Genomic DNA, 227,493 nt, shown 5'->3' on the forward strand with positions numbered 1-227,493 from the left:
GCCGACCATGGTGACCCGGGTGCCGCAGAGTTCCTCGATGCGGGCGATGTAGCGCCGCGCGTTCTCGGGGAGTTCGTCCTCGGTGCGGGCCTTGGTGATGTCCTCCCACCAGCCGTCGAGCTCTTCGTAGATCGGGGTGGCGTGGTGGAAGTCGGTCTGCGTCATCGGCATGTCGTCGAAGCGCTCGCCGTTGATCTCGTACCCGACGCAGATCGGCACCTTGGGCAGGCCGGTGAGCACGTCCAGCTTGGTGATCACCAGGTCGGTGACGCCGTTGAGGCGGCAGGCGTACCGGGCGACGACGGCGTCGAACCAGCCGGCCCGGCGCTCCCGGCCGGTGGTGGTGCCGTACTCGTGACCGATCTTGACGAGGTGCCGGCCGCTGTCGTCGAAGAGCTCGGTGGGGAACGGCCCCGCGCCCACCCGGGTGGTGTAGGCCTTGCTCACCGCGATCACCTTGGTGATCGCGGTCGGCGGGATGCCCGCGCCCACGCACGCCCCACCGGCCGTCGGGTTCGACGAGGTGACGAAGGGGTACGTGCCGTGGTCCATGTCGAGCATGGTGGCCTGGGCGCCCTCCAGCAGCACCGTCTCACCGCGGTCCAGGGCGTCCCAGAGCATCACCCGGGTCTCCGCGATGTACGGCCGGAGCCGCTCGGCGTACTCCAGGTACTCCTCGATCGTCGCGTCGATGTCGATCGCCTTGCGGTTGTAGACCTTGAACAGCACCTGGTTCTTCTCGCGGAGCGCCAGCTCCAGCTTCTTGCGCAGGATGCCGGGGTCGAGCAGATCCTGGAGCCGGATGCCCATCCGGGCGACCTTGTCGCCGTACGCGGGGCCGATGCCCCGGCCGGTGGTGCCGATCCGGGAGCTGCCCAGGTAGCGCTCGACCACCCGGTCCAGCGCCCGGTGGTGCGGCATGATCAGGTGCGCGTCGCCGGAGATGCGCAGCCGGGAGACGTCCACGCCGCGCTCGGCGAGACCGTCGATCTCCTCCAGCAGCACCTTCGGGTCGACCACCACGCCGTTGCCGATCACGATCATCGCGTTCGGGGAGAGCGCGCCGGACGGCATGAGGTGCAGGGCGTACTTCTGGCCGTCCGGGGTGATCACCGTGTGCCCGGCGTTGTTGCCGCCGGAGTAGCGCACGACGTAGTCGACCCGCTCACCCAGCAGGTCGGTAACCTTGCCCTTGCCCTCGTCGCCCCACTGGGCGCCGAGGAGCACGATCGCTGGCATCTTCTCCGCCTCCAGAAGGCTCGGGTGCCAGGTGGCGACCGGTCAGCGAGCCCGGGGTGTCAGGCTAACAAGTAGTGACGACGGGACCGGCAGGGGTTCGTCGAGAAGCAGGAGGCTCCTTCGTGTACGACGTGGTGCTGCTCACCCTCGGCTCGGAGCGGGACGCTCCCGGTGGGGGCTGCGGCAGCGGTGGAGCCTGCTGTGGTGGCGCCGCCGAGGCGGCCGGGGAGCAGTCCGAGGAGCGCTGCGAGACGCCCCGCGTACCGGCGCTGGCCTGCGCGGACGCGCTGACCGCCCGGGGTGCCCGGGTGGAGACCGTCACCGCCCGCTCGGACGCCGAGATCGACCAGGTGCTGGCCCGCCTCGACGGGCCGCCGCGTCCCGACGGCCTCACCTGGCCGGACCCCGACTCCAAGACCCGGCTGGTCGTCGCCACGGCCAGCGACGGTCAGTTGCGGGCCGTCCTGCGCCGGCTGGTCCGGCGGTACGCTCCGCCGCCCAGCCGCCGTCCGGACGACCTGCCCGGCAACCGGACCGTCCCCGACCTGCCGCCGGTCGGCGTACTGCCGCTCGATCCGGCCCGGACCGGGACGGCGCGGGACCTGGCCGCGCAGCTCGGGCTGCCCCGCGATCCGGCGGCGGTGGCCGCGGCGGTGCTGGACGGCACACCCCGCCGGCTCGACCTGCTGCGCAACGACGGCGGCTCGGTGACCCTGGACGGCGCGCTGTTCGGCGCGGCCGACGACGCGGGCCGGCCGCTGCACTGGCGCGCCCGGGTCGAGGTCGACGGCGCGATCCTCTCGAACGGCGAGGACCCGCTGATGGCCTGCGCGGTCGGCAACGCCGGCGGGTACGCGCGCCTCGACGACGTGACCCTGCTGGCCGACCCGGACCCGACCGACGGCCGGGTCGAGGTGGCGGTGGCAGTTCCCGTGGTCACCCGGTCCGCGTTGGGCAGGAAGCGGGTCCGACTCGAGGTACGCCGGGCCCGGGGCCGGGCCGTGGCGGTGGCGCCGCGCGACGCGAAGGTGCCCTTCCTCGACGACGGCGTCGAGGGCGAGCTGAGCCGGAAGCGGTCCTGGTGGACCGAACCGGGCGCCTGGGCCGTCTGGACGGCCTGACCACCGTCGATCCCCGGTCCGCCCGCCCGATCACCCGGACGGCCTATCCTCGGGCGGGAGGAATGGGGAGGAACCGTGGTGCACGAGAACGCCGACCGGGCCCACGTGCCGGGCCAACCGCAGGTGCCGGAGCGCGACATCGAACCGCTCTGGCCGCCGGAGCAGAGCGAACCGGGCGCCGGCGTCCCGCCGTGGGCGACCCCGGCCCAGCCCGGCACACCCCCCTGGCCGCTCCCGCCCCCGCCGGCCGCAGAGCCGCCGCGGTCACCGGTCCACCCCACCACCGGACCGGCGCCGCACGACCCGGCCGCCGCTGGGCGCGGCCCGGACGAGGTACGCCCCGTCAGCCCGGTGCCCGCGCCGCGCACCCAGCCGCCGGTCGACCTGGACCTCCCCTTCACCCTCGACCGGCCGCCCGTCGCTCCGAATCCGACGTCCACGGCCCCGGAGCAGGGCGACCCGGCGGCCGTTACGACCGCAGCGCAGGACGGCCCGACCACGGACGACGGGGCGGACCGGACCGGGGTCGGCGCCCACCAGGCCGGCGGCACCTCGGGCGGCCGGACGGAGTCGCCGTGGGCCCAGCCGCCGCAGCGGTCGACCGCCCCGACCGAGCCCACCGACGCGTCGGCGACGCCCACCGACCCGGCGGCGACGGCGGTGCCGGCCGCTCCGCCAGCCACCGCCGGATCGGTCCCCCCGGGGCCGGAGGCACCGGCAGCCGAGGCGCCGGCCGGTGACGCGCCGTCGCGGCTCGGCCCGTTCCCGCCGGCGCCGGGTGTGCCACTCGCCCAGCCGCCGTACGGGAACGGGTCGGCCTACCCGCCGGGGCCGGCCGGATACGGCCAACCCGGATACCCGGCCGGCCCTACCCCGGGCTGGTACCCGCCGGCCTGGCCGCACCAGCCGGCCGGCCCGGCGCCGCAACCGCCGGCCACCCCGGGACCGGAGCAACCCGCACCGGGAGCGCCGCAGCCCGCGCCGGGGCCGCAGCAACCCGCGCAGCCGGCGGTTCCGGCCGGGTACCCGGAGCCGGCCTGGACGCCGGAGGCCGGGGCCACCCCGACCGCGGAGGACTTCGCCCGGCGTCGCCAGGCCAGGCCGGTCGACCCGGTGGCCACGATGGGCGTCCGCGCGGTGGTGAACAAGATCGGGCTGGTCCGGCTCCCGCCGGGGCGGCACGAGCAGGAACTGAAGCGCGACATCGAGACGGTCCGCCGCAACTTCGGCGGACTGCGCCAGGTGACCGTGGTCAACCCGAAGGGCGGTGCCGGCAAGACCGTCGCCATCCTGCTGCTCGCGATGACCTTCGGCCAGAAGCGCGGCGGGTACGTGCTGGCCTGGGACAACAACGAGACCCAGGGCACCCTGGGCATGCGGGCCCAGCAGGACTTCCACTCCCGTACGGTCCGGGACATGCTGCGCGACCTGGCGCAGTTCCAGGGGGCGCACGGCCGGGTCGGCGACCTGTCGCAGTACGTCCGCTCGCAGGGCGAGGGGATGTTCGACGTGCTCGCCTCGGACGAGTCGGCCACCGGCGGCGAGATGCTCACCGCCGCCGCCTTCGCCGAGATCCGCGAGGTGGTCAGCCGCTTCTACAAGCTGATCTTCGTGGACACCGGGAACAACGTCCGGGCGCAGAACTGGCAGGCCGCGATGGATGCCACCGACCAACTGGTGGTCACCATGTCGGCCCGGAACGACTCGGCGGAGACCGCCGCCCGGATGCTCGACCACCTGGAGCAGAGCGGCCGGCAGCGGCTGGTCCGCCAGGCGGTGACGGTGGTGTCGATGCCACCGTCGCGCAAGGAGATCGACCTGCCGGCGATCCAGGAGCACTTCGCGGCCCGGACCCGGGCGGTGCTGCTCGCGCCGTACGAGCGGCTCATCGACACCGGCGAGCCGATCCGGTACGGGCAGCTCTCCTCGGCCACCCGGGATGCCTGGCTGAAGATCGCCGCCGCGGTCGCCGAAGGGCTGTGACACAGGCGCGACGGCCGGCCCCCGCTGGGGAGCCGGCCGTTGCGCGGTGGGTCAGTGGCTGGCGAGGGCGTCGGCCGCGGCCGGGTCGCAGTCGCGGAGGAACTGGGCGCAGCGGGCCGCCTCGTCCGCCTCGCCGATCTCGCCGGCGGCCCGGGACAGCAGGTAGAGGCAGCGGAGGAAGCCCCGGTTGGGCTTGTGCGACCAGGGCACCGGGCCGTGGCCCTTCCAGCCGCTGCGGCGGAGCTGGTCCAGGCCGCGGTGGTAGCCGGTGCGCGCGTACGCGTACGCCGGGATGACCTGGCCCGCGGCGAACGCCCGGGCGGCAAGCGCCGCCCAGGCCGCGCTGTAGGTCGGGAAGCGGGCCGCGACCTCGGCGTACGCCTCGTCGGTGTCCTGCTCGACGGCGGCCGCCAGCGCGGCGTCGGCCTCCTCGGTCGCCGGCAGCAGGGTGGCCGGTGGCTCAGGCAACAGGTTCTGCATCGCCCCATTCAACCCGCTTCGCCCTGGGGTACGCGAGTGGGTCCGGCGAGCCGGTCGGCTGAACGGCTGAGGGTTTCGTCACGCCTGGGGCCCGCGGCCCGGTACCCGCGGCCCATGCCATCCGGCGATCTTTTCCACTACAACTATTGGTCCGGAGCCTCCCCAGGACCCGGTTACGCAGGAGCCCGGCGGCCTGGCCGCCGGGCTCCTGTCGTCGTGACCCACGTTTGCCGGCTTGCTCGGGGCGGGCAGGATGGTCCGGTGCCCACCCCACCTCCCGCGGACGTCATCGAGCCGCACGACACCAGCATCGACGAGATCGAGACCCGGGCCGAGTTCGACCGACACCTGGCCACCGGCAGCCTGGCCGGGCTCACCGTGCAGGGCCTCCGACTCGACCTCGATCCCGTTCCCGACCTGACCCGGACCGACGTGGCCGACACGCTCTTCGTGGGCTGTCGGTTCGCCGCTCGCGAGGTCGGCGCCGACCTGGTCCGGCGCGGGGCGAACGTGGTTCCCCCGTTCTCGAAGCTGCCCTACCCGACCCAGCCGGCCTGCCTCTACACGGCGGAGGACCTGGCCGCGGGCTTCACCGAGGCCGGCTTCGCCGGGATGTACGACACCCGGGTGTACGCGCACTTCCGCGCGCACGGCGGGGCGCTGCCGGACGTCCGCGAGGCGCTCGGCCAGCGGCTGCACGACCACGGGGTGGACAACGCCCTGGCGGACGCCACCCGCAGCTGGCTGGCGGCGCACGGGCCGCAGTCCGTGGTGGGGGTGATGGGCGGGCACGCGGTGCCGCGCGGCAGCGCCGCGTACCGGATGGCGGCGGTGCTGGGGTGGGAGCTGGCGCGGGCCGACCGGCTGGTGGTGACCGGCGGCGGTCCGGGCGTGATGGAGGCGGCCAACCTGGGCGCGTTCCTGGCGGCCTGGCCGGCGGAGGAGCTGACCGCGGCGATCGACGTGCTGGCCACCGCGCCGGACTTCACCGACCACGACCGCTACACCGAGGCGGCGCTGCGGGTCCGGGAGAAGTACGCGGCCGGGCCGACGCTGCCCACCCCGCGCCCGGCCGCCGCCGGCACCGAGTGGGCCCGCTCGGGCGGGCTGGCCATCCCCACCTGGCTGTACGGGCACGAGCCGGCGAACCTGTTCGCCGGGCGGATCGCCAAGTACTTTTCCAACGCCATCCGGGAGGACACCATCCTGCGGCTGGCCCGGGGCGGGATCGTCTTCGCGCCCGGCCGGGCCGGCACGGTGCAGGAGGTGTTCCAGGCGGCCACCAAGACCTACTACGGCACCGACGGGGCCAGCGGCGCGTACGTCTTCCTGGACCGGACGTACTGGACCACCGAACTGCCGGTCGAGGCGCTGCTGCGCCCGCTCTTCGCCGCCTCCCCGTTCGGTGACCTGTCGGCCACCGTGCACCTCACCGACGACGTCCGCGAGGCGGTCCGGGTGCTCACCGCCGGCTGAGACGCGCGGAGGCCGGCACCCGATCGGGTGCCGGCCTCCGGCTCACGCGGTGGTCACTTCATCGTGGTGCCGGTGGAGCGCAGGTGCTCGCAGGCCTCCACGACGCGGGCGGCCATGCCGGCCTCGGCGGCCTTGCCCCAGACGCGCGGGTCGTACATCTTCTTGTTGCCGACCTCGCCGTCGACCTTCAGCACGCCGTCGTAGTTGCGGAACATGTGGTCCGCGACCGGCCGGGTGAAGGTGTACTGGGTGTCGGTGTCGATGTTCATCTTCACCACGCCGTAGTCCAGCGCCTCGCGGATCTCCGACAGCAGCGAGCCGGAACCGCCGTGGAACACCAGGCTGAGCGGCTTCTCCTTGCCGTACTTGGCGCCGACCGCCACCTGGATGTGGTGGAGCACCTCCGGGCGGAGCTTGACGTTGCCCGGCTTGTAGACGCCGTGCACGTTGCCGAAGGTCAGCGCCGCCATGTAGCGGCCCTTCTCGCCGAGGCCGAGCGCGTCGACCATGGCCAGGCCGTCCTCGACGGTGGTGTAGAGCTTCTCGTTGATGGCGTTCTCGACGCCGTCCTCCTCGCCGCCGACGACGCCGACCTCGATCTCGAGGACGATCTTGCCCTTGGCGGCCTCGGTGAGGAGCTGCTCGGCGATCTGCAGGTTCTCCGCCACCGGCACCGCCGAGCCGTCCCACATGTGCGACTGGAACAGCGGCTCCTGGCCGTTCTTCACCCGCTCCTGGGAGATGGCCATCAGCGGCCGGACGAACTTGTCCAGCTTGTCCTTCGGGCAGTGGTCGGTGTGCAGCGCGATGTTCACCGGGTACTTCTTGGCCACCTCGTGCGCGTACGCGGCGAACGCCACGGCGCCGGTCACCATGTCCTTGACGGACGGGCCGGACAGGTACTCTGCGCCACCGGTGGAGACCTGGATGATGCCGTCGCTCTCCGCGTCGGCGAAGCCCTTGAGCGCCGCGTTCAGCGTCTGCGAGGAAGTCACGTTGATCGCGGGGTAGGCGTACCGGCCGGCCTTGGCCCGGTCCAGCATCTCCGCGTAGGCCTCGGGGGAAGCGATGGGCATGTCGAACGCTCCTTACTTACCGCTCTCGGCCGTGCAGGCCGCTGTCTTCCTTGGGTGCGCCGGACCGCGCTGTCCACCGCGGGAAGTATCCCGTAGGAACTGGCGGCCGGCACAACCGACCCGGGAACCGGTCACCGGCTCTCCAGCCTGTCCGGCACCACGACACTGATCAGCCAGCTCACCACGGCCATCACGATGGCCCCCCAGAAGGCGGCCCAGAAGCCGTCCACGTGGAACGGCAGGTGCAGTTGCCGGGCGATCCAGTCGGTGAGCAGGAACAGCAGAGCGTTGACCACGAGCGCGAACAGACCTAGCGTGAGCAGGTAGAACACGCAGCCGAACACCTTGATGACCGGCTTCAGCACCGCATTGACCACGCCGAAGATGAGCGCCACCGCGATCAGGGTGAGCGCCATGTTCGCCCCGCTCCGGCCGCTCACCTCCACCCCGGGGACGATCAGTGTGGTGATCCACAGCGCGATCGCGGTGATCGCCAACCGGATCAGAAAGCCCACGTGACCATCCTGGCACCGGGCAACGCGCCCGGAGGGACAATCCGCCGACTCGGGGCCGCCGCCGCGGTTCGGCTCGGCACCGAGCGGCGACCGGCACCAGCCCGTACGGTGTGGTGGTGACCGTCCGTACCGAGATCCAGGGAGGGACGATGGGTCAGCCCGACGAGGAATTCGCCCCGAGCGACCACCTCGCTCCGGAGGAGCGGGATCTGGAGGCGGAGCCGGCCGACGCGGTCGAGCAGGCGGTGGCGGTGAACCCGGAGGACGGCGAGACCGAGCCGCACCGCGGCCTGGAGGTCGACGACTGGGACGCGATGGAGCAGGCCCGGGTGGTCGTCGCCGACGAGGACGACTACCGCTGACGGGCGGGGAGGGGCCGGCCGGCCCCTCCCCGCGTCACCGCAGCCGGGTGACCTGGTCCGGGTGGGCGGCAGCCCACTCACCGAGCCGGTCGTCCCGCAGCGCGGCGAGGAAGCCCGGCCCGAGGGCGGGATCGAGCCGGAAGCGCATCTCCGGTTCCTCCGTGTGCCGCCCCGGCGGGAGGAGGCCGACCGACTCGGCGGTCGCGGCCTTGGCGGCCACCAGCGCCAGGGCCGGCAGGGAACTGTCGCCGGTGTCCGCGACCAGCCCGGAGCCGAGGTGCTGGAGCAGCGAGTTGAGCACGACCGGGTTGGTGAACGTGTCCCGCTCCTGGAGCCGGTGGAGCAGGCCGGCGGCGTACCGCTCGGCGTTGCGGTCCCGGTCCAGTACGCCGTCCGGCAGTTGGACCCGCTGGCGGAGCACGTCCACCGAGGCAGTGCCGTCGAGCCGCTGGCAGCCCGCCGGGTAGACCCGGTCGGTGTGCACCGAGTGGACGCGCTGCGGCAGGCAGACCTGCACGCCGCCGAGCGCGTCGGTGAGTTTCCGCACCGCCGAATAGGTGAGCACCCCGCCGGCATCGATGCGCACGCCGAGGGTGTCGGCCACCGCATCCCGGGTGACCTGGTAGCCACGGCTCAGATCCGGCTCGGGCGTGCCCGCCCCGAACGAGAAGGTCGCGTTGAGCCGGTCCGGCCCGTGGCCGGGGACGGAGACCTCCAGGTAGCGCGGCAGCGCGACCAGGTAGAGCCGGCTGCGGTCGGCCGGGACGTGCACCAGCAGCACCGAGTCGGCGAACCGGGCGGCCCGGTCGGCGTTCCCGTCGACGCCGACGAGCAGCATGTTCAGCGCCCCGGTGGGGGCCGACGCGGCCGGCTGGGGCAGCAGCGGGGACGCGGTCTCCCGGTGCTGCGGCGCGACCACGGTGAAGCCGGCCAGGGCGGCGGCGACCACCGCCAGTGCCGTACCGCCGAGCCGGAGCCGGAGGCGGCGGCGCCGGCGGCGAACCACGGCCCGGTCGATGGCGGCGCGGAGCGGGCCGGTCGGCGGGGTGATTCCCTCGTGCCGCGCGAAGGCCGCTCGCAGGTCGTCCTCGATCATCAGTGCACCTCCACGGTCTCGGCTCGGAGGGTGGCCAGCGCCCGCGAGATGCTGGACCGGACGGTGCCGACGGCGCAGCCGAGGATCTCGGCGATCTCCGCGTCGGGCAGGTCCTCGTAGTAGCGGAGCACCAGCGTCGCGCGCTGCCGCCGGGGCAGCCGGGACAGCCAGGACCAGACCTGGTCCCGGTCCACCGCGGACTGCGCGTGGTCGGTCGGCGCCGGCACCGCCTCGTCCGGCTCGCCGCGCAGCAGCACCCGGCGGGCCCACGAACCACGCCGCCAGTCGATGTACTGGTTGGTGAGCATGCGCCGGACGTACCGCTCCGGGGCGTCGCTGCGCGCCACCCGACGCCAGTTCAGCTGGACCCGCACCATGGTGTCCTGCACCAGGTCCTGCGCCTGGTGCGGATCGCCGGTCAGCATGACCGCGTACCGCAGCAGGACGCTCAGCCGCGCGTCGGCGAACTCCTCGTACGTCACTGCACCTCCCGGTGTCCCGCCCTGTTGACGGGCGCGGCCCGCCGGAACGTTGCGTCCGGCCCGGATCGGCCGAACGGTCCTTTGTCGATGTCCCGCCGCGCCCGGGGCAGCGGACGAGGTGGTCATCCGCCTACCCTCCGTACAGCGTGTCCGCCGGCGGCGTCGCCGCACCCGCTTCGTCGCCTGACGGGTCCGGTGTCACCGGTGCCCCGGCGACCCTTCCGCCGGGCATCGACGTGTCCGCACCAGCCCGAACACCCCACCCGCGCGGTCTCCCCGGACCGTCGCCGATCATCCGTTCGGTCAATGTCAGGGCGGACGAGACCGCGGGACAGCGCCGGCACTTAAGGGTTCTCTAAGCTGCACGCGCTCCACCTGCATTCCCTCACCGGAGGAATTCCCCTGATGCTCACCCACTCCGCCCGGCGCTGGCTGGCCGGCATCGGCGTCGCAGGCGCGTTCGTCGCCGCCTCCGCCACCCCCGCCGCCGCCGCTCCAGGCTCGGACGACCTGCTGCTCTACGCGAACAACACCCTGGTCGCGCCGGGCGGCGAGGCCCGGGCCATCACCCTGTTCGCCTACGCCGAGGCGCTGCCCGAGGACCTGACCCTCACCATCGACCGGACCGCCGTCCAGGACATCGCCTCGGTCACCCTGACCGACGACGTGAAGGGCTGCGAGACGGCCGGCGCCGTCATCACCTGCGCCCTCAAGGGCGAGGACCTCGTCGACTACGTGGTCGACCTGACCGTCAAGGCCAACGAGAAGGCCGAGGTGGGCGCGAAGGGCGACGTCGTGCTGAGCCTGGCCGGCGACGGGCGGAAGGCCACCACCCACGCCACCGTCGAGATCGGCGAGGGCGTCGACCTCGCGGCCGGGGCCGACATCACGACGGCGGGCGCGGCGGGCGCCACCCTCAAGCCCGCGATCACGGTCGCGAACGTCGGCGACAACACCGCCCACGGCGCGACGCTCCTGCTGGTCAGCATGGAGGCCCTCGCCCCCAGCCAGCGCTACGGCAACTGCTCCTACCTCGACGCCTTCGGGGCCCACTTCACCCAGTGCACCTTCGACGAGGACATCGCCCCCGGCGCCGGAGTACGGCTGGAGAGCTCGTCCGGGCTGCGGATCGCCCCGGACGCCTGGGCCCCCGGCGAGCTGTTCGCCAACGCGACGTGGTTCGCCCAGGGCGACTGGGACGACCTCGAGACCGAGCTGAAGGCGGTGGACGGCTGGCAGCAGGGCACCGGTGACCCGCTGAAGCTGGTCGCCGCGACGGACGCGCAGGTGCAGTCGCTGCGGCAGACCGACAAGGACACCACCAACAACTTCACCGGCATCGAGGTGAAGGTCACCGGCGAGCAGCGGGCCGACGTGGCCGCGATCGGCGCCGAACTGGCGGGCACCAAGGGTCGGACCGTCCAGGCCAAGGTCGGCTTCGTGAACAACGGCCCGGCCATGACCAACTCGTACTCCCCGGGCGGGGAGATCGTGACCATCGCGCAGGTCAACATCCCGGCCGGGGCCACGGTCGTGGCCGCCCCCGAGCAGTGCTCGACCGACATCGAGGGTGGTCCGAACGAGCCGGGCGCCAGGACCTACTTCTGCGAGTGGTCCGAGACCCTGCACAAGGGCGACCGGGCCCTCTTCGAGTTCACGCTGCGGATCGACCGGGTCGCGGGCACGCCGGGCTCGGTGCGGCTGATCCACTTCGACCTGGAGAGCGACGGCCCGGTGGCCGACCTCAACCCGCGCAACGACACCGCGGCCCTGGTCATCAAGGGCGCCGGCAACGGTGGCGGCGGTGGCGGCGGCCAGGGCGGCGGCGGCGAGGGTGACGGTGGCACGCTGCCGATCACCGGTAGCGCCACCGGCCTGATCGCCGGCGTCGGCGCGCTGCTGCTGGTCGCCGGTGTGGGCGGCTACCTGGTGGCCCGTCGCCGCCGGACCCGCTTCGTGGCCTGACGGCTCCGACCTCCCCGGTGCCCCGCCGACCGATCCCGGTCGGCGGGGCACCGTCGTCTCATCCCCGGCCTCACCACCGAAACGCGATCGACAGCGGTGAGAGCATCAGAGCCGTGCTGCTGACCGTGACCACGACCCACCACCCGGCGACCGACCTCGGCCACCTCCTCGTCAAGCACCCGGACCGGGTGCAGAGCTTCGAGCTGCCCGCGGGTACCGCGCACGTGCTCTACCCCGAGGCGGACGAGCAGCGCTGTACGGCGGCGCTGCTGGTCGAGGTGGACCCGCTGAAGCTCGGCGGCGGTCGGGGCCGCAAGCAGGCGGCCACCCCGGACACCTTCACCCTCGGCCAGTACGTCAACGACCGCCCCTACGCGGCGTCGAGCCTGCTCTCGTCGGCGCTGGCCAAGGTGTTCCGGTCGGCGCTGCGCGGCGAGTCCCGGGACCGGCCGGAGTTGGCGGCCACGGCGATCCCGCTGGAGGTGCGGGTGCCGGTGCTGCGCTGCCGGGGCGGCGCGGAGCTGGCCGTACGCGTCTTCGCCCCGCTGGGCTGGACGGTGACCGCCACCCCGATCCCGCTGGACGAGGCGTACCTGGAGTGGGGGGCCAGCCGCTACGTCGACCTGACGCTGGCCGGGACGCTGCGGCTCGCCGACGCGCTGAACCACCTGTACGTGCTGCTGCCGGTGCTGGACGACGCCAAGCACTACTGGGTGGCGCCGGACGAGGTGGACAAGCTGCTCCGGGCCGGCGCCGGTTGGCTGGCCGACCACCCGGAACGGGGCCTGATCACCCGCCGCTACCTGGCCCACCGCCGGGCGCTGGCCGGGGAGGCCCTGGCCCGTCTGGCCGAGCTGCGCCTGGCCGACGAGCCCCCCGCCGACGACAGCGTCGACCCGGCGGGGCCGATGGCGGAGGCGGACCAGAAGCGCGCCTCGCTGGCCGTACGCCGGCGCGAGGCGGTGCTGGCCGCGCTGCGGGCCACTGGCGCCAGCCGGGTGCTGGACCTGGGCTGCGGCGGCGGGGCGCTGCTCACCGCGCTGGTCGCCGACCGGCGGTTCACCGAGGTCGTCGGCACGGACGTGTCCAGCCAGGCGCTCACCCTGGCCGGTCGGCGGCTGCGGCTGGACCGGCTGCCGGAGCGGCAGCGGGACCGGATCCGGCTGTGGCAGTCGGCGCTGACCTACCGGGACGATCGGCTGCGCGGCTACGACGCGGCGGTGCTGATGGAGGTGATCGAGCACGTCGACCCGCCCCGGCTGCCAGCGCTGGAGGACGCCGTGTTCGGGCACGCACGCCCCGGCACGGTCGTGGTGACCACGCCGAACGTCGAGTACAACGTCCGCTACGAGGGGCTGGGCGCGGGGCGGTTCCGGCACGCCGACCACCGGTTCGAGTGGACCCGGGCGGAGTTCGCGGCGTGGGTCGGACGGGTGTCGGCGGCCCACGGCTACTCCGCCACGATCGACGGCGTCGGCGACGAGGACCCGGAGGTGGGGAGCCCGACCCAGCTCGCCGTACTGACCCGGAAGGAGGAGATCAGCGCATGACCATCCTGGACATTCCCGAGCTCGCCCTGGTGGCGCTGGTCGGCGTCTCCGGTTCCGGCAAGTCCACCTTCGCCCGCCGGCACTTCCGGCCCAGCCAGGTGCTCTCCTCGGACACCTTCCGCGGCATGGTGGCCGACGACGAGAACGACCAGGCGGCCTCCGGCGACGCGTTCGACGCGCTGCACCACGTCGCCGGGATCCGGCTGCGCCGGGGGCGGCTGACCGTGGTCGACGCGACCAACCTCCAGCCGCACGCCCGGGCCGCGCTGGTGAAGGTGGCCCGGGAGCACGACGTGCTGCCGGTGGCGATCGTGCTGGACGTGCCGGAGGCGCTGGCCTGGGAGCGTACGCAGGGCCGGGCCGACCGGACCCACGGCCGGCAGGTGCTCGCCCGGATGCAGCGTGATCTGCGGCAGTCGTACGGGCGGCTGGCCCGGGAGGGTTTCCGCAAGGTGCACGTGCTGCGCGGGATCGACGAGGTCGACGCCGCGGAGATCCGCTACGAGAAGCTCTTCAACGACCGGCGCGAGCTGGCCGGCCCGTTCGACATCGTGGGCGACGTGCACGGCTGCCGGGAGGAGTTGGAGGCGCTGCTGCTCCGGCTGGGTTACGCCGTGCGGCACGACGACGCGGGCCGCCCGGTGGACGCGGTGCACCCGGCCGGGCGTACCGCGGTCTTCGTGGGTGACCTGGTGGACCGCGGCCCGGACTCCCCCGGCGTGCTCCGCTTGGTGATGGGCATGGTGGCGGCCGGGCACGCGATCTGCGTGCCGGGCAACCACGAGCAGAAGCTCCTGCGCAAGCTGCGCGGCCGGGACGTGCGGCTCACCCACGGCCTGGCCGAGACGATGGCCCAGCTGGAGGCGGAGCCGGAGAGCTTCGTCGCGGAGACGGCGGCCTTCATCGACGGGCTGGTCAGCCACTACGTCCTGGACGGCGGCCGGCTGGTGGTGGCGCACGCCGGGCTCAAGGAGGCGTACCACGGCCGGGCGTCCGGCCGGGTGCGGTCGTTCGCGCTGTACGGGGAGACCACCGGCGAGACCGACGAGTACGGCCTGCCGGTCCGTTACCCGTGGGCGCGCGACTACCGGGGCTCGGCCATGGTCGTGTACGGGCACACGCCGACGCCGGAGCCGGAGTGGGTGAACAACACCATCTGCCTCGACACCGGCTGCGTCTTCGGCGGCCAGCTCACCGCCCTGCGGTACCCGGAGAAGGAACTGGTCTCCGTCCCGGCGGTGAAGGAGTGGTACGCCCCGGCCCGCCCGCTGGTCCCGGTCACGCCCACCCGGCCGGACACGGTGCTGGACCTGGCCGACGTCACCGGCCGGCGGCACCTCACGCATGCGTACGGGACACTGACCGTGCCGGCGGAGAACGCCGCCGCCGCGCTGGAGGTGATGAGCCGGTACGCGGTCGACCCGGGCCGGCTGGTCTGGCTGCCGCCGACCATGGCACCCTGCTCGACGTCGACTGTGGACGGCTTCCTGGAGCACCCGGAGCAGGCGTTCGCCGACTACCGCTCGGCCGGCGTCGAGCGGGTGGTCTGCGAGGAGAAGCACATGGGCTCGCGGGCCGTGGTGCTGGTGGAGCGGGAGCCGGGGCGGTTCGCCGGCGGCGCGGTGCACACCCGCACCGGCCGGCCGTTCTTCGGGCCGCCGCTCGACGACGAGCTGCTGGCCCGGGTCCGTACGGCGGTCACCGCGGCCGGCCTCTGGGCCGAGCTGGACACCGACTGGCTGCTGCTGGACTGCGAGCTGCTGCCCTGGTCGGCGAAGGCGGGCGGGCTGATCCGCGAGCAGTACGCCGGGGTCGGCGCCGCCGGCCGGGCCGCCCTGCCGGCGGTGCTCGGCGCGCTGGACGCCGCGGCCGGGCGGGGGCTGCCGGTGGGTGAGCTGCGCGGCCGGATGGCCGACCGGGGTGCCGAGGTCGAGGCGTACTCGGCGGCGTACCGGGCGTACGTTGGGCCGACCGACGGGCTGCGCGGGGTGACGCTGGCGCCGTTCGCCGTGCTGGCCGGGGCCGGCGCCAGCTACGCCGACCGGGACCACGGCTGGCACCTGTCCCTGGCCGACCGGCTCTGCACGGCGGATCCGGAGTTCTTCACTCCGACCCGCCGGCAGGTGGTCGACCTGTCCGACCCGGCGGCGGTGGCGGCGGCGACCGACTGGTGGCTGGCGCTGACCGCGGCCGGCGGCGAGGGCATGGTGGTCAAGCCGTACGCGGGCCTGGCCGCCCGTTCGCCGAAGGGGTCGCTGCTCCAGCCGGGGATCAAGTGCCGGGGCCGGGAGTACCTACGGATCATCTACAGTCCCGGGTACACCGAGCCGACTCAGCTCACCGCGCTGCGCCGGCGCTCGCTGGGCCGCAAGCGCGGGCTGGCGCTGCGCGAGCACGGCCTCGGCCTGGCCGCGCTGGACGCACTCGCCGAGGACGCCCCGCTCTGGCGGCGGCACGAGCTGGTCTTCGCGATCCTCGCTTGTGAGTCGGAACCGGTCGATCCGCGCCTCTAGGCGGCACCGACGCCCGTAGGTCCGGTCCGGCGCGCTGCCGGACCGGGCCCGGGTACCCTTTGTGGCCGTGGACACAGCTGAAAAGACCCGAATGATCTCCGAGAGCGTCGCCCTGAACCCGCTCGACCCGAAGGACCTGATCCACACCTTCGGGATGCTCGGCGTCTGGGCGATCCTCTTCGCCGAGACGGGCCTGCTGGTCGGCTTCTTCTTTCCGGGTGACTCGCTGCTCTTCCTGGCCGGGGTGGCCGCCTCGCCGGTGGCCGACGCGATCTTCGGCAGCGGCACCCGGTTGTCGCTGGCCGGGCTGCTGATCGGCGGCCCGCTCTGCGCGATCGCCGGCGCCCAGCTCGGTCACTGGCTCGGCGCCCGGTACGGCCGGCGGATGTTCGAGCGGCCCAACTCCCGCCTGTTCAAGCGGGAGTATGTCGAGAAGGCCGAGTACTACTTCCAGAAGTTCGGCCCGGCGAAGGCCGTGGTGCTGGCCCGGTTCATCCCGATCGTGCGGACCTTCCTCAACCCGGTGGCCGGGGTGCTCGGCATGCCGGCCCGGCAGTTCCTGGTCTGGAACATCGTCGGCGCGTTCCTCTGGGTGGACGGCATCCTGCTGATCGGCTACCTGCTGGCGGACCAGATCTACCAGGCGATCGGCGACAAGATCGACCGGTACATCCTGCCCGTGGTCGCGGTGATCATCCTGATCTCGGTGCTGCCGATCTTCTTCGAGTTCCTCCGCGACCGGCGGGCCCGCAAGCGCGGCGAGGCGGCCGCGATGGTCGCGGCGGCCAGCGCCGCCGGCGCGGTCGACGCGGTGCGGGACGCGGTCGAGGGCGACGACCACCGCCGGCACGGCCGGCGCGGGCGACACGAACGCTGACCCGGATACACCGATGGCCGGTCCCCTGGTGGGGGCCGGCCATCAGCGTCTTGTCTACCTGCGGGTGGAACGGATCACGGGCAGCCGTCACCGTTCGGCGGTGGCGCCACCCCTGGCACGCCACCACCACACTCGGTCGAGGCGGCCTACGGACAGCCGGGCTCGGCTGGCGGCCATAATTCGGCCTTCGCGCCGCTAGGCGGCACTCCGGGCCGAATGAAGGCCGAGCTGACGCCGCGCCACGACCCCGGACAACCGACCGGGACCTCGGACACGTCCGGCTTCAGCGGGCCTTCTTGGTCGCCCGCTTACGCGGCGGGGTGAGCAGATCCGCGATCGTGGCGATCGCGGTCGGCACCAGCCGGTAGTACGCCCAGACCCCACGCTTCTCCCGCTCCAGCAAGCCGGCCTCGGTGAGGATTCGCAGGTGGTGGCTGACCGTCGGCTGCGAGAGGCCGAGCGGCGCGGTGAGGTCACACACGCACGCCTCGCCCTCGGGCGCCGACTGGATCAGGCTGAGCAGCCGCAGCCGGGCAGGATCGGCGAGGGCCTTCAGCACCCCCGCGAGACGCTCGGCATCGGCACGTTCGATCGGCTCGCCGGCAAGCGGCGAGATCTGAGGCATGGTCATTTCAGCCAACGCAGTTCCCACGTATTCCATCCTTCCACCAGCAGCATCGATCCGCCTGCATATCAGCAGATCCGAATCGGCAAACTTTTACGCCACAAGGCCGAGGTCAGCCAACGTATAGGCCGCCCGATAAGGCAGTCCGGCGGCTCGCACCGCGTCGCCAGCGCCTCGATCAACAATAACCGCCACACCCACCACCTCGGCCCCGGCCTCACGCAGTGCCTCGACGGCGGTCAACACGCTGCCGCCCGTCGTCGAGGTGTCCTCGACCGCCAGGACCCGCCGACCGGCCACGTCCGGCCCCTCGACGCGTCGCTGCAGACCGTGCGCCTTGCCCGCCTTGCGGACCACGAACGCGTCCAGCGGCCGGTCGGTGCCGGCCGACGCGTGCAGCATCGCGGCCGCCACCGGGTCGGCCCCGAGGGTCAGCCCACCGACGGCGTCGTACTGCCAGTCCGCGGTGAGGTCCCGCAGCACCCGGCCGACCAACGGCGCCGCCTGGTGATGGAGCGTGATGCGACGCAGATCGACGTACCAGTCGGCCTCACGGCCCGACGAGAGCACCACGCGGCCATGGACCACAGCCAGGTCGGTGATGAATTTACGCAGGTCGTCGTGGTCGCCCATGGCGATAGAGGGTACTGCGCAAGTCTGGGAGGCGTCTGTCGGGTCCACCGGGGTCACCCTGCGGGCGACCGACGGGTGGCGATGTGCGACTACGCTGCGCGACCGTCCATCCGGGCCACCGGACGCCGATCCCGTCGGCGGGACGCGCGCCGGGCCGACCGGCGGTCAGCCGTCCGCTCGCCCCACCCGGCCCCGGGTGTCCCGGGAGACGCCGCGCAGCAGCCGTCGTGGGGCGTGCCGCAGGCCGGCCACGGCCAGCTTGTACTTCCAGGTCGGCACGCTGACCAGCTTTCCTTTCCGCAGGTCACGCAGCCCTTCGTCGACCACCTCGTCGGTCCGCAGCCACAGCCAGCGCGGGGTACGCGACATGTCGATGCCGGCCCGCTCGTGGTAGCCGGTGCGGGTGTAGCCGGGGCAGAGGGCCATCACCCGCACCCCGAGCGGTGCCACCGAGAGGCCGATCGACTCACTGAAATTCGTCACCCAGGCCTTGCTGGCGGAGTACGTCGATCCCGGCATGGGCACGCCGAAACCGGCGACCGAAGAGACATTTATCACTGTCCCGCTGCCCCGTTCGATCATCGGTCCGAGCGCCGCGTGGGTCAGCCGCAGCACCGCCAGCACGTTCAACCGCAGCAGGCGGGCCTCGTCCTCGACGGCCGACCGGACGAAGGAGGTGTTCAGGCTGATCCCGGCGTTGTTCACCAGCAGCTCGACCGGCGGCTCGGCGGCCAGCCGGCGCTCCACCGCCGTACAGCCGTCGTCGGTGGACAGATCGGCGGAGATCGTTTCGACCTGGCGGCCGTACCGGGCGGTCAACTCGGCGGCGGTCGCGGCCAGGCGGCCGGCGTCCCGGGCCACCAGGACGAGGTCCCAGCCGTCGGCGGCGAGCCGGCGGGCGAACGCCTCGCCGATGCCCAGGCTGGCCCCGGTGACCAACGCGCGGCGCGGGTAGGAGGGGTGCGGTCCGTCGGTCACGGGCGGTCCTCGGGGGGCGGGGTCGGCGCGGGCGGGGCCGACGGGGGCGGCGGGGTGGGCGGTGCCGGCGGAGGGGGCGGCCCCCAGTGGGACGCGGGACCTTGAGCCGGCGGACCGTAGCCCGGCGGGGTCGAGGCCGGCGGCGCGGAGGGCGGACCGAAGGCCGGCGGGGTCGGGCCGGCGGGCGCCGGCGCGGGGCTGCGGTGGAAGAAGGCGACCGCCGCCGGGAGGGTGAGCAGCGCCGCGGCCACCAGGTAGCCGAGCACCTGGGCCACCGACACCGCCGCGTTCACCGGGATCCACCAGGCCGGATAGGCCTCGCCGAGCTGGGCGAGCAGGTCGGCGGCGGCCCGACCGTCGGCGCTCACCCGCAACGGGGCGGCCCGCTGGCCGACCAGCACCGCCAACCCGCAGCAGCCGCAGAACAGGCCCAGCCCGGAGACGACCCAGGTCGCCACCCGGGCGCCGGGGCGGCCCGAGAGCAGCCCGAGCGCGAGGCCGATGAGCAGCAGAGCCATGACCACGCCGACCACGGCCGACAGCGCCGTCGAGCCGCGCAGCAGCGCCACCACCTCGTCGATGTCGCCGCCGCGGGCCCCGGTGGCCTGCGCCGACGCCCGGAACCGGTCCACCGTGCCGGACGCCACGAGCAGGGTGGCGACCGCGTACACCACGGCGCCGACCGCCATCAGCAGCAGGACCGCCGCCGCCGTGACGACCGCCCCGGGACGGCGGGGCGCGGCCTGATCGGGGTACGACACGACGAATCCCTCCGGTAGGCGTCGGCTTGCAACCTACTCGGAGGGATCGTCGGAGTCGCTCTTATCGGGACGTCAACTTGCCGGGGGCGGCTCGGGGTCGCGGCGCTCGCCGGACTCGGGCGCCGGACCGGGCTGACCCGGCTGGCCTGGGCCCCATGACGGGGCGGGCTGGCCCGGCGCGCCGGGGGCACCCGGGTAGCCGGGAGCCGGCGGGTAGCCGGGGGTGGACGGGTAGGCCGGGTAGGCGCTGCCGGGCACCGGCGGCTCCCAGGTCTGCCGCGGCTTGCGGAAGAACTCGTTGGCCGTCGGCAGAGCCAGGAGGATCAGCGCGACCAGGAGCGCGAGCAGGGCGACCACGCCGAGCAGCGTGGTCAGCGGGGTGTACCAGCCGGGCAGGGCGTCCGACAGGCGGCGCTGGATCTCCTGGCTGCTGGGCACGTCACCGCTGGAGGAGCCGCCGCCGGTCAGGCCGCCGGCCGCGTTGTTCAGCAGACCGCCGCCGGTGCAGCAGAGCATGAGGCCGCCCAGCACCCAGGTGGTGATCCGGGAGCCGTTCTTCCCCCGGTTGTTGAGCAGCGCGAGGACGACGAGCCCGATCGCGAGCAGCAGGCTCAGCACGGCCCCGACCAGGCCGAACACCCAGGCGAAGTCGGCCGCCTGCTCGGCCGGCGTGTCCCGGAAGGCGTCCCGCATGACCTCCCGGACGGTGCCGATGGTGGTGAGCGTCAGGATCAGGTTCACCAACTGGATGGCCGCGACGAGGATGAGCAGCCAGCTCGACGCCGTCACCACGGCGGGACGTGCGCGAGGCGGGGTGCCCGGAGCATCGACCATGATTCTCCCTCCCTAGATCAGACGACCACCGTAACGAGCCAGGGCCAGCCGGGCACGCTTCGCGGGCCGGCGACCTCAGCAACTCAGCGGGACGGCCGCTCCCGGCGGCAGAGCCGCCGGTGTTCGGCGGTCACCACCGCGAGCAGGAAGAGGTCCACGGCCAGGGCGAAGACCGCGCTGAACTGGTTGACGGTGAAGCTGAAGATCTGCCCGAACAGCAGGTCCACCAGGAGCGCGAGCTTGAACAGCCGGAAGGCCCGCACCTGGTCGCTGGGCAGCAGCAATGCGCCGCGGATGCTCAGCACCGCGGTGATCAGCGCGGAGACCGAGACCCCGAGCACCGCACCCCACTCCTGCTGGTCGGGCAGCTCGCCGCTGATCGCATCCAGGACGATCCGGAGCACGACGACGAACGGCTCGCCGACCACGTAGAGCACCACCAGCGACACCACCCATCGGTGAGTGGTCACCCAGATCGCCGCGCGGCGGGCCCGGATGAGCCAGCGCTGCCAGAGCCGGGGTGCGGGTGGCTCGCGTCGGGGCACCGCGTCCAGCAGCCGGGCCACCGCCTCCTCGACCTCCGGGCCACAACCGCGAATCAGCCGCAGCACCGCCGCCCGGCGCCGCGCGCTGAGGCCGGTGGTGAGACCACCGACCACGGTGTACAGGGCGTTCGCGGTCCGCTCCGGGCCGGAGAGCCGGGTCCGGCCGCGAAGCGCCTGGCTGATCACGACCAGCAGGGCGAAGGCGACGTAGATGATGCTCGCGGCCGGCGCGTAGAAGTAGTTGGTTCCCGCCGTGACGAACTTGCCGACCTCGTCGATGAAGAGCCCGAAGCCCATCCCGCCCAGGATCGCGCCGAGGATGCGTGCCGCGCTGCCGAGGTAGACCAGCGCGACACCCAGGCCGGCGGTCATCAGCAGGCCGCCCCAGAGCACGTGCGCGATGTGCAGCCCGCCACCGCCGAGCTGCGGGTAGCCGGTCGCCTGGAGATACGCCCGGGTGACCAGCACCGTCACCACCCCGGACAGCACGAAGGCCTGCAGGTACGACGGCGCCTCCAGCACCCGGGGCGGCCTCGACCAACGGGACGGACGAGCGCGCATGCCCCGAAACTAGTAGCCGCGCCACTCCGTGCGGGCGTACTCCAGCACCCTGGGCTGCAGCAACGTGGAGGGCGGCACGTCCAGCCGGGCCCGGTCGGCGGGGAAGGTGGCCGCCGCCGCGAGCACCGACGGGGTGAGGAAGCGCAGTGGCGGCGCGTCGGCGGGCAGCGCCAGCGCCGGCGGGCTCGACCCGGGCGCGGCCAGCACGTATCCCCAGTCACCGAAGCTCGGCACGTCCACGTGGTAGGGCACCGTCGCGAAGCCGGCCGCGCGGATCGACCGCTCGATCGACCAGTACGACCGGGGCGCGAAGTAGGGCGACCCGGCCTGCACCACCAGCCGCCCGCCCGGGGCCAGCACCGAGCGGATCAGCGCGTAGAACTCGACCGTGTAGAGCTTCGCGGTGGCCGTCTCGTCGGGGTCGGGCAGGTCGGCGACCACCACGTCGAACCGCTCCGCGGCGGTCCGCAGCCAGCCGAACGCGTCGAGGTTGAGCACCCGCGCGCGGGGGTCGGCCAGCGAGTGGTGGTTGAGCTCGCGCAACTGCGGCTCGGTCTGCGCCAGCCGCACCACGGCCGGGTCGAGGTCGACCAGGGTGACCCGCCGTACGTCCGGGTACTTGAGAATCTCCCGCAGCGCCAGCCCGTCCCCGGCGCCGAGCACCAGCACCTCGCCGTGCGGTCCGTGCATGGCCGGATGCACCAGCGACTCGTGGTAGCGGTACTCGTCGACGGAGCTGAACTGGAGGTCGCCGTTGAGGAAGAGCCGCAGGTCGGTGTCGGCGTGGCCGATCTCCCGCACCGACCGGGTCAGCACGATCTCCTGGTAGCGGCTGCGTTCGGCGTGCACCACCGGGTCGCGGTAGAGCTGCTGCCGGGCGGTCACCTCGAAGTCGTGCGCGGTGACCCAGGCGTACCCGAGGCAGAGGGCCACCACGACGGAGCCGGCGCCGAGCGCGAGCCGCGCGCGGCGGCCGAGATCGGCCCGGAACACCGTGCCCACCAGCGCGAGGCCGGCGACGGCGTTCACCGCGCCGACCACCAGCGCGCCCTTGAGCTGGCCGAAGACCGGCATCAGCAGGAACGGGAAGGCCAGCCCGCCGAGCAGCGCGCCGACGTAGTCGGCGGCGAACAGGTCGGCCACCGCGCTGCCGGCGGACTGCTCGCGGATGCGTTGCAGCAGCACCATGAGCAGCGGGATCTCCGCGCCGATCAGCAGGCCGAGCAGGAACGCGGTGCCGACCAGCGCCGGCCCGTAGAGGTCCAGCCAGGCGAAGGCGGCGTAGAGGCCGAGCACGGAGAGGCCGCCGAGCAGGGCCAGGGTCAGCTCGATCGCGGCGAAGGCGGCGGCGGCCCGGGACTGGAGCGGCTTCGCGACCAGCGCGCCGACGCCCATCGCGAAGACCATCACGCCGAGCACGATCGACGCCTGGCCGACCGCGTCGCCGATCAGGTAGCTGCCCAGGGCGACCAGCGCCAGCTCGTACACCAGGCCGCAGGCCGCGCAGACGAAGACCGCGAGCAGAACCGCCGCGCGGGCCGGCCGCCACTGCGGCCGCGCCGGCGCCTCGGCGGTCACGCCGTCTCCCGGGTACGCCCGGCGGCTCCCGCCCCGGCGCGCTGCGCGGGTACGCGGACCCGGAGCTGCCGGCGGCGCTGCGCCACGCCCACGGTGACGAGGAGCGCGGCGAGCAGGAAGAGCCCGGCCGTGGCGAGCAGCCAGCCCCAGCGGTCCCGCCAGAAGTCGCTGCCGGCGTCCGGCAGCGGGCTGGCGGCGGCCGACGGGCCGGCGCTCGGAGCGGCGGCGGGCGCGGCCAGGCCGGCCTCGGCGGCGAGCAGCGGCAGCGTGGTGGCGGCCCGGGTGGCCGCCCAGCCCGGGTCGTCGACGAACGCGTCCTCGTCCAGCCCGAACCGGCCCAGCCCGCTCTCGATGGCGGACAGGTCGGCGAGGTCGATGTCGTCGGAGCCGGTGACCCGGATCGAGGCGGAGTCGTTGGCCTCGCTGCTCTCCGAGGTGTAGGTGATGTCGGCGGTCAGCTCGACCCAGCGCGGGCATCCCGGCGCGTCCGCGGCCGCCGTGCCGTCGCCGAGGTTCGAGCCGACGCTGACCAGCTCGTATCCGTCGGTCAGCCGCCAGCCGTAGCAGATGCCCTGGTTGGCGAAGGCGGCCTGGAGGATGGGCACAGTGTCGGCGCGCTCGTCGCCCGCGGGGGCGGGGACGGTCAGGTCGTCCGAATCGCCGTTGACGAATCCGACGAGGCAGAGGCCGGCGACGCCCAGCACCACCGCCCAGACCACCGCGGCCTTCAGGGCGTTGGACCTCCCCTTGGCCGCGGCCGGGCGCTTGCCGCCGCTCATCAGCTGATCGCGGCGGCGATGATCGCCCCGGTGGCGAGGTGCACGACGGCGGAGACCCAGACCGCCGGGTGCGGCTCCGGGTCGACCAGCAGCTCACCGAGCTTCCCCGGGGTGGCCAGGTCGAGCAGCATGAAGGCCGCCGCCATGATCACCAGGCCGAGGATCCCGTACGCGGCCGCGCCGACCAGGCCGAGCACCACGTCGTCCTCGCTGGCGGCGATCGCGGCGACCACGATGATGCCGACGCCGGCCAGGTTGGAGGCGAGCAGCAGCGCCGCGTTGCGGTTGCGCTCGGTCCAGATGAGGTGGTTGAGCCGGCCCGGGGTGGCCAGGTCGACCAGCGCGTAGCCGATGCCCATGAGGACGACGCCGACCACCCCGTACGCGAGGGTGACCAGCAGGTCGGTGACGAGATGCTGCACTGGGAACTCCAGGGTGAGGGGTCGGACGGGCTACTTGCCGGCGCCGGGGCCGCCGCCCCGGACGGTGCTGCCACGGCCCCAGCCCCAGCCGCCGCCGACGACGTGGTGGTAGCGGGGGTAGGCGGTGGTCATCCGTTCGAGCAGGATCACCGAGCCGGCGGCGATCGGCAGGATCACCACCGAGTCGTCGTCGTAGCGCAGGTAGACGCCGCTGCCGTCGACATACTGGTCGGCGGGCTGCCAGGTGTCGGTGATCTCCTTCGACACCTGGCTCGGCGTCCTGCCCGAGGTGTACGCGAGCGCGTCGGAGCCGAGATCCCGACTCGCCGCCCGGCGGTAGTGGCCCTCGACGTACCCGCGCGGGGAGAAGTTGCCGTAGAAGATCGCGAAGGCGGCGACCAGCGCGCCGATCACGGCGACCGCCACGCCCACCACGAACCAGCGTCGGTACGTCACAGTGCCACCACCGTCTCGGTCAGGACCAGTTCGTTGGTCTGGGGGTACGCGTGCCAGGTGCGCCAGGCCACCGAGCCGTCCGGCGGGTCGGGGCGGACGGCGAGCGCGGTGACCGCGTCGACGTCGCCGGGGAAGACCCCGACCAGCGCGTACGGGTCGCCGGCCAGCTCGGCGCGGAGCGCGGCGACCCGGGTGCGCAGGCCGTCCCCGGCCGGCCGCAGCACCGTGGCGGTGAACCGGTAGCCGGCGGCCTCGTCGTGCAGGCTGTCGGGCAGGTGCGGTGGCCGGCCGGGCAGGCACGCGACGGTCTCGGTGAGGTCGCCGCAGACCACCTGGTGCGAGGCGCCGAGCAGGCGCAGCCGCAGCCGCAGCCCGCCCGGCAGGGTCAGCTCGCGGACGTGCAGGGCGGGGCGTTCGGGGCCGCCGAGGGCCAGGCTCAGGTCGGCGGCGCGGGTGTCGACGTACGGGGCGTCCAGCGCGACGAGCACGCTCAGCCCACCTTCTCCGGGCCACCCTGCGGGTAGATCATCACCTCGGCGCGGTGCAGCCTCTCGCCGAGGTTCACCTCCCAGCCGGCCTCCCCGTACGCCTCGAAGGAGAGCCGGGCCCCGCCGGGCGCCTGGTAGTCGTGGTAGCGCATGGTGCCGCGCGGGTCGAGGCCGGTGCCCTCGGTGGCGGTGTAGCGCGCCTGCCCGGACTCGTCCCAGTGGTAGCGGCGGCCGGCGACCTCCAGCGTCGGGGCGCCCGGGGTGACGGTGGCGGAGGGTTCCCTGGTCCAGAGCACCAGCTCCAGGTCCGGGTCCTCCTCGACGGAGAGCCAGCGCTTCACCCCGCCGGCGTCGTCGAGCAGGTGCTCCGCCCAGCTCCAGCCGCCCTCGACCAGGTGCACCGAGCCGCGCACGGTGTACGGCACCTGGCGGACCTCCACGACGTCGCCGGGCTTGAGCTTGCGGGGGTCGCCGCGCAGCGCGTCGGCGTCCCGGTCGCGGAACGGGTCGCCGGGGGCCGGCGGGCGCGGCCCGGGCCGGGCCTTGCGCATCGCCACCACGGCGATCACGACGCCGGCCACCCCGACCAGACACCCCAGCGTCGCCACCAGGTATGCCATCGAACCGTTCACGGCCGCCTCCCCCCAACGTGTATCGGCGGAGACGGTAACAACCCGACGCACGCGCGCCGAAGCGCCGTTCGCTGAGTGAGAGGTCAGCTACGCGAGGTCCCGTCCCCGGCGGACGACTGCTCCGGACCGCCGTCGCCCGGGGTGTCCCGCCGGTCGGCGGCGTCCGGCCGGTCGGCGGCGTCGCCGGCGTCCGAGGTGGTCGCCGTCGGGGCGGCGGGTGGGTGGGCGAGGTGCAGCGCCGGGTCGGGGCAGGCCAGGTAGCCCGGCGGGAGGGTGGGCCAGACCGGCTGGCCCGGCGGCGGGTACGCCGGTCCGTAGCCGTACCCCGGCGGCGGGTACGCCGGACCGTAGCCGTACCCGTAGACCGGCCAGGGGCCGGCGGGCGGGACCGGGGCCGCGCCCCGGAACCAGCGACGCGAGTCGGGGACCATGAGCAGCACCACCACGGCCGCGGTCAGGGCCAGCACCAGCAGGACGCCGAGACCGCCGGCGGCGGAGGCCACCGCGCCCGGGCCGTCGCTCTGGGCGTAGAGGGTGTCCAGGAACCTCGACTGCTCCCAGTCGGCGCCGTCAGGCGGCGCGCCCATCGACGGGTCGAGCTCGGGGGCGTCCGTCGCGGCGAGGAGCGTGAGCGGGACGGCCACCAGGCCGAGGCAGCCCTGCCCGACACAGAGCAGCAGCTGCCCGCCCGCGGCCACGAAGACCAGGATCCGGGCGATGTTGCTGCCCCGGCGCAGCGGCAGCGCGGTGGCGGCGAGCCAGCCCGCGAGCAGCAGGGCCGGGATCCCGATGAAGCACGCCATGAAGACGTTCCCGCTCCGCTCGTCGGAGACCTCGACCGGGTCGGCGTCGGGCACCCGGCGCAGGGCCTCGTCGATCTGCGCGTCGTAGCGCACCGCCTCGACGATCACCAGGCAGACGAGGGCGAGCAGGATGGCCACCGCGGCGAGCTGCAACCAGTACGCGACGGTGACCGGGCCGGGCCGGGCCGGGCGGGTCGGGCCGGCGCGACATCGGGAGGGGTCATGGCGGAAAGCTACGGCCCGCCGACGTTTTCCGCAGTCCCACTTTCGGTGGGGCCGGGGTCACTCCGCGGCGAGGCGTTCCGTGGCGTACTCCCGCAGGGTGGCGCGGCCCATGATGCAGCCGGTGAAGGTGGTGAATTCGGCCTCGTCGTCGCGCAGCCGCTCCCAGGCCGCCCGGCCGGCCGCCCGGTCGACGGTTTCCAGCAGCGCGGCCGCGTACGCCTTCCCGGCCGGCGACCCGTGCTTCAGCAGCCAGTCGACCTTCTTCCGGGCCTCCGCCGGCCGCTCCCGCAGGGCCTGCTCGACATGCCGGTACGCGTCCGTCGCCGGCAGGATCTGGCCGGCGATCCCCACCCCGCCGAACGCCAGCGTGTCCGCCGTCGCCAGCTCCTTGACGGCCGCGTCCAGCTCCCGCTCCTTCTTGCCCATCCCCAACATGCCCTCACTATTGCCCGGCGCGGCCGCCCCCGACCCTGTTGATCAAGGACTTTTCGTTCGCCGAGCGGGCCGCCGCCGACGCAAGCCGCTTGGTCAACGACGGCCGGCCCGGCCGACCCCGGTGTGGGGCGGCCGGGCCGGGCGGGTCGGTCAGGCGGCGGTGACGGAGAGGGCGTCCTTGGTGTCGGCGAGGTCGACGCGGACCGTGTCACCGTCGCGGATCTGGCCGGCCAGCAGCGCCTTGGCGAGCTGGTCGCCGATCGCCGACTGGACCAGCCGGCGCAGCGGGCGGGCACCGTAGATCGGGTCGTACCCGTGCTCGGCGATCCACATCCGGGCGGCGTCGGTGATCTCCAGGCCGAGCCGGCGGTCGGCGAGACGACGCCGCATCCGGTCCAGCTGGATGTCCACGATGGCGCGCAGGTCCTCGCCCTGGAGGGCGGCGAACACCACGATGTCGTCGAGGCGGTTGAGGAACTCCGGCTTGAAGTGCGACCGGACCACCGCGAGGACACCCTCCCGGCGCTGCTCCTCGGCCAGCGTCAGGTCGCTGATCACCGACGATCCCAGGTTCGAGGTGAGGATCAGGATCGCATTGCGGAAGTCCACGGTGCGGCCCTGGCCGTCGGTGAGCCGACCGTCGTCGAGCACCTGGAGCAGCACGTCGAAGACGTCCGGGTGGGCCTTCTCCACCTCGTCCAGCAGGATCACCGAGTACGGCCGGCGGCGCACCGCCTCGGTGAGCTGGCCGCCCTCCTCGTAGCCGACGTAGCCGGGCGGGGCACCGACCAGGCGGGCCACCGAATGCTTCTCGCCGTACTCGCTCATGTCGATGCGGACCATGGCCCGCTCGTCGTCGAAGAGGAACTCGGCGAGCGCCTTGGCCAGCTCGGTCTTGCCGACCCCGGTCGGGCCGAGGAAGAGGAAGCTGCCGGTGGGCCGATCGGGGTCGGCGACGCCGGCCCGGGCGCGGCGAACCGCGTCGGAGACCGCGCCGACGGCCTCGGACTGGCCGACCACGCGGGCCCCCAGCGACTCCTCCATCCGGAGCAGCTTGGCCGTCTCGCCCTCGAGCAGCCGGCCGGCGGGGATGCCGGTCCAGGAGGCGACCACGGCGGCGATGTCGTCCGCGCCGACCTCCTCCTTGAGCATCGCGCCGTCGGCCTGGAGCCGGGACAGCTCCTCCTCCGCCTGTTTCAGCTCGGCCTTGAGGGCGGGGATCCGGCCGTACCGCAACTCCGCGGCGCGTTCCAGCTCGCCGTCGCGCTCGGCCCGCTCGGCCTCGCCGCCCAGCCGCTCCAGCTCCTCCTTGGCGGTGGAGAGCTTGGTGATGTGGCTCTTCTCCAGCTGCCAGCGCTCGGAGAGCGCGGTGAGCTGCTCGCGCTTGTCGGCCAACTCCTTGCGCAGGCGCTCCAGCCGCTCGGCGGAGGCGGCGTCCGGCTCCTTGGCCAGCGCCATCTCCTCGATCTCCAGCCGGCGGACCGCCCGCTCGATCTCGTCCACCTCGACCGGGCGGGAGTCAATCTCCATCCGGAGCCGGGACGCGGACTCGTCGACCAGGTCGATCGCCTTGTCCGGCAGGAACCGGTCGGTGATGTAGCGGTCGGACAGCGCGGCAGCGGCGACCAGCGCGGCGTCGGTGATCCGTACGCCGTGGTGCACCTCGTAGCGCTCCTTGAGGCCGCGCAGGATGCCGATGGTGTCCTCGATGGTCGGCTCGCCGACCAGCACCGGCTGGAAGCGGCGCTCCAGCGCCGGGTCCTTCTCGATGTGCTCGCGGTATTCGTCGAGGGTGGTCGCGCCGACCATCCGCAGCTCCCCGCGGGCCAGCATCGGCTTGAGCATGTTGCCGGCGTCCATCGAGCCCTCGCCCTTGCCCGCGCCGACCACGGTGTGCAGCTCGTCGAGGAACGTGATGACCTGGCCGTTGGAGTTCTTGATCTCCTCCAGCACGGACTTCAGCCGCTCCTCGAACTGGCCGCGGTACTGCGCGCCGGCCACCATCGCGCCGAGGTCGAGCGAGACCAGCTTCTTGTCCCGCAGCGACTCGGGCACGTCGCCCGCGACGATTCGCTGGGCGAGGCCCTCGACGATGGCGGTCTTGCCGACGCCCGGCTCACCGATCAGCACCGGGTTGTTCTTGGTACGCCGGGACAGCACCTGGATCACCCGGCGGATCTCCGAGTCGCGGCCGATGACCGGGTCGATCTTGCCGTCGCGGGCGCTGGCGGTCAGGTCCACGCCGTACTTGGCCAGGGCCTGGTAGGTCTGCTCCGGGTCGGCGGTGGTGACCCGACGGTCCCCGCCCCGGACGGTCGGGAAGGCGGCGACCAGGTTCTCCTCGGTGGCCCCGGCGTTCTTCAGCGCGACCGAGACCGCGCCGCCCACCCGGGCCAGGCCGGCGAGCAGATGCTCGGTCGAGGTGTATTCGTCGCCGAGCGGCCGGGCGATCTGCTCGGCGGCGCCGATGGCGTTGACGAACTCCCGGGCCAGGGTCGGCTCGGCGATGCTGGAGCCGTGCGCGGCGGGCAGGGCGTCGACCGAGCGCTGGGCGACCCGGCGCAGCTCGGCGGGGTCGGCGCCGACGGCGCGCAGCAGGCCGGCGGCGGTCGAGCCCTCGGTGTCCAGCAGCGACAGCAGCAGGTGCCAGGGCTCCACGGTGGCGTGACCGCGCTGGTTCGCCAGCGCGACGGCACCGGTGATGGTCTCGCGGCTCTTGGTGGTGAGGCGTTCCGTGTTCATGGGCTCCCCTGGATCGGCGTGTCCACTGGAAAGGACACAACCAGAGTTGAGTCTATTCCGCTCAACTCCAACGGTGTGACCTGGCTCACTCCGAGCGCTGCCAGCGCCAGTCGAACTCGCCGGGGGCCGGCGGCGGCCCGGGCAGCGGCGGCTCCGGCTGAGCGAGGCCGGCCAGCAGGAGCGCCAGGTGGCGGCGGCGCAACTGCCGGGTGCGCTCCGGATCGGGCACGCGGATCGCGGCACACCCCTCCAGCAGCAGGCCGACGTCCTGCACCACCAGGTCGGCGCGGAGCCGGCCGCCGGCCCTGGCCCGTTCGACCAGTTCGGTGGTGAGCTGGCCGGACCGCACCGCGTCCCGCCCCATCTCCTCGGTCGGCGTGAAGGTGCCGGCCAGGTGGACGGTCAGCGAGTGCACGTCGGCGTCAACGATCCGCTCCAGGAAGCCGGTGAAGGCCCGCCAGCCGTCCGGCTCGGCGGCTGCCGCCTCGGCCTCGGCGACGTACCGGCGCAGACCGTCGTGGCAGAGCCGGCGCAGCAGGTCCTCCTTTCCGGCGTATCGGCGGTAGAGGGCGCTGATGCCCACCCCGGCGCGTTCGGCGACCGCGGCGATGGGCGCCTTCGGATCGTCGAGGAAGACGGCGCGGGCGGCTTCGAGGATCAGCTCGTCGTTCCGCGCGGCCTGGGCGCGGCGCCCGGCGAGCGGCGCGGGGGAACTTGGCATGACACCAGATTAGCAGTGGAACGGATCGTTCCGCTCTGTTATGTTGAAGCGGAACGGAGCATTCCGTTCTGAAGGAGGAGCCGTGTCGAACACCGCCATCCGCCCGTTCCGCGTCGAGATCCCGCAGGCCCAGCTGGACGACCTGGCCGACCGGCTGCGCCGGACCAACTGGCCGGGCGAGCTGCCGGGCGCCGACGGGGCGTACGGCATGACCACCGACCGGGTCCGCGGCCTGGTGACCTACTGGCTGGAGAAGTTCGACTGGCGGGCGGTGCAGGCCCGCCTCAACGAACACCCGCAGTTCGTCACGGAGATCGACGGCGAGCAGATCCACTTCCTGCACGTCCGGTCCGCCCGGCCGGACGCCACCCCGCTGGTGCTCACCCACGGCTGGCCCGGCTCGGTGGTCGAGTACCTCGACGTGATCGCCCCGCTGACCGCGCCCGCCGACCCGGACGCACCGGCGTTCCACCTCGTCATCCCGTCACTGCCCGGCTTCGGCTTCTCCGGCCCGACCCGCAGCGCCGGCTGGAACCGCTACCGCACCGCCCGGGCCTGGGCGGAGCTGATGGCCCGCCTCGGGTACGACCGCTACGGCGCGGTCGGCAACGACGGCGGCTCGATGGTGTCGCCCGAGGTCGGCCGGATCGACCCCGAGCACGTGCTCGGCGTCCACGTCACCCAGCTCTTCTCGTTCCCGTCCGGCGACCCGGCCGAGTTCGAGGGGCTGTCCGCGGCCGACCAGGCCGCGCTCACGCACCTCCAGTGGTTCTACGAGAACAAGTTCTCCTTCAACCAGGTGCAGAGCCAGCAGCCGCAGACGCTGGCGTTCGCGCTCGCCGACTCGCCGGCCGGCCTGCTCGCCTGGAACGCCCAGCTCTTCGACGAGAGCCTGGACCCGGAATTCATCCTGGCCAACGTGGCGATCTACTGGTTCACCGGCACCGCCGCCTCCGCCATGCGGTTCTACTGGGAGGACGCGCACACCACCGAGCACCCGACCGGGCCGACGACCACGCCGACCGGGCTGGCCATGTTCCCCGGCGACTTCCAGTCGATCCGCCGCTTCGCCGAACGGGACCACGCCAACATCGTGCGGTGGACGGCGTACGAGGCCGAGGTCGACGGGCGGGGCGACGTCGGCGGCCACTACGCCGCGCACGAGGCCACCGACGCGCTGGTCGGCGACATCCGGGAGTTCTTCGCCGGACTGCGCTGACCCGAGCGTCGGTGGCGGGCCCGGTCGGGCGAGGACGTCCGACGGGGCCCGCCGCGCAGCGCAGTCGGCCGTCACTCCGCGGCCAGCACCAGCCTGATCCAGCTCCGGTTCCCCACCGGGCCGACCGCCAGCACGATCTCGTCGGGGGCGCGGGCCAGCAGGGTGCCGTCAGAGAGCAAACGCAGGTGGTGCTCGGGGCCGACCGGCCAGGCCACCGGCTCATACCGGCCGTCGGCCACGATGCCCACCCCGTCCGGGCCGGTCACCGCCACCCGGCCGGCGCCGACCGGCACCGCCGACCGCACCCGGTCCGGGTGGCCATCCGCCCGGACCGGCTCCCACCGGCCCCGGTACCGCCAGAGCGCCGGAAAACCCGTCCGGTCGGGCCGCTCCCCGACCAGCCACGGCTCGGCGTCCGGGGCCCGCACCGGGCGGAGCACGCCCACCGCGCCGTTCGGGGCGGGCACCGCCGTCCGCTCCCAGCTCCGTCCCCCGTCGGCCGAGACCGCGGCGTACGGGCGACCACCGTCGTCCGCACCGGCCGCCACCAGCAGGTCACCGGCCTCCGCCACGGCCTGCACCCGGGGCAGGCCGGGCTGCACTGGCAGCGGGCGCAGGCGGCGGCCGTCCCACCGGGCCACCCGGCCCGCACCGTCGTCGGTCACCTGGAACCGGCCGTCCGGCCCGGTCAGCCCCGGTGGCGGCGCCACCCCCGGGTAGTGGGTGAAGGTGGCACCCCCGTCGGTCGAGGCGTACCAGCCGAACGGCTCGGCGCCCAGCACCAGCAGCCCGTTCGGGGCGTAGAGCTGCTGGTTCTCGGCGACCGGGTGGGGGTGCGGCAGCGCCCGCCAGGACCGCCCGCCGTCCCGGCTGGCGAAGAGCAGCGCCGGGCAGTCCCGCCCCGGCGGCCGGCCCTCGCAGGTGGCGAAGAGGGCGTACGCCCGCTCGGCGTCGACGAACTCGACGTGCGGCAGGTCGTACTTCTCGGAGACGGCGACCCGGACGTGGCGTACCTCGTCGACGTCGGCGACCGGCGGCGGTGCCGGCGTGCTGGCGACCGGCCGGGCCGACGCGGACGCCCGGTTCGGCGGCGGCCGGCGAACGTCCCCGATGGAGCAGGCCGAGAGCAGAGGCAGGAGCAGCAGGAAGATCGCTTTGTGACTCGTTCGCCGGTCCATCACCCCTCCAGCGCAGGGTAGCCTCACCGGGGTGCGAGTACGTGTCGAACAGACTGCCCTACCGGGGATCGGCGTACGTCACGATCTGGTGACGGAATCCGGCCGCCGCCTGGGTGTGGTCTCCCACCGCAATGGCCGCCGCGACCTGGTCCTCTACGACCCGGACGATCCCGACTCCTGCCAGGCGGACATACCGCTGACCGACGACGAGGCCGAGGCGCTCGCCGACCTCCTCGGCGCGTCGCTGATGCTCGGCCAGCTCTCCGGGCTGCGCGAGCAGGCCGCCGGGCTGCTCACCGAGCAGATCGCCATCCCGGCCGGCTCCAGGTACGTCAACCGGCGGCTGGGTGACACCCAGGCACGGACCCGCACCAGCGCCTCCATCGTGGCGGTGCTGCGTCAGGGCGAGGTGATCGTCTCGCCCGATCCCACCTTCCGGTTCGAGGCCGGTGACGTGGTGGTCGTGGTCGGTACCCGCCAGGGGCTCGACGGGGTGACCGCGATCCTCGCCGAGACCGACTCGGACGACTGAGGCGCATGCACGAAACCACGACACTGCTCGTCGAGGTCGGCGCGCTGCTGCTCCTGCTCGGCCTGCTCGGCCGGCTCAGCCGCCGGTTCGGCGTCTCGCCCATCCCCCTCTACCTGCTCGCCGGGCTCGCCTTCGGCCACGGCGGCCTGCTGCCGCTGAACGCCAGCGAGGAGTTCTTCGCCGTCGGCGCGGAGATCGGCGTCATCCTGCTGCTGGTCATGCTCGGCCTGGAATACAGCGCCAACGAGCTGGTCGGCAACCTCCGCTCGGCCGCCCCGGCCGGCCTGATCGACGCGGTGCTCAACGCGCTGCCTGGCTTCGCCTTCGCGCTGCTGCTCGGCTGGGGCTGGGTGGCCGCCGTGGTGCTCGCCGGCGTCACCTGGGTCTCCTCGTCCGGCGTGATCGCCAAGGTGCTCGGCGACCTCGGCCGGGTCGGTAACCGGGAGACCCCGGTGATCCTCTCCGTGCTGGTGATCGAGGACCTGGCGATGGCCCTCTACCTGCCGCTGGTCACCGCGCTGCTCGCCGGGGTCGGCCTGGTCAAGGGCGGCATCGCGCTCGCGGTCGCGGTGCTCACCGTGGTCCTCGTGCTGGCCGTCGCGATCCGGTACGGCCACCTGATCTCCGCCGCGCTCTCCGCGAAGGACCCGGAGGCGCTGCTGCTCGGGGTGCTCGGGCTGACCCTGCTGGTCGCCGGGGTCGCGGCCAAGCTCCAGGTCTCCGCCGCGGTCGGGGCGTTCCTGGTCGGCATCGCCCTGTCCGGGCCGGTGGCGCACCACGCCACCGAGCTGTTGTCCCCGCTGCGGGACCTCTTCGCCGCGGTCTTCTTCGTGTTCTTCGGGCTGGTCACCGACCCGCTGGACATGCCGCCGGTGCTGCTGCCGGCGCTGCTGCTGGCCGTGGTGACCATGGGGACGAAGCTGGCCACTGGCTGGCTGGCCGCCCGGCGAGCCGGGATCGCCGAGCCCGGTCGCTGGCGGGCCGGCTTCGCGCTCACCCCGCGCGGCGAGTTCTCCATCGTCATCGCCGGGCTCGCCGTGGCCGCCGCGTACCCGGTCGAACCGAAGCTGGCCGCGCTCGCCACCGCGTACGTGCTGATCACCGTGGTGACCGGACCGATGCTGGCCCGGCTGCCCGACCTGCCCTGGTTCAAGCGCTGGCTGCGCCGGCGCAGCGCCCCCCGGCCCCCCGTCCCGGTGCGGGTGGGCGACTGACCACCCAGCGGGCCGGGTCGACCGTACGGTCGACCCGGCCCGCCCAACGGTTGTCTAATTGGTTCCGCGAAGGTCTACCGCTGGCCTTCGCAACCGCGTTACCGTGTCGCCCCAGCAGCCAGGGTTCGCGGGAGGCCGGTGCCCTCGCGAGCGGAAGCGGAAGGTTGGCCGGTGAGCGTGCAGGAAGAGACGTTCCGCGGCTTTGCCAATCCCGTCGACCCGTCGGCGGCCGAGCTGCGGGCGTGGGCGTACCAGCCGGACTCGGTGCCGCTGACCTCGATGCCGCCGGACTGGGATCTGCTGGTCGCCGGTGACCACCTGGTGCAGACCCTCTTCGAGCTGGCCATGGACCCGGCCTGCCCGGCCCGCCGGTTCGCCCTGCACTGCCTCTACATCTACGCCGCCGACGGCATCCGGACGAACTTCCGGGCCCACCCGAAGCGCCGCTTCCGCAAGCTGGTCGAGCAGGCCGAGCGGGCCGGCGACGAGCTGATGCGCAACTGGGCGCACAACGGCCGGGTGCTGCTCGCCCGACCGGACCTCTTCGTCTACCGCGACTGGTGCGAAGGCGGCCTGGTCCGCGAGAACCGCCGCCTCTAGTACGTGACGATGTGGCGGGGCGCACCCCCCCGGTGCGCCCCGCCAGTCATCGAGCACCCCGCTACGGGTGCACCACCAGGTTCCCGCCGTCGATCGCGGTGGTCGGCTCCGCGGTCAGCGGGTCGCCGGGCTGGGTGTCGTACCCGACCGTGCCGGTCGCGACCTCCCACACCTTCATCCGTACCCGGTCGGGGCCGCCGACCACGTCGCCGTCGATCACGCTCACCAGGAACGCATAGCCGCTGCGCCCGCCGAGCGTTCCGGTGCCCTGGTACGCGGCCCGGCCCGGTCCGACGGTCAGCCACTGGTAGCTGGTGCTGTGCAGGTCCAGCCCGGCGGCCCGCACCGACAGCTGGGTCTCCCCGCTCGGCGTGGTCGCGCCCTTCTCGTACCGGGCGACGAAGCCGAGGGAGGCCTTCTCCCCGCCCAGCGTCAGGCGGACGCCACCGGTGACGAAGCCGCCGTCCGGGTCGTACACGACGACGTAGGCGTCGGCATCCCCCACCGTGACCGCGCTCCCGCTACCGCCATCGTCGTCGGTCACGGTGAGCTGTAGCGGATACACGCCAGGCGCGGTGAAGGTCCGGGTGGCCTCCACCGTCCCGGAACCGTCGCGCTCGACGACCGCGCCCGGCACCGCCACACCGTCCACGACCCACTGCGCCGTATGGGTGTCCTTCCGGCCGGCGTCGGTGAACGACCCGGCCATCCGCACCTCCGTGCCGACCGGCACGACCAGGCCCGACGTGGGCGCGTCGATGCCCACCCGCGGCGCGGCGTTGAGCACGACGACCCGCACGGTCGCGCTGTCCGTACCACCGCGCCCGTCGTCCGCGCGCAACGTGACGGCGTGCTCACCGTCCTCGACGTAGGTGTGGTCGAGGACGAACCGCCCGTCCTGCACCGGTACCGGCCGGACCTCCGTACCGTCGCCGTAGTCCACGGTCACCGTGACGGCGTCGCCGTCCGGGTCGATGACCGAGCCCGGCATCGACAGCCGCTCACCCTCGGCCGGCGTCGCGGCCGGGGGCATCCACTCCAGGTGGGGAGCCTCGTTGCCTGCCCGGACGGTCACCGTGAAGGTCGCCGTTCCGACGCCGCCGTCGTCGTCCCGAGCGGTCACCGTGACCGGGTACGTGCCGGCCGCGGCGTAGCCGTGTGAGAGGGCGAAGGTACGGCCACCACCGAGCGGCAGCGGTTGTGCGCCGGTGCCGTCGCCGTAGTCCACCGTCGCGGTGACGCTGTCCACCGGGCTCGGGTCGGTGACCGAGCCGGCCCGGGTCAGGGTGCCTCCCGGCTCCAGGGTCACGTCAGGCCCGGCCGAAACCGTCGGCGCGACGTTCTGCACGGTGAACGGCGCGGGAGCGAAGCCCACCTCGCCCTTGCTGTCCGTCACGATCACCGCCGCCGTGTCCGAGAGGTTGTCGGTGTACGTCCAGCTCGCCGTGACCGTCCCGCTGCCACTGCTCTCCACCACCTTGGCGGGGACCGGTCCGGGCATCGGCTGGCGGGGCCAGACCACCTGGGCGGTGTGGGTGTCGGTGGTGTCCGCATCGGTGAACGGCACCGTGAGGACGACCTCGGAGCCCTCCGGCACGGTCACCGGCGCCGGCGTCGTCACGACCGGGCGGGCGTTGGCCGCGATCCCGTTGCCGTCGACCGCCACGGTCAGCGTGGCCACGTCGGTGGTGATCTTCACGGTGCCGGTTCGCGTCCCCAGGGCGGTCGGCGTGAACGTCACCTGCACCGGGCACGACGCTCCAGGCGCCAGGGAGGCCGGGCAGCTGGCCGCCGCGGCGAAGTCGCCGGTCGCCGACACCCCGGTCACCCGCAGCGGCACGGTGAGCCGGTTGGTCAGCGTCACCGCGGACGGGTAGCTGGTCGAGCCCACCCGCTGGTCCCAGAACTTCAGCGCCGTCTTGTCGAGCAGCTGGACCACGCTGGTCGTGGCCGTCGCGACGTCGTTGTCCCGCCGCAGGTCCGGCACCGGGCGGGACCAGGCCTGAGCCTTCGCGGTCAGCGTGCTGCCCGGCTCGGAGGTGACCGTCCCGCGCACCGTGACCTGCACCGACTCGCCCTTGGCGAGTTCCGGCAGGACCACCGAACGCAGGGTCGCGTCGGCGTCACAGGACTCCCCGGTGCTCACCGTGCAGCCAGTGATCGAGACCCCGTCGGGCAGAAGCGTCTCCAGGTGCACGGCGGTGGCGGTGTTCGGGCCGGCGTTGGTCACCGTGGTCGTCCAGGTGACCGGGGCGCCCGGAGCCGTGGTGGCCGCCGAGACGGTCTGCTTGACGTCGAGGTCGGCGGTCGCCGTCACCGGGGTCAGCAGCAGGGCCCGAGCCACCCGCAGCACCGTCTTCGGGTCACCGGGCTTGCGGGTGGTCACCGATCCGTTCACCAGGATCTGTCCGCGCTCGTTGACATCGACGGCCGAGGTCAGGCCCACGCAGGGCGAGCTGTAGACCTCCTCGCCCGAGCCCTGGCAGGCGCCACCGGCCAGGCTGGCCAGCTCATACTTGACGCCGTCCTGCCAGAGCACCGCCCGGCCGGTCGAGTCCCACGACAGGGTCTGCCCGGTGCCGACCACCAGCCCGGACTCGTTCACCGCGTACGCGATGCCGCGTCCGAGGTCCGTGGTCTTTCCGTCCCGGGAGACGAAGGCGTTCTTCTGGTCGAAGACCTCCAGGGTGCAGAACTCCCCGACCACCGTGCCGTCGTCGGCGATGTCGTGCGCCCGGCTGCCGTTGGCCCCGCCGCAGGTTTCCGGGACAGCGACGGGGCTGACCTCGCCGTCGGCCCAGGCCGCTGCCCGCCAGCCGTCGGGCACGTACTCGTGCCCGACCACCGCACCGGAGCCGTTGATGCCGGCGCGGGTGGGCGCGGACTCGAAGTAGAGGTCCTGGGTGGCGTCCGTACGCTCACCCGACGCGTTCCAGCGGACCGCCCACCAGCGGTAGTCCCAGTCCGGGTCCTGCTCCATCGAGTGTCCGACGATCTCGCCGTCGTCGTTGATGCCGTACGCGCTGGCGAAGCCGCCGCCGACCGCGTCGGGCATGCTGGGCAGGGCGGTCATCCTGCCGTCCGCCCAGCGGAAGGCGTGCCAGCCGTCCTTGTGATCGCTGCCGTGGTTGACCTCCTCACTGGTCCCCACCACGACACCCGCGTTGTTGATGTCACCGGCGAAGCTGACGCACTGCCCGTCCTCGCCGTCGCTCGTGGTGCACGGCAGGGTGCCGAGGTTGCGCATCGTCCCGTCCTCCCACAGGAAGGCGCGGGCGGTCTTGCTGCCGTCCCGGCGGACCACGATCGTCCGGCCGACGACCTGGCCCTTGTCGTTGAGCGCGACGCCCTCGACCGTGTCCTGCGGGTCCGAGGAGAGGCTGCCCAGGTCGGTGATGGCGTAGGTCAGGAACTTCGCCACCACCACGTGGTCCCGATCCATCTTCAGCTTCAGGTCCGGGGTCGTGCCCGCGGGCTTGCCGTCCACGGTCCAGCCCTGGAGCAGGAAGCCGGGCTTCGGCGTGGCGTGCAGGGTCACCTCCGTGCCCGCCGGGTACTCGTCCTGCTGCGGGTCCACGGTCACCTGGCCACCGGGCCCGGCCTCCGCCGACAGCGTGTAGGAACCGGTGTCGACCGGCTTCACCTCGACGGCGGTACGACCCACCCGGGTGCCCTGGTCGGACCTGGCCAGCACCACGATCGAGTGCGGCCCGGCGGCCAGCACGGTCCGTGAGGCGTACCCGCCGTCACCGGCCGCGCCGTCGTCGTGGGTGCCGTCGTCGTAGAGGGTCAGCTCGGCGCGGTCGCCGCGCTCACCGAGCACCACCGCGTTGACGTCCGCCCCCGGCACGGCCTTGCCGTCGTTGTCGAGCCGGGCGGACACCCGTACGGTGCCGTCCGGGGCGACCTGCGCCGCCGTCACCTCGACGGTGAGCGGGTTGCCGGCGATCCAGGCGCTCAGCGGCACCCGCACCTCGCCGCTGCCCGTGTTCCGCAGCCGGAGCGTCCAGCGACCGGCGGCGGGATCGTCGACGACGAGCCCGCGGAAGGGCTGGTCGGCGTCGGCCGCGGCCGGAGAGCTGCCACGCTCGGCCCCGGACGGGTCGAGCAGGGTGAGACCGACGGTCGGCGGGGCCATGGTCACCACACCGGCCTGCTCCCCGGCCGGCACGTCCAGCGGTACGTCCACGGTCGCGCCGGGCGCGACGGTCGGCGACGCGGCCCCGATGCCCTGCGGCGCCACGATGGGTGCCTGCTCGTCGCCCGCGGCGAGGGTGGTGGCGCCGTTCCGCCGCGGGTCGGTGGCGAGCCGGGGCAGCACGTACGTGTCGAAGTCCGACTGCGTCTCGGTCATCTCCGTGTGCATGGTGTCGCTCTCGGGCACGTCGTCGTAGACGTAGCGGGCGCTGGCCCGAGGAACGACGATGTCGCCGGTTCCGGCGTAGTAGCAGGGCACGATCTGCCCGACGCCGACCATGTTGGAGAAGGTCACCCCGCGCCGGTCCACGATGTTCGGGTTGAACGACAGCGCGTCGTACGCGGTGCTGAGCTGCTGGGTTGCCGGCATCAGCGGCGCCTGCTGCCCGAACATGGCGGCGTCGTCCAGGATCAGGTCGGCGCAGGGCGAGCCCATGTTGGGGGTACCCATCATGATCAGCCGGTTGACCACCGGCCCGGAGTCCGTCGGCTCCGGCATCAGCTCCTGCACGTACCAGCGGGAGATCAGCCCACCCATCGAGTGCGCGACGATGTCGACGTGCCAGGCGTCGGTGCGGTTCCGGACGCCCTCGATGTACAGCGCCTCCTGCTGCGCGTTCTCGGAGATGGTGTTCGTACGCTCGAACGGCTTGTCCAGCGAACCGGTGTCGAGGACACCCTCGGACTGCCCGTCGCCGACCGCCCAGCCCTTCAGCAAGGGGTGACCGGAGCTGAGAATCGGCTGGTACTTGCCCCAGGACGAGGCGGCGTTGCTCTTGTAGCCGTGGACCAGGATCACCGGCCTCGGCTTCACCAGCAGCGACACCTCCTTGGCGTCGCGGACCCGCTCGGAGGTGCGCAGCCGAACGATCAACCGGCGCGGATCGGGGTGGGCGGTGCCGTCCCTGTTCCACGCCAGGCCCACGGTGTCCCAGCGGAACTGGCGGGCCAGGCTCTCCCCGGGGTCGAGGACCTCCAGCCGCTTGCCGTTCTCCACCACCTCGCCGGTCTCGGCGTCGACGAGTTCGATGCTGGTGATGCTGGCCAGCTCGCTGCGGTTGGTGACCCGTACGGTCACCCGGACGGTGTTGCCGTCGGTGGTGCCGTTCTTGGTGGCGTCCACCCACGTCCCGGTCGGGTACTCCTGGTGTTCGACGCGGACGCTGTCGAGCACCGGCCCTTCGCCGAGGGTCATGAGGAACGCGTGCTGGTCGAAGTCGCCGTTGCGGCGGCCGTAGCCGCTGATCTGCCCGGCGTCGTTGATGCCGGTGGCCGCCACCAACTCCCAGTCGCTCCCGTCGGGCAGCAGGGTGTTGAGGTCGGTGACCGCACCGTCCTGGAACAGCGCCGCGTGGTCGAACTGGGAATTCAGGATCCGGATCGATCCGACTCCGGCACCGGCTTCGTTGATCGCGGCGACCTCACCTCCGTAGCTGGTCCGGTAGAGGACCGGGCTGCCGTCGGCCTGCCAGATGACCGGCTGGTGTCCGCCGCTGCCAGGTTCGCCACCCCAGCCGGCGACCTGCCCGGCGTTGTTGACGTCGAAGGCCTGCGAGCGCCCGCCGAGCGGGGAACCGAGGCCGTCCTTCGCGGAGATGGGCTCGCCGGGCTTCGTACGGAAGGCGCGGGGGGACAGCACGTCCGGCGCCGGGTCGGTGTCGGAGACGCCGACGACCACGCCGGCGTCGTTGACGCCGTCGGCGTGGGTCTGCCCGCCGCCGAGGCTGCCCAGGCGCAGGACCTTGCCCTGCGGGTCCCGGACCCAGTCCCCGCCGGCGACGAAGCCGGTGTTGCTGATCGCCTCGGCGCTCTGCAGGTCGAGGCTGGTCATGGCGCCGTCGTGGTAGAGGAACGAGCCCGCCGCGGTGCCGGAGTTGGTCCAGTAGCCGACCGCGTCGCCGGCGTCGTTGACGTCCCTGGTGGTGCTGCCGCCGGCGTCCGGCATGAGCGGGTGCAGGTCGACCGGGGGCTTGCCGGCCTGGAGCAGCAGAGCGCTGGTGTGTGACTCGACCCCCTCGATCCAGCGCCCGGCGGCGACGACGCCGCCGTCGTTCAACTCTCCGACGCCGGTGCTCACGCCGGTGAGTCGGCCCATGACGCCGAGGTCGACGACGGTGACGGTGGGGGTGGTCGTGGCCGCGGCCGCCGGTGGCGGCGAGGTCACCGACCCGAGCAGGGGCGCGACCACCACGCCGGCAAGCAGCGCGGCGAGGCGTCGGCGGGCGGACAGGGCGATGGGCATACGGATCTCCGGGCATGGTGAGGCAACCTCCGCACCCTGTCAGCCGGCGCTTGCGGGAGACTTGCGCGGCGCTAGCGCCCGGCCATCGCCGCCGCTCAGGCGGGTCGGTCCACCGAGTACAGCGGACGGGGGCCGCGCAGCCGGTCGACGAAGAGCGCCGCGCCCTGCTGCTGGCCGACTTCCAGCCCCCGCCGGATCGCGAGGGCCGCGGCTTCGTGGTCGCCCAGTCGGTCGAGCGTCCGCGCCCGCAGTCGGTACAGCTCGACCAGGAAGAACTCCTCGCCGTTGCGGTCGGACGCCTCGATGCCCCGGTCGATCGCGGCCAGGGCTTCCGCCGGGCGGCCGGCGAGCAGTTCGAGCTCGCCGAGAATCCCGAGCAGCAGGTGGCTGAACATCGCCCCGGCCCCGGCGAACACCTCGACCGCCGTCCTGACCTCGGCAATTCCGGCGGGGTCGCCGCCGCGTACGCGGCCCCAGCCGAGCGGGCCGAGGGAGAACGCCTCGAGCTGCGCGAAGCCGTGCTCCCGGCAGATCGCGAGACCTTCGGCCGCCGCGCTGAACGCTCCCGCGGCGTCGTCGAGCCACAGCCGCCGCCAGGACTCCAGCACCTGCAGGTACGCCTTCGTGTACGGGTCGCCCAGCTCGTCACCACGGCGGCGCGCCGCGGCGGCCGCCTGCCCCGACTCCTCGCGCCGGCCGAGCATCGCCAGCACGATGGAGAGCCAACCCCGGCTGGTCGCGGCCGGATGCTGGAGGAAGATGTCCAGCCGTACCGCCTCGGCATGCCGGTCGGCGAGCGGCACGCACGCCTCCAGCTCGGCCCGGGCCTCGGCGAGCCGGCCCTGATGCCAGCGGACCTGTCCACGGGCGTGCAAGGCGGCGATGCGCAGCATGGCGTCGTCGCGCTCCACGGCTGCCCCGTCCAACTGATCCACGGCCAGATCGGCGTCCTCGATCCGCCCGCTCACCAGCGCGGTGCCCCAGATACCCCAGAGCGCCGAGAGCAGGTCGTCCACCGAGCCCGCCGCGCGGGAGAGCGCCAGGGCGAGGCGCCGCTGCTCGGCGACGGCCGGGGCGTCGTAGCCCAGCGCGAGGGTGAGCAGCGAGCCGAGGGCGGTGCGGGCCTGCAACTCCAGCTCCCGGCCCGGTTGGCCGGGTACGAGCACGACCCGGTCGAGCGCGGCCCGCAGATGCCGCTCGGCCTCGTCGAAGGCCCACCGGCCGCGGGCATGCTCGGCGGCGAGGAGCGTGTGCCGCACGCAGCGCGCCGGGTCGGTGCCACTCGCGGCCAGGTGGTGGGCCAGCACGGCCGCGTGCTCCGCCAGGCTGTCCGGGTACCGGGCCTCGACCGCGGCGGCGGCCCGGTCGTGCAGCCGGGCCCGGCGGGCCCGGGGCACCTCGGCGAGCAGCGTCTCCTGGACCAACGCGTGCGCGAAGCGGAAGCGCGGGACCGCGGCCGGCTCCTCGCTGAGCAGACCGGAGCGCAGTGCCCGGTCGACGGCCGCGTCGATGGTGGGCGCGGGCACGCCGGAGACCGCCTCCAGCAGCGGCAGGTCGAAGACCCGGCCGGCCACCGCGGCCGCCTCCAGCACCGCCCGGTCCGCGGGCGCGACCCGGCGCAACCGCCGGGCCACCGCCTCGCGGACCCCCTCGGGTACGACGCCGTCGTCGAGGACCGCGTCCGGACCGCCGAGGCGGACCACCTGGGTGATGAAGAAGGGATTGCCGTCGGTACGCGCGGCCACCGCGCTCGCCACCTCCGGTGACACCGTTCGACCCGTCGCCTCGGCGATGTAGGTCCGCACCTCGTCGACACCGAGGCCGCGCAGCGTGACCCGGTGGGCACCGACCCGGGCCAGCCCGGCCAGCAGGTGCCCGCTCGGGTCGTCGGTGACGTCGTTGGGCAGGCGCACCGTGGCCACGATGGCGACGGGGACGTCGCGCAGGTGGGCGGCGACCAGCTCGAGCAGGTGCAACGACTCCTGGTCGGCCCAGTGCAGGTCCTCGAGCACGACGAGCAGCGGCCGGCGGCGGCCGGCCGAGGCGAGCAGCGCGACGACGGCGTCGACCAGCTGGGCGCGAGCCTGTGCCGGGCTGGTCGCGTCGGGGGCCGCCCCACGATCCCCCAGGTCCGGCAGGAGGAGCGCCGCGGGGGCGGCGCGCCCGGAGAGCAGCTCCCGTCCCTCCGGGCCGTCGCCGACGACGTCGCGCAGCGCCTGGGTCCACGGCCAGAGGTCAGGCGCGCCCTCGTGCTCCCAACAGCGACCCCAGACCACGAGGGCACCCGCAGCGGTGGCGTGTACGGCCGCCTCTTCGGCCAACCGGGTCTTGCCGATGCCCGCCTCGCCGGTCAGCGTGACCACGGTCGTGGCCCCGGCCCAGGCGGTGGCGAGCGCGGCGTCGAGCCGGGCGAGTTCGTCGTCGCGTCCCACGACGGGAGGCCGGCTGGGCGCGACCGGTTGCGGGGCGGGGGCCGGCGCTGCGGCAGCGGTCCGGACGGGAGCGACCGGCAGGTCGAGCGCCGGGTCCTGGCGCAGCACCCGCTCGTACAGCTGCTGCAGCTCCCGCCCCGGGTCGACACCGAGCTCGTCAGCGAGCAGCCGCCGGCCCTCGACGTAGACCGCGAGCGCATCGGCCTGCCGGCCACTGCGATAGAGCGCGAGCATGAGCGCGCCGCGCAGCCGCTCGCGCAGCGGGGCCTGACCCACGGCGGCGAGCAGCTCGTCGGCGAGGTACCTGTGCCGGCCGAGCGCGAGGTCGAGTTCGGCGGCGAGCTCGCGGGCGGACCAGCGCCCCTCGTCCAGCCGCACCGCCTCGGCCCGCACTGCCGGCACGGGAATGTCGGCGTAGGCCGGACCGCGCCACAGGGCGAGCCCCTCGTCGAGGACCCGACGGGCGTCGGTGAACCGGCCGGCGTCGCGCAAGTCGTGGGCGCCGCGGACCGCCCGTTCGAAGCGGCTGACGTCGAAGGCCTCCTCGGCGAGGGCCAGCAGGTAGCCGGCCGGCCGGGTGGCGAGGACCTCGGCGGCCGGGACGCCCGCCTGGTCGAGCAGCCGGCGCAGGCGGGAGACGTACGCCTGCAAGCTGCCGCGCGCGCTCGCCACCGGCTTGTCGGACCACAGCCGGTCGACGAGGGTCTCGGCGGGCACCACCCGGTTGAGGTCGAGCAGCAGGGCGGCGAGCAGCGTACGCAGCTGAGCGGCCGCGAGATCGACCGGTATTGCTCCGACGCGCACCTCGACCGGTCCGAGCCCGCGGATTTCGAGCGCGCCGACGCGGTGCTCAACCACGCCGTCCACCACACCTTCCCCGCCGGTCGCGTGCCGTCCGGCGCCCCCCGCGGCATGCTGCCAGAGTGGACCCGGCAGGCGGCTCGACCATTCGGGCTGCTAACCGGGGGATCCGGACCATGGGATCCAGCGGGTCGGTCAGAAGGATAAGTACGGCAGCCGCCGTCCGTCGGACGGCGAACGGGCCGGGACCCCCCGTGGGTCCCGGCCCGCACGTCGCGGATCGTCAGCGTTCCGATCCGCCCTGTCTCCGGCGTCTCGTCTCGGCGCGCCCCTGGTCGATGCCGTGATCGACCTGGTCGGCGAAGCGCCCTTCCTTGATCTTGTCAGTGAAGCGACCCTCGGTCACCCGGTCGAATCGCTCGCGGACGTTCTCGGCCACCTTCTCCAGCCGTTCCTCCGCCTGTTGCGCCACCTTCTTCGCCGATTCCGTCATGGCTCCCCCTGCCAGTTCGGAGTCCGGATTGAGTTGGTTGGGCCTGGTTCAGACGTTAGCGGATCGCCTCCGTCCGGCACCCCGGTTTCCCCGAAACCCACCGGGCGGCCCAGGGCGACAGACCTGGGCCAACCGGCGGCTGAGCCTGGAGACAGCACACTATCCGCAGGCGAGGCGCCGTTCGTGCACGCGCAGAGCCACCGTCGTGGCGTCCAGCAGCGGAGTGGGTACGCCGAACGCACGGGCCCGCGCCGTGAGGTCGCCGAAGATCTGCTCGGCCTCGGTCGGCTGCCCGGCGACCAGGTCACGGTAGAGCGAGGCGGTGTCGGCCGAGTTGGGCCGGGTCACGAAGGCCTGGACATTGTCGAGGGCCTGCTTCGGCACCGGATGCCCGGCTGCTGCGGCGACGGCCGCTGCCTCGGCTGCGATCTGCGGGCCGAGGCGAGAGCCTTCGGGGACTGCGAGGGCGTCGCCCACCGAACCGCGTACCAGGGTGTTGAGGGCGCCGAGCGTGCTGATGAAGACCCACTTGTGCCACATGGCTCTGTTGATGTCCGGCGAGACGGAGAAGTCGAAGCCCGCGCCGGACAGCACCGCAGCGATCTGCTCGACGCGCTGCGACGGGCCGCCCTGCTGTTCGCCGATGACGATCTCGGCCAGGGTGCCCAGCCGGACAATGTCACCCTCGGCGTCGAGCGTGGTGAGGACGCGGACCACGCCGCCGAGCACGGCGTCCACGTCGAACCGCTCGTTCAGCGTGTCCATGTGCGCCATCCCGTTCAAGAACGGGATCACCGTGGTACGCGGGCCGACCGCGGCGGCGACGTCGTCGATCGCCGCCGGCAGCGCGGTGGCCTTCACCGAGACGAGCACGACGTCGTAATGCCCATCGATCTCGGCGGCGGTAAGCAGCCGTGGCGTGAGCACGGTCTCGGTTCCCAGGCCGGTGATTCGCAGCCCGCGCTCGCGGAGCACGTCGGCGCGTTTGGGCCGGACGAGGAAGGTGACGTCCCGGCCGGCCTGCTGGAGCTGGGCGCCGAAGTAGCCTCCGGTCGCGCCCGCCCCGACGACAAGAATTCTCATGCGCCGAGACGTTACTGGCCGAGCAGGTAACACAACAGCACCTGTGGGGTGATCTGGGTTACCGCTTGAACCGGTATCATCGAGTGGTGTTTCAGGATGAGGCGGCCTTCCGGTTCGTCGGCGGCCGGGTTTCGGTCGACTTCACCGCGACCCACGGCCTACGGTGGCGCGATCCCAGCGTCGAACGCATCCCTGCCCCGGCCGATCTCGCGCGCTGGTTCGTCGAGGCGGGCCTGATCGACATCCCCGTGCCGGTTTCCGCCTCGGCCCTCCGCAGCGCCCGTGAGCTGCGCGAAGCCCTCTATCGGCTGATGCGCGGCCGGGTCCTCGAGGAACCGCTGGACCGGCGAGCCATCGATCTGGTGAACCGCTGGGCGGCCAAGGCGCCACCCGCGATCCGGCTCACGGCGGACGGTTCGGCGAAACACCTCGTGGCACCCACCGCCGACGGGCTGCTGGCGTTCGTGGCGCGCGACGGCGTCGACCTGCTCGGCGGCTCCCACGCCAACCGCCTGCGCGAATGCTCCAGCGACACGTGCACGCTGATCTACCTGGACACCTCGCGGGCGGGCAGCCGCCGTTGGTGCTCCATGGAGGTCTGCGGCAGCCGCGACAAGATGGCCCGCTACCGCCGGCGCGCCGCCGACTGACCCACGTCGGCGTCGTGGACATGCAGCCGGTCAGGGGGAGCGAAACGCGGAAGGCCGGCGCGGCCCGGAAGGGCACACGCCGGCCTGCGTCAGTGGGCGGCGGAGTAGGGGATCAGCGGTCGGGGGTGCGGCGGGGGCGCCAGACGACGAGCGCGGTGGAGGTGCGGTTGGTGGGGACCAGGTCACCGCGGGTGAAGCCGCCCAGCGACTCCAGCTCGGCGATCCGGCGGTACGCGGCGTCCAGCTCCGCCTCCAGCCGGGCCACCCGCCGCTGGGCCTCCTCGAGCAGCCGCTCCAACCCGATGATCCGCTTGACCCCGGCCAGGTTGATCCCGTCGTCCTGGCTGAGGCGCTGCACCTCGCGGAGCAGCACCACGTCCCGGACGCTGTACCGGCGACCACCGCCGGCGGCCCGGCCGGCCTGCACCAGACCCAGCCGGTCGTACTGGCGCAGGGTCTGCGGGTGCATCCCCGCCATCCGCGCCGCGACCGAGATCATCAGCACCTTGGCCTCGTAGGCAGGGTCACCCGAGCCGACGAACTCCTGCGACATCCCCGCTCACCTCCGCTGCCTGCTCACCCGATCAACCGAACCGACGCACCCGCGCGTCGAGATGTTCCCGCGCCGCGGGTGGGGTCTGCTCCGCGAACGCCTCCAGCGCCGCCCGCGCCTCGTCCGACACCTTCGCCGGAACCACCACATCGAGGGTGACCAGCAGGTCACCGGCGCGGCCGTCCTTGCGTACGACGCCCTTGCCCCGGGCCCGCAGCACCCGACCGCTCGGAGTACCCGGTGGCACCCGGAGGGTCACCGTGCCGTCCAGGGTCGGCACCCGCAGGTCCGTGCCGAGTACCGCCTCGGCGAAGGTGATCGGCACGGTCAGGGTCAGGTCGTCCCCGCTGCGCCCGAACAGCTCGTCCGGGCGCACCTTCACCTGGACGAACAGATCGCCCGCGGGACCGCCCCGCTCACCGGGCTCGCCCCGGCCGGCCAGCCGGATGCGCTGGCCGTCGGCCACCCCGGCGGGGAAGCGGACGTTCAGCGTCCGGGTCTTGGTCACCCCGCCGGTGCCGTGGCACTCGGGGCACTTCTCCTCGACGATGGTGCCCACACCCTGGCAGTTGCGGCAGGGCTCGGAGAAGCTGAACGACCCCTGGTTGCGGGTGGTCACCCCGGCGCCGTGGCAGACCGGGCAGGCCACCGGCTGGGTGCCCGGCTTCGCCCCGTTGCCGTGGCAGGTGTCGCAGACCCCGGGGGCGCGCAGCGTCAGCGGCAACGTGACGCCACGTACGGCGTCCTCGAAGTCGAGCGCCACCTCGGCCTCGACGTCCCGGCCCCGGGCGGGGCCGCGCGGACGGGCCGCGCCGCCGGCGCCACCGCCGGTGAAGATCGAGCCGAACAGATCGCCCAGCCCGCCGCCGAACCGACCCTCGCCGCCGGCCGCCCCGCCGAACAGATCGGAGACGTCGAACGGCATGCCGCCCGGCTGGCCCGCACCCCGCGCGTTGCGGCGGAACGCGCCCGAACCGAAGAGCGAACGCATCTCGTCGTACTCGCGGCGCTTCTTCTCGTCGCCGAGCACCGCGTACGCCTCGGAGACGGCCTTGAACCGCTCCTCGGCCCTGGGGTCACCGGGGTTGTGGTCCGGGTGCGACTCCCGCGCCAACTTCCGGTACGACTTCTTGATCTCGTCCGCGGAGGCGGACTTCTCCACGCCCAGCGCGGCGTAGTAGTCCTTCTCGATCCAGTCCTTGGAACTCACCGGTCCACCCCCTTCCACGGGACGTACCCCGGGCGCCCCGCCCGCCCGGTGCGGGCGGGCGGGACGTCACGGGTCGGCACTACTCCGGGTCGGCGACCGCGACCAGAGCGGGCCGCAGCAGCCGTTCGCCGAGCTGATAGCCCCGGCGCATAACCTGTACGCAGGTCGGTTCGGTCACGTCGGCGGAGGTCTGGTGGGCCACCGCCTCGTGCCGGGTCGGGTCGAACGGGTCGCCCTGCTCGCCGAACGCGGTCAGGCCGAACTTGCCCAGCGCGGTGGTGAGCTGCTCGGCCACCGAGCCGAACGGCCCCACCAGGTCGCCGTGCTCGCGGGCCCGGTCCAGGTCGTCGAGGATCGGCAGCAGCGCGGTCAGCACGCCGCCGGTCGCCTGCTCCTGGACCAGGTTGCGGTCCCGGTCGACCCGCTTGCGGTAGTTGGCGTACTCCGCCGACACGCGCTGCAGGTCGCGGGTCCGCTCGTCCAACTCGGCCCGGAGCGACGCCTGCTCGGCGTCGAGCGACGCGGCCGCGACCGCCGGCTCCCCCGGCTCGGCCGGGGCGTCGACCACTGGCGGGCCCGAGACCTGGGCCTCGTCCTCCGCCACGATCTCGTCGACCACGACCTCGGCCTCCTCGACCAGCCCCTCGGCGGGCACGTCGGCCGCGGCGTCCGCGGCCGACGTGTCGGTCACCGGCTGCTCGGTGGACTTGCCGATCTTGCGCTTGTCACGGATGACGACCCGCGGCTCGTCGCCGGCGCCCTGCCCGGCGGCCGCGGAGCCACCCGGCGCCGACCCGGTGGAACCCGAGCGGGCGGCTCGTGGCTTCTCCGTCATGCGGCTACCTCATCCCTCTGCTGTGAGAACGTGTCCGGGACGCAAGGTCACTTCTTGTCCTCGTCCACGATCTCCGCGTCGACCACGTCGTCGGCGCCGCCGGCCTGCGCGCCACCGGTCGCACCCGCGCCCGGCCCGGCCGCCCCCGGCCCGGCCGCCCCCGGCGCACCCTGCTCGCCCTGCTGCTGCGAGTAGAGCAGCGAACCGGCCTGCTGGGAGACCTGGGCCAGCCGCTCGTGGGCCGCCTTGATCTTGTCGATGTCCTGGCCGCCGAGCGCGCTGCGCAGCTCGCCGAGGGCCTCGTTGAGCTGGTCCCGGTTCTCGCTGGGCAGCTTGTCGCCGCTCTCGGCGAGGAACTTCTCGGTCTGCCACTGGAGTGCCTCGGCCACGTTGCGGGTCTCCGCCTCGTCGCGGCGCCGCTTGTCCTCGTCGGCGTGCTCCTCGGCGTCCCGGCGCATCCGCTCGATGTCGTCCTTCGGCAGCGAGGAGCCGCCGGTGATCGTCATCTTCTGTTCCTTGCCGGTGCCCAGGTCCTTGGCGTGCACGTTGACGATGCCGTTGGCGTCGATGTCGAAGGTGACCTCGATCTGCGGCACGCCGCGCGGCGCCGGCGGGAGGCCGGTCAGCTCGAAGGTGCCGAGCTTCTTGTTGTAGGCCGCGATCTCCCGCTCGCCCTGGAACACCTGGATCAGCACCGACGGCTGGTTGTCGTCGGCCGTGGTGAAGACCTCGGAACGCTTGGTCGGGATGGTGGTGTTGCGCTCGATGAGCTTGGTGAAGATCCCGCCCTTGGTCTCGATGCCCAGGCTCAGCGGGGTCACGTCGAGCAGCAGGACGTCCTTGACCTCACCCTTGAGCACACCGGCCTGCAGGGCGGCGCCGACGGCGACGACCTCGTCCGGGTTCACGCCCTTGTTCGGGTCGCGGCCCGTGAGCTGCTTGACCAGGTCGGTCACGGCCGGCATCCGGGTCGAGCCGCCGACCAGGATGACGTGGTCGACGTCGGAGATCTTGATCCCGGCATCCTTCACGGCCTGCTCGAACGGGCCCTTGCAGCGGTCCAGCAGGTCCTGCGTCATGCGCTGGAACTCGGCGCGGCTCAGGGTCACGTCGAGGTGCAGCGGGCCGGCCGAACCGGCGGTGATGTACGGCAGGTTGATGTTGCTGGTGGTGGCGGCGGACAGCTCGATCTTGGCCTTCTCGGCCGCCTCCTTGAGCCGCTGCATGGCCATCTTGTCCTGGGACAGGTCGATGCCGTGCTCGCCGCGGAAGGTCTTCACCAGGTGGTCGATGATCCGCTGGTCCCAGTCGTCACCACCGAGGTGGTTGTCACCGCTGGTGGACTTGACCTCGATGACGCCCTCGGCCAGCTCCAGCAGCGAGACGTCGAAGGTGCCGCCACCCAGGTCGAAGACCAGGACGGTCTGCTCCTTGGAGCCCTTGTCGAGGCCGTACGCCAGGGCGGCCGCGGTCGGCTCGTTGACGATCCGCAGCACGTTGAAGCCGGCGATCTCACCGGCCTCCTTGGTGGCCTGGCGCTGGCCGTCGTTGAAGTAGGCGGGGACGGTGATCACCGCGTCGGTGATCTGCTCGCCCAGGTAGGCCTCGGCGTCCCGCTTGAGCTTCATCAGCGTGCGGGCCGAGATCTCCTGCGGGGTGTACTTCTTGCCGTCGATGTCGACGGTCCAGTTGGTGCCGATCTCCCGCTTGACCGAGCGGATGGTCCGGTCGGGGTTGGTCACCGCTTGGCGCTTCGCGACCTCACCGACGAGCACCTCGCCGTTGCGGGCGAACGCGACGATCGAGGGGGTCGTCCGCGAGCCCTCAGCGTTGGCGATGACCGTGGGCTCACCGCCCTCGAGAACGCTGACGCAGGAGTTCGTCGTGCCGAGGTCGATGCCGACCGCACGTGCCATGTTCGCTTCCTCGCTTCGTAACGGATGAGCAGGTCAACGGGCCTGCCCGGCGGGTCGCCCGCAGCGACCGCACCACAAGTTGAGTGAACTTGACTCAATAGTGCCACGCCACCGGCAAACCGCAAGTCGAGGTTGAGTCGACCCGACGCAACCTGACCGTTATTACCGTCCGGTTGTCTTACCTTGCATCGGTCGGGCACGCTTTAGCGGTGACGACGCATGGCGATCCCGCCACCCGTTCCGGCGCGCCCGCCGTCGCAGCCCGCACCGGACCCGAGGCCGGGGACGATCCGCCCGCCGCCAGCGGGGAAGATCTGCCCGCCGCGCTCGCCGGCCTTCGGGCCGCGATCGGGGCCGCCCGGTTCCCGCTGGTCCTGCCCTCGGCCGAACCGGCCCGGCGGACCGCCGCCGGCATGGCCGACCAGCTCGACGATTATCTGCTGCCCCGGCTCGCCCGGCTCGACGCCCCACTGCTGGTGGTGGTCGGCGGCTCCACCGGCGCCGGCAAGTCGACGCTGGTCAACAGCCTGGTCCAGGCGCGGGTCAGCGCCGCCGGGCTGCTCCGCCCCACCACCCGCTCCCCGGTCCTGGTCTGCAACCCCGCCGACTCGGCGTGGTTCCGGCAGGGGGACCTGCTGCCCGGCCTGACCCGCACCAACGAGCCGAGCGACGAGCCGGGCACCCTGCACCTGGTCACCGCCCCCGCGCTGCCGGCCGGGCTGGCCTTCCTCGACGCGCCCGACATCGACTCGGTGGTCGACGCCAACCGGGCGCTCGCCGGGCAACTGCTGGCCGCCGCCGACCTCTGGCTCTTCGTCACCACCGCCGCCCGGTACGCCGACGCCGTCCCCTGGGAGCTGCTGCGCAGCGCCCGGACGCGGGGGACGGCGATCGCCATGGTCCTCGACCGGGTGCCGCCGGAGGCGGCCGACGAGATCGCCGCCCACCTGTCGGAGATGCTCGCCGCCCAGGACCTGGGCGCCGCGCCGCTCTTCGTCCTCCCGGAGACCTGGGTCGACGGGCAGGGGCTGCTCCCGGACCGGGTCACCGCCCCGCTGAGCGCCTGGTTCGCCGGGCTGGCCGCCGACGCCGAGGCCCGGTCCGCCGTGGTCCGGCACACCCTGGACGGCGCGCTGGCCGCGCTGCACCCGACCGTGGACGCGCTGGCCGACGCCGCCGACGAGCAGGTGGACGCCGCCGACGCGCTCGACGAGCGGGTCCGGGCGGCATACCGGGGGGCGCAGCGGACGGTCGACCACGGGCTCAAGGACGGCCGACTGCTCCGCGGCGAGGTGCTGGCCCGCTGGCAGGAGTTCGTCGGCACCGGCGAGTTCTTCCGCACCCTGGAGGCCCGGATCGGCCGGCTCCGGGACCGGATGGTCGCGGCGGTCACCGGCCGTCCCGCGCCCGCCGCCGAGCTGCGGACCGCCATCGAGTCCCAACTGGTCACGCTGCTGCGCGGGGTGGCCGCCGAGGCGGCCGAGCACGCGTACACCGGGTGGAAGGCGCATCCGGCCGGGGCGGCGCTGCTCGAACCGGGGCTCGCCCACGCCTCCGACGACTTCGTCGAGCGCGCCGAGCGGCTGGTCCGGGACTGGCAGCGCGGGGTGCTGGAGCTGGTGCGGGCCGAGGGCGCCGACCGCCGCTTCGTGGCCCGCACGGCCGCGTACGCGGTCAACGCGACCGGCCTGGCCGTCATGATCGGGGTCTTCGCCTCCACCGCCTTCATCCCGACCGGTCTGGAGGTCGCCACCGGGGCCGGCACCGCCGTCGCCGGACAGACCGTCCTCCAGGCGATCTTCGGCGACCAGGCGGTGCGGAACCTCGCCAGCAGGGCCCGGGTGGACCTGCTCGACCGGGTCGGCACGCTGCTGGAGGAGGAGGCCGGCCGGTTCCTCGCCCGCACCGAGGCCGCCCGCCCGGCCGCCGGGACGGGCGAGACGCTGCGCCGGGCCGGGGCCGAGGTGGAGAAGGCCCGGCACCGCAGCGGCCTGTCCCGCGCCGGCGATCCCGCCCTGCCCGACGTCGACCAGGGTGACCCCCGGTGAGCACGCCGACGCGGGGCCGGGCCGCGGCCCGGGCGGGGGGCCGCTGCGCCACGGGGGCCGGACACGAAGGTGGGCCGAGGTGAGCAACATCGTCGGTCGGATGCGCGAGGCGCTCCGGGGCGAGCAGCGGGTCGACCCCGACGCCGTGATCGCCCGCCTCCAGGCCCTCCAGCGCTTCCTGCGGGCGGTGGACGGCCAGGTGCCCGACGCCCAACTGGTCCAGGCGCACACCGTGGTCGAGCGGGCCGGCACCCGGCTCGCCCTCTCCGGGCACCACACCGTGGTCGCCCTGGCCGGGTCGACCGGAAGCGGCAAGTCGAGCCTGTTCAACGGGCTCGCCCGGCTGGACCTGTCGCCGGTCGGCGTACGCCGGCCGACCACCGGGGTGGCGCACGCCTGCGTATGGGGGCCGCCGAACGGCGCGTCCCGGCTGCTCGACTGGATCGGGGTGCTGCCCCGGCACCGGTTCGTCCGGGAGAGCCCGCTGGACGGGGACGACGAGTCCCGCCTGCACGGCCTGGTCCTGCTCGACCTGCCGGACTTCGACTCGGTGCAGCGGACCCACCGGCTGGAGGTGGACCGGCTGCTCGGCCTGGTCGACCTGGTGGTCTGGGTGGTGGACCCGCAGAAGTACGCCGACCGGGTCATCCACGCCAGCTACCTGCGCGAGTTCCACCGGCACAAGGACGTGACCGTGGTGGTGCTCAACCAGGTCGACCGGCTCCCCCCGGCCGAGCTGCCCCGGGTCCTCGGTGACCTGCGCCGGCTGCTCGACGCCGACGGGCTGGACGGGGTGCCGCTGCTGCCGACCGTGGCGGTGGATCCGGCCGGGCTGGACGGGCTCCGCGCGGAGCTGGAGCGCACGGTCGCCGAGCGGCAGGCCGCCCTGCGCCGGCTGGCCGGCGACGTGGACGCGGTGGTGGACGGGCTGGCGCCGCTGGTCGGGCCGGAGCCGCCACGGGCCGGTCCGGGCGACGTGTCGGCGCGGGAGCTCACCTCGGCGCTGGCCGGGACGGCCGGGGTGCCGACCGTGGCCGAGGCGGTCGAGGCGGCGTACCGGCACCGGGCCGGCGGCTCGACCGGCTGGCCGCTGGTGCGGGGCTGGCGGAAGCTGCGCCCGGACCCGCTGCGCCGGCTGCACCTGCCCGGCGGGGACCCCGAGGCGCCGGCGGAGAGCCTGGTCGCCGCGACCTCCGTACCCGATCCGACCGCTGCTCAGCGCTCGGCGCTCAACCTGGCCATCCGCGCGGTGGCCGACCGCTCCGCGGCCGACCTGCCGGCGCCCTGGCCGGCCACGGTGACCGCGGCGGCCCGGTCCCGGCTGACCGACCTGCCGGACGCGCTGGACCACGCGGTGGCCGCCACCGACCTGGGCCTGGCGGGCCGGCCGACCTGGTGGCGGGTGGTCGGTGGGCTGCAGTGGCTGGTCACGATCGCCGCGGCGGCCGGGCTGGCCTGGCTGCTCCTCGGCTACGGGGTGCGGGTGCTCGGCCTGCCGCCCCTGGAGCACCCGAAGCTCGGCGTGGTGCCCTGGCCGACGGTGCTGCTCCTCGGCGGCCTGCTGGCCGGGCTGCTGCTGGCGGTGCTGACCCGGCCGGTGATCCGGTGGGCGGCCCGGCGCGCCCGGGAGCGGGCGGAACGGCGGCTGCTCACCTCGGTGGGCAGCGTCGGCGAGAAGTACGTGCTGAACCCGGTCTGGGCGGTGCTGGCCCGCTACGCCGAGGCCCGGGAGGCGCTGCGGGACGCCGCGCGGGTCTGAACCCGGCGCGCTGAGCGGTGTCCGGGCCGGCCGCGCGGCGTAGGGTCGGTGCATGGCCACGCCACAGACCCCCTACGAGGCGGTGCTGCACGCCGCCCGCGACGTGACGAGGCTCGACGCCGCCCTCGACGCGGAGATGCTCGGCGCCGCCCTGCTGGGCAGCGTCTACGCCGTCGCGGAGACCGACCGGGCCACCGCCGTCCGGGAGTTCGTCACCGGGTTCCTCGCCGCCACCTCCCGCCGGCGCAGCGCCGCCGCGACCACCATCCGCGCCGTCTTCGCCGCGCTCGTGCCGGACGCCGAGGGCGCCGCCCGGGTCCGCCCGGGCGCCTACGCGCCGGACTGGGCGGGGCACCTCGGGCGGGTGCACCTCACCGGCACCTGGGCGTACGGGGACGTGTACGGCGACCAGACCTCCTACCTGGCCACCTTCGGGTACGACGACGCCGAGGGTGGGCCGGAGCACGCCCTGGTGGCGCTGGTCGACCACAACATCGGCATCACCAAGGACGTCTTCGTCGGCGGTCCCGCCGGGCGGATCGTCGAGCAGGCCCGGGAGATCTGCACCGAGGACGAGTTCACCTGGTTCCGGACCGAGGATCCGGCCCGGATGCACGCGGAGGTGAGCCGCCACCTGGCGGTCACCGACAGCCTCGGTGAGCTGCCCGCCCAGGGTTCCCTCGCCACCGACCGGGCGCTGGTCGGCGCACGCCTGGCGGTGCTGCCCGGCGGGGCCGGGGCGGCGGATGCCGGAGAGGTCCGTCCGCCGACGGACGAGGAGCGCAGCCGGCTGGTCCGGGGCTTCCTCGGCTCGCCGGAGGCGACCCGGTTCGGCCTGGACGCGGTGGCCGACGCGGACCTGTCGTCGCTGCACTTCTGCCTGGGCCTGCTGCTGGACCACGCGGCGAGCTTCCCGGACGCCGACCCGATGCGGTGGAGCCCGACGGTCGCCGAGCTGTTCCTGCTGGACTGGGTGCACCGGCGGGCCGTGCTGGACATGGACGACGCGGCCATGCTGCCCCGAGTGCTGCGCGGCTGGGCGGCGTACGCCTCCCGTCACCGGGGGCTGCCGGCCGCGGCGGCGCGCCGGACGGACGAGGCGATCGAGGAGATGGTCCCCGAGTTTGCCCGGCTCTACAGCACCGGCGAGCGGCGCAGCCCGGCCACGGCGGCGGTCGCCCAGCTGATGGCGGACGGCGTCGACCCGGACGATCCGGTCGCCCTGGACGCCTGGATCGAGGCGAACCGGCACCGCCTCACCGACGACCCGGCCTGAGCCAGCCGGCGGCGGGTGCCGTGGCGGTCGGCCGGTCCGCGCGTGCCGGCCGTGCTGCCGAGCCTCAGGCAGGGCCGGCGCTTCGGTCGCTGGGGCTCGGGCCCACGGTGGGGCTCGGGTCCGGGTCGGCGCTGGGGCTGCGGGTGGGCGTGGGCGACTCCTCGGGCGACGGGCTGGTCGGTGGCGGGGACCCGGCGGGCGAGGGGCTCCGGGTGGGGTCCGCGCTGGCGGTGGGCGACGGATCGATCGCCGGGTCGGAGAAGGTGCTGGTCGGCTCTGCCGTGGGGCTCGCCGTCGGGTCCGGCGTGGCCGGGGTGGAGGCCGACGGCGAGGGGACCGGCGACGGGCATGGCGGGGTGGTGGGCGCGGCCGCCCGGGTCGGTCGCGGAACGGGCCGCGGCGCGGACGTGCCCGGCAGCGATCGCCGCTGCGAACCGAGGTCGGTGTCGCCCGGCAGGGCGGGAGCGGCCGGGAGCAGCCGCGCGGCGGGCGGCGGGCTGGTGGCGGCCGCCCGGTTGGGCAACGGCACGACCACCGGGCCCACCGAGGGGGTCGGGATGAACCGGGTGCTGCTGTCCGGGAAGGCGCTGTTGCCCACGGTGGCCGACCCGGCGCTGAACGCCGCCAGGATCGGCATGGACGCGGTGCCGGCGAGCAGGGCGACGGTGAAGAGGTAGCCCCGTGGGGGGCCGCCGGTGCCGGGTGCCCGGTGCGCCCCGACCACCCGCCGGTAGCCGGCGGCGGGACCGGCGCGTTGGCGGCCGAGGAGCGGCGTACCCGGACCCTCTTCTGGTTCGGACACGGCACACTCCTCGTACTCGGCGTGGCAGGCCCGGCTGGACGGCGCAGCACAACGAAACAGACAAAGCCCGTCAAATTCGCCCCAGCGGGACACCAGTCAGCTTGACCCAGTAACGCTCAGTTCACCAGCCACCACAGCGTGTCGACACACAATTTGTCCGTCGGCCGCAGACCGGCCCAGGTGACAAAAAGCCCATGCGGCACAAACCATGCCGAACGTCACGGGTGGGGGAGGCCATACTGTGGGGCCGCTCACCTGCTCTGCAATCATTCAGGCACGACGGCAACGCAGCCGCCACCTCCGCGCACCCCGCGGCTGGTGCGGTACGGCGCCGGCGCTCCCGGGCCGGGTTCCCCCCAAGAACCCGGCTCACGCCGCGCGGCAACCCTCACCGGGGCTAGGCGCGGCCGCCAGGGACCGATCCGGCACCAGCCGGGCGGGCGCATGATGTGCGCGGCACGGGTCACCCCCCGACGCCGGCGCAGACCAGACAGGGAGAGACGGATGGCAAAGGGCGACCCCGGGACCGCCGCCCGCAGCAGGCGGGCCGCACCCCGTTCCAAGCGCCCCGCCGTGGCGGGCGAACCGGAACTCGTACAGCTGCTCACGCCGGAGGGCGAGCGGATCGAGAGCGCGCTCGGCCCGGACGGGACCGAGTACCGCGTCGACTTCACCGACGAGGAGTACCGCGGGCTCTACCGCGACCTCGTGCTGGTTCGGAAGCTCGACGCCGAGGCAACGGCGCTGCAGCGGCAGGGCGAGCTGGGCCTCTGGGCCAGCCTGCTCGGCCAGGAGGCGGCGCAGGTCGGCTCCGGCCGCGCGCTGCGTACCCAGGACATGGCCTTCCCGACCTACCGGGAGCACGGCGTCCTCTACTGCCGAGGCATCGACCCGATCATGCCGCTGGGTCTGTTCCGCGGCGTGGACCAGGGCGGCTGGGACCCGAACGAGTTCAAGTTCAACATGTACACGATCGTCATCGGGGCGCAGACCCTGCACGCGACCGGGTACGCCATGGGTGTCGCCATGGACGGCAAGACCGGCGGTGAGGACGGCGAGGCGGTCATCGCCTACTTCGGCGACGGCGCCACCAGCCAGGGCGACGTCAACGAGTCCTTCGTCTGGGCCAGCGTCTTCAACGCCCCGCTGGTCTTCTTCTGCCAGAACAACCAGTACGCCATCTCGGAGCCGCTGGAGCGGCAGACCCGCGTCCCGCTCTACCAGCGGGCGGGCGGCTTCGGTTTCCCCGGCGTCCGGGTGGACGGCAACGACGTGCTCGCCTCGTACGCGGTGACCCGGCACGCGCTGGACAACGCGCGGCACGGCCAGGGCCCGAGCCTGATCGAGGCGTACACCTACCGGATGGGGGCGCACACCACCTCCGACGACCCGACCCGCTACCGGATCGCCAGCGAGGTCGAGGCCTGGCAGGCCAAGGACCCGATCGCCCGGATGAAGGCGTTCCTGACCAAGCAGCAGATCGCCGACGAGTCGTTCTTCGCCGAGGTCGACGAGCAGGCCCGGGCCGAGTCGGTGCACCTGCGCGAGCGGGTGCTGGCCATGCCCAACCCGGAGCCGGTGACCATGTTCGACCACGTCTACCCCAACGGGTCCCCGGAGCTCGACGAGCAGCGGGCCCAGTTCACGAAGTACATGGAGTCGTTCGAGGGGAGCGCCCACTGATGGCCACGGAGACGCTCACTCTCGGCAAGGCCCTCAACGCCGGTCTGCGCAAGGCCCTGGAGAACGACCCGAAGGTCGTCGTCATGGGCGAGGACGTCGGCAAGCTCGGCGGCGTCTTCCGGATCACCGACGGCCTGCAGAAGGACTTCGGCGACCAGCGGGTGATCGACACCCCGCTCGCCGAGTCCGGCATCATCGGCACCGCGGTCGGCCTGGCCATCCGCGGCTTCCGGCCGGTCTGCGAGATCCAGTTCGACGGCTTCGTCTACCCGGCGTACGACCAGATCGTGTCGCAGGTGGCGAAGATGCACTACCGCTCGCAGGGCAAGGTGCGGATCCCGATGGTCATCCGGATCCCGTACGGCGGCGGCATCGGCGCGGTCGAGCACCACTCGGAGTCGCCCGAGGCGTACTTCGCGCACACCGCCGGCCTGAAGGTCGTGAGCTGCGCGAGCCCGCAGGACGCGTACTCGATGATCCAGCAGGCCATCGCCTCCGACGACCCGATCGTCTTCCTCGAGCCGAAGCGGCGCTACTGGGAGAAGGGCCCGGTCGAGGTGGACGCCCCGCTCGCCGACGCGTACCCGCTGCACGCCGCCCGGGTCGCCCGGCCGGGCACCGACGCCACCGTGCTGGCGTACGGCCCGATGGTGCGGACCGCGCTGGACGCGGCCACCGCCGCCGCCGAGGACGGCCGGGAGCTGGAGGTCATCGACCTGCGCACGCTCTCCCCGCTGGACCTGACCGCCGCGTACGAGTCGGTGAAGCGCACCGGCCGCTGCGTGGTCGTCCACGAGGCCCCGGGCAACCTGGGCCTCGGGTCGGAGATCGCCGCCCGGATCACCGAAGAGTGCTTCTACTCCCTGGAGTCCCCGGTGCTGCGGGTCACCGGCTTCGACACCCCCTACCCGGCCGCCCGGGTGGAGGAGGAGTACCTGCCCGACCTCGACCGGGTGCTCGACGCCGTCGACCGCACCTTCGGCTGGTGAGCGGCATGTCGCGGATCAAGGAGTTCAACCTCCCCGACCTGGGCGAGGGCCTGACCGAGGGCGAGATCCTCGCCTGGCTGGTCAAGGTGGGCGACGTCATCGAGCTGAACCAGCCGATCGTCGAGGTGGAGACCGCCAAGGCGGCGGTCGAGATCCCGGCGAAGTGGGCCGGCCAGGTGCAGGCGATCTTCCACCCGGAGGGCGCCACGGTCGAGGTCGGCACCCCGATCATCGCCATCGACACCGACCCGGGTGCCGGGCCGATCGAGGAGGCCTCCGGGCCCACCCCGTCGGCGGCCTCGCTGGCCGCGGTCGAGGTCGCGCCCGAGGAGGGCATGGTCGAGCCCGGCCTGATCGGTGGCGTGGCACCGGGCGGGCGGACCGCCGTGCTGGTCGGCTACGGCCCGCGGAACGCGCCGGCCAAGCGCCGCCCGCGCAAGGGCGGCGTCCCGGCCCAGGCGGTGGCCGCGCCGGCCGCCCCGGTGCAGGCCACGCCGGCCCCGGCGCCGGTCGCCCCGGTGTCGCCCGCCCCGGCGGTCAACGGCACGGGCCGCGGCCTCGTGCTGGCCAAGCCGCCGGTCCGCAAGCTCGCCAAGGACCTCGGCGTCGACCTCGCCGCGCTGACCGGCTCGGGCCCGCTCGGCTCGATCACCCGGGAGGACGTACAGCAGGCGGCGTCGGCCCCGGCGGCCGCCGAGCCGCTGACGGCCGCGGTGCCGGCGACGGCGGCCGCGAGCTTCGGCGCGGACCGCGAGCAGCGCATCCCGGTCAAGGGGGTACGCAAGCTCACCGCGGAGAACATGTCCCGCTCGGCGTTCACCGCCCCGCACGTGACGGAGTTCCTGACCGTCGACGTGACCCGGGCGATGAAGGCGCTGGACCGGCTCCGCGAGCGGCGCGAGTGGCGGGACGTCCGGGTCTCGCCGCTGCTGCTGGTCGCGAAGGCGGTGCTCCTCGCGGTCAAGCGGCACCCGATGGTCAACTCGACCTGGGCCGGCGACGAGATCGTGGTCAAGGAGTACGTCAACCTGGGCATCGCGGCGGCCACCGAGCGCGGCCTGATCGTGCCGAACATCAAGGACGCCGGCCGGCTCTCGCTGCGCGAGCTGGCGGACGCGATGACCGACCTGGTGCTGACGGCCAAGACGGGGAAGACCTCGCCGGCCGACATGTCCGGCGGCACGCTGACCGTCACCAACGTCGGCGTCTTCGGCGTCGACACCGGTACGCCGATCCTGCCGCCGGGCGAGTCGGCGATCCTGGCCTTCGGCGCGGTCCGGGAGATGCCGTGGGTGCACAAGGGCAAGGTCAAGCCGCGCCTGGTCACCACCCTGGGCCTCTCCTTCGACCACCGGATCATCGACGGTGAGCTCGGCTCGAAGTTCCTGCGCGACATCGGGGACTTCCTGGCCGATCCGGAGGCGGCGCTGCTCGCCTGGACCTGACGGTCCCCGCACCAGGCAACGGCCGGTGTGCCACGGGTTAACGCCCGGCACACCGGCCGTTGCCGTTGAGGGGCGAAATCTTCGGCATTCCTGCCCGGTTGACCTACGATCCGTAGGTGCGTGGTTCAGCTCACCTAATAATCGATGGAGGTTGCCGTCGTTCTGCGGTTCAATAGAGACATCAAGGGGCTGACAACCGAATAGCCAGGAGGAGAGACCCAGATGAGCATGATCGAGCGAATCCGCACCCGCCGCGACGCCAACCGCCGCGCCCGCGCCATCGAGCACGCGCTGCGTTCCGCCAACTCGCCCGCGGTCCGCGAGGAGCTTCTCGCCATCGCCCAGCGTCACATGAGCTGACGCTCTCCTACTTTCCTCACCTCCTCCAGTTCGAAGACCCGCCCGGTCACCCGGGCGGGTCTTCGGCGTTCCACGTCGATTGACACCGGGATTCCACCTCGCCGCACCGCCCGGTACGGTGGGGCTCGGTCGCCACCCGCCCGCCCCCGGACCACTCACGACGACGGAAACCGATCGACAGTGTCCGGCCACGGTGAGTGACGGCCGGTGCTCCCCCGGACGCCTCCGGGCGGCCACCGGATACGGTGCGGGGAGCCCGACGGCCGGTATCCGCCGGCGACGCCGGCAACCATGCCGACGGTCCCGATCGGCATCGGCGGCCGACATGTGACGGAGGAGGCGCACCCATGACGTCCGAGGTCCCGCACCGCCCTGGCCAGGAGCCGGGCGACGTGACGCCGGGCGGGGCGGCGCCGTACGGCGACCGCCCGGCCCCGCAGGACAACGGGTACCCCGGCACTCCCGACCTCGGCTGGGCCCCGCCCCCGCCGGCGGCTCGGCCCGCCTCGCCGGCCCCCGCCTGGGCGGCGCCGGACGAGGCGGCTCCCCCGTGGACGCCGGGCGGCCAGCCCGCCAACCGTGGCTCCGCCCAGGTGCCGCCGCCGGCCGAGCCCGATCCGTGGGCCGCCGCCGGGCAGCCCGCCTGGGCCACCGGTCCGTCGGCCGGGTCCGGCGAGTCGTCGCCCGCCTGGGGTGCCGCGCCCGAGCAGGCCGGCCCCGCCTGGGCCGCCGGGCAGGCTGAGCCGCCGGCCTGGGGGCAACCCGCCGAGCCGGGCGCGCGGGGCGCCGCGCAGGTGCCCGCCCCCGCCACCGTGCCGCACGAGACGTGGGCCACCCCGGCCCCGCAGCAGGACGACGACCCCGGCCGCTCGGGCGGTTGGCAGGCCGCGCCCGATCCGCAGCCGGACCGCTCCGGCGGCTGGGCCGTGGGCGCCGCCGCGCAGCCGCAGGACGACCCCAACCGCTCCGGCGGTTGGACCCCGCCGCAGGACGACCAGCCGGCCTGGGGCCAGCAGGGCGATCAGGCCGCCCCCGCGTGGGCGCCCGCCGAGCCGCCCGCCCGCGCCTCCGCGAAGGTCTCCGTCCCGGGTGCGCAGGCCGAGAACCCCTGGCCCACCCCGCAGGACGACCCGGTCCGGTCCGGCGGCTGGGAATCCGCCCCGGCCGGTGGGCAGGACGACGACCCGGACCGCTCCGGCGGCTGGGCCGCGGGCCGGGCTGCCGGGCAGGTCGACCGGCCGCAGCAGACTGGCTGGGACCGGCCGGAGGAGCAGCACCCCGGCACCCCGTGGACCGGCGCGGCGGCCGTGCCGCAGCAGCGTGACCAGGAGGAACCGGCCCCGTCGGGCTGGTCTGCCGGCGGTGACCGGCCGGAGGCCGCAGCCTGGGGGTCCGCGGAGGCGCCCGCCCGGGCCAGCGCCTCGGTGCCCTCGCCCGACTCGCCGCCCGCCTGGGGTGGCAACCAGGACAACCCGGCACCGTGGACGCCACAGCGCCCCGCCATCCCCGAGGCCCAGCCGTGGTCACCGGCCGAGGCGTGGGGCCACCCTGTGGAGGCCGAGCCGGCCGAGGCGCCCTCGAACACCTGGGAGCCCACCCGCGCCGAGGAGCCGCCGGTCTACCAGCCGGCCCCCGGCCCCGGCATCTCCCCGGCCAACGCCATGCCGCTGCCGCCGCAGGAGCAGCGGGTCCCGGGCGCCGCCCTGGCCGCCTCCCCGCCCGACGACTACCTGCCGCCGGCCCAGTTCGCCCCGACCGGCGAGCCGGCCGACCGGGACCCGCAGGCGTACGAGCCGGAACGGGCCGGTGCCGCCTGGGGCGCGCCGGAGCCGTCCCACGAGGAGCCGCAGTCGTCGGCCGGGTCGGTGGTGCCCGGTCCGCGTACCTCCCCGGAGGCCGGCGGGCCCGGCAGCGTCTCCGCCAGCGCCTCGGTGCCGCTGGCCAGCCGGGTGATGCCCCCGACCGACCAGGGCATGCGTCCGGCCGGCGCGCCGGCCCCGCAGCCCCGGGTCTACGGCCGTCCCATCCCGCCGGAGCCGGAGGAGGCCCCCGGCCACGGTGCCCCGAACGGCTACCCGGGCGACGGTTCCCGGTTCGACGAGCCGGGCCCGGAGCCGCGCGCCGACGAGCCGGAGCACCCGGTGCTGCCGAACGACTTCGCCGAGGCGCCCCCGGCGCCGTCGTCGCCCGCCGGTCCGCCGCCGTTCCCGCCCGGCGTGCCGTCCTTCGTGGACCCGGCCGCCAACAACCGCCCGATGAATGGGGTGCACCCGCACAACGGCGAGCGGCCCGGCGACCCGTTCGGCGCCCAGCGCGATCCGTTCGGCGCCCCGGCCGGGCAGCAGGACCCGTTCGCCCACCAGGGCCAGTACGGTGGCGCGGGCGGCCAGCCGGAGCCGTTCGGCGGGCCGGCCGGCGGCCGCGCCTCCGTCGCGGTGCCGGGTCAGGGGCCCGGGCCGCTGGGCGAGCCGGGCCAGGGCGGCTTCCCGCCCGCGTTCCCGCCGCCGCCCCAGCAGGCCCCGCCGACCTGGCAGCAGGGCCCGGCCAACAACCCGGACCAGGGCCGGTTCGACGCGTTCCGGCCGGACGCGGAGCCGAAGACCGAGGCGCCCGCTCCGAAGGTGCGCAACGGGCGGGTGCTGGCCCTCGTGCTGCTCGCGGCCGTGCTGATCCTCGCCGTGCCGCTCGGCGCGCTGGCGCTGCTCGGCAAGCTTGGCGGTGACGACAAGCCGGCGCCGTTCGACCCGGCCGTGGGCTCCTGCATCAAGCAGTCCGGCACGACCGCGGCGACGGCCGACTGCGCTGAGCCGGGCGCGTTCAAGGTCGTCTCGAGGGTCGACAGCAAGGACCAGTGCGCCGACCCGGCGCAGCCCAGCGTGGAACTCAAGAGCGACGTGGCGCACCGGTGGGTCTGTCTCCAGCCGGTCGGCAAGTAGCAGTCCGGCGACGGCGGGGTCACGGTGGTCCGTGGCCCCGCCGTCGTCCGTCCCCGGTGTGATCCACGCGGCGTGGGGTGTCGGCCGGATCGGGGCGCGCGGTCCGGCAGACTGAAGGCATGAGCGCACGAGTACGGGCACCGGAGCTGCACGGCCGCGGCTGGTTGAACACCGGTGGGAAGGCCGTCACGCTGGCCGACCTGCGGGGCAAGATCGTCCTGTTGGATTTCTGGATTTCCTAGAAGAAGCTTGCAACTCGTCCTGCCGAGCACTTAACGTCCTCGGCATGTCGCACCATGAACATCTCGCCGACCTGTACCTACGCCTGTCCCTCGACCGCGAGGGTAAGACCGCCATCGAGCGCCAGGAGGCCGACTGCCGCGCCTGGGCCGAGCGGAACGGGCTGGAGGTTCGCACCGTCCACATCGACCGGGGCCGGTCCGGTTACAAGGCCGTAGACCGCGCCGGATTCGACGCCGCGATATCCGCCCTTACGACCGGCACCGTCGGGACTTTGATCGTCTGGAAGGTCGACCGCCTTTCGCGCCGTGGCATGGGCCAGGTCGGCCAGGTCCTCGACGACGTCGAGAAGGCCGGAGGCCGGATCGTCTTCGTACAAGACGGCCTAGACACCTCGCAGCAGCAGTCGCGCCTCGTCCTCGCGCTGCTCTCCGAGGTCGCCCGCAGCGAGTCCGCGAACATCGGCCTTCGCGTGGCCTCGGCGAAGGCCCACCTACGAACCCTCGGCCGCTGGGTCGGCGGGCAGCCGCCCTACGGCCTCGCTGTCACCGCGGACGGCCGGCTAGACCATGAACCGCGCACCGCGCCGACCGCCCGCGAGATCGCCGACCGGGCCCTGTCCGGCGAACCGCTGGTGAAGATCGCCCGCGACCTGAACGCCCGCGAGATCCCCGCGACGCGAGGCGGGAAATGGGGCGTCGGGTCCCTGTCGGTTCTACTCAAGTCCCCCGCGTTCGCTGGCCTCCTGCCCGAGACCGTCAAGCGCGACGGGAAGTACACGGGGAAGGTCGTCCCCTGGCGCGACCCCGAGACCGGCGAGACGGTCGAGATTGGCCGGGGGATCATCACCCCGGCCGAGCAACTGCAAGTCGTCCGCCTCCTGGAAGCCCGCACCGCCGCCGACGCCCTCGGCCGCGCCCGGGGCGTCCGTGCCCAAACCTCGCACCTCCTGACTGGCTACCTGCGGTGCGGTTCGTGCGGGCGTCGCATGTCCGCCGCCGGTCAGTCCTACGTCTGCCAGGGCCGCCGCCTCGGCCACCCGTGCCCGGCGCACGTCACGGCGATGATCCCCGCCGTAGACCGCGCCGTGGTCGACGCCTTCATTAGCCGACTGGCCGCGACCGAACCTGGCGACCCGCTACTAGACGCCGTCGCCGAACGCTGGGTTGCCCGGCATGACCCGGACGTGATCCGCGAGCGGGCGACCATCACCGCCGCGCTGGACGACGCTAACGCGGCCCTGGTCGACCTCGAAGACGCCCGCTATCTGCGCGGCGAGTTCGTCGGCCCCGAGGCCGTCCAGCGGTGGACGCGTTTACACGAACGGCTGACCACCCGCGTTGCCGGACTGCGCCGCAACCTCGCCGAGTTCCCCTTGCCCGAGGCCGATATCAGCCCGCTACTCGACCCGGTCCTAGCTCGCGAAGCGTGGGACGTCGCCGCGGTTGCCGACCGCCGCGACCTCCTCGGCTTGGCTCTGAACGCCGTAACGGTCCTACCCGCGAACGGTCGCCGGGGCGTGCGATTCGACCCCGCCGCGCGCCTTCGCTTCACCTGGGCCGACGAACCCGAGCCCGCGCCGGTCAACTGACCCCGCCGCCCACCACATAAAGGCAGGCCCCGGCCGAGCGATTCCGCCGCCGACCGAGGCCCTAACGAACCCCAGGAGGTTCGCTGTGCCCCACCCTATCTACCCCCGACGCCTCGCCCTCGCCGTCGTCGGCCGCGCCCGCGACCTCGTGCCCTTCCTCGCGGCCGTAGCCGCCGCCCGTTCGTCCGCCTCGACGTCGGGGCGTGCCGCATGACCGCCCGCCGTTTCGCTTCCCTCGCCGGTGCCGTCGCTGTAACCGTGATCGCCGCCGTTGCCTCCTATGACCACACGCGGACCGTCGCCCTGGACGCCGAACAGCCGCCGTTCCTGGCCGCGCTCCTACCCCTGTCGGTGGACGGCCTCGTCCTCGTCGGGACCATGGCCCTCGGCGACGGCCGCCGATCGCGGTGGTCGGCCTGGGCCGCCTTCCTCGTCGGCGTGGCCGCGTCGCTGGCCGCAAATGTCATGGCCGCTGAGCCCGACGCGGTGTCCCGCGCGGTGTCCGCGTGGCCTGCGGTGGCCCTCCTGTTGACCGTTGAGGTACTGGCCCGGTCTGGCCGTGCGCTGGCCACCACGGCCGCCCCGGCCCCGGCCCCGGTCGTCACGGCCTCGGCCACTACGTCGGTCCCGGCCACTGCGCCGACCACCACGGTCACGGCCACACCGAAGGCCCCCAGGGTGGCCGCTCGGCGACGGCCCACCCCTGTCGGCGTGGCCGACGAGACGGCCGAGAAGGTGGCCGCCCTCTTGGCCGAGCGACCGTCGGCCAGCGCCGAGGACGTGGCCGCCGCTATCGGCCGTGCGCCGAGGACGGCCCGCCGCTACATGTCGGCCGCCCGCGTCAGAATGGCCGCGACCGGCCCGGCCGTGGCCGCCGGATAGCCCGTCCAGCGGGGGCCGGTTGTCGCCATGGCCGCCGGCCCCCGCCCCGTCGCCCGCCCGTTCCGTCACCCGAGGAGCCCCCGATGCCCTGGCGCCCGCAGCCCGCAGAGCTTGTCTACGCACCCCCGGCGTACCCGTCGCACGACTACAGGGGTGAGGGCGAGATCTTCACGATCCGCCTCGGCCGCGAGGTCGTGGGCCACCTGACCCGGAAGGACTGGACCGCGATCGGCTGGCTACCCCGGCCTGGCCTCAGCGAAGAGGCTGGGATCGTGCGGGAGATCGTGGAGGACATCCTCCGCGACTTCGCCGCCGAGGGGCGGCCCATGGTCGACGCGTGGGCCGAGGTCCTGAACTACACCCAGCACGACGCGCCGGTGAGGGCGCCCCTGGAGGGCTTCCGCCATCCGCTCGCCGACGAATAGCCCCTCGGGCCAGTACCACGCATCGACATTGGCCGCGAGGCAATGTCATGTTTGGGATAGATCGACTTCGAGGTGTGCTTGCGCCCATACACTCCGTACCCATGAAGGGTATCGGTCGCTACTGGGGATATTTGGCTTTCATCCTTCTCATCTCCGGCCTGTGGACGCGCAGCATGGGGCCGGCAGCCCTGATCCTGCTCTCAGGTCTGGTCACGTTTTACTTCCTGCTGCAGGCGCCGCTTTGGTGTGCAGCGATCAACCGGGACGGGACTCTGTGCCGCAACAACTCGTCAGGTCTCCTACTGGGGTGCAGGCACCGGCAGCACAAGTTCCAAAAGCTGAAGATGAGGTTCGTTCCCCAGGGCTGGGCGCGAATGAACCGCGACCTCTGGACCTCTCCCCGCCAAGGTCTGGCGACCCTGGGCCTGCTTATCGGCATCTTCTCCGGGATTGCCGGAGTGGTCCTCAAATAGGGAGTGACCGTGAGCGCGTCGATCGATAGGCTTGGCGGCCGTGACCATCCGCCAGCTCGTCCCGCTGCCGGTGCGACGGCACTTCCGCGAACTCGCCGTTGATACCTCAGTGCTGCGCTTGATCGGGGAGATGTGGCAGGACCAAGGCTTCGTTCCCTCCGGCGAGCCGAACGACGAAGTAGGCGAGCGGCGCACGCTTTGGCACGAGTACGAGGACAACGTTGATTGGACCGACCCCGCCCATGTGGCGAGAGTGCTCAAGGTGTACGAAACACTGCTCGACGGGCTGAACGACGGGACGATTGACGCTACGCGGAAGTTTCTGGACCGCCAGGGGTTCGACCTCGACGCGGACTGCAGGATCAAGCCGAAGCCGGACAGCTTCGCGGCCGTCGCCACGAGGTTGCCCAGATCCCTGAAGGCACTGCGAGACCCGACAGTGATCCTGGACTCGTTCGACAGGATCGACCGAGCACTACCGGCCGACCCGGCCCAGGCTATCGGCTCCGCGAAGGAGCTGATCGAGGCGACCGCCAAGACCGTCCTCATTGAACTCGGCGTACCGTTTGAAGACAAGACGGCGAAATTGCCGGCGTTGATCGACCTCGCACAGCGTGCGCTGCTGCTGCACCCGCAAACGCAGGTGCCGGGACCGGACGGAAGCAACGCGGTTAAGCGCATCCTCGGCGGCTTGATCAGCATTGCCACGGGGCTCGGCGAACTGCGGAACGAGGGCTGGGGGACGGGACACGCTCCAGCGGCGCCGCGCGTCGGCCTGCGTCCCCGTCACGCCCACCTTGCGGTCGGCGCGGCTCATACCTGGTGTCAGCTCATCCTTGACACCCTGGCAGACCCGGCCGCGCCTTGGCGGAAGCAGGCAACCAGCGGCCTACCTGCGGGGTCGACGACGACTTGACGCGGCCGAGGGTGCCAGGCGAGGCGGGCGAGCGTCTGGGCAACGCCGACGAGCTGGCCGCCGCGTAGCACCGACCCGGGCGCCCCGCTGGACGCCGCCCCCGTGGTGGCCCTGGCGGGGCGCTTCGTCGTTGTGGGCCGCCGTGGCGGGCGGACGCCGCGAGGACGACGCCGGAGAGGGCAGGAGCGCGCCTGGGCGACGCCGGGGACGACGCGGGGGAAGGGTGGCGAGTGTAAAAACCTGTCACAGTGACGTTTCTCGGTCCTGTCCCATTGTTTGTTGAAGACGACGACGACAACTCCCTACAACAAATAAGGGGGGTCGGCCGAGTTTCGTCACTGTGACAGGTTTTTGCACTGCCCAGGCCGGTCGTTAGGGCCGCCCGCCGGCCGCCTCCGGCCCCGCCTGTAACCGCGCCCAGCTCGGCGCGAGCGCCCCTAGCGTGTGGCCAAGTTCACACGGACAGCCGAAAACGCTCAAAACGCTATGACCAGCGAAAATAGCCGCCGGTGCATGAACACGCTGGCCCATAGGCATAGTGAGAGGGAAAAACGCGCCCCGCCGCACGTCGTGAACACCCCGACCCCCGCTGGCGCATAGGCCGGATATGGCACCCGCTCGCGCATCACCGTCCCTCAGCGTCGCCCGCCCCGCCCACACAACGGAAGGAGAGCCGTGGCAACCGCCGAAGGCTCATCATCAACCGAGGCCGCGACCACGCGGCCCGACGACGCCCTCGCCGCCCTGCGCGACGGTCGCCGCTACCCCCGCCCGGCCGACCGCCCGCGCCGGCTACGGCTCGACAGTGGCCTAACCCTTGAGCTTCCCGCCCCCCGCATCCTCGCCCGCGTCTGGGCGCTGCCGACGCTCGCCGCCGCCGCCGACGTCTACGCGTCCCGGGCCGCGATCCTTCGCCGCCCGCACGGCGCGACCGCCGACCCCCGCCCGGTCGACTTCCGCCGCCTCGTCGACGAGCTGCGCGCCGAGCTGGCCGCGCTGCCTGAGCGTGAGGACGCCGGCCGTCCCTACTCAGACCTCCGTATCTACGTCCGCCACGGCGACCCCTCACAGGTCGTCGGTTACCTCCTGGACGTCGTCAAGGCCGCCCGCGTTGTGGCGCCCAGGTGGCGACCGCCGGCCGTGCGCAAGGAGCGCACCGGCCCGCCGCCGACGGCCACCGAGCGCCAGCGCATCGCCCGCTACCGCCGCAAGGCCCGCGAGGTCGAATCCGCGGAGCATTGGCTCCGCCTCTGGCTCGCCGACGCCACCCCCGGCCGGTACGACGCCCGCGAACTCCACGCCCAGGCCGTCGACGCCTTGGGCGAGTTCGTCGAGTGGTACGAGGACGACCCCGACGGCTGGGCCGAGGAAGCCGCCGACGACGGCTCGCCCGCCGTGCCGGTCGTCCCCGGCGTCAAGGCGTTCTACGCGGTCGCCGACCGCCTCCTCGGCCCACGCTCGCGCACGGCCGCCGGCTACGCCTACGCCGTCCCCGAGCCTGCCGTAGTCGCCGAGGTCGCCGACCGGGTCGCGCGCCTCGCGTGGGCCGATCAGCGCGTGATCCTCGCGCGTTTCCTCGCCCGACAGCACGCCCCCACCGCCGAGAGGAACGCCGCAGCATGACCGAGCAGGAGTCGACCGCGTTTGCCGAGGCCGTCCTCGACCGCGTGGCCGAGCTGGCCTACGACGAGTTGCGGCCGCATCTCAACCGCTGGGCCGCCGCTCTCCAGACCGGCCGCCCGACCACGGCCGAGCGGTCGACGCCCACCACCGCCGACACCCCCCAGGTTCTCCCGCTGGACCGCGCCCGGCGCCGCCCGCGCGTCGCCTAACCCTCGCACCACCGAACGCCCGCCCTACCGGCCGCCCCGGTACGGCGGGCGTTCTGTTTAGACGCCTCCTCGCCCTTGGGCGGGTCCGAGGAGGCCGAGCGCGCGCCGTCTCCGGCCGCTGCGCTTCCGAGGCCGGGCCGTTGCTGGGGGTCCACGCGCGGCCTGGCCTCGGTCCGCCCCGCCCACCCCCTCACAGACCCCCGTACACAGCCGAAAAGAGCGCCCCCGACCGTGACTACCCCTGAGCCCTACACCGCCGTTTGGCAAGCCCTACGGGCCGATCGCTACCGATGCCGCGGCCACCGTCCCGACGGCCGCCGGTGCCGCAAGCCGACCCGAAACACGGCCCGCGACGACGCCGGCCGTCTGCGCGCCTACTGCGTTCGGCATACCCCGAGAAAGGACCCCGCCACCTAATGCCCCGTGACTACCGCCACGGCCAGCCGGCATGGGCGAGCGCGCCCGCGCCCGCCATGACCACCGCCGAGGTCGCCGCCCTCGCGCGGGTACTGGCGAGGCTCTGCGTCGAGGGCGAGGGCGACTGGCGCGGCCGCCGCGACGACCTCCTCGGCGAGCTACGCGCCCGCCTTCCGCAGGGGCACCCGGCGCGTACCGGCGACGAGAACACCGCTACTCAGGCCGCCCGGGCCGCTGGCGACCGCCTGGCCGAGACGTACGGGTGCCGCGTCCTCAGCAGCAGCCACCACCGCCGCGTGCGCATTCGTCTCATCCCCACCGACCCGACCGCCTGACAACCCCACCCCGCCCCCTGAAAGGACCCGCCCCTATGCACACCTACGGCCAATTCGTCACCCTGGACGCCACCCTCCCCGCCGCCGTCCTGGCGGACCCCCGATGCCCGGCCGCCGTCCGCGACACGTTCGCCGCGTTCGACGCCGCCCAGGACGCGACCCGCGCCGCCCTGGCGAAGGTCGACGAGATCAACGACGCCGCCGCCGATAACAAGGCCGAGATCGCCCGCGCGATCCGCGAGGGCAAGGCCAAGCTGCCGGCCGCGATCGACCCCGCCCACACGGCCGCCAGGCTCGCCCACGCCCAAGCCGAGGTAAGGGCGTGTACCGGCCGCGCGCAGGTCGCCGCCCGCGCCGCCGAGGCGAGCGTCCCGGCGCATCGGGCCGAGCTGCGACCGATCGTCCTCGCACCGCTCGCCGAGCTGGCCGCCCAGGCCGAGCGGGCCGCCCAGGAGGCCGCCAATGCCTACGCCCGCGCACGCGCCCTGACGTTTGCCGCCGCCGACCTGGACGTCGCCGCCGCGTACCGCGAGCCGGACGCCGACCGTCGTCGCGCGCTGGCCGCGATCGTGGGTGACCACTACGCGAAGGTCGCGCGCCAGGACGCGATCACGCACGACGGCCTGTCGACGCGCATCGACAAGGCGTTTATCGACGTCCGTACCGCGACGGCCGGTATCCCGGTCGACGCGTACGCGCCCGATCCACTCGCCGCGCCGGACAGCGCCGAGGCCGGTCGCCTCGTGGCCGAGGCCGAGGCCCGCGCCGCGCAGTTCAGGATGCCGGGCGACGAGCCGATCAAGGTCGGGCGGTAAGCGTGCCCGAGGTCAACCACCGAACCGACCGCGTCGGCCGTGCCGTCGCCGAGGCCGCCGAGGCCGCCCGCCGGCGCGAGGCCGAGCCACGCCTAACGCGTGACGACGTCGTCGCCCAGGCCCTCGACCACTACGGCCTTTCGCCGGCGTTCGCGGCGCACCTCAAGGCCCGGACGCCGACGGCGATCCGGCGCGAGGTCGCCCGGCTCGTCCTCGCACAGTCCACGATTGCCGCCGCCGAGGCTGGCGCGGCCAGCGACGCCCAGGCCGTCGACGACTGACGCGTGCCTACCCGAACCTCGGCCCGGCCCCCGCAGGCCCGTTAGGCCGCGCCGTCGTCAGCAGCGTTGCGCTGACGGCTTGTGGCACGGATAGCGGACTCGACCCGCAGTAGCAGGCCACCGACTACAAGCACCACCCCGACAAGGAAAAGCCGACCTGGTAGCGAGGTGGCCGTCAGTTGCAAGAGGATGATCAAGACTCCGATGGCTGCCGCCACGGTGCCTACCACGCCAACTATCGCGCCCGGTGGCGTTTCCTGATTGGTCGGGTTCGGTCGCGTGTTCATCGCGGCAGTCTAGACACCGATCACTATCGCTACCGCCCCAAGCCCGACAGCCGACCGTGCCACCGCTGTGCACACCCGACTGTGTCGCCGAGCTGGTCGACGAACTACTGCGGATATCACTCACGGCTAGCTAGGGCGCAGCCCTGCCCCCCTCGGGGGTGGCCCTCGACCGGCAAGACGCGGCGCCGAAGCGGCATAGCACCTCGCTGTCTGTACGGGCATAGGGGTTGTGGTCGTAGACCTACCCAGCGGGCTCGAATTGCTCTCGGAACTGGTCGTCGTCCAACACTGCCAAGGAGCTGCCGATCTTGACGAGCCACTGTCCCGACGCGATGGAGTAGTTCCCGCCGTCGTTGTACGCCCGGAAGTAACCGTGCTGCCCCATGATGCTGGCCTCTGGATGAACGCTCTTGACAAGAGCCGAGCAAGCCTCGAAGGCCGCGAACTCGTATTGCACGGCTTCAACTGGCTTCCGCAACTTGTACATATCTGTCTCCCGATATCCGTGAGTGAATCAACAAAGATCAACAACGTCCACGGTCGGCATTGAATTCCCTTGTGGTGAGAGGCCGATGATCTTCTGCAACCATGAAAGCGCCCCACCGGCTGCCGTCGCCGGCTCGCCGACCCGCCGTCGGTGCCACTCTCCCCGCGGCCTCGGCCTACGCGTGGTCCCGCTGTCGCCCGCGTTCTACCCGACCGACGACCCTTACCGGCTCGCCCCCCTGGCCGCCCGTCTTCGCGAGGCGTACACGTGGGACGGCCGCGACGGTCTGGCGTGGGAGCTACGCGACGCCGTCTACGAGGTCGCGCACCGCCGCGCCCGGACGCCCGAAGAGCGCCGCGCCCTCGTCGCTTGGATGCGCTACACGCTCGCCGACGCCGAGCCCGCTTGGCTCGCGTACGCCGCCGCGCACGGCTGGCGCTGTCCCCAGCGCCTACCGCGTCTAGTGGCGCGCCCGGCCTAACCTGGGGCCGTGGTTCGAAAAATCGCAGACCTCCGCGCCGCAACCGATGAGGAACTCATCGCCGAGCATGACCACCACGCCGGGAACACCGTGGTCGGGACGCAGTACTACATGGACGAGTTGGAGCGCCGCGAGCGCCGCCGAGCGATTAAAGCCTCGGACCGGTTGGCACGCCGTGCCTACCGGCTCGCGTGGTCCAACACCATCCTGGCGGCTGTCGCCGCCATCGCCGCGATCATCGCCCTCGTCATGTAGTGGCAACCCTGAGCCCCCGCCCGGATGACGTCCGGTGCGGGGCCTTGCCGCGTTTACACGCCCTACCGCGCCTGTCTTGCGGGTCGCCTCTGGCCGGCTGGGCGATCCCGCATCGGCCGTCATTCGGTCACTCCCGGCCGTCCCGAGCTGCGGCTAGGACCGCCTCGGCCTCGGCCACGACGCGTGCCCGAGCCTCCTCCGCCGCCTTCCGCAGCTCCTCGTTAAGCCGCGCCGTGTCGACGTCCAGGCACCTCTTGTGCCAGCCCTGGAGCTTCTTCGGCTCCACCGTCACCGGCTTACCGCCGGCCACGACCACGCGCCCCTTAACGACGACCGTGTCTTCGACGCAAATCCCCCGCCCCGCCGCGAGCTGGGCCTCGCGTTCGGCCTCGGGGACGATCAACGACTTTCCACACTCAGGGCACCGCCACATAGCCATGCCGGCCACCGTAGCGAGGGGTACCGACGCTTCGGACTGTTCTGGCGCCGTTGCTAGGGCGCCCGGACGCGAGCCCTCGGCGTAATCTCAGGCCCTATGAGCGCCCACGAGGGAGACGACCCGACGCCGCCCCGTTTCCCGCCCGACCTCATCGACGAACTGTGCGCGTGGATCGCCGACCAGCTCGGCGAGCCGCACCCCGTACGCCACCCGGCCTGTCGGCCCGTTCCGACGAGCCGCCGCCGTCGCGCCTGACCCCCCATAGGACCTTTCCCGCGCCCTCTCGGCCCCGGTACCTAGTCCAGCTAGCGCCGGGGTCGTTTTGTGTTTCTAGGGCCTCTCTCGGCGTCGTTCGCGGCGTGGCAGGCTTGGCCGCATGACCTCTGCACCACGGGTGCGAGCCCCCGAGCTTCGCGGGCGCGCTTGGCTGAACACAGGCGGACGAAACCTGACATTGCGGGACCTTCGAGGTCGCTGCGTCATCCTAGATTTCTGGACCTTCTGTTGCATCAACTGCCTGCACGTCCTCGACGAGCTGCGCCCGCTGGAGGAGCGCTACGGCGACGTGCTGGTCGTGATCGGCGTGCACTCGCCCAAGTTCGAGCACGAGAAGGACGCGGACGCCCTGGCGGCGGCCGTCGAGCGGTACGGCGTCCACCACCCGGTGCTGGACGACCCCGACCTGAACATGTGGCAGCAGTACGCGGCCAAGGCCTGGCCGACGCTCTCGGTGGTCGACCCGGAGGGCTACGTGGTCGCCACCATGGCCGGCGAGGGGCACGCCGAGGGGCTGGCCTGCCTGATCGACGAGCTGATCGTCACCCATGAGGCGAAGGGCACCCTGCACCGGGGCGAGGGCCCGTACGTGCCCCCGGCCGAACCGGAGACCACGCTGCGCTTCCCCGGCAAGGCGGTGGTGCTCGACGGCGGCAACCTGCTGGTCGCCGACTCGGCCCGGCACTCCCTGGTCGAGTTGGCCGCCGACGGCGAGACGCTGGTCCGGCGGATCGGCACGGGCACCCGCGGTCACGCCGACGGCCCGGCCGACGCGGCCAGCTTCTCGGAGCCGCAGGGCCTCTGCCTGCTCCCCGCGGACGCCGCCGAGGTGGCCGGGTACGACCTGGTCGTCGCGGACACGGTCAACCACCTGCTGCGCGGCGTGAAGCTCGCCACCGGCGAGGTGGTCACCGTCGCCGGCTCCGGCCGGCCGTGGCGCTCGACCGTCGACGACCACGCGCACGACGCGCTCGCGATCGACCTCTCCTCCCCCTGGGACGTCGCCTGGTACGACGACAAGGTCGTCATCGCCATGGCCGGCATCCACCAGCTCTGGTGGTTCGACCCGGTGAAGCGGACCGCCGGCGTGTACGCGGGTACCACGGTCGAGGCGCTGCGCGACGGGCCGCTGCCGGACGTCTGGATGGCCCAGCCCTCCGGCCTCTCCGCCTCGGCGGACGGCAGCCGGCTCTGGATCGCCGACAGCGAGACCAGCGCGGTCCGGTACGTCGAGGACGGGGTGCTGCACACCGCCGTCGGCCAGGGGCTGTTCGACTTCGGCCACGTCGACGGGCCGGCGGACCGGGCGCTGCTCCAGCACCCGCTCGGGGTGTGCGCGCTGCCCGACGGCTCGGTGCTGATCGCCGACACCTACAACGGCGCGGTGCGCCGCTTCGATCCGGCGACCGACCAGGTCGCCACGGTGGCGGACGGGCTGGCCGAGCCGAGCGACGTGGTGGTGACCGCCGAGGGCGAGGTGCTGGTGGTCGAGTCGGCGGCCCACCGGCTGACCCGGCTGGCCCCCGGGGCGCTCACCGCGGCCGGCGCGAGCACCGTCGACGGCCCCCGGCACAAGCTGGAGCGGAAGCCGACCGACGTCGGGGCCGGTGAGCTGACCCTCGACGTGATCTTCACGCCCGCGCCGGGGCAGAAGTTGGACGAGACGTACGGGCCGTCGACCCGGCTGGTGGTCTCCGCGTCCCCGCCGGAGCTGCTGGTCGAGGGGGCCGGGACGACGACGGACCTGTCCCGCCGGCTGGTGGTCAGCGGCGAGGTGGCGGAGGGCGTGCTCCAGGTGACCGCGCAGGCGGCCACCTGCGACGCCGACGTCGAGCACGCCGCCTGCCACCTGACCCGGCAGGACTGGGGCGTCCCGGTCCGCGTGGTCGAGGACGGAGCCACCCGCCTCCCGCTGGTCCTCCGCGGCATGGACGAGGCCTGACGCCGGCCAGGTGTTAAGAAGGGGCCCTTCCTCTACCGCAGGCGTTAGGAAGGGGCCCCTCCTTTCAGGCGAAGGGGGCGAGGGTGACGCCGACGTCGATCAGGGCGGCCCGGACCAGCTCGGCGCAGCGCACCGCGCCGGGAGTGTCGCCGTGCAGGCAGATCGACTCCACCGGGACGGGCACCTCACTGCCGTCCACCGCGACCACGGTCCGCTCGGTGGCCATCCGGACGGCCCGGTTGGCCACCTCGTTCGGGTCGGTGACCAGCGCGTTGGCGGCCGTCCGGGGCACCAGCTGGCCGTTGGGCAGGTAGTTCCGGTCGGCGAAGCCCTCGGCGACCACCCGCAGCCCGGCGCCGACGGCGAGTTGGGCGAGCACGGAGCCGGGCGGGCAGAGCAACGGCAGCCCGTGGTCGTACCCGCTGACGGCGGCGACCAGCGCGGCGGCCTGGGCCTCGTCGCAGGCCGCCGCGTGGTAGAGCGCGCCGTGCGGCTTGAGGTAGCCGACCCGGTTGCCGAACAGCCGGCAGAACGCGTCGAGCGCGCCGATCTGGTAGATCGTCTCGTCGCGCAGCTCGGCGAAGTCGTACGCGATGTGCCGCCGGCCGAAGCCGGCGAGGTCCCGGTAGCCGACCTGGGCGCCGACGGCGACCCCGCGGGCGGAGGCGGCGGCGCAGACCCGGTGCATGGTGGAGGGGTCGCCGCCGTGGAAGCCGCAGGCGACGTTGGCGGAGGTGACCAGGTCCAGCAGCGCCTCGTCGTCGCCGAGCCGCCAGATGCCGAATCCCTCGCCCAGGTCAGCGTTGAGGTCCATGGAACCTCACCGTAGTCCCTGGCCGGGCCTGCGCGAGCGGGGTCACGTCGTCCACCACGCCGACGACCGGGTAGCCGCCGGTGGTCGGATGGTCGGCGAGGAAGATCAGCGGTTGGCCGTCCGGTGGCACCTGCACCGCGCCGAGGACGAGGCCCTCGCTGGGCAGTTCCCCGGCCACCGCGCGGGGCAGCGCCGCGCCGACCAGTCGCGCGCCGACCCGGTTGCTCACCGGGCTGATCGCGTACGTCGTGCCGACCAGCAGGTCGACCGCGGCGGCGGTGAACCAGTCGTGCCGGGGGCCGAGCCGGAGGCGCAGCTGCAGCTCGCCGGGGACGGGCGGGGTGACCGTGGCGTCCACCGGGGCGGGCGGGCCGGCGGGCCGGCCGAGGGGGAGCCGGTCGCCGTCGCGTACCGGGGGCGGGCCGAGGCCGGAGAGGGTGTCGGTGGCGCGGCTGCCGAGCACCGGCTCGACCGCGATCCCGCCGGAGACGGCCAGCCAGGTACGCAGCCCGGTGCGGGCGGGCCCGACGCGCAGCACCGCTCCGGCCGGCACCGACAGGGGGCGGCCCAGGTCCCCGGGCCGGGGCCCGACCCGGACGTCAACGTGGGCGCCGGTGAGCGCCACGCTGACCGCCCGGGTGACCCGCAGCTCGCAACCGGTCAGCGTGATCTCCAGGCCGGCGGCGGTCTCCGGGTTGCCGACGAGCCGGTTGGCCAGGCGCAGCGCGGCGGGGTCGAGCGCGCCGGAGCGGGGTACGCCGAGGTGGGCGTACCCGGGCCGACCCTGGTCCTGGACGGTGGTGAGGGCGCCGGCGCGGAGCACCTGGATCTCGCCCCCGCTCACACCGCCACCAGCCGTATCCGGGTGCCGGGGATGAGCCGGGCCGGCGGGTCGGCGTGCACGTCGAAGAGGACCAGGTCGGTCCGGCCGACCAGCAGCCAGCCGCCGGGTGAGGCGGTCGGGTAGATGCCCGCGTAGGGGCCGGCCAGGGCGACCGACCCGGCCGGCACCCGGCTACGCGGGGTGGCCAGCCGGGGCACGGCCAGCTCCACCGGGAGCCCGGTCAGGTACGCGAACCCGGGCGCGAAGCCGCAGAAGGCCACCCGGAACTCGGTGCGCCGCAGCCGGTCCACCACCGCCGGCACGTCGACGCCCCAGTGCTCGGCGACGGCGGGCAGGTCCGCTCCGTCGTACACCGTGGGCACCTCGACCTTGGCGGCGGTGGCACCGACGGCACCGGCGCGCGGGGTCCAGCCGGCGATCCGGGCGGCGGCCGCCGCCGGGTCCGGTACGCCGTCGACCAGCACGGTGGTGGCCGCCGGCACGATCTCGACGGCGGTCAGCTCGCCGGTGTCCCGCCGGCGCCACAGCTCGGCGCGCCAGGCGTGGACCTGGTCGGGGTCGTCGCAGTCGAGCAGCAGGGCGTGCGCGCCGACGGGTCGGATCCGCATCCCGCCATCCTCCCGGCCGGACGCCGGCCCGTCGATGGCGGGTCGCGGATGTCGGGTCAGTGCCGAACGCCACTACTTGCAAGTAACCTACGGTGCCGTAACCTATTGGCGTGACGACCTCCGCACCGCTTCGCCTCAAGCCGGTCGACATCGGAAAGCCCCGGATGCGGGGCTGGCTGCACACGTACGCGTTCTTCGCGGCCCTCGTCTGCGGCATCGTGCTGTGCTCGATCGCGGCCGCCCGCCCCGGCTGGGCACCGCTGGTCAGCTGCCTGATCTACAGCCTGACCGTCTGCGGCCTCTTCGGGACCAGCGCCCTCTACCACCGTCGGGTCTGGTCGGAGCGGGGCTACCAGATCATGCGCCGGATGGACCATTCGATGATCTTCGTGTTCATCGCCGGCACCTACACCCCGTTCTGCACCCTGCTGCTGAACGCCCGGCACGCCACCCTGATGCTCGGCCTGGTGTGGGGCGGGGCGCTGGCCGGGGTGGCGGTCAAGCTGATCTGGCCGCACGCGCCCCGCTGGGTCTCCGCGCCGCTCTACCTGGCGCTCGGCTGGGTCGCGGTGACGATGCTGCCGCAGATTCTGCACGCCGGCGGCGTCACCGCCCTGGTGCTGCTGATCATCGGCGGCGGGATCTACAGCGTCGGCGCCGTCTTCTACGCGCTGCGCCGGCCCAACCCGTGGCCGACCGTCTTCGGCCACCACGAGTTCTTCCACGCCTGCACCCTGGTGGCGGCCATCTGCCACCACATCGCGATCTACTTCGCGCTCTTCTCCTGAGCCGCCGGAGACAGCACGAGGGCCCCGCGCCGGTGCGGGGCCCTCGAAATCTCTGGGGGACGGATCAGGCCGGGTAGCCCGGGCGGCGCACCTCCCGGTACTCCTCGCGCACGACCCGGTCGTCCTGGACCGGCACGACCGGCTCGGCGACCACCCGCTCGCGGGCCGGGGCGGCGACCACCGTACGGCGACGGCTGCTCCAGAAGTACATCGTCATGATCAGGCCGACCAGGCCGACCAGCATGAGCACCCAGCCCACGACGTTCAGGTCGAGCCACCCCAGGTTGGCGTCGATGGCGAACGCGAAGATCGCGCCCACCGCGATGAGGAAGATGCTGGCACCGATGCCCATGACTCGCCTCCTTGGCGTTCTGCTGGCGTTTCCTACCGCCGCGGCCATGGATGAGGTAGCGGCATCCATCGACTTACCCAGGCGCTCATCTCGCCAATCAGGCAAGCTGTCCGCATGACCGACGGCAGGAACCAGGAACGGACACTGGTGCTCCTCCGGCACGCCAAGGCCGAACAGTCCCAGGACGACCTCGACGCGGAACGCCCACTGAGCGCCCGGGGGCACGCGGACGCGGCCGCCGCGGGCGCCTGGCTGGCCCGGCACGCCCTCCTCCCCGACGTGGTGCTCTGCTCCACCGCCCGCCGGACCCGGCAGACGTGGCACGGGGTGGCGCTGGGTATGACGGGATCCCCGGACGAGGCGGGGCCGGCCGGGTCGTCGCCGGTGGTGCGCTACGAGCCGACCGCGTACGAGGCGCAGGCGGAGCAACTGCTGGAGCTGGTCCGGGCGGTCACGCCGGACGCCGGCACGGTGCTGCTGGTGGCCCACAATCCGGGCATCTCGCTGCTCTCCGCACTGCTGGACCCGGAGCGGGCGGACCCGGACGGGATGCGCACCACCGACCTGGTGGTGCACCGCCCCACCACCGACTGGGCGGCCCTCGCCCCCGGCGGCGCCCCCCTCACGGCCCGCCACACCGCCCGCGGCTGAGGTGCAAGGAAGGGCCTCTTCCCAACGCCTGCGGCAGAGAAGGGGCCCCGCTTGACAGTGGGGTCGTCGGTCAGGACGGCGGGCCCGTGGGCGGCGGCGGGTCCGGCGGCGGCGGCATCATGGCGGTCGGGTGGGAGAGCCGGTTCTCCTCCACGATCAGCGTGCGTGCCCGCTTGCGCCGGTCCTGCCAGAACCAGAGCGTGGTGAGCAGTACGCCCAGCCCGGCCAGGATCAACACCCAACCGACCGCGCGGAGGTCGATCCACCAGACGTTGGCCCGGATGGCGAAGGTCATGATCGCGCCGAGCGCGATGAGAAAGATGGCACTACCGATGCCCATGTGCGCTGCACTCCCCCGTGCGGTGGCCCTTGGGCGTGTCCTGTCGTGGTCCGCGACGGTTACCCGTCACGCGGCCGGCCTACCGGCCGGGGGGCGAAAACCACGACGGCGGCCGGCGAGCTTCCGCTCGCCGGCCGCCGTCGTCGGGGTCGAACCGGTCCGATCACCTCACGGGGATCAGAACGCCTCCTCCGGGAGGTCCATGATCTCCAGGTCGGCGCCCTCGATGATCCGCCGGTCGGCGCCGATGCGCGGCAGCACCTCGCGGGCGAAGAACCGGGCAGCGGCCACCTTGCCGGTGTAGAACGCCTGGTCGGCGGCCGAGACCTCGCCACCGAGGGCCGTCAGCGCCACCTCCGCCTGCTTCTGCAGCAGCCAGCCGACCACCAGGTCGCCGACCGCCAGCAGGAACCGGCGGCTGCTCAGGCCGACCTTGTAGAGGGCGCGAGCGTCGCCGCCCTGGGCCTCGCCCAGCCAGCCGGTCAGCACACCGAGGATGTTCTGGATCTCGGCGAGCGCCTTGCCGAGCGCCTGCCGCTCCTCCTTGAGCTGGCCGTTGCCGGCCTCGGAGGTGATGAACTCCTGGATCTCGCCGGCGACCGCCAGCAGGGCCTTGCCGTTGTCCCGGACGATCTTCCGGAAGATCAGGTCGAGGCTCTGGATCGCCGTGGTGCCCTCGTACAGGGTATCGATCTTGGCGTCCCGGACGTACTGCTCCAGCGGGTAGTCCTGGAGGAAGCCGGAGCCGCCGAAGGTCTGCAGCGCCTCGTGGCCGAGCAGCTCGTACGCCCGCTCTGAGCCGACGCCCTTGACCAGCGGCAGGAGCAGGTCGTTGACCCGCTTGGCCAGCTTGGTGGCGCGCTCGTCGCCGGCCGCCTCGGCGACGGCGACCTTGTCCTGCCAGGTGGCGGTGTAGCAGACCAGCGCCCGGAGGCCCTCGGCGTACGACTTCTGCATGAGCAGCGAGCGGCGCACGTCCGGGTGGTGGGTGATGGTCACCCGCGGGGCGGCCTTGTCGGTCTGCTGGACCAGGTCGGCGCCCTGCACCCGGTTCTTGGCGTACTCCAGGGCGTTCAGGTAGCCGGTGGAGAGGGTGGCGATCGCCTTGGTGCCGACCATCATCCGGGCGTACTCGATGATCATGAACATCTGCCGGATGCCGTCGTGCTTCTCGCCCAGCAGCCAGCCCTTGGCCGGTACGCCATGCTCGCCGAAGGTCACCTCGCAGGTGTTGGAGACCTTCAGGCCCATCTTGTGCTCGACGTTGGTGGCGAAGACGCCGTTGCGCTCGCCCAGCTCGCCGGTCTCCTCGTCGAAGTGGTACTTCGGTACCACGAAGAGGGAGAGGCCCTTGGTGCCGGGGCCGCCGACGCCCTCGACGCCGACCGGGCGGGCCAGCACGTAGTGGACGATGTTGTCGCTCAGGTCGTGCTCACCCGAGGTGATGAAGCGCTTGACGCCCTCGATGTGCCAGGAGCCGTCCGGCTGCGGGATGGCCCGGGTCCGGCCGGCGCCGACGTCCGAGCCGGCGTCCGGCTCGGTGAGCACCATGGTCGAGCCCCACTGCTTCTCGATGAAGAGCTTGGCCCAGTTCCTCTGCTGCTCGGTGCCCTCGACGTGCAGCACGTGCGCGAAGGACGGGCCGGAGGCGTACATCCAGATCGGAGCGTTGGCACCCAGAACCAGCTCGGCGAGCGACCACCAGAGGGCGCGCGGGGCGTTGGTGCCGCCCAGGGCCTCCGGGAGGTCCAGGCGCCAGAACTCCGAGTCCATGAACGCCTGGTAGGACTTCTTGAACGACGCCGGCAGCGGCGCGGTGTGCGTCGTGGGGTCGAAGACCGGCGGGTTGCGGTCACTGTCCGAGTAGCTGGCGGCCAGGTCCTCGCGCGCCAGGCGGTCGACCTCGGAGAGGAAGCTGCGGGCGGTGTCGACGTCCAGGTCCGTGTACGGCGCCTGGCCGAACGTCCGGTCCGCCCCGAAGACCTCGAACAGGTTGAATTCGAGGTCCCGAAGGTTGCTCTTGTAGTGGGTCATGCTCGCTGGCCCCGCTTCCGGACAGGTGTTACCGATCAGTAACCCCGACTGTATTACTCGCCGGTAGCCAACGACAAGCCGATCGTGGAAGTGACAGCGATTACACACTTCCGGTTCAGGTTCCGGCCACTGGCTGACTCCCGAGTCAGTAGGCGACGCCGACGGTCCGTCGTACCGACTCCGGCCGGTCGAGCAGGGCGAGCATGAGTTGGGCGACGTCGGCCCGGGACACGGTCAGGCCGCCCCGGATGTTACGCCCGTACGCCGTGCGGTAGTCGCCGGTCAGCCGGCCGTCGGTGAGCCGCGGCGGCCGGACCACGGTCCAGTCGAGGTCACCGTCCCGCAACTCCTCCTCCATCACCGCCAGGTCGGCGTAGTGGCGACGCAGCACCCGCCGGATCGCCGGCCCGAGCACGAAGCGCATCAGCGGACCGTCGCCCTCGTCGTACCGGGGCGGGCGCGGCCGACCGGGGGACGGCACGACCCCGACCGGGGCCGCGCTGACCACCAGAATCCGTCGTACGCCGGACGCGGTCATCGCCTCGGTGACCGCCCGAGTCCCCCGGGACGCGACACCGGCGTCGGCCGAGGACCGGGGGCCGAGGCCGGACAGCACCGCGTCGGCGCCAGCGACCGCCGACCGCAGCACCGCCGGGTCCGCCGCCGCCAGGTCGGCGGTGACCACCCGCTGGGGAGCGCCCGGCAGTCGGGCCGGATCGCGCACCACCGCCGTGACGTCGTGACCGGCGACGAGGGCCTGCTCGACGAGGTGACGACCGATCCCACCGGTGGCCCCGAAGATCGTGAGCTTCATCCGCCATCCCTTCGCCGTGACCGCTCTCAGCGGCCAACTCCCGTAAGATATGGAAACCGTAACAGTTGATACGAGGTTCAAACAATATGAGTTCCGTAGAACCTGCGGATGCGCGCCGACGTCGCCGGACGGCCGTCCGGATCAAGGAGGCGATGCGGGAGCTGAGCAACCAGCTCGCGCTGCTGAACCACCACGTCGGCGTACGCCTGTCGCTGCGCGACGTGGACCTGGACTGCCTCGACCTGATCGCCCGGCACGGGCCGCTCAGCCCGGGCGCGCTGGCCCGGCGGGCGGGCCTGCATCCGGCGACCATGACCGGCATCCTCGACCGGCTCCAACGCGGCGGCTGGATCGTGCGCGAACGCGACCCCGCCGCCACGGACCGCCGCTCGGTGACCGTCCGGGCGCTACGGGAACGCAACGGCGAACTGTTCGGCCTCTACGCGGGCATGAACACCGCGATGGACGAGATCTGCGCCGGCTACGACGAGACCCAACTGGAGGTGATCGCCGACTTCCTGCAGCGGGCCGGAGAAGCCGGACGGCGAGCCACCGACGAACTGGCCCACGGCTGACCGGCACCCACGTCAGCTCTCGGCCGCGCCCACTTCCCAGCTCGGCACCGCGGCCGTCACGCCGCTGTGCGGGCCGGTGTACTCCATCAGCACCAGCGCGATGTCGTCGTCGAGCCGGCCGTGCACCCACTCGACCAGGGCGGTCTCCAGCGACGCCAGGCCGTCGGCGACGGTGCCGTGACCGAGCAGCCGCCAGGCCCGGTCGGCGGTCGGGAAGAACTCCCCGTCCCGGCGGGCCTCGCCCAGCCCATCGGTGAAGAGCAGCAGCCGGTCGCCCGGTTCGAGCCGCTCCACCCGGGGCCGGACCACCGGCATGAAGCCCAGCGGCGGCGCGGGAGCCGGCGGTTCGAGCGGGATCACCGCGCCCCGGCGCAGCAGCAGCGGCGGCGGATGCCCGCAGTTGACGATGGTGAGGGTGCCGCCCCGCTCCTCGACCAGCGCGGCGGTGACGAAGTCCTCGTCGCCCACGTTGCGGGCCACCGCCCGGTCCAGGTCGGTCACCACCGCGCGCAGGTCCGCCCGCTCGTACGCGACATGCCGGTACGAGCCGAGGACGATGCTGGCCAGCCGAACCGCCTCCAGCCCCTTTCCCCGGACGTCACCGATGATCATGCGGACGCCGTACGGGGTGTCCATCACCTCGTACAGGTCGCCACCGATCTCGGCGCTGGCCCTGGACGAGATGTACCGGGCGGCCACCGCGAGCGTGCCCACCTGCGGGCCGAGCGGCCGGAGCACCGCCTGCTGGGCGACCGAGGCGAGGCGGGACAGCTCCCTGATCTGCTCGGCCTGGCCCTGGCGGACCGCCGCCATGGCTGCGGCGATCGCCGCGGCCATGGCGACCGCCGCGACGTTGACGGCGGTGACCGGGGACGCGGTCTGCTCGGCGAGGGCGAAGGCGGCCGCGATCCCGGTGGCGAGAACGCCGAGCCCGAGCACCACCCGCCAGGACGCCATCGCGGCGGCGAGCAGCGGCGCGGCCACCATCAGGGCGAGGTAGTGCGCCGCCCGGCCGTCGGTCAGCTCCACCGCCGAGACGAGCGCGAGCAGCGCGAGAGCCGCGCCGAGGCCGGCGCGGGATCCGGGGCTCAGCGGGCGGCGGCCCGACTGGAAGGGTTGCGTGCGTACATCGGACAGCATGCCTGATGGACGGGAACGGGTGAATGAGCCTGGCCCGTCGGCCGAGGAGGTTCTGCCCGGCCGGGTCACCCCGCCGGCCCGATCGCCGCCGGTCACCCGGTCAGCCGAGGACCTCGTACCGGACGGTGACCTCGCCGAGGTCGGTCGAGGCGATGGCCGCGAAGGCCGCGCGGGACAGGTCCAGGCAGCGGCCGTCGACGTACGGACCGCGGTCGTTGATCCGCACCACCACCGACTTGCCGTTGGCCGGGTTGGTCACCCGGACCTTGGTGTCGAACGGCAGCGTCTTGTGTGCGGCGGTCAGCGCGTCCGGGTTGAAGGTCTCGCCGTTCGCGGTCATCTGACCCTCGTCGTAGAAGGACGCGCCGCAGGTGCCGCTCGACACGACCTTGGCGGCGGTCGTGGTCTTCCTCGCGGTGGGCGTCGGGCTGGCGGTCCGGGTCTTGCTCCGGGAGGCCGCCTGGGTGCGGGTCGCCGTGGGGCTGGGGGTGGCCTTCGGCGAGGGGCTGCGGCTCGGCGTGGGGGACGCGGTCGGCGAGGCGGCGGCCGAGCTGGGCGCCACGGTGCTGGGCAGGGCCTCGACGGCGGCCGGCCGGGTGGCGGGCTCGCCGGAGGTGAGCTGGACCGCGCCGACGGTGCCGCCGACGGCGAGCGCCACTCCGACGGCTGCGGTGGCGGCGATGCCCACGGGCGAGAACTTACGGGTACGGAAGTGCTTACCAGCCACCGCCCGGTCCTTTCCTCAGCTGAACAAACCGGGTGGGACCGTAACGAGAGAAGCACTTCCGAAGTCAACCTGATCATTGTGATATGCCCGCATTTACCCGCATACGTGTAGCCGGTTGACCCGGCTCGACTCCTCCGAACGGACGAAGGAGCGCAGGCCGGGACGGGTGGCCCATCGCCTGGCGTCGGTGCCCGAGGATGGGTGTCGTGCTGCATCGACGTCTGGTCGAGCTGTTCCGCTGGGTCGACCCCGGCCCGGACAGCGGTCATCTGGTCAGCGACATCTCCGCCTGGTGGCGGGATCCGGAGGTGCTGGCCGCCGTCGGACCGGCCCTCGCCGGCCTGTTCCCGGCGGCCCGCCCGACCGTGGTGGCCGCCCCCGAGGTGACCGGACTGCTGCTCGGCCCGCTGGTCGCGGTGGCGGCCGGCGCCGGTTTCCTGCCCGCGTACAAGGACGGCGGCGAGCGGCAGCGGGTCGGTGCGATGCGCTGGGTGGAGACGCCGGCGGACCACCGGGGCCGGCGCCTGCGGCTCGGCGTCGACGGCCGCCGGCTGCGCGCCGGCGACCGGGTGCTGCTCGTCGACGACTGGGTGGACAGCGGTGCCCAACTCGACGCGCTCCACCGGGCGGTCCAGGCCGGCGGGGCGGAGGTGGTCGGGGCCGCCGCCCTGGTGGCCACCTGCCCGCCGGCGGTCGCCACACGGCTCCGGCTGCGCGCCCTGCTCACCGCGGACCTGCTGCCCGGCTGAACCCGTCCGGCCGCCGACCGGGGTCCCCGCCCGAGGACCGGGACCCCGCGTCGGACTGACGTCACTCCATGAAGGAGGGCTCCGGCACCGCCGGCACCGACTTGGTACGCGGCATCGGCGCCTCGGTCGCCTGGACCGTCACGCCGGTTGCCAGCATCCGGTCGAAGGCGTTGCGGAACAGGGTCGACATCGCCTCGTCGCTCGCCAGCGCGCCGGCGAACGAGATCGAGGAGGCGCTGAACACCATGGCCCCGTTGGGCTTCTCCATGAAGACCATGGCGGCGCCGCCGTTGGCGTTCTCGCCCACGGCGATGACCTGGGCCGGGGTGGCCTCCCCGGCGAGGCCCCGCATGCCGTCGACCTCCCAGCCGCTGGCGCCCTTGTTGTAGCCGGTGACGCCAAACCTGCTGCCCACGATGAGGCCGGTGCCGGCGAGCAACGGGTGGTCCTGCGTGACGCGGAACGGCGCGTACGTGCTGGCCGCGATGTAGTTGGTGCCGACCAGCTGCGAGGCGGGCAGACCGAGGTCGCTGAAATAGTCGCGTCTGCCGTCGGTGCTGCGTCGGTAGGTGACGACCGTGCGGGCGCTGTTGGGACGGACCCGCTCGTAGATGCCGTTCCCGCCGGCGTAGACGAGGTGACCGCCGCCGGCCTGGAAGTTGACCAGGTTCTGGCGCATGGCCTCGCTCCAGTACTCCGGGTGGCTGGCCAGCACGATCACCCGGTAGTTGGTGAGCCATGCCCCGGAGGCGTGCAGGTCCATGTCCTCGTAGCAGTCGAAGGCGAGCCCCTGCCGGGTCATCCAGCGGGTCAGCAGCAGGTCCGACCAGAGGGTGTGGTCCGGCGCCCCCGGGTCGTCGACGTTCCACTCGGTGGACGGCCGGCGGACGGTCAGCGGGCGCTGGCTGAAGATGTCGTTGCAGTACTGGTTGTGCCCACCCCAGCTGTTGTACGCGTTGTAGGTGAAGGTCGGTACCAGCACCGCGATCTTGTTGGTCGGCTGCACCGGCCGGACCACGAACGGCACGTAGCGGCGCAGCCCGTAGGCACCGGTCAGCTGGGCGGCGTACAGGCCGGGCTGCCAGTCGGCGGGAATCTTGAACTGGATCCGGTCCGACCAGTTGCAGCCGACCGTGAGGTACCCCTTCGGCAGGGCCTGCACGCCGGTGGCGACCGAGAAGGGCTGCGAGACGGCCTCCGGCGCGCCGGCGGCGGGCGCCAACCGGACCATCGCCGCGCTGACCGAGGACAGCCCGGTCGAGACCGCGATCTTGACGACCTCGCCCTGCCGGACGCTGGGGGTGTTCGGGTAGCCCTGGAGGGCCGCCTGGGGCTGCACCGTCCAGCCGGAGCCGACCTTCAGCCCCGACCCCTTGTTCATCCACGCGGTCCGCTGGTCGCTGCCGACCGTCAGGTAGTTGGTCAGCCGGTACTCCATCAGCCGGCCGGTCTGGGTGGCGGCGGGCACATCCGGCGGGATCGCGTAGAGAACGCCCTGACCGGTGAACCAGACCCCGTCGTTCAACCCGAAGTTGCGGAAGCCGCTGCCGATCTTGAACCCGGAGCCGGGCGCCCACACGCCGTCGCCCTGGTGGCGGTACCAGGAGATGTCGCCGTAGTTGTAGGCGTAGATGACGCCGTTGGTGTCCGCCTGACAGATGGTGCTCTTGAAGCCGCTGCCGATCTTCAGGCCGTCGACCGACCACTTCTTGGCCACCAGGTCCCACCGGTGCAGGACCAGGTCGCCGTCCGAGGTCTGCCCGTAGATGTCGCCGTTGAAGCCGAACACCCGGGGGTACTTGTCGAAGCCGGACCCGATCTGGCCGCCGGAGATCCAGGTGCCGACGCCGGTGGTGCCGTTGCTGAGCCGGTAGCGGTAGTAGAGCAGGACGCCGTCGCCGCGCAGCGCGTAGAGCGATCCGTCGACGCCGCCGAAGACCGCGCGGAAGTAGCTCCAGCCGGTGCCGACCCGACGCCCCGAGCCGCTGGCCCAGCTCGCCGCCCCGGTCTGGTAGCCGAGGTGGCGGTACCAGTAGAGGGCGCCGTCGGCCTGGATGGCGAAGATGACCCCACCGCCACCACCGACCAGGCGGATGAACCGCTGCTGCGGGTCGTAGCTCGGCACGGCCGCCGAGGCGGCCTGCTCACCGACGGCCTCACCCACCGCCAGGACCGGCGGTACGGCGGCGGCGATGACTGCGCTGTTCCGCAGCAGACGCCGACGGCCGATGCCCGACTTCGGGCTCTCCTCCATGATCACTCCCCCGTGGCAGACGCACGGGGAAGATACTCCGAGGAAGCCTCTGATCAGGTACCCCGACCGACCCGGAGGGTCCGGATCACCACGTTCGCCGGATACTTCCGGCCGGCCGGTGCGGCGGAGATCGTCGTTCCGGAGGATTGACGCCTGGTCACTCCATCGACGACGCCTCCGGCACCCCCGGGGCCGGGCTGGTCCGCGGCATCGGCGCCTCGGTGGCCTGGACCGGCTGACCCGAGGCCAGCATCCGGTCGAAGACGTTGCGGAAGAGGATCGACATCGCCGGGTCGCTGTCCAGCGCGCCGACGAACGAGATGGCGGAGGCGCTGAACACCAGCGCACCGTTGGCCTTCTCCATGAACACCATGGCCGCGCCCTCGCCGCCGGGGTTCTCACCCATCGCGATCACCTGGGACGGCGCGGCCTCACCGGCCAGACCCCGCATCGCGTCCATCTCCCAGCCGCTCGCGCCCTTGTTGTAGCCGGTGGCACCGAATCTGCTGCCCACCACGAGCCCGGTGCCGGCGAGCAGCGAATGGTCCCGAACCACCCGGTAGGGCGCGTAACTGCCGGCGGCGATGTAGTTGGTACCGACCAACTGCGAGGCGGGCAGTCCCAACGCCGTGTAGTAGTCACGCTTGCCGTCGGAGCGCCGGTAGGTCACCACCGTGCGGGCGCTGTTGACCCGTACCCGTTCGTAGATGCCGTTTCCTCCGGGGTAGATCAGGCGTCCACCGCCGGCCTGGTAGTTGACCAACTGTTGCCGCATCGCGTCGGTCCAGTACTCGGGGTGGCTACCGAGCACCAGGACCTGGTATTTGGTGAGCCACGCCCCGGAGGCGTGCAGGTCGGCGTCCTCGTAGCAGTCGAAGGCGTACCCCTGCCGGGTCATCCAGCGAGTCAGCATGAGGTCGGACCAGAGGGTGTGGTCGAACATCGCCGGGTCCTCCACGTTCAGCTCCGTGGAGGGACGGCGCAGGGACAGCGGACGCGGGCCGGTGAGGTCGGAGCAGTACTGGTTGTGACCGCCCCAACTGTTGTACGCGTTGTAGGTGAACGTCGGCAGCAGCACCGCAATCTTGTTGGTCGGTTGGACCGGCCGGACCACGAACGGCACATACCGGCGGAGGCCGGACGGCCCCTCCAGTCGGGCGGCGTACAGGCCGGGCTGCCAGTCCGCCGGGATCCGGAACTGGATCCGGTCGGACCAGTTGCAGCCGACCGTCAGGTAGCCCTTCGGCAGGGCCTGCACGCCGGTGGCGACCGAGAAGGACTGCGAGACCTGCTCCGGAGCGCCGGCGGCGGGCGCCAACCGGACCATCGCCGCGCTGACCGAGGGCAGCCCGGTCGAGACCGCGATCCGGACCAGCTCGCCCTGCGCGACGCTGGGGGTGTTCGGGTAGCCCTGGAGGGCGGCCTGGGTCTGCATCGTCCAGCCGTTGCCCACTGTCAGCCCGGTCCCGCGGTTGATCCAGGACGCCCGGTTGTCGGTGCCGGCGGTGACGTAGTTGGTCAGCCGGTACTCCCGCAGACTGCCGGTCTGGCTGCTGGTGGGGGAGTTCGGTGGAATCGCGTAGAGCGCTCCCTGACCGGTGAACCAGACCCCGTCGTTGATCCAGAAGTTGCGGAACCCGCTGCCGACCCGGAACGCCGACCCCGAGGCCCAGGTCCCGCCGCCCAGGTGCCGGTACCAGTAGATGTCGCCGAAGTTGTAGGCGTAGATGACGCCGTTGGTGTCCGCCTGGCAGATGGTGCCCTTGAAGCCGCTGCCGATCCGTGCGCCGTCGACGGTCCACGTCTTCGTCACCAGGTCCCACCGGTGCAGGTACAGCTCACCCTCGGCGGTCTGCCCGTAGATGTCGCCGTTGAAGCCGAACACCCGGGGGTACCGGTCGAAGCCGGACCCGATCTGGCCGCCCGTGATCCAGGTGCCGACGCCGGTGGTCCCGTTGCTGAGCCGGTAGCGGTAGTAGAGCAGCACGCCGTCGCCACGCAGCGCGTAGAGCGAACCCTCGGTGCCGCCGAAGACGGCCCGGAACCCGTTCCAGCCGCTGCCGATGCGACGCCCCGACCCGCTGGCCCAACTGGCCGATCCGGTCTGCCAGCCGAGATGCCGGTACCAGTAGAGCGCACCGTCGGCCTGGATCGCGTGGATCACCCCCGAACCGCCACCGACCAGCCGGATGAAACGTTGCTGCGGGTCGTAGGCGGGTATCGCGGCCGAGGCGACCTGCTCCCCGACGGCCAGGAGCGGCGGCACGGCGGCGGCGATGATGGCCCCGTCGCGCAACAGCTTCCGGCGCGGCACGCCCGAAGAACTCGCGAACTCCCCCATGGCGACTCCTCCATGGACCGAAGGTGACCGGGAAACTACTCCGAGGCGCGCCCGGATGATGCCCCACTCCGGTGCGGGCCCCGACAGTGCGTCCGTTCGCCGCGCAGCTCGAACCGGGTGGCCCATCCGGGATTACCGGTCCAGGCAATTGACAACTGTTGATCACTTCCCTCGGGGTTGACCTCAAGGCCGGTTGAACTTCGAGGATCGCGGTATGGACGAAGGCATCCTGGACGAGGCGTACCAGCGGCTGCACCGCACCGGCCCGGAGTTCGAGGGCTGGCTCTCCAACCACGGACCCATGGCGGCGGAGGCACTGGTCCGGCACGGTCACGGCGCACGGGTGCACCGGTGGCTGGACGACTACCTGCGCCGGCTGGACGACCTGCCGCGCGGGCTGCGGCCGGTCGACGACTGGCGGGCCGTGCTCGGCGACCCGAAGCGGGCCGGCGACTGGCTCGCCCACTTCGACCGGGAGCTACGCGAACACCCCTGGCAGGAGGTGCTGAGCACCTGGTGGCCGCGGCTGCTGCCGGGCATCGCGGCGGGGGCCACCCACGGGGTGATCCGGGTCGGGCACGCGGTGCGGGTGCTGCGTACCGACGGGGTGACCCCGGAGCGGCTCGCCGAGCTGGGCCAGGCACTCGGCTACTGGGCCGCTCGCTGGCAGCCGGTGCCCGGCGCCGGCCCACTCACCGGTCGCTCCGACGTGGCCGCGGCGCTCGCCGGGGTGCCGCGGATCCGCGAGCAGAGCGGCGGAATCCGGGAACGGCTGGGGCGGCTGCCGGACGTACCGGACTGGGCCGGCGCGGCGGCGGCGCTGCGACCGCCGGCCGACCCGGCGGAGGCCGAACGCACCCTCACCGAGCTGGTGTACCGCGCCGGCCTGGACTACCTCCGGTTCGGCCACGGCAACCCGGTCATGCTGGTGCACGCGGTGACCGCGCCGACCGCGGTGCTGCGTACCCTGCCGGCCCTGGACCCGGCGCTCTGGGCGCCGAGCGTCGCCGCGGCCTGGTCCGCCACGGCCGCCGTGACCTCGGTGTACGCCCCACCCACGCCGGCCGCCCCACCGGCAGTCACACCCGCAGGCCCGGCGGAGGTGTTCGCCCGGGCGGCCCGGCACGGTGACGAACACGTGGTGAAGCTGGCCGACGCGGTGCTGGACGCGCACGCGGCGACCGGCGACGCGCGGGTGCTGGCGGCGGCCGACCACGCCCGCCGGCTCATCTGACCCCGGCCCGGGGACCGCGAAATTCCGCGCCGGCCCGCCGACCGGCGGCTAGCCTCGGCAGGATGTGGCCCCGGATCGGTGGACTCCGCACCCTCGCCCTCGGTACGCCGGGCGAGATGCGCAGCAACCTCAACGCCCTCGTGCTGGCCGGCGTGAAGACCGCCACCGCCGGCCTGCTGACCGGCGAGTACGCCGCCGAGAACGAGGAGCTGGAGCATGTCGGTGAGCGGCTGGCCCTGGTCGACGACCACGACAAGCTGATCGGCGTCGTCGTGGTCACCGGCGTCGAGGTGGTCCGCTTCGCCGACGTGCCCTGGGACTTCGCCCGCTCCGAAGGGGAGGGTGACCGGTCGATCGAGGAGTGGCGCGAGGGCCATCGCCGCTACTGGCACCGCGAGGGCTTCCCGGTCGACGACGACACCCAGGTGGTCTGCATCCGGTTCCGCCTGGTCTCCGCCGGGGACGGCGGCATCGACACCGGCGACCTGGGCACCTGAGGGGTGCGGAGGGGCCTCTTCCCACGCCTCCGCTGGCGCAGGGGCCCCTCCTGACCGATCAGGCGCGGCGCAGCTCCGGCAGGAGCGCCGCCGCCTCCGCCAGCACCGCCTCGTCGCCGGCATACCAGCTGCTGGCCCGGGGCCAGTGGGTCACCACGTCGGTGAAGCCCAACCGGGCGGCCCGGTCGACCTGCTCGGCGAAGAAATCCACGCTGCTCAGCGAGAAGACCGGGGCCGAGTCCAGCGACAGGTAGCGGTCCAGGGTCGCCGGATCGCGCCCCGCCTGGTCGAGGGTCTGGTCCAGGCGGCCACTCAGCTCGACCACCGACGACCACCAGCTCTCCAGGTCGTCGCCACCGAGCCCGGTGGTCACCCAGCCCTGGCCGAACCGGGCGACCAGCCGCATCGAGCGGGGCCCGTTCGCGGCCACCACGAACGGCACCCGGGGCTGCTGCACACAGCCGGGATTGTTCCGGGCGTCCACCGCGGCGAACCACTCCCCGCGCCAGGTGGTGCCGTCCTCCCGGAGGATCAGGTCCAGCAGCTCGGTGAACTCGGCGAACCGGTCCACCCGCTGCCGGGGCGGCAGGGTCTCCCCGCCGAGCACGGCGGCGTCGAAGCCGATGCCACCCGCGCCGAGCCCCAGCAGCAGCCGGCCACCCGAGACGTCGTCCAGCGCGGTCACCTGCCGGGCGAACGCCGCCGGGTGCCGGAAGTTGGGCGACGCGACCAGCGTGCCGAGCCGGATCCGGGAGGTCACCGTGGCGGCGGCGGTCAGCGTCGTCATCGAGTCGAACCAGGGACCGTCGACCAGGTCCCGCCAACCCAGGTGGTCGTACGTCCAGGCGTGGTCGAAGCCCCACTCGTCGGCCTGCCGCCAGCGCCGCTGCGAGTCCGCCCAGCGTTGGTCGGGCAGGATCACGATGCCAATTCGCATGATCGCCAGGGTACGGTCCCGCCCGGGGCTACGCCGCCACCACGTCGGCGACGACGCAGCCGACGTTGTCCGGCGCCCCCTCGGCGTACGCGAGGTCGACCAGGCGCGCGACGGCGGTCTCCGGGTCGTCGGCCCCGGCCAGCGCGGTGCGCAGCGCGTCCGGCCCGACCAGGGCGGAGAGCCCGTCGGAGCAGAGCAGGTACCGGTCGCCGGCGAGAGCGGTCCGCAGCGCCAGGTCCGCCTCGACCTGGGCACCGGCCCCGAGCGCCCGCGACAGCAGGGCCCGCTGCGGGTGCGCGGCGGCCTCGGCCGGGGTCAGCCGGCCCTGGTCGACCTGCGACTGCACGTACGTGTGGTCCTGGGTCAGCCGGAACAGTTCACCCCCGCGCAGCAGGTACGCCCGGGTGTCCCCGACGTGCACCAGCGCCAGCCGGGTGCCGCGCCGCAGGATGGCGGTGAGCGTGCTGACCGGCTGGTGCTCGTCGGTCGCGTGGGCGCGGACCGTCCGGTCGGCCGCCGCCACCGCCTCGGCCAGCGTGGCGAGCAGTTGGGCGGCCGGCGCGTCGGCCAGCTCCAGCGGGCGGAGCGCGTCCACGGCGGCGGTGCTGGCGGCGGCACCGCCGGGACCACGCATGCCGTCCGCCACGGCGAGCAGGGTGTCGCTGGCGTACGCGCTGTCCTCGTTCGAGTCGCGGACGGCGCCGGTCTCGCACCGGACGGCGTACCGGAAGATGGTGTCGGACATGGTGCTGCCCCTTTCGGAGAGCTGGTCGACGAGGAGCGCGACGACGCGTCCGCGGGCCGCCGTGTCGGCGCTGACCCGCCGCCACCACGCGTCGACCGCCTCGGCCGCCGCCGCCGGGGCCAGCCCGCAGACGGCCCGGATCTCGGCCAGCGGCATCCCGGCCCGGCGCAGGGTGGCGATCAGCCGGGCGCGGTCGAGCTGCGCCGGCCGGTAGTAGCGGTAGCCCGAGTGCGGGTCGACGGCGGCGGGCGGCAGCAGCCCCAGCTCGTCGTAGAGCCGCAACGCCTTCGGCGTCAGTCGCGCCGCTCGGGCGAACGCCCCGATGGTCAGCAACTCCACGGACACATCCTCCTCGTGCCGGTCACGGCGACCGGCACGGACCACGCTGGGCCTTGCCGCAGGGGCAGGGTCAAGGCGCATCCGCTCGGGGAGTGGCGACCGCTGGTCGTCAGCGCCGACCGAGCTTGGCCAGCATCCGGAGGAGGTGCGGCTCGACCGTCCCCGGCCCGGCGTCGGCCACCTCCCGGGGCGTCCACCAGCGGGCGCCCCGGAACTCGCCGGGGTCGGGCGCCAGCTGCTGGTCCCGGCTGCCGCTGAGCACGTACCAGAGGCTGACGTCGGTGTGCCGGTCCGCCGGCGCACCGACCGTCCCGGTGACCGTGACGAACGCCGGGTGCTCGCCGAAGAGCGGCGAGAAGGCGGCCGGCACGCACAGCTCCTCCACCACCTCCCGGCGTACGGTCGCCGTCGGGTGCTCGCCCGGCTCGACGTGGCCGCCGGTCGGCAGCCACATCCCCGCCTTACGGTGGTCCACCAGCAGCACCGCACCGTCCGTCTCGTCGTGCAGCAGGAAGTACGCGACCAGGTGCGGCGAGGGCGTGCGGGGCTTCTCCCGGCGGAAGATGTCCGTCGTCGCGGCCAGCCAGGCCAGGGTCTCGGCGCGGTGCCGCGCCTCCAGCTCGTCCCCCGGGGTCAGCGCCTCGACCAGCGCCCGGATCTCGTCCCGCACGCCCTGCAGCCTGCCAGCCGGGACCGACAGTCTCAGCTGACCGGGTCGCTGGCGTCGACCGTGGCGCGGACGAACTCGCGTACCCGGGCGGTGGTGTTGCTCGCCAGCCACACCGGCCCGCGGAGGATCGGCGGCGCGTCGCGGATCGGCACGTACGCCAGGTCGGGTCGGGGATGGTAGCGCCGGGTCTCCTCGCCCACCGGCAGCACGCCCCGGCCCATCGCCACCAGGGACAGCATCCCGGGGCAGCGCCACCTCCATCTACGTACGCGACCCGGACGGCAACACCGTCGAGCTGCGCTGGTACCCGGACCCCGCGTCCGGCGCCTGATCCTGTGGGGGCGTGCCCGCCCGGTCGGCGGGCTTCCCCGGCGTTGCTAGCGTGGCGCGATGCCCGAACTCCAGCGGCTCGACGTCCGCCACACTCCCGCGCTGCTCCGCTTCGAGCAGGAGAACCGGGCCTACTTCGCTCGGTCCGTGCCGGACCGGGGGGACGACTACTTCGCGGAGTTCGACGCCCGGCTCGCGGCCCTGCTCGCGGAGCAGGCCACCGGCCAGTGCCGGTTCCACGTGCTGGTCGACGACGACGGATCCGTGCTGGGCCGGTTCAACCTGGTCGACGTGACCGACGGCAGCGCCGAGCTGGGCTACCGGGTGGCCGAGCGGGCGACCGGGCGGGGCCTGGCCCGGGAGGGTGTGCGCCGCGTCTGCGAGCTGGCCCGGGACGCGTACGGGCTGCGTCAACTGGTCGCGTCGGCGACGCTGGCGAACCCGGCCTCGCTCGCGGTGCTGCGGCGGACCGGGTTCGTCCCGGTCGGGGAGGTGCTGCTCAACGGGAAGCCCGGCCTCCGGCACGTCCGCGACCTGGCGGACGGGAGCGGCGAGGGCCCCGACCCGGACTGACGTCGATCGAAAGGTCATGGCCGCGGCGATCCTGGGCCAGGAGCCAGGACGGTCGGGCGTCAGTAGACGACGCGGTACCAGTGCGCCGTCTCGCCGGTGATCGGCGCCAACCGGATGGTGGCGCCGCCCGGGTGGTCGAACATGCGTACCCCGTCTCCGAGCAGCACCGGCGCGAAGAACATCAGGATCTCATCGAGCAGCCCCGCCTCAATGCACTCCTTGGCCACGTTCGCGCCGAGGACGTTCACGTACCTGTCACCGGCGGCCTCCTTGGCCTGCGCGACCGCGCGGTGCAAGTCATCGACGAAGGTGATGCCCGCGACTGGCTCGGCCGGCGGCTGACGGGTGAGTACGAACACCGGCCCGTGGTACTGGCCACCGAACGCGCCCTCGCGGTCGGTGCCCCGGTTCGGGTCGTCGCCGCCGAAGGTGCGGTTGCCGACGAGGATCGCGCCGACGTCGGCGAGCAGGCGCTCGGCCGTCGGGTTCTCGCCCCCGAGGTGCTCGGTCAGCCAGGACATGTCGCCGCCCGGACCGGCGAGGTAGCCGTCGAGTGACGCCGTCGCGGAGTACAGCAGCTTGGCCATGACTCTCCTTACCACCGGTGGTCGGGTTCGGTAGACCGCCGGTGGCCGGAAATGTCATCGGCACCGTCCGGCAGAGTCCGTCTCCGTCGTCACCCAGCGGATCGACATACACTGTTGCCATCCGGCGGGGACTGTCCTGCTCGCCGTGAGTAGCTGAGAGCGTCCTGACAGGAGACCGAAGCCCGGTTATCGAACGGGGACACCATGACGGATTCAGGCACGTCCGACGCCCTCGTCAACTCCACCCGCCTCGGTGATGCCACTCCCGACGCCCTCCGCCGCTCCGTCGGGACGCGGGCGCGCCGGTTCCTGCTCGCGATCACCCTGCTGCTGGGACTACTGGCCGCCGTAGGGCTTGCGCTGGCCGGGCCGTCTGGTGATCGTACTTTCGCCAAGCTTTCCGACCCGGTGCAGAGCCTGATGTCCGTCATCGTGCCGGCCTTCGGCATCCTGCTCGCCCGGGACCTGAGGCCGGCATCCGGGGCCGCCCGCTACACCCCCACCCTGCTGGCCGCGACCGTGCTCGCCGCCCTCGTGGGCCTCTTCGGCTTCCTCGTGTGCGCCGCAGCGCTCATGGCGACCGCGTCGAGTGCGCAGGACCCCTGGCGGCACGTGGGAACCATCGCGATAGGCGGTGTCCTGGTCCAGGTTGTGGCCCAGCTTGTGGGCACCGGGCTCGGCCTGCTGTTGCGGCGTCCCGCCATCGCTTTCATCGCCAGCATCGTCCTGCCGCTCGGCCTGTGGTTCCTGCTGGGTGCCGTCGACGTTCTCCGGCCGGCCCAAGCCTTGACCCCGTACTCCTCCGCCCGGCATCTGCTCTCGGGTCAGATGAGTGCACTGAACTGGGTCCAGTGGCTCGCCGTCCTGCTCATCTGGGGTGTGGGTCTGAACACCCTCGGCGCCGCGCGGCTGCGGCAGCGCAACCATGACGTCGATCTTGCACCAGCCCTCGGCGAGCAGAGCCCGTCCTCAGGGGTTCAGTCAGGGACTTGTCCTCCGACGCCTGATGCGCGGCGCTCGTCCGCCAACTGATGCGCAACAGATCGGCGCGCGGAACGCGGCGTGAGAGTGCACTGTGCCAACCGATCAAGGCAGCGGAATTGAGCCCCCGGAGGACGGCCGCCAATCCCGCCTGATCAACCCGAACACCCACGAGTCCGATACCTCGCCGTTCACGACGCAGTCTTCCCGCAGTGTCCCTTCACGCAGGAATCCGATCTTCTCCAGTACGCGGGCAGATGCCACGTTGCGCGTGTCGGTCTCGGCCTGGACTCGATTCAGGTCCAGCGTGTCGAATGCCCACTGCAGCAAGGCGCGCGCGGCCTCCGTCGCGTAGCCGTGACCCCATGCCGCATCGTCGAGGCAGTAGCCCAACGACGCGCTGCGGTAGTCCGGGTTCCACCGGGTCAGGCTGCACCAGCCAATGAAGGCCCCGTCGGAAACACGGTCCATGGCCAGCCGCGCCCCGGTGCCTTCGTCCGCCATCTGCCGGCAGGCCGCGATGAAGCGCTCGGCCCGCGCACGTTCGCTCCACGGCGGCGCGTCCCAATAGCGCAGCACGTAGGCGCTGCTGTGCAGCGCGAAGAGGGCGTCCGCGTCCGCGTCGGTGAAGGGGCGCAGTCGCAGGCGAGCGGTGTGCAGTGTGGGGGTAGGCAGTGTGAAGGTGGGCAGGGACATGCGTGCCATCTTGCCTCGTCATGCGGAGCGGCCAGACAACCGAACACGCGATACCGGTCCTCATACCCCGGTTCTCAAAGGGCGGGCGGAAGAATGCCCTCCCATCGGCAGGTCCGGTTGCTCACCCACGGGTGGCGCTCCGATGATCTTTACAGGGCCCGGAAGCCGTGCGACCGTCTGCCCGTGCTCTCCAGCGCCTTCAGCAACTCCGCAAAAACGCATCGCCGCAGGTTCCCCTCGGCGCCCTCGGAGTTCTCGTCCTTGTGTTCGCCCTCGGAAATCTCGTCTTGCGAGTGTGGGCCGAGCGCCGGCTGCGAGCAGGTGGAACTCTTGCGGGCCCATTCCGAATGCTTCGCCTGTTCGTCGACCACCCGAAGCTCTTCCTCGGCGCGCTGGGCGCGCAGGCCACAGTCGGCATCCTGCTATTAATCACCGCGGTCTTCGCATTTGATCGTTGAACGGTCAGCCCTCCACGACGATCGGCTACGGCAGGGCCAAGAAGTCGTCCGGCGCGCGGCCAGCGGGACGGATGAGCCGGGCAGCAAGAAGGGCGAGAAGCGGCCAGCGGCCGGGGATTGCCAGGGCTAATGGGACGCTAATGCCACGCCGCGTGATTGCGGATCTTGGAACGTCGAAGGCCCTGGCTGGGACTCGCGTCCTGACCAGGGCCTCTCGGTTGGAGCGGGTGACGGGAATCGAACCCGCACTGCCAGCTTGGGAATCGCACAAGATCGGATCGTCCTGCCGGGTAGCCGCTGGTCGGTTCGGTCCTGGATGGCGTGGCTTGGCCCCTGGTGACACCCGCTTGTGGCCCATGGATGACCCGGCAGCCCCGACTGCGGTTGGGGCTCAGCGACGGTTGCGGGATCGGCGGACCGCCCAGACCCCGCCAACGATCGCCGCAGCAGTCGGCAAGAGGCAGCAAAGCGTCAGGAGGAACAGATGCCACGGCTTGAGAGCTCCCATGGCCGAGAGGATAGGCACCGCTTGCCAACACCGCTGTCTCTGCGAGCATCAGTTTGGAAGGACGAAGATCACGACTTACAAAGCCCTGGTGGCCAGGTCAAGGCACGCAACGCGTGACCGTTCGTGCCCGGTGGTGACCACCCGGGGTACCGGCTACTGGCACGTGGGCGGCACGACGGGTCTGGCGAACCACGGCGCTTGATCCTCGGCGAGCGCGTGCGTCAGATAGCGCGTCTGGTGCTCCGGAAGCTGCGGTAGGGCGTCAAGGTCAAACCATGCCACCTGGATCGACTCGTCGTCGTTGACCCTCGGCGCGCCGTTGGTCGCCCTGCAACGGAAGACGACGTTCAGCCAGTACACCTGGTCGCCGTTGGCGGCGACGGAAAGATCTAGGGCCTCCACGCTGACCAGTCGTTCGACCGTCGCTGACACGCCGGTTTCCTCGCGCACCTCCCGCGCGGCTCCCGCTGCGGGCTGCTCGCCCGGCTCCAGGCATCCGGTGATCAAGGCCCATTGGCTGTTGTCGGATCGGCGGACCAGCAGGAGACGGCCCTGTGTGTCAAAGACGATGGCCGTCGCACCTTGTAGTGGCAACGGGTCGTGACCGATCTTCGATCGCAATGCCAGGACGAACTCGGGGACAGGCATGGCGGCGACCCTAACTAGGTCTGCCTCACCACGCTGTCCCCATCCCCGGATAGGTGCCGACAACTGCGGCGCCCGGTCGGGGTCAAGGGTGGCCGTAAGCCATCGGCGGGCCGACGCGTAGCGCCCATGACGCCGGGCGGGTGGCGTGAAGGATGGGGCACCTTGGGGATGGGTCACGCCCTGGTCCTCGTCGTCATCGAACGGCGGGCGGCGCCCACGTGACTCGAAGGCAAGCAGCTCTGCTGCGCGGCAGCGATCGTCCCGCCGTCAACGGCCAGCAACCCCGATGGCGATCGTCCCGCCTCAGCCTCTCGTTCATGGCTTCCCGCAGGGTGGCCGGCCGTCCCGGCCGATGCCGGCCGGAGGTCGCCAGCAGGCCGGGGCCGGGCCGGCGCGGCCCGCTTGCGGGCCGCCTCGATCCTAAAGAGGTCTATTCGGCAGTACGACGCTTCGGCCGTTGGTTGGATCAGCGCCGGCGATCGCCGCTCTAGATCACCGCCCAAGCCATGTCTGAGAGCTCACCACGTCCGACCACGCAGACACTGAACCAGAACCGTCCCTAGATCGACAGGACAGGCCCTCGGCCTGTCCTGTCGATCATGTGAGCCAGGCCAGTTCGCCTCCGCGGGCATAGGTCCGGACGGCCGTGGGAACAAATCCCCTGCTCTGCCCGGAGTTTCCTTCTAGACGGACTCGAGGACGAAGAAGAGGAAACACATGAAGGACCCGGAGTCCAGGTCGGGTGGAAGCAGCTCCGCAGGAGTGTCCGGAGAAGGGGGCGGCTCGCTGATCGTCGCGATGCGGAACCCAGCAGCAGCAAAAGCATCTGCCATGGCGTGCAGCGGCCGGTGCCAGAAGGTCAGCCACACAGCCTGGCCGTCCAGGATGTACTCCTCGGAGTACTTTGTAACCGCAAAGTAGTTGCGATACTCGATCGCATAGGCGGCGGGGTGGTTGACCGAGAGCATCAGGCGACCGCCTGGCTTCAGCACGCGACGCAGCTCGGCGAGGGGGCCGGACCAGTCCTCCAGGTAGTGCAGAACCAGGGACGCGACGACGTCATCGAACTCGGCGTCTGCGAACGGCAGCGGCGTGCGCAGGTCCGCCACGTGCAAATCGGCGTCTTCACCCAGCCTCCGGCGGGCCAGGTCGACCATGGCCGCACTCACGTCAAAGCCGGTGACCACGGCTCCCTTGGCGCGCAGCGCAGCTGACAACGGGCCGGAACCGCACCCCACGTCGAGGATTCGGCGGCCCGAGACGTTGCCGGCGAGGCGAAGCATCGCGGGTCGCTCGTAGTAGGCGTTGAAGAGGCCGGACTCGTTCTCCGCCGAGTAGGCGTTCGCAAAGTCGTCGTAGTCGGTGGTTGTCACCGTGACCCCATTCCCATGACGTCGTTCTCGTCCCCCGGCCTCGCCAGGGCAAGCGTGATTGCGTGCCCTGCATGCGGTGTTCGATCTACCGACATGGACGCGGTGTCCATGATTGATCACATTATGTGAAGCCGTCTTTTTCGGACAGCCAGCTCATCAGGCAGATTACCGGCGGCGGGCGCTTCACGTGGGCCCCGCTATTCGAGAGCGTGGGTCGACCTGGTGGGAAACATCGTTAGCAGCGCTTCGACGCGGGCCTGAATGATCCTCTCCCGCTCGGCGCGCTGGCGTGCGTCCGTGTGGTGTCCTGACCGGTGATCCGCCCGGGCCACTTGCGGTAGCGCAGGCCGTGCTCCGCGATGAAGTAGAAGGCCGGTGAGAAGCGTGGCTAGTGGCCCGTGGATGGCCCATCGGGCGCTGGCGGCCCGTGGAACATCGAAGGCCCTGACCGGGACTGACGTCCTGATCAGGGCCTTTCGTGTGGAGCGGGTGACGGGAATCGAACCCGCACTGTCAGCTTGGGAAGCTGATGTTCTGCCATTGAACTACACCCGCAGGCGGCACCACTGTACCTGAGGTCACCACCTCCGTGCACGCAGGTACCCCTGCGGCGGCTTCCGGCCGCCCCGCAACCGCCCCGAAACGATCTCGCAACGGCCCGGGCCCACCGAGCAGCAGAAAGTTTCCCCACGGCAACATATGGTCGTTTTCAAATCCTTCGATCGGTTGTAACGTCTCCCCAACGTTCTCCGACTCGGCGTGACATACCCCCCTGTCGCGCCGGCAGAAAGAGGTGGGCCCATGGGACTCCGTCCCAACCTGCTGACCCGGCGGGCCGCCGGCGTCGCGTCGACGACCCTCGCGCTGCTGCTGAGCACCGGCGCCGTTGGCGTCGTCCCCGCTGCGTCGGCCTTCTCCGCCGCCCCGGGCGGCTCCTGCGCCGAGCCGGCCGACGCGCACTCGAACGCCCGGGTCGCGAAGGGTGGCAGCAGCAAGCTCGACCCAAACGAGCTGACCGCCCAGCAGGTCCGCGACCGCGAGGCCGACCTCGCCGCCGCCCTGCGTGAGCGGGCCGCCTTCCGGGGTGGCGCCCAGGCCGCCGCTCCGCTGGCCACCGTCACCATCCAGGTCGTCGTGCACGTCATCCAGCGGGACACCACCCGCGCCGGCGGCAACATCCCGGACTCGATGGTCACCCAGCAGATCGACGTGCTGAACAAGGCCTACAGCGGCGCCACCGGCGGCGCCCCGACCGCCTTCAGCTTCCAGCTCCAGAAGGTGCACCACGTCACCAACGCGGCGTGGTACCCGATCGTCCAGGGCTCCTCGGCGGAGCGGCAGATGAAGTCCTCGCTGCGTGAGGGCGGCAAGAGCACCCTCAACATCTACCTGGGCGAGCTGAGCGACGACCTGCTCGGCTGGGCCACCTTCCCGAAGCGCAAGCTCGACAGCATGGACGGCGTGGTTGCGCTGAGCGAGTCGCTGCCGGGTGGCACCGCGACCAACTACAACCAGGGCGACACCGGCACCCACGAGATCGGCCACTGGCTGAACCTCTACCACACCTTCCAGGGTGGCTGCTCCGGCTCGGGCGACAGCGTCGACGACACCCCCGCCGAGAGCTCGCCGGCGTTCCAGTGCCCCACCGGGCGGGACACCTGCGCTGCGGCCGGCCTGGACCCGATCACCAACTTCATGGACTACACCTACGACTCGTGCATGTACCAGTTCACCGCTGGTCAGGCGAGCCGGATGCTGACCGCGTGGAACGCCTACCGCGCGGCATGACCATCCCGCGCTGAACGCGGAACGCCGGTGCCGGTCCCGTCCTCGGACGGGGCCGGCACCGGCGCTTTGGTGGGCTCAGGCGGCCGGGCGGCGGGTATCGAAGCCGTGCCGGCCGCGCCGGACCTCGGCGGCGGTACGGCGGGTCGGGCCGGTCGCCCGCGGGTCGAGCCAGACCCTTACCTGCGGCCGGCCGGCGCCGGGCCGGGTCGTCTGGTCACGCCGGGTGAGCATCGCCACGTCGACGGTGAACTCGAACAGCCGCCAGTCGACCTGCGGCGCGGCGCGGCCCAGCTCGGCCAGCCGGGCCACGGTCGCCGGGTCGCTCACCGGGCGGGCCCGACCGGCGACGTACGCCTCGTCGTCGCTCTCCTCGGGCGGGAACGAGTGCAGGGCGTAGCGGCCGTCGCGTTCGAGGTCGCGGCGCTTGGGCGAGTCGATGACGAAGCAGTAGAGCCCGTCGTCGGTGATCACCGGAGAGACCGGGTGGACCCGGGGACCTCCGTCGGCGCGGACTGTGGCGAGGTAGCCGAAGCCCGGCCCGTACTGCTGCAGGAGAAGGCGGATCTCGTCGGCGAGTCGGGGCTCGTCGGCGGCGAATTCGGACCAGGAAGCCATGTGGACATTCTATCGAACAGGTGTACGAAGATGTAGTCCGACACGCAGGTCACCCGTTCTGGTCGCTATGGTGTTCCGATGCTGCTCTCCGACCGGGACCTGGTCACCGAGATCAAGGCAGGCACGCTCGCTCTGGAGCCCTTCGAGCCCACGCTGGTGCAACCGTCCAGCATCGACGTACGCCTGGACCGGCTCTTCCGGGTCTTCAACAACCACCTCTACACGCACATCGACCCGGCGGTCCAGCAGGACGACCTGACCTCGATGGTGGAGGTGCCGGAGGGCGAGCCGTTCGTCCTGCACCCGGGCGAGTTCGTGCTCGCTTCGACGCTTGAGGTGATCTCGCTCGGCGACCAGCTCGCCGGCCGGCTGGAGGGCAAGTCCAGCCTGGGCCGGCTCGGGCTGCTCACCCACTCGACGGCGGGCTTCATCGACCCCGGCTTCTCCGGACACGTCACGCTGGAGCTCTCCAACGTGGCGAACCTGCCGATCACCCTCTGGCCGGGCATGAAGATCGGGCAGCTCTGCATCTTCCGGCTCTCCTCGCCGGCCGAACACCCGTACGGCTCCGAGATCTACGGCTCGCGCTACCAGGGCCAGCGCGGCCCCACCCCGAGCCGCTCCTGGCAGAACTGGCGGGTCTGGCCCACCCGCTGAGCAGCGCCAGCGCGTTAAGCGGGGCCCCTTCCTCTACCTCACGCGTTAAGAAGGGGCCCCTGCTTGCCGCTCAGCCCGGGCGGCCGTAGCTGTTGATCTGGCCGTCGTCGACGCGTTTCATCGTGATCGGTTTGCCGGACTGGGAGGCGTGCACCACCCAGCCGCCACCGACGTACATCGCCACGTGGTGCAGGTCGCTGTAGTAGAAGACCAGGTCACCGGCGCGCAGCTCGCTGCGGCTCACCCGCCGGGTGACGTCGTGCTGCTGGGCGGCGTTGTGCGGCAGGGAGACCCCGGCCTTGGCCCAGGCCGCCATGGTGAGGCCGGAGCAGTCGTAGTGGTCCGGGCCGGCGGCACCCCAGACGTAGATCTTGCCGATCTGGGCGCAGGCGAACTTGACCGCGACCCCGGCGGGGCCGCCCGGGTAGCCGGCGGGGCAGGGGGCGGGACGCAGCGGGCCGCCGCCGCCGTTGCCGTAGACCTTGAGCCGCAGCTTCTGGAGCCGGGCGATCTCGGCGTCGATCTGCTTCTTCTGCGCCGCGAGCTGGGCCTCGGTGCGGGCCAGCTTGGCGATCATCAGGTCCAGCGGCTTCTTCTTCGCGGCCAGCTGGTCGCGCAGGTCGGCGACGGCCTGCACCTGCTGCTGCTGGCGGTGGGCGAAGCGGTCGAGCAGTTCCAGGCTGTCGACCACCTCGCCCGGCGACCGGCTGCCCAGCAGCGCGTTGACGGTGGAGAGGTTGTCCCCCTTGTAGGCGTCGGCGGCGAGCCCGCCGACCCGGCCGAGCGCGGCGTCCACCTGGGCCTGCAGCGGGGCGATCTGCTTGGCCAGCGCCGCGGCCTGCTTGCGCTTGACGGCGAGGTCCCCGCGGGTGGCGTTGACCTGCTCGATGATCGGTTCGAGCTTGTTCCAGTCCCGGTCGATCTGGGCTTCGATCTCGGCGACCGACGGTTCGGCGTGGGCCGCCGTGGCGCCGCCGGTCAGGATGACGGCGGTGCCGACCAGGGCGGCGAGGGCGGTGGTGCAGCGGGACCAGCGTGAACGCGGCGCAGCCGTCACCCGGTCGACCGACCGGATCGACGGTGGCCGCGGGGCATGGTGTGCCACCGGGCTCCGTACTCCTTCTTCCCGACCGCCTACCGGGTTAGCTGACGGGTTCGGGCGGGAAGGGAGCCGCCCTACCGCAGTGGCTGCGGATTCACCCCAGATACCTGGGTCCCCGGCTCGCCCGGAGGCGACTCGGCGGTGTCGGACCGTCACCACCCGGGCTGGGTCGTGAAGCTGCCGGTCGACGATTGACCAGAGTAGAGATGGCCGTTATCAATTAGCAACCCGAGACGCCGTGACACTCCGTACGGGAATTCGCGGCCACTCCAGCCCGGTCGAAGATTTTTTTCAACCCACATCACTATCCGGAAAGCTATTGACCACAGGGCGGGTGCGGAGTGAGGGTGAGGGTCGCAGTGACCCCCATCCCTGTCTGGAGGTTTGATGCACCTCTCACCCCCGCCGTCGGGCAGACGGATACTGCTGGCCGCCGCCGTCGCGGCGACCGCTGCCCTCGCGGCCACCGGCCCGGTGGCCGCCGAACCCATCACCGCCCCCACCGTCGACCGCCAGCAGCAGTACGCCGCGGCGGCCGGCGAGTACGGCGTGCCGCAGAACGTCCTGCTCGGCGTCTCCTACCTGGAGTCCCGCTGGGACACCCACGCGGGCCAGCCCAGCACCAGCGGCGGCTACGGCCCGATGCACCTGACCGACGCCGAGCAGGTGGCCTCGACCCCGTCCAGCGCGCACGTGGACGAGAACGAGGACCCGCGGGGCGACGACGCACGACCGCTCACCGTCGACCCGGCCATCGCCGCCGCGCCGTCCGGGGACGTGCTGCCCCAGGCGTCCCTGCAGACCGTCGACGCCGCCGCCGCGCTCACCGGCCTGTCGGTGGAGACGCTGCGCAGCGACGCCACCGCCAACATCCGCGGCGGGGCGGCGCTGCTCGCGTCGTACCAGAAGGCACTGGGCGGGCCGGTCGGTGCCGGCAGCGACCCGGCGGCCTGGTACGGCGCGGTGGCCCGCTACTCCGGCGCGGACACCGAGGACGCCGCGGCGGCCTTCGCCGACGAGGTGTACGACCAGATCGGCCAGGGCGCCAGCCGGACCACCGACGACGGGCAGCGGGTGACCCTCGCCGCCGCGGCGGTGACGCCGGACGAGTCCGGGCTGCACAAGCTGGGGCTGCGCCGCGCCGAGCGGCCGGACGGGCTGGAGTGCCCGGTCCGCGTCGCCTGCGAGTGGATCCCCGCGCCGTACGAGAAGTACGGCCCGGGCGCCGGCGACTACGGCAACCACGACCTGGGCGCCCGGCCCGCCCAGCAGAAGATCGAGTACATCGTCATCCACGACACCGAGGGCTACTTCGGTCCCAGCGTGAACCTGGTCAAGGACAAGACCTACCTGGGCTGGCACTACACGCTGCGCTCGGCGGACGGCTACATCGCCCAGCACATCAAGGCCAAGGACGTGGGCTGGCACGCCGGCAACTGGTACGTCAACGCCAAGTCCATCGGCATCGAGCACGAGGGCTTCGCCGGCCACGGCACCTGGTACACCGAGGCGATGTACCGCACCTCGGCCAAGCTGGTCCGCCACCTGGCGCTGCGGTTCCAGGTCCCGCTGGACCGGCAGCACATCCTCGGCCACGACAACGTGCCCGGCACCACCGCGGGCACCGTGGCCGGCATGCACTGGGACCCGGGCCCCTACTGGGACTGGTCGCACTACTTCGACCTGATGAAGGCGCCGTTCCAGGGCACCGGCACGCCGCACAGCGGCCTGGTCACCATCGACCCGGACTACGCCACCAACCAGCCCGCCTTCATCGGCTGCAACCAGCAGCCGCCGGGCGTGCCGAAGCCGACGCCGCCGGCCGCGCCGTGCCCGCTCCGCGGCTCTTCCTCGGTCATCCTGCACACCGCGCCGAGCGAGCTCGCGCCGCTGGTCAACGACCGCGGCCTGCGCCCGAACGGCACGCCGGACACCATGTACATCTCCGACCACGGCGCCCGCGCCTCGGCCGGTCAGACGTACGCCCTGGCGGACGTGCAGGGCGACTGGACGGCGATCTGGTACCTCGGCCAGAAGGCCTGGTTCTACAACCCGGCCGCCGCGCCCACCGCGAAGTGGGCGCAGGGCTCTGTGGTGACGCCCAAGCCCGGGAAGACCACCATCCCGGTGTACGGGCGGGCCTACCCCGAGCGGGCGGCCTACCCGGCCGGGGTGCCGTACCAGACCATCTCCCCGCTCCAGTACACCTTCGCCGCGGGCCAGCGGTACGCGGTCGGCGGGGTCCTGCCGGGCGAGTACTACCGCGCCGTCACCTTCGACGGCTCCTCGCCGGGTGACTGGACCGTGATCCGGGGCGAGAACCGGTACGTGCAGATCCAGTTCGGCCACCGCGTGATGTTCGTGAATCTGGACGACGTGCAGATCCAGCCGGCGTCGGTCGGCTCTCCGGAGTAGTCCCGTCGGGACGACGAAGGCCCCCGGTCCGCGCGGACCGGGGGCCTTCGTGCTGCTCTGGGCGGGTCAGGTGACCCGGCGGTAGCCGGCGACCGGCATGTAGGCCACCTTCGCGACCTGGACCGGTTTGCCGGTCCGGGGCGCGTGCACCATCAGCCCGTTGCCGAGGTAGAGCCCGACATGGTGCAGGTCGCTGTAGAAGAAGACCAGATCACCTGGTCGGGCGTCGGCGCGGGAGACCGCCCGGCCCTCGTTCCACTGCGCGCCCGTGAAGTGGGTGAGGTAGATGCCCGCCGCCTTGTAGGCGTACTGGGTGAGACCGGAGCAGTCGAAGGAGTTCGGCCCGGTGGCGCCCCAGACGTACGGGTCGCCGACCTGCGCGCAGGCGGTCTTGATCGCGATCCGGGCGGCGCTGCTCACCACGCCGTCGATGGCCGGGCAGCCCTCCGGGCGGATCGAGGTCACCGGCAGCATCTTGGTCAGCCGCTTGATCTCGGAGTCGATCTGCTTCTTCTTCGCCGCCAGCTCGTCCCGCTGCTTGATCTGGGTGGCGATCAGCGCGTCCAGCTTCTGCTTCTGCCGGTTGTACTTGTCGCGGACGGCGAGCACGCCGGCGATCTGCTTGTGCTGCTCCTCGGCCAGCCGGTCGAGGATGACGAGCTGCTCGCCGAGGGTGCCCGGCTTGGTGCTCACCAGCAGCGCGCCGATCTCCTGCGAGGGACCCTGGATGTAGTAGCGGGCCGCCATGTCGCCGACCCGGTTCATCGCCAGGGCCGACTCCAGCTCCAGCGGCACCATCTTCTTCTCGAGGTCGTCCGACTTCTTCTGGTTGACCTTGAGCTGGGACCGAATCTTGTTGTAGCTCTCGATGGTGGGCTCGAGCTGTTCCCACTGCTTGTCGATCTGTGCGTCGATCTCATCCACCGACGGCGCCGCGTGCGCCGGAGCCGCCAGCAGCCCGGCGCCGACCGCGACGGCCGCGACCAGGGTGAGGAGACGGCGTACGACCCGCGCGCCGACCGGTCGGACGGGCGGCTGGCTCGGGGCGTGGCGATGAGGGGGCAGGGTTGCCACCGGCACGGACTCCTTTGCAACCGACCGCCGGGCGCCCCGAGAGAGGGAAGGTCGAGGCAGACGACCCACAGCGGTCGGTGCCCCACATTAGGGAAGGCGACGGGGTGGAATCAAGGCGACCATTCGTTCAATTACGCCTGCGCGACGGCTTGTGTACCAAGGGTATTCGCCTACGTGCCAACGATGGCCGTCAATACATCGTCGAGCGTCACCACGCCGAGGGGTCGGCGACCGTCACTCACCAGGACCATGTGCCGCCGCTCCCGCCGCATCGAGAGCAGCAGGTCGGCCAGCGTACGGTCCGGCGGCACCACCGCCAGCGGCCGGTAGACCTCGGCGGGCACCGGGGCGCGGCGGCTCGCCCCCGCGTAGCCGAGCACGTCCTTGACGTGGACGAAGCCGAGCACCCGGCGGGTGGACCGCTGCACCACCGGGAACCGGGACCGGCCGGTCCGGGTCGCCAGCACCTCCAGCGAGGCCGGTGAGACGTCCTCGGCCACCGTGGTGACCGTCGACCAGGGTTGCAGCGCGTCGGCCGCCGTACGGCTGTGCAGGGCCAGCGCGCCGGTGATCCGGGCGTGCTCCTCCGCGTCCAGCAGCCCCTCGGTACGCGCCTGGGAGACCAGGCCGGCCAGCTCCTCCGCGGTGAACACGGTCTTCACGGCGTCGGTCGCCTCGACCCGCCACAGCCGCAGCACCTGCCGGGCCGACCACTTCATGGCGAGCAGCAGCGGCTTGGTGGCGACGCAGAACGCCAGCATCAGCGGGCCGAGCCAGAGCGCCGACGGCTCCGGGCCGGCCAGGGTGATGTTCTTCGGCACCATCTCGCCGACCACGGTGTGCAGGAAGACCACCACGCCCAGGGCGATCACGAACGCCACCGGGTGCACGGCCGAGGCCGGCAGGCCGAGCGCCTCGAACGGTGCCTCCAGCAGGTGGGCCAGCGCCGGCTCGGCGATCGCGCCGAGGCCCAGTGAGCAGACCGTGATGCCGAGCTGCGCCCCGGCGATCATCAGTGGGATCTGGTTCATCGCGGCGAGGGCCCAGCGGGCCCGCTTGGACACCGCCGCGAGCGGCTCGATCACCGTCCGCCGGGAGGCGATCAGGGCGAACTCGCTGCCCACGAAGAAGGCGTTGCCGAGCAGCAGCAGGACCGCGACCAGGAGCTCACTCACCGTCGTCGGGCTCCTCGGGGCGGACCACCCGGACCTGCTCGACGCGGTGCCGGTCGACCTCCACGACGGTGAACTCGTACCCGGCCTCGTCGACGGCCTCCCCCGGCACCGGGATGTGCCCCAGCCGGGCCATCAGGAAGCCGGCGAGGGTCTCGTACGGCCCCTCGGGCAGCCGGAAGCCGGTCTGCTCGACCATTTCGTCGGAGCGCAGCACGCCGTCCACCAGGACGGTCCGCTCGCCGCCGGGCACGGTCAGCTCGACCGGACCGAGGTCGTCGACCGCGTCCGGGTCGAACTCGTCGGCGATCTCGCCGACCAGCTCCTCGACGAGGTCCTCCACGGTCACCACGCCGTCCGTGCCGCCGTACTCGTCCACCACGATGGCCAGGTCCGCGCCGGCCGCCTTGAGGGCCGCGAGCACCCCGTCGAGGTCGAGGCTCTCCGGCACGTACACCGGCTCGCGGGCGACCGCGGCGACGGTGGTCGCCGCCCGGTGCGCCAGCGGCACGCCGAGCGCGTCCGGCACCCCGGCGACCCCGGTGACCAGGTCGAGCGTCTCCTCGTAGACCGGAAACCGGGTGCGGCCGGTCTGCTGGGACAGGTCCAGCAGCTCGGCGACCGTGGCGGTGGCCCGCAACGCGATCACGTCGACCCGGGGGGTCATCGCCTCGGCGGCCCGCTTGTCGCCGAACCGGATGGTGCGGCGCAGCAGCATCGCGGTGTCCGGCGGGAGCGCGCCGGCCCGGGCCGAGATCGCGGCGAGCAGCCCCAGTTCCTCCGGGGACCGGGCACTGGCCAGTTCCTCCTGCGGCTCCACGCCGAGGCGCCGGACCAGCCGGTTCGCCGAGTCGTTGAGCAGCCGGATCAGCCAGCCGAAGGTGCGGGAGAAGGTCCGCATCGGCCCGGCGGTGGTCAGCGCGGCCGGCATCGGCCGGGCCAGCGCCAGGTTCTTCGGCACCAGCTCGCCGAAGAGCATCGAGATGAGGGTGGCCAGGGCCAGGGCGAGCAGCCCGCTGAGCCGCTCCGCCCCGCCGAGGGGACCGAGCAGCGGGGCGAAGAGCCGGGCCAGGGCCGGCTCGGCCAGGTAGCCGGTGAGCAGCGCGGTGATGGTGATGCCGAGCTGCGCGCCGGAGAGCTGGAAGGAGAGCTCGCGCAGCGCGCGGCGTACCGTGGCGGCCCGGCCGTCGCCCTCGCCGACCCGCCGGTCGATCTCCGCGCGGTCGACGGTGACCAGGGCGAACTCGGCCGCGACGAAGAACGCGTTGCCGGCGGTCAGCAGAACGAATCCGACCAGGGGCAACAGCGTGGTAACCAGCAGGCCGTCGATGAGCGTGATTGTTCCACGGGCCTGGCGTCGACGCAGGCCGCGGTGCCGGTGGCCGCCGCGGCCGCCGGACCGACGACGGCGGCGGCACCGCGTGGGTGCCGCCGCCGTCGTGGATCAGCTCGTTCCGGGGTACGCCTCAGCCGGCGACCGGCTCGGCCTCCTTCTCGCCGGCCGGGGTGTCCGGCTTGACCGAGCGGAGCAGCACGCTGGCGACGTCGACGACCTCGACCTGCTCGCCCGCGCCCTTGCCGTTGACCCCGTCGTTGAGCATCGTCGAGCAGAACGGGCAGCCGACCGCGATGGTCTTCGCCCCGGTGGACATGGCCTCCTCGACCCGGTCCACGTTGATCCGCTTGCCGATCTTCTCCTCCATCCACATCCGGGCACCGCCGGCGCCGCAGCAGAAGGAGCGCTCGCTGTTACGCGGCATCTCGGTGATCTCGGCACCACCCAGCGCGCTGCCGAGGACCTCGCGCGGCGGGGTGAAGACCCGGTTGTGCCGGCCCAGGTAGCAGGGGTCGTGGTAGGTCAGGCCACCGTCGACCGGCTGCACCGGGGTGAGCTTGCCGGTGGCGACCAGGTGGGCCAGGAGCTGGGTGTGGTGTACCACCTCGAACTCGCCGCCGAGCTGCCCGTACTCGTTGCCCAGCGTGTTGAAGCAGTGCGGGCAGGTGGCCACGATCTTGCGCTTGCTCTTCTCCCGGCCCTCGAACGCCTCGTTGAGGGTCTCGACGTTCTGCTGGGCGAGCATCTGGAAGACGAACTCGTTGCCGATCCGGCGGGCCGGGTCACCGCTGCAGGTCTCGCCCTCGCCGAGGATGGCGAACTTCACGCCGGCCTCGTTGAGCAGCGTGGCGACCGCCCGGGTGGTCTTCTTCGCCCGGTCCTCGAACGCGCCGGCGCAGCCGACCCAGAACAGGTACTCGAAGTCGTCGACCTCGCCGACCCGGGGCACCTCGAAGTCGAGGCCCTTGGTCCAGTCCTCGCGGGTGTTCTGCGGGGCGCCCCACGGGTTGCCCTTGTTCTCCAGGTTGCGGAGCATGACGCCGGCCTCGGACGGGAAGCTCGACTCGATCAGCACCTGGTAGCGGCGCATGTCGACGATGTGGTCCACGTGCTCGATGTCCACCGGGCACTGCTCGACGCAGGCGCCGCAGGTGGTGCAGGACCAGAGCACGTCCGGGTCGATGACGCCGCCCTCCTCGGCGGTGCCGATCAGCGGCCGGTCCGCCTCGGCCAGGGCCAGCACGTCGACCCCGGCCAGCTGCTCCTGGGTCGCCTTCTCCTCGCCGGTCAGGTCCTTGCCGCCGCCGGCCAGCAGGTACGGCGCCTTGGCGTACGCGTGGTCGCGCAGGCTGAGCACGAGCAGCTTCGGCGACAGCGGCTTGCCGGTGTTCCAGGCCGGGCACTGCGACTGGCAGCGGCCGCACTCGGTGCAGGTGCTGAAGTCCAGCAGGCCCTTCCAGGTGAACTGCTCGACCTGGGCGACGCCGAACTGGTCCTTCTCCGGGTCGGCCTCCTCGAAGTCGAGCGGCTTGCCCTCGCTCGTCATCGGGCGCAGCGGGCCGAGGCCGGAGCCGGCCGACTTCTCCGGGTCGCGCTTGAAGAAGATGTTCGGGAACGCCAGGAAGCGGTGCCAGGCGACACCCATGGTGACGTTCAGCGAGATCACGATGAGCCAGGTCATCGAGATGGCGATCTTGATGAGCGCCGCAACGCTGACGCCGGCCGTCCAGGCCGGCAGCGCGGCACCGACCGCGTGGCTGAGCGGGGTGGCCCAGACCGGGTACTCGAAGTGGTCGGTGGCGACCTTGAAGCCCCGGATCACGAAGCCGAAGATCAGGACCAGCAGCACGACCCACTCGACGAAGTAGCCCTGCCACATGGTCGAGCCGGTGAACCGGGAGCGGTTGCCCGGCCGGTTGGGCCGGCTGCGCAGCCGGATCGTCATCAGCACCAGGATGCCGGCCAGGCCCAGGATCCCGATCCACTCGGTGGCCAGGCCGAAGACGGTCCAGTGCCGGATGATCGGCAGGCCGCCGCCGGGGGTGACCACCTCGAAGTACGCCTCGAGCACCAGCAGCGACAGCACGATGAACCCGACCATCACGAACCAGTGCGCGGCGCCGACCACGCTCCACTTGAGCATGCGGGTGTGACCGGCGGTCTCCACGAGCATCTTCTTCGTGCGGGCGCCCTTGTCGGCGAACCGCTCCGGCGCGGGTTGCCCGAGCCGGATGACGGCAGTCATCTTCATGACCGCGCGCACCGCAAGCCACACCGCCACCGCGGTGATGGCGGCCGCGAGGATCGTGGTGACGATCTGGACGCTGCCCATCGAGTTGGCCTCCCGGTCTGCTGCCTGGTCGAGCGGCTCGGCGACCGGGAGCGGTCCGGGGAGGGGCCGGCGTTTCCGCCGCTATCCGCCACCCCGACCCGACCGGCCGATGACCTCGCTCCGCTCGGTCATGCAGTGCAGCCTACGCGCAAGGTTACCCAGCAGTAACGTGAGTCATCTCGCACCCGGCCACGCCGCCCTGCCGACACCTTAGGGGGACCCGACGACGCGTGCCGGGCAGGGGCCGTGTGCCGTGACGTACCGGCATCGGTCCGGCGGCGGTGTAACCGGTCAGCGGCGGCCGACCGGGGCGGGACAGGACGACGGCCCGACCCCCGACGGCTGCAGGTCGCGCGGCGTCAGCGGCGCCGGGCGACGTCGTCGCAGCGGGGACCGGGCAGGCCGTCGACGTCGTCAGCGCCAGCGGGAGAGCAGGATCAGCGAGGAGACCATCGCGCCGAAGCCGACTGCGAGGTTCCAGTAGCCCCAGGTCGCCACCGGATACGCCTGCTCGGAGAGGTAGTACACGACCAGCCAGCCGATGCCGACGACGATCAGCGCGACGGCGGTGATCGGCAGCCAGACCGGGCTAGGCTTGCGCGTCGCCGCCGTCGCCGTCGGACGCACGTCCGTCGGCGGGGTGTACACCTTCTTCTTGCGGACCTGAGACTTGGGCACGACGCTCTCCAGAGGGGGGTACTGACCTCGTCCGGCCTGACAACCGGGCGCGGGGGCGACGGTCCATGGCCAATAATGTTCGACAGCTAGCGTAGTCCCGACGGGCCCTCCAGGCCACGAATGGGGTCAGGCCGGTGCACGGAGTGACCGAAAAGGGTGGGACTTTTCGGGTCGAGTACACCGGTTCGCGTCATCGCGGGCCGGTACGGAACGACGGGAAAGGGAACGCCCGGTGGAGTACACGTCCGGCGCCGCCTCCTGGCAGAAGGTCCTCCGGCGGGCGGTCGCCGGCCTGCTGCCCAGGCGGCCACGGCAGCGCCGCCCGGGCTGGTCGATCGGCGTACCCCTGATCGCCGCCGCGGCGGGCCTGCTCTTCACCACCACCGCGACCACCGCGGGCGGCACATCCCTGCGGGAGGACCGCCGACCCCAGCTCACCCAGCTCATCGAGGACCGGCGCGAACAGGTCGCGGCGAGCGAGGAGCAGGCCGCCCGGCTGCGTGCCGAGGTCGAGGAGCAGACCGCCGCGCTCGCCGACACCGACGGCCCGATCAAGGACCAGCGCGATCGCGCCGCCGCCAGCCTGCAGGTCGCCGGATTCACCGCCCTGACCGGCCCCGGGGTCACCATCGAGCTGAACGACGCTCCCCGGCGGGCCGACCAGACCCTGCCCAAAGGTGCCAGCAACGACGACCTGGTGGTCCATCAGGGCGACGTCCAGGCGGTGGTGAACGCGCTCTGGGCGGGTGGGGCCGAGGCCATGTCAATCATGAATGTCCGCGTGCTCAGCACCAGCGCGGTACGCTGCGTCGGAAACACCCTGCTGCTGCACGGCCGGGTGTACTCCCCTCCTTTCAAGATCGTGGCAATCGGCGACCCCGCCTCGCTCCAGCAGGCCCTCGCCGCGTCCGAGGGAGTCCGGTTGTTCAGGGAAGCGGTCGACCACTACCAGCTCGGCTACTCCGAGTCCGTCTCCACGGTCAGCGTCCCGGCGTTCGAGGACTCGACCGCGCTCCGCTCCGCGAAGGTTCCCCGGTGACCTCCGAGGATCCCCAGGAGCGCAGCGGGCGACACCGCGACCACAGCGCCGACTCCACCGCGATCCTCCCCCGGGTCGAGCGGCCCGCGCCGACCGCACGCGCGATCAGCCTGCCCTGGCCCGAGCCGACCGAGCCGCAGTCGACGACCGACGAGGGGTTCCCCACCACACCCCCCGCCCATGACCGGCGCCCGGAAGGCCCCCTGGCGGGCGGCCCGGCCGCCAGCGAGCAGGAGCCGCCCCGGAGCGCCGGCCCGGACCAGCGCCCGCCGGCCGCCCCGGACGCGCACCCGACGCCCGCCCACGATCCGCACCGGCCGGCGGCGGACGCCCGGGCGACTCAGCGAGGCGAGCCGCCCCAGCCCGGAAGCGCCCTCGGCGGTCACCACGTCGACGACGACCAGATGCCGCGCCGCCTGCCCACGGAGCCACCACGGCGCCTGCAGGCCGAGCCGCCCCCGCCCTGGCCCGGCGCGGCCGCTGCCGCCACCCTGAGCCCGACCGCGCCCGCCAAGCCGAGCCCCGCCGCGCCCGGCGACCGCGCCGACCGCGGGCCCGGAACGGTCCCGGACGCCAGCCCTGGCCCGTTGATTCCCGAGGCAGCGTGGACCGCTGGCGCGGGTGCCGCCGGACCCGGGAGTGCCGGCCCGGTCGCCGACGGGTCGGATACCGCTGCGGGCGGCCGGACCGCGCCGGCCGCGAGCGGCACCGAGCAGCCGGGCCGCCGGATCGCCGGACAGCCCGGTCCCGCCACCCCGCCACCGGCGATACGGCCCGCCGCGCCCGGTGACGCGCCCACCGCGATCCTCCCCCGGGTGACCGGCCGGTCGGCGGACCCCGTCGCGTCGAACGAGGGCACGCCGGGCCGCGCCGGCGAGGCGGCGCCGGTTGCCGGCGCGCCGGCCGGCGGACCGCAGGCGGGTGGCCCGGCACGACCGCAGGCGACCCACTCGGCGCGGCCGGGCACCGGCGGCCCCGGACGGCCGGAAGCGGGCGGCCCGGGCGCGGACCCGGCGGCGACCGCGATCATCCCGGCGGTCACCGGCCGCCCCCCGACGGCCCCCGCCCTGGACTCGACCGCGCTGATGGGTGCCGTCCCGCCGCTGCCCGAGAAGACCGGTGACGACCCCGCCGCCGCCCCGGCCGAGCCGCCCCGCCCGCGGCGGGGCGAGCGGGTGGTGCGGCTGCGCCCCGAGCAGACCGGCGAGGGCTACAAGAGCGTCTACTCCGAGCTCACCCGGCCCACCATCGGTTCGCGGCTGCGCACCGGGGTCCGGCTCACCGGCGAGGTGCTGATCACCTTCGGCCTGGTGGTGCTGCTCTTCGCCGGGTACGAGATCTGGGGCAAGTCGGTGATCGTCGACGCCCACCAGAACGACCTGAGCAGCCAGCTCGCCCAGGAGTGGGGCGGCAACACCGACCCGACGGTCGGGCCGACCGGCCCCACCCCGAAGGCCACGGCCCCGGCCGAGGGCAAGCCGGTCGCCGGGCTCTACATCCCCAAGCTCGACAAGCACTGGGTCGTGGTCGAGGGGGTCACCCCGGACGACATCCGGTACGCCCCGGGCCACTACCCGAAGAGCGCCCTGCCGGGCGAGGTGGGCAACTTCGCCGTCGCGGGGCACCGCATCCGGGCCACCTTCTGGCGGCTGGACGAGCTCGACCCGGGCGACGACATCGTGGTCGAGAGCCAGAGCCAGTGGTTCGTCTACAAGGTCTACCAGCAGCGGGTCGTCCGGCCGGACCAGGTCGAGGTGGTCGCACCGGTGCCGGGCGAGCCGGGCGCGAAGCCGACCGAGAAGCTGCTCACCCTGACCACCTGCAACCCCAAGTTCGACAACTACCAGCGACTGATCATCCACGCCCGGCTGGACCACGTGGTGGCCAAGTCGGTGGGCCGGCCGCCGGAGCTGGAAGGCTGACGATGTACGCGTGGATCTGGCGCAAGCTGCCGTTCGGGCGGGCCGGGAAGCTGGTCGGCTCGGTGCTGCTCGCCGCGGCGGCCGTCGCCCTGCTCTGGTTCGTGGTCTTCCCGTGGGCTGAGCCGCTGCTCCCCTTCGACGACGTCCAGGTCACCCAGGACTCGGGCGTGCCGGGCGACGACTCCGGGGGCGGGCTCACCGTGCCCAGCGGGAGCCCGAGCGAGGAGGAGATCCCCTACAGCACGCACACCAACAACGCCCCGCCCACCACCCCGAACAGGTGACCCCGATGCGCGTCCTGGTGATCGACAACTACGACTCGTTCGTCTTCAACCTGGTGCAGTACCTGGGCCAGCTCGGGGTGGACTGCGAGGTCCGGCGCAACGACGAGATCGACGTCGCCGAGGTGGGCCGGGTCGGGGCCGCGGGCGTGCTGCTGTCGCCCGGCCCGGGCAGCCCGGACCGCGCCGGCATCTGCCTGGACGTCATCCGGGAGTACGCCGGCAAGCTGCCGCTCTTCGGCGTCTGCCTCGGCCACCAGGCCATCGGCGAGGCGTTCGGCGCCACGGTCACCCGGGCCCCGGAGCTGCTGCACGGCAAGACCTCCGCGGTCACCCACCACGGCGTCGGCGTGCTGGCCGGCCTGCCCGACCCGTTCACCGCCACCCGGTACCACTCGCTGGCCGTGCTGCCGGAGACGCTCCCCGACGAGCTGGAGGTGACCGGCTGGACCGGGTCCGGCGTGGTCATGGCGATGCGGCACCGCACCCTGCCGATCGAGGGCGTCCAGTTCCACCCCGAGTCGGTGCTGACCGAGGGCGGTCACCTCATGCTGGCGAACTGGCTGGCCGTCTGCGGCTACCCGGCGGCGCTGGAGCGGGCGCCGGAACTGGCCGCCGAGGTGGACGCCCGCCGGCGGGCCGCCTTCGCCACCGCCTGACCGGCTGTCCTACCGCCGGCTCGGCGAGCTTGCGCCGTCCCGGCCGCTCGGACACCGCCACGTCGCCGAGTTGGAGTCACCACAACGCCGAGGCCCCGACCGGAGTCGGGGCCTCGATGCCTCACTGCTCCGAGTATCCGGCCGGCGGGGTCGGGAAGGGGAACCCGCCACCGGTGCCCGGAGTGCTGGGCGAGCCGCTGGGGCTCGGCGGCGTCGCCGAGTCGGTCGGCTCGGGCGGCGCGAAGTCGACGTAGATGGTGACCGTCTTGCCCTTGGCGAGCTGGGTCTTCGCCTTGGGATCCTGAGAACTCACCTTGCCGACCTGGTCCGGCGTCGTGACCTCGTCACCGTCCCGGATCTTTACCCGGTAACCGGCGGCCTCCAGCACCTGCTTGGCCTGGTCCTTGGGGAATCCGACGACGCTCGGGACCTCGCTGAGGTTGCCCCTGGAGACCTTGAGCGTGACGACGGTGCCGACCGCGACCGGGCTGCCCTGCTTGGGATCGCTGTCGACCACCGAGTCCTTGGGCTCGCCGCTGTCGATCGGGTCTCGCTCGACCCGCAGACCCAAGCCTTCCAGCTGATCCTTCACGTTGTCGTACCGGTTACCGACGATGTTCGGGATGGTGATCGTCTTCGGGCCGCCGCAGATGTTGAGCGTGACGCTGCGGCCCTTCTCCAGGGTGGTGTTGGCCGGCGGAGCCTGACCCGCCACGCTGCCCTTCTCGCAGGTGTTGTTCTGCACCGGATCGCCGAGCATTGGGGTAAGCCCGGCGGCGCGTACCTCCTGCTCGGCGACAGCCTGGCTCTTGCCCTCCAGCGTCGGCACCCGGACCTCGTTCGCGCCCTTCTGGTTGAGCCAGAGCGCGGCGGCAAGGGCGATCACCGCCAGCACACCGAGCGCGGCGAAGGTGGCGATCACCCACGACGAACTCTTCCGCTTGCGCGGGTCGCCCACCCGGGCCGGCAGCTGCTGGCGGGTCTGCGGGCCCATCACCTGGGTCTGGTAGCCGGCGGCAGCGGCGGGCGCCATCGGCGCGGTCTCCTCGGCCGGCATGACCGGGGTGGCCATCACCGGCCGGCCGGCCGCGGCGCGGAGCAGGTCCGCCCGCATCTCGCCGGCGCTCTGGTAGCGGTTCAGCGGGTTCTTGGACAGCGCCTTGAGGACGATGGCGTCGACCGCCGGGTTGACGTCCGGGTTGATGGTGCTCGGCGTCGGCGGGGCCTCCCGCACGTGCTGGTACGCGACGCTGACCGGGCTGTCCCCGACGAACGGCGGGTGCCCGCAGAGCAGCTCGAAGAGCACGCAGCCGGCCGCGTACACGTCGGAGCGGGCGTCGACCGCCTCGCCGCGCGCCTGCTCCGGGGAGAGGTACTGCGCGGTGCCGATGACGGCGCTGGTCTGGGTCATCGTGGTGGCGCCGCTGGCCAGGGCCCGGGCGATGCCGAAGTCCATCACCTTGACCTGGCCGGTCTGGGTGAGCATCACGTTGCCGGGCTTGATGTCCCGGTGGATGATGCCGTGCCGGTGGCTGAACTCCAGCGCCGCGCACATGTCGGCGCAGATCTCCAGCGCCCGGCGCGGCTGGAGCCGCCCCTCGGCGCCCAGCACCTCCTTGAGGGTCCGTCCGTTGACGAACTCCATCACGATGAACGGCAGTGTCTCGCCGGTCGGCGCGGTCTCCTCGCCGGTGTCGTACACGGCGACGATGGCGGGGTGGTTCAGCGAGGCGGCGTTCTGCGCCTCCCGGCGGAACCGCATCTGGAATGTCGCATCCCTGGCCAGATCCGTCCGAAGCATCTTGATCGCGACGTCCCGCCCGAGCCGGAGATCGCGACCGCGGTGCACCTCCGCCATTCCGCCGTAGCCGAGCAGCTCGCCGACCTGGTACCTGCCACCGAGCAGGCGGGCCTGCGCTGTCATCGCGTCTCTCGTCCTTCGCTCGTCGTCGTCTCGCCGCCAGCCGGCTGGAGCCGTACCTCCCGACGGTACGACGTCCGGACCAGATCGTCGCCTCCGTGGGCCCGCAGCGCGCCGGAGGTCACGCTCACCGGATTCCGCGCGCCGGGGTCACCGGCGGCCGCGTTCTTCCGGATGTAGTAGGAAACCACGCCGGAGCAGAGGACGACCAGTACCGCCACCACGATGGCGGTCACCCACCGGCCGGCACGGGACCGGCGCGGGGCCGGTGGCGGGGGCGCGTACCCCAGGGGGTTGTGCTGCCGGGGCGGCGGGACCGTCGCCGCGCCGCGCGGGGCCACCGGCGGGCGGGGCTGCGGGGCGGGCGCCACCACGGTCGGCCGCGGCGCGACCGGCGGATGGGCGGGAGCCGTGGGCGGGCGCGGCTGCGGTCGCGGCGCGGCCGGGACCTGCGCCCGGGCGGCCGGCGAGGCGGGTACGCCGGAGATCGGCCGCCCCCCGCCCCGCGCCTGCTGCGACAGGGCGAGCTTGGCCTGCCGGGCGACGCTGGACAGGGCGGCGGCACTCGGCCACCGGGCCGCCGGGTCCTTCGCCATGGCCCGCTCGACGATCGCCTTGACCTGGGGCGGGATGTCGGCGGGCAGCGGCCGGGGGGCTTCGCGTACGTGCTTCATGGCGATTTCGAGCGGATTGTCACCCTCGAAGGGTCGCCGGCCGGCGAGGCACTGGTAGGCGACCACGCCGAGCGCGTAGACGTCGGAGGCGGGCGTGGCGACCGCGCCGGTGGCCTGCTCGGGCGAGATGTACGAGGCGGTGCCGAGCACCGAGCCGGCCGCGGTGAGCTGGCCGACGAGGTCGGAGCGGGCGATGCCGAAGTCGGTGAGCACCAGCGTGCCGTTCGGCCGGACCAGCAGGTTGCCCGGCTTCACGTCGCGGTGCACGATTCCCTTCTGGTGGGCGGCGTGCAGCGCGTCGGCGGCCTGCGCCAGCAGGGCCATCGTGCGGGCCGGGGTGAGCCGCCCGACCCGGCTCAGCGTCGAGGCGAGCGCGTCACCCTCGACGTATTCCATGACGAGGAAGGCGACCTGCTGGTCGCTGCCGAAGTCGTAGACGTCGACCACACCGGGGTGGTTGATGGTGGCCATCGTGCGGGCCTCGCCGCGGAACCGCTCGGCGAAGCCCGGCTCGTCCAGCAGGGCGGGAAGCAGGCTCTTCACCGCGACCGTACGGCCCAGCACCTGGTCGGTGCCGCGCCAGACGTCGCCCATGCCGCCGCTGGCGATCCGCTCGTCGAGGCGGTAGCGGTTGCCGAGCTGCACTCCCGGGCTGAGCATGTCAGCGGCCCCCGGAGTCGGCGATGGCCGCCGCCATGATCCGGCCGGCGATCCGGGCCGCCTCGTGGCTGCCGCCGGAGCCGGCCTGCTCCAGCTCCACGCAGACGGCGGAGATGGGGGTGCCGTTCTTGTCCAGGGCGAAGCCGATGAACCAGCCGTGGTCGGGGGTGCCCGGGCCGGACTGGGCGGTACCGGTCTTGCCCCCGACGGTGTAGCCGTCGATGGCGGCCGACTTGCCGGTGCCGTTCTCCACCACGCTGACCATCATGTCCCGCAGGTCACCGGCGACCTGGCCGCTCACCGGCTGGCGCAGCTCGCGCGGCTTGGCGGTGTAGTAGCTGGTGGTGCGGTCCGGTGCGAGCAGCTGCTTGACCAGGTACGGCCGCATCTGGCTGCCGCCGTTGGCGACGGAGGCGGCGATCAGCGCACCCTGCAACGGGGTCATCCGGACGTCGCGTTGACCGATCGAGGACTGGGCCAGCGCCGCCGGGTCGGTGGCGCCGCCCGGGGCGGTCATCTCCCCGGTCCGGCTGGCCGCCACCGGCAGGCCGCCCTCGTTGAGCTGCCCGACGGTGAGGTCGTCCTGCTCGAAGCCGAACTGGCGGGCCGTGTCCTTGACCTTGTCCGCGCCGAGTTTCACGCCGAGCTGAGCAAAGCCGGTGTTGCAGGACTCGGTGAGCGCCTGGATCAGGGTCACCTCGTCCTGCGGGCAGATCGAGTCCGCCGCGTTCCGGATCGGCTGACCGGACGTCGGCGGGGTCCAGCTCTGCCCGGCCGGGATCTTGGTCTGCTTGGTGTAGCCGTTCTGCAGCGCCGCCGCGGACATGATGACCTTGAAGGTGGAGCCGGGCGGCAGCGTCTCCGAGAGCGCCCGGTTGGCCAGCGGGCGGTCCTTGTCCTGCTCGAGCTGGTTGAACGCCTTCGACGCCGCGCCGGTGTCGTGGCTGACCAGCGGGTTCGGGTCGAAGCTCGGCATGGAGACCAGCGCCTGCACCGCGCCGGTGCGCGGGTCGATCGCGATCGCCGCGCCCCTGGTCGCGCCGACCCGGTTGTCCTGGAGCTGCTTGAACGCCGTGTCCTGGGCCCGCTTGGAGAGGCTGAGCAGCACATTGCCGCCGCCGGACTGCTCGCCGGTGAACATGTCCTTCACCCGGTTGGCGATGAGCTGATCGCTGGTGCCGGCGAGGAACTGGTTCTCGGTCCGCTCGATGCCGGTCGAGCTCCCGGTGACCGGCTGGTAGCCGAGCACGTGCGCGTACTCCTCGCCGCCGGGATAGGTACGCAGGAAGCGCAGCTTGCCGCCGGTGTCCTTGCTGATCGCGTACGCGGTGCCGCCAACCTCGATGTTGCCGCGCTTGCGGTCGTACTCGGCGACCTGGACGCGGCCGTTGTAGTCGCTGTTGCGGTATTCGTCCGCCTTGTAGGCCTGGATCCAGTTCAGGTTCGCGAAGAGCAGCCCGAACAGGATCATCACGACCACTCCGACGCGGCGCAGCGGTGCGTTCACGGCCGGATCACCTCCGTGGGGGCACCGTGCAGCTGCTCCGGCGGGCCGCCCGACGGCCGGGCCGCCGGCCCGCCCCCGGTCACCGGGCGGCGGGCGCCGTCGGAGACCCGGAGCAGGACCGCGATGAGCAGCCAGTTCGCCATCAGCGAGGAGCCACCGGCGGAGAGGAACGGGGTGGTCTGGCCGGTCAGCGGGATGAGCTTGCTGATCCCGCCGACGATCACGAAGACCTGGAGGCCCAGGGTGAACGCCAGGCCCCCGGCGAGCAGCTTGCCGAACGAGTCCCGCACCGCCAGCGCCGCCCGCAGCCCCCGCTCGACGATCAGCAGGTAGACCACGAGCAGCGCGGAGAGGCCGAAGAGCCCGATCTCCTCGCCGATCCCGGCGAAGATGAAGTCGGTCTGCACCTCGGGCAGCAGGGTCGGCTGGCCACCGCCCGGGCCGGCGCCGAAGAGGCCGCCGCTGCCGAGCGTGAGCAGGCCCTGGACGAGCTGGTAGCCCTTGTTGTACGGGTCACCGAACGGGTCCAGCCAGATCTCCGCGCGCAGGTAGAAGTTCGCGAACGGCCCGCCGACGGTGCTGCCCAGCAGGTAGGCCAGGTAGGCGCCGCCGAAGAAGAGGACCAGACCGATCAGGAGCCAGCTGACCCGTTCGGTGGCGATGTAGAGCGTCACCACGAACATGCCGAAGTAGAGCAGCGAGGTGCCCAGGTCTTTCTCGAAGACCAGGACCAGGATGCTGATCATCCAGACCACCAGCACCGGGCCGAGGTCCCGCCCGCGCGGGAAGTCGATGCCGAGCAGCCGGCGGCTGGCCAGCGACAGCACCTCCCGCTTGCGGACGAGGTAGTAGGCGAAGAACGTGAGCAGGGCCAGCTTCGCGAACTCGCCCGGCTGGATCTGGAACCCGCCTGCCCGAATCCATAGCTTGGCACCGTTGACCTCGGAGAACCGGGCCGGCAGCACCGCCGGGATCATCACCAGCACGATGCCGGCCAGCCCCAGGGTGTACGCGTACCGGGAGAGCGACCGGTGGTCCCGCATGATCGCCAGCAGCCCCGCGGCGAGCACCACCCCGGCAAGCGTCCAGGCGAGCTGCCGCCCCCCGGTGCCGGCGAAGATGGCGAGGTGCTCGCGCTCCTCGGGGGCCGCCTGCGCCAGGTCGTAGCGGCGCAGGAAGCCCACGCCGATGCCGTTGAGCAGGGCGACCGCCGGCAGCAGCGCCGGGTCGGCGAAGGGGGCCAGCCAGCGGATCACCAGGTGCAGGCCGAGGAAGACCAGACCCAGCGCGGCGGCCGGGATCCAGAAGTCCGAGGTGACCGTGTCCAGCACGTTCGCCTGGACGGTCGCCGCGTACGCCGCCACCAGCACCATGGCGAGCAGCAGCAGCGACAGCTCCGCGTTACGCCGGGACCGGGCCAGGCGTACGCCAGGCTGCTCGCCCGTCGAGGCGGGCGAGGCTGCCGGTACGGCGGCTGCGGTCACGGATGCGTCCTCGGGCTCGAGCCGACGCTCACTCCGGCGACCGGCAGGCCGCCGGGTCGACCGGCGGCACGGTGTCGGAGGGGACGGCGTCGGGCGTGGTGGTCGGCGACGGCGTGGGCGTCGGTGTGGCCGCGGCCGACGCCGACGCGCCCGCGCTGGGGGTCGGGGCCAGCGCGGTGGCGGTGGCGACCGGGGTCGGACTGGCCGCCGCGGCCGTCTGGCTGGGCGGGCAGAGCGGCTTGAGGTTCGGGTTGGCCGGGTCCTCGCTGGTCAGCTCGGCCAGCCGGCGCTCGGCGTCCGGCTCGCTCTTGGCCTGGATGCCCTGCTTGACCTGCTCCTGTGCGGCCAGGGTGAGGTCGTCCAGCTTCGAGTCACTGGTGGCGTGCACGCTGGACAGGTCGAGGCCGGCGACCTGGCCGGGCACGCCCCGGAACACGGCGAGCTGGCCGTCCTCCGTGGCCCCGACGTAGTACTGGCGCTGGGTGTAGCTCCAGCCGGCGAAGAGGCCGCCGCCGAGGATCACCAGCAGCGCCAGCAGCATGGCCGCGGTACGCAGCGGGCGGTGCCCGCGCCGCTCCGATTCCTCGTCTCGGGCGTCCGCCGGCTCTTCGGGCGCGGCCGGCCGGGGGGCGGAGAGCGCGGAGGCGCGGGCCGCCGGGGTGGAGACGTCGGCCGAGGTGGCCATGCCCCGGTCCCGGGCGGCGGCGCCGCCGACGATCGGGGACGCCTCGACGATGTCCTGGTCGGTGGCGTCGGCGATGATCACGGTGATGTTGTCCGGGCCGCCGCCGCGCAGGGCGAGCTGCACCAGGCGTTCGACGCACTGCTGCGGGTCGGCGTACTCGCGCATGGTGTCCGCGATGGTGTCCGCGCTGACCACGCCGGAGAGGCCGTCGGAGCAGATCAGGTAGCGGTCGCCGGGGAGCACCTGGCGGACGCTGTACTCCGGGTCGATGTCGCGGCCGTCCAGCGCCCGGGTGAGCAGCGAGCGCTGGGGGTGGCTGCTCGCCTCCTCCGCGCTGATCCGGCCCTCGTCGACGAGCATCTGGACGTACGTGTCGTCCTTGGTGATCTGCGCGAACTCACCGTTGCGCAGAAGGTAGGCCCGCGAGTCACCGATGTGGACCATGCCGAGCTTGCTGCCCGAGAAGAGGGTCGCGGTGAGCGTGGTGCCCATCCCCTCCAGCTGCGGGTTGGCGTCCACGGTGTCGCGGAGCTGCTGGTTGGCGGTGCCGACGGCCGAACGCAGCGCGTCCACGAGGGCGTCCCCGGGGACGTCCTCGTCGAGGGGCGCCATGGCACCGATGACGATGTTGCTGGCGACGTCACCGGCGGCCATGCCGCCCATGCCGTCGGCAACGGCGAGCAGCCGCGGCCCGGCGTAGACGGAATCCTGGTTGCCGTCTCGGATCAGACCGCGGTCACTGTGGGCCGCATAGCGCAGGGTCAGAGTCATGGCCGTAATTCGAGAGAAGTGCGGCCGATCCGGATCGGCACGCCGAGGGGGACGGGGGTTGGTCCGGTGACCTTAGCGCGATCCAGGTAGGTGCCGTTAGTCGAACCGAGGTCCTCGACGAACCACTGCCCGTCGCGCGGCACGAGCCGGGCGTGTCGCGCCGAGGCGTAGTCGTCGGTGATCACCAACGTCGAGTCCTCGGCGCGACCGATGGTGATCTGAGCCTCGCCCAGGGTGATCCGGGTGCCGGCCAGTTGCCCCGCCGTGACCACCAACTGGTGCGCGGCCCGGCCCCGCTTCACCTTCGCCGGCTTCGCGGCCGGCCCGGCGGTGGCCCCGACCGCGCGCGGCGCGGCCACCAGCCGACCCGACCGGGCCCCCGCGAAGAGGTCCCGGCGGATCACACCGACCACCGTGAACACGAAGATCCACAGCAGGATGAGGAACCCGAACCGGGCGACGGTGATGACGAGTTCCGGCAACGCTCGTCAGCCGTCCACGCGGAAGGTCAGGGTGGTGGTGCCGAGCTGGATCATGTCGCCCGGGTTGAGGGCGACGGCGGAGACGCGCTGGCCGTTGACCATGGTGCCGTTGGTGGATCCGAGGTCGGTCAGCACGACCTGGCCGCCGTCGAAGTCCAGCCGGGCGTGCCGCCGGGAGATCCCGACGTCGGGCAGGCGCAGGTTGGCCTGGTCGCCGCGACCGATGACGGTCGAGCCCATCTGGAGCGGGTAGGTGCGGCCGTCGCCGGAGACCAGCCGGACGTTGCGGCCGGCGCCGTGCCCCGGCGGCGGGCCGTAGCCGCCACCCTGGTCGTACGCCGGGTAGGCCGGGCCGGCGTCGTAGCCGCCGGGCGCGGAGACCGGCGCCACGTCGCCGCCGGTGTAGACCTCGGCGGTGACCCGGAACATCCCCGTGTCCAGCCCCTCGCCGCGTTCGATCTCGACGATCACGTCGCCGTAGACCGTCCAGGCCTGCTCGCCGATGAACTCCGCCTGCGACTGGGCCAGCTCCTGGGCCAGCGCGGCAGCGTACGGCGCCAGCCGACTGTGGTCGTAGGGCGAGAGATCGATCACGTAGCGGTTGGGCACCAACGTGCGCCCGCCGGCCAGGATCGCCTTGTGCGCCTCGGCCTCCCGCTGCATGGCGTTGAGGATCTCCACGGGGTGGACCACCCCTTTGAAGACCTTGGCGAAGGCCCCCTCGACCAGGCCTTCCAGACGCTTCTCGAAGCGTTGCAGCACGCTCACCGGCTCCTCCTCGGGTTCCGAGGCCATGATGGTATCCGGACACCGCCTCCGCAGCTCACATGCCGCTCGGCCGGCTGCCGGCGGCCCGTTCGTGACCGGCCTCGCGGTCGTGCTACAGTTTCGTCCGCCACGAACGGTGATCGCTCGTGGCGATGACCGATGACAGCGTAATATGTCCGGGCACCCGCCGCAGATGGCGGGCGCGGGATGAGATACGGTGTTGCAGGTCAGGCCACGGGGAAGTGGCGGAATGGCAGACGCGCACGGTTCAGGTCCGTGTGCCCGAAAGGGCGTGGGGGTTCAACTCCCCCCTTCCCCACCATCACGAGGGCTCCGCAGGCGCGGAGCCCTCGCGTCGTTTCGGGGCGTGCCGGATGTCACGCTATGCTCCGATTCGTTTCCCTGCCCCCTATGGACCAGGAGTGGCGTGTGAGTGTCGCGTTGGTGACCGGCTCTGGCGGTCTGATCGGTTCCGAGGCGGCCCGGCACTTCGCCGGCCTCGGCCTCCACGTGGTGGGCATCGACAACGACATGCGTCGGTACTTCTTCGGCGAGGACGGCTCGACGTCCTGGAGCCTGGACCGGCTCGCCGCCGACCTGGGCGGCGGCTACACCCACTACTCGGTGGACATCCGGGACCGGGACGGCCTGGAGCGGGTCTTCAAGAAGTACGGCTCGGACATCGCCGTGGTGATCCACAGCGCCGCGCAGCCGAGCCACGACTGGGCCGCCAAGGAGCCGTACACGGACTTCGACGTCAACGCGGGCGGCACCCTCAACGTGCTGGAGAACACCCGCCGGCACGCCATCGAGGCGCCGGTCATCCACTGCTCCACCAACAAGGTGTACGGCGACCGCCCCAACAGCCTGCCGCTGGTCGAGCTGGAGACCCGCTACGAGCTGCCCGAGAACCACCCGTACTTCCAGGGCATCACCGAGGACATGTCGATCGACGAGTCGCTGCACTCGATCTTCGGCGCCTCGAAGGTCGCCGCCGACGTCATGGTCCAGGAGTACGGCCGGTACTTCGACATGCGGACCGCCTGCTTCCGGGGCGGCACGCTGACCGGCCCGGCGCACTCGGCGGCCGAACTGCACGGCTTCCTCGCCTACCTGATGCGCTGCGTCATGGAGGGCCGGACGTACAACCTCTTCGGCTACAAGGGCAAGATGGTCCGGGACGCGATCCACTCCCGGGACGTGCTCACCGCCTTCGAGGCGTTCTTCCGGGAGCCCCGCTCGGCCCAGGTCTACAACCTCGGTGGCGGTCGTCACTCCAACACCTCGCACATCGAGGCGTTCCGGATCGCCGAGGAGATCACCGGCCGCGAGGCGCAGATCAACTACGTCGAGCAGGCCCGCACCGGCGACCACCAGTGGTACGTCAGCAGCATGGCCCGGTTCGAGGAGCACTACCCGAGCTGGAAGATCACCTACGACGTGCCGATGATCCTCCGGGAGATCTACGAGGCCAACGTCGACAAGTGGGTGCCGAAGGCATGACCGCCGGCACCAAGCGGAACGTGCTCGGCGTGCTCGTCGACGCCACCGACTACGCCCGGGCGACCGAGGCGGTGGTGGCGGCCGGGCACGAGCGCCGCCCGCTGGCCCTGACCGCGCTGGCCGTGCACGGCGTGATGACCGGGGTGCTCGACCCGGCGCACAACGCCCGGCTCAACTCGTTCGACGTGGTCACCCCGGACGGACAGCCGGTCCGGTGGGCGCTGAACCTGCTGCACGGCGCCGGTCTGACCGACCGGGTCTACGGTCCCGAGCTCACCCTCCGGGTGCTCTCCCGCTTCGCCGCGGAGGGCCTCCCCGTCTACCTCTACGGCTCCACCGAGGAGACGCTGTCCCGGCTGATCCCGGCCCTCGAGCGGAAGTTCCCGGCGCTGAAGATCGCCGGAGTCGAGCCGTCCAAGTTCCGGTCGGTGCAGCCGGGCGAGGACGCCGAGATCGCCGACCGGATCAAGGCCAGCGGCGCCCGGCTCGTCCTGGTCGGGCTGGGCTGCCCCCGCCAGGAGGTCTTCGCGTACGCGATGCGGCCGCTGCTGGACATGCCGCTGATGGCGGTCGGCGCGGCCTTCGACTACCACGCCGGCCTGCTGCGCAACCCGCCGCCGTGGATGCAGCGGGCCGGGCTGGAGTGGTTCTGGCGGCTCGGCCTGGAGCCGAAGCGGCTCTGGCGCCGCTACGTCATCCTCAACCCGGCCTACCTGGCCCGGCTGGCCGCGCAGAAGATCGGCGTGTGGCGGGCCACCCCGCCGCCACCGGCCACCGAGCGCCCCGCCACCTTCGACGTCTGACGCCGGCACGACGTCCGGCGGCCACCCCGAGGGGGGACCGCCGGACGCCGGTGGGAAGAGGTTGGCTCAGGAGACGTTCACCGCGGTGTCGTCGATGACGAAGGACGTCTGCAGGGAGATGTCCTCGGTGCCGGTGAACCTCAGGGTGACGGTCTGTCCGGCGTAGGCGGCCAGGGAGAAGGACCGCTGGGTGTAGCCGCTCGCCTTGTTCAGGTTGGAGTAGGTGGCCAGCGTCGCCAGCACCGTGCCGGAGGAGTTGAGCACCTGCACGGTGAGCTTGTCGTACTGGACACTGGTGGTGGTCTCGGCGCTGTCGATGTGCAGCCAGAAGCTGAAGGTGTACGAGCTGCAGCCGGTCGGCAGGCTCACCGCCTGCGACAGCCGGTCGGTGTGGGTGGTGCCGTAGCCGTCCAGCCAGGCGTTCCAGGTGCCGGAGCGCGGCGGCTGACCACTGGAACCGTACTGGCCGATGACGCCCGAGGTGGACGTCCAGACGGTGTTACCGGACTCGAAGCCGGGGTTGCCGAGCTTCTGGCCGGCACCGGTGCAGCCACCCGAGCCCGTGACGGTCAACGAGTAGGTCGCCGTCTTCGTGCCCGACGCCGCCGTGCCGCTGACGGTCACCGGGTACGTGCCGGGCGGGGTGCCGGCCGCCGTGCTGACGGTGAGCGTGGAGGAGCCGCCCGAGGTCACCGTGGACGGGTTGAACGACGCGGTGGCGCCGCTCGGCAGTCCGCTCGCGGAGAGGCTGACGGACTGGGCCGAGCCGTTGGTGGTCGCGGTGGCGACGGTGGCGCTGACCGAGCCGCCCGGCGCGGTCGAGCCGGAGGTCGGGGAGACCGAGACGGAGAAGTCGTTGGTCGGCGGCGGGGTGCTGCCGTTGACCACGTAGAGCAGCCGGTTGGGGGTGCCCGTGCCCACGTTGGTCACCACGTTCGGGGTGGCGTCGTTGACCAGGCTGTCCCGCACCTGCTGCGGGCTCCAGGACGGGTTCGCCGAGAGCACGAGCGCCGCCGCGCCGGCCACGTGCGGCGAGGCCATCGAGGTGCCGCTGATCGTGTTCGTCGCGCTGTTGCTGGTATACCAGGCGGAGGTGATGTTGACCCCCGGCGCCAGGATGTCGACGCAGGTGCCGTAGTTCGAGAAGCTCGCCGCGGCGTCGTTGTTCTGCGTGGCACCGACGGTGATCGCCGACCCGACCCGGGCCGGGGAGTAGTTGCAGGCGTTCTGCCGGTTGCCGAAGATGTCGCCGTTGCCGGCCGCCACCGCGTACGTGATGCCGGAGTTGATGGAGTTCGTGACCGCCGTGTCGATCGAGCTGTCGGCGGAGCCACCGAGGCTCATGTTCGCCACCGCCGGCTTGACCGCGTTCTGAGTGACCCAGTCGATCCCGGACACCACCTGGGCGGTGGTGCCGCTGCCCTGGCAGTTGAGCACCCGGACGCCGACCAGCTGGACCCCCTTGGCCACCCCGTACGAGGAGCCGCCCACGGTGCCCGCGACGTGCGTGCCGTGGCCGTTGCAGTCGTCGGCGGAGCCCCCGTCGACCGCGTCGAAGCCGGAGACCGCCCGGCCGCCGAAGTCGTTGTGTCCAAACAGGATCCCGGTGTCGATGATGTAGGCGCGTACGTTGCTGGCCGTGTTCGGGTAGGTGTAGGAGCTGTTCAGCGGCAGGTTCCGCTGGTCGATCCGGTCCAGGCCCCAGGACGGCGGGTTGGTCTGGGTGCCGGCGATCGAGACCGTGCGGTTCTGTTCCACGTACGCGACGGCGGGGTCCGCGGCGATCCGCGCGGCGGCCGGCGCGCCGACCCGGATCTCGAAGCCGCGCAGGGCGACCCGCCAGGTGCGGGCCACCGTGCCGCCGTGCCGGGCGGTCAGCCGCTGGGCCGTCTCCGTGACCCGGTCCGGGGCCACCGCACTGTCCTTCAACACGACGAGGTAACTGTCGGCCACCGCGTCGGCGCCACCGGCGTTCCGGATCACCCCGCTCGGCTCGGCGGCCAGGGCGGGACCGGCCGCCGCGACCATCGCCAGGGTGGCCACTCCGACGAGTACGGACCTGTGTGGGAGACCCATCTCCCTACCTCCCTCCGACCGGCCCAGGACCGTCCGCCGGGCGAGGCACAGGCGAATCGACGCTGACCGATCAACAAGAGGCTAGGTCCCCGGTGTGAACGCTGTGAAGATGCCGGATCCGCCATAACGCCGATGGGATGGCCCCTACGGGAGGGCGTACGGGACGAACCGGGGTGCCGTCCCGGATCCGCCGCACGGCGGTCCGGACGAGGCTGGGAACCATGGACGACCAGCTCGCCGTTCTGCTCCCCGTCGCCGCGGTCTGGCTGGCCGCCGGCGTCGTGGCGGACGGGCTGCCCCGGCTGGACCGCGCCCGGGCGCTGCGCCGCCGTACCGGATGGTTGTCCGGCCTGACCGTGACCGGCCTGCTGCTGACCGCGGCCGTCCTGGTCGTCGGGCTGCAGAGCGCTGGGACGACAGCCATCGACCGGGCCGCCGCCGGCCTCGGCCTCGCCGCGGCGCCGGCACTGGTCGTCGCGGTCTGCACGCTACGGCGGGTACGGCGGCTGCGCGCGGGCGCGGGTGCCTTCGCCGCCGCCCCGGACACCCCGGCCCCGCACGGGCTGCGGGCGGCCTCGGCTCACCCGCTGATCGCGCTCCCGCTCCAGGTGACCGCGCTCGCCGCGGTCCCGGCCGTGGTCTCGGCCGCGGGCGTCGACCTGCTCGCCACGCCCGCCGTGGCGGGCCCCGCCCTCACCATCGGCGCGCTCGGCGTCATCGTGCTCGGGGTACGCCACGCGCTGCGGCACAACCGGCTCGCCGAGCGGGCCATGCCGCCGGCCGGCATTTATTCGGTCCGGAGCGCCGCCTAGCGGCGCGGAGGCCGAATCATGGCCGCCAGCCGCCGGGTCACCGCGAGCGGCCGGTCCCCTGCACGTATAGCAGTTCGAGGATGGCCCGGGTCGCCTCGAACCAGCGGTCCAGCCAGCCGGGCGGCGGCACGCTGCCCTTCGGCGGTAGTTCCATCAGCAGGCCGCGCAGCAACGGGTGGTCCACCAGGGACTCCGGCTGCTCCACCGGCCAGCCGCTCGGCGGGAACGACGGCTCGGTGAGCGGGTTCGGGTCCAGCGACGGCAGGGTGAGCGGCGGTGCGGACTGCTCCGGCTCGGCCGTGTCCCGGCCACCGATCTCGGTGTCGGTGGAGACCACCTCGGTGAGCACCGTGTCCCGGCGCGCCCCGCGGTACTTGCCGCCGAACCGCTCCGGCTTTCCCGGACCGTTGGTGAGATTCTCTGAACCGATCGTCGTCATCCGTCTCGCCTGCCTCGTTCGGTTGCCGATCCGTGCGGTTCAACGAGGCGGGACGGAACTGGCGACGGGTACGCGAAACCGGCCCGGCCGGTGGGCACGAAATGGTCCCGCCCGGCCACGCTGCCGGGCGGGACCATGCTCTGGGGTCCGGATCGCCGGATCAGTCTCGGACGAACACGCCGTCCCTGGCGCCGGCGACGAAGGCGTGCCAGTCACCCGGGGCGAAGACCAGGGCCGGGCCCGTCTTGTCCTTCGAGTCCCGGACGCCGACCGCGCCGGTCACGTACGCGACCTCCACGCAGTTGTCACAGTTCGGCCCACTCTTCGAGCTCTTGAACCACGTCGCCCGCGTCAGGTCCACGGGGAACTCCTTGGTCGCCATTTCCACAACGGCTCCTCTGCCAGTTTTGCAATGTGTGCGATGGACTCCTCGGGCCGGATGGCGGCCGCTCGAATGTGATCGAAGATGAAGCTGTACTTCTGAAGTTCGTCGCTCTTCTCCAGGAAGAGCCCACCCGTGGCGTTCTCGGCGTACACGACATCGGGATCACTCGGTTCGGGGAAGCTGAGGATCGTGAAGGTGCCGTCCATGCCGGCGTGCGCTCCCACCTCGAAGGGCAGGACCTGCAACGTCACGTTCGGCAGTTGGGCCACCTCCACCAGCCGCTTGAGCTGGCCACGCATCACCGCGTCGCCGCCAACCGGCCGGCTCAGCACCGCCTCGTCGAGCACCACCCACAGATCGACCGGATCGTCCTGCGTCAACAACGACTGGCGGCCCAGACGGACACGCACCCGTTGTTGAACCTGTTCGGCGCTGAAGTCGGGCCGGGCGGCCCGGATCATCGCGCCCGCGTATTCCTCGGTCTCCAGCAGCCCCGGCACCACCTGCTGCTCGTAGGCCCGGATCGAGCTGGCCGCCGCCTCCAGCCCCACGTACGCCCCGACCAGCACGGTGCTGTACGGATGCCACCAGCCCTTCTGCCGGGCCTCCCGGGCGATCTGCACCAGCTCGTCGCTCTCCGCGCCGACCACCCCGTAGATGCGGAGCATGTCGCGCACGTCGCGCGGGGTGGCGGTGGTGTGGCCGGTCTCGATGCGGGAGATCTTGGACGCCGAGCACTCCAACTGCTCGGCGACCACCTCGATGGTGACCCCGGCGGCCTCCCGCTGGCGGCGGAGTTCCGCGCCCAGCCGGCGACGCCGGATGGTGGGGCTGCGGCGCTCGGTCACGACGCCGCCCAACGGGTTGCTGGGCGGTGGCTCCTCGCGCCGCCGAGCTTGATGGTTCGCTCGCTCCGCTCGCTCACCGGGCTACCTCCGGTCGATCGCGCCCGGTTCGACACCCGCCGAGGGCGCGACCGTCGGACGGCGGGCGATCGTTCGCGGCAGAGGGATGGTGTCGGTCGTCGACCGGCCGCGACGGGCGAAACCAGCGTCCAGTGTGCCGCCCCGAGACCTGAGCCTTCAAGCGTCCCATTCACGTGTCGTGCGCGCGAATCAGCAAAAGACGACGTGCAACTTGCATGAAGCACGTCACTGATGCACTCTGTCGTCATGGCACGGGTTACTCACCGTCTTCGCATGATCTCCGGGCGTGGTGATCCCATGGGCCGTGGGACGGCGGGAGGGGAGCCGTCCCGCGCCGTGAGACCTGCCCCGGGCTGAAGACCCCGCCGCTGTACGTCAGTTTGGCTGCGGCGGCGGGAGCGGTAACCGGGAGCAGCCGGGTGATGGCCGGAGGGTGGCCCGCCACCGCGGGCGCCCTCCGACCAGCACCGACATACCTGATCAGCCGGTCCACGAGGCACGACCCCGGCACTGGACCGCCCTTCCCCCGATCAGCTTTCCGCCGGCCCGCCAGCCGGCCGATCCCTCCCAGGAGCCGATGTGCTTCCCCGCTCCGGTGACGTACTGCACGTGACTCGCACGGCGAGTGTCCAATTCCTCCGACCGATCATGTTCCGGGTGATCCGGGTGCTCGACCGGACGACCTACGACGGTTGGCTCTGGCTCGACGGCTACGAGTTGAACGCGGCGGGGGACGCGGTCAACCGGCGGTCGATCTTCGTACAGCCGGCCGGGCTGCAACCGCTCCGGGCCGCACCGGCGCCGCGCCAGCACACGATCCGGACCCGACCCCCGATGGTCCGGACCCCGGTCCAGGTCGGCTGACCCGGCATTTGCCCGGCCGGGGGCGTACCGACGCCATAGACTCGGTACGCCACCCCGGCAACGTCTCCACCCGCGCGTCCCGGACCCTGAACCTGGGATGGTCATGGTCAATCTGCCCGCCGCGCGGCGGCACCACCGGTCCCCAGTCCGCTACGCCTTCGGGCTCCTCGCGGTCATCGGAGCCGCGACCGTACTCGCCATCGTGGTCCGCCACCCCGCATTCTCCTCCACCGAGCAGTTGACCGAACCCGTACCCGCTCCGGAGATCACCGTGGTCGGGGAGGGCACCGCACCGGCCACCGATCCGGAGGAGGAGCCCGGTTGGGCCGACGCGGGCGGCTTCGGCGCCGGCGCGGAACCCGCCCCGGACGGTGCCGGGGAGAGCGCGCTGGCCGACCCTGCGGGGGTACGGGACACCGAGGACATCAGCCGGTCGCTGTTCTACTCGGGGCTGCTCGGTCTCGCCATCTCGCTGGCCGGGCTGGGACTGGTCGGCACGAGACGCCGGCAGTGGTGACGGTCAGCCCGTTGCCGTGGCCGTCGGTCCCGGCGTCGGGGTGCCGGCTCCCGTGGTGGGCGCGGCCGGCTCGGCCACCACGATGGTGACCCGGTCTCCCTCGGGGATCTGCTCGCCGGCCGCCGGGTCGGTCTCGATCACCGTGCCGGCCGGCTGGTCCGAGGCGCGCGTCCGCACCTGGTAGTTCACGTCGAGCCGGTCGAGGACCGCCCGGGCCGCGGCCTCGGGCAACCCGACCAGTGGCGGCATCGCCAGCCCGGCGCTGGTCGGACTGGGCGGCGTGGTCGGCGGCGAGGTGCTCGGTGCGGTGGTGGTGGGCGCGGCGCTCGTCGCCGGGGCGCTCGTCGGCGCGGCCGAGGGCAGCGGGCCGGGCCCGGAGTTCCGCGCCGCCGCGCGGAGCGCCAGCCAGACCCCCAACCCGATCAGCGCGACCAGCACCAGCGCGAGGATGCCCAGCAGGATCGGCATCCACCAGCGGCGGCCGGCCTGCTCCTCGGCGTACCACTCGGCGCCCGGCTCGGGGTAACCGGCCGGACGGGGCGGGGGCACCCCGGCCCGTCCGGACCAGGCCGGAGGGATCGGCGAGGTCGCCTCCGCCGGCCGCTGCCGCGCGGTGGCACCCGCGTCCGGGCGCGGCATCCGTCGGGTGGCGTCAGCGTCGCCACCCGACGGCATGGCCCGGGTCGCATCGGCGTCCTCGGCGGGTGGCTCCTGGCGGTCGTCGCTCATGGCACGTCCTTTCCCCGCCGGGCCGGGCGCGCTGGCCCTCGCCGTCCACGGTATCGGTCCGGACAACCATCGGCCGGGATCAGCGCGGCGAGCCGACCGTCACGGGGTCGGCAGCGGGGTGGCCTCCGGGGTGGCGGCCGGCGCGTCGCCGCAGGTGAGGGCGACCGGGTCGTTCCACCGCGCCGCGGAGCCCCCGCTCGGGTCCTGCGCGGTGACCGGTCCCCGGCGACCGCTCCGGTAGCGCGGGAACAGGCCCGCCTCGACCAGGTCGTTCGCGGCGTCGCCGCAGTCCTGGGCGACCAGGTCCGGCACGGCCACGACCGGTGCCGGGCCGCTGACCCAGAGGGTCACGGTGACCCCCCGCCGCACCGGCGTACCCGGCGCGGGCGAGCTGCGCTCGACGGACCGGCCGGACCCGGTGCCGAAGACCAGCCGCCAGCCGAGCTTGCGGTCGCGCAACTGCCGGCGGGCCTCCCGGAAGTCGACGCCCACCACCTCGGGGACGGTCAGTCCCGCCGCGGTGCTGGTCCGGGTCCCGGTTGGACGCTCCGACGCCGGAGTGGACACCGCTCCGGTCGGCGTATCGCCGGTCGTTGCCGGCAACGTACTGGCCGCCGTCACCGGGGACCCGGGAGCGTCCGGCTCTCCGGCGAGCAGCCAGCCGCCGCTCGCCCCGATCACGGCCAGCAGGACCACCGCCAGGCCACCGCCGAGGAGCAGCCTCGTCCGATCCGGCCCCGGGTCGTCGTGCAACCCGGGCCGCCCGTCCGGGAACCCGTCGTCCGTCATCGCGTCCACCGCCCCAGTCCCCGGCGACCGTACCCGCCGCCACCAAGCCGTCACGGCGCGGAGGAGCCTGCCGTCAAGACTCGCCGCGCCGACCCTGGGACGCTACGCTCCCCGGCATGGCCAGACGGGGCTGGGGAGCATCGATCGCCACCGCGCTCGGCGTAGCCGCCGGCGCCGGGGCGGCTCAGCTGGGCTTCGGCTACGGCCTGGGCATCATCAACTGGACGCCGCCCGGCGGCGCGCCGGGTGAGGCGGCCTGGGCGGCGAGCCTCGCCTGGGCCACCTGGATCTCGGCCACCTCGGTGGTGGCCGGTGCGGTCTGCGCCCACCGGTTGCGCGGCGACGACGACGAGCCGGGCCCGACGCTCCGGCACCTCACGCTGGCCGTCGCGGCCGGGGTCGGCGCGGTGATCACGGTGCTGCTGGTCGCCGTACCGGCCCGCGCCGCACGGGTGCCGGACACCTTCTCCCCGCAGACCGTCGCCGCCGGGTACGCCGCCGTCGGGCTGCTCATCGGGCTGCTGTTGGCGATCTGGGCGCTGCACTCCCGGGCCGCCGCCGGCAATCTCGTCGCCACCAGCGGCTGGCTCTGGCTGCTCGCCGTGGTGTCGGTCGTGGACGGAGTGCTCTCCGGCCGCGGCCTGGGCACCGCACAGCTCGGCATCTGGCAGATCAGCGCGGACAGCGAGCGCTACTGGATCCGGGACTACTTCTACTGGCCGGGCGCCCTGCTCGCGATGGGCTCCGCGGTGGTGATCGGCGCGCTGGCCGCCCGGGGTGCCGCCCGGACGCCGGAGCGGCGGGTCGGCGCGGCCGCCTCCGGGGCGGCCGGGCCGATCCTCGTCGCGCTGGGCTACCTGCTGGCCGTGCCGAGGCTCGCAGCGATCTCGCCCGAACAGATGTCGGCCCACCTGGTCGCCCCGTACGCGGTGATCGCCGGGATCGGCGGCTCGGTCCTGGTCGCCGCGCTGGCCCAGCGGGCCGAACGCCGAGCCGCCGAGCGCGTCGACGTGCCGCTGCCCCGGCAGGGCACCGCCGAGCCGGACGACCCTTCCGGCCGCCCGGCGGGCCAGCCGGCCGCCGGGGCACCGGAGGCCGGCGACACCGGGCCGGTGGCGGCGAAGCCGGCGGCCGGCTGGCGGCTCTTCGGGCGACGGTCCGGCGGGACCGGGTCGGCGGAGGCGGCCACCGCGCCCGTACCACTGAATGACGCGGACGCGGAGCCGCCCGCCCAGGGCGAGAAGCTGACGGCGGCGGAGCCGAGCAGCGGCGTGGCGCCGCGGGCGCGCGCCACCGGCGGCCGCAGTCGGGCCGTCCCCCCGCAGCGGAAGCCCTCGGACCAGCCGGCCTTCAGCGACGAAACCGGCGACGCCTCCGACGCCGCGCCGACGGGGGCCGGAACCGGTCCGGGGAGCGACGCGACGGGGCCGGGCACCGGGCCGAAGGCGCGCCGCCGCGGTCGCTGACACCGCCCTCCGGTCGTTCGGCTCAGTCCACCGGCCAGGTGTGCACCGGCTCGTTGCTGCGCTGGAGTTCGGCGTAGCGCTGGAGCATGTGATGCAGCGCCGCGTCCCGGTCCAGGCCCCGGTGCCGCTCGGCCGCCCAGACCGCCTCGGTCTGCCACACCGCCCCGTTCCGGCCGGTACGGCACCGCTGCTCGATCACCCCGAGCAGGCGGTCCCGCTCGGCCGGGGCGACGCCGAACCGGTCCAGGCCCCGCGCGGCCGTGGGCAGCAGCACATCGAGCACGAGCGTGGTCACCGGCACGTCGCCCAGCCGGGGCCAGTGCAGCACCGCGTTCATGCCCCGGCGGGCGGCGGCGTGGAAGTTCTCCTCGGCGGAGCTGAAGGTGAGTTGGCTCCAGATCGGCCGGTCCGCCTCGGCCAGGCCACGGGCCAGTCCGAAGTAGAAGGCGGCATTCGCCAGCATGTCCACCACGGTCGGCCCGGCCGGCAGCACCCGGTTCTCCACGCGCAGGTGGGGACGGCCGCCCATGATGTCGTAGACGGGCCGGTTCCACCGGTAGACGGTGCCGTTGTGCAGGCGCAGCTCGGCCAGCTCGGGCACCCCGCCGGCGTGCAGCACCTCCACCGGGTCCTCGTCCTCGACGATCGGCAGCAGCGGCGGGAAGTAGCGGACGTTCTCCTCGAAGAGGTCGAAGATCGAGGTGATCCAGCGCTCCCCGAACCACACCCGGGGGCGTACGCCCTGGGCCTTGAGCTCGTCCGGGCGGGTGTCGGTGGCCTGCTCGAACAGGGCGATCCGGGTCTCCGCCCAGAGCTGGCGGCCGTAGAGGAAAGGCGAGTTGGCCCCGACCGCCACCTGCACCCCGGCGATGGCCTGGGACGCGTTCCAGTAGTCGGCGAAGCTGTCCGGCGCGACCTGGAGATGGAACTGGAGGCTGGTGCAGGCGGACTCCGGGGCGATCGAGTCGTTGTGCGTCTGGAGGCGCTCGACACCCCGGATGTCCAGCTCGATGTCCTCGCCCCGGGCGCCGACGATCTGGTCGTTGAGCACCCGGTAGCGCTCGTTGGTGGAGAGGTTGTCGACGACCAGGTGGCGCTCGGTGAGGGTGGGCAGGATGCCGACCATCACGATCTTGGCGTCGGACTTGGCGGCGCGCTCGTCGGCGCGGCTGAGGCTGCTGCGCAGGTCCTGCTCGTAGTCGGCGAAGCCGGTGCCCTCGATCAGCCGGGGCGAGGCGTTCAGCTCCAGGTTGAACTGCCCCAGCTCGGTCTGGAAGAGCGGGTCGGCGATGTCGGCGAGGATCTGCTCGTTGCGCATGGCCGGCTCGGCCGCCGAGTCGACCAGGTTGAGCTCGATCTCCAGCCCGGTCATCGGACGATCGGCGTCGAAGCCGAAGTCGTCCAGCATCAGCGCGAAGACGTCCAGGCACCGCCGGACCTTCTGCCGGTAGCGGACCCGGTCCTCCCGGGAGAAGGCGCCCTGCTCGACGTCTCTACCCATCTGTCCTCCCGGCGCGAAGCGCAACGGAACCGTTTCGTTCCGGAACGCATTGTGAAGCCCTTACGTTAAGTGCGCCCGGCCCACCGAAACCAGAGGGCCGGGCGTAGGTCTGCTCTCCTACCCAGCCGCCACCCGCAACACCACGGGTGACCGACGAACCGGACGTGACAATTCGCACCTGCCCGGAGACGCCGAACGGGCCCGCGCCGTCGGTTGACGGCACGGGCCCGTGGGGCCGTACGGGGAGATCAGGCCTGGCGGATGGCCTCGCCCTCGATCTCGATCTTGATCTTCTTGCCGACCAGGACGCCGCCGGTCTCCAGCGCGACGTTCCAGGTGAGGCCGAACTCCTCGCGGTCGATCTCGGTGCTGGCGGAGAAGCCGAAGATGTCCTGGCCGAACGGGCTGCGGCCGACGCCCTCGAACTCGACCTCCAGGTCGACCGGGCGGGTGACATCCTTGATGGTCAGCTCGCCGGAGAGGATGAACTGACTACCCTTCCGGGACTTCACGCCGGTGCTGCGGAACTCCAGGGTCGGGAACTTCTCCACGTCCAGGAAGTCCCCGCTGCGCAGGTGCGCGTCGCGATCGGCCATCGCGGTGTGGATGCTGGCCGCCTGGATGGTGGCGGTGACGGAGGACTGCATCGGGTCCTCCGCGACGGTGACGGTGGCGGTCGCCTCGCCGAACTCACCGCGAACCTTGCTGACCATCATGTGCCGGGCGACGAACCCGACGCGCTTGTGAGCGGCGTCCAGCAGGTAGGTGCCGGCGGCCGGGATGGTGAGGCCGTCCCAGTCGCGGGTAACCGCTTCGGTGCTGCTGGTCATGGTGCTGTCCTCCAGGGGAGATTGATTGAGTAGCCCAACGACTGACTGAGCAACTATAGGCACAGCAATATTCCCTGTGTCAAGTACTGCTAGGATGGCGATGTGAACCAGAACGTGTTCGACGACCCGCGGATCACCGCCATCGGCCTCCTCTTCGAGGCGAGTGCCGGGCTGTCGGCCCGGTTCGCCGCCCAGCTCGAGGAGCACGCACTCTCCCCGGTCGAGTTCGAGGTGCTGATGCGGCTCGCCCGGTCACCCGGCAACCAGCTGCGGATGACCGATCTCGCGGCACAGACCTCCCTCTCCACCAGCGGGGTGACCCGGGTGGTCGACCGGATGGAGCGCGACGGCCTGCTCCGCCGCCGGGCCTGCCCCAACGACCGGCGCAGCTCGTACGCGGTGGTGACCGCCGCCGGCCTGACCCGTCTCGACGAGACCCTGCCGGGCCACCTGCAGATCATCGAGCAGTGGTTCACCGGCCAACTCGACCCGGCCGCCCTGGCGGCCCTCCTCGACGGGCTGCGCCGGGTCCGCGACGCGGTCCACCCGGGCGCAACCGCCGGGAGCACGGACGCCGACCCGCACGCCCAGCCGGCCGCCACCGACTGCTGACCCGACGGGCCGGAGTCCGCCGGCCGGCCTACCGACCGGTCACCGGCAGAATGACCGGCAGAACCGGCCCAGTACCGGTGCATAAGCCCGCAAAAACGGCCAAACCGCGCCGGCGCCCTGGATAGGCTTCGCGGCGAGCGGGGGGCGCACCGGGGGGTGCCGGCGCGAGCGATGAGCGAGGGGCAACACAGGGGGCTTCTTCGCTCGCGCCACCCCCGCTCCCCTCGCCGATCAGGCCGGAGACCCGGGCGGGATCACCGCCTCGGACGGGTAGCCACCAGCGCGTAGAGCAGATCCTCCTCGCGACGCAACAGGCTGATCCCGGTCGACCGGCGCGCCCGGTCCAGCCGGTCCAGCACCGTCACGTCGGCCGTGCTCGCCGCGAGGCCCACCAGCGCCTCCACCACGTCCCGTCGGTCCCGCCCCGCGGCGGCCGCGTCGGCCGCCGCAGCGAACCACTCGGCCGCCTGTTCGCGGTCACCCCGGTGCAGCGCGAGGTGACCCTCGATCAGCGCGCAGACCGCGTCCTCCGGCCGGCCGGCCCGGCTCTCCGCGGCAGCGGACCCGTCCTCGACCGGCCGGCGCTGCTCCGGCACCGGGAGCGCGGGCCGCAGCTCGGCCACCACGTCCAGCGCCTCGTCCGCCCACCCGGCCTCGGCGAGGGCCAGCCCGACCGTGCCGAGCACCCGACGCCGGTGCCCCGGGTCACCCAGCTCGGCCAGGGCCGCCGCCACCCGCCGCCCCTGCTCCACGGCGTCGGCGTACCGGCCTTCCAGGCGGGCCAGCTCCGCGAGGTTGACCCGCCCCAGCAGGCGCAGCCGCTGCTCCCCGCACTCGGCGGCCAGCCGGTCCACGGTGGCCAGCCGGCGACGCGCCCCGGCCAGCTCACCCAGCCGTACGTCGTGCCAGGTGAGGTGCATCTGGGCGACCGCCATCTCGCGTACCCGGCGGTGCCGGGTGGCCAGTTCCAGCGCCGCCTCCGCCTGCTCCCGGGCCTCGTCGTGGGCACCGGCGGCGGACAACAGCCCGCAGAGGACCGAGCGGGCCGACAGCTCGCCGGTCACCTCGCCCGCCTCCCGGAAGGCGGCCAACGCCGACCGCGCCGCCGGCAGCTCCTCGGGCCCCGCGCCGTGCTCGTGTGCCAGGCGGGCAGCCCCGATCATCGCCCAGGCCCGCAGCACCGGGCCGGCGTCGGCGGTACGCGGGTCGGCCAGCAACCGCCGCAGCCACCGCCGTCCGGAGACGTCCCGCCCCCGCAGCCGCCACCAGCGGGGCAGCGCCGCCGCCAGCCGCAGCGCGGTCACCGGGTCGTGGTCGGCGGCGTGCCCGAGGGCGGCGATGATGTCGCTGGTCGCCTCGTCCAGCAGCCGTACGGCGGCGGCCACGTCCGCGCCGACCAAGTTCGGGGCGGTACGGAGCACCAGCCCGGTGACGGCGAGGGTGTGCCGGCTCCGGATCGGGACGAGTTCCCCCTCGCCGGCAGCCTGTTCGGTGGCGAAGTCGCGTACCGCGTCGAGCAGGCGGAACCGGAACGGGCCGGTGCCCCGGATGCTGAGCAGGCCCAGCTCGCGCAGCCGGTCGAGCAGCGGCACGGGGTCCGTCCGGTCGCCGCCGTCGGCGAGCAGCTCCTCGGCCAGCTCCACCGACCACCGGTTGCGGAACGCCGAAAGCCGACGCAGCGCGGCTCGCTCCCCGGGCGCGAGCAGTCGGTAGCTGGTCGCCACCGCCTCCCGCAGGGTCACCGGGCCGGCCGGACGGTCGCCGGGTTCCCAGCCGGGGCGGCCCCCGGTGGCCAGATCGAGGACGCGGTCGCCGTAGCGGTCGAGCAGCTCGGTGACGTCGAGGATCCGGCCCCGCGCCGCCATCAGCTCGATGGCCAGCGGCAGGCCGCCGAGGCGACGCACCAGCGCCGCGAGCGCCGGCAGCTCGGCCGGGGCGGGCGGTTCGCGGCGCACCTGGGCCAGCCGGGCGGTGAACAGCGTCGCCGCCGGCCAGCGGGCCAGCGCCGCCGGATCCGTCGGGGTCGCCCCGGGCGGCGGCACGTCGAGCGGCGCGACCGGCCGGACCAGCTCGCCGGGGAAGCCGACCGGGCGCCGGCCGCTGACCAGCACCCGCAGCGTCGGCGCCGCGGCGAGCAGCGTGCGCAGCGCCTCGGCCACCGGCCCGGGAGCCCGCTCCACCGCGTCCACCAGCAGCAACGCGCGGCGCCCGGCGAACCGGCCGGGGAGGTCGGCGAGCCGGCTCACGCCGAACACCGCAACCGAGGCGGCGAGCACGTCGGTGGCGTCGGAGCCCTCGCCGACCAGCACCCCGGCCACCCCGGCCGGATGATCGTCGGCCACCGCGTACGCGACGGTGAGGGCGAGCGCCGTCTTGCCGACCCCGGCGAGGCCGACCAGGGTCACCACCGGATGCTCCGCGCCCAGCAGGGCGGCCACCTCGGCGACGTCGCGGTCCCTGCCGATCAGCGGGACCGGCTGGGGCAGCGCGATCGGCGTACCGGATCCCGGGGCGCCGGTGCCCGGGAGGTGCGGCGAGGCCGGGTCGGGTCCGGCGGTCTGGACTGGGGCCGGTCGGGCCGCGGCGAGGAGCTCCTGCCGGGCGGCGCCGGTCAGCCGGAGCGCGTCGGCGAGCAGGTCGACGGTGGTGCGCTGGGGTCGCGCGGAGCGACCCCGCTCCAGATCTCGGACGGTCCGCACGCCGATGCCGGCCCGGGCGGCCAACTCCGCCTGGGTGAGGCCGGCGGCGAGCCGGTGCCCGCGCAGCAGATCGGGCAGCCGGCCTCGGCCACCCGGGCTCCGCGAACGATCATGATCCGGAGTCATGGGCACGAAGAGTACGGATCGCCTCCGGCGCGTCACAGCCGATCGTCGGCCAGCCGACCGTTCACTGCCGATTTCCGACAGACGGACGACGCGCCCGGGCCGGACGACCCGGGCGCGCCTCGCGTCACATGCCCAGGTCGCGGGCGATGACCATGCGCTGCACCTCGCTGGTGCCCTCGCCGATCTCCAGGATCTTGGCGTCCCGCCAGAAGCGGGCCACCGGGTACTCGTTCATGAAGCCGTAGCCGCCGTGGATCTGGGTGGCCTCGCGGGCGTTGTCCACGGCGATGGTGCTGGCGTGCAGCTTGGCGATCGCCGCCTGCCGCTTGAACGGCTCGCCGGCCAGCATCCGGGCGGCCGCGTCGTAGTAGGCCAGCCGGGCGGTGTGCGCCTTCAGCTCCATGTCGGCGATCTTGAACTGAATCGCCTGGTAGTTGCCGATCGGCTGGCCGAAGGCGTGGCGCTCCTTGGCGTACTTGATCGACTCGTCGACGCAGCCCTGGGCGAGGCCGACCGCCAGGGCGGCGATCGCGATCCGGCCCTCGTCGAGGATGCGCAGGAACTGAGCGAAGCCCCGGCCGCGCTCGCCGAGCAGATTCTCCGCCGGCACCCGGCAGTCGTCGAAGGTCAGCTCGTGGGTGTCCGAGGCGGTCCAGCCGACCTTGGAGTAGCCGGGCGCGACCGTGAACCCGGGCGTGCCGGACGGGACGATGATGGTGGACAGCTCCTTCGAGCCATCCGGCTTCGTCCCGGTGACCGCGGTGACGGTGACCAGCGCGGTGATGTCGGTGCCCGAGTTGGTGATGAACGCCTTCGAGCCGTTGATCACCCACTCGTTCGTCGACACGTCCAGCACCGCCCGGGTCTGGGTGCCGCCCGCGTCCGAGCCGAACCCCGGCTCGGTCAGCCCGAAGCCGGCCAGCGCCTCGCCGCTGAGCAGCTTCGGCAGCCACCGCGCCCGCTGCTCGTCCGTGCCGAACCGGTAGATCGGCATCGCGCCGAGGGAGATCGCCGCCTCCAGGGTGATCGCCACGCTGGAGTCGACCCGGGCCAGCTCCTCCAGGGCCAGGCAGAGCGCGAAGTAGTCGCCGCCCATCCCGCCGTGCTCCTCGGGGAAGGGGAGGCCGAACAGGCCCATCTTGCCCATCTGGCGGATGATCTCGTACGGGAAGGTGTGCCGCTCGTAGTGCTCGGCGATGGCCGGGGCGACCACCTCGCGGGCGAAGTCCCGCACGCTCTCCCGCAGCGCCTCTTGTTCCTCGCTGAGCCGGAAGTCCATCTGATCCTCCTGATGGGACGCCTGTGTGGACGGGCCGCCGGGCGCTCGTGACGCCGGGTCGGATGGTGCGGGTCGGGTGGTCAGACCGGGGTGACGCCGTGCCGGCGCCGGGAGAAGTGCCGCTCCTTGCCGCGGGCGGCGGCGAACCGGCGAACCAGCTCGGCGCGCAGCTCGTGCGGCTCGACGATCGCGTCGACGACCAGCTCGCTGGCGAGCCGGACGATGTCGATGTCCCGCTCGTACTCCTCGCGCTTGGCGGCGACGAAGGCGGCCCGCTCGGTCTCGTCCTCGATCGCGGCGATCTTGTTGGCGTAGACCGCGTTGACCGCGGCCTCCGCGCCCATCACCGCGATCTTGGCGGTGGGCAGGGCGATCGTGGCGTCCGGCTCGAAGCCGGGGCCGGCCATCGCGTAGAGGCCCGCGCCGTACGCCTTGCGGACCACCACGCAGATCTTGGGCACGGTCGCCTCGGAGATCGCGGTGATCATCTTGGCGCCGTGCCGGATGATGCCCTGCTTCTCCACCGCGCTGCCGACCATGAAGCCGGGCACGTCGCTCAGGAACAGCAGCGGCACGTTGAACGCGTCGCAGAGCTGGACGAAGCGGGTCGCCTTGTCGGCCGAGTCGACGAAGAGCACCCCGCCCTTGAACATCGAGTTGTTGCCGACCACCCCGACGACCTCGCCGTTCAGCCGGCCGAAGCCGATGGTCAGCTCCTTGGCCCAGAGCGCCTGGATCTCGAAGAAGCTGCCCTCGTCGAGCAGGCCCTTGACGTACCGGCGCATGTCGAAGGCCTGCCGCTCGCTGGCCGGGACCAGCGCCGCCAGGTCGGCCTTCTCGGACGTTTCCACGGCGGGCGCCGCCGGCGGGTCCTGCTTCCAGTTCGCCGGCAGGTACGACAGGTAGCGCTTGACCACGTCGAGCGCCTCGGCCTCGGTCTTGCAGAGGAAGTGCCCGACGCCGGACTCGGCGCAGTGCACCTTGGCCCCGCCCATCGCCTCCAGGGTGGTCTTCTCGCCGGTGACCATCTCGACCATCCGGTCGGAGCCGAGGTACATGCTGGCGTTGCCGTCCACCATGGCCACCACGTCGCAGAACGCCGGGATGTACGCCCCGCCCGCCGCGCTCGGCCCGAACAGGGCGCAGACCTGCGGGATGGAGCCGGAGGCGCGGACCTGGTTCCAGAAGATCTTGCCGGCGCCGCGCCGGCCGGGGAAGAGCTCGACCTGGTCGGTGATCCGGGCGCCGGCCGAGTCGACCAGGTAGACCATCGGCACGCCGGTCGCGTACGCCCGCTCGATGATCCGGATGATCTTCTCGACGGTGCGCGCCCCCCAGCTGCCCGCCTTGACCGTGGAGTCGTTGGCCATCAGGCAGACCGGGCGACCGTCGATGGTGGCGGTGCCGGTGACCACGCCGTCGGCGGGCAGGCCCTCGGCGAGGGCGTTGGCGTAGAGGCCATCCTCGACGAAGGAGCCCTCGTCGACCAGGAGCGCGACCCGCTCGCGGGCGAAGAGCTTGCCCTTGGCGGCGTTCGCCGCGTGGTACTTGTCCGCACCGCCCGCCTTGGCGCGCTTGCGCAGCTGCTCCAGGGCCTCACCGTCGAGCGTCACGCCGACTCCCATTGCCACCGGCCGCCTCGTGAGCGCGCCGACCGACCTGAACGATCGTTAGGCTAGCGCATCCACGCCTCCTCCGGCGAGCCACCGGGCCGCGGCGCCCGGAGCGGCCATCAGCGGCGCGCACCCGGGGTCAGCCGGTGAGGGCGTCGGCGAGCGCCAGCACCCCCGCCCGCAGCCGCTCGTCGCCCACCTCGTCCCGCACCCCGCGTACGTGCTCGGCGGCGAGGGGGGCCAGCAGGGTGTGCGCGTCGGCCGCCGGGTCCTCGCGCCCGGCCAGCAGGAGCGTCACGTGACGGTGCCAGAACCGGTAGGCACCGATCCGGTAGCGCGCGCCCGGCGAGGCGGTCTCCGACATCAGGACGAGGTCGAGATTGGCGAGCAGGTAGTCGAGGTAGGCGGCGACGAACGCCCGGAGCCGGTCGCGCGGCGAGGGCGCCTCGCCGGCCGGGCCGGGCCCGAGCGGGGCCGGGCCGAAGAGGATCGCTTCCTGGAGTGCGCGTTCCTGCTGATCGAGGAGCGCCACGGCCAGGCCCGCCTTGTCACCGAACCGGCGGAACAGCGTTCCCTTGCCGACTCCGGCGGCGGCGGCCACCGCGTCCATCGAGACCGCCTCCACCCCGCGCTCCCGGAAGAGCGCGGCAGCCGCGTCCAGGACGGCCGCCCGGTTGCGCGCCGCGTCGGCCCGCTCGCGCGGGGGTGCGGTACGCAACACCAGCAGTTCCGCCGGAGGGGTGGCGAAAACGGACTGCGGTCCGTTAACGTTCGGAGGCATAACCGGACTCTAGTCCATTTACCCTGGAGGTTGCCATGACCACCCTCATCACCCGGGACGAACTGCGCGCCGCGATCGACGCCGGCACCGTGACCGTCGTCGACGCGCTCGGCGGGGAGTACTACGTCCAGCAGCACCTTCCCGGCGCGATCCCGCTGCTCGAGGCCGAGGTGGCCGAGCGGGCCGCCGCGCTCCTGCCCGACCGGACCGCCGCCATCGTCACGTACTGCTCGAACCCGAGCTGCCCGAACAGCGGCCGGGTCGCCGACCGCCTCACCGCCCTCGGCTACACCAACGTCCGCAAGTACGCCGCTGGCATCGAGGACTGGGTGACCGCCGGCCTTCCCATCGAAACCGGCGCCCTCACCCACTGACCCGCGCCAAACGCCGCACGTCGGGGCGAGCCCTGACGATCAGAAGGTTCGCGTCCGTCCCGAGTCGGGTCCAGGACGCGAACCTCCTGATCGGCGCTCAGCAGCCAGCCCCGAGCTCAGGCGGGCATCGGGGTGAGGCGGGTACGCGGGCCGGCCCGCAGCACGCCGGACGGGAGCTTCTTCCCGACCAGCTCCTCGGCCAGCTCGGCCGCCTCGATCAGGGCGTCCAGGTCGATCCCGGTGTCGATGCCCATGTCGTGCAGCATGTGCACGGCCTCCTCGGTGGCCAGGTTGCCGCTGGCCCCCGGGGCGTACGGGCAGCCGCCCAGGCCACCCACGCTGGCGTCGAACTCGGTGACGCCCAGCTCCATGGCGGTCAGCATGTTCGCCAGGGCGGTGCCCCGAGTGTTGTGGAAGTGCAGCAGCACCGGGACGTGGGCGTTCCGGTCGCGGACCGCGGTGACCAGCTCCCGGACCCGGCGCGGCGTACCCATCCCGGTGGTGTCGCCGAACGCCACCCGGTCGGCGCCGTCCCGGACCACCCGGTCGACGATGCCGGCCACCCGCTGCGGGTCGACGTCCCCCTCGTACGGGCAGCCGAAGCTGGTCGCCACGATCACCTCGGCCCGCGCGCCCGCGCCGTGCAGCAGGTCGATCAGCTCGGCGATGTCGTCGAGGGACTCCTCCGTCGAGCGGTTGACGTTGCGCCGGTTGTGCGTGTCGCTGGCCGACACCACCACCTCGATCTCGGTGAAGCCCGCCGCCAGGGCCCGCTGCGCTCCCCGGGTGTTCGGGACCAGGGCCGAGTACCGCACCCCGTCGGCCTTCGCGGCCCGCTGCCACACCTCGTCGGCGTCCGCCATCTGCGGAATCGCCTTCGGATGCACGAAGGAGACGGCCTCGATCCGCCGCGCTCCGGTACGCGACAGCGCGTCGAGCAGCCGTACCTTGGCGTCGGTGGGGATCGGGTCCTCGTTCTGGAGCCCGTCGCGCGGCCCGACCTCCCGGATGGAGACGAAGTCCGGCAGTTCCGCCATAAGGGGTCACCTCACTGTGACGGTGGGATGCTGGTTTCTCCCAGCATCCCACCCGAGCCACGGGGCCGGATCGTCAGCGCATGCGGGAGACGATGCCCGTGTCGTAGTCGCCGGAGAGGAACTCAGGGTTCTCCAGCAGCTCGGCGAAGAACGGAAGGTTGTTCTTCGGGCCGGCGATCTCGAACTGGGCCACCGCGGCCCTGGCCCGCTCGACGGCCTCCGTCCGGTCCTTGCCGCTGACGATGAGCTTCGCCATCAGGCTGTCGTAGAACGGGGTGACCGTGTTGCCGGCCACGTAGCCCGAGTCGACGCGGACGCCCTCGCCGGCGGGCTCGTTCCAGGTGGTGATCGCGCCGGGCCCGGGGAGGAAGCGCTTCGGGTCCTCGGCGTTGATCCGCAGCTCGATGGCGTGCCCGCGCGGCGTCAGCGCGTCCGGGTCGAAGGTCGGGGCCAGGTCGGCGGCCACCCGCAGCTGCTCCTCGACCAGGTCGACGCCGTAGACGTACTCGGTGACCGGGTGCTCGACCTGGAGCCGGGTGTTCATCTCCAGGAAGAAGAACTCCTGCGTGGCGGGATCGAGCAGGCACTCGACGGTGCCGGCGTTGCGGTAGCCGACCGCCTCACCGGCCCGCACCGCCGCCGCGAGGAAACGCTCGCGCAACTCGGGGGAGACCGCCGGGGACGGGGACTCCTCGACCAGCTTCTGGTTGCGCCGCTGCACCGAGCACTCCCGCTCGCCGAGGGCCACCACCCGGCCGTCCGCCAGGCCGAGGATCTGTACCTCGACGTGGCGTACCCGGGGGAAGTAGCGCTCGATCAGCACGGAGCCGTCGCCGAACATCCGCTCGGCGAACGAGCGGACCTTGTCGTACTCGGTGCGCAGCGCGGCCTCGTCGGTGGCCACCCCCATGCCCATGCCGCCGCCACCGGCCGCGGCCTTCACCATCACCGGGTAGCCGATCTCCGCGGCGGCGGCGACCGCCGCCGCCAGGTCTGCCGCCGGGTCGGTGGTGCCGGGCGCGACCGGCACCCCGGCCGCCGCCATCAGGTTCCGGGCGTTGATCTTGTCGCCCATCGCGGTGATCGCGTCCGCGCCGGGTCCGACCCAGATCAGCCCGCTGGCCTCGACGGTACGGGCGAACTCCGCGTTCTCCGACAGGAAGCCGTAGCCGGGGTGGACAGCCTGGGCGCCGGTCGACTTCGCGGCGGCGAGGATGGCCTCCACGTTCCGGTAGCTCTGCGCCGGGTTGGCCGGGCCGACGCAGACCGCCTCGTCGGCCTCGGTCACGAACGGCAGGCCGGCGTCGGCCTCCGAGTGCACCGCGATCGCGCGGATCCCGAGCTTCTTCGCGGTACGGATGATCCGGCGCGCGATCTCGCCCCGGTTGGCGATCAGCAGCGACTCGATCATGGTCTGCAAGGAAGGGTCCCTTCTTAACGCCTCATGCATAGCCAGGGCCCCTTCTTAACACGCGTTAAGCCGCACGCGGTGTATCAGGCAGGATCGGTGGGGGCCAGCAGGGCGGCAAGCGTGGCGCCCCGCAGCAGCTCGGCCCGGCGCCGACGGTCCACCTCGCCGCCGAGGAACGGGGTGGAGTTCATCAGGCCGAACGCGGCGTGCGCGAGCACCCGGGCCTCGCCGTCCGGCAGGCCGGGATGCAGCGCGGTCAGCACCGTCACCCACTCCTCGACGTACAGCCGCTGGAGGCGGCGGATCCGCCGGCGGGGCTCGTCCGGAAGCCGGTCCAGCTCATGCAGGTGCAGGGCGATCACGGCCGGGTTGGCGAGCGCGAAGTCGACGTGGAAGTCGATCAGGGACTCCAGCGTGCCGCGCGGGTCGTCGGGGTGGTTGGCGGCCCGCTCCCGGCCGCCGGCGAGCAGCCCCTCGCTGACCGGGATCAGCGCGGCGACGAGCATCGCCTCCTTGCCGGCGAAGTGGTGGTAGAGCGCCGGACCGGTGACCCCGGCGGCGGCGCCGATGTCGTCCATCGACACGCCGTGGTAACCGCGGGCGGCGAAGAGTCCGACCGCGATCTCCAGGATCTCGTCCCGCCGGGACCGGCGACGGCCCGCACCCGTCGCGCCGTTCGCCGCGCCCCGCGCCTGCTGTTCCACCGCCACCGGGCCAGCCTAGACCTCGGACGCAGCGAGGTGGAGTCGTGGTTACCCGTCGGTTGCCTCACGTCCCACCACCCGGCGCAGACAGTGTCCGTCCCGTTTCCCGGCTTGACCCTCGACCCGCTTCAGGCCCCATGGTCCCTCGGCATGACCACCTCCGTGCTCGGCCGGAACTACCGGCTGCTCTGGTCCGCCGCCGTCGCCTCCCGGTTCGGCGACACCCTGCGTACGCCGGCCCTGGCCCTGCTCGCCACGACGCTGACCCGGGATCCCCGGGCGATCGCCGCGGTGACCGTCGCCGGACAGCTCCCACCGCTGCTGTTCGGCCTGCTCGGCGGCGCGTACGCGGACCGGTGGGACCGCCGCCGGACGATGGTGGCGGTGGACGGGGCACGGGCGGTCGTGGTGGCCGGCCTGGCCGTGCTGGTCGCCACCGGACGGGCCGGGGTCGGCGCGCTGGCGGCCGTCGCGTTCCTGCTCGCCGCCCTCGGCACGCTCTTCGACGCGGCCTCGTTCGCGGTGCTGCCGTCGCTGGTGCCGCCGGCCGCCCTGCCCACCGCCAACGGCCGCCTCCAGGCCGGCACGGCGGTGGCGGGCGGCTTCCTCGGCGCCCCCCTGGCCGGCGTCCTGTTCGCCGTCGCCGCCGCCCTCCCGTTCACCGTCGACGCCCTCACCTTCGCCGCCGCCGCCCTGCTCGTCCTCGCCCTCACCCCGCCCCTCGCTCGCCGATCTTGCACTTGTGGCCCCGACAAAGCGCCGGAAAAGGGACCGACCACGGACCACAAGTGCAAGATCGCCGGGGGGAAGGGGAGGGCCGGGGTTTGGGGGGAGGCGTGGGAGGGGGTCCGGTGGGTTCGGGGGGACCGGGTGTTGTGGGGGGTCACGCTCGCCAGCGCGGGGTCGAATCTGGCGATCAGCGGGCTGATGGGGGTGCTCGTGCTGTATGCGCTGGGGGTGCTGGGGGTGCCGGCGGCGGCGTACGGGCTGTTCGCGGCGGGGACCATCGTGGGGGCGCTGGTCGGGGCGCTCGTCGCCGGGCGGGTGGCGGCGCGGTTCGGCACCCTGCCCGCCCTGCGCGCGGTGCTGGTGTGGCAGACCGTGGCGCTGACCGGGTTCGCCGCGGCCCGGCACCCGCTGGCCGGCGGCGTCGCGCTGGCCTGCTTCGCCGCGGGCACCACGGTCTGGAACAGCCTCTGGTCCGCGTACGGCCAGCGGCACGTGCCACCGGGGCTGCTCGGCCGGGTCGGCGCGGCTCAGCGGGTGGTCGGCGTGGCCAGCGCGCCGGTCGGCGCGGCGCTCGCCGGGTTCGCCGGGCAGGCGTACGGGGTGGTCCCGGTGGCCTGGGCGGCGGCCGGCGTCTTCGTCCTGGTCACCGTCGCCGCGTGGCGGACGCTGCGCGGGGCGGGTTCCGTCGCCGAACGCCGGCCGGAGCCGGTCGCCCGTCCCTAGGCGGGAACGGCCGGGTGGGCCGGGTGCGCCCCGGCGGTCCGGTGCGGCATCGCCCCCGGGCCGGGCTCGAAGCCGGCCAGCCGGACGGCGAGCCGCTGCCGGGCCGGGGGCAGCCGGGACGCGGTGCGGAGCAGCAGGTCGCGCAGGAGACGCCCGGCGGGCGGGAGGGTGGTGAGCCGGGTGAGCCCGGCGGAGAAGCCGAGCACCTCCTCGGCGAGTGGGCGGCGCGCGGCGGCGTACCCGTCCAGGAGGGTCGCCGGGCGTCCGTCGAGCACCGCGGCCAGCGCGTCACCGAGGGCCACCGCGTCGCGGAGGCCGAGGTTCATCCCCTGCCCGCCGGCGGGGCTGTGCACGTGGGCGGCGTCGCCGGCGAGCAGCACCGGCCCGGCCCGGTACGCCCCGGCGATCCGGTGGTGGACCCGGAACCGGGAGGTCCACAGCAGCTCGGTGAGCCGGTCGGGCCGGCGCGCGGGACCCCGCTCGTCGAGCAGCGCCTGGAATCGGGCGGCGTCCGGGTCGCGCGGCGCGTCGGCCACCGCGGCGACCAGCCGGACCACCCCGTCCGGCAGCGGTGCCCAGACCAGCGGCCCCTGCGGGGCAAGGAAGAGCACGGTCTGGTCGCGGGGCAGCGCGCTGTCCAGCCGGGCGTCCGCGAGCAGGAACGACTCGCCCGGGTCCGCCGGCCCGCCGAAGTCGATGCCGGCCGGCTCGCGGACGGCGCTGTGCATGCCGTCGGCGCCGACCACCCACCGGGCCCGGACCGTCTCCCCGCCGGCGAAGCGGGCGGTCGCGCCGGCGTCGTCGAGGGCGAGGCCGGTCAGCTGGTACGGCCGGAGCACCCGGCCGCCGAGCGCGGCGAGCCGGTCGGCGAGCACCGCCTCGGTCTCGGCCTGGGACACCATCAGCGCGTACGGGTAGCGGGACGGCAGCCGGTCGAACGGAATGGTGAGCAGCACCCGGTCCCGGTCGCGGACGGTGAATCGGGTCGCGGACAGGCCGCGGGTCACCAGCGGGGCGGCGACTCCGATCCGGTCGAGCACCTCCAGGGTGCCGGCGTGGACGACGGCGGCCCGGGAGGTGACGGGCGGGCTCGCCAGCCGGTCGATCACGGTGGCTCGCACCCCGTGCCCGGCCAGGGTCACGGCCACTGCCAGGCCGGTCGGCCCGGCCCCCACCACGAGGACGTCGGTGTGCTCGGGAAGCATGCCCCACCTCCGGATGCCAACGCTTGTTTGCCAACACTCGTAGGCAAGGTTAGGCGTGGGTCGGCTTCGATGTCAACGCTTGTTGGCATACAGTCGTGGACATGACCGACATGGCATCCGGCCCCCGCCGCTCCGACGCCACCCGGGCGGCCATCCTGCGTGCGGCCCGGGAACGCTTCGCCGCCGACGGGTACGACCGGACCACCATCCGGGCCATCGCCGCCGACGCCCGGATCGACCCGTCGATGGTGATGCGCTACTACGGCAGCAAGGAGGGGCTCTTTGCGGCTGCGGCGGAGTTCGACCTCCGCCTGCCCGACCTGGCCGGCGTACCCATCGACCGCCTCGGCGAGGTGCTGGTCCGGCACTTCCTCGACCGCTGGGAGGGCGACGGGACCCTCGCCGCCCTGCTCCGGGCGGCCGCCACCAACCCCAGCGCGGCCGAGCGGATGCGCGGCATCTTCGCCGACCAGCTCGGCGCGGCCGTGGCCCGGTTCGGCACCGACCCGGCCACCACCGCCCGCCGGGCGGGCCTGGTGGCCAGCCAGATCCTCGGCCTCGCCCTCACCCGGTACATCGTCGGGCTGCCACCGATGGTCGAGGCGCCACCGGCCGAGCTGGTCGCCTGGGTGGCGCCGACCGTCCAGCGCTACCTGACCGGCGCCGCCCCGGCCTGAGACAACCCGCACGGACGACGGCCGTGGTCGCGCAGGGCGACCACGGCCGTCGGTGGGGCCGGTGAGGCTCAGCCGGCGAGACCGCCCGGCTGGTCGCCCTTCACGACCGGGGCCCGGACCAGGTTGCCCCACTCGGTCCACGAGCCGTCGTAGTTCCGGACCTGCGGGTAACCGAGCAGGTGGCGCAGCACGAACCAGGTGTGGCTCGACCGCTCGCCGATCCGGCAGTACGCCACCACGTCGTCCGACGGGCTCAGCCCGAGCTGGTCGGCGTAGATGGCCCGCAGCTCGTCGGCGGACTTGAAGGTGCCGTCGTCGTTCGCGGCCGACTTCCACGGCTTGCTCACCGCGCCCGGGATGTGCCCGCCGCGCAGCGCGCCCTCCTGCGGGTAGTCCGGCATGTGCAGCATCTCGCCGGTGTACTCGCCCGGCGAGCGGACGTCGACCAGCGGCCGGCCGGCCGCGATGTGCGCCATCACCTGCTCGCGGTACGCCCGGATCGGCGTGTCGTTCCGCTCCGGCACCGGGTACTCGGCGCGCGGCCGGGTCACCTTCTCCTTGGTCAGCTCGCGCCCCTCGGCGATCCACTTCTGCCGGCCGCCGTCGAGCAGCCGGACGTCCGGGTGGCCGAAGAGGGAGAAGACCCAGAGGGCGTACGCGGCCCACCAGTTGAAGTTGTCGCCGTAGAAGACGACCGTGTCGTTCCGGCCGATGCCCTTGGCGGCGCAGAGTTCGGCGAAGCTCTTCGCGTCCAGGTAGTCCCGGGTCACCTGGTCGTTCAGCTCGGTGTGCCAGTCGACCTTGACGGCGCCCGGAAGGTGGCCGGTGTCGTAGAGGAGCACGTCCTCGTCGGACTCGACCACCACGAGGCCCTCGTCACCCAGGTGCTCGGCCAGCCACTCCGTGGTGACCAGGCGCTGCGGGTCGGCGTACGACTGGAAGCGGGGATTGGGATCGCTCGGCACAGGCATGAGCCCCAAGGTACGCCGGATCACCCGGGCAGGACCGGCCATCGGGAATCGGGGCCGGCGGATGTGGCGGCGCACACGCGAACCGGCCCACCACCCGGACGCGGGTGGTGGGCCGGTCGGCTCGGTCGAGGGCGATCAGCCCTGGACCACGAACCAGTAGTAGGCGTAGTCCGAGCGGTTGCCGGACTTGTCGACCGCGTACACCGAGATGGGGTACCAGCGCGCCTCGGTCGGGGTCAGGGTCACCGAGGCGGTGCCGTCGCCGGCCGCCGCCACGGTCACCTCGGGTCCGTTGTCGAACTGGTAGACGTACTTCTCGACGTCGGGCATGCGCGGGGTGAAGGTGAAGACCCCCGGCACCCCCACTCCACCGGCCGCCTCGCCGGACGGGTAGGTCGGCGAGCTGACGGTCGGGGCGGTGCTGACCATGAAGGAGTAGCTGGCCTCCGGGGACAGCTCGCCCGTCGCCGAGCGGGCCCGCACGGTGACGGTGTTCCGGAAGCCGCGGTCCGGGGTGATGGTCAGCTCGGCGGCCGTGCCGTCGGTCACCGCCACGGTCTGCTCCGGCCCGTCGTTGAGCCGGTAGACGAACGCGGCGGTGTCCGGCAGCTCGGAGTCGAAGCGGAAGCCGCCCGCCACGCCGATGCCGCCCTGCGGGTCGTACTCGTTGTAGAGGTACGAAATGATCGTCGGCTTCGGCTCCCGGACGCTGAAGGCGTACTGGCGGCTCTGGGTCAGCGTGCCGTCACCGGTCTCCCCCAGCACGGTCACCATCTGCCATCCGGACCGCTCCGGCGTCCAGGTGATCGAGGCGGTGCCGTCGGCGACCGCGTCGACGGTCTTCTCCTCCTCGCCGTAGAAGGCGTAGCGGTACTTCACCACGTCCGGCCGCTGCGGGGTGAAGGTGAAGACACCGGACACGCCGGGCAGGCCGCTGTTGGCATCCTGCGGGTACTGCGCCGACTCCACCAGCGGCGCGTCGTTCACCAGGAAGGTGTACGTCCGCTCCGGCGACACCGTGCCGTCCGCGCTGACGCTGCGAGCGACGAGCGTGTGCGTCCCACCCTGGTCGGGAGTCCAGGTGACCGCGGCGCCGCTGCCGTCGGCGTCGACCGTCTGCTCCGCGCCAGCGTCGAAGCGGTAGCGGAACGCCACCGTGTCGGCCACCTCGGAGCTGAACCGGAACTCGCCGGGCTGGCCCGGGCCGCCGGACCAGTAGTAGGGGCTGTAGTCGCTGCTGTAGATGGTCGGCAGCAGGTCACGCACGGTGAAGTACCAGGTCGCCGGGTCGGACTCGGTGCCGTCCCGGCTGATGCCCCACACGATGAGCGAGGTCCAGCCGGCCTCCTTCGGGGCCCAGGTCACCGAGGCGGTGCCGGCGGCGTCCGCGGCGACCGTGGCTTCCTCGCCGTTGAACTGGTAGCGGTAGCTGACGGTGTCGGGCAGCCGCGGGGTGAAGGTGAAGACCCCGGGCACGCCCTGGCCGCCCCCGAAGCCGTACTCCTCGTAGACCGTCGCCGAGATCTTCGGCTCGGTGAGCAGGAGGAAGGTCCGCTGGGTGGTGGCCGCCACGCCGGCGGCGGTGAGGCTGGTGACCGAGAGCGTCCGGTAGCCGGCCCGGGTGGCGGTGACGGTCACCGCGGCAGTGCCGTCGGCGGCGGCGTCGACCGTCTGCTCCGGGTCGCCGTCCAGGCCGAAGCGGTAGCGCACCACCCCGTCCATCTGCGGCCGGACCTGGAACGTCGTCGGCACCCCGAGCTCGGTGAGCGTGCCGGTGACGATCGGCGACACGTCGGCGGCCCGGAAGTCGTACGTGGTGACCGGCGACCCGTTCCCGGCCGCGTCCAGGCTCCACACCCGGAGGTAGTTGACGCCGGCCCGCGGGGTGAGCGTGACCGTGGCCGTTCCGCCCGACCGGTCCGCGACGACCGTCTTGTCACCCGTCTCGTTCAGCGAGTAGCCGAAGCCGACGGCGTCGGTGGCGCCGTCGGCGTCGAAGGTGACCGTCCCGGCCACGGCCGGCGGCCAGCCGTCCTGCGGGAAGTCGGTGGAGGTGACCGTCGGCGCCGTGGCCGGGCCCTGGAAGTCGGTACGGAAGTAGCAGAGCCCGCTCCACTCGCCGGTGGCCCGGCTGTCCGCGGCCCGCACCTGCCAGGCGTACGTCCGGTCGTGCTGGAACAGGTCGTAGCTGAACCGGCCGACGGCCCGCTCGCCGTCGCGGGCGTAGTCGATCCGCTCGATCCGGGCGTCCGGCTGGTCGACGGGCCAGAGCGCGACGGTGGCGGTGAGCTGGTCGGTGCCGCCGGCGTCGTTGCGGTCCTGGTCGTGCACGATCGCCGACAGGCCCAGGTCGCCCCGGCGGACCACCTGGTACGGCTCGGCCGCCGTGCAGTCCCGGCCCGAGGTCTGGAGGCCGGTGGGCACGCCCGGCCGGAAGTTGTGGTCGATGGAGAGGCCGGCCTTGCTGGCGTACTTGCGGGCCAGCGTGGGATCCGACTCGACGGCGGCGGGCAGCCGCAGCGACAGGGTCAGCGTCGAGCTGCCCGCGGCGAGGGCCTGGCGCAGCCCTTCGGTGGCGTCGAAGCCCACGTAGGGGGCCGGGCAACCGGACTGGTCGGGCAGCCGGGTCGTGCCGATCCGGGCCAGGTCGGCCGGCGGCTTGAGCCAGTTCGACTTGGCGGTGTAGGGCGCGGTGCGCCACAACTCGATCTCCGGGCGCTTCGTGCAGTCCGGCGCCGCGGTCTCCTTGACGTCGAGCTTGGCGGACTCGATGTCGGCACCGCGGTAGCGGGAGATGTCGAAGGTGAAGTAGGCCCGCGAGGTGTGCGGGTGGCCCTCCACGTCCAACCAGGTGCCGACCGGCACGTCGCCGGCCCGGTCGATGTTGCTCTTGCTGGGCAGTCTCGAGTCGGTCCAGGCCCAGGAGGTGTTGTTCTCGTAACGCACGTCGTACGCGGCGGCCGGCGCGGCGGTCGCGACGACCGTGCCCGCCGCGACCACCATGGACAACGCGGCGGCGAGCAGACTTCGTCCGCGGGACGGATTCCCAGCGGGTATGAGGGTCATCCCTCATCCACCTTTCCCCGATTTGGCCCCGTGCTCGATCGACGGGGGCAGCGGATGTTATCCGCCGGGGAAGACATTGGGCGATCCCGATTCCGGTGCCGCGGGCCACATTGGACGTCCGGCGGCCGACAACCAGCCGTCGGGTCAGCCTGGGAGGAGGCGGGCGGGCCGGTCGGCGAGTCAGGCGCGGCGGTGCACCAACCGGCCGGCGACCACAGTGGCCAGGCAGCGGCCATCGGCGTCGAAGACGGCCAGGTCGGCCCGGCCGCCGACCACCAGTGCCGGGGGCCGGGCGCCGTCGAGCAGCGCCAGGCCGTTGCGCGTGGCCGCGGCCCGCAGCGCCGGATCGGCCACCTGGGCGGCGCGCACCGCGGCCACGCCGGCCCGGAACAGGGCGTGCACCCGCTCGCGCGGGGTGGGCGCGGGTGGCAGCGGCCCGTCGCGCACCAGCGCCGGACCGAGGCTGCCGGCCCACCGCCGCACCCGCACCCCGGGGTACGCCCGCGTCAGCTCGTCCGCCGGGCCGACCGCGCCGATCCGGTCGCCGTCGACCAGGACGGCGAGGCCGGCGGTCGGCTCGGCGTCGAGGGCCGGCCGCACCAGCGGCGCGGTGTGCAGGGTGAGCACGCTCAGTCGAGGCTGATCGGCCCGAGCATCGGGCGCTTCGCGGTGATCAGGTCACCCGAGGAGCGGCCGGTGAGCCGGCGCTTGATCCAGGGTGCCAGGTGCTGGCCGGCCCAGCGCAGGTCGGCCGCCCGGGCGGCCAGCCACGGGGTCGGCGCGGGGTGCGGCGGCACCATCAGCCACTCCTCGTCGCAGCCCACCCCGAGCGCGGCGAGCACCTGCCCGGCGACCCGCCGGTGCCCGGCCGCCGACAGGTGCAGCCGGTCGGTGCTCCACAGCATCGGGTTGAGGTAGGTGTCGTCGGCGTAGAGATCGACCAGGATCGCACCGTGCCGCTCGGCGACCTCGCCGACCACCCGGTTGAGCAGGGTCACCCGGGGCGCCACCAGCCGCTGTCCGGGGAGCCGGGCCATCACGTCGGCGAACCGGAAGAGCACCACGTCGGCACCGCCGGCCCGCAGCTCACCGATCACATCGTCGAAGCGGGGCACGAAGGAGTCCGGGTCGAAGGTCCGCCGCAGCACGTCGTTGCCGCCGGCCGCGAAGCTGATCAGGTCGGGCTTCATGGCCAGCGCGGCCGGCACCTGCTCCGCGACGATGTTCGGGAAGAGCCGCCCCCGGATCGCCAGGTTGGCGTACCCGAAGTCCGGGCCGGCCTCGGCGGCGAGCCGGGTGGCGACCAGGTCCGCCCAGCCACGGTAGGTCCCATCCGGATACGCGTCGTCCATGCCCTCGGTGAAGCTGTCGCCCACCGCCACGTAGCTGCGCCAGCGCACTGCGCCTCCCTATGACGTCCCGGCAGAGCTGCGTCCCACAGTCTGTCACCGGACCCGGTGGCACCACCGACCCCCGGGCGGTCGACGTGGCGGAGGTCATCGGGCGGCGACCGTGACGGAGACCTCGTCCAGCCAATTGGACAAAAGGGCCGGTCGATCGATCCGGGGCAGAATCCGGCCGCCCGACCGTGGATGATGTTGCCGGTCATCCGGTCCGGAGGCGGGCGGCGTCCGCCACTGCGGGCTGGTCATCGACGGCGCAGACGAGGAACGCATGACCCAGGGACCACCCTCCGCCCTTCCGCCCGGCGCCCAGCCGCAGCTCCCGAGCTGGCCACCGCCCGTCCCCGGGTATGGCCCGCCGGCCCAACCCGGACAGCCCGCGCCGTACCCGGGCGGGCCGGGGCAGGCCGGCTTCGGGCCGTACGCTCCGCAGCCACCGCCGGCGCCGAAGTCCCGGCGGGGCCTGTGGATCGGGGTCGGCGTCGGCGTGCTGGCGCTGACCCTCTGCGCCGGCACCGCGGTCGGCGTCGGCGTCGGGTTGACCCGGCGCGGCGAGGAGCCCCCGAAGGCCGCCGCCGCGGCGAACGGGGTGAGCGTCACCCAGCAGGAGCTGGACGAGCTGCTGAACCGGCACAGCAAGGCGCTCGCCGACAAGGACCTGAAGGCCTACCTGACGCCCTTCGACCCGGCCCGCAAGGAGCTGGTGGCCAGCCAGACCCAGCTCTTCCGGAACCTGGGCAAGCTGCCCCTGGCGGTCGGCCGGTACGGGACGGTCGCCCAGCAGGGCCGGACCAGCGACAGCTTCGGCCGCGGCGTCACCTTCCAGCTCGACGTGTCCTTCGTGCACCAGTTCGACGGCTACGACCTGACCCCGGTCGCCGAGTGGTACCGCTGGACGGTCGTCAAGGAGAGCCGGGACGCGCCGATCAAGGTCACCGCCGTCACCGGGGCGCCGGCCGTGCTCGGCGACTCGAAGACCGTCTACTACCCGGGCCCCTGGGACAAGTGGCCCGACATCCACGTCGAGCAGACCCCGCACACGCTGGTCATCACCGACGCCCGGTCGGCCTCGGCGGCCCGGCGGTACGCCCCGGTCGCCGAGGCGGCCGTGCGGGACGACCTCGCCGCCTGGCAGAGCGGCGGGGCGACCGCCAACACGCCGAAGGGCTTCGTCATCGCCCTGGTCAAGGGCAAGAAGGACCTCGGCTCGCTCTACCGGATCAACAAGGAGAAGACCACCGAGTCCGGCATCTCGATCGGCATGATCTCGGCGGTGAAGGGCGACATCGACATCGGCGGCAGCCGCATCGTGATCGACGTGGCCGACCAGGCATTCTTCGCCCCGGGCGACAAGAAGGGTCCCCGGGAGATCTTCCGGCACGAGCTGGCCCACTCGCTGGTCGCCACCCTGGAGGACGCCGACAAGCAGGACTTCTTCGCGGGCATCGAGAACTGGATCGTCGAGGGCTTCGCCGAATACCTGGCGCACCGGGGCGAGCCGCTGCGCGCCAGCGGCCGGACCGCGCAGGCCCGCGCTCTGCTCCGGTCCGGCTGGGACGGCAAGCTGCCGGACAACTTCGACTGGAGCGTCTCGGAGGACCGGCTCAGCTTCCACTACTGGCTCGGGCACGCGGCGATGACCTACCTCGCCGACACCTACGGCGAGCAGAAGCTCTTCCAGTTCGTGGTGGCCCGCTACCAGGGCGCCACCGCCGAGCAGGCCTGCCAGCGGGTGCTCGGCGTCCCGCTGGCGCAGTTCCAGACGGGCTGGGCGGCGTACGTCCGGGCGCAGGCGCGCTGAGCGGGAACGGAGCGGACGAGATGACGAATCCCCAGATCCCCACGGGCCAGCCCGGGGCGTCCGGCGGCTGGCCCACCGCGCCGCATCAGCAGTGGCCGCAGCAGCCGGCCGGAGCGCCCCAGCCGCCGGTCCCGCCGCCGCTGGCTGCGCCGGCTCCGCAGGCGGTCGCACCGCAGCCTCCATACCAGAGCGCACCGCCGGCGGGGATGCCGCAGGCCGGACCGCCCGGCGCGCCGCAGGTCCCGTACCCCGGAGCGCCGCAGCCGCCGATTCCGGTGGCCGGGCAGCCGGCGTATCCAGTGGCCGGGCAGCCGGCGTACCCCGCAGCCGGGCAGCCGGCATACCCGGTGGCGGGCCAGGCCACGTACCCGCCGAACGGCTGGGCCGGGCCGGGCGGCGCCCCGCCGGCGCCGCCCAAGCGGCGCGGACGACTCGCGCTGCTGCTGGCCGGCGGCCTGGTGGCCGTGCTGGCCGTCGGCGCGGGCACCGCCTACGGCGTCTCCCGGCTGATCGGCGGAGGCTCCGGCGCGGGGGGCGACCTGGAGAGCGCCTGGGTGCTCGACTTTCCCAAGCGGGAGAACATGACCGGGCTCACCGCCTTTGACCAGGAAGACACGTTCGGCGCCTGGCTGGTCGGCGACAACGTGGTACGGGCGCAGGCGGACGGGGTGCTGGCCTACCGGCTCTCCGACGGCGGGCAGGCCTGGGGCGCGCCCGCGCCGGACGGAACCTCGGTCTGCGTCGCGGCCCAGGCGGTGACCGACGGGCGGGGTGCGATCGCGGTCGGCTCCGACAAGTCCTGCAACACCGTGGCCGGGATCGACCTGAACACCGGCAAGGTGACCTGGCAGGCCAGGTTCCCCGCGCCGGTCGTCGAGGGACGCGACACGCTGACCGCGCCGGACCTGTCGGTCGCCGGCCAGCAGGTGATCGTCCGGTCCGAGGACACCCTGATCGGGTGGTCGCTCGCGACCGGAAAGCAGCTCTGGCGCACCACCGGGCACAAGCTGCTGCCGGGACGGGACTGCGGGTTCCAGGACATGCGGGCCGCCGACGACCTGGTGGTGGTCACCTACGGCTGCCCGCGCGGCGGCCAGGTGGACGCCCTCGACCCGGCCACCGGCAAGGTGCGCTGGCGGCAGCGGCTGCCCGAGTCGAAGCTCATCGACGGCGCGCTCGGCGTGCAGCCGCCGATCGGCCTGCCGGGGCTGGGGCACGACGCGTACACGATCCGGGACCCACGGACCGGCAAGGAGGTGGCCTCCTTCACCGACCCGATCGACGGCATCGAGCTGTGGGACGTGCCGCCGAACCGGTCCAACGCGATCGACGGTCCGGCGATCTACGAGTGCCTCGTCGCCGACGACACCCTCTACTTCCCGACGTTCCCAAAGCCGGTGCCGGGCACCGGGCGGTCGGCCGACCAGATCGTCGCGATCGACCTGGCCACCGGGAAGAAGCGTTGGGTGTCCTCCGGCCACAGCGCCAGCAAGGTCCAGCTGATCCGCCGGGACGAACAGGGCGTGCTCGCCTGGGAGGCCGGCGACCGGAAGAAGCTTCCGCCGCGCCTCGTCCGCATCGACCCGGCCACCGGCAAGGTCACCGTGGTGGCCGAGGGGCCGCTCTCGGCCGGCTTCGAGGGCGAGGAGGCCAAGGTCATGGAGCGGGACGGAGTCGTGGTGATCGTGCCCTGGAAGCACGTGGTGGCGGACCGGGCGATCACCGTGCTGCGCTGACCCGAACAGCGCCGCACGAGAAGGGGCGGACCACCGGCCGGTGGTCCGCCCCTTCTCATTCAGGATCAGGCCGCGTACGCCAGCAGCGTCATGTTCCGCAGGGCCGCCGGCTCCTCGACCGTGCCGAGCGGGGTGAAGCTGCTGTCCAGCACGCTGATGCCGGTCGCCCGCTTCACGATCACCTTGTCGTCGGCGGTGAACATGATGCTGCGGATCTCGCCCCCACCCGGCAGGTCCACCACCTTGCTCGTGGTGGTGTCGACCACCGCGAAGCTGTCATCCCGGCGGGACGGGTCGGTGCCGTCCCAACCGACCGAGACGTACCGGCCGTCCATCGACACGCTCTGGGCCCGCCAGCCGCCCCAGTGCGCGGCCTCCTCCTTCCGCGGCGTGTAGGAGTAGTGGCGCGACTGCGTCCCGTCCGTCACATACGGCTTGTGCCGGTCGTCCATCGCGGCCAGCCACCGGCCGTCCACCGACCAGCACCGGTCGGTCTCCTGACCCGGGTCACCATCGACCCGCTTGTTGGCCGCCACGTCGAACAGCACCGACTCCCGGGTCTTCTTGTGCACCATCAACAGGTCGCCGCCCTGCCAGACCAGTGCCCGGGAGTCCAGGCAGCTGACGTCGTCCAGCAGCCTCGTCGCGCCCGGCTTCCCGATCGTGCCCGCCATGAGCACCCCACTGACGTTCCCGTCCGTGCTGTCCTGCACCCAGGCGACCCGCTTGCCGTCCGGCGAGACGGTAAGGGTGTTGGCCTCGCAGCCGTAGGTCACGAACGGCAGCTCGTGGACCACCACATCCGAGCTGCCCCGGACCGCGTGGATCCGATAGTTGTTGGACGTCTTCTCCAGGTAGTACCGGGTGCCGGGGAGCACGGCGGCCGATGCGGCGGGGTTGCTGACCGGAGCCGCGGTGGCGACGGCGGTCGGCGCGTCGGAAGTCGGGGTGGTCTTTCCTCCGCCGCAGGCGGTCAGGCCCACCATCGCGAGCGCGGCCGCCGAGAGGGCCACGACACGGCGGAGGCTACGCAGACGAGCGGTGCGGGCGGCGGGGGTCGGGGCGGCGAAAGCGTTCACGGTTCCGGTCCTCAGGGTCGGTGGCGCATCGGCTTGACGCACTCCCAGACGTCGAGTTCTCGATGGAGGGTTGCCGCCTCGGAGGGCGGAATTTCGGCGAATCTCCGAAACGGGGTTCATCCATGACAAAGGCCCCCGGCGCCAGTGCGCCGGAGGCCTGCCTGGGCGGCCGTGGTGGATCGCTCAGGCCACGTACGCCAGCAGCTTGAGGTCGCGCACGGCGGCCGGCTCCTCGACCGTGCCGAGCGGCGTGAAGGTGCGGTCCAGAACACTGATGCCGGTCACCCGCTTGACGATCACCTTGTCGTCGGCGGTGAACAAGATGCTGCGGATGTCGCCGGTCCCGGGCAGGTCGACCACCTTGCTGGTGATGGTGTCGACCACCGCGAAGCTGCCGTCGTTGCGGGACGGGTCGGTGTTCATCCAGCCGACCGCAACATACCGACCGTCCATCGAGACGCTGCGGACCCGCCAGCCGTCGTGGTGCGCGGCCTCGGCCTTCGGCGGCGTGTAGTGGTAGAAGCGCCACTTGCTCTCGCCGGTGGCGTACGGCCTGCCGCCCTCGGACACGGCGGCCCAGCTGCGCCCGTTGGGCGACCACCACGTGAGGGTCTCGCTCCCCGCGTCGCCGTCGGCCGGCTTGTTCTCCGGCACGTCGATCAGCACCGGCCGGCTGCCATCGTGCACCATCAGCAGGTCGTTCGTGTTCCAGACCAGGGGATTGCTGCCGAGGCAGTTGGCCTTCCCGCGGAAGTTCTCCGCCCGCTCGACGGTCCGCTTCCGAGATCCATCGATCATCGACGTCACCAGGGTGCCGGCATCCTGGGAGGCGCCGCCCTCCACCCAGGCGAGCCGCTCACCGTACGGCGAAATGGTGATCGTGTTACGGAGGCAGCTGCCGGCACCGAGGGGAATCCGGGCGGTCACCTGATCGACGTCGCCCCGAACGGCGTGGATCACCGCCTCCCGGTCGGTCATCCCCAGGTAGTAGCGGGTGCCGGTGAGCACGGCAGCCGAGGAGTCGGGATTGCCGACCGGAGCCGCGGTGGTGACGGCGGCCGGCGCGGCGGACGTCGGGGCGGCGGCCGGCGCGTTGCTGCCCTCGCCGCAGGCGCTCAGGCCCACCATGGTGAGCACGGCGGCCGAGAGCGCCACGGCCCGGCGGAGGCTACGGAAACGGGCGGTGCGGGCGGCGGGGGCAGCGAAGACGCTCACGGTTCCAGTCCTCAGATTCGGTGGCGCAACGGTGTGACGCTCTCCCAGACGTCAGCTCTTCGATGAAGGGTTGCCGCCTCGGAGAGAAAGCTTCGGCGAGTGTGCGCGATCAACTTCAGCCATCGCACAGGCCCCCCAGCGCCAGCGTGCTGAGGGGCCCGGGAGAGCGCGGGATCAGGGCGCGTACGCCAGCAGCCACATGTTGCGGACGGAGGCGGTTTCGGTGACCGTCCCGAGCGGCGAGAAGTTGCTGTCCAGCACGGTGATGCCGGTCGCCCGCTTCACGATCACCTTGCGGTCGACGGTGAACGTGATGCTGCGGATCTGACCCTGAACCGGCAGGTCCACCACCTTGCTGGTGGTGGTGTCGACCACCGCGAAACTGTCGTCGTGGCGCTGCGGGTCGGTGCCTACCCAACCGACGGAGACGTACCGGCCGTCCATCGACACGCTGCGCGCCTGCCAGCCGCCCCAGTGCTCGGCCTCGGCCTTCGGCGGCGTGTAGGAGTACGGGCGCCCCTGCGTCTCGTCCGCCACGTACGGCTTGCCCTCCGCCACGGCCGCCAGCCACCTGCCATCGGCCGACCAGCACCGGTCGGTCTCCTGACCCGGGTCACCGTTGACCCGCTTGTTGGCCGCCACGTCGAACAGCACCGACTGACCGCTCTTCTTGCGCACCATCAGCAGGTCGCTGCCCTGCCAGACCAGCGCCCGGGGACCGAGGCAGTTGACGTCGTCCAGCAGTCTCGTCGACTCCGGCTCGCCGAGCATGCCGGCCAGGAGCACACCGCTCTGGTCGCCGTCGGTGCTGTCCTGTACCCAGGCCACCCGCCGGCCGTCCGGCGAGACGGTGAGGGTGCTCGCCTCGCAGCCGTAGCTCTTCTCGATCGGGATCTGGTGGACCACCCGGTCGGAGCCGCCCCGGACGGCGTGGATCCGGACCTTGGTGGACGTGGTCTCCAGGTAGTACCGGGTTCCGCCGAGGACGGACGCCGGCTTGACCGGCGAGTTGGTCGGTTCGGCGCTCGCCGAAGGGTCCGGGGTCGGGGTGACCTCGACCGGGGGCACGGTGACGGTGGTCGACGGGCCGGCGGGCTGGGGCAGGGGCGCCTGCCCGTTCGGCCGGATCGCCAGGGCGGTCCCGGTGGCGGCGGCGACCATCACCAGCGCGGCGGCCGAGGTGGCCACGGCTCGCTGGACGCCGAGCCGGCGGGAGGTACGCAGGGCGCGGTCCCGTAGGTCGACCGGGGTGACCTCCTCGGCCAGGTCGGCCAGGTCGAACCGGAGGCGGTCGTGGTTCATCGGGTGCTCCCTTCCAGGACGTACAGCTCGGCGAGTTCCGGGGCGACGGTGCGTAACTTGGCCAGGGCCTTCGAGGTCTGGCTCTTGACGGTGCCGACGGTGACGCCGAGCAGGTCGGCGGCCTCGGCCTCGGTGCGGTCCTCGAAGAACCGCAGCACCAGCACGGCCCGCTGCTTGGCGGAGAGTTTCGCCAGCGCGGCCCGGAGGGTGAGCCGGAGCGTGGTCTGGTGCGCGTGGTCCGGGGCCGAGTCGCCTCCGCGCGGCTCGGGCAGGTCGCCCGGCATCGACTCGGCCACCCGGCGCCGCCGCCACCAGGAGACTTGCAGGTGGTACATGATCTTGCGGGTGTACGCCTCGGCGTTGCCGCTGTCATGCAGCCGGCTCCACGAGCGGTGGGTGCGCGCCAGAGCGGACTGGACGAGATCCTCAGCCAGATGCTGGTCGCCGGTCAGCAGGTAGGCCGAACGCAGCAGTGCGGGGGTGCGAGTTCGCACGAACGAGTCGAACTCACTCAGGAGAGGGTCCACACGAGCCGATCCTTGGGGTGAGGTGGTGCGTTCATCGTGACGCCCTTCCAGACGTCAGCCCACCGCGCCATGGTTGCCGGCGGATCACCGATTTTCGCCGATGCCTTTTCGGTACGGCCCCCAGGCCACGAACCGCTCGAACAGCTCGCGGGGCGTCGGGCCGTCGTGCGGGTTCAGCCGGAACAGGTCGTGTGTCGCCTCGTGATAGAGCCCGGACAGGTAAATGGCCAGCTCCACGGGCCTGTCGTCGTACTCGACCCGGAGCAGCAGCCGGGCCTCGGCGCAGGGCCACGGCAGCCCGCAGGCCCGGCACACCCACAGGGGCCGGATCGGCAGGTGCGGTGGGTGGCCCGGCGGATAGGCCCGCGGCCGTTCGGGGTGCGGCCCGAGCCGGGGTACGGGAAGCGGGAACGTCACCAGGCACCTCCGTTGGCGCGCCACTCCTGCCCCCGGGTCAGCCGGCCCGGGCTGCCCGGCCGCATGCTCGGGATGACCCGGATGGGCTCGCGCATCCAGTCCGGCAGGTCGGTGCCGCGTTCCCGGTAGGGCAGCGGCGGCGGGGGGACGGCGGCGCGGCACCGGAACCAGCGCATCTCGGCTTCCTCTCATCGGTACGGGGGATCGGGGCCACCCCGGCATCGGGCGGATCCGGGGCGGCCCCGCGGCGGGCCGGACGGGAAGCGGCTCGCTGCGTGACAGTCTGCTGTGGACGCAACTACGCTCGGAAGGCATCGAGGTCGGTCGTGGCGAGGTCAGGTCGGCCGCTGGCGAGGTGCCGCGGCCCCATGGAGACGACCGGGAAATCGTGGAGGAAGCGTGGAAGGTGAGCCGACCGCAGAGTTGATCCGGGTCCAACTCCGGCGACTTCGGCTCAAGGCCGAGCTGAGTCAGGAGGAGTTCGGGAAGCTGGTCCACTTCTCCGGGTCGCAGGTGTCGGCCGTGGAACTGGGCCAACGGCCGCTCGACCGGTTCTTCCTCAAGCGCGCCGATGAGGTGCTGGGCACGGGCGGGCTGCTGACCTCCCTGCTCAAGCTCGCCGAACGCGACGGCCAACCGAGCTGGCTACGGCCATGGCTCGATGCCGAGCGCGATGCGCAGCTGCTCTCGTGCTACCACCCGACGCTCATCCCCGGTCTCCTTCAGACGGAGAACTACGCCCGCGCGGTGATCCGGGCCGACGACATGCTGAGTGACGACGAGGTGGACAGGCGAGTGGCGATCCGGTTGGACCGACAGGCGGTTCTCAGCCGGCAACAGCCGCCCAAGCTTGTGGCGATGATCGAGGAGGCCGTGCTCCGTCGGGCTGACGAGAGCTTCCGAGGGCTCATGAGCCAGCAGATCGCCCACCTGATCCAGTGCGTCGAGCATCCGCACATCAGCGTGCACGTCATCCCATCGGATATCAGCACGCACGTTGGACTCGCCGGTCCCTTCACCCTTGCGCGGGGCGACGACGGCGGATGGATCGGCCACCTGGAGAACCAGCTCGGCGGCGCAACGGTCGACAAGGACGAAGACGTGGCTAGTCTGGTCGCGAGATGGGAGAGCGTCCGCAGCGAGGCGCTGCCTCGCCGGCAGTCGATCGAGCTGATGAAGGAAGTGATCACGTCATGGAGCCGATCGGCGCCACCTGGCGCAAGTCCAGCCGCAGCGGCAACGGCGAGTGCGTCGAGGTGGCCGACAACCTCCCCGGCGTCGTCGGCGTACGCGACAGCAAGGACCCCGCCGGCCCGATCCTCACCTTCACCCCCGAGACCTGGCGCACCTTCATCACGCACGCCAAGCGCCACTGACGGCAGCGCCCCTACTTCGCTTCGCCGTCCAGATACCACGTTCCGGTGTGCTGCGCGTCGCGCAGCCAGTGGGCACGGGGCTTCTCGTCGGGCCGAGGCGCCCAGTCACGGAAGGGCAGGTACGCCACCCGCCAGGCGATGATCACGAAGAAGTAGAGGACCACCGGGCCGAGCAGGCACAACAGCACATCCCGTCGCCGATATGAAGCGCGCGGCGCGAGCCACGCCACCATCACCGCCGGGACCGTCACCCACGCCAAGTCGACCAACGGCCCCGCGCCCACCCTCGCCCGAACCATCTCGGAAATGATGACGGGCGGCACCGTCACCGCGACCACGAGCAGCCCGGCGATCAGCGTGCGCAACACCGGCCCGCGCGGCGGACGCGAGGTGGGTAGGACATCGGCCACAATCCGGGATCGTACGAGCCGACCGCGACCACCGCTGCGCCAAGTAGAGCCGAGCTCCGCCAGGTTGATCAATCGCTCGCGGTCTTGGTCAGGCCGTCATGGGACAACGCCCGCCGACAAGCGGCTCTATGGTCCTGACATGGGAGCGATCAAGCCGTGGCAACTGCTCGTCCTGACCGTCTGCTGTTTGCTGCCGGCGGCCGCAGCGGTAATCGCGGGCGTGTGGGCCGTACGGCGGTCCCGGCGGCAGGGGTAGCGCCTCCCGCACCCGCTGCCGTTCCGCGTCCAGCTGCGGCCAGTCTTCGCGGATGGCTGCGTCCGCCTCGGCCAGCCAGCGCCGCAGCTGCGCGCCGTCGTCGCCGTACGGCCTCGCGGTGGCGTCGTGGATGCTGGGCAGGCCGACGACGAGCGCCAGCGCGTCACTCAGGCCGTACCGCCCAGCGCGGGGATGTGCTGGCCCGTACCCCAGCCGGCGGGGCCTTACGGCTCGCCGCCGATGCCGTACGGGCCGCCACCCGTGCCGCCGCCCGTGGTGAAGAAGTCGAAGCGCTGGCTCTGGATCATTTTATGCGGCAGTGGTCCGCGTACGTGATCGCCAAGGCACGCTGACCCCCGAGCGGGGGGTGAATTGGATCGCCCGCCCGGCCGCGCGGGTCGTACGCTGCGGCAATGCTGCTGCGCATGTCGACTCTGCTGCTCCGGACCCTGCGCGAGGACCCGGCCGACGCGGAGGTGCCGAGCCACCGGCTCCTGCTCCGTGCCGGCTACGTCCGCCGCGCCGCCCCGGGCGGCTACACCTGGCTGCCGCTGGGCAAGCTGGTGCTGGAGCGGGTGACCGAGATCGTCCGCTCGGAGATGGCGGCGATCGGCGACCAGGAGGTGTACTTCCCGGCGCTGCTCCCGGCCGAGCCGTACCGGACCAGCGGCCGGTGGACGGAGTACGGCGACGACATCTTCACCCTCGCCGACCGGAAGGGCGCCGAGCACCTGCTCGCCCCGACCCACGAGGAGATGGCCGCGCTGCTGGTGAAGGACCTCTTCACCTCCTACCGGGACTTCCCGGTGACGCTCTTCCAGATCCAGACGAAGTTCCGCGACGAGGCCCGGCCCCGGGCCGGCCTGCTGCGCGGGCGCGAGTTCCTGATGAAGGACGCGTACTCCTTCGACCTGGACCAGGCGGGACTGCAGCGGGCCTACGACCGGCACCGCGCCGCGTACCAGAAGATCTTCACCCGGCTCGGGCTCGACTTCACCGTGGTGCACGCGATGTCCGGGGCGATGGGCGGCTCGGCGTCGGAGGAGTTCCTGGCCGCCACCCAGGTCGGCGAGGACACCTTCGTCGGCTGCACCGCCTGCGACTACGCGGCCAACACGGAGGCGGTGGTGACCCGCGCCCCGGACGCCGGGGACCCGGACGCCCACCCGGCGACCGAGGTGCACGACACCCCGGAGACGCCGACCATCGCGTCCCTGGTCGAGCTGGCCAACGCCCGCGCGCTCGCCGGCCGCACCGACTGGACCGCCGCCGACACGCTGAAGAACGTGGTGCTGACCGTCCGCCGGCCCGGCGCGGAGCAGGCGGAACTGCTGGTGATCGGGCTGCCCGGCGACCGCGAGGCGGACCTGAAGCGGGTCGAGGCCGCGGTGCACCCGGCCACCGTGGCGGTCTTCGACGACTGGCCGGCCCACCCCGAACTGGTCCGCGGCTACCTCGGGCCGCAGCTCCTCGCCAAGTACGACGTCCGCTACCTGGTCGACCCCCGGGTGGTGCCCGGCACCACCTGGCTGACCGGGGCGAACGAGCCGGGTCGGCACGCCACCAACGTGGTCTGTGGGCGGGACTTCACCCCGGACGGCACGATCGAGGCCGCCGAGGTGCGGCCCGGCGACCCCTGCCCGGCCTGCGGCGACGGCGAGCTGACCATGCGCCGCGGCATCGAGGTGGGGCACATCTTCCAGCTCGGCCGCCGGTTCACCGACGCCTTCGCGGTCGATGTGCTCGGCCCGCAGGGCAAGCCGGTCCGGCCCACCATGGGCTGCTACGGCATCGGCGTCTCCCGGGCGGTCGCCGCGGTCGCCGAACAGCACCACGACGACCGCGGGCTCGTCTGGCCGGCGGCGGTCGCGCCGTGCGACGTACACCTGATCGCCGCCGGGAAGGGGCCGCAGCTCGACGCGGCGCTCGACCTCGGCGGACGGCTCGCCACGGCCGGCCTGCGGGTGCTGGTCGACGACCGCACGCACGTCTCGGCCGGGGTGAAGTTCGCCGACGCCGAGCTGATCGGCATCCCGCGCGCCGTCGTGGTCGGCCGCCGTCTCGCCGAGGGGTACGTCGAGCTGCGCGACCGGGCCACCGGCGAGCGGACCGAACTGCCGGTGGACGGCCTGGTGGACCGCCTGCTCGACGAGGTGGCCAGGGCGCGCCGGGACGGGGTGTAGCGGACGCGCCACGGGGTACCGCTCTCGGATCGACCGAGGTGTTTTCGGAGGCTCTCATGTATCGGGTCAGCGACGTGATGACGAAGCAGGTCGTCTACCTGCCGGCGGAGACGCCGCTGGACGAGGCGGCCAGGGTGATGAAGGAGTCGGACATCGGCGACGTGGTGGTCACCGACGGGGCCACCCTCGCCGGCATGCTGACCGACCGCGACATCGTGGTCCGGGCGGTCGCCGAGCGGGCCGACCCGGCGAAGACCACGATCGGTTCGATCATCACCCGCGAGGTGGTGATGATCGAACAGCACTCCACGGCGAGCGAAGCGGCCGCGTTGATGCGCGAGCGCAACATCCGCCGGGTGCTGGTCTGCGACAACGATCGCAAGCTCGTCGGCATCGTCTCCCTGGGCGATCTCGCGATGCAGCTGGAACCCAGTTCGGCCCTCAGCGACATCAGCGAGGCCGCCCCCAACATGTGAAAGGAGGGGCCCCTTATTGACAGGCCGACTCGGACGGCGACGATGCGCTGCGGATAGCCTCGGGGAATGCCCGAGATGCCGAGCAAGCTGGCCGAGATCGTCGACGAATTCGCCGCCGCGCCACGCGACGTGGTGCTGGAGATGCTGCTGGAGTTCGCCGACGTGATCCCGCCCCTGCCCGAGGGGGTGGACCGGGCCGAGCTGGAGCAGGTCCCGGAGTGCCAGACGGCGTTCTTCCTGCGCGCCGAGGTCAACCCGGACAAGACGGTGAGCACCATCTTCGACTGCCCGCCGGAAGCGCCCACCACCCGCGCGTTCGCCGGCATCCTCGCCGAGGGACTGGCCGGGGCCACCGCCGAGGAGGTGCTGGCCGTGCCGGACGACCTCTACCAGCGGATGGGGCTCGCCCAGGCGATCAGCCCGCTGCGGGTACGCGGCGGCACGGCGATCCTGGCCCGGCTGAAGCGCCAGGTCCGGGAACAGACTTCCTGATCAACGGGTTGTCGCTGGTCATGGAGATCGAGATCTACGCCGACGTGGTGTGCCCCTGGTGCTGGATCGGCAAGCGCCGGCTGGAGCAGGCCCTGGAGTCGTACGACGGTGAGGTCACCGTCAGGTACCGTCCGTTCCAGCTCGACCCGACGCCGGTGACCGAGCCGAAGCCGCTGATCGAGGCGCTGGGTGCGAAGTTCGGCGGCCGGGACAAGGCCGAAGGGATGGCCGCCCACGTCACCCAGGTCGCCGCCGGAGCGGGCATCGAGATGCACTTCGACCGCGCGGTGGCCGCCAACACCTTCGAGGCGCACCGCCTGGTCCGGTTCGCCGCCGAGCGCGGCCGCTCGGCCGAGCTGGTGGAGCGGCTCTACCGAGCGCACTTCCAGGACGGGATCGACGTCGGGTCGAAGGACGCGCTGGTCAAGCTCGCCGCCGAGGTCGGCCTGGACGAGGCGGAGACCCGGGGCTACCTGGAGTCGAACGTCGGCCGACGCGAGGTGGCCGCCGACCTGACCGCCGCACACCAGCTCGGCGTCTCGAGCGTGCCCACCTTCGTGCTCGCCGGGAAGTACGCCGTCACCGGCGCCCAGGAGCCGGAAGTGCTGCTCGCCGCCCTGCGCGAGGTCGAGCAGCGGGAGTCCGCCGCCTGAGACATCGATGCGCGTGAGGTTTCACGTGGAACAAGATCGATGCCGGTGGTGATCTAGGCCGCCCTGGCCAGGTCCTCCACCACCGTTGCCCCGGGCAGCGCGCCGAGCGCGGGCCCGGGCAACGCGATCTTGCTGTGCCGTACGCCGGACCCGATGATCACGTGCGGTATGGCGATCACCCGCGAGTCCACCAGGATCGGCCAGTCCTCGGGCAGGCCGATCGGGGTGATCCCGCCGTACTCCATCCCGGTCAACTCGACCGCGTCGGCCATCGGGGCGAAGCTCGCCTTGCGCACGTCCAGCATCCGGCGGACCACGCCGTTCACGTCGGCCCGGGTGGTGGCGAGCACCATGCACGCCGCGTACCGGATCTCCCCACCCCGCTTGCCGGCGACCACCACGCAGTTCGCCGACTCCTCCAGCCCCACCTCGTACGCCGCGCAGAACGCCGCCGTGTCGGCCAGCTCGGCGTCGATCGGGGCGACCAGCACGTCGTCGACGTCCACCGGCGCCTCGTCCGGCCACCGCTCGATCGCCGCGGCGACCGGCGGCGCCAGCAGGTCCAGGCGGGTACGGGCGGGCTCGGTCTTCAGCGTCCCCATCACGGCTGCGATCCTCGCATCCGCCACCCGGTTCCGCTCACCGACGGGCCGACCCGTCCCGGCCGTCGGACCTCAGCTGCCGGTGAGGAAGGCGTTCTCGCGGGCGAACGTCCGGTCCTGGTGGGCCGCGAGTTCCTCGGCCCGCACCAGCTTGGCGCGGTGCGCCTCCACGTCCTCGATGCCGTGCCGGACACCCAGCCGGATCACGCCGTAGAGGAAGACGAAACCGAACACGTACAGGATCACGGTGGTGACGAAGACCAGCATGCGGTCACGGTAGAGCGGCCCGGAATCGCAGAAGGTTTCATTTCCGGCCCGTTCCCCCGTACGTGTCGGCCGGTGGTCGGCCCAGGTCGGGGTGGCGGTGGTACGTGAGCCCGCCCGAGCGCGGCGCCCGGCCGAGCCGTGAGCGGGGCGGATGCCGGCTGGTTCGTGGTCGGTGCCGACAATCCGTAGCTGGCGCCGGCACCCATGTGGGGGTCACGCCGATGTCCCGGCCGATCGGAACGCCGATGTCCCGGCCGATCGGCAGGTCTCCGGACGCTGTCGAGCTGATGTCATTGACGACTCAGGCCCGACCGTGGAGGCCCGGTTTGTCCGTCATGGCGGCACGCCACCGGTAGGCAGAGAGCCGTTGCCGCCCCGCGTGAGTCGTTGACGTCATCAACTCGACAGCGTCCTGAGGAAACACCGGTCGCCCGGAAACGCGGGACCAGACGATCACGCGGACCACCGGCGGGCAGCGAGGCCAGCCGGCCCGGAAAGACCAGTGCCGGGGCCCGGACCCTGGCCAGCCAGAGCCGGGCCGGCCAGAGCCGGGCCGGCCAGAGCCGGGCCACCCAGAGCCGGGCCGGCCCAGAGCCGGGCAGCCAGGGCGGTCAGGCCGTGGCCGCCGGGCGGAGCACCACCCGGCCGGCGAGCAGCACCCCGACCAGCGCGCAGCCGGCCGCCACGGCCAGGGTGAGCGCGTACTGCGCCGGCCCGGGAGCCGCGCCGGCGGCCAGCACCGCGCCGGTCAGCGCCAGCACGGTGGCCGCGGCCAGCGAGTCGCCCAGTTGCAGGGCGGAACTGTTGCGGCCCTGCTCGTCGGGGGCGGAGAGCGCCAGGGTGAGCACCGACAGGGACGGGTAGAGCAGCCCCATGCCGAGGCCCGCGACGGCCCAGGCGAGCACCGCAGCCGCCACCGGCACGCCGGGCAGCAGGGCCAGCGTGACCCCGGCCGTGCCGGTGGCGACGCAGGCCAGGCCGGCCCGGGGCAGGGTGGCGGCGGAGCGCGGCGTGGCGAGCCGGCCCTGGATCCACGAACCGACCGACCAGGCCAGCGCCCCGACGGTCAGCACCAGGCCGGCCGCGGTCGGCGAGAAGTGCCGTTCCCGGGAGAGCATCAGCGGGATCACCACCTCCGCCCCGGCGAACGCCGCCGAGGCGAGCCCTCGCAGGCCGATCACCGTCGGCAGCCCGCGGGCGGCCCGCAGGAAGCCGGCCGGCAGCAGCCGCGGAACGCAGACCAGCAGCCCGACCAGCGCCGCCCCGACCAGACCGACGGCGAGCGCACCGCGCTGCTGCCCCCCGTAGTGCAGCAGTGCGGCGCTCGCCCCCGCCCCGCAGGCCCAGCCGATCCGGGCCAGCGCGCCGGCCGCCGGCCGGACCCGGTCCGCCGCGCCCAGCGCCCGCAGCCCGGGCTGGATCAGCAGCACCGCCGGCACCGCGACGAGCGGCACCGCGAGGAATACCCACCGCCAGCCCAGATGCTCGACGATGAGACCGGCCAGCGCCGGACCGACCAGCGACGGCACCACCCAGGCCGCGGCGAACGCGGCGAAGACCTTGCGCCGCAACTCCTCCGGGTACGCCTGCCCGACGATCACGTACAGCGCGACGGAGAGGAGGCCGGAGCCGAAGCCCTGCACCACCCGGCCGACGACTAGCACCCCCATCGTCGGGGCCGCCCCGGCGACCACCAGCCCCGCCACGAACCAGGCCACCCCGTGCCACATCGACGCCCGCGGGCCGCGCGCGTCGCACCAGATGCCGGAGACCACCATGGCCACGACGCCGGAGGCGAACGGGCCACCGAAGGCGAGGGCGTACAGGCTCAACCCGTCGAGGCTGCGGGCCACCGTGGGCATCGCGGTGCCCACCGCGAGGGCCTCGAACGCCAGCAGGGACACCAGCGCCACGCTGCCGACGGTCATCGCCCGCAGGCGCGGCGAGTACAGGCGGACGGGCGGGGTCGATGGAACGGCGGTGGCGGTCGACATGGGCACAAGCTTGGGACCTCAACGTGGGTTGAGGTCAACGGTGAGCCCCGTCTCGTCAGGCCGACTCGAGCGCCTCACCGATGCCCTTGACCAATCCGGACATGTGCTGATCGGCCAGGAGATGCCCGGCGGTGATCACCAGGGCCATCGGCCACTCGATGACCTGGAGAGCGGCGAGCACGCCCAGCCCCGCGTAGTAGACGACCTTGTCCGGCGGGGGCACCGCAACCTCGCCCAGCATCGGGATCTCCACCCGTCGGCAGTAGGTGTTGAGCGTCTCGTGCGACCCACTGAGGTGCCGCGTCAGCGTGCTCATCTCCGCCTCCCCGTTCCGACGACCACGATCGGCGTGCGAGCGGCATTCCACCGGCGACCCGGTCCATGCCCCGGGCAGCGAGGAATTTTGCCCTGCTGAGGGGGCATAACGGACGCCCGGCCGGGAAGTCGGCCCGCCGGGACGAGGGCGCGGGAGGCGAGATGGCGCACGGCGAGCACGGCCACGGGAGCACCGGGGAGCGGGGCCGACCGCTCGGCCGTACGCCTCGATGACCTCCCTGGGCCGGTACGCCGGCCTCCTGCTGTCGCCGGCCACGGTGCCGGTCGCTGCCGCACGGGTCGCCCGTACCGTCGCCACCGCCGTTCCGGGCGCCGCCCGGGCCACCGCCTCGGCGGCGCAGCACGCGGCCCCCCGCACGGTCGGCGAGGCGGCAGGCGGCGTCGGCGCGGCGGCCGGCCGGCTGGCCCGGCTCGCCGGGCTCACCCGCCGCCGGGTCTGGTCCTGGGACGGCCGGCACCACATCGAGGTGCACGGCGTCTGCCAGGACGGCGGTGACGGTCTGGCCCGGCAGGTCGAGGCGGCGCTGGAACGGATACCCGGAGTGGCCTGGGCCCGGGTGAACGCGCCGTCCGGCCGGGTGGTCGTCGCCGTCGAGGAGCCGAAACCGAAACTGCGCGAGCTGATCGCCACGGTGGCGCGCGCCGAGCGGACGTGCCCGTACGAGCCGGACCCGGAGATCCCGCCGCCGCACCCGCCCGAGGAGGGCCCCGCACGCCCCGCACCCTGGGCGCGCTGGTCTCCGACGGGCTCGGCCTGACCATCTCGGCGGCCACCCGCATCCTGCCGTTCACCCCGGTTCCGGGTGAGGTGGCCGGCTTCCTCAGCGCGGTCGACCTGCATCCGAGGCTGCACGCGCTGGCCGGTCGGGGACTGCGCGCAGACCCCCGCGCCGAGGTGATCTTCCCGCTCGTCGAGGCGGTCGTGCAGGGCCTCACCGGCGGCTGGGCCGGCATCGTGCTGGACGGCGCGCAGCGGGTGGTCCAGTGGGGCGAGGCGCGGGCCCAGCTCGCCGCCTGGTCGAAGGCCGAGCCGAGGCTGACCGGCAGCCCCGAGCGGGCCGTCGCCCGGGTGCCGGACGGGGAGCGCCCCTGCGCCGTCCCCGACGGCCCGGCCGAACGGTACATCTCCCGGGCGCTGGCGGTCGGGGCGGCGGCCGGCGCGGCGGCGGCGCCGGTGGCCGGCGGGAAACGGGCCGCCGCGCTGGCCCTCTCCTCGCTGCCCAAGGCGCCGGGAAGCGGTCGTGAGGGGTACGCCGCCCAACTCGGCCGGATGCTGGCCCGGCGCGGGGTCATCGCCATGGACCGCAGCGTGCTGCGCGAGCTGGACCGGATCGACACGGTGGTGCTGGACGCCCGGGTGCTCGGCTCGGACCGGGGCGTCCTGGCCGACCTGGCGCCCCTGCCCGGCGCGGACACCGGGCAGGTGGCCGCCCGGGCCTTCGCCCTGTTCGATCCGGCGGAGCCGGACGGGGTACGGCAGGCCGACGGCTGGCGGCTCGGCCCGCTGAACCGGATCGACGCCCACGATCCCGGGGACACCCCGGACAGCCGGCGGCTCCGCGAGGACGGCGGCCGGCTGCTCGGCCTGGCGGACGGCGACACCCTCGCCGCGGTCGTCCGGGTCGAGCCGGAGCCCGCGCCCGGCGTGGACGTCCTGCCCACCGCCGTCCGCCAGGCCGGCCTGCGGCTCGTGGTGGCCGGTGACGACGACGGCCGGTACGGCTTCGCCGACGCGTTGCTGCCTGGCGGCGCCCACCTCGCCGACTCGGTACGCGCCCTGCAACGGGAGGGCGCCGTCGTCATGCTGGTCTCCGGCGACCGGGCCGGGCTGGCAGCCGCCGACTGCGGGCTCGGCGTGTCCGCCCCGGACGACCTCCCGCCGTGGGGCGCGCACCTGCTGGTCGGCGACGACCTGCGGATTCCCGCGCTGCTGATCGACGCCACCGGGGTGGCCCGCCGGATGACCGGGCAGAACATCCGGATCGCGATGGCCGGCAGCGGTCTCGGCGCGCTCGGCGCGTTCACCGCCGCACCCGAACTGCTGCCCGGTCGGACCTACGCCGCGGTCAACGGCGCCGCCGCGCTCGCCTTCGCACATGGCGTGTGGCGGGCGCACCGGCTGCCGGACCGCACCCGCACCCCGTCCCCCGCGCTGACCGTGTGGCACCTGATGCCGGTGCAGACCGCCCTCGACCAGCTCGGCACCGACCCGAACGGGTTGACCAGCGAGGAGGCGGCCCGCCGCCGCCGGGAGGTGACCGGCGGCGGGGCCGGCCCCGCCGGGCTGCTCCGGGTCTTCGTGGAGGAGCTGTCCAACCCGCTCACCCCGGTGCTCGCCGCCGGGGCGGTGCTCTCCGCCGCATTCGGCTCGCTGGTCGACGCGGCGCTCGTCGGCGGCGTGGTCGGCGGATCGGCGCTGGTCGGCGCGGTGCACCAGCGCAACACCGAGCGCTCCCTGTCCGAGCTGCTGTCCCGCTCCGCGGTGACCGCGCGGGTGTTCCGGGACGGCGTCGAGCAGGTGGTGCCGGCCGAGGACCTGGTGGCCGGGGACGTGGTCGCGGTCGGCGCCGGGGACGCCATCCCGGCCGACTGCCGGCTGATCAGCTCGGACGGGCTGGAGGCCGACGAGTCATCGCTGACCGGCGAGTCGCTGCCGGTGGCCAAGTCCCCCGAGCCGGTGGTCGCGGCGGCCGTCGCCGAGCGCCACTCCATGCTCTACGAGGGCACCACCGTCGCCGCCGGCCACGGCACCGCGGTCGTGGTGGCGACCGGGGAGGAGACCGAGGCGGGACGGAGCCTCGCCCTGGCCCGGCAGGCCCCGCCGGCCAGCGGGGTGGAGGCCCGGCTCGGAAAGCTGACCAACGCGGCCGTACCGCTCGCGGCCGGCTCGGCGATCGCGGTGGCCGGGGCGGGACTGCTCCGGGGCGTACCCCTGGCGGCTACGGCGGCGACCGCCGCGAACCTGGCCGTGGCCTCGGTGCCTGAGGGGCTGCCGTTCCTGGTCAGCGCCGCGCAGCTGGCGGCGGCGCGGCGGCTGGCCGAGCACGGCGCGCTGGTCCGCAACCCCCGGACCATCGAGGCGCTGGGCCGGGTCGACGTGCTCTGCTTCGACAAGACCGGCACCCTGACCGAGGGGAAGCTGCTGCTGGCCGGGGTGGGCTCCGGCGACGACCGGTACGCCCCACCCGATCGGCTGGACCAGCCGCTGCGGCTGACCCTGGCCACGGCGCTGCGGGCCACCCCGCCGGCGGCCGACCCGGACGAGTTGCCCCAGCAGACCGACCGGGCGGTCCGCCGGGGCGCGGGCACGGCCGGGGTGGTGGAGCAGACCGGCGCGGCGGCCTGGACGGCGGTGGGCGGGCTGCCGTTCGAGCCGTCCCGGGGCTACCACGCCACAGTCGGGCGCGACGCCGACGGCCTGCTGCTCAGCGTCAAGGGCGCCCCCGAGTCGGTGCTGCCGCGCTGCACGGCCCGGCGGACCGAGCGGGGCGACGAGCCGCTGGACGGGATCGGCCGGGACGGGCTGCACGCCATGCTCGCCGAACGGGCCGGGGCCGGGCATCGGATCCTCGCCGTCGCCGAGTGCCGGATCGGCACCGAGTCAGTCAACGACGAGCAGGTGGAGGGGCTGGTCTTCCTCGGCTTCCTGGCCCTCGCCGACGGGGTGCGGGAGAGCGCGGCGCCCGCGGTCCGCCGGATCCGGCAGGCCGGCGTGCACACCATCATGATCACCGGTGACCATCCGGCCACCGCCGCGGCGATCGCCGCGACGATCAGTCCCGACCACGGCGAGCAGCAGGTGGTCACCGCGACCGACCTGGACCGGCTCGACGACGAGGCGCTGGCCGCGCGGCTGATGGCGACCGACGTGGTGGCCCGGTGCACCCCGGCGCACAAGGTCCGCATCATCCAGGCGCTGCAGCGGCACGGGCGGACCGTGGCGATGACCGGGGACGGCGCCAACGACGCGCCGGCGATCCGGCTGGCCGACGTGGGCATCGCGCTCGGCCAGCGGGGCACCCCGGCGGCGCGCGCCGCCGCCGACCTGGTGGTCACCGACGACCGGCTGGAGACGATCATCGCCACCCTGGTGGAGGGCCGGGCGATGTGGTCCTCGGTCCGCCACGCGCTGAGCATCCTCGTCGGCGGCAACCTCGGCGAGATCGCGTTCAGCATCCTGACCGCCGCCAGCACCGGCCGGTCCGCGCTGACCGGCCGGCAACTGCTCCTGGTCAACCTGCTCACCGACCTGGTGCCGGCGCTGGCCATCGCGGTCCGGCCGCCCGCCTCGGACCGGGCCGACCACCTGCTGCGGGAGGGGCCGGACAGCTCCCTCGGCGAGACGATGACCCGGGAGATCGCGCTGCGGGCGGGGGCCACCACGCTGGGCGCGACCGCCGGTTGGACGCTGGCCCGGTACACCGGGCGGAACCGCCGGGCCGGCACCGTCGCGCTCGCCTCCCTCGTCGGCACCCAGCTCGGCCAGACCGTGCTGGCCGGCGGGACCAGCCCGACCGTCCTGGCCTCCACCGCCGCCTCGATCGGGGTGCTGGTGGCGGTGGTGCAGACCCCCGGGGTCAGCCAGTTCTTCGGCTGCACCCCGCTCGGCCCGGTGGGCTGGACCATCGCCGCCGGCTCCGCGCTCGGCGCCACCTTCGCCAACGGCGCGCTCACCCGGCTGGTCGACCGCCTCCCGCAGCACGGCCTCCACCCGCATGGGCCGACCGATCAGGGGTACGGCGCCTGAGGTGACCTTTGTCGGCACGGCGACGACACCCTGACCGGGCGCCACCCGGCCCGGCGGGGACGGCGAACCGCCGCCCTCCCCGGCGCGGGCCGGAACAGGGCGGCGGTCGGGTCGAACGGGTCAGACGCGCTCGGAGATGGCCTCGATGAGGTCGCCCACCGGGCGCTCGGGCAGCGACCGGGCCACGTCGGCGACGGCCACGATGCCGACGAGTTCGTGCCCGTCGATCACCGGCAGCCGGCGTACCTTGTGCTTGCCCATGGTCCGCAGGATCTCGGCCGCGTCGTCGTCCGCGCCGATGGTCACGGCCTCACCCTGGGCCAGCTCACCCGCGGTCACGCTGCCCGGGTCGCGGCCCTCGGCGAGCACCTTCACCACGATGTCCCGGTCGGTCAGCATGCCCCGGAGGCGGTTGTCGTCGCCGCAGATCGGCAGCGAACCCACCCCCAGCTCGGCCATTCGCCGGGCGGCCGTACGCAGGTCGTCCTGCTCCCGAACACAGCTCACGTTGCTGGTCATGATCTCGCGTGCGGTCGGCATTGGTATGACACCTCACTTTCGGGGGGTTGTTACCTGTACCTCCTACCCCCGACACGCCGGGACATTCCGGGGACATGGCCGGCGGTCGGGCGGGAACGCAGCCGGTGGAGGTGATCGAGATGCCGTTCATCCAGACCGTGGAGTACCAGACCGACCGTCCCCAGGAGGTACGCACGCTCATCGAGGAGTGGGGTCGCCGGCATCCGTCCCCGGGTCCGGCGCGGCTCACGCTCGCCGAGGACCGGGACCAACCCGGCCACATGATGGTGGTAGCCGAGTTCGACAGCTACGAGCAGGCGATGAAGCACAGCGGACAGCCCGAGACCGCCGCGTACGCCGAGCGGATGCGGCGGTTGGCCAAGGGGGAGCCGCGCTACGTCAACCTCGACGTGGCCCACCAGGAGACCTGACCGGAACGCTCGGCGGCCGGCCGGGCACGACACGCCCCGGCCGGTCGACGCGCGCCCGGGCGAGGCATTGATTAGCGTGACGGCATGGTCCACGACGAGCAGGGGCTCGTATCAGGCCGTCTGCTGAACGGCCGGTACCAGTCCGAGGAGCTGCTGGGCAGCGGCGGCATGGGCGAGGTGTGGCGGGGCCGGGACCTGCGACTGGAGCGGCCGGTCGCGATCAAGGTGCTCACCGCCGCCGGTCTTCGCGAGCCGATGGCCGCCGAGCGCTTCGACCGCGAGGCGCGTACGGCGGCCCGGCTGGCCCACCCGCACATCGTCGGGGTGTACGACTTCGGCAGCGACGAGAACGCCTCCTACCTGGTCATGGAGCTGGTGGAGGGGCGGACGGTCGCGGCGCTGATCGCCGATGGCCCGCTTTCCGTCGGGCAGGCCGTGTCGATCGCCGTGCAGGCCTGCGACGGGCTCGCCGCCGCCCACGCGGCCGGGGTCGTGCATCGGGACATCAAGCCGGGAAACCTCATCGTCACGCCCCACGGCACGGTGAAGATCTGCGACTTCGGCATCGCCCGCCTGCCCCGGGCGGACGGGCAGGACGCCCTCACCGGGCCGGCGATCAAGCTGGGCACCAGCTCGTACATGTCGCCGGAGCAGGCACTCGGCCGGCCGGTCGACTCCCGCGCCGACCTCTACGGTCTGGGCTGCACCCTCTACGCGATGCTCGCCAGCCGGCCGCCCTTCGCCGGTGACCCGCTCGACGTGCTGCACCAGCACGTCAACCAACCGCCCCCGCAGCTGCGGGAGCAGCGGCCCGACGTACCGACCGAGCTGGACGACCTGGTGCGCGAGCTGCTGGCCAAGGATCCGGCCGACCGCCCGGGTGACGCGGTCGTGGTCCGGGGCCGGCTCGCCGCCCTGCTGCCCCGGGCCGGTGGCCCCGTGGCGCCGGCCGTAACGGTTCAGCCGGCTCCGCCGGCGCCGGTCCCGCCGGCGAAGCCGGCCGGGGTGGGCCGGCCCGCGCCCGCCGCCGACCAGCCGGCCCGGCGGCGGTCCCGGGTGCTGCTCCTGACCGCCATGGTGGGCGTCGCACTGCTCGTCCTGGCCGGCGCCCTGCTGCTGCGCCCGCCCGCCGAACCCGCCGCCAGCGGCCCGGCCGCCCCGGCCACCCCGACCGCCCCAACTACCCTCACCACCTCGGTCACGGCGGCAGCTCCGCCCGTCGTGCCGGTCACCGTCGAGCCCGGCAGCCCCACCCCGCGTACGCTCGCGCCCACCACCCGCACCGCGGCCGACCGTACGCCGACGGCGCCCGCCACCTCCCGTGCCGTCAGCCCGGTGCCGCCCGCCGATCCGATCGTCGCGATGCGCCTGTCGATCCAGAAACAGGTCGACTCCGGCCAGTTGTCCCCGGACGCGGCCAAGGACCTGCACGCCAAGGTGGACGCCATCGCCAAGGAGATCACCGAAGGCGACACCAACGCGGCGACGGACCAGATCAAGAAGCTGCGCGACAAGCTGTCCGAGCTGCTGCGCGGCGGCAAGCTCAGCGCCGCCGGCTACGACGAGCTGTCCGCCGGGGTCGACCGGATCGCCGCCGAGTTGCCGTGACCCCGACGGTCAGTGCCAGGTCGCGGCGGCCCGCCGCAACCGGTCGTTGATCGCCCGGCCCACCCCCACCTCGGGGACCGGCTCGGCGACGATCTCGGTCACCGCGACCGCGTCCAGCCGGTGCAGGGCGTCGAAGAGCCGCGCCGCCGCCACGGTCAGGTCCCCTTCGGGCGACAGCACCTCCACCGCCGCCCACCCGGCGGCCGCCGGCCGCTCCCGGAAGGCCAGGAACCCGCGCCGGGCGCCGTCGTCCGGCGCCGACTCCGCCGACCCCAACCGTAGCGGGGTACGCGGGGCGTAGTGCGCGGCCAACGTCCCGGGCGCCATCGGCTGGCCGGAGCTGCCCGGTCGTACGTCGACCGGTCCGACCGCCTCGACCAGCGCCTCCACCGGCAGCGCGCCCAGCCGCAGCACCACCGGCCGCTCGCCGCGGGCGTCCACGATGGTCGACTCGATGCCGCACCGGGTGGGCCCGCCGTCGAGTACCACGTCCACCGCGTCACCCAGCCCAGCCACCACGTGCTCGGCCCGGGTCGGGCTGAGCTGCCCGAACCGGTTGGCGCTGGGCGCGGCGACCGGCACCCCGGCGGCGGCGATCAGCGCCCGGGCGGACGGCTCGTCCGGTACCCGCACCGCCATGGTGTCCAGCCCGGAGGTCACGATCGGCGGGATCACCGCCGGCCGGTCCACGATCAGGGTGAGCGGACCGGGCCAGAAGCGCTCGACCAGCGCGGTGATCGCCGGCGGCACCTCCCCGACCAGATTGGGCAGGTCGGCGGCGTCGGCCAGGTGGCTGATCAGCGGGTCGAAGCTGGGCCGGGCCTTCGCCGCGAAGATCCGGGCCGCCGCCTCGGCGTCGAGCGCGTTCGCGCCCAGCCCGTAGACCGTCTCGGTGGGGAAGGCGACCAGCCCTCCGGCACGCAGGACGGAGGCGGCTTCGTCGATGCCGCGGTCGGCGGGCAGGACGCGCGGGGATCCGGTGCTCACGCACCGACGCTAGCCTGCCCCCCGCGGCCCGGTACGGCGGGCCGCCCTCCCGCCCGGCGTTCCATTCGGCGGGCGAGGGGTAGGCAGACGGGCAATCCCGGTGCGGACCGCAGGAGGCAGGCACGATGACCGACGAGCGTCCCCGCAAGCGCGTCGACAACGTCGACGACCTGGTCACCTGGTTGCAGTGGCTCGCCGACGACGTGGCCCGGGCCCCGGACGCGGTGGTGCACCCGGAGCTGGACCACTTCCTGGCCGCCTGCGCCACCCAACTGCGGGACCGGGCCCGGATGCGGCGCCGCGCCGGCCGTACCGGACCGGAGCAGCCGTCCTGGCAGCTCATCGCCGACGTGCTGTACGACGCGGCCTACCACTACTGACCCGGCCGGCGTCAGCCCCGCGACTCGGCCACGCCGGCCCGGAGGTCGACCTCGAAGGTGGGGTACTCGGGCTGGGGACACGGCAGCCCTCGCCGTCGTGACCAGCAGATCGCCGAGTCCGCCGAAGAAGGCCATCGCCGGGACCACCGCGACGCCCGCAGCCTGAGCGCGGTCGGTGAAGTGCGTGAACGTGTCGAGGTTGGCCTCGATCTCGGCCGCCACGTCCACGTACGGGATCCTGGTGCGCAGGGCGGCCTCGATCACGGGGGCGGCGGTCGAGGCGAACGGGCCGGCGCAGTTGATCACCGCTGCCGCGCCCTTCAACGCCTGGTCGAGCGAGGCCGGATCGTCGGCCGACGCCACCCGGTATTCGAGCCCCGGATGCGCCGCCGCCAGCGCCTGGAGCTTGCCTGCGTCGCGACCGAGGAGAAGCGGAACGAACCCGCGATCGCGCAACTCCGTCACCACGAACCGCCCGGTGTGTCCGTACGCACCGAACACCGCCACGGTCTGACCCGAACCCATCTGCAGTTCCTCCGTGCTTTTCGAAAGATCGACTGAGGAGACCCTCTCAGCAGCGGCCGGCCCGTACTAGTGTCTGGAACGCCACGCTCCATACAATTTCGGACATGGCCACTGTCGCGCTCGCCGCCACCGACGCGATGCTGCACTTCGAGCTCGCCATGGCCTGCGAGGTCTTCGTCCGCGACCCCTCCGGCCTGGCAGACCCGTGGTACGACCTGGTGGTCTGCGGCCCGGGCCCGGTCCGGATCGGCCGATTCCGAATGGAACCCGACGACGGGTTGGACCGGCTCGCCCGCGCCGACACCGTGATCATCCCGGCCGTGGAGGACATCGACGCGGACGTGCCCGCCGACCTGCTCGACGCCGTCCGCGCGGCCCACGCGGCGGGCGCTCGGATGGTCTCGCTGTGCACCGGTGCGTTCGTGCTGGCCGCCGCCGGAGTCCTGGACGGGCTGCGCGCGACCACACACTGGGCCCACACCGAGGCGCTGGCCGCCCGCTATCCCCGGGTGCAGGTCGACCCGGACGTGCTCTACGTCGACAACGGCAACGTGCTCGCCTCTGCCGGCAAAGCCGCCGCGATCGACCTGTGCCTGCACCTGATCCGCCGCGACCACGGCTCGACGGTCGCCAACGCCGTCGCCCGCCGCCTGGTCGTGCCGCCGCATCGCGCCGGCGGCCAGGCCCAGTTCGTCACCACCCCGGTGCCCGCCCGCGACGACCATCCCCTCGCCGACCTGTTCCCCTGGGCGATGGAACGGCTGAACCGTCCGCTGACCGTGGAGGACCTGGCTCGCCAGGCGAACATGAGCTCGCGCAACCTGGCCCGCCACTTCAAGTCGGTAACCGGCACCACCCCGCTGCAGTGGCTGTCTACGCAGCGGATCCGCCGGGCCCAGGAGCTGCTGGAGAACACCGACAACAGCATCGACGCCATCGCGGAGGCGGCTGGCATGGGTACCGCCACGACGCTGCGCCGACACTTCAACCGCACCGTCGGTGTGCCCCCGGACGCCTACCGTCGCACCTTCCGCAGCGCCTGGCCCGCGTCAGAATCGTGAACACCATCGCGTCGACGGCCTGACAGCTTCCCTCCCTGCGCGCGGGAGGAGGGCTCCCGGTCAATCGCCGTTCGTGACGCGGATGATGGTCTTTCCGGGCACTCGGGGGGCGTCCGGCCCGAATGCGGCCACTGCCTCCGACAGGGGCCGGATGGCTCCGATGTTCGGGGTGAGTCGTCCGTCGCGCAGTCGCGTGGCCAGTTCGGTGAGTTGGGAACGGTCGGCTTCGACGACGAAGAAGACCGCGCGGCCGTTCTGCGGCTGGATCTCCGGCGGGCTGGCGATGGTGACGAGCGTGCTGCCGGGACGCACGAGTGCGGTGGAGCGGTCGCGGATGTCACCGCCGATCACGTCGAAGACCACATCGACCTGCCCGACGTCTTCAAGAGTCTCGTTCTCGAGGTCCACGAACGCGTCGACGCCCAGCTTCAGTGCGGTGTCTCGGTCTCGTGCGCGGCCGGTACCGACCACTCGTGCTCCGACCTCGCGGACGAGCTGGACTGCGATCGAGCCGACACCACCCGCGGCGCCGTGGATCAGGACAGTCTGACCCGGTTCGATACGGGCGTGGACGAAGAGGGCCTGCCAGGCGGTGAGTCCGGAGATCGCCGCGGCCGTGGCCACGGCGTGGTCCACGTCCGCGGGCAGCGGGGCGAGGTTGCGGGCCTCGACGGCCACGTACTCGGCCAGAGAGCCGTTGCGCGTCCAGTCGGTCAGACCGAACACACGCTGCCCCACGCTCAGCCCCGTGGTGCCGTAGCCCAGCTCGATCACGACACCGGACACCTCGTGTCCGGGAACGGACGGGGTGCGGTCCCGCCCGGCGCGGTCGGTCCACGTCCCCGGCCAGGTCAACTCCCCGGGAGTGAACCCTGCCGCGTGCACGTGCACCATGACTTCGTTCTCCGCCAGGTGCGGGTACGGCACCTCGGTCAGGGTCAGCCCGGCCAATCCGGCCTCCTGGTCCCGCACGGTGATCGCTTGCACCCAGCTCCTCTCTCTGCCGAAGCCCGCGCACACCGTCAGCATCGCCTCCGAGCGGGCTCAGGATTTCTGCAGCGGCCGGAACGCGGCCCGCATCTCGGTCGCGAACACGTCGGGCTCCTCCCAGGCGGCGAAGTGGCCACCCTTGTCGACCTCGTTGAAGTACGCGAGGTCGGGGTAGACCGTCTCGACCCAGCTGCGCGGGGCAGCCCAGAGCTCGCCGGGGAACGTCGTGAAGCCGACCGGAACCGAGACCGGCGGAGGAGCCTGGCCGGCCGCACTGGCTGCGGCCATGGCCCGTCCAAATTCCCAGTACCACCGGGCGGCCGAGGCGCCAATGCCCGTCAGCCAGTACAGCGTGATGTTGTCGACGATGGTGTCCCGGGTGAGATTGCCCACGGGCTCGCCGTCGACGAACGCGCGGGAGATCTTGTAGTAGCTGTCGGTGTCGTGGTCGAGCATCCAGGCCGCGAGCCCGACGGGTGAATCCAGCAGGGAGTAGCCGATCGTCTGCGGACGGGTGGACTGCTCCAGGAAGTAGGCGGAGCCTTCTTTCGCGAACGTGTTGAGCGCGTCGTGCGCCGCGCGTTCCTGCTCGGACTTCGCCGGGAGTTTGTCCTTGATACCGGTCGCCCCGGCGAGAAAGTTGAAGTGGATGCCGAGCAGTCCCTTAGGTGCTTGGCGGCCCATCGCGTCCGTGACGGCGGCACCCACGTCGCCCCCTTGGGCGACGTAGCGCGGGTAGTCGAGGCGGTCCATCAGCTTCGCCCACGCGCGTGCGATGCGGCCGGCATCCCAGCCGAGCTCGGTCGGCTCGCCAGAGAAGCCGTAGCCAGGCAGGGACGGCAGCACCAGGTGGAAGGCGTCCTCGGCGCGTCCGCCGTGCGCGGTCGGGTCGGTGAGCGGGCCGATGACCCCGAGCAGCTCGACGACCGAGCCTGGCCAGCCGTGCGTGATGATCAGCGGCAGGGCGTTCTCGTGCGGCGACCGCACATGGATGAAGTGGATCTCGACGCCGTCGATGTAGGTCGTGTACTGCGGCAGGGCGTTCAGCTTCGCCTCGAACGCGCGCCAGTCATGGTCGGTCGTCCAGTAGCGGACCAACTCCTGGACCGTCGCCAACTGCACGCCCTGGGACCGGTCGGTGACCAGCTCTCGGGTGGGCCAGCGCGTGGCCGCGATCCGGCGACGCAGCTCGGCGATCGCTTCTTCCGGCGTGTCGAGCCGGAAGGGACGGATTTCGTTGGCGTTGGACATGTTCTCCACCTGCCGCGTCGGGTCGACCGGCACCGGGGCGCCGGCGGGGCTGACACGCGCCAAGTCTCGCACCGGCCCGGCGACCGGCGGACCGAAACGTGATTTCGCGCCTGGATCCGGCCTCGACCGGCCCACCCGCCAGCCGCGTCCCCAACCTCTCTGGGCAGAACACCTCGGGCCTGTCCGGCGGATCACGCCGGACAGGCCCGTGTTCCCGAGGAGGGCTCAGCGCTTGAGCGTGAAGGTGAAGTCGGCGGAGAGCTTGCCGCTCAGCCGGACTGCCGAAACGAGTTTCCCCTCCGTGATCAGTCGCTCGACCTCGGCCCGCGAAAGACCGCAACCTTCAGCGATCAGTCGCACCGGCCGGACAGGGATCCGCGCCGCAAAGCGGACCGAGACGTCGATCGTTTCGCGGTCCAGGTGATCCGATCCGCCGGTGTCGAGGCGCCAGGCGTTGTCCCAGTCGAGGGCGATGCGATTACGGTGCTGCACGACCGGATCCTGGAGCAGCTCAGCTGTCAGGCCAAGGTCGTTGTCATGCAGCCGGTCCAGCAGCTCAGGTCGTACGGAGCGCACATTCACCCGCTCCAGGACCGTGAGCTTTGCAGTTTCCTCGCAGGCGGTACAGAGCGCGAGGAGCCAGGCGTCGATGAGCTTGTGGTTGGCGTTGACGCGAAATTTACCGCTTGCTCGGAAGCGTTCGGACGCGCACGCGTGGCAACGGCGGCGAACGAGCGGCAGGCAGGTGGGCACGACCACCCAGTTTTTGAGCACAGAAGTACACCGGTTTCAGTGAGAAGTCCGCAGCAAAAAGGAGCGCGGCGCGCACATGCGCGACGCGCGACAAATCAGCGCTCGGGAGGTCTCACAGGGTGTACAACGGGACGTCCTTGACTAGACGACTTTGTTCGGCAGCACGGTAATGGCGCACAGCGGCGCCGCTCCACTGGTTTTCGAGCGGCTCACCGCCAGGTTCCACGGCTCCTTCCGCAACCACCCACGGACCGTGACCCGCCGGCGGCGGCCCGGCCATCCTGGAGCCGAAGCGCCCCCGGCGGAGGCGCCCTAACCGCAACCCCGCGACCGTCGCCAGCTCGCCCGCTTTGCGGGCCGCCTTCATCTGATAGAGCGCAATTCGGCAACTGCTATGGGTGAGGCGCACGGCAAGGCGCGTCTTGTGCCATACACGGTCTGTGATCCGGGACGGGTATCACGATTGCCTCGAAACACAGCGCCACGAAATCCTTGGGCGGCCCGAAGCCCGGGCCGATCCGAGGTTGGGGTACTCAGCGCCTGGTCTCGTACCTGGTCAGGACCACGCCGCCAGGGAACGTCCGGGTCTCCACCAGGGTCAGGTTCACCCAGTTGTCCAGGGCCGCAAAGAACGGCGTGCCGCCACCTACCAGGACCGGATGGGTGACGATCGCGTACTCGTCGATCAGCCCGTCCCGCATGGCCACTGCGGCGAGTGTGGCGCCGCCGATATCCATGGGGCCGCCGTCCTCGGCCTTGAGCCGGGTGATCTCGGTGACCGCGTCGCCGGTGACCAGGCGGGTGTTCCAGTCGACCGTGCTGGTCGTCGAGGAGAACACCACCTTCGGCATGTCCCGCCAGCGGCGGGCGTACTCGATCTCCGCCGGTGTGGCACCCGGCTGCTGGTCGGCGGTCGGCCAGTGGGAGCTCATCGTCTCCCACAGTTTGCGCCCGTACAGCGCCGTGCCTGTCGCCCCCACCCGGTCGGACCACCACTGGAACAGCTCGTCGCTCGGCACACCCCAGCCGAGGTCGTCGCCGGGCGCGGCGATGTAGCCGTCCAGGCTCAAGTTCATGCCGAAGGTCAGTTTTCGCATGGTGTCAGCCTCCCGTGAGTCGGTACTCGGTGTACAGACCAGCACGGCGCGGAAGAATCATCGGTCAGGCCACACCGAGGGCCGGTTCACCACCACGCCAAGACCCCGTAGCGCCAGGACGGCGATACGATCTCCGCACTTATCTCTAGACCATGGCCGCTCACCAAACAGGACCGCAGTCGCGGCAAGTTCGAGGGGCTGGAGCAGCGTCTTACGCCGCGGTTGGGTAGCCGTACTCCTCTGCCCTTTCGCGCAGGTCGGCCAGTTCAACTTCGGGGTTAAGCGCGCGGACGACCGCGTTGGTCAGTGGACTGAACGCAATGACATGTTCTACCGCAGCTGGATGCAGTTCGATTTCGTAGACATCCTTGGCGTGCTCGATGTACTCCGCGACGATGTCGTCGCTAAGGATGTCGAGCAGCCACGAGCCGTCCGGGTCAACCTCATCGTCGTCAGCAGGTGAGAAGTCGATGTCGTCGCCAGCGTGCCACCGCTTGTCGTGGGTGCGCCTCCACAGGACGAAGGTGGCATCAAGAGTGCCGTCCTGCCGGCAGAACGCAGGCTCGTGCACCTGCGTCTGGAACTCCTCAGGCAGTCCATCGAGGAGGCCCGGCCACAGCCGCCCGTCTGTGTACGTGAACATCGACGACTCGTGGTAGACACCCCGGATGAATACGCCGTCGGCGGTGAAGACGATGTCGTACTCCTCGCCGCTGCCGTTGCGCATCGACGCCGCTTCGTCCTCGCCCCATTCGCGGTCGTAGGCGTAATAGTCGCCCCCGACGATAGCGTCGAGCATCGCTAGGGCCTTGCAGCGCTCGCGCAACACGTCGATGGAGGGCAGCCGCGCAGCGATGTCGTAGACGGTCACGCCGGCAGCCTACGGGCCGACGATGAACCGAGGCGGCAAGCCGCTACGCCAAGCATTGGTGGGACTAGACACTATGGGTAAGGCTGCGTGCCTACCTCAGTACGCCCAAGTGCGGCTCGGCCGGCACGGTCGGCCTGGACCCGATGGTCGCTTCCGCGCTGCGCCGTCATGTGCAGGAGTACCCACCGACTGAGGTCGAAATGATCGACGTAACCTCGGGCAATCCGGTGCGCCGGCGGATCCCGCTGCTGTTCACCACCACTCACAAGAACCCGTTCACCGACCGGCCACCAGGACCACCGGTAACGTGGTCCCGATATGGTCCGGGCGATCTTGCGAGGTGTTCGGCCGCAGGTCAGAGGCGGTATTGGTGGAGCCCAGGGGACTTGAACCCCTAACCCCTGCCTTGCAAAGGCAGTGCTCTGCCAGTTGAGCTAGGGCCCCGAGGGCGGGCTGGGTCGCCCGGTGCTGACGGTCAGCGGAGGTCCGGCGCGGTGGTCGCCTCGTGCCACAGGGCGCGCTCGTCGTTCGAGGCCTTCACCTTCTTGGCCACGACGGCGGCCACGCCGACGACGCCAGCGAGGATCAGGAGCTTCTTGAACATGGGCGGACCCCTCGCGCTCGACTACACCGTCGGACGATGTGCGGTGGGGCTAGCTGGAATCGAACCAGCGACCTCAGAGTTATCAGCTCTGCGCTCTAACCGACTGAGCTATAGCCCCGCGTAGCGACGAGCAAGGTTAACCCATCGCCGCCGCCGGTCCCAAATCGGGGGGTCGGTGGCGGCGTCACCCGCGCCAAGAACGAACCTACCGAAAGACGCGATGCCGGGGCGACCGCTTTACGCGGCGCCCCGGCGTCGTCGGTCGGCTCAGTCCCGCTCGGCCAGGGTCAGCTCGACCCCGCCGACCAGATCGGCGCAGACGTTGTAGACGAAGGCGCCGAGGGTGGCGAGGGCGGTGAAGAGCACGACGTTGACCAGGCCGATCAGCGCGGAGCTGAGGATCACGCCCTTGGCGGTGATCCGGAAGCCACCGCCCTGGCTGCCGCTGGCGCTGACCAGGTCGGTCAGGCTGTCGTTGACGCTCTTGAACACGCCCATCGCGTCGAGGGCCAGGTAGAGCACCGAGGTAGCGACGACCACCACGATGAAGAGCACCACCGAGACCGCGAACGCGAACTTCATCACGGACCACGGATCGATCCGCTTGAGGTTCAGCCGGGCCCGGCGCGGTCCGCGCGACGCGGCGGAGCTGACGGAGGTACGCGCGGCGCGTACCGCCTCACCGACGCGCGCGGCCCCGACGGCGGCCGCACCACTGATCCCCGGCGGCAGGCCGCCACCGTTGGCGGGGCGGCCGGTGGTGCCGGGCCGGGCGCCGTCCGGCGTCGGCCTGCCGAGGCCGGCACCGATGCGCGGCTGGGTGCCGGTGGTGCCGGTGGACGGCCTGGCCGTGGCCGTCGGCTTGATCGGCTGGGTCGCCGTGGGGGCCGGCTTGGTCGCGGTGGCCGCGGCGGCGGCCGGGCCGTCGGTGGGGGCCGGCGCGTCGGACTTGGCCTGCTCGGCCTGCTCGGTCGCCCCCGAATCCTCGGCGGGCTTGTCGGGTGGTGGCGTCATGCCGGGGGCCCGGGTGAACTTCGGGGCAGGCGCATCGGCGGGGACCGTGGCCCGGCCCACGGCCGCGCGGCCGGTCGCTGGCGTACCGCCCTGCGCGGCCTCCTCGTCGACCGGGTTGGCCGAGGTCCCCGTGTTCCCCGACTTCGCCTGTGTCTCCGTCATCAACTAGTCCTGTTCGTCAGGCTCGTCGGCATTGCGAGCAATCGCCACGATAGTCACGCCGTCCGGGAGGTCCATCAGCTTGACCCCCATTGTGTTCCGGTCACGCGTACGTCGTACAGGCTTCACCGGAGTCCGGATGACGCCGCCGTTGCTGGTGATAGCGAACAACTCGTCGTCCGGGCTGATCACCACCGCACCGACCAGACCACCGCGTCGCTCGGTGATCTTCGCAGTCAGCACGCCCTTACCTCCCCGGCCCTGGACCGGGTATTCCTCGATCGGGGTGCGTTTCGCGTAGCCCCCGTTCGTCGCGACCAGCACGTCCATGTCCATACCCTCACGGACGACCTCCATGGCCAGCAGGACGTCGTCCTCGCTGAACCGCATGCCGATGACGCCGGAGGTGGCCCGGCCCATCGGGCGCAGGGTCTCGTCGGTGGCGTTGAAGCGGATCGCCTGGGCGTTCTTGGAGACCAGCAGCAGGTCGTCGTCCGACCCCACCAGGGCAGCACCGACCAGCTCGTCCTCATCGCGCAGGTTGATCGCGATGACTCCGCCGGAACGATTGGAGTCGAACTCCTCGAGCCGCGTCTTCTTCACCAGGCCGTTCTTCGTGGCCAGTACCAGGTAGGGCGCCACCTGGTAGTTCGGAATTTCGATGATCTGGGCGATCTGCTCGTCCGCTTGGAAGGCGAGCAGGTTGGCCACGTGCTGGCCCTTGGCCACCCTACTGGCTTCGGGAAGCTCGTAGGCCTTGGCCCGGTAGACCCTGCCCTTGTTCGTGAAGAACAGGATCCAGTCGTGGGTGGAGCATACGAAGAAGTGGCTGACGATGTCGTCCTGCCGCAGCGTCGCCCCGCTGACGCCCTTGCCGCCGCGCCGCTGCGAGCGGTATAGGTCGACCTTGGTGCGCTTGGCGTACCCGGTGCGGGTGATGGTGACGACGACGTCCTCGCGGGCGATGAGGTCCTCCATGGAGACCTCGCCCTCGAACGGGATGATCTTCGTCCGCCGCTCGTCGCCCCACTTGGCGACAATCTCGCCGAGCTCCTCGGCGACGATCTTCCGCTGCCGCTCCGGCTTGGCGAGGATGTCCTTGAGGTCGGCGATCTCCAGCTCGAGCTTGGCCAGGTCGTCGAGGATGCGCTGCCGCTCCAGGGCGGCGAGCCGGCGCAGCTGCATGTCCAGGATCGCGGTCGCCTGGACCTCGTCGATCTCCAGCAGCCGGATCAGGCCCTGGCGGGCGTCCTCCACCGTGGGCGAGCGACGGATCAGGGCGATGACCTCGTCGAGCGCGTCGAGCGCCTTCGCCAGACCGCGCAGGATGTGCGCCCGCTCCTCCGCCTTGCGCAGCCGGAACGCGGTCCGCCGGCGGATGACCTCGATCTGGTGCTCGACGTAGTAGCGGATGAACTGGGCCAGGTTGAGGGTGCGCGGCACGCCGTCGACCAGCGCCAGCATGTTGGCGCCGAAGGTCTCCTGGAGCTGGGTGTGCTTGTAGAGGTTGTTGAGCACCACCTTGGCGACCGCGTCGCGCTTGAGCACCAGCACGATCCGCATGCCGGTACGCCCGGAGGACTCGTCGCGGATGTCGGCGATGCCGCCGAGCTTGCCCTCCTTGATCAGCTCGGCGATCCGCTCCGCGAGGTTGTCAGGGTTGACCTGGTAGGGCAGCTCGCTGACCACCAGCGCCGGGCGGCCCCGCTTGTCCTCCTCGACCTCGACCACGGCGCGCATCCGGATCGAGCCGCGCCCGGTCCGGTACGCGTCCTGGATGCCGGCCTGGCCGACGATCAGGCCGTGGGTCGGGAAGTCGGGACCCTTGACGATCTCCAGCAGCGCCTCGAGGGTGGTCGCCTCGTCGGCCTCCGGGTGCTCCAGGCACCACTGCACGGCCGCGCCGATCTCGCGCAGGTTGTGCGGCGGGATCTTGGTGGCCATGCCGACCGCGATGCCCTCGGAGCCGTTGATCAGCAGGTTGGGGATGCGGGACGGCAGGATGGTGGGTTCCTTGGCCCGGCCGTCGTAGTTGTCCTGCAGGTCGACGGTGTCCTCGTCGATGTCCCGCAACATCTCCATGGCCAGCGGGTCGAGCTTGCACTCGGTGTACCGCATGGCCGCGGCCGGGTCGTTGCCCGGGGAGCCGAAGTTGCCGTTGCCGTCGACCAGCGGGTAGCGCAGCGACCAGGGCTGCGCCATCCGGACCAGCGCGTCGTAGATGGCCGAGTCGCCGTGCGGGTGGAACTGACCCATCACGTCACCGACGACCCGGGAGCACTTCACGTAGCCGCGGTCCGGCCGGTAGCCGGAGTCGAACATGGCGTAGAGGATCTTGCGGTGGACCGGCTTGAGCCCGTCCCGGACGTCCGGCAGGGCCCGCCCGACGATGACGCTCATGGCGTAGTCGAGGTACGAGCGCTGCATCTCGACCTCGAGGCCGACCGGCTCGATCCGGTCGTGCGCGACGACCGCGGCCAGTGTCTCCGGGGTCTCCGGCTCGTTCGGCGTGGACTCGGGAGTATCGGTCACTGTTAACCCTTATCAGACTCAGAGTCGTTTTCGTGCTGTGGATAACGGCTGTGGAAACCGGCCGGACTGTGGATAACTCTGTGGACTGCCGGGCCGGCCGGTGGATCTCCCGCCGGCCCGGCGCCGTCCGTCAGATGTCGAGGAACCGCACGTCCTTGGCGTTGCGCTGGATGAACGAGCGGCGTGCCTCCACGTCCTCACCCATGAGCACGCTGAACAGCTCGTCGGCGGTTGCGGCGTCGTCGAGGGTCACCTGGCGCAGCGTACGGGTGGCCGGGTTCATCGTGGTCTCCCACAGCTCGGGGTAGTTCATCTCGCCGAGACCCTTGAACCGCTGGATGTCGTCCGGCCTGGCGTTGGGCTTCTTCTGCTGGCGCAGCGCGATCAGCCCGTCCCGCTCCCGGTCCGAGTACGCGTACTGGGCGTCGTCGCCCTTCTTGTTCCACTTGATCTTGTAGAGCGGCGGGGCGGCCAGGTAGACGTGGCCCAGCTCGACCAGCGGCCGCATGAAGCGGAACAGCAGCGTGAGCAGCAGCGTCTGGATGTGCTGGCCGTCCACGTCGGCGTCGGCCATCAGCACGATCTTGTGGTAGCGCAGCTTCTCGATGTCGAAATCGTCGTGGATGCCGGTGCCCAGCGCGGTGATCAGCGCCTGGACCTCGTTGTTCTTGAGCACCCGGTCGATCCGGGCCTTCTCCACGTTCAGGATCTTGCCGCGGATCGGCAGGATCGCCTGGGTACGCGGGTCGCGCCCCTGCTTGGCCGAGCCGCCGGCGGAGTCACCCTCGACGATGAACACCTCGGACTCGCGCGGGTCAGTGGACTGGCAGTCGGCCAGCTTGCCCGGCATCGAGCCCGACTCCAGCAGCGACTTGCGCCGGGCCAGCTTGCGCGCCTGCTGGGCGGCGATCCGGGCCCGTGCCGCCTGCGACGCCTTCTGGATGATGGTCTTCGCCTCTGCCGGGTTCCGGTCGAACCAATCGACCAGCCGGTCGTTGCAGACCCGCTGCACGAAGCTCTTCACCGGGGTGTTGCCGAGCTTCGTCTTGGTCTGGCCCTCGAACTGCGGGTTGGTCAGCTTGACCGAGATGATCGCGGCCAGGCCCTCGCGGATGTCCTCGCCGGAGAGCTTCTCGTCGCTCTTGAGCAGCTTCCGGTCGGTGCCGTAGCGGTTGACCACGCTGGTCAGCGCGGCCCGGAAGCCCTCCTCGTGGGTGCCGCCCTCGTGCGTGTTGATGTTGTTGGCGAAGGTGTAGACCGACTCGCCGTACGACTCGTTCCACTGCATGGCGATCTCGACCGACATGCCCTCCTCCTCGGCGCCGAACTCGACCACCGTCTTGTGGATCGGGTTCTTCGAGGCGTTGAGGTGCCGGACGAAGTCGGCGATGCCACCCTCGTAGTGGAAGGTCACCTCGCGCGGCTTGCCCTCCTCGGTCTCGGCGACCCGCTCGTCGAGCAGGTGGATGGTGAGGCCGCGGGTGAGGAAGGCCATCTCCTGGAGGCGCCGGTAGATGGTCTGGAAGTCGAAGTCGACGGTCTCGAAGACGTCGGGGTCGGGCCAGAAGGAGACCGCCGAGCCGGTCCGGTCGGTCGGCTCACCCTTCTCCAGCGGGGTCGGCTTGGAGTGGTGGTATTCCTGCCGCCAGACGAAGCCGTCCTTGTGGATCTCCACGGCCATCTTGGTGGAGAGGGCGTTCACCACCGAGACGCCGACGCCGTGCAGGCCGCCGGAGACGGCGTACGCCTTGCCGTCGAACTTGCCGCCCGCGTGCAGCACGGTCAGGGCGACCTCGACACCCGGCTTCTTGAGCTTGGGGTGGAGGTCGACCGGGAAGCCACGCCCGTTGTCGGTGACCCGCACGCCGCCGTCGGTCAGCAGCACCACGTCGATGGTGTCGCAGTATCCGGCGAGCGCCTCGTCCACCGCGTTGTCGACGACCTCCCACACGAGGTGGTGCAGACCGCGTTCACCGGTGGACCCGATGTACATACCGGGCCGCTTCCGGACCGCCTCCAACCCCTCGAGGACGGTGATCGACTCGGCGCCGTACTTCTTGTTGTCCTCCGCTGCCACCCTCGGCCACTTTCTCGCGCCGGCCGCGCCAGGGCGCGGGGCGCGGGTTCGGCGGACAGGACGCGACGTCGGGCGCACGCGGACCGGTCCCCGGTTGTCCAGGTCACGGATCGCCACGCCGGTCGCCGCGGTTGCCCGCGGATCGCGATCGGCTCGACCCGACCCGGGACAATGATCAAGGGCCCTGGGGCCCCTGTCCGTCGCTCCGTGTCGGGTCTTTCGTCTCGCCCTCAATCTTACTCTGCGCAGCCGACCAAACCGCCACTCGGCACCCCTGCGCAACGGCCTGAGAACTCCGTAGCGGGCCGAACCGCGCTGTCCGCTACTCCCCCTACACGCGACCGACGGCTTCCGGTCGCGGCACGGCGTCAGACCGGCCTTCATTCGGTCCCGGAGCGCCGCCTAGCGGCGCGGAGGTCGAATTATGGCCGCCAGCCGAGCTGAAGCCGTCGTAGCCCTGATCGAGGGCGCGGCCGGCCACCGGATCGGTACCGGCACGTAACCGACCGGGGGTCGCAATGGGACGGGCCGTGCCGTACCTTTGCGGCGCCGCCGCTGCGGTCTTGATCTTTGGCGGGCCGAACCGGGACGATCGACCCGATCGGTCCGACAACGTGCTTGGTGAGAGGTGACGCCAGATGGGGCTGGACAACGTCGCGGTGCACTGGCCGCGGACCGGCCGCTTCTACGATCCGGTCGCGCCGGCCGAGTTCGTCGACTTCGGCGAGATCGTGGACATGCCACGCATCTCCGCTCCCACCGCGGCGCTCGCCGAGCTGATCGCCAAGACCGGCACGGTTCGCGCGACCGCGTACACCGAACTCGTCGATCTTATCCTCGGCCTGGAAAATGTGCTCTACGCCACGGAGAACGCCGCCGAGGACGAGGACCCGGTGATCGACCCGGACGGGTGCTCCTGGATCGCCGACGGGGTGGAGAAGTTCATCGCCCGGCACCGGCCGATCGATGAGGCGGTGACCTTCGAGTCGGTCAGCGAGGTGCTGCGGTCCCTGCTCGGCGACGGGCGCCTGGCCGAGCAGCAGCTGCGCTGGCTGGACAGCCGGCTGGACCGGCTGCGCGACGAGAACGGCGACCCGCCGCAGTGGAACTTCACCTGCGCCGAGCTGAGCGTGCTGGCCGCCTTCTACCGGCGCTGCGCCGACCGCGGCTTCGCCGTCTACGCCGACGCCTGACCCGGCTCCCCGGCGGCGCCGGGCGCGGCCGTCGCGGCACGACTGGCCGCCGCGATCACCTCGGTCAGCACCCCGTGCAGGTGCCGCAGGTCCGCCAGGGGCAGGCCGAGCCGCGCCACGATCGCGGGCGGAATCTGCTCGGCCTGCGCCCGGAGGGCCTGGCCGCTGGGCGTGAGCGAGACGGCGAGGCTGCGCTCGTCCGACGCGTCCCGCTCGCGCCGCACGTAGCCGGCGGCTTCGAGCCGCTTGAGTAGCGGCGACAGCGTGCCGGGGTCGAGCTGGAGCAGCCGGCTCAGCTCCCGCACGGACAGCGGCGCGGACTGCCAGAGCGCCAGCATGACCAGGTATTGCGGATGGGTCAGGCCCATCGGCTCCAGCAGCGGTCGGTAGACCGCGACGACGCCGCGTGCGGCGACCGAGAGCGCGAAGCAGACCTGCTGCTCCAGCGCCAGGGGATCGCCCTCCAGCTGCTCGGCCACGCTCACCCTCCTCGTCGTCGTTGCGATCCTAGCAACGATTGGTGTACCAATAGTTGGCGCACAAATTGCGTCCGATGGGCGAGGGAGAGGCCAAGCGGATGAGCGGCGACGAACAGGTGGGCGACGCCTCCGGCAAGGGCGGCCGCCTCATGGGGTGGGTGTTCCGCAACCTTGCCGGCCCGTCCGACGTGTCGGGCGCGGTGCAGGGCGGCTCACGGCAGGCCCGCGACGCCTGGAAGGAAGACCTCGAACGGCGCAAGCAGTGGAGCCGCGAGCAGCGGGAGCGCAAGCGCGCCGAGCGGGAGGCCCGGCGCGGCGATCGGTGACCGTCAGCCGTAGGTGTCGCGCGGTCCGCGGCCGCGGACCCGGCGCGGGCCGCGCGACCAGGACGGCGCTGCCGGGCCGTGGATGTGCAGCTTGCGGACCACGTTGTGGCCCACCTCGCGGGCGATCTGCTGGAGCAGCGAAGCGGCGAGCAGCCGCAGCTGTGTGGCCCACGCCGTCGAGCGGGCCTCCACCGTCAGCTCGCCGTTCTCCAGCTTGACCGGGCGGCTGTGCTGGGCCACCTCCGGACCGACCACCCGTTCCCAGGCACCGAAGACCGTCGCCTCCGCCGCCGGCTGCTGCCATCCCCGCGCCTTGACCAGCTTGTCCAGCACCGCGCCGAGCGGCTGCGGGTCGCGCGGATCCGGCCCGGGACCGGAGTAGCCGCGCAGCCGGCGCTCGCCGTCGCCGCGGACCGCGCTGCGCCGTCGGGAGGTTCCCGCCGCCTGCCGCCGCGCCTTCGCCGCGTCCAGCACCGCCCGGGCCAGATCCGGCCCGGACGCCCCGGCCGGCAGCTCCCCGCCGGCCGCGTCCGCGCCGCCCTCCGCTTCGGCCGGTCCGTCACCGCCCGCGCCGGCCCGCCGACCGGGGCCGTCCGCAGCGCCCGGCCCCTCAGGGGTACGCCCACCGCGTCCCGGCCCCAGCCGGGCAGGCGGGAGTTCGACCTCATCCGACACGGCGCACCGTCCCCTCGCCCACCGCGTACCGGGCGCCCCGCAGGGCCGCCGGCACGTCGTCGTCCACCGCACAGGTCACCAGGAGCTGGCTGGCCCCGCCGACCAGCTCGGCCAGCCGCTCCCGGCGGCCGGCGTCCAGCTCGGCGAAGACGTCGTCGAGCACCAGCACCGGCTCGATCCCGTCGGCGCGCAGCAGGTCGTACCCGGCCAGCCGCAGCGCGAGGGCGTACGACCAGGACTCGCCGTGGCTCGCGTACCCCTTCGCAGGGAGCGGGCCGAGGGTGAGGGCGAGGTCGTCGCGGTGCGGCCCGACCAGGGTGGTGCCGCGGTCGATCTCCGCCGACCGTTGCTCGGCCAGCGCGGCGGTCAGCGCCTCGGCCAGCACCGCCCGGTCGGTCGTCGGGTCGGCCAGCTCCACCGACGGCCGGTACGCGATCCCCGCCGCGCCCCGGCCGGCCGCCACCGCGTCGTACGCCTTGGCCACATGCGGGGCGAGCGCGGCGACCAGCTCCAGTCGACCGGCGAGCAACTCGGCGCCGTGCTGCGCCAGATGGGTGTCCCAGACGGCCAGGGTGGACAGGTCCCCGCCCCGCGAGCCGCCCGTCTTGCGGGCCAGGTACGCCGTCCGCAGCAGGGCGTTGCGCTGCTTGACCACCCGCTCGTAGTCGGCGCGCACGCCCGCGTACCGGGGCTGGCGGGTGACCAGCAGGTCGTCGAGGTAGCGGCGGCGCTCGGCCGGGTCCCCGCGGACGAGTTCCAGGTCCTCCGGGGCGAAGAGCACCAGCCGCAGCGCGCCCAGCACGTCCCGGGCGCGGCGGGCCGGGGAACGGCCCAGCCTCGCCCGGTTGGCCTTGCCGGGGACGATCTCCAACTCGACCAGCAGTTCCCGGCCCTCGTGCACCACCGCGCAGCGGATCACCGCCGCGGCGGCGCCCATCCGGACCAGCGGGGCGTCCGTGGCGACCCGGTGCGAATCCAGGGTCGCCACGTAGCCCAACGCCTCGACCAGATTGGTCTTGCCGACGCCGTTGGCGCCGATCAGCACGTTCGGGCCCGGCTCCAGGTCGACGCCGACCCGCTCGTACGAGCGGAAGTCGACCAGTTCGAGCCGGCGGACGTACACAGGCTGTGGATACCGGTCAGTGCTTGCGGACGGCGTGCCCGCCGAACTGCTGGCGCAGCGCGGCGACGGCCTTCATCGCCGGCGAGTCGTCCTGCCGGGACGCGAACCGGGCGAAGAGGGAGGCGGTGATGACGTTCAGCGGCACGGCCAGCCGGACCGCCTCGTCGACGGTCCACCGGCCCTCGCCGGTGTCCTCGGTGTAGCCGCTCAGCTCGGCCAGCTCCGGGTCCTCGTCCAGCGCCCGGTCGAGCAGGTCGAGCAGCCAGGACCGGACCACGGTGCCCTCGCGCCAGGACTTGAAGACGCCCGGCACGTTGGTCACCAGCTCGGACTTGGCCAGCAGCTCGTAGCCCTCCGCGTAGGCGTGCATCAGGCCGTACTCGATGCCGTTGTGCACCATCTTGGCGTAGTGGCCGGCGCCGACCGGGCCGGCGTGCACGAAGCCGAACTCGCCGGCCGGCTTGAGCGCCTCGAAGATCGGCATCAGCCGCTCGACGTGCTCCTGGGCGCCGCCGACCATCAGGGCGTACCCGTTCTGCTTGCCCCAGACGCCGCCGGAGACGCCGACGTCGATGTAGCCGATGCCCTGCTCGTTCAGGCGCTCGGCGCGCGGGGCGTCGTCGCTGAACCGCGAGTTTCCGCCGTCGATGATGATGTCGCCCTCGCCGAGGACGCCGGCGAGCTCGTCGATGGTGGCGTCGGTTACGCCGGCCGGCACCATCACCCAGACCGCGCGGGGCGACTCCAGCTTCTCGGCCAGCTCCGCGAGGCTCGCGACGTCGCTCAGCTGCACGTTGCGGTCGTAGCCGACCACCTCGTGCCCGGCGGCGCGCAACCGCTCCCGCATGTTGCCGCCCATCCGGCCGAGTCCTACCAGGCCGAGCTGCATCTGCTGCTACCTCCGTACGTCTGGGTCTTGCTGGCGGCGATCAGCGGGACACGCGGATCGGCATGATGAGGTACCGGTACCCCGGGATGACCTCGCCATCCTCGCCGGCGGGGGAAATCACCGCGGGCTTGAAGGCGTCGACGAACGAGAGCAGGGCGTGCTGGGCACCCAGGTTGGTCAGGCCGTCGATCAGGTACTGCGGGTTGAAGCCGATGGTCAGCGGGTCGCCGCTGAAGGTGGCCTCCATGGCCTCGCTGGCCCGGGCCTCCTCGGTGCCGCCGGCCTCGACGACCAGGCCGTCGGAGCTGAAGCTGAGCAGCACCGGGGTGGTCCGCTCGGCGACCAGGGCGACCCGCTTGACCACCTCGATCAGGGTGCTGACCGGCACCCGGGCCTCGGCGTTGTGGGTGGCCGGGAAGAGCGAACGGACCGGCGGGTAGTTGGCCCCGTCGAGCAGCCGGCTGGTGGTCCGGCGGGTGCCCCCGGAGAAACCGATCATGCCCTCGCCGGCGCCGCCCTGGGAGAGCGCCATGGTCACCTGGCCGCCCAGCGGGCCGAGGGCCTTGGCGGTGTCGTGCAGCGTCCGGGCGGGCACCAGCGCGTTGAGGCTGATCCCGGGGTCGTCCGGGTTCCACTCCATCTCGCGCAGGGCGAGGCGGTAGCGGTCGGTGGCGAGCATCGCCAGGCTGCTGCCGGAGAGCTCGATGCGGACGCCGGTCATCATCGGCAGCGTCTCGTCCCGGCCGGCCGCGACGGCCACCTGGGCCACGGCGGCGGCGAAGGCGGCGGCGTCGACCGTGCCGGCGCTCTCCGGCATCTCCGGCAGGGACGGGTAGTCCTCGACCGGCATGGTCGGCAGGGTGAAGCGGGCGCTGCCGCAGACCAGCTCCAGGTGCGCGCCGACGGCGGCGATGTCGACCGGCTTGGCCGGGAGCGCCTTGGTGATCTCCGCGAGCAGGCGTCCGGAGACGAGGGCGGCGCCGTCGGCGTCACCCTGCACCTCGACGGTGACCTGGCTGGAGACCTCGTAGTCGAAGCCGGAGACCTGGAGGTTGCCGTCGGTGACCCGGAGCATCACCCCGGCCAGCACCGGAACGGAAGGTCGGTTGGGCAGGCTCTTGGCGGTCCAGGCGACCGCCTCGGCGAGCGCGTCGCGCTCCACTCGGAACTTCATCAATGCCTCCGCGTCGACGTCAGCGACAACTCTCTCATGCCGACCGCTGTCACTCGTCCCGCCCGACCGTGCGGGTACCCATCGCACCTTAGGGCGCGTGGGCATCGGCTGTGCGCCCGACCCCGTGGATCCAGGTGCCCGGGGGACTGCCGGCGGCAGAGCTCCGGCCCGATCCACAGGAAGTCCAACGGTGATGATTGGTTTTTGTTGTTTAGAAGAGATAACTCATCGTCTTCATCGGCCCTGTGCAAACTGTGGAGAACCCTCGTCCGCCCAGGTCAGACAGGTTATCCACCGGTGGTTTGGCTGTGGAGAACCAGGGGTAAAAGTCGTGTCCCGGTCCACAGCCCCGCCCTGCCCGCAGGTTGTCCACGGTTGTCCACCGGTTGTCCACCGCTAATCCACCGGGTTTCTCCCCAGCGTTGTGGACGGGGCGGACGGCGTCGATCGACGTCATCCCCAGAACCTTCAACAGCCTGCCCACAGGACGACCGTCGTCCGTGGACAACGCGACCGTCGTCCCCAGGCGTCCACAGCATCTTCCCCAGGAGTTGTCCACAGTCTGTGGGTGCCCGGCTCCGGACGGAGCGTGGTTTTCCACCGTCTGTGGAACAGGGGATGTGGACAACCGGGTCGGGCTGTGGACGAACACGACGCCGATGGTGGGCTCTCGACCGGGTCGAGGGTCAAGTCGTGAGCGTCCACCGGCACGAAAAAGCCCGGCCGGTGGTTCCGGCCGGGCGTCGCCGCGTCCCGCTGCGGCGGACGACTCAGGTGGTCTGCTTGATCCGGTTGGTCAGCTCGGCGATCTGGTTGTAGAGCGAACGCCGCTCGGCCATCTGCTGGCGGATCTTCCGGTCGGCGTGCATCACCGTGGTGTGGTCCCGACCGCCGAAGGCCTGGCCGATCCGGGGCAGCGACAGGTCGGTCAGCTCCCGGCACAGGTACATGGCCACCTGGCGGGCGTTGACCAGCACCCGGGACCGGGAGTGGCCGCGCAGGTCCTCCAGGCTCACCCCGAAGTAGTCCGCGGTGGAGACCATGATCTGGTCGGCGGTGATCTCCGGGCCGGCGCCGTCGGGGATGAAGTCCCGCAGCACCTCCTCGGCGAGGGACAGCTCCACCGACGAGCGGGTCAGGCTGGCGAACGCGGTGACCCGGATCAGCGCGCCCTCCAGTTCCCGGATCGAGTTCGACACCCGGGAGGCGATGAACTCCAGCACGTCGGGCGGGGCGAAGAGCCGCTCCTGGGCCGCCTTCTTCTGCAGGATCGCGATCCGGGTCTCCAGGTCCGGCGGCTGGATGTCGGCGAGCAGGCCCCACTCGAACCGGGTCCGCAGCCGGTCCTCCAGCGTCGCCAGCTGCTTCGGTGACCGGTCGGAGGTGATCACGATCTGCTTGTTGGCGTTGTGCAGCGTGTTGAAGGTGTGGAAGAACTCCTCCTGGGTCCGCTCCCGGTTCTCCAGGAACTGGATGTCGTCGATCAGGAGGATGTCCACGTCCCGGTAGCGGCGCTGGAACGCGCTGGTCTTGTCGTCCCGCAGCGAGTTGATGAAGTCGTTGGTGAACTCCTCGGTCGAGACGTACCGGACCGAGCGGGCGTTGCCCAGCGTCGTGGCGTAGTGCCCGATGGCATGCAGCAGGTGGGTCTTGCCCAACCCCGAGCTGCCGTAGATGAAGAGCGGGTTGTACGCCTTCGCCGGCGACTCGGCCACCGCCACGCTCGCGGCGTGCGCGAACCGGTTGGAGGAGCCGATGACGAACGTCTCGAACATGTACTTGGGGTTGAGCCGGTTGCCACCGGTCTCCGCCCCGCCGGGCAGCCGCCGGTCGGGTGCCCCGCCGGGACGGTGATCCGTGCCACCACGCCCGGGCCCCGAGTCCGTCGCGCCGTTGGCGGGCAGGCCGCGCAGTGGCGGCGCGTCCGCCGGGCCGGGAGCCTCGCGGTAGCGGGGCTCGTAGCCGCGGCCGTCCGGGGACGGGCCGTCGACCCGTGGGCGCTCGTCGAAGCCCCGGTGCTCGGGGGCGGGGGCGCGCAGTGGCTCGGCGAAGGTGGCGCCGAACAAGGTGTCCTGCCCGTCCCGGCTGGCCGGGATGAGCGGCGGCCGGCCGCCGTCGGGCGTGCGCTGCCGCGGGGCGGGGTCCTCGATCGGCGGCTCCAGGCGCTGCTCGGCGTAGCCGGGGACGTCGGCCCGGGCCGGGAAGCCGAGTTCGGGGAAGCCGGGCGCCGCCACCGGCGGGCCGGGCTGGTCGAGGCCGCTGAGCAGGTCCTGGGGGGCGTCGAGCTCAGCCGGCTCGGGGCTGCTGCGGTAGACGGTGCCGGCGGGGCGGCCCTCCTCGGCGACCCGCACGGTGACGGCCACCTGGATCGGCCGGCCGAGTCGCCGGCTCAGCGCCTCGGTGATGGCCGGGCGGAGGCGGGACTCGATCACGTCCCGGGTGAAGGCGTCCGGTACGGAGAGCAGGGCGGTGTCCTCGACGATCGCCCGCAGGCGGGTCAACCGGAGGTACGCCCGCTGCTGCGCGGAGATGATCTCGTCGGCGAGCTCCTCCGTCGTCGCCGTCCACACCGCGGCAAGGTCGGTCGCTCCGGTCACCGTCGTGCCACCCCCCTCGCCTACTCACGCCCGCCCGGACGGCTGACCGGTCGTCATCCACAAGTTATCCACAGCCTGTGTGTACCGACCGATTGTGGCCGCCCACCGGACGCGGGTCGGACCTGCCCCCTGTGACTCCCGGAGGCGTTGAAGCGGGTTCACCGTGCCGAACGATTCACAACCTTGTCCGGTCTTGCCTGTCAGCGACAACCCAGACCCCCGACGCTGACCGCAATCGGGCACGCTAACAGCGCGGACCCCGCGCCATCAACCGTGGAGGCCGTGGCACCCTTGTCAACATCAGTGAAAACCGCCCCTTCGGTCGCGCTCTGGCGCCGACGACGGGCCGGGGTGTGATGTTTGACGGTCATTGCCCCGCTGCGTAGGCTGGAGCGGCTGCTCTCTCGCCCTCTGCTAGGGTGATGGGTGCTTGCTGTCCGCGGTCGCTTCCCCGCATGGCCGAGGACCCGCGACGTCGGGCAGCACCGATCGGCGGCCACCACCGAGGTGGCCTGGACCACCACACGACCCCGGGGGATCCCCCGTCCGGGGCGTACGACAACGGAGAGCCTGACGTGAGCAAGCGCACCTACCAGCCGAACAACCGCCGGCGCGCGAAGACCCACGGCTTCCGGCTGCGCATGCGCACCCGTGCCGGCCGCGCCATCCTTTCGACCCGTCGCGCCAAGGGCCGCACCCGCCTGTCGGCCTGAGGCCGACCGGTCCGGTCCGGGGACGTGGGCAGTCGTGCTGACCGCCGCGCAGCGACTGCGGCGCAGTAGCGACTTCGCCGCAGCGGTCCGGGGTGGCCGACGCGTCGGTCGTGGCGCCGTCGTGGTTCACCTGACCCTCCCCCAGCAGACCGGACCCACCGCGACAACCTCGCCGGAGCCGGCGCGGAGCCGCGGTGCGGAGACCTCCGCACCCAGCCGCGCCGGCTTCGTCGTGTCCAAGGCCGTCGGCAACGCGGTGGTCCGGAACAAGGTCCGCCGCCGGCTCCGCCACCTGGTCCGCGAGCGGCTGGCCGACCTGCCCGCTGGCAGCACCCTGGTGGTACGCGCCCTCCCGCCGGCCGCCGAGGCGTCGTACGCCCGGCTCGGGGCCGACCTGGACGCCGCCCTCGCCGCCGCGCGCTCCCCCCGGGGTCGGCGGTCCCGGTGACCGAACACACTGCCGCGCCGCGGCCCACCACCGGCGCCCGCATGCTGCTGGTGCCCATCATCGCGTACCGTCGGTGGATAAGTCCGGCACTGCCGGCCCGCTGCCGGTTCTACCCGTCGTGCAGTGCCTATGCCGTCGAGGCGGTGTCCCGGCACGGTGCGCTGCGGGGAGCCTGGCTGACGGTCCGGCGGCTGTCGCGCTGCCACCCTTTCCACCCTGGTGGACACGACCCGGTGCCGGAGCCGGGCGACCGCCGCCGTGTCGACGTGACTGGAGCCTGAGTGTTTAGTCTCGACTGGATCTACTACGCGATCTCGTGGATCCTGCTGACCTGGCACTCGGCCTGGGACGCCATCGGGGTTCCGGTCGAGGCCGTGATCGGTACGAACTGGTCCTGGATCCTCGCCATCATCTTCCTGGTGGTGACGGTCCGGGTGATCCTCTTCCCGGTTTTCGTCAAGCAGATCAAGTCGCAGCGGGCCATGCAGGCGCTCCAGCCCAAGGTCAAGGAGCTCCAGGAGAAGCACAAGGGTGACCGGGAGACGCTCCAGAAGGAGATGATGGAGCTCTACCGGAAGGAAAAGGCCAACCCGCTGATGGGCTGCCTTCCGATGTTCCTCCAGATCCCCGTCTTCCTCGGCCTGTTCCACACGCTGAAGCGGCTCAACCCGGACAACCAGGGCAAGACCCTGTACGGCTGGACGGTCGAGCAGTTCAACAGCGCCTCGAACGCCAAGCTCTTCACCGCTCCGATCTCCGGCCGGTTCGGCTCCACCGCCGACGAGCTGGCCCGGCTGGGCGCGCACAGCGGCACGGTGAAGGTGGTCGCCGGCGTCCTGGTGCTCATCATGATCGCCACCACCTACCTGACCAGCCGCCAGATGATCCTGAAGACCGGCTGGGCCGAGGACCCGCAGCAGCGCATGGTCCAGCGGCTGATGCTCTACGGCATCCCGGTGTCGCTGCTGGTCTCCGGCTCGATCTTCCCGATCGGTGTGATCATCTACTGGGTCACCAACAACCTGTTCACCCTCGGCCAGCAGCAGTGGGTGCTTCGGAAGTTCCCGCCGCTGGTGCCGCCGAAGGGTGCCGCCGGCACGAAGACCACCGCCCAGCCGGCCAAGAGCGGCGGCCTGCTCGGCCGCAAGACCGCCCAGCCGGCGGCCAAGGCGCCGGCGGCCGCCCCGAAGGTCGCCGCCCCGAAGCCCGGCGCCAAGCCGGTCAACCCGAAGAAGGGCCGCCCCGCCAAGCGGCAGGGCTGAGCCACCGGGCCGCCGCCGGGTCCCGGTGGCGGCCCGTCCGGCCCCCGAGCTGCCACCGTACGGTCGGCGCCGGGCCGGAACCCGCCGCGCGGAGCGCGGTCACGGGCGAAACTGGCCCGTACAGACGTGCCCGAGGGCACCGGCGAACCTCCCGCCGGCCTCGGGAGACCAGCGGACCCGACGGTCCGGCCGAGCGAGTACGGAGATGAGACCGTGACCGACACCAGCATCCCCAGCGCCGACCCGTCCGTGGACGAGGAAACCCTGCCGGCCGCCACTGACGAGGTCGAGGAGATCCCGGCCGAGGAGGCCCGGGAGAAGAAGGCCCCGGCCGACAGCGACCTGTTCCGGCAGAGCGAGATCGCGGCCGACTACGTCGAGGGCCTGCTCGACATCCTCGACTACGACGGCGACATCGACGAGCTGGTCTCCGGCGGCCGCCCGGTCGTCGAGGTGGTCGGCGACCGCCTGCAGAACCTCATCGGCCAGCGTGGTGCCACCCTGGAGGCGCTCCAGGAGCTGGCCCGGCTGGCGGTGTTCCGGCAGACCGGCTCGCCGAGCCGCCTGCTGCTCGACGTCGGCGGCTACCGGGCCGCCCGGCGCAAGGAGCTCGCCGCCGTCGCCCGCAACGCGGTGGAGAAGGTCAAGGAGTACGGCGAGCCGGTGCGTCTGGAGCCGATGTCCGCCTTCGAGCGCAAGTGCGTGCACGACGTGGTCAACGCGATGACCGGCGTGGAGAGCGAGTCCGAGGGCGTCGAGCCGAACCGCCGGATCGTCGTCCGGCCGGTGGCGGACTGACCGGGTGACTGCCGACGAGACGACGGCGGGTGCCGTGACCGGCCCGGGTGGTACGCCGCCCGGGCCGTCGGCTGTGCACCCGGACCCGAACGTCGACCCGGTCTTCTCCGACGGCGATCCCGGCTCCCCGGCCGAGCCGGCGTTCACTGGTACGCCCTCCGTCCCGGCCGACCCGTCGTTCTCCGACGATTCGGGCGACGCGTCATCCTCCGGCGTCCCGGGCGAGCCGTCGACGGCCGGCGCGCCGCCGCGGCCCTCCGCCCCGACCGAGGCGGCGACCCACGCGGAGCCGTCCGCCGACGTGACCCCGGCCTTCTCCGCTGACCGAGCCTCCGGGTCCGGCCGGCCGTCGGTCCCGGTGGAGGAGCCGGCCGCGCCGGTCGGTGCCGTCGACCCCGTGTTCGCCGAGCCGACCACCGCCGCTGACCCCGCCGACGCGGACGCCCCGGTGGCCCCGTCCTTCGTGGACGGTGCTCCCCGGTCCATCGAGCCGGCCGACGAGGATGGGCCGTCCGGCGAGCAGCCCTCCCCGGCCGACGTGACGCTGCCGCCCGAACTGGCCGAGGCCGCCCGTACCCTCTTCGGCGATCGGCTCGACCTGGCCGCCGCGTACGCCGAACTGCTGGCGACGGACGGTGTGGTGCGCGGCCTGATCGGCCCCCGCGAGACGCCGCGGCTCTGGGAGCGGCACCTGCTGAACTGCGCGGCGATGGCCGAGCGGATCCCGGAGGGGGCCAGCGTCATCGACGTCGGCTCGGGGGCCGGACTGCCCGGCCTGGTGCTGGCGATCGCCCGGCCCGACCTCACCGTGACCCTCGTCGAGCCGCTCGCTCGGCGGACCGCCTTCCTCGTCGAGGCGGTGGAGCAGCTCGGACTGACCCGGACGGTCCGGGTCTTCCGCGGGCGGGCGGAGGAGGCGGCCGCCGGCACCCGCGACACCCCAGCCCTCAGCGCCGACATCGTGACCGCCCGCGCCGTCGCCGCGCTGGACCGGCTCGCGGCCTGGTGCCTGCCGCTGGTGGTGCGCGGCGGGCGACTCGTGGCGCTCAAGGGCGCGTCGGCAGCCGAGGAGATCGCGGAGCACGGCGCGGCGGTGGCCCGGCTCGGTGGAGGTGAGCCGGAGGTGCACCGGTGCGGGGTGGGCGTGATCGATCCGCCTGCGACGGTGATCGAGGTGGTCCGGGAGCGGGTGGTCGGTCCGGTCCGGAAGAAGGGCCCGAAGCGCTCGCGCGGCGGTCGCCGCCGTGGTGGCCGCGACCGGGATCGCTGACGCCGGAACGGCTTCGGCGCCGGGATCCGATCGTCGGACCGGGGCGCGGTTCCACCGATCTATGAGAACCCGACATGGACCGGCTACGCCCGTCCGCCGTAGGCTGACCGCGCGTCGATAGTGTGGAACGGCGGTGCCGGGCGGCACCCGAACCCGACCGTTCCCACCGGGCCCAGACGCCGCGCCGAGAGCGCGGGGCCCATTGACGGGGTGCGGACCGACCATCCGGAGCGGGCAGGGATGACAGGTGCATGACGACGGCAGGTATGACGATCGACGGGTGAGCGGGCCGGGCGGACGACCCTCTGCCGACGACCCGGTTTCACGTGAAACCGACTACCCGGGCTGGAGCGACTCCAGCTCGTCCGCGCGGCCGCCGGAGGGCGATCCGGGCGTCCGCCGGGACGTGCCGGGCCGACCGACCTCCGCGGTGCCGGCGAACGTCCCGCTGGCGCGCGAGCCGCACGACCCGACCGGCGGGCCGGCGCACGCGGCGAGCGCGCGCCCGGCCCCGGTCCGGGGCAACGCGGCCGTGCCCGGTCGTTACGAGGTGCAGCCCCCGGTTTCCGACGTGCCGCAGCAGGCGACTCCCCAGGCGGCCCCGGACGTGGTCGCCGGCGTGGTGGTTCCCTCCGACACGCCACCGGCCGCTCGCTACGCTGCCGAATCCGCCGCGAGCACGTACGTTTCACGTGAAACCCCGACGCGCGAAGAGGATGACCCACCGTTGGCTATGGAGGCTATGCGCGCCGTGCAGATCCTGAATCCCAGTGGTGAGGTGACCATGCCTCGCCCGGACCGGACCCGGGTGATGTGCGTCGCCAACCAGAAGGGCGGCGTGGGCAAGACCACGACCACCGTGAACCTGGCGGTGGCGCTCGCCCTGCACGGCAACCGCGTCCTCGTGGTCGACCTCGACCCGCAGGGCAACGCCTCCACGGGGCTCAACGTCCCGCACCACACCGGCGTCCCGGACGTGTACGACTGCCTGATCGACAGCGTGCCGCTGGAGGACGTGGCGCAGACGGTCGAGGGCATCCCGAACCTGTGGTGCGTACCGGCCACCATCGACCTGGCCGGCGCCGAGATCGAGCTGGTGTCCGTGGTCGCCCGGGAGTCCCGGCTGGCCCGCGCCATCGCCGCCTACCCGGGGCACTTCGACTACATCTTCATCGACTGCCCGCCCTCGCTCGGCCTGCTGACCGTCAACGCACTGGTCGCCGCGCAGGAGGTGCTGATCCCCATCCAGTGCGAGTACTACGCGCTGGAGGGCCTCAACCAGCTGATCAACAACATCAACCTGGTCCGCCAGCACCTCAACCCGAAGCTTGAGGTCTCCACCATCCTGCTCACCATGTACGACCGGCGTACTCGGCTGGCCGATGCCGTGGAGCAGGACGTCCGGAACCACTTCGGCGACAAGGTGCTCCAGGCCGTCATCCCCCGGAACGTTCGGGTCTCCGAGGCGCCGAGCTACGGCCAGTCGGTGATGACCTACGATCCCGGTTCGCGGGGGGCGACGAGCTACTTCGAGGCCGCCCAGGAGATCGCCGAGCGAGGGGCCAAGGAGCCGGTGAGCCGGAATGCGTAGTGCGAAGAAGTCGCTGGGAGGCGTCGCATGAAGAACCGTCCTCGCGGCGGTCTGGGCCGAGGGCTCGGTGCCCTCATCCCCACCGGTCCGGTGCCGGGCAGTGCCCCGGCGGCCGCCGATTCCGAGAGCGGTGCGGTGCCGACCGCCCCGACCACGCCCGTGGCCGGCGCGGATGCGGCCGTCATCGGGGCACCCACCCCCGCGGCCGAGCCCGAGCCCCAGCTGAGCCCGGTGCCCGGGGCGCGCTTCGCCGAGATCCCGGTCGACGCCATCGTGCCGAACCCGAAGCAGCCCCGGCAGGTCTTCGACGAGGAGGCGCTGGAGGAGCTGAAGACCTCGATCCAGGAGGTCGGCTTCCTCCAGCCGATCGTGGTGCGCCAGCTCGACGGCGAGAAGTACGAACTCGTCATGGGCGAGCGGCGCTGGCGGGCCGCCCAGGCGGTCGGGCGGGACAACATCCCCGCCATCGTCCGAGACACCAAGGACGACGCGATGCTCCGGGACGCGTTGCTGGAGAACATCCACCGGGCCAACCTCAACCCGCTGGAAGAGGCGGCCGCGTACCAGCAGCTCCTGGAGGAGTTCGGGGCGACCCACGAGGAGCTGGCCCGCCGGATCGGCCGGAGCCGGCCGCAGATCTCCAACACCATCCGCCTGATGAACCTGCCCGCCCAGGTGCAGCGGCGGGTCGCCGCCGGGGTGCTCTCCGCCGGGCACGCCCGGGCACTGCTCAGCCTCGACGATGCCGAGGCGCAGGAGCAGCTCGCCAAGCGGATCGTCGCCGAGGGCATCTCCGTACGCGCCACCGAGGAGATGGTGGCGCTGGCGCTGGCCGACGGTCCGGCGAAGACGCCCGCGGCCAAGCGCCGGCCGAAGCCGCACGCACCGGCGCTGTCGGATCTGGCGGACCGGCTCTCCGACCGGTTCGACACCCGGGTGAAGGTCGACATCGGTCGGAGTAAGGGCAAGATCACCATCGAGTTCGCGACGGTCGACGACCTGGAGCGGATCGTCGGGATCATCGGTGTGGGCCAGGAGGAGCAGCCCCAGGAATAGCGCGTTCCTCTCGTCGGCCTCGGCCGCGTCGTCCCCGCCGGACGACGCGGCCGAGTCGTGTCGGGGTCGGCCTGCTGGCGTGGCGTTGCGGTGCGCCGTGCATCCTCGGCTTCTAGCGGCCTTCTCCGGGGCTCTCCGGGTTGGATGCCTGTTCGGGGGCGGCCCGATCCTGCCGACCGCTCTACGGGCTTTTGAGAGTGTCCGCTGCCGCTGTCAACGCAGGGGCTGCCGCTCGTTCGGCTCAGTCTGGCCCGCTGTGCCGCCGCCCCGCCCGGCCTTCTTTCACGTGAAACGGCTGGTGCGCCGCCCTTGTCGCTGCGGGGCGCCGACTCTGGTTTCACGTGAAACGGGAGCAGATGGCGAGGGCGGGGAGAGCCGCTGGGGGCTGGCTCGCGGGCCGGCCTCGGACGACGAAGGCCCCTGGGCCACATCTCTCTCCCTGCCTCGGGCGCCCACTGGCGCAGTAGGGGCGAGGAGGGTCACTCCGCGCCCGGCCGTTCCCCTGTGAAGCCAACCCCGACGCAGCGGCTGTTCTGTCGAGCGGAGGGCCGCCCGGAGCGGACGACCGGGCGGAGTGGCAGCGGCGGGTGGGATGCCGAGGTGGGGCGCGTCCCGGCTTCCTGGCACCTGGCCGTTGTCCAGAGGCGGGACCGGCCCTTGGCCTCCTTTCGGGCGGCGGCGCGCTGATGCGCCTCCTGCGTCCGGTCGCCTGACTCGGCAGCGCGTCCCGGTCGATCCCTCTAGGTCCTGTTGGGCCGCAGCTTAATTCGGCCGTGCGGCTCGAAGTCGTCGCGTCCCGGGTTGGTCAACGGAAGCACCTCCCCAGGGCCGCACGGCACCGGCGCCAGGTTGAGGAGAGGGAAGCCGGACGCCGGGTGAGCCGCGCCTAGCCACCACCGCACGGCCCCGGCTCAGCCGGATTGCTGCGGGCCTCGCTCCGACTCGCCACGGCCGCACGCGCGACGGCCGCACGCGACGGCGGCACGGGGGCGACGGCGGCACGGCGGCACGGTAAAACAGCGCGAAGGCGGGCGCGCGCGAGACAGTGAGCGTGCTCGACGGTGGGGCCACGGGGGTGGGCCTGGGCGACGATGGTGCCGCCACGGTGGGCCCGCCCGACAGTGGCTCTTCAAACGACGCGATGAGCCTGAGTTCGACGCTGAGGGACTGGTCGCCGAGGAGGGATGGAGGCGACGTCGCGAACTGCTTCCTCGAACCGATTTGGCGGCCTGCTCGGCCTCCATGCGCTCGGGCCTCCCACTGCCGTGTTGATCACCCGCCCCCCCGCTCCGGACGCCGACCCGCCGCGCGCCCGAGGTGAGCCGCCGCCGTTTCACGTGAAACGGCAGAGCAAGGCCGGGCGCCACCTACCGCCGTTGCCCGCTGGCCATGCCGAGCCATTTGCGGACGCGCCACTTCCATCTCCACCCCCGAAGCCGGAGCGGGGCCGGCACCGCGCCGGCCGGCCCGCCGGCGCGGTGTGTGCCTCATCGGCAGCGGCGGACGGTCGGCACCGCCGTGACGCATCCCCATCCCCGCCCGAGATTCAGGGGCCCGCCGTGCGCGCCCAGGCGCCGTGGAATCGAGACGGAGTCCCGACTCACGCGCGCTCTTGGCGGCGGACGGGCATGCGGCTGGCACCGAAGTGGGCGCTCGCTCAGCGCAGGGTCACTCCGACCCAGCCGCCCCTCCACGCCCGCCGGGCTCCGGCAACGCGACGCAGACCCATCCGGGCCGAACTTTCCACCCGGGGCGAGGTGTTCCGCGGCCTGGGTGACCGGTCCGCCGACCCAACGTCAACCCGGCCGGCCTGAAGGCTGGGCGAAGCCCTGCCGTCGGCCCGCCGCCCGAAGGCTGAGCCCGCGTCGAGCGCGACTGTGCGCATCCTGGCTCCGCCGCGCGGGCCGTCCCCGCTCAGGAAGCAGGGGCGCCGAACTGAGACGACCGCAGGAGACGTCACCGTTCGAGGCCAGGAATGGCCGACCCCAGAAGCCCAACCCTCGACGATGCGACGGCGACTCAAGCCGGCAGAGAGATCGCTATAGCCGGCCGGAGGGCCAGTGCCGATCGGCGGCTCGCTCGTTAGGGAGAAGGGGGCGGCGTCCGGTGGATAACTCCAGCGGACGCCCCGGCACGTTATCCACAGTTGTTTTCCACAGGGCCCCCTCGTTTCACGTGAAACAGCGCTGCGAAAGCCTTGCTGACCTGTGGATGACGCGGTGTGCTGGCGAGCTGATCGGCCTGTGGACAACGCGGTGGACAACCAGCTTGCCGAGCCAGCCGGATACTGGCGAACAACGATGAAACAGGTAGGGACAGGCGTCGCCGACTCGGTTAGGGTCAGCGTCGTGCAGGACACCCCTCCTTCAGTCCCGGACTTCACCCAGTGGCCCTCCTTCCCCTTCGAGGGCGACCTCCGTGTCAAGCAACTCGACGAGCCGGTGCCGGTCGAACCTCCCCGTCGGGGGGAGGGAAACCGCGAGTGCACCGCCTGCAACGCGTCCGACGAGGCGTACATCTGGGTCGGTGAGCGGTGGCGGGTACGTGCGATGGACCGCCCCACGGGCCTGCCGATGGTGCTGATCCTCGAGTCCCGTTCCCACCTCGATCTCGGTGACCTGCCCAACCTGCTGGCCGCCGAACTGGGCGTGATGACCGTCCGGCTGGAACGTGCCATCCGGTCGCTGGACGGCGTCGCCCGGGTGCACGTGAACAGGTGGGGCGACGGCTCCGCGCACCTGCACATGTGGTTCCTGGCGCGGCCGTACGGGCGGCTGCAACTGCGGGGCACGTTCCTGTCCCTGTGGGACTCGATCCTGCCACCCATCTCCGAGTCGCAGTGGCGGGAGAACCTCGCCCTGGTCGCGGCCTGGCTGGCCGAGTTCGGCGGCCGCCCGCTGGCCGAGCCGCCGCGCATCCAGTGGCAGGCGCCGTCCAGCCTCTCCGCCGCGCCCAGCGGTGGCGCGGAGGACGCGGAGGAGGAGGCCGTCTCGGTGATCGAGGCGGCCGAGGAGATTCCGGAGCCGGAGGAAGCGGAGAAGCCGGAGGATGCCGAGCCGGCCGAAGACGCCGAGCAGCCCACGGCAGCGGAACAGTCGACGGCGGAGCCCAGGACCGCGCCCTCCGCCGGCTGAGGCCGGCACCGCGTCCTGAGCCCCGGCGCGGCGGGCCGGGGCCGACGAGGCGGCCTGAGGGCCGGGACGGGCGGTGGGTGGCGTTACAGGCGGCGGGCGGCGGCCCGGCTCACCAGCGAGCCGAGCACCCGGCCGAAGTCCAGCCCGGCCGCCTGCACGGCCAGCGGCAGGAGCGACGTCTCCGTCATCCCCGGGGAGACGTTCACCTCGAGCACGTGCGGCTGCCCGGACGCGTCGACGATCAGGTCGACTCGGGAGAGGTCGCGCAGGCCGAGCGCGTTGTGCGCGGCGAGCGCCACGTCGGACACCCGCTCCGCCGTCTCCTGGTCGAGACGGGCCGGCGCGTGCCAGGTGGTGCGGCCGGCGGTGTAGCGGGCCGCGTAGTCGTAGACCCCGTTCCGGGGCACGATCTCGACCGGCGGCAGCGCCTCCGGTCCGTCGCCCAGGTCGACCACGGACACCGCCACGTCCATGCCGGGCACGTAGCGCTCCACCAGCGCCGTCTGGTCGTACGCGAAACAGCCGACCATCGCGGCCGGCAGCGACGCCGCGTCCCGGACCACGGCGGCGCCCAGCCCGGAGCCGCCCTGCGCCGGCTTCACCATCAGGGGCAGGCCGAGCCGGTCGGCGATCCGGTCCAGCACGGCGACTGCACCCAGTTCGGAGAAGCGGTCGTGTGGCAGGGCCACCCAGTCGGGGGTGGGGATGCCGGCCTCGCGCAGCACGGCCTTCGCCGAGGGCTTGTCCCAGGCGAGCCGGGAGGCACGCGCGTCGCAGCCGACGTACTGGATGTCGCAGAGGTCGAGGACCCCGCGCAGCGAGCCGTCCTCACCGGTGGCGCCGTGCAGGGCGATCACCACCGCGTCCGGCGGGTCGGCGGCCAGCGCCGGCAGCAGGGCCACGTCCGCGTCCCGCAGCTCGGCGTCCATCCCGACCGCGCGCAGCGCGTCGAGCACGCGCCGGCCGGACCGCAGGGAGACGTCCCGCTCGTACGAGAGTCCGCCGGCGAGCACCAGCACGTGCAGCTCGTCGGTGGCGGCGGGGTCGGTCACGGAATCGTGGGCGGCAGGGCTGACGGCCATGCGGGAATCATGCCAAGTCGGGACCGGGCGCGTCCGCGCCGCCCTGCCGGCGTCGCGGCCCGGCGCCGCCGACCGCCCCGAAGACCTTCCGCATGGCGATCTCCTGCTCCATCACGCCGGCCAGCCGGCGGATGCCCTCGCGGATCCGCTCCGGCGCCGGGAAGGAAAAGTTGAGCCGCATGTTGCCGCCGCCGACGCCGTCGGCGTAGAAGCCGGTGCCCGGCACGTACGCGACCCGGGCGGCGATGGCCCGCGGCATCATCGCCTTGGAGTCGAGCCCGTCCGGCAGGGTCGCCCAGACGAAGAGGCCGCCCCCGGGGGTGGTCCAGCTGGTGCCTTCCGGCATCAGGTCCGCCAGCGCGGCGAGCATCGCGTCGCGGCGCTCCCGGTAGACCTCCCGGTAGACCTTCAGCTGCTGCCGCCAGGGCATGGTGCCGAGGTAGGTCGACACGGCGGCCTGGGCGTATCCGCTGGGGCAGAGGATCTGCGCCTCGCTGGCGATGACCAGCTTGTCGCGGACCGCGTGCGGGGCGAGGATCCAGCCGACCCGCAGGCCCGGGGCGAAGGTCTTGGAGAAGGTGCTGAGGTAGAAGACCCCGTCGCGGCGCCGGGCCCGCAGCGGCGCGGGCGCGTCGCCCTCGAAACCGAGCTGACCGTACGGGTCGTCCTCGACCACCAGCAGGCCGGCGCGCTCACAGATGTCGAGCACCCGCTCGCGCCGCTCCTCGCTGAGGGTCACGCCGGTCGGGTTCTGGTAGGTGGGGATGGTGTAGAGGAACTTCACCCGCCGGCCGGCCCGGGCCAGGTCGGCGAGGGCCGTCTCCAGGGCCTCCGGGATCAGCCCGTCGCCGTCCATCGGCACGTGCACCACCTGGGCCTGGGCGGCCTGGAACACCCCGAGTGCGCCGACGTAGGTCGGGCCCTCGGCGAGCACCACGTCCCCCGGGTCCAGGAAGAGCCGGGCCACCAGATCGAGCGCCTGCTGGCCGCCGACGGTGACCACCACGTCCTCCGGCGAGGCGCCGCAGGACGCGTCGATGCCGGAGAGGGACATCACCTCGCAGATCCGCTCGCGCAGCTCCAGGGTGCCCTGGCCGATGCCGTACTGGAGGGTGGTCGCGCCGTGCTCGGCGCCGAGCCGGCCGAGCATCTCGCCGACAGCGTCGAGCGGCAGCGCCGCGATGTACGGTGCCCCACCGGCGAGCGAGACCACCTCCGGCCGGCTGGCCACCGCGAAGAGCGCCCGGATCTCGGAGGCGGTCATCCCCCGGACCCGGCGGGCGTACCGGTCGGTGTAGTCGTCGAGCGTCGTGCCGGTCATGACATCACCTCGATCGGGTGTCGGCGGGGCTGCCGCCCGCTGTGGTACCCGCAATGCCGGCAACCATGGCGGCGCGGGAGGCCGGTTGGTCGATCGTAGTCCGCCCCCACCAGCACCGGACCCACCGTGTGGGTACGTCCACATCCCGGACCGGCCGGTCCCCGGAGCGGGTGGCGGTTCGCGCGTCCTCTCCCGGACCGCCGGTCGGCGGCGTACGATCGCTCGTCGGGGGCCAAGGGGAAGGCGGCGGCGTGAGCACCGCGGTGGTTTCCGCTCCGAGCCAATTGGTGGGGATGCGCTGATGTCGCGACGTCTGGTCAATCTGACCCTCGACACCCTCGAGGATCTGCCCCGCCCGTGCCGCCAGTGCGTCTACTGGGAGCTGGACCCGGTCTCGGCCGACCGGGCGTGCGCCGCCGGTGACCCCGGGCTGGAGAAGGAGGCCTGGGTCTCCCAGACCCTCCTGGAATGGGGCTCCTGCGGCAAGCTCGCGTACGTCGACGGCATGCCGGCCGGTTTCGTCATGTACGCCCCGCCCGCGTACGTCCCGCGCTCGATGGCCTTTCCCACCTCGCCGGTCTCCGCGGACGCCGCGCTGCTGATGACCGCCACGGTGGTGCCCGCCTTCGCCGGCGGTGGCCTGGGCCGGATGCTGGTCCAGGGCGTGGCCCGGGACCTGACCAAGCGCGGCATCAAGGCGATCGAGGCGTTCGGGGACGCCAAGTTCGGCGACGGCGGCGAGGACGACCCGACCCGGGCCTGCGTCGCGCCGGCCGACTTCTTCCTCTCCGTGGGCTTCAAGACCGTCCGGCCGCACCCCCGTTACCCACGGCTGCGGCTGGAGCTGCGCACCGCGCTGAGCTGGAAGTCCGACGTCGAGTACGCGCTGGAGAAGCTGCTCGGCTCGATGAGCCCGGAGACGCTGCTCCGCCCGGTCCGCCCCGCCCCGGCCACGCGCGCGCTGAGCTGACCGGCCCGACGGGGTCGGCTCAGTCCACCACCGTGCCGGCGGCGACGACCGCGCGGAGCTCGCTCACGTCGATCGAGCCGGTGGGGACGTCACGCTCGATCGGGAAGTACATCCGCTGCACGGCGGCCACGATCGCCTCGACCACCTTGTCCCGGAACCGCGGGTCGACCAGCCGGCCCCGGTCCTCCGGGGAGGTCAGGTAGCCCACCTCGACGCGGACGGCGGGCATCTTCGTCAGCCGCAGCAGGTCCCACGCCTTGGCGTGGCTGCGGCAGTCCCGCAGCCCGGTCCGGGCCACGATCTCCCGCTGCACCAGCCCGGCCAGTCGCTCTCCGGTGGCCGAGGTGACGCCGTTGTCGGTGCCGTAGTGGTAGGTGGCCACCCCGTCCGCCGCCGGGTTGGCGTGCCCGTCGGTGTGCAGCGAGATGAAGACGTCCGCGCCCAGCGCGTTGGCCAGCTGGGCCCGCTCGGCGTCCGGCAGGCAGGTGCGCGGGGACGGGCCGCGGGTGAGCTGCACCCGCACGCCGGCCGCGGCGAGCCGCCCCTCGAGCCGGCTGGCCAGGTCGTAGACGATGTCCGCCTCGGTCCAGCGCAGCGGGCCGTCGGGCACCACCTCGCCCGGGTCGGTGCCGCCGTGCCCGGGGTCGATCACCACCGTCCGGCCGACCAGGGTGGGCCCGGCCTGACGGATGGCGTCGGACTCGCGCAGCCACTGCGGGCGGCCGCCGACCACCTTCCGGCCGAGGCGGCGCAGCGCGTTCACGGTGTACGGGCCGCACACCCCGTCCGGCTTCAGCCCCATCTCCCGCTGGAACTGGGCGACCGCCCGGGAGGTGCGGATGCCGTAGATGGCGTCGGCCCGGCCGGCGTCGTACCCCATCTCCAGCAGGCGTTCCTGGAGCGACCGGACGTCCTCGCCGAGCAGCGGCTCGGGGACGGCGTGGTAGAGGGTGCGGGCACCGAGCCGCCAGCGGGCCGCGTCCAGCGCCCGCCAGGTCTCCGCGCCGACCAGCCCGTCCACGCTGAGACCACGGGACTGCTGGAACGCCCGGACGGCCCGTTCGGTCTCGGCGTCGAACTCGTCTCCGTGCCGGCCGGACGAGAGCAGGTCGAGGCCGGTGAGGACGGTGCGGATCTCGGCCACCGCGGCTCCCCGGTCACCGGGTCGGATCGGACGCACGACGACCCCCTCTGCACGGACGCTGGCTGGCCGGAGACTCCGACGGAGGTGCTCCCCTCGCGGGGGACGCCTACGGAGCGTACCGTGACCGGTCACCGAGCGGCTCCAGGTTCGCCCACGTCAGGAAAGCCGGAACCCCCGCCGCCCGGGGTGGGACGACGGGGGTTCCGCAGGTTGTCGGTCGGCTCAGAGCGCCGACTCGATGAGCTTGACCAGCTCGCCCTTCGGCTTGGCGCCGGCGATGGACTGCACCGGCTCGCCGTTCTTGAAGATGGTGAGGGTCGGCACGGACATCACCCGGTAGGCGCGGGCGGTCTCGGGGTTCTCGTCGATGTTGAGCTTGACGATGCTGACCTGGTCGCCCATCTCACCGGCGATCTCCTCGAGCAGCGGCGAGACCTTGCGGCACGGCCCGCACCACTCCGCCCAGAAGTCGACCAGGACCGGCTTGTCGGACTTGAGCACGTCACTCGCGAAGCTCGCGTCGGTGACCGCCTTGGTGGCTCCCACTATGAACCCCTCCTCCGGGAAAGTGTTTGTGAAGATTTTTCAGCTTTGCAGGGTGGCGATGAAGCGCTCGGCGTCGAGGGCGGCGGCACAGCCCGTGCCGGCCGCGGTGATCGCCTGCCGGTAGGTGTGGTCCACCACGTCACCGGCGGCGAAGACACCCGGGATGCTGGTCCGGGTGCTCGGCGCCTGCACCTTCACGTACCCCTCGTCGTCGAGTTCCACCTGGTCGCGGAAGAGTTCACTGCGCGGGTCGTGGCCGATCGCCACGAAAACCCCCGTGACATCGAGCACCTTGCTCTCGCCGGTGTGCACGTTACGGACCCGGACGCCGCTGACCTTGCCGTCGTCGCCGAGGATCTCCTCGATGACGGTGTTCCACTCAACCTTGATCTTGTCGTTGCCCAGCGCCCGCTGAGCCATGATCTTGCTGGCCCGGAACGAGTCCCGGCGGTGGAGGATGGTCACCGACTCGGCGAACCGGGTGAGGAAGCTGGCCTCCTCCATCGCCGAGTCGCCGCCGCCCACCACCACGATGTGCTGGTTGCGGAAGAAGAAGCCGTCGCAGGTGGCGCAGGACGACACGCCGTGGCCCAGGTACTCCTGCTCGCCCGGCACGCCCAGCGGGCGCCAGGCGGAGCCGGTGGAGAGGATGACCGCCTTGGCCCGGTAGGCCGTCTCGCCCACCCAGACGGTGTTGATCGCGTTCGAGCCCACCTCGCCGGTGTCCGTCAGCTCGACCCGCGTCACGTCGTCGGTCAGGAACTCGGCACCGAACCGCTCGGCCTGCTTGCGCATGTTGTCCATCAGCTCGGGGCCGAGAATGCCGTCCGCGAAACCGGGGAAGTTCTCCACCTCGGTGGTGGTCATCAGCGCACCACCGGACTGCACGCCCTCGATGACGAGCGGATTGAGGTTGGCGCGCGCGGCATAGACCGCCGCCGTGTAACCGGCCGGCCCGGAGCCGATGATGATCAGGTTGCGGACCTCGTCCACTGCCGTCTCCCGATGTGTGTGTTCGTCACCGGCGCGCACCGATGTCGATCCCGAGTGCCGACGGCTCTAGCGGCGCCGGCGCCTGACTTTCAGAACGTCATCGTACGAAGCGGGGATTCCCGATCCGGTCGTCCGGTGGGTCACGTCACGCGGGACGGCAGCCGGCCGGTGGCCGCGACCTCACCCTACCCGGGTGCGGAAGCGGGTGTCCGCGCCGGAGCCGGGCACGCCGCACTCCGGCCCGCTCACCCACGCCCACCGTACGCCGCCCGGGTCGACGAAGGTCACGACCAGGGCAGGCTGCCCCTGGAACGTCGCGTAGTCGATGACATCGACGGTGACCTTGCTTGGGCCGTGCTCGGCGCTGATCGCCTCGAGGCAGGAGTCCAACGCCTCCGGGCGGGTGAGCCGGTCCAATCCGATCGGGGCCGAGAGTCGTTCGTTCTCCGGAGGCGCCCCGCCGGGCGTCTCCTCGATGCCGCCGGCCTTCGTGGGAGCCGAGAACGAGGAGCCGCCGGAGAGCTTCTCCGGCGTGTAGTCGGTGCCGCTCTGCCGAGCCGGTGCGGTCGTCCGGTAGGGCGCGGTGGCGCTCCGCGGGGCCGCCCCGTTCTCCGCCCGACCGTCGGCCGCGGTCACACCCGTGCCGCCGTTGCCCACGCCGACGAGGTGGCTGACGCCGAGCCCGACCACGCCGATCGAGGCGGCCGCCAGGGCGACCGGCCCGGCGATGCGGGCCCACCGCCGCGAACGGCGGCGCGGCCCGGTGTTCGGCCGGGGGCCACCCGCCGGCCGGGCGGCCCCACCGGTCCGTCGGGGGGTCGGCTGGGCGGGCACGACGGCCGCCGTCGCCGGGGCAGGGTCGCGGTCGTGGGCCGGCTCGGAGACGTCGAGCGGGGCGTCGCCGGAGGTCGGGGCCGGTCCGGCGCCGGCCAACGCCGCCGTGATCCGGTCCGCCACGGTCGGCGGCAACTCCGGCACGGCGGCGGCGGCCCAGTCGGCCAGGTCGGCGTGGACCAGGTCCACCGCCTGCACCAGCACGGCGTACGCCTCGGCCCAGGCGGGGTCCTCGTCGATCAGCCGCGCGACGGTGGCCTGCTTGGGGGTGCCGTCCAGCGCCCCGCCGACGTAGTCGGCGAGCAGGTCGTGGTCGACCGCGCTGAACTCCCGGGCAGTCACGTCTCCTCCTGACTGGCGTCCCGCCGGGACCACCCCGACCCCGATCCGACGCCCTCGGGCGGCCGTGGGTTCCCCCCGGTGACCGGGCGCACGCCCGTCCCCTCGTCGGAGCCGGTACGCAGGTGCCCGAGGAGCACGGCCAGCCGGGCCCGGCCCCGGGCGCAGCGGCTCTTCACCGTCCCCTCGGCGACCCCGAGAATCCGGGCCACCTCGGCCACCGGGTAGCCCTGGACGTCCACCAGCACCAGCGCGGCCCGCTGCTCGGCCGGCAGCGCGGCGAGCGCCTGCCGGACCACCAGCGCGGTGTCGTGGTCGTGGGCCGGGGCGGCCGGCTCCACCCCGCCGG

At 72.7% G+C, this 227,493-nt stretch carries 208 protein-coding genes, 4 tRNA genes, 3 pseudogenes and 1 riboswitch (2 of these 216 cut by a window edge); of the genes and pseudogenes, 87 read left to right on the plus strand and 128 right to left on the minus strand.

Annotated elements, in window-relative coordinates; genetic code table 11:
• Positions 1–1,239, minus strand: partial view of an adenylosuccinate synthase gene (locus Q2K19_RS10270; RefSeq protein WP_302769882.1) — the 5' portion only. 51 nt of this gene lie to the left of the window's left edge; the window shows 1,239 of its 1,290 coding nt (coding positions 1–1,239); its start codon is at positions 1,237–1,239; its stop codon lies beyond the left edge, outside the window.
• 122 nt (positions 1,240–1,361) lie between these two features.
• Here Q2K19_RS10270 and Q2K19_RS10275 point away from each other — a divergent pair, with 122 nt between their 5' ends.
• The gene (locus Q2K19_RS10275) at positions 1,362–2,360 is read left to right on the plus strand and encodes a diacylglycerol kinase family protein (protein ID WP_302769883.1); all 999 of its coding nucleotides are present in this window, start codon (positions 1,362–1,364) and stop codon (positions 2,358–2,360) included.
• A gap of 75 nt (positions 2,361–2,435) precedes the next feature.
• Positions 2,436–4,343 (plus strand): MinD/ParA family ATP-binding protein, encoded by a 1,908-nt coding sequence (locus Q2K19_RS10280; RefSeq protein WP_302769886.1) that lies wholly within the window; start codon positions 2,436–2,438, stop codon positions 4,341–4,343.
• A gap of 51 nt (positions 4,344–4,394) precedes the next feature.
• Here Q2K19_RS10280 and Q2K19_RS10285 read toward each other — a convergent pair whose 3' ends face one another.
• Positions 4,395–4,823 (minus strand): DUF3151 domain-containing protein, encoded by a 429-nt coding sequence (locus tag Q2K19_RS10285; RefSeq protein WP_302769889.1) that lies wholly within the window; start codon positions 4,821–4,823, stop codon positions 4,395–4,397.
• 261 nt (positions 4,824–5,084) lie between these two features.
• Here Q2K19_RS10285 and Q2K19_RS10290 point away from each other — a divergent pair, with 261 nt between their 5' ends.
• Positions 5,085–6,299 carry an LOG family protein gene (locus tag Q2K19_RS10290; RefSeq protein ID WP_302769892.1) on the plus strand — a complete coding sequence of 405 codons (1,215 nt, stop codon included), beginning with the start codon at positions 5,085–5,087 and terminating at the stop codon, positions 6,297–6,299.
• A 53-nt stretch (positions 6,300–6,352) separates the two neighbouring features.
• On the opposite strand, the gene fbaA is transcribed toward Q2K19_RS10290, so the two are convergent.
• Together fbaA and Q2K19_RS10300 are read right to left on the minus strand one after the other, a co-directional pair.
• Positions 6,353–7,375: a class II fructose-bisphosphate aldolase gene (fbaA, locus tag Q2K19_RS10295; protein WP_302769895.1), complete on the minus strand. Its 1,023-nt coding sequence runs from the start codon at positions 7,373–7,375 to the stop codon at positions 6,353–6,355.
• Positions 7,376–7,506: 131 nt separating this feature from the next.
• Positions 7,507–7,890: a phage holin family protein gene (locus Q2K19_RS10300; RefSeq protein WP_302769898.1), complete on the minus strand. Its 384-nt coding sequence runs from the start codon at positions 7,888–7,890 to the stop codon at positions 7,507–7,509.
• A gap of 149 nt (positions 7,891–8,039) precedes the next feature.
• On the opposite strand from Q2K19_RS10300, the gene Q2K19_RS10305 reads away from it, so the two are divergent.
• A complete protein-coding gene (locus Q2K19_RS10305; protein ID WP_302772396.1) occupies positions 8,040–8,252 on the plus strand; it encodes a hypothetical protein in 213 nt (70 codons plus the stop codon).
• 34 nt (positions 8,253–8,286) lie between these two features.
• On the opposite strand, the gene Q2K19_RS10310 is transcribed toward Q2K19_RS10305, so the two are convergent.
• Together Q2K19_RS10310 and Q2K19_RS10315 are read right to left on the minus strand one after the other, a co-directional pair.
• Positions 8,287–9,348 (minus strand): LCP family protein, encoded by a 1,062-nt coding sequence (locus Q2K19_RS10310; protein ID WP_302769901.1) that lies wholly within the window; start codon positions 9,346–9,348, stop codon positions 8,287–8,289.
• Positions 9,348–9,830 (minus strand): SigE family RNA polymerase sigma factor, encoded by a 483-nt coding sequence (locus Q2K19_RS10315; protein ID WP_302769903.1) that lies wholly within the window; start codon positions 9,828–9,830, stop codon positions 9,348–9,350. Before Q2K19_RS10315 ends, Q2K19_RS10310 begins: the two co-directional genes overlap by 1 nt.
• A 405-nt stretch (positions 9,831–10,235) precedes the next feature.
• Between Q2K19_RS10315 and Q2K19_RS10320 the strand changes: the two genes are divergently transcribed.
• The 4 genes from Q2K19_RS10320 to Q2K19_RS10335 all read left to right on the plus strand — a co-directional run bounded on the left by Q2K19_RS10320 (position 10,236) and on the right by Q2K19_RS10335 (position 16,735).
• Positions 10,236–11,795 carry an LPXTG cell wall anchor domain-containing protein gene (locus tag Q2K19_RS10320; protein ID WP_302769905.1) on the plus strand — a complete coding sequence of 520 codons (1,560 nt, stop codon included), beginning with the start codon at positions 10,236–10,238 and terminating at the stop codon, positions 11,793–11,795.
• Positions 11,796–11,908: 113 nt separating this feature from the next.
• Complete coding sequence (locus Q2K19_RS10325) at positions 11,909–13,345, plus strand: 3' terminal RNA ribose 2'-O-methyltransferase Hen1 (protein WP_302769908.1); 1,437 nt, start codon at positions 11,909–11,911, stop codon at positions 13,343–13,345.
• Complete coding sequence (locus Q2K19_RS10330) at positions 13,342–15,858, plus strand: polynucleotide kinase-phosphatase (protein ID WP_302769910.1); 2,517 nt, start codon at positions 13,342–13,344, stop codon at positions 15,856–15,858. The genes Q2K19_RS10325 and Q2K19_RS10330 overlap by 4 nt, the downstream gene beginning before the upstream one ends.
• A 91-nt stretch (positions 15,859–15,949) precedes the next feature.
• Positions 15,950–16,735 (plus strand): DedA family protein, encoded by a 786-nt coding sequence (locus tag Q2K19_RS10335; protein ID WP_446839756.1) that lies wholly within the window; start codon positions 15,950–15,952, stop codon positions 16,733–16,735.
• 283 nt (positions 16,736–17,018) lie between these two features.
• On the opposite strand, the gene Q2K19_RS10340 is transcribed toward Q2K19_RS10335, so the two are convergent.
• From Q2K19_RS10340 to Q2K19_RS10415, 16 genes are all read right to left on the minus strand, one after another.
• Complete coding sequence (locus Q2K19_RS10340) at positions 17,019–17,396, minus strand: ArsR/SmtB family transcription factor (protein WP_007073957.1); 378 nt, start codon at positions 17,394–17,396, stop codon at positions 17,019–17,021.
• A gap of 57 nt (positions 17,397–17,453) precedes the next feature.
• The gene (gene pyrE / locus Q2K19_RS10345) at positions 17,454–17,993 is read right to left on the minus strand and encodes an orotate phosphoribosyltransferase (protein WP_302769915.1); all 540 of its coding nucleotides are present in this window, start codon (positions 17,991–17,993) and stop codon (positions 17,454–17,456) included.
• Between the two features lie 165 nt (positions 17,994–18,158).
• Positions 18,159–18,971, minus strand: coding sequence for an SDR family NAD(P)-dependent oxidoreductase (locus tag Q2K19_RS10350; RefSeq protein WP_302769917.1), 813 nt, complete (start codon positions 18,969–18,971; stop codon positions 18,159–18,161).
• Entirely contained in the window at positions 18,968–19,732 is a 765-nt protein-coding gene (locus tag Q2K19_RS10355) for a hypothetical protein (protein ID WP_302769918.1), read from the minus strand. The genes Q2K19_RS10350 and Q2K19_RS10355 overlap by 4 nt, the downstream gene beginning before the upstream one ends.
• A 72-nt stretch (positions 19,733–19,804) precedes the next feature.
• On the minus strand, positions 19,805–20,566 hold the full coding sequence (locus Q2K19_RS10360) for a hypothetical protein (RefSeq protein WP_302769920.1): 762 nt from the start codon (positions 20,564–20,566) through the stop codon (positions 19,805–19,807).
• Positions 20,567–20,649: 83 nt separating this feature from the next.
• Positions 20,650–21,672 (minus strand): hypothetical protein, encoded by a 1,023-nt coding sequence (locus Q2K19_RS10365; RefSeq protein WP_302769922.1) that lies wholly within the window; start codon positions 21,670–21,672, stop codon positions 20,650–20,652.
• Between the two features lie 9 nt (positions 21,673–21,681).
• On the minus strand, positions 21,682–23,250 hold the full coding sequence (locus Q2K19_RS10370; RefSeq protein WP_302769924.1) for a polyamine aminopropyltransferase: 1,569 nt from the start codon (positions 23,248–23,250) through the stop codon (positions 21,682–21,684).
• A complete protein-coding gene (locus Q2K19_RS10375; protein ID WP_302769926.1) occupies positions 23,247–24,029 on the minus strand; it encodes a hypothetical protein in 783 nt (260 codons plus the stop codon). Before Q2K19_RS10375 ends, Q2K19_RS10370 begins: the two co-directional genes overlap by 4 nt.
• On the minus strand, positions 24,029–24,451 hold the full coding sequence (locus Q2K19_RS10380; RefSeq protein ID WP_302769928.1) for a DUF350 domain-containing protein: 423 nt from the start codon (positions 24,449–24,451) through the stop codon (positions 24,029–24,031). Before Q2K19_RS10380 ends, Q2K19_RS10375 begins: the two co-directional genes overlap by 1 nt.
• Positions 24,452–24,481: 30 nt before the next feature.
• Positions 24,482–24,907, minus strand: coding sequence for a DUF4247 domain-containing protein (locus Q2K19_RS10385; protein WP_302769930.1), 426 nt, complete (start codon positions 24,905–24,907; stop codon positions 24,482–24,484).
• Entirely contained in the window at positions 24,904–25,395 is a 492-nt protein-coding gene (locus tag Q2K19_RS10390) for a DUF2617 family protein (protein ID WP_302769932.1), read from the minus strand. The genes Q2K19_RS10385 and Q2K19_RS10390 overlap by 4 nt, the downstream gene beginning before the upstream one ends.
• Positions 25,396–25,397: 2 nt before the next feature.
• Positions 25,398–26,027 carry a DUF4178 domain-containing protein gene (locus Q2K19_RS10395; RefSeq protein ID WP_302769934.1) on the minus strand — a complete coding sequence of 210 codons (630 nt, stop codon included), beginning with the start codon at positions 26,025–26,027 and terminating at the stop codon, positions 25,398–25,400.
• An 83-nt stretch (positions 26,028–26,110) separates the two neighbouring features.
• The gene (locus tag Q2K19_RS10400) at positions 26,111–26,983 is read right to left on the minus strand and encodes a hypothetical protein (protein WP_302769936.1); all 873 of its coding nucleotides are present in this window, start codon (positions 26,981–26,983) and stop codon (positions 26,111–26,113) included.
• Between the two features lie 129 nt (positions 26,984–27,112).
• A complete protein-coding gene (locus Q2K19_RS10405) occupies positions 27,113–27,490 on the minus strand; it encodes a hypothetical protein (RefSeq protein ID WP_302769938.1) in 378 nt (125 codons plus the stop codon).
• Positions 27,491–27,640: 150 nt separating this feature from the next.
• Positions 27,641–30,232, minus strand: coding sequence for an ATP-dependent chaperone ClpB (clpB, locus tag Q2K19_RS10410; protein WP_302769940.1), 2,592 nt, complete (start codon positions 30,230–30,232; stop codon positions 27,641–27,643).
• Between the two features lie 85 nt (positions 30,233–30,317).
• Complete coding sequence (locus Q2K19_RS10415) at positions 30,318–30,953, minus strand: TetR/AcrR family transcriptional regulator (protein WP_302769941.1); 636 nt, start codon at positions 30,951–30,953, stop codon at positions 30,318–30,320.
• Between the two features lie 82 nt (positions 30,954–31,035).
• Between Q2K19_RS10415 and Q2K19_RS10420 the strand changes: the two genes are divergently transcribed.
• A complete protein-coding gene (locus Q2K19_RS10420) occupies positions 31,036–32,172 on the plus strand; it encodes an epoxide hydrolase family protein (protein ID WP_302769943.1) in 1,137 nt (378 codons plus the stop codon).
• A gap of 71 nt (positions 32,173–32,243) precedes the next feature.
• Here Q2K19_RS10420 and Q2K19_RS10425 read toward each other — a convergent pair whose 3' ends face one another.
• Entirely contained in the window at positions 32,244–33,350 is a 1,107-nt protein-coding gene (locus Q2K19_RS10425; RefSeq protein ID WP_302769945.1) for a WD40/YVTN/BNR-like repeat-containing protein, read from the minus strand.
• A gap of 31 nt (positions 33,351–33,381) precedes the next feature.
• On the opposite strand from Q2K19_RS10425, the gene Q2K19_RS10430 reads away from it, so the two are divergent.
• The 3 genes from Q2K19_RS10430 to Q2K19_RS10440 all read left to right on the plus strand — a co-directional run bounded on the left by Q2K19_RS10430 (position 33,382) and on the right by Q2K19_RS10440 (position 35,696).
• Positions 33,382–33,882: a cation:proton antiporter regulatory subunit gene (locus tag Q2K19_RS10430; RefSeq protein WP_302769947.1), complete on the plus strand. Its 501-nt coding sequence runs from the start codon at positions 33,382–33,384 to the stop codon at positions 33,880–33,882.
• Positions 33,883–33,887: 5 nt separating this feature from the next.
• Entirely contained in the window at positions 33,888–35,096 is a 1,209-nt protein-coding gene (locus Q2K19_RS10435) for a cation:proton antiporter (protein ID WP_302769949.1), read from the plus strand.
• A gap of 171 nt (positions 35,097–35,267) precedes the next feature.
• Positions 35,268–35,696, plus strand: a complete 429-nt coding sequence (locus Q2K19_RS10440; protein WP_302769951.1) for a hypothetical protein — start codon at positions 35,268–35,270, stop codon at positions 35,694–35,696.
• A gap of 61 nt (positions 35,697–35,757) precedes the next feature.
• On the opposite strand, the gene Q2K19_RS10445 is transcribed toward Q2K19_RS10440, so the two are convergent.
• From Q2K19_RS10445 to Q2K19_RS10460, 4 genes are all read right to left on the minus strand, one after another.
• Complete coding sequence (locus tag Q2K19_RS10445; RefSeq protein WP_302769954.1) at positions 35,758–42,135, minus strand: PKD domain-containing protein; 6,378 nt, start codon at positions 42,133–42,135, stop codon at positions 35,758–35,760.
• A 95-nt stretch (positions 42,136–42,230) separates the two neighbouring features.
• On the minus strand, positions 42,231–45,425 hold the full coding sequence (locus Q2K19_RS10450; RefSeq protein WP_302769956.1) for an ATP-binding protein: 3,195 nt from the start codon (positions 45,423–45,425) through the stop codon (positions 42,231–42,233).
• Between the two features lie 226 nt (positions 45,426–45,651).
• A complete protein-coding gene (locus tag Q2K19_RS10455; protein WP_302769959.1) occupies positions 45,652–45,861 on the minus strand; it encodes a hypothetical protein in 210 nt (69 codons plus the stop codon).
• 159 nt (positions 45,862–46,020) lie between these two features.
• The gene (locus Q2K19_RS10460; RefSeq protein WP_302769961.1) at positions 46,021–46,944 is read right to left on the minus strand and encodes a ketopantoate reductase family protein; all 924 of its coding nucleotides are present in this window, start codon (positions 46,942–46,944) and stop codon (positions 46,021–46,023) included.
• A 65-nt stretch (positions 46,945–47,009) separates the two neighbouring features.
• Here Q2K19_RS10460 and Q2K19_RS10465 point away from each other — a divergent pair, with 65 nt between their 5' ends.
• Positions 47,010–47,594 (plus strand): CGNR zinc finger domain-containing protein, encoded by a 585-nt coding sequence (locus Q2K19_RS10465; RefSeq protein WP_302769962.1) that lies wholly within the window; start codon positions 47,010–47,012, stop codon positions 47,592–47,594.
• A 112-nt stretch (positions 47,595–47,706) separates the two neighbouring features.
• On the opposite strand, the gene Q2K19_RS10470 is transcribed toward Q2K19_RS10465, so the two are convergent.
• From Q2K19_RS10470 to dnaK, 4 genes are all read right to left on the minus strand, one after another.
• A complete protein-coding gene (locus Q2K19_RS10470; protein ID WP_302769964.1) occupies positions 47,707–48,147 on the minus strand; it encodes a heat shock protein transcriptional repressor HspR in 441 nt (146 codons plus the stop codon).
• 31 nt (positions 48,148–48,178) lie between these two features.
• Complete coding sequence (gene dnaJ / locus Q2K19_RS10475; RefSeq protein WP_302769966.1) at positions 48,179–49,357, minus strand: molecular chaperone DnaJ; 1,179 nt, start codon at positions 49,355–49,357, stop codon at positions 48,179–48,181.
• Positions 49,358–49,436: 79 nt separating this feature from the next.
• A complete protein-coding gene (gene grpE, locus Q2K19_RS10480) occupies positions 49,437–50,192 on the minus strand; it encodes a nucleotide exchange factor GrpE (protein ID WP_302769967.1) in 756 nt (251 codons plus the stop codon).
• Positions 50,193–50,239: 47 nt separating this feature from the next.
• Positions 50,240–52,108: a molecular chaperone DnaK gene (gene dnaK, locus Q2K19_RS10485; protein ID WP_302769968.1), complete on the minus strand. Its 1,869-nt coding sequence runs from the start codon at positions 52,106–52,108 to the stop codon at positions 50,240–50,242.
• Between the two features lie 209 nt (positions 52,109–52,317).
• Here dnaK and Q2K19_RS10490 point away from each other — a divergent pair, with 209 nt between their 5' ends.
• From Q2K19_RS10490 to Q2K19_RS10500, 3 genes are all read left to right on the plus strand, one after another.
• Entirely contained in the window at positions 52,318–54,156 is a 1,839-nt protein-coding gene (locus Q2K19_RS10490; RefSeq protein WP_302769970.1) for an ABC transporter, read from the plus strand.
• 100 nt (positions 54,157–54,256) lie between these two features.
• Positions 54,257–55,915: a GTPase gene (locus tag Q2K19_RS10495; RefSeq protein WP_302772400.1), complete on the plus strand. Its 1,659-nt coding sequence runs from the start codon at positions 54,257–54,259 to the stop codon at positions 55,913–55,915.
• A 52-nt stretch (positions 55,916–55,967) separates the two neighbouring features.
• Positions 55,968–57,191 (plus strand): hypothetical protein, encoded by a 1,224-nt coding sequence (locus tag Q2K19_RS10500; RefSeq protein WP_302769972.1) that lies wholly within the window; start codon positions 55,968–55,970, stop codon positions 57,189–57,191.
• Positions 57,192–57,255: 64 nt separating this feature from the next.
• On the opposite strand, the gene Q2K19_RS10505 is transcribed toward Q2K19_RS10500, so the two are convergent.
• Positions 57,256–57,993: a hypothetical protein gene (locus Q2K19_RS10505; RefSeq protein WP_302769975.1), complete on the minus strand. Its 738-nt coding sequence runs from the start codon at positions 57,991–57,993 to the stop codon at positions 57,256–57,258.
• A 504-nt stretch (positions 57,994–58,497) separates the two neighbouring features.
• On the opposite strand from Q2K19_RS10505, the gene pdhA reads away from it, so the two are divergent.
• From pdhA to Q2K19_RS10585, 16 genes are all read left to right on the plus strand, one after another.
• The gene (gene pdhA / locus Q2K19_RS10510) at positions 58,498–59,676 is read left to right on the plus strand and encodes a pyruvate dehydrogenase (acetyl-transferring) E1 component subunit alpha (protein WP_302769978.1); all 1,179 of its coding nucleotides are present in this window, start codon (positions 58,498–58,500) and stop codon (positions 59,674–59,676) included.
• Entirely contained in the window at positions 59,676–60,665 is a 990-nt protein-coding gene (locus Q2K19_RS10515; RefSeq protein WP_302769981.1) for an alpha-ketoacid dehydrogenase subunit beta, read from the plus strand. The genes pdhA and Q2K19_RS10515 overlap by 1 nt, the downstream gene beginning before the upstream one ends.
• A gap of 5 nt (positions 60,666–60,670) precedes the next feature.
• The gene (locus Q2K19_RS10520) at positions 60,671–62,110 is read left to right on the plus strand and encodes a dihydrolipoamide acetyltransferase family protein (RefSeq protein ID WP_302772402.1); all 1,440 of its coding nucleotides are present in this window, start codon (positions 60,671–60,673) and stop codon (positions 62,108–62,110) included.
• Positions 62,111–62,332: 222 nt separating this feature from the next.
• On the plus strand, positions 62,333–62,470 hold the full coding sequence (locus Q2K19_RS10525; RefSeq protein WP_013283356.1) for a hypothetical protein: 138 nt from the start codon (positions 62,333–62,335) through the stop codon (positions 62,468–62,470).
• A gap of 347 nt (positions 62,471–62,817) precedes the next feature.
• Positions 62,818–65,406, plus strand: coding sequence for an LppU/SCO3897 family protein (locus Q2K19_RS10530; RefSeq protein ID WP_302769987.1), 2,589 nt, complete (start codon positions 62,818–62,820; stop codon positions 65,404–65,406).
• A gap of 119 nt (positions 65,407–65,525) precedes the next feature.
• The gene (locus tag Q2K19_RS10535; RefSeq protein ID WP_302769989.1) at positions 65,526–65,648 is read left to right on the plus strand and encodes a thioredoxin domain-containing protein; all 123 of its coding nucleotides are present in this window, start codon (positions 65,526–65,528) and stop codon (positions 65,646–65,648) included.
• Between the two features lie 44 nt (positions 65,649–65,692).
• Positions 65,693–67,237: a recombinase family protein gene (locus Q2K19_RS10540; protein ID WP_302769991.1), complete on the plus strand. Its 1,545-nt coding sequence runs from the start codon at positions 65,693–65,695 to the stop codon at positions 67,235–67,237.
• Positions 67,238–67,447: 210 nt separating this feature from the next.
• A complete protein-coding gene (locus tag Q2K19_RS10545; RefSeq protein WP_302769994.1) occupies positions 67,448–68,119 on the plus strand; it encodes a DUF2637 domain-containing protein in 672 nt (223 codons plus the stop codon).
• 83 nt (positions 68,120–68,202) lie between these two features.
• On the plus strand, positions 68,203–68,544 hold the full coding sequence (locus Q2K19_RS10550; RefSeq protein ID WP_302769996.1) for a hypothetical protein: 342 nt from the start codon (positions 68,203–68,205) through the stop codon (positions 68,542–68,544).
• Positions 68,545–68,645: 101 nt separating this feature from the next.
• Positions 68,646–69,017 (plus strand): hypothetical protein, encoded by a 372-nt coding sequence (locus tag Q2K19_RS10555; RefSeq protein ID WP_302769998.1) that lies wholly within the window; start codon positions 68,646–68,648, stop codon positions 69,015–69,017.
• Between the two features lie 40 nt (positions 69,018–69,057).
• The gene (locus Q2K19_RS10560) at positions 69,058–69,933 is read left to right on the plus strand and encodes an abortive infection family protein (RefSeq protein WP_302769999.1); all 876 of its coding nucleotides are present in this window, start codon (positions 69,058–69,060) and stop codon (positions 69,931–69,933) included.
• A gap of 675 nt (positions 69,934–70,608) precedes the next feature.
• A complete protein-coding gene (locus Q2K19_RS10565) occupies positions 70,609–71,556 on the plus strand; it encodes a hypothetical protein (protein WP_302770000.1) in 948 nt (315 codons plus the stop codon).
• Entirely contained in the window at positions 71,553–71,765 is a 213-nt protein-coding gene (locus Q2K19_RS10570) for a hypothetical protein (RefSeq protein WP_302770002.1), read from the plus strand. The genes Q2K19_RS10565 and Q2K19_RS10570 overlap by 4 nt, the downstream gene beginning before the upstream one ends.
• Before the next feature lie 416 nt (positions 71,766–72,181).
• Complete coding sequence (locus tag Q2K19_RS10575) at positions 72,182–72,517, plus strand: hypothetical protein (protein ID WP_302770005.1); 336 nt, start codon at positions 72,182–72,184, stop codon at positions 72,515–72,517.
• Between the two features lie 35 nt (positions 72,518–72,552).
• On the plus strand, positions 72,553–73,332 hold the full coding sequence (locus Q2K19_RS10580; protein ID WP_302770007.1) for a hypothetical protein: 780 nt from the start codon (positions 72,553–72,555) through the stop codon (positions 73,330–73,332).
• A 2-nt stretch (positions 73,333–73,334) separates the two neighbouring features.
• Entirely contained in the window at positions 73,335–73,613 is a 279-nt protein-coding gene (locus Q2K19_RS10585) for a hypothetical protein (RefSeq protein ID WP_302770008.1), read from the plus strand.
• Between the two features lie 41 nt (positions 73,614–73,654).
• Here Q2K19_RS10585 and Q2K19_RS10590 read toward each other — a convergent pair whose 3' ends face one another.
• Positions 73,655–73,900: a hypothetical protein gene (locus tag Q2K19_RS10590; RefSeq protein ID WP_302770011.1), complete on the minus strand. Its 246-nt coding sequence runs from the start codon at positions 73,898–73,900 to the stop codon at positions 73,655–73,657.
• Positions 73,901–74,141: 241 nt separating this feature from the next.
• Complete coding sequence (locus Q2K19_RS10595) at positions 74,142–74,387, minus strand: hypothetical protein (protein WP_302770013.1); 246 nt, start codon at positions 74,385–74,387, stop codon at positions 74,142–74,144.
• Between the two features lie 181 nt (positions 74,388–74,568).
• Between Q2K19_RS10595 and Q2K19_RS10600 the strand changes: the two genes are divergently transcribed.
• Both Q2K19_RS10600 and Q2K19_RS10605 read left to right on the plus strand, forming a co-directional pair.
• On the plus strand, positions 74,569–74,868 hold the full coding sequence (locus Q2K19_RS10600) for a hypothetical protein (RefSeq protein ID WP_302770015.1): 300 nt from the start codon (positions 74,569–74,571) through the stop codon (positions 74,866–74,868).
• Positions 74,869–74,877: 9 nt separating this feature from the next.
• Positions 74,878–75,123, plus strand: a complete 246-nt coding sequence (locus Q2K19_RS10605) for a hypothetical protein (protein ID WP_302770016.1) — start codon at positions 74,878–74,880, stop codon at positions 75,121–75,123.
• A gap of 127 nt (positions 75,124–75,250) precedes the next feature.
• Here the strand turns inward: Q2K19_RS10605 and Q2K19_RS10610 are convergent, their stop codons facing one another.
• Positions 75,251–75,562 (minus strand): hypothetical protein, encoded by a 312-nt coding sequence (locus Q2K19_RS10610; protein ID WP_302770017.1) that lies wholly within the window; start codon positions 75,560–75,562, stop codon positions 75,251–75,253.
• A 96-nt stretch (positions 75,563–75,658) separates the two neighbouring features.
• On the opposite strand from Q2K19_RS10610, the gene Q2K19_RS10615 reads away from it, so the two are divergent.
• Both Q2K19_RS10615 and Q2K19_RS10620 read left to right on the plus strand, forming a co-directional pair.
• Positions 75,659–75,817: a hypothetical protein gene (locus Q2K19_RS10615; RefSeq protein ID WP_302770019.1), complete on the plus strand. Its 159-nt coding sequence runs from the start codon at positions 75,659–75,661 to the stop codon at positions 75,815–75,817.
• A 121-nt stretch (positions 75,818–75,938) separates the two neighbouring features.
• The gene (locus Q2K19_RS10620; protein ID WP_302770021.1) at positions 75,939–77,780 is read left to right on the plus strand and encodes an NHL domain-containing thioredoxin family protein; all 1,842 of its coding nucleotides are present in this window, start codon (positions 75,939–75,941) and stop codon (positions 77,778–77,780) included.
• Between the two features lie 64 nt (positions 77,781–77,844).
• On the opposite strand, the gene Q2K19_RS10625 is transcribed toward Q2K19_RS10620, so the two are convergent.
• The 3 genes from Q2K19_RS10625 to Q2K19_RS10635 are packed head-to-tail and all read right to left on the minus strand — an operon-like array spanning position 77,845 to position 80,046.
• A complete protein-coding gene (locus Q2K19_RS10625; RefSeq protein WP_302770024.1) occupies positions 77,845–78,594 on the minus strand; it encodes a LamB/YcsF family protein in 750 nt (249 codons plus the stop codon).
• Positions 78,578–79,537, minus strand: a complete 960-nt coding sequence (locus Q2K19_RS10630) for a 5-oxoprolinase subunit C family protein (RefSeq protein WP_446839755.1) — start codon at positions 79,535–79,537, stop codon at positions 78,578–78,580. Before Q2K19_RS10630 ends, Q2K19_RS10625 begins: the two co-directional genes overlap by 17 nt.
• Positions 79,435–80,046 (minus strand): 5-oxoprolinase subunit B family protein, encoded by a 612-nt coding sequence (locus tag Q2K19_RS10635; protein WP_302770027.1) that lies wholly within the window; start codon positions 80,044–80,046, stop codon positions 79,435–79,437. Before Q2K19_RS10635 ends, Q2K19_RS10630 begins: the two co-directional genes overlap by 103 nt.
• A gap of 110 nt (positions 80,047–80,156) precedes the next feature.
• Here Q2K19_RS10635 and trhA point away from each other — a divergent pair, with 110 nt between their 5' ends.
• Entirely contained in the window at positions 80,157–80,834 is a 678-nt protein-coding gene (gene trhA / locus Q2K19_RS10640; RefSeq protein WP_302770028.1) for a PAQR family membrane homeostasis protein TrhA, read from the plus strand.
• A 64-nt stretch (positions 80,835–80,898) separates the two neighbouring features.
• Here trhA and Q2K19_RS10645 read toward each other — a convergent pair whose 3' ends face one another.
• A complete protein-coding gene (locus tag Q2K19_RS10645) occupies positions 80,899–81,186 on the minus strand; it encodes a DUF6458 family protein (protein WP_302770032.1) in 288 nt (95 codons plus the stop codon).
• Between the two features lie 114 nt (positions 81,187–81,300).
• Here Q2K19_RS10645 and Q2K19_RS10650 point away from each other — a divergent pair, with 114 nt between their 5' ends.
• Positions 81,301–81,837: a SixA phosphatase family protein gene (locus Q2K19_RS10650; protein WP_302770035.1), complete on the plus strand. Its 537-nt coding sequence runs from the start codon at positions 81,301–81,303 to the stop codon at positions 81,835–81,837.
• Between the two features lie 70 nt (positions 81,838–81,907).
• Here the strand turns inward: Q2K19_RS10650 and Q2K19_RS10655 are convergent, their stop codons facing one another.
• The 3 genes from Q2K19_RS10655 to Q2K19_RS10665 all read right to left on the minus strand — a co-directional run bounded on the left by Q2K19_RS10655 (position 81,908) and on the right by Q2K19_RS10665 (position 85,025).
• Complete coding sequence (locus Q2K19_RS10655; RefSeq protein ID WP_302770038.1) at positions 81,908–82,177, minus strand: DUF6458 family protein; 270 nt, start codon at positions 82,175–82,177, stop codon at positions 81,908–81,910.
• Positions 82,178–82,354: 177 nt separating this feature from the next.
• Positions 82,355–84,211 carry an acyl-CoA dehydrogenase gene (locus Q2K19_RS10660; protein ID WP_302770039.1) on the minus strand — a complete coding sequence of 619 codons (1,857 nt, stop codon included), beginning with the start codon at positions 84,209–84,211 and terminating at the stop codon, positions 82,355–82,357.
• A 145-nt stretch (positions 84,212–84,356) separates the two neighbouring features.
• Positions 84,357–85,025 (minus strand): NAD(P)-dependent oxidoreductase, encoded by a 669-nt coding sequence (locus tag Q2K19_RS10665; RefSeq protein ID WP_302770041.1) that lies wholly within the window; start codon positions 85,023–85,025, stop codon positions 84,357–84,359.
• A gap of 152 nt (positions 85,026–85,177) precedes the next feature.
• On the opposite strand from Q2K19_RS10665, the gene Q2K19_RS10670 reads away from it, so the two are divergent.
• Entirely contained in the window at positions 85,178–85,600 is a 423-nt protein-coding gene (locus Q2K19_RS10670; protein ID WP_302770044.1) for a MarR family transcriptional regulator, read from the plus strand.
• 12 nt (positions 85,601–85,612) lie between these two features.
• On the opposite strand, the gene Q2K19_RS10675 is transcribed toward Q2K19_RS10670, so the two are convergent.
• A complete protein-coding gene (locus tag Q2K19_RS10675; RefSeq protein ID WP_302770046.1) occupies positions 85,613–86,740 on the minus strand; it encodes a PP2C family protein-serine/threonine phosphatase in 1,128 nt (375 codons plus the stop codon).
• 100 nt (positions 86,741–86,840) lie between these two features.
• Positions 86,841–87,467, minus strand: coding sequence for a septal ring lytic transglycosylase RlpA family protein (locus Q2K19_RS10680; RefSeq protein ID WP_302770049.1), 627 nt, complete (start codon positions 87,465–87,467; stop codon positions 86,841–86,843).
• Between the two features lie 197 nt (positions 87,468–87,664).
• Between Q2K19_RS10680 and Q2K19_RS10685 the strand changes: the two genes are divergently transcribed.
• Positions 87,665–88,216, plus strand: coding sequence for a phosphoribosyltransferase family protein (locus tag Q2K19_RS10685; RefSeq protein ID WP_302770051.1), 552 nt, complete (start codon positions 87,665–87,667; stop codon positions 88,214–88,216).
• A gap of 61 nt (positions 88,217–88,277) precedes the next feature.
• Here the strand turns inward: Q2K19_RS10685 and Q2K19_RS10690 are convergent, their stop codons facing one another.
• Both Q2K19_RS10690 and Q2K19_RS10695 read right to left on the minus strand, forming a co-directional pair.
• The gene (locus Q2K19_RS10690; protein WP_302770053.1) at positions 88,278–90,470 is read right to left on the minus strand and encodes a N,N-dimethylformamidase beta subunit family domain-containing protein; all 2,193 of its coding nucleotides are present in this window, start codon (positions 90,468–90,470) and stop codon (positions 88,278–88,280) included.
• A gap of 157 nt (positions 90,471–90,627) precedes the next feature.
• Entirely contained in the window at positions 90,628–92,811 is a 2,184-nt protein-coding gene (locus tag Q2K19_RS10695) for a N,N-dimethylformamidase beta subunit family domain-containing protein (RefSeq protein WP_302770055.1), read from the minus strand.
• 214 nt (positions 92,812–93,025) lie between these two features.
• On the opposite strand from Q2K19_RS10695, the gene Q2K19_RS10700 reads away from it, so the two are divergent.
• A complete protein-coding gene (locus Q2K19_RS10700; RefSeq protein ID WP_302770058.1) occupies positions 93,026–94,045 on the plus strand; it encodes a questin oxidase family protein in 1,020 nt (339 codons plus the stop codon).
• Between the two features lie 62 nt (positions 94,046–94,107).
• Positions 94,108–94,542, plus strand: a complete 435-nt coding sequence (locus Q2K19_RS10705; protein WP_302770059.1) for an ASCH domain-containing protein — start codon at positions 94,108–94,110, stop codon at positions 94,540–94,542.
• Between the two features lie 58 nt (positions 94,543–94,600).
• On the opposite strand, the gene Q2K19_RS10710 is transcribed toward Q2K19_RS10705, so the two are convergent.
• From Q2K19_RS10710 to Q2K19_RS10725, 4 genes are all read right to left on the minus strand, one after another.
• Positions 94,601–95,479, minus strand: a complete 879-nt coding sequence (locus Q2K19_RS10710; RefSeq protein ID WP_302770060.1) for an LLM class flavin-dependent oxidoreductase — start codon at positions 95,477–95,479, stop codon at positions 94,601–94,603.
• A gap of 28 nt (positions 95,480–95,507) precedes the next feature.
• Positions 95,508–96,563: a MerR family transcriptional regulator gene (locus tag Q2K19_RS10715; protein ID WP_302770061.1), complete on the minus strand. Its 1,056-nt coding sequence runs from the start codon at positions 96,561–96,563 to the stop codon at positions 95,508–95,510.
• A 109-nt stretch (positions 96,564–96,672) separates the two neighbouring features.
• On the minus strand, positions 96,673–97,233 hold the full coding sequence (locus tag Q2K19_RS10720) for an NUDIX domain-containing protein (RefSeq protein WP_302770063.1): 561 nt from the start codon (positions 97,231–97,233) through the stop codon (positions 96,673–96,675).
• 32 nt (positions 97,234–97,265) lie between these two features.
• Positions 97,266–97,472 carry a type 2 periplasmic-binding domain-containing protein gene (locus Q2K19_RS10725; RefSeq protein ID WP_302770065.1) on the minus strand — a complete coding sequence of 69 codons (207 nt, stop codon included), beginning with the start codon at positions 97,470–97,472 and terminating at the stop codon, positions 97,266–97,268.
• 151 nt (positions 97,473–97,623) lie between these two features.
• On the opposite strand from Q2K19_RS10725, the gene Q2K19_RS10730 reads away from it, so the two are divergent.
• Positions 97,624–98,136: a GNAT family N-acetyltransferase gene (locus tag Q2K19_RS10730; RefSeq protein ID WP_302770068.1), complete on the plus strand. Its 513-nt coding sequence runs from the start codon at positions 97,624–97,626 to the stop codon at positions 98,134–98,136.
• Between the two features lie 59 nt (positions 98,137–98,195).
• On the opposite strand, the gene Q2K19_RS10735 is transcribed toward Q2K19_RS10730, so the two are convergent.
• A complete protein-coding gene (locus tag Q2K19_RS10735; protein ID WP_302770069.1) occupies positions 98,196–98,723 on the minus strand; it encodes a dihydrofolate reductase family protein in 528 nt (175 codons plus the stop codon).
• 204 nt (positions 98,724–98,927) lie between these two features.
• On the opposite strand from Q2K19_RS10735, the gene Q2K19_RS10740 reads away from it, so the two are divergent.
• Positions 98,928–99,755 carry a hypothetical protein gene (locus Q2K19_RS10740; RefSeq protein ID WP_302770072.1) on the plus strand — a complete coding sequence of 276 codons (828 nt, stop codon included), beginning with the start codon at positions 98,928–98,930 and terminating at the stop codon, positions 99,753–99,755.
• Between the two features lie 54 nt (positions 99,756–99,809).
• Here Q2K19_RS10740 and Q2K19_RS10745 read toward each other — a convergent pair whose 3' ends face one another.
• The 5 genes from Q2K19_RS10745 to Q2K19_RS10765 form a co-directional block, all read right to left on the minus strand.
• On the minus strand, positions 99,810–100,400 hold the full coding sequence (locus tag Q2K19_RS10745; RefSeq protein WP_302770076.1) for a GNAT family N-acetyltransferase: 591 nt from the start codon (positions 100,398–100,400) through the stop codon (positions 99,810–99,812).
• Between the two features lie 149 nt (positions 100,401–100,549).
• The gene (locus Q2K19_RS10750; RefSeq protein WP_302770079.1) at positions 100,550–100,771 is read right to left on the minus strand and encodes a hypothetical protein; all 222 of its coding nucleotides are present in this window, start codon (positions 100,769–100,771) and stop codon (positions 100,550–100,552) included.
• A gap of 748 nt (positions 100,772–101,519) precedes the next feature.
• Positions 101,520–102,014 carry an NUDIX hydrolase gene (locus Q2K19_RS10755; RefSeq protein WP_302770082.1) on the minus strand — a complete coding sequence of 165 codons (495 nt, stop codon included), beginning with the start codon at positions 102,012–102,014 and terminating at the stop codon, positions 101,520–101,522.
• 683 nt (positions 102,015–102,697) lie between these two features.
• Positions 102,698–103,387: a class I SAM-dependent methyltransferase gene (locus Q2K19_RS10760; protein ID WP_302770085.1), complete on the minus strand. Its 690-nt coding sequence runs from the start codon at positions 103,385–103,387 to the stop codon at positions 102,698–102,700.
• 481 nt (positions 103,388–103,868) lie between these two features.
• Positions 103,869–103,942: transfer RNA gene (locus Q2K19_RS10765), tRNA-Gly, on the minus strand.
• 246 nt (positions 103,943–104,188) lie between these two features.
• Between Q2K19_RS10765 and Q2K19_RS10770 the strand changes: the two genes are divergently transcribed.
• Positions 104,189–105,175: a zinc metalloprotease gene (locus tag Q2K19_RS10770; protein ID WP_302770087.1), complete on the plus strand. Its 987-nt coding sequence runs from the start codon at positions 104,189–104,191 to the stop codon at positions 105,173–105,175.
• 75 nt (positions 105,176–105,250) lie between these two features.
• On the opposite strand, the gene Q2K19_RS10775 is transcribed toward Q2K19_RS10770, so the two are convergent.
• Complete coding sequence (locus tag Q2K19_RS10775; RefSeq protein ID WP_302770089.1) at positions 105,251–105,790, minus strand: pyridoxamine 5'-phosphate oxidase family protein; 540 nt, start codon at positions 105,788–105,790, stop codon at positions 105,251–105,253.
• Between the two features lie 78 nt (positions 105,791–105,868).
• Here Q2K19_RS10775 and dcd point away from each other — a divergent pair, with 78 nt between their 5' ends.
• Positions 105,869–106,447 (plus strand): dCTP deaminase, encoded by a 579-nt coding sequence (dcd, locus tag Q2K19_RS10780; protein ID WP_302770091.1) that lies wholly within the window; start codon positions 105,869–105,871, stop codon positions 106,445–106,447.
• A 70-nt stretch (positions 106,448–106,517) separates the two neighbouring features.
• Here the strand turns inward: dcd and Q2K19_RS10785 are convergent, their stop codons facing one another.
• Positions 106,518–107,552, minus strand: a complete 1,035-nt coding sequence (locus Q2K19_RS10785) for a C40 family peptidase (RefSeq protein WP_302770092.1) — start codon at positions 107,550–107,552, stop codon at positions 106,518–106,520.
• Between the two features lie 12 nt (positions 107,553–107,564).
• Positions 107,565–107,700: riboswitch (cyclic di-AMP (ydaO/yuaA leader) on the minus strand.
• A gap of 236 nt (positions 107,701–107,936) precedes the next feature.
• On the opposite strand from Q2K19_RS10785, the gene Q2K19_RS10790 reads away from it, so the two are divergent.
• Positions 107,937–109,964, plus strand: coding sequence for an N-acetylmuramoyl-L-alanine amidase (locus Q2K19_RS10790; RefSeq protein WP_302770095.1), 2,028 nt, complete (start codon positions 107,937–107,939; stop codon positions 109,962–109,964).
• A gap of 66 nt (positions 109,965–110,030) precedes the next feature.
• On the opposite strand, the gene Q2K19_RS10795 is transcribed toward Q2K19_RS10790, so the two are convergent.
• From Q2K19_RS10795 to Q2K19_RS10815, 5 genes are all read right to left on the minus strand, one after another.
• On the minus strand, positions 110,031–111,044 hold the full coding sequence (locus Q2K19_RS10795) for a C40 family peptidase (RefSeq protein WP_302770097.1): 1,014 nt from the start codon (positions 111,042–111,044) through the stop codon (positions 110,031–110,033).
• Positions 111,045–111,208: 164 nt separating this feature from the next.
• On the minus strand, positions 111,209–112,213 hold the full coding sequence (locus Q2K19_RS10800; RefSeq protein WP_302770100.1) for a hemolysin family protein: 1,005 nt from the start codon (positions 112,211–112,213) through the stop codon (positions 111,209–111,211).
• Positions 112,206–113,513, minus strand: coding sequence for a hemolysin family protein (locus Q2K19_RS10805; RefSeq protein WP_302770102.1), 1,308 nt, complete (start codon positions 113,511–113,513; stop codon positions 112,206–112,208). Before Q2K19_RS10805 ends, Q2K19_RS10800 begins: the two co-directional genes overlap by 8 nt.
• Positions 113,514–113,676: 163 nt before the next feature.
• Positions 113,677–115,878 carry a (Fe-S)-binding protein gene (locus Q2K19_RS10810; RefSeq protein ID WP_302770104.1) on the minus strand — a complete coding sequence of 734 codons (2,202 nt, stop codon included), beginning with the start codon at positions 115,876–115,878 and terminating at the stop codon, positions 113,677–113,679.
• Between the two features lie 414 nt (positions 115,879–116,292).
• Positions 116,293–116,556 carry a cell division protein CrgA gene (locus Q2K19_RS10815; RefSeq protein WP_091264673.1) on the minus strand — a complete coding sequence of 88 codons (264 nt, stop codon included), beginning with the start codon at positions 116,554–116,556 and terminating at the stop codon, positions 116,293–116,295.
• A gap of 232 nt (positions 116,557–116,788) precedes the next feature.
• Here Q2K19_RS10815 and Q2K19_RS10820 point away from each other — a divergent pair, with 232 nt between their 5' ends.
• The 4 genes from Q2K19_RS10820 to Q2K19_RS10835 all read left to right on the plus strand — a co-directional run bounded on the left by Q2K19_RS10820 (position 116,789) and on the right by Q2K19_RS10835 (position 120,457).
• Positions 116,789–117,595, plus strand: coding sequence for a DUF881 domain-containing protein (locus tag Q2K19_RS10820; protein WP_302770110.1), 807 nt, complete (start codon positions 116,789–116,791; stop codon positions 117,593–117,595).
• A gap of 404 nt (positions 117,596–117,999) precedes the next feature.
• Positions 118,000–119,517, plus strand: coding sequence for a class E sortase (locus Q2K19_RS10825; RefSeq protein ID WP_446839816.1), 1,518 nt, complete (start codon positions 118,000–118,002; stop codon positions 119,515–119,517).
• A gap of 2 nt (positions 119,518–119,519) precedes the next feature.
• A complete protein-coding gene (locus Q2K19_RS10830) occupies positions 119,520–119,801 on the plus strand; it encodes a hypothetical protein (RefSeq protein WP_302770114.1) in 282 nt (93 codons plus the stop codon).
• A 5-nt stretch (positions 119,802–119,806) separates the two neighbouring features.
• On the plus strand, positions 119,807–120,457 hold the full coding sequence (locus Q2K19_RS10835) for an aminodeoxychorismate/anthranilate synthase component II (RefSeq protein WP_302770116.1): 651 nt from the start codon (positions 119,807–119,809) through the stop codon (positions 120,455–120,457).
• Between the two features lie 121 nt (positions 120,458–120,578).
• Here the strand turns inward: Q2K19_RS10835 and pknB are convergent, their stop codons facing one another.
• Genes pknB through Q2K19_RS10870 form a run of 7 tightly spaced genes read right to left on the minus strand, consistent with a single transcriptional unit; the run spans position 120,579 to position 129,436 of the window.
• Entirely contained in the window at positions 120,579–122,381 is a 1,803-nt protein-coding gene (gene pknB, locus Q2K19_RS10840) for a Stk1 family PASTA domain-containing Ser/Thr kinase (protein WP_302770118.1), read from the minus strand.
• Positions 122,378–123,712, minus strand: coding sequence for a serine/threonine protein kinase (locus tag Q2K19_RS10845; RefSeq protein WP_302770120.1), 1,335 nt, complete (start codon positions 123,710–123,712; stop codon positions 122,378–122,380). Before Q2K19_RS10845 ends, pknB begins: the two co-directional genes overlap by 4 nt.
• A 1-nt stretch (position 123,713) precedes the next feature.
• Positions 123,714–125,219 (minus strand): peptidoglycan D,D-transpeptidase FtsI family protein, encoded by a 1,506-nt coding sequence (locus Q2K19_RS10850; RefSeq protein WP_302770122.1) that lies wholly within the window; start codon positions 125,217–125,219, stop codon positions 123,714–123,716.
• The gene (locus Q2K19_RS10855) at positions 125,216–126,703 is read right to left on the minus strand and encodes an FtsW/RodA/SpoVE family cell cycle protein (protein ID WP_446839673.1); all 1,488 of its coding nucleotides are present in this window, start codon (positions 126,701–126,703) and stop codon (positions 125,216–125,218) included. Before Q2K19_RS10855 ends, Q2K19_RS10850 begins: the two co-directional genes overlap by 4 nt.
• 28 nt (positions 126,704–126,731) lie before the next feature.
• Positions 126,732–128,159: a PP2C family protein-serine/threonine phosphatase gene (locus Q2K19_RS10860; RefSeq protein WP_302770125.1), complete on the minus strand. Its 1,428-nt coding sequence runs from the start codon at positions 128,157–128,159 to the stop codon at positions 126,732–126,734.
• Positions 128,156–128,641 (minus strand): FHA domain-containing protein FhaB/FipA, encoded by a 486-nt coding sequence (locus tag Q2K19_RS10865; RefSeq protein WP_302770126.1) that lies wholly within the window; start codon positions 128,639–128,641, stop codon positions 128,156–128,158. The genes Q2K19_RS10860 and Q2K19_RS10865 overlap by 4 nt, the downstream gene beginning before the upstream one ends.
• 6 nt (positions 128,642–128,647) lie before the next feature.
• Positions 128,648–129,436, minus strand: a complete 789-nt coding sequence (locus Q2K19_RS10870; RefSeq protein ID WP_302770129.1) for an FhaA domain-containing protein — start codon at positions 129,434–129,436, stop codon at positions 128,648–128,650.
• Positions 129,437–129,645: 209 nt separating this feature from the next.
• Between Q2K19_RS10870 and Q2K19_RS10875 the strand changes: the two genes are divergently transcribed.
• From Q2K19_RS10875 to Q2K19_RS10885, 3 genes are all read left to right on the plus strand, one after another.
• Positions 129,646–129,731: transfer RNA gene (locus Q2K19_RS10875), tRNA-Leu, on the plus strand.
• Between the two features lie 107 nt (positions 129,732–129,838).
• Positions 129,839–130,912: an NAD-dependent epimerase/dehydratase family protein gene (locus tag Q2K19_RS10880; protein WP_302770132.1), complete on the plus strand. Its 1,074-nt coding sequence runs from the start codon at positions 129,839–129,841 to the stop codon at positions 130,910–130,912.
• Positions 130,909–131,715: a WecB/TagA/CpsF family glycosyltransferase gene (locus tag Q2K19_RS10885; RefSeq protein ID WP_302770133.1), complete on the plus strand. Its 807-nt coding sequence runs from the start codon at positions 130,909–130,911 to the stop codon at positions 131,713–131,715. The genes Q2K19_RS10880 and Q2K19_RS10885 overlap by 4 nt, the downstream gene beginning before the upstream one ends.
• Positions 131,716–131,781: 66 nt before the next feature.
• Here the strand turns inward: Q2K19_RS10885 and Q2K19_RS10890 are convergent, their stop codons facing one another.
• Complete coding sequence (locus Q2K19_RS10890) at positions 131,782–133,791, minus strand: S8 family serine peptidase (protein WP_302770135.1); 2,010 nt, start codon at positions 133,789–133,791, stop codon at positions 131,782–131,784.
• 221 nt (positions 133,792–134,012) lie between these two features.
• On the opposite strand from Q2K19_RS10890, the gene Q2K19_RS10895 reads away from it, so the two are divergent.
• Entirely contained in the window at positions 134,013–134,603 is a 591-nt protein-coding gene (locus Q2K19_RS10895) for a hypothetical protein (RefSeq protein ID WP_302770137.1), read from the plus strand.
• A gap of 37 nt (positions 134,604–134,640) precedes the next feature.
• Here the strand turns inward: Q2K19_RS10895 and Q2K19_RS10900 are convergent, their stop codons facing one another.
• The 3 genes from Q2K19_RS10900 to Q2K19_RS10910 all read right to left on the minus strand — a co-directional run bounded on the left by Q2K19_RS10900 (position 134,641) and on the right by Q2K19_RS10910 (position 136,275).
• Complete coding sequence (locus Q2K19_RS10900; protein ID WP_302770139.1) at positions 134,641–135,042, minus strand: hypothetical protein; 402 nt, start codon at positions 135,040–135,042, stop codon at positions 134,641–134,643.
• Positions 135,043–135,202: 160 nt separating this feature from the next.
• Entirely contained in the window at positions 135,203–135,424 is a 222-nt protein-coding gene (locus Q2K19_RS10905) for a DUF397 domain-containing protein (RefSeq protein WP_302770140.1), read from the minus strand.
• Positions 135,394–136,275 carry a helix-turn-helix domain-containing protein gene (locus Q2K19_RS10910; protein WP_302770141.1) on the minus strand — a complete coding sequence of 294 codons (882 nt, stop codon included), beginning with the start codon at positions 136,273–136,275 and terminating at the stop codon, positions 135,394–135,396. The genes Q2K19_RS10905 and Q2K19_RS10910 overlap by 31 nt, the downstream gene beginning before the upstream one ends.
• Positions 136,276–136,932: 657 nt before the next feature.
• On the opposite strand from Q2K19_RS10910, the gene Q2K19_RS10915 reads away from it, so the two are divergent.
• Entirely contained in the window at positions 136,933–137,217 is a 285-nt protein-coding gene (locus tag Q2K19_RS10915) for a hypothetical protein (RefSeq protein ID WP_302770143.1), read from the plus strand.
• 97 nt (positions 137,218–137,314) lie between these two features.
• Positions 137,315–137,734, plus strand: a complete 420-nt coding sequence (locus Q2K19_RS10920; RefSeq protein ID WP_302770145.1) for a hypothetical protein — start codon at positions 137,315–137,317, stop codon at positions 137,732–137,734.
• A gap of 3 nt (positions 137,735–137,737) precedes the next feature.
• On the opposite strand, the gene Q2K19_RS10925 is transcribed toward Q2K19_RS10920, so the two are convergent.
• Entirely contained in the window at positions 137,738–138,463 is a 726-nt protein-coding gene (locus tag Q2K19_RS10925; RefSeq protein ID WP_302770147.1) for a PASTA domain-containing protein, read from the minus strand.
• A gap of 99 nt (positions 138,464–138,562) precedes the next feature.
• Positions 138,563–139,252 carry a PASTA domain-containing protein gene (locus tag Q2K19_RS10930; RefSeq protein WP_302770148.1) on the minus strand — a complete coding sequence of 230 codons (690 nt, stop codon included), beginning with the start codon at positions 139,250–139,252 and terminating at the stop codon, positions 138,563–138,565.
• A gap of 116 nt (positions 139,253–139,368) precedes the next feature.
• On the opposite strand from Q2K19_RS10930, the gene Q2K19_RS10935 reads away from it, so the two are divergent.
• Positions 139,369–140,718: a hypothetical protein gene (locus tag Q2K19_RS10935; RefSeq protein ID WP_302770150.1), complete on the plus strand. Its 1,350-nt coding sequence runs from the start codon at positions 139,369–139,371 to the stop codon at positions 140,716–140,718.
• A 22-nt stretch (positions 140,719–140,740) separates the two neighbouring features.
• Here Q2K19_RS10935 and Q2K19_RS10940 read toward each other — a convergent pair whose 3' ends face one another.
• Both Q2K19_RS10940 and Q2K19_RS10945 read right to left on the minus strand, forming a co-directional pair.
• Complete coding sequence (locus tag Q2K19_RS10940; RefSeq protein WP_302770152.1) at positions 140,741–142,219, minus strand: glutamate--cysteine ligase; 1,479 nt, start codon at positions 142,217–142,219, stop codon at positions 140,741–140,743.
• A gap of 248 nt (positions 142,220–142,467) precedes the next feature.
• Complete coding sequence (locus tag Q2K19_RS10945) at positions 142,468–143,049, minus strand: YceI family protein (protein ID WP_302770154.1); 582 nt, start codon at positions 143,047–143,049, stop codon at positions 142,468–142,470.
• A 102-nt stretch (positions 143,050–143,151) separates the two neighbouring features.
• Here Q2K19_RS10945 and Q2K19_RS10950 point away from each other — a divergent pair, with 102 nt between their 5' ends.
• The gene (locus tag Q2K19_RS10950) at positions 143,152–143,661 is read left to right on the plus strand and encodes a MarR family winged helix-turn-helix transcriptional regulator (RefSeq protein WP_302770157.1); all 510 of its coding nucleotides are present in this window, start codon (positions 143,152–143,154) and stop codon (positions 143,659–143,661) included.
• A 254-nt stretch (positions 143,662–143,915) separates the two neighbouring features.
• Here Q2K19_RS10950 and Q2K19_RS10955 read toward each other — a convergent pair whose 3' ends face one another.
• The 4 genes from Q2K19_RS10955 to Q2K19_RS10970 form a co-directional block, all read right to left on the minus strand.
• A complete protein-coding gene (locus Q2K19_RS10955; protein WP_302770159.1) occupies positions 143,916–146,486 on the minus strand; it encodes an ATP-binding protein in 2,571 nt (856 codons plus the stop codon).
• A 124-nt stretch (positions 146,487–146,610) separates the two neighbouring features.
• Positions 146,611–147,765, minus strand: coding sequence for an acyl-CoA dehydrogenase family protein (locus tag Q2K19_RS10960; RefSeq protein ID WP_302770161.1), 1,155 nt, complete (start codon positions 147,763–147,765; stop codon positions 146,611–146,613).
• A gap of 80 nt (positions 147,766–147,845) precedes the next feature.
• Complete coding sequence (locus tag Q2K19_RS10965) at positions 147,846–149,378, minus strand: acyl-CoA carboxylase subunit beta (protein ID WP_302770164.1); 1,533 nt, start codon at positions 149,376–149,378, stop codon at positions 147,846–147,848.
• Positions 149,379–149,517: 139 nt separating this feature from the next.
• The gene (locus tag Q2K19_RS10970) at positions 149,518–150,159 is read right to left on the minus strand and encodes a TetR/AcrR family transcriptional regulator (protein ID WP_302770166.1); all 642 of its coding nucleotides are present in this window, start codon (positions 150,157–150,159) and stop codon (positions 149,518–149,520) included.
• A 35-nt stretch (positions 150,160–150,194) separates the two neighbouring features.
• Between Q2K19_RS10970 and Q2K19_RS10975 the strand changes: the two genes are divergently transcribed.
• Positions 150,195–150,533, plus strand: a complete 339-nt coding sequence (locus Q2K19_RS10975; protein ID WP_302770168.1) for a rhodanese-like domain-containing protein — start codon at positions 150,195–150,197, stop codon at positions 150,531–150,533.
• Positions 150,534–150,649: 116 nt separating this feature from the next.
• Here the strand turns inward: Q2K19_RS10975 and Q2K19_RS10980 are convergent, their stop codons facing one another.
• The 3 genes from Q2K19_RS10980 to Q2K19_RS10990 form a co-directional block, all read right to left on the minus strand.
• On the minus strand, positions 150,650–151,570 hold the full coding sequence (locus Q2K19_RS10980; protein ID WP_302770171.1) for a hydroxymethylglutaryl-CoA lyase: 921 nt from the start codon (positions 151,568–151,570) through the stop codon (positions 150,650–150,652).
• A 73-nt stretch (positions 151,571–151,643) separates the two neighbouring features.
• Positions 151,644–152,981 carry an acetyl-CoA carboxylase biotin carboxylase subunit gene (locus Q2K19_RS10985; RefSeq protein ID WP_302772406.1) on the minus strand — a complete coding sequence of 446 codons (1,338 nt, stop codon included), beginning with the start codon at positions 152,979–152,981 and terminating at the stop codon, positions 151,644–151,646.
• Positions 152,982–153,064: 83 nt separating this feature from the next.
• The gene (locus Q2K19_RS10990; RefSeq protein ID WP_302770173.1) at positions 153,065–153,691 is read right to left on the minus strand and encodes a TetR/AcrR family transcriptional regulator; all 627 of its coding nucleotides are present in this window, start codon (positions 153,689–153,691) and stop codon (positions 153,065–153,067) included.
• A 144-nt stretch (positions 153,692–153,835) separates the two neighbouring features.
• On the opposite strand from Q2K19_RS10990, the gene Q2K19_RS10995 reads away from it, so the two are divergent.
• Positions 153,836–155,137 (plus strand): MFS transporter, encoded by a 1,302-nt coding sequence (locus Q2K19_RS10995; protein WP_302770175.1) that lies wholly within the window; start codon positions 153,836–153,838, stop codon positions 155,135–155,137.
• Here Q2K19_RS10995 and Q2K19_RS11000 read toward each other — a convergent pair.
• Entirely contained in the window at positions 155,134–156,342 is a 1,209-nt protein-coding gene (locus tag Q2K19_RS11000; RefSeq protein ID WP_302770177.1) for an FAD-dependent monooxygenase, read from the minus strand. The genes Q2K19_RS10995 and Q2K19_RS11000 overlap by 4 nt on opposite strands.
• A 101-nt stretch (positions 156,343–156,443) precedes the next feature.
• Between Q2K19_RS11000 and Q2K19_RS11005 the strand changes: the two genes are divergently transcribed.
• Positions 156,444–157,019 (plus strand): TetR/AcrR family transcriptional regulator, encoded by a 576-nt coding sequence (locus tag Q2K19_RS11005; RefSeq protein WP_446839672.1) that lies wholly within the window; start codon positions 156,444–156,446, stop codon positions 157,017–157,019.
• A gap of 68 nt (positions 157,020–157,087) precedes the next feature.
• On the opposite strand, the gene Q2K19_RS11010 is transcribed toward Q2K19_RS11005, so the two are convergent.
• The 4 genes from Q2K19_RS11010 to Q2K19_RS11025 all read right to left on the minus strand — a co-directional run bounded on the left by Q2K19_RS11010 (position 157,088) and on the right by Q2K19_RS11025 (position 162,456).
• A complete protein-coding gene (locus Q2K19_RS11010; protein WP_302770180.1) occupies positions 157,088–157,990 on the minus strand; it encodes a sulfurtransferase in 903 nt (300 codons plus the stop codon).
• A gap of 135 nt (positions 157,991–158,125) precedes the next feature.
• Positions 158,126–161,056 (minus strand): RHS repeat domain-containing protein, encoded by a 2,931-nt coding sequence (locus Q2K19_RS11015; protein WP_302770183.1) that lies wholly within the window; start codon positions 161,054–161,056, stop codon positions 158,126–158,128.
• A gap of 180 nt (positions 161,057–161,236) precedes the next feature.
• A complete protein-coding gene (locus Q2K19_RS11020) occupies positions 161,237–161,683 on the minus strand; it encodes an imidazolonepropionase-like domain-containing protein (protein ID WP_302770186.1) in 447 nt (148 codons plus the stop codon).
• Positions 161,684–161,685: 2 nt separating this feature from the next.
• Entirely contained in the window at positions 161,686–162,456 is a 771-nt protein-coding gene (locus Q2K19_RS11025) for an SGNH/GDSL hydrolase family protein (protein WP_302770189.1), read from the minus strand.
• 274 nt (positions 162,457–162,730) lie between these two features.
• On the opposite strand from Q2K19_RS11025, the gene Q2K19_RS11030 reads away from it, so the two are divergent.
• Entirely contained in the window at positions 162,731–164,260 is a 1,530-nt protein-coding gene (locus Q2K19_RS11030) for a hypothetical protein (RefSeq protein WP_302770192.1), read from the plus strand.
• A 20-nt stretch (positions 164,261–164,280) separates the two neighbouring features.
• The gene (locus Q2K19_RS11035; protein ID WP_302770193.1) at positions 164,281–165,996 is read left to right on the plus strand and encodes an outer membrane protein assembly factor BamB family protein; all 1,716 of its coding nucleotides are present in this window, start codon (positions 164,281–164,283) and stop codon (positions 165,994–165,996) included.
• A gap of 65 nt (positions 165,997–166,061) precedes the next feature.
• Here Q2K19_RS11035 and Q2K19_RS11040 read toward each other — a convergent pair whose 3' ends face one another.
• The 6 genes from Q2K19_RS11040 to Q2K19_RS11065 all read right to left on the minus strand — a co-directional run bounded on the left by Q2K19_RS11040 (position 166,062) and on the right by Q2K19_RS11065 (position 170,712).
• The gene (locus Q2K19_RS11040) at positions 166,062–167,009 is read right to left on the minus strand and encodes a hypothetical protein (RefSeq protein WP_302770195.1); all 948 of its coding nucleotides are present in this window, start codon (positions 167,007–167,009) and stop codon (positions 166,062–166,064) included.
• 249 nt (positions 167,010–167,258) lie between these two features.
• Positions 167,259–168,290, minus strand: a complete 1,032-nt coding sequence (locus Q2K19_RS11045) for a hypothetical protein (RefSeq protein WP_302770198.1) — start codon at positions 168,288–168,290, stop codon at positions 167,259–167,261.
• 174 nt (positions 168,291–168,464) lie between these two features.
• On the minus strand, positions 168,465–169,592 hold the full coding sequence (locus tag Q2K19_RS11050) for a hypothetical protein (RefSeq protein WP_302770200.1): 1,128 nt from the start codon (positions 169,590–169,592) through the stop codon (positions 168,465–168,467).
• Complete coding sequence (locus Q2K19_RS11055; protein ID WP_302770202.1) at positions 169,589–170,119, minus strand: SigE family RNA polymerase sigma factor; 531 nt, start codon at positions 170,117–170,119, stop codon at positions 169,589–169,591. The genes Q2K19_RS11050 and Q2K19_RS11055 overlap by 4 nt, the downstream gene beginning before the upstream one ends.
• 84 nt (positions 170,120–170,203) lie before the next feature.
• On the minus strand, positions 170,204–170,536 hold the full coding sequence (locus Q2K19_RS11060; protein WP_302770203.1) for a hypothetical protein: 333 nt from the start codon (positions 170,534–170,536) through the stop codon (positions 170,204–170,206).
• Positions 170,533–170,712 carry a hypothetical protein gene (locus Q2K19_RS11065; RefSeq protein WP_302770205.1) on the minus strand — a complete coding sequence of 60 codons (180 nt, stop codon included), beginning with the start codon at positions 170,710–170,712 and terminating at the stop codon, positions 170,533–170,535. Before Q2K19_RS11065 ends, Q2K19_RS11060 begins: the two co-directional genes overlap by 4 nt.
• Before the next feature lie 223 nt (positions 170,713–170,935).
• On the opposite strand from Q2K19_RS11065, the pseudogene Q2K19_RS11070 reads away from it, so the two are divergent.
• A pseudogene (locus Q2K19_RS11070) lies at positions 170,936–171,736 on the plus strand (helix-turn-helix domain-containing protein); the annotation flags it as partial.
• A complete protein-coding gene (locus Q2K19_RS11075) occupies positions 171,730–171,912 on the plus strand; it encodes a DUF397 domain-containing protein (RefSeq protein ID WP_302770208.1) in 183 nt (60 codons plus the stop codon). The pseudogene Q2K19_RS11070 and the gene Q2K19_RS11075, both read left to right, overlap by 7 nt.
• An 11-nt stretch (positions 171,913–171,923) precedes the next feature.
• On the opposite strand, the gene Q2K19_RS11080 is transcribed toward Q2K19_RS11075, so the two are convergent.
• Positions 171,924–172,322, minus strand: a complete 399-nt coding sequence (locus Q2K19_RS11080; RefSeq protein ID WP_302770210.1) for a hypothetical protein — start codon at positions 172,320–172,322, stop codon at positions 171,924–171,926.
• Positions 172,323–172,991: 669 nt separating this feature from the next.
• On the opposite strand from Q2K19_RS11080, the gene Q2K19_RS11085 reads away from it, so the two are divergent.
• The 4 genes from Q2K19_RS11085 (at position 172,992) to Q2K19_RS11100 (ending at position 176,382) form a co-directional block, all read left to right on the plus strand.
• Positions 172,992–174,761: a proline--tRNA ligase gene (locus tag Q2K19_RS11085; protein WP_302770212.1), complete on the plus strand. Its 1,770-nt coding sequence runs from the start codon at positions 172,992–172,994 to the stop codon at positions 174,759–174,761.
• Between the two features lie 56 nt (positions 174,762–174,817).
• Positions 174,818–175,237, plus strand: coding sequence for a CBS domain-containing protein (locus Q2K19_RS11090; RefSeq protein ID WP_302770214.1), 420 nt, complete (start codon positions 174,818–174,820; stop codon positions 175,235–175,237).
• Positions 175,238–175,303: 66 nt separating this feature from the next.
• The gene (locus Q2K19_RS11095) at positions 175,304–175,729 is read left to right on the plus strand and encodes a SufE family protein (protein WP_302770217.1); all 426 of its coding nucleotides are present in this window, start codon (positions 175,304–175,306) and stop codon (positions 175,727–175,729) included.
• A 20-nt stretch (positions 175,730–175,749) separates the two neighbouring features.
• Positions 175,750–176,382, plus strand: coding sequence for a DsbA family oxidoreductase (locus Q2K19_RS11100; protein WP_302770218.1), 633 nt, complete (start codon positions 175,750–175,752; stop codon positions 176,380–176,382).
• Between the two features lie 53 nt (positions 176,383–176,435).
• On the opposite strand, the gene Q2K19_RS11105 is transcribed toward Q2K19_RS11100, so the two are convergent.
• From Q2K19_RS11105 to Q2K19_RS11120, 4 genes are all read right to left on the minus strand, one after another.
• On the minus strand, positions 176,436–176,984 hold the full coding sequence (locus Q2K19_RS11105) for a YbaK/EbsC family protein (RefSeq protein ID WP_302770219.1): 549 nt from the start codon (positions 176,982–176,984) through the stop codon (positions 176,436–176,438).
• Between the two features lie 72 nt (positions 176,985–177,056).
• Positions 177,057–177,251 (minus strand): hypothetical protein, encoded by a 195-nt coding sequence (locus tag Q2K19_RS11110; protein WP_302770221.1) that lies wholly within the window; start codon positions 177,249–177,251, stop codon positions 177,057–177,059.
• 611 nt (positions 177,252–177,862) lie between these two features.
• Positions 177,863–179,245 carry an MFS transporter gene (locus Q2K19_RS11115; RefSeq protein ID WP_302770223.1) on the minus strand — a complete coding sequence of 461 codons (1,383 nt, stop codon included), beginning with the start codon at positions 179,243–179,245 and terminating at the stop codon, positions 177,863–177,865.
• A gap of 55 nt (positions 179,246–179,300) precedes the next feature.
• A complete protein-coding gene (locus Q2K19_RS11120) occupies positions 179,301–179,561 on the minus strand; it encodes a hypothetical protein (protein WP_302770225.1) in 261 nt (86 codons plus the stop codon).
• A 229-nt stretch (positions 179,562–179,790) separates the two neighbouring features.
• Between Q2K19_RS11120 and Q2K19_RS11125 the strand changes: the two are divergent.
• Positions 179,791–184,328 (plus strand): annotated as a pseudogene (locus tag Q2K19_RS11125) (HAD-IC family P-type ATPase).
• Between the two features lie 120 nt (positions 184,329–184,448).
• On the opposite strand, the gene Q2K19_RS11130 reads toward Q2K19_RS11125, so the two are convergent.
• The gene (locus tag Q2K19_RS11130; protein WP_302770227.1) at positions 184,449–184,868 is read right to left on the minus strand and encodes a CBS domain-containing protein; all 420 of its coding nucleotides are present in this window, start codon (positions 184,866–184,868) and stop codon (positions 184,449–184,451) included.
• Between the two features lie 119 nt (positions 184,869–184,987).
• On the opposite strand from Q2K19_RS11130, the gene Q2K19_RS11135 reads away from it, so the two are divergent.
• Both Q2K19_RS11135 and Q2K19_RS11140 read left to right on the plus strand, forming a co-directional pair.
• Complete coding sequence (locus Q2K19_RS11135) at positions 184,988–185,278, plus strand: hypothetical protein (RefSeq protein WP_302770229.1); 291 nt, start codon at positions 184,988–184,990, stop codon at positions 185,276–185,278.
• Positions 185,279–185,362: 84 nt separating this feature from the next.
• The gene (locus tag Q2K19_RS11140; protein ID WP_302770231.1) at positions 185,363–186,886 is read left to right on the plus strand and encodes a serine/threonine-protein kinase; all 1,524 of its coding nucleotides are present in this window, start codon (positions 185,363–185,365) and stop codon (positions 186,884–186,886) included.
• A 9-nt stretch (positions 186,887–186,895) separates the two neighbouring features.
• Here the strand turns inward: Q2K19_RS11140 and Q2K19_RS11145 are convergent, their stop codons facing one another.
• Positions 186,896–187,849 carry an L-threonylcarbamoyladenylate synthase gene (locus Q2K19_RS11145; protein ID WP_302772411.1) on the minus strand — a complete coding sequence of 318 codons (954 nt, stop codon included), beginning with the start codon at positions 187,847–187,849 and terminating at the stop codon, positions 186,896–186,898.
• 149 nt (positions 187,850–187,998) lie between these two features.
• Here Q2K19_RS11145 and Q2K19_RS11150 point away from each other — a divergent pair, with 149 nt between their 5' ends.
• Positions 187,999–188,253, plus strand: coding sequence for a DUF7660 family protein (locus tag Q2K19_RS11150; RefSeq protein ID WP_302772932.1), 255 nt, complete (start codon positions 187,999–188,001; stop codon positions 188,251–188,253).
• 204 nt (positions 188,254–188,457) lie between these two features.
• Here Q2K19_RS11150 and Q2K19_RS11155 read toward each other — a convergent pair.
• Positions 188,458–188,778: pseudogene (locus tag Q2K19_RS11155) on the minus strand (saccharopine dehydrogenase NADP-binding domain-containing protein); the annotation flags it as partial.
• A gap of 104 nt (positions 188,779–188,882) precedes the next feature.
• Here Q2K19_RS11155 and Q2K19_RS11160 point away from each other — a divergent pair.
• Positions 188,883–189,839, plus strand: coding sequence for a helix-turn-helix domain-containing protein (locus Q2K19_RS11160; protein ID WP_302770233.1), 957 nt, complete (start codon positions 188,883–188,885; stop codon positions 189,837–189,839).
• Between the two features lie 60 nt (positions 189,840–189,899).
• Here Q2K19_RS11160 and Q2K19_RS11165 read toward each other — a convergent pair whose 3' ends face one another.
• From Q2K19_RS11165 to gyrB, 11 genes are all read right to left on the minus strand, one after another.
• Positions 189,900–190,868, minus strand: coding sequence for an NADP-dependent oxidoreductase (locus Q2K19_RS11165; protein WP_458329370.1), 969 nt, complete (start codon positions 190,866–190,868; stop codon positions 189,900–189,902).
• A gap of 15 nt (positions 190,869–190,883) precedes the next feature.
• Positions 190,884–192,080: an epoxide hydrolase family protein gene (locus Q2K19_RS11175; protein ID WP_302772415.1), complete on the minus strand. Its 1,197-nt coding sequence runs from the start codon at positions 192,078–192,080 to the stop codon at positions 190,884–190,886.
• Between the two features lie 225 nt (positions 192,081–192,305).
• Positions 192,306–192,854 carry a DUF1062 domain-containing protein gene (locus Q2K19_RS11180; protein ID WP_302770234.1) on the minus strand — a complete coding sequence of 183 codons (549 nt, stop codon included), beginning with the start codon at positions 192,852–192,854 and terminating at the stop codon, positions 192,306–192,308.
• Between the two features lie 512 nt (positions 192,855–193,366).
• A complete protein-coding gene (locus Q2K19_RS11185) occupies positions 193,367–193,930 on the minus strand; it encodes a dihydrofolate reductase family protein (protein WP_302770236.1) in 564 nt (187 codons plus the stop codon).
• 211 nt (positions 193,931–194,141) lie between these two features.
• Entirely contained in the window at positions 194,142–194,801 is a 660-nt protein-coding gene (locus tag Q2K19_RS11190) for a hypothetical protein (protein ID WP_302770238.1), read from the minus strand.
• A gap of 368 nt (positions 194,802–195,169) precedes the next feature.
• Positions 195,170–195,245, minus strand: a tRNA-Ala gene (locus Q2K19_RS11195).
• 31 nt (positions 195,246–195,276) lie between these two features.
• A complete protein-coding gene (locus tag Q2K19_RS11200; RefSeq protein WP_231928447.1) occupies positions 195,277–195,405 on the minus strand; it encodes a DLW-39 family protein in 129 nt (42 codons plus the stop codon).
• 44 nt (positions 195,406–195,449) lie between these two features.
• Positions 195,450–195,523 (minus strand) — tRNA-Ile (locus Q2K19_RS11205).
• A gap of 149 nt (positions 195,524–195,672) precedes the next feature.
• On the minus strand, positions 195,673–196,581 hold the full coding sequence (locus Q2K19_RS11210) for a DUF3566 domain-containing protein (protein ID WP_302770241.1): 909 nt from the start codon (positions 196,579–196,581) through the stop codon (positions 195,673–195,675).
• A gap of 3 nt (positions 196,582–196,584) precedes the next feature.
• On the minus strand, positions 196,585–199,110 hold the full coding sequence (gyrA, locus tag Q2K19_RS11215) for a DNA gyrase subunit A (RefSeq protein ID WP_302770243.1): 2,526 nt from the start codon (positions 199,108–199,110) through the stop codon (positions 196,585–196,587).
• A gap of 130 nt (positions 199,111–199,240) precedes the next feature.
• On the minus strand, positions 199,241–201,187 hold the full coding sequence (gene gyrB, locus Q2K19_RS11220) for a DNA topoisomerase (ATP-hydrolyzing) subunit B (RefSeq protein ID WP_302770244.1): 1,947 nt from the start codon (positions 201,185–201,187) through the stop codon (positions 199,241–199,243).
• Between the two features lie 638 nt (positions 201,188–201,825).
• On the opposite strand from gyrB, the gene Q2K19_RS11225 reads away from it, so the two are divergent.
• Positions 201,826–202,380 carry a hypothetical protein gene (locus Q2K19_RS11225; protein ID WP_302770246.1) on the plus strand — a complete coding sequence of 185 codons (555 nt, stop codon included), beginning with the start codon at positions 201,826–201,828 and terminating at the stop codon, positions 202,378–202,380.
• Here the strand turns inward: Q2K19_RS11225 and Q2K19_RS11230 are convergent.
• A complete protein-coding gene (locus tag Q2K19_RS11230) occupies positions 202,365–202,859 on the minus strand; it encodes a MarR family winged helix-turn-helix transcriptional regulator (RefSeq protein WP_302770248.1) in 495 nt (164 codons plus the stop codon). The genes Q2K19_RS11225 and Q2K19_RS11230 overlap by 16 nt on opposite strands.
• Positions 202,860–202,933: 74 nt before the next feature.
• On the opposite strand from Q2K19_RS11230, the gene Q2K19_RS11235 reads away from it, so the two are divergent.
• Positions 202,934–203,185, plus strand: coding sequence for a hypothetical protein (locus tag Q2K19_RS11235; protein WP_368046132.1), 252 nt, complete (start codon positions 202,934–202,936; stop codon positions 203,183–203,185).
• A 3-nt stretch (positions 203,186–203,188) separates the two neighbouring features.
• Here Q2K19_RS11235 and Q2K19_RS11240 read toward each other — a convergent pair whose 3' ends face one another.
• The 5 genes from Q2K19_RS11240 to dnaA form a co-directional block, all read right to left on the minus strand.
• On the minus strand, positions 203,189–203,698 hold the full coding sequence (locus Q2K19_RS11240; protein WP_302772418.1) for a DciA family protein: 510 nt from the start codon (positions 203,696–203,698) through the stop codon (positions 203,189–203,191).
• 151 nt (positions 203,699–203,849) lie between these two features.
• On the minus strand, positions 203,850–204,983 hold the full coding sequence (gene recF / locus Q2K19_RS11245) for a DNA replication/repair protein RecF (RefSeq protein ID WP_302770249.1): 1,134 nt from the start codon (positions 204,981–204,983) through the stop codon (positions 203,850–203,852).
• Positions 204,984–204,999: 16 nt separating this feature from the next.
• Entirely contained in the window at positions 205,000–205,872 is an 873-nt protein-coding gene (gnd, locus tag Q2K19_RS11250) for a phosphogluconate dehydrogenase (NAD(+)-dependent, decarboxylating) (protein ID WP_302770250.1), read from the minus strand.
• A gap of 40 nt (positions 205,873–205,912) precedes the next feature.
• On the minus strand, positions 205,913–207,046 hold the full coding sequence (gene dnaN, locus Q2K19_RS11255) for a DNA polymerase III subunit beta (protein WP_302770251.1): 1,134 nt from the start codon (positions 207,044–207,046) through the stop codon (positions 205,913–205,915).
• 770 nt (positions 207,047–207,816) lie between these two features.
• Entirely contained in the window at positions 207,817–209,643 is a 1,827-nt protein-coding gene (dnaA, locus tag Q2K19_RS11260) for a chromosomal replication initiator protein DnaA (protein WP_302770252.1), read from the minus strand.
• A 575-nt stretch (positions 209,644–210,218) separates the two neighbouring features.
• On the opposite strand from dnaA, the gene rpmH reads away from it, so the two are divergent.
• From rpmH to Q2K19_RS11305, 9 genes are all read left to right on the plus strand, one after another.
• The gene (gene rpmH, locus Q2K19_RS11265; RefSeq protein WP_067300964.1) at positions 210,219–210,356 is read left to right on the plus strand and encodes a 50S ribosomal protein L34; all 138 of its coding nucleotides are present in this window, start codon (positions 210,219–210,221) and stop codon (positions 210,354–210,356) included.
• 34 nt (positions 210,357–210,390) lie between these two features.
• Positions 210,391–210,804: a ribonuclease P protein component gene (gene rnpA / locus Q2K19_RS11270; protein ID WP_302770254.1), complete on the plus strand. Its 414-nt coding sequence runs from the start codon at positions 210,391–210,393 to the stop codon at positions 210,802–210,804.
• 41 nt (positions 210,805–210,845) lie between these two features.
• A complete protein-coding gene (gene yidD / locus Q2K19_RS11275; RefSeq protein ID WP_302772421.1) occupies positions 210,846–211,085 on the plus strand; it encodes a membrane protein insertion efficiency factor YidD in 240 nt (79 codons plus the stop codon).
• Complete coding sequence (gene yidC, locus Q2K19_RS11280) at positions 211,086–212,066, plus strand: membrane protein insertase YidC (RefSeq protein ID WP_302770255.1); 981 nt, start codon at positions 211,086–211,088, stop codon at positions 212,064–212,066.
• A gap of 213 nt (positions 212,067–212,279) precedes the next feature.
• A complete protein-coding gene (locus Q2K19_RS11285) occupies positions 212,280–212,864 on the plus strand; it encodes a Jag family protein (protein ID WP_302770256.1) in 585 nt (194 codons plus the stop codon).
• A gap of 484 nt (positions 212,865–213,348) precedes the next feature.
• On the plus strand, positions 213,349–214,134 hold the full coding sequence (gene rsmG, locus Q2K19_RS11290) for a 16S rRNA (guanine(527)-N(7))-methyltransferase RsmG (RefSeq protein ID WP_446839813.1): 786 nt from the start codon (positions 213,349–213,351) through the stop codon (positions 214,132–214,134).
• A gap of 247 nt (positions 214,135–214,381) precedes the next feature.
• A complete protein-coding gene (locus tag Q2K19_RS11295; protein WP_302770257.1) occupies positions 214,382–215,725 on the plus strand; it encodes a ParA family protein in 1,344 nt (447 codons plus the stop codon).
• Positions 215,726–215,752: 27 nt separating this feature from the next.
• Positions 215,753–216,781: a ParB/RepB/Spo0J family partition protein gene (locus Q2K19_RS11300; protein WP_302770258.1), complete on the plus strand. Its 1,029-nt coding sequence runs from the start codon at positions 215,753–215,755 to the stop codon at positions 216,779–216,781.
• Between the two features lie 2,348 nt (positions 216,782–219,129).
• Complete coding sequence (locus tag Q2K19_RS11305) at positions 219,130–219,915, plus strand: hypothetical protein (RefSeq protein WP_302770259.1); 786 nt, start codon at positions 219,130–219,132, stop codon at positions 219,913–219,915.
• A gap of 83 nt (positions 219,916–219,998) precedes the next feature.
• Here Q2K19_RS11305 and Q2K19_RS11310 read toward each other — a convergent pair whose 3' ends face one another.
• A complete protein-coding gene (locus tag Q2K19_RS11310) occupies positions 219,999–220,997 on the minus strand; it encodes a D-alanine--D-alanine ligase family protein (RefSeq protein ID WP_302770260.1) in 999 nt (332 codons plus the stop codon).
• 7 nt (positions 220,998–221,004) lie between these two features.
• A complete protein-coding gene (locus Q2K19_RS11315; protein WP_302770262.1) occupies positions 221,005–222,318 on the minus strand; it encodes an aminotransferase-like domain-containing protein in 1,314 nt (437 codons plus the stop codon).
• Positions 222,319–222,619: 301 nt separating this feature from the next.
• Between Q2K19_RS11315 and Q2K19_RS11320 the strand changes: the two genes are divergently transcribed.
• Complete coding sequence (locus tag Q2K19_RS11320; RefSeq protein ID WP_302770265.1) at positions 222,620–223,288, plus strand: GNAT family protein; 669 nt, start codon at positions 222,620–222,622, stop codon at positions 223,286–223,288.
• Between the two features lie 19 nt (positions 223,289–223,307).
• Here the strand turns inward: Q2K19_RS11320 and Q2K19_RS11325 are convergent, their stop codons facing one another.
• The 5 genes from Q2K19_RS11325 to sigM form a co-directional block, all read right to left on the minus strand.
• Positions 223,308–224,468, minus strand: a complete 1,161-nt coding sequence (locus tag Q2K19_RS11325; protein WP_302770268.1) for an N-acetylmuramoyl-L-alanine amidase — start codon at positions 224,466–224,468, stop codon at positions 223,308–223,310.
• A gap of 186 nt (positions 224,469–224,654) precedes the next feature.
• Positions 224,655–224,978: a thioredoxin gene (gene trxA, locus Q2K19_RS11330; protein WP_046563073.1), complete on the minus strand. Its 324-nt coding sequence runs from the start codon at positions 224,976–224,978 to the stop codon at positions 224,655–224,657.
• Between the two features lie 39 nt (positions 224,979–225,017).
• Positions 225,018–225,971: a thioredoxin-disulfide reductase gene (gene trxB, locus Q2K19_RS11335; protein WP_302770271.1), complete on the minus strand. Its 954-nt coding sequence runs from the start codon at positions 225,969–225,971 to the stop codon at positions 225,018–225,020.
• Between the two features lie 180 nt (positions 225,972–226,151).
• Positions 226,152–227,147, minus strand: coding sequence for a hypothetical protein (locus Q2K19_RS11340; RefSeq protein ID WP_302770273.1), 996 nt, complete (start codon positions 227,145–227,147; stop codon positions 226,152–226,154).
• Positions 227,144–227,493, minus strand: the 3' portion of a protein-coding gene (gene sigM / locus Q2K19_RS11345) for an RNA polymerase sigma factor SigM (RefSeq protein WP_302770275.1). Its footprint extends 349 nt past the window's final position; only the last 350 of its 699 coding nucleotides appear in the window; its start codon lies beyond the right edge, outside the window; its stop codon occupies positions 227,144–227,146. The genes Q2K19_RS11340 and sigM overlap by 4 nt, the downstream gene beginning before the upstream one ends.

Origin of the sequence: Micromonospora sp. NBRC 110009 (assembly GCF_030518795.1) — a bacterium.
Taxonomy (GTDB): Bacteria; Actinomycetota; Actinomycetes; order Mycobacteriales; family Micromonosporaceae; genus Micromonospora.

Excerpts from the sequence above, each read along its gene's own strand:
- Q2K19_RS10285 (WP_302769889.1), bottom strand. The coding sequence starts at position 4,823 with ATGCAGAACCTGTTGCCTGAGCCACCGGCCACCCTGCTGCCGGCGACC.
- fbaA (WP_302769895.1), bottom strand. The coding sequence starts at position 7,375 with ATGCCCATCGCTTCCCCCGAGGCCTACGCGGAGATGCTGGACCGGGCC.
- Q2K19_RS10305 (WP_302772396.1), top strand. The coding sequence starts at position 8,040 with ATGGGTCAGCCCGACGAGGAATTCGCCCCGAGCGACCACCTCGCTCCG.
- Q2K19_RS10310 (WP_302769901.1), bottom strand. The coding sequence starts at position 9,348 with ATGATCGAGGACGACCTGCGAGCGGCCTTCGCGCGGCACGAGGGAATC.
- Q2K19_RS10320 (WP_302769905.1), top strand. The coding sequence starts at position 10,236 with ATGCTCACCCACTCCGCCCGGCGCTGGCTGGCCGGCATCGGCGTCGCA.
- Q2K19_RS10330 (WP_302769910.1), top strand. The coding sequence starts at position 13,342 with ATGACCATCCTGGACATTCCCGAGCTCGCCCTGGTGGCGCTGGTCGGC.
- Q2K19_RS10335 (WP_446839756.1), top strand. The coding sequence starts at position 15,950 with ATGATCTCCGAGAGCGTCGCCCTGAACCCGCTCGACCCGAAGGACCTG.
- Q2K19_RS10340 (WP_007073957.1), bottom strand. The coding sequence starts at position 17,396 with ATGGAATACGTGGGAACTGCGTTGGCTGAAATGACCATGCCTCAGATC.
- pyrE (WP_302769915.1), bottom strand. The coding sequence starts at position 17,993 with ATGGGCGACCACGACGACCTGCGTAAATTCATCACCGACCTGGCTGTG.
- Q2K19_RS10360 (WP_302769920.1), bottom strand. The coding sequence starts at position 20,566 with ATGGTCGATGCTCCGGGCACCCCGCCTCGCGCACGTCCCGCCGTGGTG.
- Q2K19_RS10365 (WP_302769922.1), bottom strand. The coding sequence starts at position 21,672 with ATGCGCGCTCGTCCGTCCCGTTGGTCGAGGCCGCCCCGGGTGCTGGAG.
- Q2K19_RS10375 (WP_302769926.1), bottom strand. The coding sequence starts at position 24,029 with ATGAGCGGCGGCAAGCGCCCGGCCGCGGCCAAGGGGAGGTCCAACGCC.
- Q2K19_RS10405 (WP_302769938.1), bottom strand. The coding sequence starts at position 27,490 with ATGTTGGGGATGGGCAAGAAGGAGCGGGAGCTGGACGCGGCCGTCAAG.
- clpB (WP_302769940.1), bottom strand. The coding sequence starts at position 30,232 with ATGAACACGGAACGCCTCACCACCAAGAGCCGCGAGACCATCACCGGT.
- Q2K19_RS10415 (WP_302769941.1), bottom strand. The coding sequence starts at position 30,953 with ATGCCAAGTTCCCCCGCGCCGCTCGCCGGGCGCCGCGCCCAGGCCGCG.
- Q2K19_RS10425 (WP_302769945.1), bottom strand. The coding sequence starts at position 33,350 with ATGGACCGGCGAACGAGTCACAAAGCGATCTTCCTGCTGCTCCTGCCT.
- Q2K19_RS10435 (WP_302769949.1), top strand. The coding sequence starts at position 33,888 with ATGCACGAAACCACGACACTGCTCGTCGAGGTCGGCGCGCTGCTGCTC.
- Q2K19_RS10445 (WP_302769954.1), bottom strand. The coding sequence starts at position 42,135 with ATGCCCATCGCCCTGTCCGCCCGCCGACGCCTCGCCGCGCTGCTTGCC.
- Q2K19_RS10455 (WP_302769959.1), bottom strand. The coding sequence starts at position 45,861 with ATGACGGAATCGGCGAAGAAGGTGGCGCAACAGGCGGAGGAACGGCTG.
- Q2K19_RS10460 (WP_302769961.1), bottom strand. The coding sequence starts at position 46,944 with ATGAGAATTCTTGTCGTCGGGGCGGGCGCGACCGGAGGCTACTTCGGC.
- Q2K19_RS10470 (WP_302769964.1), bottom strand. The coding sequence starts at position 48,147 with ATGTCGCAGGAGTTCGTCGGCTCGGGTGACCCTGCCTACGAGGCCAAG.
- grpE (WP_302769967.1), bottom strand. The coding sequence starts at position 50,192 with ATGACGGAGAAGCCACGAGCCGCCCGCTCGGGTTCCACCGGGTCGGCG.
- dnaK (WP_302769968.1), bottom strand. The coding sequence starts at position 52,108 with ATGGCACGTGCGGTCGGCATCGACCTCGGCACGACGAACTCCTGCGTC.
- Q2K19_RS10495 (WP_302772400.1), top strand. The coding sequence starts at position 54,257 with ATGCGCGAGGCGCTCCGGGGCGAGCAGCGGGTCGACCCCGACGCCGTG.
- Q2K19_RS10500 (WP_302769972.1), top strand. The coding sequence starts at position 55,968 with ATGGCCACGCCACAGACCCCCTACGAGGCGGTGCTGCACGCCGCCCGC.
- pdhA (WP_302769978.1), top strand. The coding sequence starts at position 58,498 with ATGGCAAAGGGCGACCCCGGGACCGCCGCCCGCAGCAGGCGGGCCGCA.
- Q2K19_RS10515 (WP_302769981.1), top strand. The coding sequence starts at position 59,676 with ATGGCCACGGAGACGCTCACTCTCGGCAAGGCCCTCAACGCCGGTCTG.
- Q2K19_RS10520 (WP_302772402.1), top strand. The coding sequence starts at position 60,671 with ATGTCGCGGATCAAGGAGTTCAACCTCCCCGACCTGGGCGAGGGCCTG.
- Q2K19_RS10525 (WP_013283356.1), top strand. The coding sequence starts at position 62,333 with ATGAGCATGATCGAGCGAATCCGCACCCGCCGCGACGCCAACCGCCGC.
- Q2K19_RS10530 (WP_302769987.1), top strand. The coding sequence starts at position 62,818 with ATGACGTCCGAGGTCCCGCACCGCCCTGGCCAGGAGCCGGGCGACGTG.
- Q2K19_RS10535 (WP_302769989.1), top strand. The coding sequence starts at position 65,526 with ATGAGCGCACGAGTACGGGCACCGGAGCTGCACGGCCGCGGCTGGTTG.
- Q2K19_RS10540 (WP_302769991.1), top strand. The coding sequence starts at position 65,693 with ATGTCGCACCATGAACATCTCGCCGACCTGTACCTACGCCTGTCCCTC.
- Q2K19_RS10545 (WP_302769994.1), top strand. The coding sequence starts at position 67,448 with ATGACCGCCCGCCGTTTCGCTTCCCTCGCCGGTGCCGTCGCTGTAACC.
- Q2K19_RS10550 (WP_302769996.1), top strand. The coding sequence starts at position 68,203 with ATGCCCTGGCGCCCGCAGCCCGCAGAGCTTGTCTACGCACCCCCGGCG.
- Q2K19_RS10555 (WP_302769998.1), top strand. The coding sequence starts at position 68,646 with ATGAAGGGTATCGGTCGCTACTGGGGATATTTGGCTTTCATCCTTCTC.
- Q2K19_RS10570 (WP_302770002.1), top strand. The coding sequence starts at position 71,553 with ATGACCGAGCAGGAGTCGACCGCGTTTGCCGAGGCCGTCCTCGACCGC.
- Q2K19_RS10575 (WP_302770005.1), top strand. The coding sequence starts at position 72,182 with ATGCCCCGTGACTACCGCCACGGCCAGCCGGCATGGGCGAGCGCGCCC.
- Q2K19_RS10580 (WP_302770007.1), top strand. The coding sequence starts at position 72,553 with ATGCACACCTACGGCCAATTCGTCACCCTGGACGCCACCCTCCCCGCC.
- Q2K19_RS10590 (WP_302770011.1), bottom strand. The coding sequence starts at position 73,900 with ATGAACACGCGACCGAACCCGACCAATCAGGAAACGCCACCGGGCGCG.
- Q2K19_RS10595 (WP_302770013.1), bottom strand. The coding sequence starts at position 74,387 with ATGTACAAGTTGCGGAAGCCAGTTGAAGCCGTGCAATACGAGTTCGCG.
- Q2K19_RS10610 (WP_302770017.1), bottom strand. The coding sequence starts at position 75,562 with ATGGCTATGTGGCGGTGCCCTGAGTGTGGAAAGTCGTTGATCGTCCCC.
- Q2K19_RS10615 (WP_302770019.1), top strand. The coding sequence starts at position 75,659 with ATGAGCGCCCACGAGGGAGACGACCCGACGCCGCCCCGTTTCCCGCCC.
- Q2K19_RS10620 (WP_302770021.1), top strand. The coding sequence starts at position 75,939 with ATGACCTCTGCACCACGGGTGCGAGCCCCCGAGCTTCGCGGGCGCGCT.
- Q2K19_RS10625 (WP_302770024.1), bottom strand. The coding sequence starts at position 78,594 with ATGGACCTCAACGCTGACCTGGGCGAGGGATTCGGCATCTGGCGGCTC.
- Q2K19_RS10635 (WP_302770027.1), bottom strand. The coding sequence starts at position 80,046 with ATGCGGATCCGACCCGTCGGCGCGCACGCCCTGCTGCTCGACTGCGAC.
- Q2K19_RS10645 (WP_302770032.1), bottom strand. The coding sequence starts at position 81,186 with ATGGGCATCGGTGCCAGCATCTTCCTCATCGCGGTGGGCGCGATCTTC.
- Q2K19_RS10650 (WP_302770035.1), top strand. The coding sequence starts at position 81,301 with ATGACCGACGGCAGGAACCAGGAACGGACACTGGTGCTCCTCCGGCAC.
- Q2K19_RS10655 (WP_302770038.1), bottom strand. The coding sequence starts at position 82,177 with ATGGGCATCGGTAGTGCCATCTTTCTCATCGCGCTCGGCGCGATCATG.
- Q2K19_RS10660 (WP_302770039.1), bottom strand. The coding sequence starts at position 84,211 with ATGACCCACTACAAGAGCAACCTTCGGGACCTCGAATTCAACCTGTTC.
- Q2K19_RS10665 (WP_302770041.1), bottom strand. The coding sequence starts at position 85,025 with ATGAAGCTCACGATCTTCGGGGCCACCGGTGGGATCGGTCGTCACCTC.
- Q2K19_RS10670 (WP_302770044.1), top strand. The coding sequence starts at position 85,178 with ATGCGGGAGCTGAGCAACCAGCTCGCGCTGCTGAACCACCACGTCGGC.
- Q2K19_RS10675 (WP_302770046.1), bottom strand. The coding sequence starts at position 86,740 with ATGCTGTCCGATGTACGCACGCAACCCTTCCAGTCGGGCCGCCGCCCG.
- Q2K19_RS10685 (WP_302770051.1), top strand. The coding sequence starts at position 87,665 with ATGGGTGTCGTGCTGCATCGACGTCTGGTCGAGCTGTTCCGCTGGGTC.
- Q2K19_RS10690 (WP_302770053.1), bottom strand. The coding sequence starts at position 90,470 with ATGGAGGAGAGCCCGAAGTCGGGCATCGGCCGTCGGCGTCTGCTGCGG.
- Q2K19_RS10695 (WP_302770055.1), bottom strand. The coding sequence starts at position 92,811 with ATGGGGGAGTTCGCGAGTTCTTCGGGCGTGCCGCGCCGGAAGCTGTTG.
- Q2K19_RS10700 (WP_302770058.1), top strand. The coding sequence starts at position 93,026 with ATGGACGAAGGCATCCTGGACGAGGCGTACCAGCGGCTGCACCGCACC.
- Q2K19_RS10705 (WP_302770059.1), top strand. The coding sequence starts at position 94,108 with ATGTGGCCCCGGATCGGTGGACTCCGCACCCTCGCCCTCGGTACGCCG.
- Q2K19_RS10710 (WP_302770060.1), bottom strand. The coding sequence starts at position 95,479 with ATGCGAATTGGCATCGTGATCCTGCCCGACCAACGCTGGGCGGACTCG.
- Q2K19_RS10725 (WP_302770065.1), bottom strand. The coding sequence starts at position 97,472 with ATGCTGTCCCTGGTGGCGATGGGCCGGGGCGTGCTGCCGGTGGGCGAG.
- Q2K19_RS10730 (WP_302770068.1), top strand. The coding sequence starts at position 97,624 with ATGCCCGAACTCCAGCGGCTCGACGTCCGCCACACTCCCGCGCTGCTC.
- Q2K19_RS10735 (WP_302770069.1), bottom strand. The coding sequence starts at position 98,723 with ATGGCCAAGCTGCTGTACTCCGCGACGGCGTCACTCGACGGCTACCTC.
- Q2K19_RS10740 (WP_302770072.1), top strand. The coding sequence starts at position 98,928 with ATGACGGATTCAGGCACGTCCGACGCCCTCGTCAACTCCACCCGCCTC.
- Q2K19_RS10745 (WP_302770076.1), bottom strand. The coding sequence starts at position 100,400 with ATGTCCCTGCCCACCTTCACACTGCCTACCCCCACACTGCACACCGCT.
- Q2K19_RS10755 (WP_302770082.1), bottom strand. The coding sequence starts at position 102,014 with ATGCCTGTCCCCGAGTTCGTCCTGGCATTGCGATCGAAGATCGGTCAC.
- Q2K19_RS10770 (WP_302770087.1), top strand. The coding sequence starts at position 104,189 with ATGGGACTCCGTCCCAACCTGCTGACCCGGCGGGCCGCCGGCGTCGCG.
- Q2K19_RS10775 (WP_302770089.1), bottom strand. The coding sequence starts at position 105,790 with ATGGCTTCCTGGTCCGAATTCGCCGCCGACGAGCCCCGACTCGCCGAC.
- dcd (WP_302770091.1), top strand. The coding sequence starts at position 105,869 with ATGCTGCTCTCCGACCGGGACCTGGTCACCGAGATCAAGGCAGGCACG.
- Q2K19_RS10790 (WP_302770095.1), top strand. The coding sequence starts at position 107,937 with ATGCACCTCTCACCCCCGCCGTCGGGCAGACGGATACTGCTGGCCGCC.
- Q2K19_RS10810 (WP_302770104.1), bottom strand. The coding sequence starts at position 115,878 with ATGGGCAGCGTCCAGATCGTCACCACGATCCTCGCGGCCGCCATCACC.
- Q2K19_RS10825 (WP_446839816.1), top strand. The coding sequence starts at position 118,000 with ATGCCGCGCCGCCTGCCCACGGAGCCACCACGGCGCCTGCAGGCCGAG.
- Q2K19_RS10830 (WP_302770114.1), top strand. The coding sequence starts at position 119,520 with ATGTACGCGTGGATCTGGCGCAAGCTGCCGTTCGGGCGGGCCGGGAAG.
- Q2K19_RS10835 (WP_302770116.1), top strand. The coding sequence starts at position 119,807 with ATGCGCGTCCTGGTGATCGACAACTACGACTCGTTCGTCTTCAACCTG.
- pknB (WP_302770118.1), bottom strand. The coding sequence starts at position 122,381 with ATGACAGCGCAGGCCCGCCTGCTCGGTGGCAGGTACCAGGTCGGCGAG.
- Q2K19_RS10845 (WP_302770120.1), bottom strand. The coding sequence starts at position 123,712 with ATGCTCAGCCCGGGAGTGCAGCTCGGCAACCGCTACCGCCTCGACGAG.
- Q2K19_RS10860 (WP_302770125.1), bottom strand. The coding sequence starts at position 128,159 with ATGACTCTGACCCTGCGCTATGCGGCCCACAGTGACCGCGGTCTGATC.
- Q2K19_RS10870 (WP_302770129.1), bottom strand. The coding sequence starts at position 129,436 with ATGGCCTCGGAACCCGAGGAGGAGCCGGTGAGCGTGCTGCAACGCTTC.
- Q2K19_RS10885 (WP_302770133.1), top strand. The coding sequence starts at position 130,909 with ATGACCGCCGGCACCAAGCGGAACGTGCTCGGCGTGCTCGTCGACGCC.
- Q2K19_RS10890 (WP_302770135.1), bottom strand. The coding sequence starts at position 133,791 with ATGGGTCTCCCACACAGGTCCGTACTCGTCGGAGTGGCCACCCTGGCG.
- Q2K19_RS10895 (WP_302770137.1), top strand. The coding sequence starts at position 134,013 with ATGGACGACCAGCTCGCCGTTCTGCTCCCCGTCGCCGCGGTCTGGCTG.
- Q2K19_RS10900 (WP_302770139.1), bottom strand. The coding sequence starts at position 135,042 with ATGACGACGATCGGTTCAGAGAATCTCACCAACGGTCCGGGAAAGCCG.
- Q2K19_RS10905 (WP_302770140.1), bottom strand. The coding sequence starts at position 135,424 with ATGGCGACCAAGGAGTTCCCCGTGGACCTGACGCGGGCGACGTGGTTC.
- Q2K19_RS10920 (WP_302770145.1), top strand. The coding sequence starts at position 137,315 with ATGGTCATGGTCAATCTGCCCGCCGCGCGGCGGCACCACCGGTCCCCA.
- Q2K19_RS10925 (WP_302770147.1), bottom strand. The coding sequence starts at position 138,463 with ATGAGCGACGACCGCCAGGAGCCACCCGCCGAGGACGCCGATGCGACC.
- Q2K19_RS10930 (WP_302770148.1), bottom strand. The coding sequence starts at position 139,252 with ATGACGGACGACGGGTTCCCGGACGGGCGGCCCGGGTTGCACGACGAC.
- Q2K19_RS10935 (WP_302770150.1), top strand. The coding sequence starts at position 139,369 with ATGGCCAGACGGGGCTGGGGAGCATCGATCGCCACCGCGCTCGGCGTA.
- Q2K19_RS10940 (WP_302770152.1), bottom strand. The coding sequence starts at position 142,219 with ATGGGTAGAGACGTCGAGCAGGGCGCCTTCTCCCGGGAGGACCGGGTC.
- Q2K19_RS10945 (WP_302770154.1), bottom strand. The coding sequence starts at position 143,049 with ATGACCAGCAGCACCGAAGCGGTTACCCGCGACTGGGACGGCCTCACC.
- Q2K19_RS10955 (WP_302770159.1), bottom strand. The coding sequence starts at position 146,486 with ATGACTCCGGATCATGATCGTTCGCGGAGCCCGGGTGGCCGAGGCCGG.
- Q2K19_RS10960 (WP_302770161.1), bottom strand. The coding sequence starts at position 147,765 with ATGGACTTCCGGCTCAGCGAGGAACAAGAGGCGCTGCGGGAGAGCGTG.
- Q2K19_RS10970 (WP_302770166.1), bottom strand. The coding sequence starts at position 150,159 with ATGCCTCCGAACGTTAACGGACCGCAGTCCGTTTTCGCCACCCCTCCG.
- Q2K19_RS10975 (WP_302770168.1), top strand. The coding sequence starts at position 150,195 with ATGACCACCCTCATCACCCGGGACGAACTGCGCGCCGCGATCGACGCC.
- Q2K19_RS10980 (WP_302770171.1), bottom strand. The coding sequence starts at position 151,570 with ATGGCGGAACTGCCGGACTTCGTCTCCATCCGGGAGGTCGGGCCGCGC.
- Q2K19_RS10985 (WP_302772406.1), bottom strand. The coding sequence starts at position 152,981 with ATGATCGAGTCGCTGCTGATCGCCAACCGGGGCGAGATCGCGCGCCGG.
- Q2K19_RS10995 (WP_302770175.1), top strand. The coding sequence starts at position 153,836 with ATGACCACCTCCGTGCTCGGCCGGAACTACCGGCTGCTCTGGTCCGCC.
- Q2K19_RS11000 (WP_302770177.1), bottom strand. The coding sequence starts at position 156,342 with ATGCTTCCCGAGCACACCGACGTCCTCGTGGTGGGGGCCGGGCCGACC.
- Q2K19_RS11005 (WP_446839672.1), top strand. The coding sequence starts at position 156,444 with ATGACCGACATGGCATCCGGCCCCCGCCGCTCCGACGCCACCCGGGCG.
- Q2K19_RS11010 (WP_302770180.1), bottom strand. The coding sequence starts at position 157,990 with ATGCCTGTGCCGAGCGATCCCAATCCCCGCTTCCAGTCGTACGCCGAC.
- Q2K19_RS11015 (WP_302770183.1), bottom strand. The coding sequence starts at position 161,056 with ATGACCCTCATACCCGCTGGGAATCCGTCCCGCGGACGAAGTCTGCTC.
- Q2K19_RS11030 (WP_302770192.1), top strand. The coding sequence starts at position 162,731 with ATGACCCAGGGACCACCCTCCGCCCTTCCGCCCGGCGCCCAGCCGCAG.
- Q2K19_RS11035 (WP_302770193.1), top strand. The coding sequence starts at position 164,281 with ATGACGAATCCCCAGATCCCCACGGGCCAGCCCGGGGCGTCCGGCGGC.
- Q2K19_RS11050 (WP_302770200.1), bottom strand. The coding sequence starts at position 169,592 with ATGAACCACGACCGCCTCCGGTTCGACCTGGCCGACCTGGCCGAGGAG.
- Q2K19_RS11065 (WP_302770205.1), bottom strand. The coding sequence starts at position 170,712 with ATGCGCTGGTTCCGGTGCCGCGCCGCCGTCCCCCCGCCGCCGCTGCCC.
- Q2K19_RS11075 (WP_302770208.1), top strand. The coding sequence starts at position 171,730 with ATGGAGCCGATCGGCGCCACCTGGCGCAAGTCCAGCCGCAGCGGCAAC.
- Q2K19_RS11085 (WP_302770212.1), top strand. The coding sequence starts at position 172,992 with ATGCTGCTGCGCATGTCGACTCTGCTGCTCCGGACCCTGCGCGAGGAC.
- Q2K19_RS11090 (WP_302770214.1), top strand. The coding sequence starts at position 174,818 with ATGTATCGGGTCAGCGACGTGATGACGAAGCAGGTCGTCTACCTGCCG.
- Q2K19_RS11095 (WP_302770217.1), top strand. The coding sequence starts at position 175,304 with ATGCCCGAGATGCCGAGCAAGCTGGCCGAGATCGTCGACGAATTCGCC.
- Q2K19_RS11100 (WP_302770218.1), top strand. The coding sequence starts at position 175,750 with ATGGAGATCGAGATCTACGCCGACGTGGTGTGCCCCTGGTGCTGGATC.
- Q2K19_RS11105 (WP_302770219.1), bottom strand. The coding sequence starts at position 176,984 with ATGGGGACGCTGAAGACCGAGCCCGCCCGTACCCGCCTGGACCTGCTG.
- Q2K19_RS11110 (WP_302770221.1), bottom strand. The coding sequence starts at position 177,251 with ATGCTGGTCTTCGTCACCACCGTGATCCTGTACGTGTTCGGTTTCGTC.
- Q2K19_RS11115 (WP_302770223.1), bottom strand. The coding sequence starts at position 179,245 with ATGTCGACCGCCACCGCCGTTCCATCGACCCCGCCCGTCCGCCTGTAC.
- Q2K19_RS11120 (WP_302770225.1), bottom strand. The coding sequence starts at position 179,561 with ATGAGCACGCTGACGCGGCACCTCAGTGGGTCGCACGAGACGCTCAAC.
- Q2K19_RS11130 (WP_302770227.1), bottom strand. The coding sequence starts at position 184,868 with ATGCCGACCGCACGCGAGATCATGACCAGCAACGTGAGCTGTGTTCGG.
- Q2K19_RS11135 (WP_302770229.1), top strand. The coding sequence starts at position 184,988 with ATGCCGTTCATCCAGACCGTGGAGTACCAGACCGACCGTCCCCAGGAG.
- Q2K19_RS11140 (WP_302770231.1), top strand. The coding sequence starts at position 185,363 with ATGGTCCACGACGAGCAGGGGCTCGTATCAGGCCGTCTGCTGAACGGC.
- Q2K19_RS11150 (WP_302772932.1), top strand. The coding sequence starts at position 187,999 with ATGACCGACGAGCGTCCCCGCAAGCGCGTCGACAACGTCGACGACCTG.
- Q2K19_RS11160 (WP_302770233.1), top strand. The coding sequence starts at position 188,883 with ATGGCCACTGTCGCGCTCGCCGCCACCGACGCGATGCTGCACTTCGAG.
- Q2K19_RS11165 (WP_458329370.1), bottom strand. The coding sequence starts at position 190,868 with ATGCTGACGGTGTGCGCGGGCTTCGGCAGAGAGAGGAGCTGGGTGCAA.
- Q2K19_RS11175 (WP_302772415.1), bottom strand. The coding sequence starts at position 192,080 with ATGTCCAACGCCAACGAAATCCGTCCCTTCCGGCTCGACACGCCGGAA.
- Q2K19_RS11185 (WP_302770236.1), bottom strand. The coding sequence starts at position 193,930 with ATGCGAAAACTGACCTTCGGCATGAACTTGAGCCTGGACGGCTACATC.
- Q2K19_RS11200 (WP_231928447.1), bottom strand. The coding sequence starts at position 195,405 with ATGTTCAAGAAGCTCCTGATCCTCGCTGGCGTCGTCGGCGTGGCCGCC.
- Q2K19_RS11210 (WP_302770241.1), bottom strand. The coding sequence starts at position 196,581 with ATGACGGAGACACAGGCGAAGTCGGGGAACACGGGGACCTCGGCCAAC.
- Q2K19_RS11225 (WP_302770246.1), top strand. The coding sequence starts at position 201,826 with ATGGGGCTGGACAACGTCGCGGTGCACTGGCCGCGGACCGGCCGCTTC.
- Q2K19_RS11235 (WP_368046132.1), top strand. The coding sequence starts at position 202,934 with ATGGGCGAGGGAGAGGCCAAGCGGATGAGCGGCGACGAACAGGTGGGC.
- gnd (WP_302770250.1), bottom strand. The coding sequence starts at position 205,872 with ATGCAGCTCGGCCTGGTAGGACTCGGCCGGATGGGCGGCAACATGCGG.
- dnaN (WP_302770251.1), bottom strand. The coding sequence starts at position 207,046 with ATGAAGTTCCGAGTGGAGCGCGACGCGCTCGCCGAGGCGGTCGCCTGG.
- yidD (WP_302772421.1), top strand. The coding sequence starts at position 210,846 with ATGCTGCTGGTGCCCATCATCGCGTACCGTCGGTGGATAAGTCCGGCA.
- Q2K19_RS11300 (WP_302770258.1), top strand. The coding sequence starts at position 215,753 with ATGAAGAACCGTCCTCGCGGCGGTCTGGGCCGAGGGCTCGGTGCCCTC.
- Q2K19_RS11310 (WP_302770260.1), bottom strand. The coding sequence starts at position 220,997 with ATGGCCGTCAGCCCTGCCGCCCACGATTCCGTGACCGACCCCGCCGCC.
- Q2K19_RS11315 (WP_302770262.1), bottom strand. The coding sequence starts at position 222,318 with ATGACCGGCACGACGCTCGACGACTACACCGACCGGTACGCCCGCCGG.
- Q2K19_RS11320 (WP_302770265.1), top strand. The coding sequence starts at position 222,620 with ATGTCGCGACGTCTGGTCAATCTGACCCTCGACACCCTCGAGGATCTG.